The following is a 223799-nucleotide window of genomic DNA, read 5'->3' on the forward strand; positions in this document are numbered from 1 at the left end:
AAATTTTTCGTTGTCACTTCACTCTCATTGACAGGTGGCTCTCCGTTCAAGTCAATAAAGATAGGCGATACAATAATAAGCTTCAAAGGCTCTGAGATGCCTCGTAAGTTTCGTAGCAGGTCAGAACTTGCTAAGCGATGGAAAGTTGACCATCCTTACACGCCTACCGACGCGACAGTTATAACAATCGCTATCCAAGCAAAAAGCCCCGAAGATGCGTTTCACACAGCCTTTAATGCCTTGGATTATTTAAGAGGGATTTTGGCATTACATGTCAATATGGGGATGAAACTGAACCTAACTGGGCGAATTGCAGCGCCTATGAATAGAATCCTGGTTGAGGGCATGCATACTGTCCACCATGAAAATGGAGATCTTGCAACTGATACATTCTGGTATGAGGATCGTAAAGCGGCAAAGCCATATCAAATACCGGAGGAAACTCTGGCGAGCTTGGCTAAAAATACCAAAAAGATCCTACGCAAGATTGAAAATATAAAAGACGGCAAAATAATCAGAGATGCACTAATAAGATATTCTCGAGCCTTAGATGAAAAAGACAGTGATCATGCAATCATAAGACTATGGGGCGCCCTTGAATCTGTAGTGAGCGAGAGCAACAATGCTGAGCTCGTCGTTAGGCGCTGTTCATATTTATATAATGAGCATGAATTAGTTAAGCAGATCCTTGAGTCAGCCCGCACATATAGAAATCGCAATGTTCATGCAGGCGTGACTTCACCTTTATCTGAATCTTTATCCTACCAAATAAACGACATATTCAGATCCCTGATTATATTCTATGCGAGAAATACATTTAACAGCTTGCGTGAAGCAAACTCTTTCTTAGACTCACCAATAATGGACGGCGACATTGAAAGGAAAATCAAATTATTACGGAAAGCTTCCCGCTTCCGAAACCCAGGCTTCCCCCATTGATTTAACGCCTAGGCAATGAAGTTTTAGGTCAATAGAATTGGTTAATCAGCAACCCACCTCAGTATTTCTTTAATATAACTTTGGCAAGCTTGCAACGCCCTCAATCCGTTGTCACCTTCATTTGTGATACTGACAATTCGTTGAGCATGCGTTGGGTCAAGTTCGGCTCGAATGACTCCATGAACCACGCCTGCGGCGCCGGCGGCTTCTCGCAGCCCACCGTCACAACTCGCGCCGGTAACGGTGGTTCGGTCGATAAGGACTGACAGCCGCAAATCGCTAGTGGCCAGCTGATCACGCAAGCGAGCTTGGCCTTTTTGAGCATCGTTCAACTCCTTGGAATGGGTCTTCGCCTGCAGGTCGAGGCGCTCTTCCAGCGCGCGGCGCTGGTCACGTTGCTGGGTCAGCTGGTCCAGCGCTGCAGCGGCCGCTTCTGCGCGCTCACGTCCGTACCCCTCACCCAGTTCTTTCAGTTGCCGGACGTACCCTGTCGACTGCTCGGCCAGCTGACGGGTATAGCTGTTCTCCTGCCACAGCCAGGTGCATGCACCGCCAACGACTACACCGGCCACGACGCCGGCGGCCAACGTCGACAAGGACCGCAGCCAGGCCGGGAGGATCACTGCAGCACCTCCAGCGCACGCCGATAGAGCGCCTGCCGATCCGCCAGGCCATTGGTACCGCCGTTGATCTTGCGGGTGATTTGTTCGAATACCGCGTCGTCCGCGCTTGCCACCTTATCGGCCAGGCTGTTGAGCCCCGCCCGCTGCCAGAACCATCCGGCCGACAGCGAGGCGTACACCGGCTGCTCGAACAGCTCCGGCGTGTTGAGCAAACGGCTGTCACCAAATAGCGCCTCGCTGCAGTCGCGGTAGTTGGTGCGGCCCGTGACCTGAATCAGGCCACGGCCGCGGTACAGTTGGCCGTCCCCACCCGCCTCGGGCGAGTTGCCAAGGCGCTCAGCCAAGCGCCCGGTGTCGTACTTGCCCAGGTACTTGTCGTTGCCCAGTTCGCGCACGTACTGCAGCTGTCCCGACTCATGGCCGACCTGGGCCAGAAATGCGGCCATGCGCAGCCGCGTGACGATGGCGTACTTGCCCATGGTGGCATTGAGGCCAGGAACGAAAACGCCGGCTTTGCGGCCGGCGTTCGGGAGGATTTCAAGCAACTGCTTTTCGGTAATTGGCCTTGGCCTTGCCCTTTTTGCCGCCGTTGCGCTCAACCGTCGTCGACCAGCCCGAGGGCATGAAGACTTGTTCCACGCTGTCCACCAGGTACTCGCCATCGAGCCCGTTTTTGAAGCCCTGGGCGTTGATCGATCTTTCGGCAAACAGGTCGGTGCGTCCGAGCATTTCCAACCGCACGCCGGCAGTGCTGCGGTTGAATGCCGCCAGGCGCGCTTTGGCCGCTTGCTCGGCAGCGCCCTTGTCCGGGTAGATATGGCGGTCGGTGTGTACAGCGGGCAGGCCTTCGGGCGCCTCGTCGTTGTCCAGCTCCACGACCCTCAACGCGCCGGTGTTCTTGTCTTGGTGCTGCGTCTTCACTGCCTTTTGCGTGGTGCGGTCGCCCAGGCGGAAGCTGTAGCGGTTCACGTCACCAGGCTGCAGGGTGATCGCGCCAAAGGCCTTGCCGCCGGGCGTGCTGCCACCCTGGCGCGGCATGACCAGCAACTGCCCGTCGCCCACCTTGGCCGTGCAGTCGTACTGCTTGGCCAGCCGGGTGATGAAGTTAAAGTCCGACTCGTTGCGCTGGTCGACGCGGGCCACCTTGGTCTGCACGGTGCAGCCAGGTTTCCAGCCATTGCGCGCGGCCAGATCGCTGACTGCGCAAGCGTAACGCCTTCCCAGCTTCCGCTGCGGGTAGCCTTGTCGCTGCCACGCATGTCACTGGCCTTACCGCGCAACGTGAGCGTGGCCGGCGGGCCAGTTACCTCGATTTCATCGAGTTTTTTTCGTTTCGAGTATGTAGTGCTCGATCATGTGCTTGAACGTCAATCTAGGCGCTTGGCGCGCTCAACTGCACCCAGGTCGGATGGTTCGGCTTCCCGACGCTTGGCCCAGGCCTGCGCGGTCGGCTTTGGGGCAAAGGTCCGGCTCTCTTGATAGACTGTCGCCCTGTGCGGCTGATACGAATCTGGACCAGATAACTGGGTATGCCATCAGCTTTTTTGCGCGTCCGAATGGTTGCTATAGGGAGTTGGTACACATCCTTTCAAGATTGGTACATTGCACCAACCCCATTCGAAAACGCCCTACCCCTACGAAAACCGGTACAGAACACGTTGAACGAATCCCCTACAAAATTAGCTTCAAACCCAGAAGCGCAAAGCCCTGAACCCTCCCGCCGCTTCAGCGTCGCCCCCATGATGGACTGGACCGACCGCCACTGCCGCTTCTTCCTACGCCTCCTCTCCAAACACACCCTCCTCTACACCGAAATGGTCACCACCGGCGCCCTACTCCACAGCGATCCGCACCGTTTCCTGCGCCACGACGAAACCGAACACCCCCTGGCCCTCCAACTCGGCGGCAGTGTCCCAACCGACCTCGCCGCCTGCGCCAAGCTCGCCCAAGCCGCCGGCTACGACGAGGTCAACCTCAACGTCGGCTGCCCCAGCGACCGCGTGCAGAACAACATGATCGGCGCCTGCCTCATGGCCCACCCCGCGCTGGTGGCCGACTGCGTCAAGGCCATGCGCGACGCCGTCGCCACGCCGATCACCGTCAAGCACCGCATCGGCATCAACGGCCGCGACAGCTATGCCGAGCTGTGCGACTTCGTCGGTCAGGTGCGCGAGGCCGGGTGCCGCAGCTTCACCGTGCATGCACGCATCGCCATCCTCGAAGGCCTGTCGCCCAAGGAAAACCGCGAGGTGCCGCCGCTGCGCTATGACGTCGCCGCGCAGCTCAAGGCCGACTTCCCGGACCTGGAGATCGTGCTCAATGGCGGGATCAAGACGCTGGAGGAATGTCAGGCGCATCTGCAGACCTTCGACGGCGTGATGCTGGGCCGCGAGGCTTACCACAATCCGTACTTGCTGGCCGAGGTCGACCAGCAGTTGTTCGGCAGCACCGCGCCGGTGATCAGCCGGGCCGAAGCGTTGGCGCAGTTGCGGCCGTACATCGTCGCGCACCTGGAAAGCGGCGGTGCGATGCATCACGTGACGCGGCACATCCTCGGCCTGGGTCAGGGGTTCCCGGGGGCGCGGCGTTTCCGTCAGTTGTTGTCGTCGGACATCCACAAGCATCCCGAGCCGTTGGCGGTGCTGGACCAGGCCGCTGAGCTGTTGCAGGGGCGGTGAAGTGAACCTGCTGGGGGGCGCCGACTCGAAGCCTACAGTCTGATCCGACTTGTCCTACCCGCCTTGAGCGGAGCCCGACCGTCGGGTACTGTCGAGAACTCGCAAAGGAAAGAGCACGCCATGACCTCCAAGCTGGAACAACTCAAACAGTTCACTACCGTGGTCGCCGACACCGGCGACCTGGAAGCCATCATTCGGCTCAAGCCGGAAGATGCCACTACCAACCCTTCGCTGCTGCTCAAGGCTTCTGGTCTGGAAAGCTATGCGGAGCTGCTGAAGAAGGTCAAAAGCGATGCCAAAGGCAATGTCCAAGCGGCCTGCGACCAGTTCTCGGTCAGCGTAGGCAGCGGGCTGCTGGAGAAAATTCCGGGTCGCATTTCCACTGAGGTTGATGCACGTCTGTCGTTCGATGAGCCGGCGCTGCTGGAAAAAGCGCGTCATCTGATCGCGCTGTACGACAAGGCCGGTGTAAGCCGCGACCGCGTGCTGATCAAGCTGGCCTCCACCTGGGAAGGCATCCGCGCCGCCGAGAAGCTGGAGAAGGAAGGCATCCAGACCAACCTCACCCTGCTGTTCTCCTTCGCCCAGGCGCAGGCCTGTGCCGATGCCGGCGTGTTCCTGATCTCGCCGTTCGTGGGCCGCATCTACGACTGGTACAAGAAAAGCACCGGTAAGGAATACACCGGTGCCGACGATCCAGGCGTGCAGTCGGTGGCGCGCATCTATGACTACTACAAGACCAACGGCTACGACACCGTGGTCATGGGCGCAAGCTTCCGCAACATCAACCAGATCGAGCAACTGGCCGGCTGCGACCGCCTGACCATCAGCCCGGAACTGCTGCAAAAGCTCAGCGAAGACGAAGGCGACCTGCCGCGCGTGCTCAAGCCGGGCAAAACCGGTGAAGCCAAGCGGCAACTGAGCGAAAGCCAGTTCCGCTGGGACTTGAACGAAGACGCGATGAGCACCGAGAAGCTTGCCGAAGGCATTCGTCAATTCGCCCGCGACCAGGAAAAACTCGAAGCGCTGATGGCGCAGTGAGGGTTTCGGTGCGCCGGGGCCGTGATGCGGCACCGGCGCACCTTTGGCCTTCGGCGCGCAAGCGCCCCTTCCCCTCTTCCTCGCAGTCGATAGCGCAATGACCTCTTCCCTTCCCTGCATCCTCGCCGGCCCCGTGCTGCGGCGGTCAGAACCTCAGCGCCTGGCGATCTGGCTGGTGGCGACCCGTGCGCTGGCGCCTGTCGTCCAACTGCCGAGGTACCCTTGTGAGACGGACTGCACCGTGGTCCCTATCGGCCAGCACGCGTTCGTGCATTTGCTCGACGTCACCTTCGGCACGCCGCTGCCGGTCGATACCCGGCTCGCCTACGACGTGCAGGTGCCGGGCCTGGGCGGCGTCCGGGACTGGGCGGCGCATCTGCTCTACCCCGGCGAGTCGATGCCGAGCCTGGTGCTGCGCGGGCGCTTCGACCAGTTGTTGCATGGCTCTTGCCGCAAGCCGCACCACCCGGCCAACGACGGCCTGCTGTGCGCCGACGACGTGCTGCTGGCCTGCGACGCGCCGCAGCAGTGGCCGGCGGCGCTGTTGATGACCGGGGATCAGGTGTACGTCGACGACGTGGCCGGGCCGATGTTGCAGGCTATCCACCAACTGATCGAGCGGCTGGGGCTGTTCGACGAAGTGCTGGAAGGCGCGTGCATCGAGCACAGCCAGGCGCTGCATGGGGATACGGCCAGCTATTACCAGCGGGCCGAACTCCTGCCCAGCAACCCCGGTAACGAAGGCCTGCGACGGCGCTTCTTCGGCGGCAAGCGCAAGCCGATCTTTTCTTCGAGCAATGCCGACAACCACTTGGTCAGCTTCGCCGAGGTGATGGCGATGTACTTGCTGGTGTGGTCGCCGGTGCCGTGGGCGTTGGTCGAATTGGGCATGCCGGCGGGCCTCAGCGAAGCGCATCGGCAGCGCTACGGCGATGAGCTGCCCCCTGTACAGGCGTTCAGCCGCGGGCTGGACCGGGTGGCGCGGGTCATGGCGCACCTGAGTTGCCTGATGATCTTCGACGACCACGACATCACCGACGACTGGAACCTCTCGGCGCTGTGGGAGCAGACCGCCTATGGCCACCCGTTCTCGCGGCGGATCATCGGCAATGCGCTGCTGGGCTACCTGCTGTGCCAAGGCTGGGGCAACGATCCGCAGCGCTGTGCGCCGTTGATCGAGGCGGCCAACGGGCTGCTGCACGGTGGCTCGACGTTGGACGTCGCGCAGCACGATGCGCTGATCGAGCGCCTGCTGCATTTCCAGGGCTGGCATTACCAGATCGCCAGCGACCCGCCGCTGCTGGTGCTAGACACCCGCACGCGGCGCTGGCGCAACCAGGACCATCCGCACAAACCCTCGGGGCTGCTGGACTGGGAAGGCTTGTGCGAGTTGCAGCAGGCGCTGCTGGACCATCCCTCGGCGGTGATCGTCTCGCCGGCGCCGATTTTCGGGGTCAAGCTGATCGAGACGGTGCAGCGGGTGTTCAGCTGGCTGGGGTATCCGCTGCTGGTCGATGCGGAAAACTGGATGGCCCACCGCGAAGGCGCGCAGACCATCCTCAACATCTTTCGCCATTCGCGCACGCCGGGGCATTACGTGGTCTTGTCGGGCGATGTGCATTACTCGTTCGTCTACGAAGTGCTGATTCGCGATCGCCAGCGCAGCCCGCACCTGTGGCAGGTGACCAGCAGCGGCATCAAGAACCAGTTTCCCAAGCGCTTGCTGGAGGTGCTGGACCGGTTGAACCGTTGGCTGTATGCGCCGCACTCGCCGCTGAACGGCTTCACCAAGCGGCGCAGGATGCAGATCGAGCCGCGCACGCCGAGCCATGGGCACACTGGCGAACGGCTGTGGAACAGCGCGGGGCTGGGGCAGGTGTTTTTCGATGATGACGGGCGGCCGGTGCGGGTGTTTCAGCTCAACGCCGATGGGTCGCCGAAGACGGAATTCGTGCGCAGGGGCTGACCGAGCGGACGCTGGCGCAGAAACCGACGCATCGAGTCAGCGCGCTCGGCAGGCGATCAGCTGCGCTCCAGCGCATTGACCAGATCGCGGAACGCCTCGCGGTTGGAGTCGTTCAAGCCCATCAGGATGCGGTGCGCTTCGAGCACCTTGGCGCGCACCAGGTCTTCGCTCTGGTCTTGTGGCGGCAGCTCGTCCAGGCACTCCGGGCAAGGTAACGGGTGGTCGACGATGTTGAACACCTGATCGAAGCCCATCGACTGCAACAGCCGGGAAATGTCCGGGTGCGTGGTGACCACGGTCGGCAGCAGGCCGACCTTCTGACGCGAGAGGATCGACAGTTTGGCCAGCAGCCCCAGGGTGGTGCTGTCCATGCTCTCGGTTTCGGTCAGGTCGATGACGATGTTGGAGAAACTCAACGAACTGAAGATTTTCTCGATGGTGGCGTCCAAGGCCGTGCACAAGGTCAGACGCACTTCACCGACGAACTTCAGCACGAAGGTGCCGGTTTCTTCGGCAAACTGGATTCTTCCAGTACTCATTGGAGGTTCCTGCTCAGCACCAAGAGGGCGATATCATCCGGCATCTCCCCAAGCGTAGACAATCCGAATCGTCGGCGTAGGCCATCCAGGCTGCCGCCCGCTGCCTTGACCACGTCGGGCAAGCCAGCTTCTTTCTCTTTCAGCGTACTCCCTGGCAACAGGTCCAGGATGCCGTCCGACAGCAGGGTGAGGCTGAACTGCGGCGGCAGCTCCACGACGTGGTCCTGGTAGCTCGCCTCTTCGAACAGGCCCACCGGCAGCCCGCGCCCTTCGAGGTAGCGCGCCTGGTCGGGGGTATACAAAACCGGCAGCGGCAGGTGGCCGCCGACGGCGTAGGTCAGCAGGCCCGTGTCTTCGTCGATCACGCCGCCGACCATGGTCACGTGCTTGCCCAGCTTGCAGTTGATCAGGCCGCGGTTGATGTGGCCCAGCACGTCGGACGGTTTGAAGTCGCGCAACGCGCTGTTGCGCTTGAATTCGAACAACAGGCGCGTGGTCATGAACTTGAGCAGCACGGTGACGAAGGCCGACGAGGCGCCATGTCCGGACACATCGGCCAGGTAGAAGGCGATGCGCTTGTCGTCGACACGGAAGTAGTCGACGAAATCACCCGACAGATAAAGCGAGGGGATGATCTGGTGCTCGAAGGCGAAGCCCGACGCGCTCCACGGGCTTTGCGGGAGCATGTTCATCTGCACCTGGCGGCCGGCGGTCTGGTCTTCCTGCAACAGGCTCAGGCTGGCTTGCAGTTCGCGGTTGGTCGCTTCCAGTTTTTCCCGATAGCGCTGGTTTTCGTGCTGCAGGCGCGCACGCTCGAGGGCGCGGTGCACCGAGTGCTCGAGCACGGCGAGGTCTTCCAGCGGTTTGATCAGGTAGTCGGCCGCGCCCAGGCGCAGGGCCTCGACGGCATCGCTCATCACGCCTGCGCCGGAGACCACGATGACCGGCAACTGCGGCGCGCGCTCGTTGAGCGTGCGGATCAGTTCCAGCCCGCCCATGTGCGGCATGCGCAGGTCGCAGATGACGAGGTCCGGGTTCTGCTGTTCGAAGGTTTGCAGGCCGAGCTGGCCATTGTTGGCCTGGAGCACGCGGAAGCCGCTGTCTTCGAGATAGGCGGCGAGGCTCTCGCGCACTACGTCGTCGTCATCGATGATCAGCAGCGTTGCACTGGTTTTCTGCATGTGGGCGAACGGCGCCAGAAATAGGTTGGCGTAGCGCTGCAAGGTGGCTGGCAGCCGACTACTGGAATTCTCTCTGGCCACTCACGCTGGACAAGGGTGCGAGGGGCTCGCGGGCTGCCCAGGGTAGAAGTGCCCTGTAAGGCGCAGACGGTACTCCCATCCGCCAGGCGTTTCAAGCGCGGCAGGCGCGACGTTCCCGCACTTTACAGGCGAAATCGCCGGGAGTTATAAGAAAGTTCCCAAGCCCTACCGGATGGAAGGTTGCCCCATGTCACAGACGCCCCCGAACTACAGCGAGAAACGCGATTTCATCCGTATGCGGGTCGATACGGCCGCCAGCCTGTTGCATGCCGGCGAAGTGGTAGCTGCCGTGTGCCTCGACCTGTCGAGCAGCGGCATGCAGGTGCAAGCCCCGCAGCATTTTCGGGTAGGTGACCGCATCGAAGTGCGCATCGAGTCGGAACATGCCGCGCTCAAAGGCCTGCAGGCGAGCACGGAAGTGGTGTGGATCGCCGATCAGCCCGATGGGGAGCAGAAGCTGGGGCTGCGGATCCTGGAAATGCGCTGAGCCGCGCGGTGGGTCGGCGGCTCGCTGCGCGGGTGGATCAGAAGTCGTCTTCGACCTCGCCGTCCTTGACGCGGAACTCGCGGTTCTGCAGGTAGGCGTTGCGGATGAAGATGTACTTGTCGCCGCTGATCAGCTTTTCCGCCGACAGCAGTTGGGCGCGGGTGTCGATCACGTCTGCGGCGAAGATGGTGTTGCGGGTCGGAACGTGGTCGATATAGCGATACGGCTTGGTGTAGGTGTCCGGGTAGCGCGCCAGGCCGTCACGCACGGTGCTCGGCCCCAGCAACGGGATGACCACGTACGGGCCGCTCGGCACGCCCCAGTAGCCCAGGGTCTGGCCGAAGTCTTCGTCGTTGCGGGTCAGGCCCATGTGCGTACCGACGTCGATCAGGCCGCCCAGGCCGAACGTGGTGTTGACGATCAGGCGCGCCGTGTCCACACCCGCGGCGTGGTACTTGAGCTGCAACACGTCGTTGGCCAGGTTGGTGACATCGCCCAGGTTGCTGAACACGTTGTGGATGCCGTCTTCGACGAACTGCGGGGTGATCGCCTGGTAGCCCTTGGCCAGAGGCTTGAGGGCATAGGTGTCGAGCACGTCGTTGAACTTGAAGATCGGCCGGTTGACGGCTTCCCAGGGGTCGTCCTCGGTGGCGGCCTGAGTCGCCGTGATCGGCGCCAGCAGCAAGCTGGCACAGATACAGGCCTGGGTGACGCGATCAATCACGCCGGTCCTACGCATAATGCTTCTCCATCGAGGGGTTCACGGCGGCACGCGCGGGGACGCGGGTGCCTGACAAGGCGCCAGTATAAGACCTCCGCTGCCGATGAACAGCTTTGCGATCGAGTGCCAGGCGATGCCCTGGACAGGCAAAGTGGCGACGGGTGGATTACGCTTGCCCGTAGGCCAGAAACCTTTGGCCGATTGCGTAGGTCCATGCCTTACGTCATTGAAGGAGTGCCCCCCATGTCCGCCCCCGAACTGCAAGCGCGTCTGAACAGCCTGCGCGAACAGCTGGATCGCAACGTGCCGTTGTCCGAGCAGGAAGTCGCCGACCTGCACGAAGAAGCGCGCGAGGTCGAAGCGCAGCTCAAACTCGAACAAGCCTCGGCCGACAACAATGTGGTCGACGGTGTCAACCTGGCCATCGAACGTTTCGAAGCCGAGCACCCGGACCTCACCGCCACGCTGCGCAGCATCGCCAACTCGCTGCACAGCATGGGTATCTGAGGCGGCGACCGCCCCCGGAGACGCCAGCGCTCAGGCCAGGGTGAAACCACCCGCCCGCTTCACCCTGGCCTCGATCCCCACTCCGACCACCTCGGATACGCCTTACTGGCGCACGAGGCGCAAGTTGCGCGGCGCGATGGCCTCGCTGCTACGGTACGGGTTGATGTCCAACCCACCCCGGCGCACATAGCGCGCGTAGACGGTCAGGCGCTGCGGGTTCAGCAATCGCTGCAAGTCCAGATAGATGCGCTCCACGCACTGCTCGTGGAAGTCCGAGTGCTGGCGGAAGCTCACCAGGTACGTCAGTAGGCTGGCGTGGTCCAGCGCCGAACCCTGGTAGTCCACCACTACGCTGCCCCAGTCCGGCTGGCTGGTGACCGGGCAGTTGGATTTGAGCAGGTGGCTGTGCAGCGTCTCCTCCACGATGCGCTCGGGGTTGCAGCGCAGCAGCTCGGGTTGCGGATGGTCGTAGCTGTCGATGGTCACGTCCAGCGCATCGATGCACTGGCCTGGCAAGGCGGTGGTGCCCTCCTCTTCGACTTCGGCCAACGTGCGGATGCGCACGGCGACCGGTTTGCCGGCGGCGGCGGAAAGGTCGTTCACCAGGCAGGCGCGCAGTTCGTCGCTGGTGGTGAAAGCGGTCTGATTCAGCGAGTTGAGGTAGAGCTTGAAGGACTTGGACTCGATGATGTTCGGCGAGTCGGCAGGAATGGCGAATTCGCCGATGGCCACCACGGGCTTGCCCGACGGCAGCAGCCACGACAGCTCGAAGCAGTTCCAGTAGTCCACGCCCTGCCACGGCAAGGCCTGGGCGCTGACGCCCAGCTCGGTCCATTTGGCCAGGCGCGGGATGGGGAACAGCAGCGAGGGGGTATAGGTGGCGATGTATTCGCTGGACTTGCCCAGCGGCGAATGTTCGGCGGAAGGATGCATGGAGGAAGCTGCCTGCAGAGTCAAATGCGGGCGATTCTACCGGGTTTCGGGGCGGCCGGCAGCTTGCCCGACCGGCCGCGGCTGGGGCAGCGCCGGGTGGCGCCGCGCGTTTGCCCAAGCCGCGAGCGCCACCGCTCCATCCTGCGGCTGATGCGCTGGCCAACGGCCTCACTGCCTGCGCCCGATGACGGCCTGGGCGCCGCACGTCTGTAACTGGCCCGAAGCGCTGCCCTCTATCCTGCGAATCACTCGATGGTCAACGGCCCCACCATCCCCGCCTGGTAATGCCCGGGAACGTTGCAGGCGAACTCGATGGGCGCCGAAGCGCTGAAGGTCCAGGTCAACTCGGCGCGCTGGCCCGGCTGCACCAGCACGGTGTTGCCCGCACCGTGCGCATGGGCGCCGTGGCCATGCTGCATGGCGTCATGCCCAGCGCCTTGCTGGCCGGCGCCGGCGAACGTCTGCCCCTGCATGGCCAGCATCTCTTTCTGGTGTTCGACATGCATGGCCTTGTCGCCCAGGTTGAATTCGTGGGGCAGCTTGCCTTCGTTGATCAGCACGAAGCGTACGGTCTCGCCCGCCTTGACGTGCAGGCTGGAAGGCTCGAAGGCGATGTCCTTGAGCAGCACTTCGACGGTGCGATCGGCCTGGACGGCCGGCGCCGGTTGGCCGAAGGCGAAGGTATCGGCCAGGGCCGGCAGGCTGAACAACGACAGGGCAGCGGTGAGCAACAGCGGTTTCATGGGTACTCCAACGATAAGGTGACGCGATGCAGCCACCCTATCCGCCCGCCGCTGGCGAACACCTGACACGCAGATTACAAAGCTGTCAGCTTGGCCGCCGTGCGCCTGGCTGACGTATCCTTGCCCCGCCGCGAACGCCCAGGAAACCGCCACCATGAAACTGCTGATCGTCGAAGACCAGGCCAAGACCGGCCAGTACCTGTGCCAGGGCCTGCGCGAAGCGGGTTTTGCCACCGAGCTCGCCAACGACGGCGACACCGGCCTGCACCTGGCGCTGACCGGCGACTACGACCTGTTGCTGCTCGACGTGATGCTGCCGGGGCTCGATGGCTGGCAGATCGTGCAGCGCGTGCGCCAGGCCGGCCTCGACACGCCAGTGCTGTTCCTCACCGCCCGCGACACCGTGCAGGACCGCGTGCGTGGCCTGGAGCTGGGCGCCGACGATTACCTGGTCAAGCCGTTCGCCTTCGCCGAGCTGCTGGCGCGGGTGCGCAGCCTGCTGCGCCGTGGCGGTGGCGCCACCCAGGACACGTGCCTGAGCGTCGCCGACCTGCGCCTGGACCTGATCCGCCGCCGGGTGGAGCGCGCCGACCGCCGTCTGGACCTCACCGCCAAGGAGTTCGCCCTGCTGGAACTGCTCCTGCGTCGCCAGGGCGAGGTGCTGCCCAAGTCGCTGATCGCCTCGCAGGTGTGGGACATGAACTTCGACAGCGACACCAACGTCATCGAAGTGGCGATCCGCCGTCTGCGCTTGAAGATCGACGACGCCCACACCACCAAGCTGATCCACACCGTACGCGGCATGGGTTATGTGCTCGAGGAACGCCTGGAATGAAGCTGCGCCTGTCGCTGGGCACGCGTCTGGGTTTGCTGTTCGCCGCCTGCACCGCCACGGTGTCGTTGATCGCCGGGCTGTCGTTCAGCCAGGCCAGCGCCGGCCATTTCATCGAACTCGACCAGCAGTTGCTGGCGGGGCGGTTGTCGCAGTGGCGCCAGCAACTGTCGGGGCTGCGCACGGCCGGCGACCTGCCTGCACGCCTGACCGAACTGCGTGCCGAGCTGGGCCATCAGGCCGACCTGGCGCTGCGCATCCGCAGCGCGCAAGGTGACACTTGGTTCGTCAGCCGAGCGGATCTGCCGCCCGCCCCTGCACGTGCGGGCCTGGCCACCCAGCATGCGCGTGGGGTCGACTACCGCAGCCTGGAGGCGCCGCTGCGCAGCGACGACGCCCAATCGCCACGCCTGACGCTGTACCTGGACATCACCCACCACCAGCATTTCCTGCAACGCATGCAGCAGTTGATCTGGCTGACCGTCGGCCTCTCGGCCCTGGCCACCGCGCTGCTCGGCGCCTGGGCGGTGCGCCGCGGCCTGCGCCCGCTGCGGCAGATGGGCAAGGTGGCTGCCAGTGTGTCGGCACGCTCGCTGACCACGCGCCTGCCGGCCCACGAGTTGCCGGACGAGCTGGCGGAGCTGGCCAGCGCCGTCAATGCCATGCTGCAGCGCCTGGACGATGCCTTCCAACGCCTGTCGGCGTTCTCCGCCGACATCGCCCACGAGCTGCGCACGCCGCTGTCGAACCTGCTCACCCACACCCAGGTCACCCTCACCCGCCCGCGCAGCCTGGAGCAGTATCGCGAAGCGCTGCACGGCAACCTCGACGAATTGCAGCGCATGGCGCAGATGGTCAACGACATGCTGTTCCTGGCCAAGGCCGACCACGGTCTGCTGGTGCCGGGGCAACAGCCGTTGCAACTGGAAGACGAAGTCGATGCCCTGCTGGAGTACTACGCGGTGCTGGCCGAGGACGCCGGGGTGCGCCTGGGCCGCGAGGGCCAGGCTGCGCTGCACGGGGACCGCCAGATGCTGCGCCGGGCGTTGTCCAACCTGCTCGACAATGCCCTGCGCTTCACCCCTGCGGGTGGCGAAATCCGCGTGAACCTGGCGCCCGGCGTGCGCTTGTGCGTGGCCAATACCGGGCCGGGCATCGAGCCTGAAGTGCTGCCACGCCTGTTCGACCGCTTCTACCGCGCCGACGCCGCGCGCAGCGACGGAGGGCGCGAACATGCCGGGCTGGGGCTGGCCATCACCCGGTCGATCGTGCAGGCCCATGGTGGGCGGATCTGGATGGAGAGCGAGGCAGGCTGGACCCGTGTGAACATCGAACTGCCGGTCTAGGCACGGCCAGTCGTGGGGCAAGGACCGTTGGATCCTACACCGGCACCCGTACCCAGCCTTCCATGAGCACCCGTGCACTGCGACTCATCAACGCCTTGGTCACCGTCCATTGTCCCTCCACCTGACGCGCTTCGGCCCCCACGCGCAAACTGCCGGACGGATGCCCGAAGCGGACCGCACCAGGCGCCCCGCCGCCTGCCGCCCGATTGACCAGCGTGCCGGGAATCGCCGCAGCCGTGCCGATGGCCACCGCTGCGGTGCCCATCATGGCGTGGTGCAGTTTGCCCATGGACAAGGCCCGCACCAGCAGGTCGATGTCTTCGGCCTGCACCATTTTACCGCTGGAGGCCGTATAGCTGGCGGGGGGCGCGACGAAGGCCACCTTGGGCGTGTGCTGGCGGTTCGCGGCCTCTTCCAGCCGGCTGATCAGGCCCATGCGCAGGGCGCCGTGGGCGCGCAAGGTCTCGAAGCGCGCCAGCGCGGCAGGGTCGCCGTTGATCGCGTCCTGCAGCTCGGTGCCGGCGTAGCCGAGGTCGGCGGCATCGACGAAGATGGTCGGGATGCCGGCGTCGATCAGGGTCGCCTGCAAGCTGCCTATCCCTGGCACCTCCAGGGTGTCGACCAGGTTGCCGGTCGGGAACAGAGCCCCGCCGCCGCCCGCTTCGTCGGCAGCCGGATCGAGAAACTCCAACTGCACTTCGGCCGCCGGAAAGGTCACGCCGTCGAGCTCGAAGTCGCCGGTTTCCTGCACCTCGCCCGCGCTGATCGGCACATGGGCGACGATCGTCTTGCCGATGTTGGCCTGCCAGATGCGCACGGTGGCCACACCGTCCTGGGGAATGCGCGCCGCCTCGACGAAACCGCTGGCGATGGCGAAGGCGCCGACCGCCGCCGACAGATTCCCGCAATTGCCGCTCCAGTCGACGAACGCGCGGTCGATGGCCACTTGGCCGAATAGGTAGTCGACATCGTGACCGTCGCGCTGGCTGGGCGACAGAATCACCGCCTTGCTGGTGCTGGAAGTGGCGCCGCCCATGCCGTCGATCTGCTTGCCGTAAGGGTCGGGGCTGCCGATGACGCGCAGCAGTAAGGCGTCGCGTGCAGGGCCGGGGACCTGCGCGGGTTCGGGCAGGTCTTCCAGGCGGAAGAATACGCCCTTGCTGGTGCCGCCACGCATGTAGGTGGCGGCGATCTTCAGTTGTGCTGCATGTGCCATGGTGGGTTCCTGTAGGCCAGCGCTGCCGTGGCGGACGCTGGCGGGTTGAATCGTGCGGTGGGTCGGATCAAACAGCTGCCTCCAGGAAATCCTGGGCAAAGCGCTGCAGCACGCCACCGGCCTCGTAGATCGACACCTCCTCCCCCGTATCCAGCCGGCAGGTCACCGGCACCTCCACGCGCTCGCCATTGCGCCGGGTGACCACCAACGTCAGGGTGGCGCGCGGGGTGCGCGGGCCGACCACGTCGTAGGTTTCACTGCCGTCGAGCGCCAGGGTGTGGCGGGTGGTGCCGGGGTGGAACTCCAGGGGCAACACGCCCATGCCCACCAGGTTGGTGCGATGGATGCGCTCGAAACCTTCGGCGACGATGGCTTCCACCCCGGCCAGGCGCACACCCTTGGCCGCCCAGTCGCGCGACGAACCCTGGCCGTAGTCGCCACCGGCGACGATGATCAGCGGCTGCTTGCGCGCCATGTAGGTTTCGATGGCCTCCCACATGCGCACCACCTGCCCTTCCGGCTCCAGGCGCGCCAACGAACCCTGGCGCACCTTGCCGTCGGCATCGCGGACCATTTCGTTGAACAGCTTGGGGTTGGCGAACGTGGCGCGCTGCGCGGTCAGGTGGTCGCCGCGGTGGGTGGCGTAGGAGTTGAAGTCTTCTTCCGGCACGCCCATCAGCGCCAGGTACTCGCCGGCGGCGCTGTCGCGCATGATCGCGTTGGACGGCGACAGGTGGTCGGTGGTGATGTTGTCCGGCAACACCGCCAACGGGCGCATGCCGCTCAGGCTGCGGGTGCCGGCCAGAGCGCCTTCCCAGTACGGCGGGCGGCGGATGTAGGTACTGGTGGGGCGCCAGTCGTACAGCGGTGGCACCTTGGGCCCGCTGTCGGCTTCGAGGGCGAACATGGGGATGTACACCTGGCGGAACTGCTCCGGCTTGACCGCCGCCTTGACCATGGCATCGACCTCGGCATCGCTGGGCCATAGGTCCGCCAGGCGAATCTCGCGGCCGTCGACCACGCCCAGCACGTCTTTCTCGATGTCGAAGCGGATGGTGCCGGCCAGCGCGTAGGCCACCACCAGCGGCGGTGAAGCGAGGAACGCCTGCTTGGCGTAGGGGTGGATGCGCCCGTCGAAGTTGCGGTTGCCCGACAGCACGGCCGTGGCGTACAGGTCGCGGTCGATGATCTCCTGCTGGATCTGTGGGTCGAGGGCGCCGGACATACCGTTGCAGGTGGTGCAGGCGAAGGCGACGATGCCGAAGCCCAACTGCTCCAGCTCCCGCTCCAGCCCCGCTTCCTGCAAGTACAACTGCACCGCACGCGAACCCGGCGCCAGCGACGACTTGACCCACGGTTTGCGCGTCAGCCCCAGGCGGTTGGCGTTGCGCGCCAGCAGGCCGGCGGCGATGACGTTGCGCGGGTTGCTGGTGTTGGTGCAACTGGTGATGGCGGCGATGATCACCGCGCCATCGGGCATCTGCCCCGGCACGTCGTCCCAGGCGCCGGCGATGCCGCGCGCGGCGAGGTCGCCGGTGGCGACGCGGGCGTGGGGGTTGGAGGGGCCGGCCAGGTTGCGCACCACGCTGCCCAGGTCGAAGCCGAGCACGCGCTCGTAGTGGGCGCCGGCCAGGTCGTCCGCCCACAGGCCAGCCACCTTGGCGTAGGTTTCTACGAGCTGCACCTGTTGCGCTTCGCGACCGGTCAGGCGCAGGTAGTCCAGGGTCTGTTCGTCGATGGCGAACATGGCAGCGGTGGCGCCGTACTCGGGGGCCATGTTGGAAATGGTCGCGCGATCGCCCAGGGTCAGCGCGCGGGCGCCCTCGCCGTGGAATTCCAGATAGGCGCCGACCACCTTCTGCTGGCGCAGGAACTCGGTCAGAGCCAGCACCAGGTCGGTGGCGGTGATGTTGGGCGCCAGGCGGCCACGCAGCTCGACCCCGACGATTTCCGGCAGGCGCATCCACGAGGCGCGGCCGAGCATGACGTTCTCCGCCTCCAGGCCACCCACGCCGATGGCGATCACGCCCAAGGCGTCGACGTGCGGGGTGTGGCTGTCGGTACCGACGCAGGTGTCGGGGTAGGCCACGCCCCGCTCGCTGTGGATCACCGGCGACATTTTCTCCAGGTTGATCTGGTGCATGATGCCGTTGCCCGGCGGAATCACCTCGACGTTCTTGAAGGCCTGTTTGGTCCAGTCGATGAAGTGGAAGCGGTCTTCGTTGCGGCGGTCTTCGATGGCGCGGTTCTTCTCGAAGGCCTGTGGGTCGTAGCCGCCGCATTCCACGGCCAGCGAATGGTCGACGATCAGTTGCACCGGCACCACCGGGTTGACCTGGGCCGGATCGCCGCCCTTGTCGGCGATGGCATCGCGCAGGCCGGCCAGGTCCACCAGTGCGGTCTGCCCGAGGATGTCGTGGCACACCACGCGGGCCGGGTACCAGGGGAAGTCGAGGTCGCGCTTGCGCTCGATCAGTTGTCCTAGGCAGGCGTCGAGGGTGGCCGGATCGCAGCGGCGTACCAGGTTTTCCGCCAGCACCCGCGAGGTGTAAGGCAGGCCGGCATAGGCGCCTGGCTGCAAGGCTTCGACGGCCGCGCGGGCATCGAAATAGTCCAGCTCGGTGCCGGGCAAAGGGGTTCGGTAGGCTGTGTTCATATCGTTATGGGCTCTATCACGGTCATCGGGTGCCACCTGCGGCCACCGGGGGCACTCAGCCCCCGGTGCGGCATTCAACGCTGGTCGAGCGGCACGTACGGGCGCTGCGCTACCCCGGTGTATTCGGCGCTGGGGCGGATGATGCGGTTGTTCTCGCGTTGTTCGAACACGTGGGCGGCCCAGCCGGTCAGGCGCGAGCAGACGAAAATGGGCGTGAACAGCTTGGTCGGAATGCCCATGAAGTGGTACGCCGAGGCGTGGTAGAAGTCGGCGTTGGGGAACAGGCGCTTCTGCTCCCACATGGTCTTGTCGATGGCTTCGGACACCGGATACAGCACGCGGTCGCCCACTTCTTCGGCGAGCTGGGCGGCCCAGCCCTTGATCACCTCGTTGCGCGGGTCGGACTCCTTGTAGATGGCGTGGCCGAAGCCCATGACCTTGTCCTTGCGCTCGAGCATGGCCAGCAGTTCGGCGGTGGCTTCCTGCGGGCTGGCGAAGCGCTCGATCAGTTCCATGGCCGCTTCGTTGGCGCCGCCGTGCAGCGGCCCGCGCAGTGAGCCGATGGCAGCGGTGATGCACGAGTACAGGTCCGACAGGGTCGAAGCGCAGACCCGTGCGGTGAAGGTCGAGGCGTTGAATTCGTGCTCGGCGTAGAGGATCAGCGACACGTTCATCACTTTGACGTGCAGGGCGCTGGGCGGCTTGCCATGCAGCAACGCCAGAAAGTGACCGCCAAGGGTGCCCTGGTCGCTGTCGCAGTCGATGCGCACCCCATGATGGCTGAAGCGGTACCAGTAGCAGACGATGGCCGGGAACAGCGCCAGCAGGCGGTCGGTACGGTCGTGCTGGGCGCCGAAGGTCAGTTCCGGCTCCAGGGTGCCGAGCATCGAACAGCCGGTGCGCATCACGTCCATCGGGTGGGTGTCGCGGGGGATGCGTTCGAGCACGTCCTTGAGCGCCTGGGGCAGGTTGCGCAAGCCCTTGAGCGTGGTCTTGTATTCGTCCAGCTGGGCGCCGCTGGGCAACTCGCCGTAGAGCAGCAGGTAGGCGACTTCTTCGAATTCGGCATGGGCGGCGAGATCGCGTACGTCGTAGCCGCGGTAGGTGAGCCCGGCGCCGGCCTGGCCCACGGTGGACAGCGCGGTCTGCCCGGCGACCTGGCCACGCAGGCCTGCGCCACTCAGTACTTTTGCTTCGGCCATGGTGTTGCTCCTTTTATTGAAATTGTCAGGGAGTCATCGGCTTGTCAGGTGTAGCGGGTGTCAGCCTTTCCCCGGGGAAAAAAGCGCATCCAGATGTTGCTCGAAGGCGTGGTAGCCGATGGCGTCGTACAGCTCCATGCGCGTTTGCATGGTGTCGAGCACCTGCTGCTGGGTGCCGTCGCGGCGCAGCGCGGCGTAGACGTTTTCGGCGGCCTTGTTCATGGCGCGGAACGCCGACAGCGGATAGAGCACCAGCGACACGTCGACCGAGGCCAACTGCTCGGTGGTGAACAGCGGCGTGGCACCGAATTCGGTGATGTTGGCCAGCACCGGCACGCCGACGCGGTCGACGAAGGTCCGGTACATGGACAGTTCGGTGATGGCCTCGGGGAAGATCATGTCGGCACCGGCCTCGACGCAGGCGGCGGCGCGGTCCAGGGCGGCGTCCAGGCCTTCGACGGCCAGCGCGTCGGTGCGCGCCATGATCACGAAGCTGTCGTCCAGACGCGCGTCCACGGCGGCCTTGATGCGGTCGACCATCTCCTGCTGCGTGACGATGGCCTTGTTCGGCCGATGGCCGCAGCGCTTGGCGCCCACCTGGTCCTCGATGTGCACCGCAGCCGCGCCGAATTTATCCATCGCGCGCACGGTGCGCGCCACGTTGAAGGCCGAAGCGCCGAAGCCGGTGTCGATGTCCACCAGCAGCGGCAGGTCGCAGACGTCGGTGATGCGGCGCACGTCGGTCAACACATCGTCCAGGCCGCTGATGCCCAGATCCGGCAGGCCCAATGAGCCGGCCGCGACGCCGCCGCCGGAGAGGTAGATGGCCTTGAAGCCGGCCCGCTTGGCCAACAGGGCATGGTTGGCGTTGATGGTGCCGACCACTTGCAAGGGATGCTCGGCGGCGACCGCTTCGCGAAAGCGTTGGCCGGGGGTACGCGTGCTGCTCATTGATCACCTCGGGGGCTGGGAGAGTCGGCGGCCAGTGCATGGCGCTCGATGTTGCGGCGCGACGCGCCGATGTGGCGACGCATCAACAATTCGGCCAGTTCGCCGTCTCCGGCTTCGATGGCGTCGAGGATGCGGTGGTGTTCGGCGAAAGCCTGATGCGGGCGATTGGGCGTGCTGGAGAACTGGATGCGGTACATGCGCACCAGTTGGTACAGCTCGCCGCAGAGCATCTGCACCAAGGTCTGGTTGCCGCTGCCGTGAATGATCCGGTAATGGAAATCGTAGTCGCCTTCCTGCTGGTAGTAGCCCAGCCCCGCCTGGAAGGCGGCGTCTTGCTCGTGGGTGTCGAGCACCTGGCGCAGGGCCTGGATCTGCTCGGCGCTCATGTGTTCGGCGGCCAGACGGCAGGCCATGCCTTCGAGCGATTCGCGAATCTGGTACAGCTCGATCAGCTCGCGCGTGCTCAACGACACCACGCGGGCACCGACATGCGGTACGCGCACCACCAGACGCTGGCCCTCGAGGCGGTGGATGGCCTCGCGCAAGGGGCCGCGGCTGATGCCGTAGGTGCGGGCCAGTTCAGGCTCGGAAATCTTGCTGCCGGGGGCGATGTCGCCCTGGATGATCGCTGCCTGGATGCGCCGGAACACATGCTCCGAGAGGGTTTCGACATCGTCGGCGGTGCTCTGTGGGGATACGGCGGTAGCTTGCATTATTGTCGACACCCTGGACGCTGTTAAGCGCAAAGCTAGCCATTAACTGACCACCGGTCAATGTCGATTACGCAGATTGTCGACAATCATAGCCTGGAGAAACTCCCTTCCCGCTTCGCTGTCAGAACGCCGCCCGCTGGCGTCCGCACCTCAGCGTGCTAGACTGCCGCGCCGTTTGGCGGTGCCCACCGTCCGCCCCAACTTCGCACCGCATTGCGCCAGGATTATGAAACCCACACCCGCTCTATCGCTGCTCTGCCTGCTTCTGCTGCCCGCCTTCGTCCAGGCGGCGGACAAGACCGTCTACGGTCTGAACGAGTACGCCCGCCTGGGCGGTCTCGATCTGGAAGTGGCCGCCAAGCTCGACACCGGCGCCAAGACCGCTTCGCTCAGCGCACGCGACATCAAGCGCTTCAAGCGCGATGGGGAAAGTTGGGTACGCTTCTACCTGGGCATCGACAGCGCGCACAAACACCCTATCGAACGCCCCTTGGCCAGGGTCAGCAAGATCAAGCGCCGCGCCGGCGACTACGACGGCGAATCGGGCAAGGCCTACACTGCTCGCCCGGTCATCGAACTGGAGGTCTGCATGGGCCGCACACAGCGCACCATCGAGGTCAACCTCACCGACCGCAGCGCCTTCCAGTTTCCCCTGTTGATCGGCTCCGAGGCGCTCAAGCACTTCAGCGCCGTAGTCGATCCAAGCCTCAAATACGCGGCCGGCAAACCTGCCTGTGCCCCCGAAGCTCCTACCGCAGAGTAATTCCGATGCGTTCTCTTACCCTTCACCTGAAAGTCCTGATCACCGTCCTGGTGCTGCTGGGCATCATGGTCACGGCCTATCAGATTTTCTTCCTCGGCATTCCGGTGACCGAAGACGAGACCGACGACTTGTGGAACATCGACGCCAAGGTCGAGTTCGTGGCCAGTTCCAAGGACCCGGTCAAGGTGCAGATGTTCGTGCCGCCGCTCAATCGCGATTACGTCAGCCTCAACGAGAGCTTCATCTCCAACAATTACGGCGTGAGCGTCAACCGCGCCGACGGCAACCGCAAGGTGACCTGGTCGGCACGCCGCGCCAGCGGCAACCAGACCCTCTATTACCGACTGGTGCTGACCAAGCGCTACAGCACCGAAAAGGCCAAGATCAAAGGCCCGACCTTCCGCGACAGCCTGGCCGTCGAGGGGCCGGAGAAGGTCGCGGCAGAAGCCTTGATGGCGCCGATCCGCCAGCACTCGGCCGATGTCGAAACCTTCGTCGGCGAGACCATCAAGCGCGTCAACAACCTCAACGACGACAACGTCAAGCTGCTGCTGGCCGGCGACACCTCGGCGCTGAACAAAGCCAAGGTCATCGACCTGCTGCTGTCCATCGCCCACGTGCCGATGGAAAAGGTGCATACCATCCGCCTGGTCGCCGACACGCCGCAAACACCCGAACTGTGGCTGCGCAGCTTCAACGGCAACGACTGGCTGTACTTCAACCCCGACACCGGCGAACAGGGCCTGCCCAGCGACCGCCTGATGTGGTGGAGCGGCGACGACAACCTGATCACCGTCGATGGCGGCAAGCGCGCCAACGTCACCTTCAGCCTCAACAACAGCGAGATGAACGCCATCCGCCTGGCCAAGCTGACCGACGAGAACACCGACGCGGACTTCCTCGAATACTCGCTGTACAGCCTGCCCCTGCAAACCCAGCAGACCTTCATGATCATGGTCATGATCCCCATCGGCGTGCTGGTGATCCTGGTGCTGCGCAACCTGATCGGCATCCAGACCCTGGGCACCTTCACCCCGGTGCTGATCGCCCTGGCCTTCCGCGAAACGCAACTGGGCTTCGGCATCGTGCTGTTCACGGTGATCACCGCGCTCGGCCTGTCGCTGCGCTCGTACCTGGAGCACCTCAAGCTGCAGATGCTGCCGCGCCTGTCGGTGGTGCTGACCTTCGTCGTGGTGCTGATCGCCGCCATCAGCCTGTTCAGCCATAAGCTGGGTCTGGAGCGTGGGCTGTCGGTGGCGCTGTTCCCGATGGTGATCCTGACCATGACCATCGAGCGGCTGTCGATCACCTGGGAAGAGCGTGGCGGCGGCCATGCCATGAAGGTCGCCATCGGCACGCTGTTCGCTGCGTCCCTGGCGCACCTGCTGATGATGGTGCCGGAGCTGGTGTACTTCGTCTTCACCTTCCCGGCCGTGCTGTTGATCCTGGTGGGCTTCATGCTGGCGATGGGTCGCTACCGCGGCTACCGCCTGACCGAGCTCGTGCGCTTCAAGGCGTTCCTGAAAAAGGCTGACGGCTGATGTTCGGACTGATCAAGACCTGGCGAGCCCTGGAAGCGCGGGGCATCATGGGCATCAACCGGCGTAACGCCGACTATGTGCTCAAGTACAACAAGCGCAGCCTGTACCCGGTGGTGGACGACAAGATCATCACCAAGGAGCGGGCTCTGGCCGCCGGCATCCATGTGCCGGAGATGTACGGCATCATCGAGACCGAGAAGCAGATCGACACGCTGCACGAGATCATCGGCGGGCGCAGCGATTTCGTCATCAAGCCGGCGCAGGGCGCCGGTGGCGACGGCATCCTGGTGGTCGCCGACCGCTTCGAGGATCGCTATCGCACGGTGTCGGGCAAGATCATCAGCCACGAGGAGATCGAGCACCAGGTATCGAGCATCCTCACCGGCCTGTACTCGCTGGGCGGGCACCGCGACCGCGCGCTGATCGAGTACCGCGTCACCCCCGACCAGATCTTCAAGAGCATCAGCTACGAAGGCGTGCCGGACATCCGCATCATCGTGCTGATGGGCTACCCGGTGATGGCCATGCTGCGCCTGCCGACCCGGCAGTCCGGCGGCAAGGCCAACCTGCACCAGGGCGCGATCGGCGTGGGCGTGGACCTGGCCACTGGCGTGACCCTGCGCGGCACCTGGCTGAACCGCATCATCAGCAAGCACCCCGACACCACCAACTCGGTCGACGGCGTACAACTGCCGACCTGGGACGGTTTCATGAAACTGGCCGCCAGCTGCTATGAACTGTGCGGGTTGGGCTACATCGGGGTGGACATGGTGCTGGACCAGGACAAAGGCCCGCTGATCCTGGAACTCAACGCCCGTCCGGGCCTGAACATCCAGATCGCCAACGACTGCGGCCTGACCCAGCGCACCCATGCCATCGAGGCCCACCTCGAAGCGCTGGCCAAGGACGGGCTGAGCGAAGACGCCGAGCAGCGGGTGAAGGTCGCCCAAGGCTTGTTCGGGCACGTGCCGACGCATTGACCAGGGCCGGGTTCGCCCGGCACTGCAATATGTTCGGCGGCAAGCGCGCCATGGGCGAACGGCGCGAGTGCGCGGGGCGCGCGTCAAGCGCCCAGGCGCATTGCGCAGGTGTCGATGCGCATGCGTTGAAAGAGGGTGTCGTTGCCCTGGGGACGTTGCGCCTCAATACCTTGCCGGGCCTGAACGCCTGCGCCAGGCGCCCGCCTGCATTGCTCTTGCCTGAGCGTCGCTTCAAGGCTTTTCACACAGAGCCTAGGCGCCCTTACTACAGCGGACTACAATCGCACTCCCCGCTTTGCCATCACTGTCCCGACTGATGCCGACCTGTACGCTCCATCCTCTGCCCTATCAGCCCGACCCCGCCGTGTATTTCGCCCACGTGCGCGAGGCACCGGGCGCCGTACTGCTCGACAGCGCGCGGCCCGGCGCCGAGCGCGGCCGCTTCGACCTGCTCAGCGCCTGGCCGCTGCAACAGCTGCAAGCGCGTGCCTCTGAGGTGGGCGCAACCTACCTGCGGCGCCTGCGCGAGGCCTTGCATGGATTGGGCGACGCGGCGCTGCCGGAAGGCTGCGAGCTACCCTTCGCGGGCGGGCTGATCGGCTACCTGAGCTACGACTTCGGCCGCCGCCTGGAGCCGCTGCCGGCCTGCGCCGTGGACGACCTCGGCCTGCCCGACGCGCACTTGGGCCTGTATGGCTGGGCGCTGATCAGCGACCACCGTTTGCGCACCAGCCAACTGGTCTTCCACCCGCGGATCGAAGCGCACGAACGCGCCCGCCTTGTGCGCCTGTTCGACACCAGCGCGGCGCCACAGCGCACGGGTTTCCGCCTGCTGGCAGCGATGCGCGGCGACCTCGACCGCCAGCAGTACCGCCAGGCCTTCGACCGTGTGCAGGCCTACATCCAGGCCGGCGACTGCTACCAGATCAACCTGACGCAACGCTTCCGCGCGCCATGCGCGGGCGACCCCTGGCACGCCTATCAGGCACTGCGCAGCGCCTGCCCCACGCCGTTCTCGGGTTTCATGCAATTGGCCGATGGCACGGCGCTGTTGAGCTTTTCCCCCGAGCGCTTCATCCAGGTGCGTGACAAGCAGGTGGAAACCCGGCCGATCAAGGGTACCCGCCCCCGCGCCAGCACTGCGGAGCAAGACGCCGCCAACGCCCGCGAGCTGCTCGCAAGCCCCAAGGACCGCTCGGAAAACCTGATGATCGTCGACCTGTTGCGCAACGATCTGGGGCGCAGCTGCGAGATCGGCTCGGTGCGGGTGCCGGAGCTGTTCAGCCTGGAGAGCTACCCCAACGTCCACCATCTGGTGAGCAGCGTCACCGGCCGTCTGGCGCCGGGCAACGATGCCCTGGACCTGATCGCAGGCAGCTTTCCCGGCGGTTCGATCACCGGCGCCCCGAAGATCCGCGCCATGCAGATCATCGACGAGCTGGAACCCCATCGCCGGGCGTTGTACTGCGGCTCCCTGCTCTACCTGGACGTGCGCGGCGAGATGGACAGCTCGATCGCCATTCGTAGCCTGCTGGTCAAGGACGGTCAGGTCAGTTGCTGGGGCGGCGGCGCCGTGGTGGCCGATTCGGACTGGCAGGCGGAATACGAAGAGTCGATCGCCAAGGTGCGGGTGTTGATGGAAACGTTGCAAGGGTTGTAGCGGCTGAAGGTTGCCCGGATGCTGCCTGACGCCTGCCCGAGGGAACGCTTCCCACTGCGTGGCCGCGCTTGCACCCGCCTCGCCCGGTCGTCGTTTTTTGTTACCATCGGCCCACTACGAGCGCCCAGCGCCACTTTCACGATGGAAACCGCCCGATGAGCCAACCTTTCGACGTCGCCGCCCTGGCCGCGGCCTACGCCAGCAAGTCCCCACAGGACATCCTCAAACTCGCCTTCGAGCACTTCGGCGACGACTTGTGGATCTCCTTCAGCGGTGCCGAGGACGTGGTGCTGGTGGACATGGCCTGGAAACTCAACAAGCAGGTCAAGGTGTTCAGCCTCGACACCGGGCGCCTGCACCCGGAGACCTATCGCTTCATCGAGCAGGTCCGCGAGCAATACAACCTGCCCATCGAACTGCTCAGCCCGGACCGTGACCGGCTCGACGCCTTCGTCAAGGAAAAGGGCCTGTTCAGTTTCTATCGCGACGGCCATGGCGAATGCTGCGGCATCCGCAAGATCGAACCCCTGCGGCGCAAACTGTCGACCGTGCGCGCCTGGGCCACCGGCCAGCGCCGCGACCAGAGCCCGGGTACCCGTAGCCAGGTACCGGTGCTGGAAATCGACGGTGCTTTCTCCACGCCCGAGCGGCCGCTGTACAAGTTCAACCCCCTGGCGCAGATGACCAGCGAAGAAGTCTGGGGTTACATCCGCATGCTCGAACTGCCCTACAACAGCCTGCACGAGCGCGGTTTCATCAGCATCGGCTGCGAACCCTGCACCCGGCCGGTCCTGCCACGCCAGCACGAGCGCGAAGGACGTTGGTGGTGGGAGGAAGCGACGCAAAAGGAGTGCGGGTTGCACGCGGGTAATCTGATCAGCAAGGCCTGAGGCCCACTGCCAACGACGGTGATAGCGCCCCTTCGCCGTCAGCTGTAGGGGCGACTGGCCTTATTCTCGAAGGCTGGCGACGGCGGCCTGGATTCAGATGCCGCTTGCTCTTCATAAGATGGTGTCGCAGTCATTGGGCCGGCAATGCCGGCCAGCGCGGCTAAAGCCGCTCCAACAGAGTAATACCGGCCATCGACGCTCTGATCGGTCACGAAGGCCGGCACCGTCGGCCCAATCCAGGCACCGCGCTTCGTCAGGACCTCGCCCTCAGTGCACGGGCAGCTCTACCCCTTCGAACAGCGCCTCGAGCTCCTGCTTGTTATGGCACTGAATGGCCTTGGCCATTACCTCACGGGTCAGGTGTGGGGCGAACCGCTCGATGAAGTCGCACATGAAGCCACGCAGGAAGGTGCCGCGACGGAAACCGATCTTGGTGATGCTCGGCTCGAACAGCTCGCTGGCATCGAGCGCCACCAGATCGTTGTCGAGCTTGGCATCGACCGCCATGCCGGCCACGATGCCCACCCCTAACCCCAGGCGCACGTACGTCTTGATGACGTCGGCATCGGCGGCGGTGAACACCACTTTGGGCACCAGACCCAGTTGGTTGAACGCTTCGTCGAGCTTCGAACGGCCGGTGAAGCCGAACACGTAGGTGACGATGGGGTATTCGGCCAAGGCTTCGAGCGTGAGCTTGGGCAGCTTGGTCAGGGCATGGCCCTGAGGCACCACCACGCAACGGTTCCACTTGTAGCACGGCATCATGATCAGGTCGTTGAACAACTCCAGCGCCTCGGTGGCGATGGCGAAGTCGACGGTACCGTCTGCGGCCATTTCGGCGATCTGCATGGGCGAACCCTGATGCATGTGCAGGGCCACTTCAGGGTACTGCTTGATGAAGTTGCTGATCACGGGCGGCAAGGCGTAACGCGCCTGGGTGTGGGTGGTGGCGATGGACAGCGTGCCTTTTTTCTCGTTGGAGAATTCCTGGGCGATCTGCTTGATGCTTTCGACCTTGCGCAGGATCTCGCCTGCGGTGGTGATGATGCGCTCGCCTGCCGGGGTGACGCGGGTCAGGTGCTTGCCGCTGCGGGCGAAGACTTCGACGCCCAGTTCGTCTTCGAGCAAGCGGATCTGCTTGCTGATGCCGGGCTGCGAGGTATAGAGGCTCTGCGCCGTGGCCGATACGTTGAGGTCGTGATGCGCCACTTCCCAGATGTAGCGCAGTTGTTGGAGCTTCATAGGTATACCTCGAATCGGCGTAGGTCAGCGGCGAGCGGCACGGGTTATAACTATATGAGTGGTCAACGAAATAAATCTAGAACTTTTTCGCCCTAGTGGTAGGGAAATTTCTGACCGGTACCGTTCAAACTTTCCTACGCCCTAGGTGAGGCGAAAGCGGAACCATGTAGACCGGAACCTGGGCCAATTGCAGCAACCGTACGGCGGTGCGGCCGATCGGCACGTCCACGCCCGCACCGTGACTGTGGCTACCGAACACCAACAGGTCGGCTTGCAGACACTCGGCCTGGTCGAGGACCACCTGGGCCGGATCGCCCTGGCGCACGCGCACGGACTTGATGACCGCCAGATCGGCCGCCTCGCCCAGCTCCTCGCGAAAGCTTTCCAGCACCCGTTGCTCGATGTTGGCCAGCACCGCGTTGACCCCCTCGCTGTGCAACTGGTCGAGGGTACGGGCGTCGAGGTAGCTCTGCAGCAAGGATTCGGCGAACTGGCCCATGGGCTCGACGGCATGCACCACATACAGATTGGCGTCGAAGGTACGCGCCAGCGCCAGCGCGTGTTGCATGACGAATGGCGCGTACACGCCAAGGTCGCTGGCGTACAACAGGGAACGGATCATTCGACCTCCTCGGCTGCCGGACGGCAGCGCAAGGTTGAGCTTAGCAGCGCCTTGGGCGGCCGCAGCGCCCCATGCGGCGCCCTGCTGCCGGCAGTGCGTGGCGCCGGCTCAAGCAGCGCGATTGCTGCGATCGATGAACGCCAGGGCTTGGTACAAGGCTTCCATACGTGGCAACGCGCAGCCGGCTTCACGGGCGCGGGCCAGTGGCTCGGCATAGATCGCCTGCAACTCCAGAGGACGCTGCTGTGCGTGGTCGTGGTACATGCTCGGCCAATAGTCGGGCATTTGTTCGGTGACGCGTAGCAGGTGCGCGGCGAAGCTGTCGTCCAGATCGTGCCCGCAGGCCTGGGCGCCCTGCACCACTTCATGCATCAGCGCCTGTATCGACGCGCGACTGTCGGCATCGGCCATCAGCGGCGTGGTGCTGGCGCGCAGCAGGACCGACAGCCCGTTGTAGGGCACGTTCCACACCAGTTTCTGCCAGCGCGCCAGGCCCAGGTCCTCCATCGCCTGGGAGTCCAGGCCCGCTGCGTGGAGCAGCTGCGCTGCGGCTTCGACCACGTGCATGGCCTGGTCGCCGACGGCCGGACCGCTGTGGTAGCCCACGTTCACCGCACCCAGCGCCTGGTGGCGGACGAACCCAGGCGCCTGACGGCTGACGCAGATGAAACACAACCCGCCGAGCAGGTGCATGTCGTCGCGCAGTGCCGGACGCAGCTGCTCTTCGACGCCCAGGCCGTTCTGCAGCAGGATCACCTTGGCGCCCGGCGCAGCGGCCTGGGCGATCGAGGGGGCCAGTTCGGCGTTGCTGGTGGCCTTGGCGCCGACGAGTAGCCAGTCGCAGGGCGGCAGGTCGGCGGCGTCCTCGTACGCGCGCACCTTCAAGGTGAAGGTGCCATGCAAGGCGCTGTCGAGCGTCATGCCCTGGTCACGGACATGGGCATAGTCGCTGCGCAGCAGAAAATGCACATCGAAGCCGGCACGCGCCAGCATCAGGCCGTAAAAGCCACCGATGGCACCGCTGCCGATGATGCCGACGCGTACTGGGGTAGAGGTCATGCGGCGCTCCAGAAGGCCTAGGTCGAGCCGCCGATCTTGCCACACGCGGTCGCCAGGTTTCGAGAGCCACCCACGCCAGACGCCGGCAGCGCAACCGCTCCCTGGGCAAAAACCCCGGCACGCTTGGGGTTTGCCCATTGTCGCAGGCCCCTTTAACGCGCTAAGGTTCTGCCCTTCCCCGCTGCGAACAATCTGCTGCTGGGCCGCACGGGGTCGCTGGCGGCCAGCACCCGTGACCTGACGAGTAACACGATGGCTGATTTACCGATCGATGACTTGAACGTCGCTTCCAACGACACCCTGATCACCCCCGATCAGTTGAAAAAAGAGATTCCGCTCAGCAACAAGGCCCTGGACACCGTGACCAAGGGTCGCGAAGTGGTGCGCAACATTCTCGACGGCAAGGACCATCGCCTGTTCGTCGTCGTCGGCCCCTGCTCCATCCACGATCTCAAGGCCGCCCACGCCTACGCCGAGCGCCTCAAGGTGTTGGCCGAGGAAGTGTCCGACACGCTGTATCTGGTCATGCGGGTGTATTTCGAGAAGCCACGTACCACCGTGGGCTGGAAAGGCCTGATCAACGATCCGTACCTGGACGATTCGTTCAAGATCCAGGATGGCCTGCACATCGGTCGCCAACTGCTGCTGGACCTCGCCGAGCAGGGCCTGCCCACCGCCACCGAAGCCCTCGACCCGATCTCCCCTCAGTACCTGCAAGACCTGATCAGCTGGTCGGCCATCGGCGCCCGCACCACCGAGTCGCAGACCCACCGGGAAATGGCCTCGGGCCTGTCCTCGGCGGTCGGCTTCAAGAACGGTACCGACGGCGGCCTCACCGTCGCCATCAATGCGCTGCAGTCGGTGTCCAAACCCCACCGCTTCCTGGGCATCAACCAGCAGGGCGGCGTGTCGATCGTCACCACCAAGGGCAACGCCTACGGCCATGTGGTGCTGCGCGGCGGCAACGGCAAGCCCAACTACGATTCGGTCAGCGTCGCATTGTGCGAGCAGGATCTGGCCAAGGCCAAGATCAAGCCGAACATCATGGTCGACTGCAGCCATGCCAACTCCAACAAGGACCCGGCACTGCAACCCCTGGTGATGGACAACGTGGCCAATCAGATTCTGGAAGGCAACCAGTCGATCATCGGTCTGATGGTGGAAAGCCATTTGAACTGGGGTGCGCAGTCCATTCCGAAGAATCTCGAAGACTTGCAATACGGCGTGTCGGTGACCGACGCCTGCATCGACTGGGAAACCACCGAGAAGGCTCTGCGCAGCATGCACGCCAAGCTCAAGGACGTGCTGCCCAAGCGCCAACGCGGCTGATCGGGTAAGCACACGAGAACGCCGGGCAATGCCCGGCGTTTTTCATGGCGGCGATTCAGGCTGCAATCGATTCAGGCCTTGTTGGCATGACGCTGCTGCCGCTCCATATAGCGCTCGACATAGGAGCACGACGGGATGACGGTATAGCCCATCTGCTCGGCGTAGGCCAGCGCCTGCTGGGTCAGGGCCGCGGCGATGCCCCGCCCGCGCAGGGCGTTGGGGACGAAGGTGCGATAGATGTCCAGCGTTTGCTTGCCCAGATCCATATACGTCAGGTAGGCACGGTGACCGTCCACATTGGTCTCGAATTGATGACCGGCCTGGTCATGGTGGATGGTCAGCGCTTCGCTCATCACAACTCCTTGCAGGTCTTTGGGCAGACCCTCGCCTTATCGAGATGGTGGCTGTAGAGCAATCGGCTCGCCGGGCTGCTGCATTCGACCCTGGGCTGCGTGTCATCGTTCTACACCGTGCAACTTGTCGATAGTAGGCGCTGCGTGTCGGGTTACTCAAGCGGCGCACACTAAAAAGACAGTTCGATGTCAGGCGAAGTCGCGCAGGGCCGCCTGCGAATGTTCAACGAACATGATCGGCCAGTGACACGAAACGCCACCCTTAGTTCCACGAAAAAGTTATTGCACTAGTGCGCTGTGGGTGTTGTCACAGACCTGACGTGACCATGGGCTCACCCCCATTAAGTCAGGCGCCGGCGCACGGATTTTTTCGAGCTTCTTGCGTTCAGTCAGTTTACTTACTACAAGTAATGGGTAGTATGTACGCCGGCCAGTTTCTCATTCGAGAGATGGCTATTTAATAGATATAAAGTCCTTGAAGGGGAACACGATGAACAACGTTCTGAAACTCTCTGGTCTGGCCCTGGCCGCAATTCTGGCTACCGGTTGCAGCAGCAGCGTCACCAAAGAAACCGAAGCTCGTCTGACCGCTACCGAAGACGCAGCAGCTCGCTCCCAAGCCCGTGCCGACGAAGCCTACCGTAAGGCTGACGACGCTCTGGCCGCCGCTCAAAAGGCTCAGCAGACCGCTGACGAAGCCAACGAGCGCGCTCTGCGCATGCTGGACAAAGCCAGCCGCAAATAATAGTCCTCACGGATTATTACTAAGCCGATCCCATCCCGGATCGGCTTTTTATTGCCTGCAACATAGCGCTCGGGCATAAAGAAACCCGCACCGGGCGGGTTCTTTCAATTGCCTCGCGCTCACTGCAATTCGGGCGGCAAGCTCGATACCACAGGCGCCGTCCCGGCATTGGCATTGGGCACCGCGATTTCCACAGGCATGCCGTCTTCGGCTGCCACTACATCGCGCACCATGTCCCAGTTCATTCGCAGATTGTTGGCCAGGTCTTCGCGCTTGAGCAGAGCATTGATCACGGCCGTGTGCTTGTCGACCACCGAAGGGTTGCCGCTGTCGTCCAGAGGCGTGTGCGCTTCGAGGTAAACCTTGCCACCGCTGATGCCGAATTTGTAGGGCTCGTTGATGATCCGCACCGAAGTGCCGACCGGCACCAGTTCCGACAGTTGCAGCACATTGTTGTTGAGCATGCGGAAGCAACCGTGGCTGGTGCGCATGCCAATGCCGAACTTCTTGTTGGAGCCATGGATCAGGTAACCCGGCACGCCCAAAGTGAACTTGAAAGGCCCCAACGGGTTGTCCGGCCCCGCAGGCACCACGGCCGGCAAAATGTCGCCGTCGGCGGCATGTTCGGCACGGATGGACGCTGGCGGGGTCCAGGTCGGGTTCGGCGTCTTGGCGGTGATCTTGGTATTGGCGATGGGCGAGCCCCACCCTTCCCGACCGATGCCCAAGGGGAAGGTGTATACCACCGGCTCGTTCTTCGGGTAGTAGTACAGACGGTACTCGGCCAGGTTGATCACCACGCCTTCGCGCGGACCTGGCGGCAGCACGTAGCGGGTAGGCAGGACGATTTCGGTACCGGCACCTGGCAGCCAGGGGTCGACGCCAGGGTTGGCGGCGACCATTTCCAGATAGCCCAGGTCGTTGGCCGTGGCGATGTCAGCGAAGGTGTCTTCGTACTTGGCGGTGACGGTACGCACCTGGCCGACGACGTCCTCACCCGGTGACGGTAGTGGCAGCTCCAGCGCAACGGCCGGGCCTGCCAGCAACAGGGCAGCCAGAGACAGGCAACGGGTAACGTGGGGCAAACGCGGCGACATCCGGTGAATCCTTAACGAACGGGTTCAAGTCCGCCGATTGTACACGCGCGTTCCTACAAGCGGGAGGCGCGTGCCGCCGGCACCTGTGGTAGATGATGAAAGGCCTTCAGAGTTCCGGCCAGACCGGGCGGGTGCCGCGACGCTGGGCCTCGAGAATGGCCCGGCACAATTGGCACAGACGGGTATCGCGGTAGACGCCCGGCTCGACCGTCGACCAGCGCGGCTGTGCCGGCAACAGCCCGCCACACAGGGTGCGGTCGGCAGGCGCGCCGAGCTCCAGTTGACGGGTGACAAGGTGGACACGCACTTCCTGGCAGGCGAACAGATCGAGTTGCTCGTCGGGTTCGATCAGTTGATAGGCGTACAGGGACCAGGCAGGGCGTGGCATGGGTGGCACTCGAAACGGGGGGCGCAACATTAGCCGAAAGCCGCCCCCGATTAAAGCGTCAGAGCAAGGGTTCGATCACTGGCCAGGCATTTTCCAGCAACCGTTGCTGAGCGCCCTGCGCAGGATGGATGCCATCGGCCTGCATCAGTTGAGGCACGCCGCCGACGCCTTCGAGGAAGAACGGCACCAGTGGAACGTCTTTGGCTTTTGCCAGGTCGGTATAGACGTTGGCGAAGGCCGTCGTGTAGCGCTCGCCATAGTTGGGCGGCAGGCGCATGCCCAGCAACGCGACCTTGGCGCCGCTGTCGCGGGCCTGGTCGATCATCGAGGCAAGATTTTGTTGCAATTGATCGGGGGCCTGGCCACGCAAACCGTCGTTGCCACCCAACTCCACCACCACCAGATCCGGTCTATGCGCCTCGAGCAGCGCCGGCAGGCGTGCGCGGCCACCTGCGCTGGTATCGCCGCTGATCGACGCGTTGACCACTTGGGTGGCATTTCCCTCTTGCTGGAGGCGTTTTTGCAACAAATTCACCCAGCCCTGGCCGGTATTCAGGCCAAAACCGGCACTGATACTATCGCCCACCACCAGTACCGTTCCCGCTACCGCGGTCTGAGCCAGACAACACAGGGCCAGACCGGCACTCAACCACCACATTCGCATTGGATTCTCCATGGGCCCCAGTATTCTCGTTGCGCAGAACCTTAGCAAAGTGGTCCCCAGCGCGGAAGGCGACCTGACCATTCTCCACCCGCTGACCTTGAGCCTCACCGCTGGCGACAGCCTGGCCATCGTCGGCGCCTCGGGCTCGGGCAAGTCGACCCTGCTCGGCCTGCTGGCCGGGCTCGACCGCCCCAGCGCAGGCACCGTCATCCTCGCCGGTAAAGACCTCGCCCCGCTCGACGAAGACCAGCGCGCCCAAGTGCGTGCCGAGCACGTAGGCTTCGTCTTTCAGTCTTTCCAGTTGCTCGACAGCCTCAATGCCCTGGAAAACGTCATGTTGCCGCTCGAACTCGACGGCCGGCGCGATGCGCGGCAAGTGGCCGGCGAGCTGCTCGGGCGGGTCGGCCTGGGCCAACGCCTGACCCATACGCCGCGTCAGCTTTCGGGCGGCGAGCAGCAGCGGGTAGCCATCGCCCGCGCTTTTGCCGCGCAACCTTCGGTGCTGTTCGCCGACGAGCCGACGGGCAATCTCGACAGCCTGACCGGTGAGCGCATCAGCGACCTGCTGTTCGAGCTCAACCAGGAACGCGGCACCACTCTGGTGCTGGTTACCCACGACGACCGTCTGGCCAGACGCTGCCGGCATTCGATCCGCCTGGACGCCGGCCGTCTGGTCGCGCCGCTGGAGCCTTGATGAGCCGACTCAATTTTTCCGCCCTGCTGGCCCTCGCGGGCCGCCAATTGCGCCGCGACGCACGTGCCAGTGAAGTACGCGTGCTGTTCTTTTCGGTGCTGGTGGCCGTGGCTGCGAGCACCGCCATCGGTTATTTCGGCGCACGCCTGAACGGCGCCATGCAATTGCGCGCCACGGAGTTTCTGGGGGCGGACCTGGTGTTGCAAGGCACCTCCCCTGCCCGCCCCGGGCAGATCGACGACGGCGAGGCGCTGGGCCTGGCCCATGCGCGGGTGGTGGAGTTCACCAGCGTGGTCGGCGGCGATCAGGGTATCCAGTTGTCCAGCGTCAAGGCTGCCGACGCGCGCTACCCATTGCGCGGCGAAATCCGCAGCGCGCCCGCCCCTTACGGGGCCGAATCGCCCGGTGGCGGGCCTGGACCGGGTGAGGCCTGGGTCGAACCGCGCCTGCTGGTCGCGCTGGGCATGCAGATAGGCGACAGCATCGACGTCGGCCAGAAGACCTTGCGCCTATCGCGGGTGCTCACCTATGAGCCCGACCGTGCCAACAACTTCTACAGCCTTACACCGCGAGTGTTGATGAACCTTGCGGATCTGGCATCCACCGGCGTCATCCAGCCCGGCAGCCGCGTCAGCTATCGAGACCTCTGGCGTGGCGAGCCGCAGGCGTTGGCGGCCTACTGTAAAGGCGTCGAACAACACCTGGCCGCCAACCAGCGCCTGCTCGACACCCGCGACGGCAACCGGCAGATCGGCGGTGCGCTGGGCAAGGCCGAGCGTTACCTGAACATGGCCAGCCTGGTGGCAGTGCTGCTGGCGGGTGTCGCCGTGGCCTTGTCGGCCAGCCGCTACGCCGCACGACGGCTGGATGCCAGTGCCCTGCTGCGCTGCCTTGGATTGTCGCGGCGCCAGGCTTTGGGGCTGTACTGCCTGCAACTGGCAATGCTGGGAGTCGTCGCTGCGTTGTTCGGCGCCGGGCTCGGCTGGCTGGCGCAACTGGGGCTGTTCCAACTGCTCGAGGGCTTGTTACCGAGCACCGTGCCGCCGGGCGGTATCGCGCCGGCACTGGCTGGCATCGCTACGGGCCTGGTGGCGCTGGCCGGCTTCGCCCTGCCGCCGCTAGCCGCCCTTGGTCGGGTGCCGCCGCTGCGTGTACTGCGCCGCGACCTGCTGCCCGTGCCGCCCAGCAGTTGGCTTGTGTACGGTGCTGCCCTGCTGGCGCTTGGCTTGATCATGTGGCGGCTGAGCCTTGATTTGCTGCTGACCTTTGCCTTGCTAGGCGGCGGGCTGATCGCCGCCGCAGTGCTCGGGGGCTTGTTGCTGCTGGTTCTGCGCAGCCTGCGCCGCGCCTTGGCCGGTGCACCGCTGACCTGGCGCCTCGGCTTGGGGCAGTTGCTGCGCTATCCGCTGGCCGCAGCCGGTCAAGCCCTGGCGTTCGGTTTGATCCTGCTGGCCATGGGCTTGGTGGCGTTGTTGCGCGGCGAGCTGCTCGACACCTGGCAAGCTCAACTGCCCGCCGACGCACCGAACCATTTCGCCCTGAACATCCTGCCCGACCAGCGCGAACCCTTCGCCCAGCAGTTGCAAGCGATCGGCGCACGCTCGGCACCGCTATACCCGGTCACACCTGGTCGCCTGGTCGCGATCAACGGTCAACCGGTCAACCAAGTGGTGAGCAAGGACTCCACCGGTGAGCGTGCCGTGCAACGCGACCTGAGCCTGACCTGGGCCGCCGAGCTGCCCTCTGGCAATGCGCTCAGCGAAGGCCGATGGTGGCAAGAGGCGCCGTCGCCGCAGGACACGCCTGGCGTGGCGACACCCGACGTTCCGGCGCCCGACGTAGCGACGCCCGACGTAGCGACGCCCGACGTAGCGACGCCCGACGTATCGGTCGAAGCCGAGCTGGCCGCCAGCCTCGGCCTGAAACTCGGCGACGAACTGACCTTCGACATCGGCGACCAGCAGCACTCGGCCAAGGTCAGCAGCTTGCGTACCGTGCACTGGGACAGCTTCCAGCCGAACTTCTACATGATTTTCCAGCCGGGCACCCTGCAAGGCCTGCCCACCACCTACCTGACCAGCTTCTACCTGCCGGCCGGGCACGACAAAGACATCGTGGCGCTGTCGCGGGCATTCCCCGCTGCCACCATCCTGCAAGTCGATGCCTTGCTGAGCCAGCTGCGCAGCATCCTCGCGCAAGTGACCCTGGCGGTGGAATACGTACTGCTGTTCGTGCTCGCGGCGGGCCTGGCGGTGCTTTTCGCCGGGCTGCAGGCGACCCTCGACGAGCGCATCCGGCAAGGCGCTCTGCTGCGGGCCTTGGGCGCATCCAGAGCGCTGCTGGTACGCACGCGACGCATCGAATTCGGTTTGCTTGGCGCCGCCAGCGGGGTGCTGGCGGCGCTGGGCTGCGAACTGGTGACGTGGGTGCTGTACCGCTATGCCTTCGCCCTTACCTGGAGCCCGCATCCCTGGTTGCTGGTGCTGCCGGTGGCAGGGGCTGTACTGGTGGGCGGCGCCGGCATGCTGGGTACGCGCCGTGCGCTCAACGCCAGCCCGCTGGCGGTGTTGCGCGAAGGTTGAGACTCAATCCCCGACCGGCAGGTACCAGATCCTGTTGACGTACCAGGACGCCTCGCCGGTCGGCGTCTGCACCACCGCCTCGTCGCCCACCTGTTTCTTCAGCAGGGCGCGAGCCATAGGCGAATCGATGGAAATATAGTCGTTGCGGCCGTAGATCTCGTCATAGCCGACGACGCGGAACGTCATGAGTTCGCCCTCGTCGTTTTCGACTTCCACCCAGGCGCCGAAGAACACCTTGCCCTCCTGTTCGGCGGCGTATGCAACCACCCGTACGTCTTCCAGGCGTTTGCGCAGGTAGCGCACGCGCCGGTCGATTTCACGCAGCAGTTTCTTGTTGTACTGGTAATCGGCATTTTCACTGCGATCGCCCAGCGAAGCGGCCCATGTCACTTTCTGGGTGATCTCGGGGCGATACACGCGCCACAGATGGTCAAGCTCCTGCTTGAGCGCCCGATGCCCTTCGGTGGTGATGATGTTGGTGCTCAACAGCCCTCTCCTCACGCCATGCGAGCGGCCACGCAGGCGCGCTCGGTGGTTGCAAGCTGGGTGGAATGGATGCGCCTCAACGCCGTGTGATCAGCCCTTGCCGTGCGATGCGGGTGAGCTGGGCGATGACCTGGTCGGCCATGGCCGCTGTCGGCGCCTGGATCACGGCCAGGTCGAAACGGTCGTTGCCGTAGCGGGCCAGGTCGGCTTGTTCATGGATGTCGGCGAACTGGATGAGGAAGGCCCGCGCCTGGCCTTTGCGCCGCGACAGACCTTCGAGGTGGCGCAGCAGGGTCGGCTGGTGGGAGCCACCCAGCAGGATGCGGGGCGTGCGCGCCGCAGGCTCGATGGCCAAGGGGCTCAGACAGACACTGGTACGTGGACAACTCATGGGGTAGATCTCCGCCTCGCGAATCCCGCTGGGCAGCGGTGGGAGGCGTCACCGAACCAGCGCTTTAGCGGTATTTCGGCGGCCTTGCAGAGAGCCGTCGCGCGCCCCGCAAGTAGCTGTTTAAATCGGCGCAAGGGCCATGCTAGGGGCTTGCACGGGAAGATACAAGCGCTGCGTTACCGTAGATGTGCGCCAACACCGTCAGCGTCTGCGGGTACCTTCCAGCGCCAGCCGTTCGCGGTCGAATGCCAGGAAGTACTTGTTCACGCTGTTGACGAAGTTCACCGGCCCCATTCCCACTTGCTCCATCGCCACTCGCTCGGTCTGGAAGAACCACTGATTGGGGTTCAGACCGCGCCGCCGTGCTTCGGCACGCATGGCCTGCACCCGCTCTGGGCCGAGGTTGTAGGCGGCAAGGACGAAAGCCATGCGTTCGCGGTCGTTGAGTGCGGGGCTGGAGAAGAACTTGCGGCGGATCAGCGCCAAATAGCGTGCGCCGGCCTGCACGTTGCCCTCGACCGTCTGGATATTGCTGACCCCGACGCGCTGCGCGGCCGAGGGCGTGATCTGCATCAGACCGTGGGCCCCGCCGCCGCCACGCGCTTTGGGGTCGAGGGTCGATTCCTTGTAGGCCAAGGCCGCAAGGTTCAGCCAGTCGATCTGCTGCTTGGCGCCATGGCGCTGCAAGACCGTACGTACCGCTTCCAGACGCTGGCGCGGCTGGTTGGCCAACGGGTTGTGCATACGGTACTGGCTGCGATAGATACGCTCGAATACGGCATTCTGATTGGCCGGCGCCCGATAGCCGGCAAGGAAGCGGTTGATGCCGTCCTGCAACGCCGGCGTATCGCGCCGTACGTACCAGCGCACCGCCTGGGGTTTGCCCAACTGCACGCGGGTATCGAGCCGCAGCTTGGGCATCACCCGTGCCCAGCGCTCGGCGATGGGCCGTTCGACCACGGTCAGTGGATAAACGCCGGCCTGAACCATTTCCAGTACATCTTCGACGGCCAGGGTCGGATCGACCCATTCGACCTTGACCGGCGCTCGCTTGCGCAGGGCCAACTGCTGGTTGATCGCCTCGATCGCCGCTCCGGCGGCGCTGGCATTGACCAGCGCCACGGTGCGCCCCGACAACTGTTCTGCCCTGGCCACGCTGCGCGTGCCTTTGCGCCCGACCAGCACCAGGGCCACCCGATCGACCACCGGCGCACTGGCAGCCAGCTGTCGTACGGCCTGCGCCTCGAACAACTCCCCAGGCGCGGCGATGTCGCCCTCGCCGCGCAACAATGCACCGGGTAACTGGCCCTTGGCCTTGGGGATCAACTTGACGTGCACCTGCTGGGTGACACCTTTTTGCGTGTTGAGAAAGTGTTCGAGCGCCCGCAGGCGGTGGTATTCGACGCCGACCGGTTCACCCTTGACGGTGCCCGAACTATTGCGGCTCTGGTTGACCAGAACACGCAGCACCTTGGTTTTGCGGATGTCCGCCAAGTCCTTGGCCGGGTGGCCATGGCCCGCCTGCGCAGGGCCGGGCAGACGCGCGTTGGCCGGGCTCGCGCTCAGGAGCCCGATCAGCAACAAAACCGTGAACAAGGTGCGTGCGGTCACGTGGTATGTCCAATTGAACGGCGCGCTCGGGTGAGGCGCCTGGTTGACAACTGACATCAACAGACCGCTGCAAGCCATTGAGGTTCTGGGAATATTTCCTCTACAACCGGCTTTGCTATGCTGGCCTGCCCTTGATACGAGGCAACACCATGCAACTGATCGATATCGGCGTCAACCTGACCAACAGCAGCTTCCAGGGCCAACAGGCCGCCGTCGTCGAGCGTGCGCACGAGGCTGGAGTGGTGCAAATGGTGCTGACCGGCACCAGCCTGGAGGCCAGTGAACAGGCTTTGGAACTGTGCGAATCTCTCGACGCACAGGGCAAGGCTCTGTTCGCTACCGCCGGGGTGCATCCCCACGATGCGAGCAGTTGGCAGGCTTCCAGCGAGCAACGGCTGCGCCAGTTGCTGGCCCAGCCCAGGGTGCGCGCCGTAGGCGAATGCGGGCTGGATTTCAACCGCGATTTTTCCCCCGCCCGCAGCAGGAAAAAGCCTTGGAGGCGCAGTTGGCGCTGGCCGTGGAAACTGGCCTGCCGGTGTTTCTTCATGAACGTGACGCCAACGCGCGGCTGCTGGCCATCCTCAAGACGTACCGCGACCAGTTGAGCGCAGCCGTGGTGCACTGCTTCACGGGCGAGCGACAGGCCTTGTTCAGCTACCTCGACCTCGATCTGCACATCGGCATCACTGGCTGGATTTGCGACGAACGGCGGGGCACTCACCTGCATGAATTGGTGGGCAGCATTCCTCGCGGACGTCTGATGCTGGAAAGCGATGCACCTTACCTCTTGCCGCGTACCCTGCGGCCAAAACCCAAGAGCGGGCGCAACGAACCCGCCTATCTGCAAAGCGTGCTTGAAGAAGTGGCGCGCCATCGAGGCGAACGGATCGAGGACACCGCAGCGCACACCACCGACTGTGCGCGAACCTTCTTCGGTTTACCCGAGATTCCTTGACGGACATCAACGAATGCTCTGACGCGCGCGTACAGAATGCTGGCACCTTGCCAATGCTGTTTCCGCATATTTCAGAGAAAACCTCACATGGGTGCCTGGCTTTGCAACGTTTCACTCAAATACAAATTCTGGGCCGTCAACGCAGTGGCCTTTTTCACGACGTTGCTGCTGGTGCTATACGCCTTGAGCCTGGAACAGCAGGCCAGGCGCGACACCGCGCGCGCTCAGGCCCAGGCGCAAGCGGCGCTGTTGGCCGATTGGCCCACCGGTAGCGCACCGCCCGCCTCGTCCAATCTGCTGACGTGGCAGGTGGGGCAGACGCCCCGCTTCGAAGGCGTCGAACTGCCAGGTTTGCGCGATGCCCAGGGCTGGATCGATCTGCCCGCAGGCCTGCGCCTCGACGACGTGCCGGTCAACGGCGCGCAAGTGATTCGTATGGGCGAGAAGCATCTGGCCGTCCTTGCCCCATCGCCCGGTTTCGGCCAAGTGTTCGTCGACCGTTTCGGTCATTACGCGCTGTGCGTGCTGGTGTTGATGCTGCTCATGCTCGCCGCTTCGCAACTGCTGATTCGCTTCCTGCTGCGTCAGCTCAACACCCTGAAGAACGTCATGCTGCAGGTGGAGAAAACCGGCGATCTGTCGGCCCGGGTGCCTCTTGCCAGTGGTGACGAGGTCGGCCAGATGGCTGTCGCGTTCAATGCCATGCAGGCGACCTACCAGCGCGTGGTCGGCACCGTGGCGCAATCGGCGGCGCAACTCGACGCTGGCGCCGCGCAGTTGGCCGCCAGCATGAACGAGGTCCGCAGCGGCATGCTTGGGCAGCAGAGCGAAACCGACCAGGCGGCCACCGCGATCAACCAAATGACCGCCACGGTGCACCATATCGCCCAGCACGCCGGCGCTACCCGCGACCTGTCGCGGACCGCCGACACGCTGGCCGGCAGCGGGCAGCAGGTGGTCAGCCGTGTGCAGCTGTCCATCGCCGGCCTGTCCAGCGGCGTCCAGCAGACCGCGGAAATGATCCGTCAACTGGCCGATGACAGTCAGAAGATCACGGGCGTGGTCGGCGTCATCCACAGCATCGCCGAGCAGACCAACTTGCTGGCCTTGAACGCCGCCATCGAAGCGGCGCGGGCAGGCGAACTGGGTCGAGGCTTCGCGGTGGTGGCCGACGAGGTACGCAACTTGGCCAAACGCGTGCAAAGCTCGACCGACGAGATCACCGGCATGGTTTCCACCCTGCACAGTGGCACGCGTGACGCCGTCGACTTCATGCACGAAAGCTCGCTCAAGGCCGACGATTGCGTGCGCCAGGCCCAAGAGGCCGGTGAGGCCCTGGCCGAGATCACTACGGCCGTGGCGCAGATGCGCGAAAGCAATACGCAGATCGCCGTGGCGGCCGAGCAACAGAGCCAGGTGGCGGAGGAAATGAATCGGGTGATCGTCAGCATACGCGACGTGACCGAAGACACCGTGCAACAGACGCTAAGCTCGGCCAGCACCAGCCGCGAACTGGCGACCCTGGCCGGGCAGCTCAACCAAGCGATCGGCCGACTGGCGCTATGAAAGCGATAGCCAGCCTCGATTGGCTGACTGAGACGCAGGCCACTAGGCTCATGGGGTAGCCGAGAGGAATACCCCATGAACAAATGCCTGAACGTTTTGCTAGACCAGACCCGACGCACCTCGTCGCACTTGGCTCACCCCACGCCTGAGCACATGCTGCAACTGCTAGCGGTGTTGCTGCTGGTACCGGGCGCGCTGCTCGTGCTATCGGGTGCGTTCGCGTTCGATGTCAGCCAGCTGGCCATTGGCATCTTGGTAATGGTTGCGGGCGGGCGGCTACTGGGCCGCCACGCCGCAGGTCATGCCTGAACTTCAGTGACGGCGTCGCACCAAAGCGGCGCTCAATTGCTCCAGGGTCGCATCGGCCTTGCCTTCGAAACGGTGCAGCTCGCGTTGCCAACGCTCGGCGTAAGGCGTCAAGGCTTGCTCGCGCTCGGCCTGTAACAACCATTGCAACCGATCGTGCCAATCACCCAGATCACCTTGTGCGCGCTTGAGCAACGCACGTAGCTTCTTACCCGCATGGTCGAGCTGCGGGAAGGCCTCGTCGCCATAGCGTACTCGTTTGATCAACAGCCGCAGGCGATGACGATCGTGTGCCGGGTCCTCCAACGCCTCGCGTAGCTTGCGCCACTGCTTGCGCAGACGTTTTTCCACTTGTGCACCCGGCTTGGGCAATAGCTTGTCGCGCCGTGCCACGCGTAGCAACGCCGGCGCCGCATCGAGCACGGTCAGCAGCCGTTTCAGTTCGTCGCTGTCCGCCACCTTGGCGAACGTCTGCTCCTGTTCCGTGGGCGATGGTTGACCGGGCAGCGACTGCCCGTGTGCGGACAGGTGCGCAGCCAGCACTTCGCGGTCGCGCAAGGGCGTCGTCAGGCGGCCCAGTGCTCGTGCCGCCTCCTCCAGTTGCGCCACTGCGGGCACCTCGCGCAAGGGCCGAATCAGGCTGCGCAGCCGCCGTGTGCTGGTGCGCAAATCGTGCAAGGCCTCGCTGTCGGTGTTGGCGGCCAGCCGTTCTCGACAGGCCAATAACCGCACGTGCAGGGAAAACAGTTGGGTCACCAGGTGATCGAGCATGGCGGACATGGTCATTTTCCTCGGTCAGCGGCCGGCACGGGATTCGCGAATGTAGAAACGTGCCTTTTCGGCCTTGTTGGCGCAGCCTTCGAAGCGCTCGAATTGTTGCTGGGTCTTGGCACCGGTCAGCAGCGACAGGGCTTTGGAATAGCTGATGGTGCCGGCAAAGCCTTCTGCCTTGGCCAGGTCCAGCTCCTTCCAGGCAGCGTCGAGCTGGGCGCCACAGCTTTCACGGTAGGCCGTCTTGCCCGCGCAGCCGGCCAGCGCCAGGGCGATCAGAGGAAGGCAGATCCAGGCTTTCATCGGGTGAACCTCACAGGTTGGGACGCAGTGCCTGTTCGACGGCAACGGACGGTGAAAGTGCCGTTCCTGCGGCCAGTGCCCAGCGCCGCGATTGAATCCCCTGGCGCAGTGGTTCATTGTGGCGCGGATGTACACCAAGCGAGGGATGCTCATGCGTAAACGGGTGGCACTGGTACTGGGTTCGGGCGGCGCGCGTGGTTATGCGCACATTGGCGTGATCGAAGAGATCGAACGGCGCGGTTACGAGATCGCCTGTGTCGCCGGCTGCTCGATGGGGGCCGTCATTGGCGGCATCTATGCGGCAGGGAAACTCGACGATTACCGCCGGTGGATCGAGAGCCTGGATTACCTAGACGTGTTGCGGCTGGTCGATGTCAGTTTCCGCCTGGGCGCGATCCGTGGCGACAAAGTCTTCGGGCACATCCGCAAGATCGTCGGTGAGATCGACATCGAGCAACTGCGCATCCCTTATACCGCCGTAGCGGCCGACCTGACCCACCAGCAGGAAATCTGGTTCCAGGAAGGTTGCCTGCATCAAGCCATGCGCGCTTCGGCGGCCATCCCCAGCCTGTTCACGCCGGTACAGCAAGGCAATCGCGTACTGGTCGACGGTGGCATTCTCAATCCACTGCCCATCGTGCCGGTGGTCTCCAGCCATTGCGACCTGATCGTCGCGGTCAACCTCAATGCGACCAACCAGAGCCATTACCAGTTACCGGTAATCGAGCGCCCGCCTGCCTTCAAGATGCGCTTCGATGCGTTGATCGATTCGGTCGGCTCGCGTCTACCGTTTCGCCGCACGCCCGCAGAAAAACTGCTGCGCATCGATCAGAAGATCGCGGCCCAGCAGGCCGCCAAGGCCAATCCCTGGCTGAGCGAGGCCGACCCGGAGGGCCAGCAGCCGGCCGCCGCGCCAGAGGCTGGCGGTGCGCCCAAGTCGGCGGTGGGCTCTTTCATCATCGACAACGTGGGGCCGGCATCCCTGCTCGATCTGATCAACCAGAGCTTCGAGGTGATGCAGACCTCGTTGGCACAGTACAAGATCGCCGGCTATCCACCCGACGTGCTGGTCAACGTACCCAAGCGGGTTTGTCGCTTCTTCGAGTTCTACAAGGGTCCGGAACTGATCGCCTTGGGCCGGGAAATCGCCCGCGATACCCTGGACAGCTACGAGCACGAGCACCGCTGAGCGTTCGTCAGAAACGAAACAGGCCGCATTGCGCGGCCTGTTTCGTTTCACCCGATGACGCTTAGTAGCGCGTCACGTCGGCATTGGCTTCCAGCTGTTTGCGATAAGCGGCGAAGTCCTGCTGACCGGCACGCGAAGCGAGGTAGCGGGCGATCTGCTGCTTCTCTTCCTCGGTGGCTGCAGCGCCCTCGTTGACGCCCTTGAGCTTGACCACGACCAAGCTGCCATCCTTGAGCACCACACTGCCGTAGACCGGCTTGCCCTTGGATTGGGGCTTGGCCATGCGGAACACCGCCTGCAGCTCGACCGGGTCGATCCCTTCCTGGCTGCGAGTCACGGCTTCCTGCACCTTCCAGGCTTGGCCTTCGTAGGCGGCATCGGCTGCAACCGAACCCTTCTCCAGGTCGGCTACCAGCTTGTCGGCCTTGGCCTTGAGCTCGGCGGTCGCTTTGTCCTTCGCCAGGTGCTGACGAATGCTCTGCGCCACGGCTTCGAGCGGCAATTGCTCGGGCTTGCGATGCTCCTTGACGCGCAGCACGACGATGGTTTCCGGATCGAGTTCGAGCGCGGTGCTGTTGGCACCCTCATCCAGCACTTCTTCGCTGAAGGCCGCTTGCACGACGGCACGGTTGGCCGTGATGCCCTCGCCACCTTCGCGGCCGAACGCTGCCGAGGTCTGCACTTTCAGCTTCAGGTCTTGCGCAGGCTGCGCCAGATCGGAAGATTCGAAAGCCGCGTCTTCGAGCTGTTTGGTCGCTTCGACGAAGCGCTGTTCGACTTGCTGGGTCTTCAGGTCGCGGGTCAACTTGGGTTTGAGGCTGGCGAAGCTCGGCACCTCAGGCGCCTGCACACCCAGCAGCTTGATCAGGTGGTAGCCGAATTCGGTACGCACCGGTGCCGACACCTGGTCCTGGTTCAGCTTGTACAGCGCATCTTCGAAGCTCGGATCGTAGACGCCAGGCGCCGCGAAGCCGAGGTCGCCACCGGTGGCGGCCGAGCCTGGGTCTTGGGAAAACTCTTTGGCCAACGCAGCGAAGTCTTCACCCTTGTTCAGGCGTTGCTGGATTTCCTCGATGCGGGCCTTGGCTTGGGCATCGGTGGTCTTGTCGTTGACTTCGATGAGGATGTGCGCGGCGTGCCGCTGCTCGGCCAGGTTGGCCGTTTCCTTTTCGTACTGCGCTTGCAGCGCGTCGTCACTGACGTCGACCTGAGCGAAGAAGTCCGATTTGTTCAGCTCGATGTAGTTGATGACGACCTGATCGGGGGTCATGAACTCTTTGGCGTGCTGTTCATAGTGCGCCTTGATCTCCTCGTCGCTCACCTTGACGGCGGATGGGTCTGCCTTGAAGGTCAGCGAGGCGAAGTCGCGGGTCTGCTGTTCCAAGCGGGCGAAGGCTTCCACCTGTTTATCGGTTACGAAACTGCTGCCGGCAAGGCCGGTGCGCAGTTGGCCGATGAGCATTTCCTGGCCCAGCATTTCGCGGAATTGCAGACGACCGTAGCCCAGTTGGCGAATGACCTGATCGAAGCGCTCGGCGCTGAACTTGCCATCGACCTGGAACTCGGGTGTTTGCAGGATCACTTGGTCCAGCGCCGCATCGGAGAAGGCGAACTTGGCGTCTTTTGCGCCATCGAGCAGCAGCTTGCGTTCGATCAAGCCTTTGAGGGCTTCTTCGCGCAGCATTTTTTCGTCGAGGCGCGCGGGATCGAAATCCTTGCCCAGCTGTTGCATCAACTGACGGCGCTGCATGTCCACGGCTTGGCTCAGCTCGTTCTGGCTGATGGTCTCGCCGTTGACCTTGGCAGCGTCCTGGCTGTGACTGGCTGCTTGGAAGATGGCTTCAAAGCCGGTCAATGCCATCAGTACCACAATGAGACCGATGATGGTTTTGGCAATCCAACCCTGTGAATTGTCCCTGATATTCTGCAGCATGCGTCCCCCAGAAACGGTTGTACCACTGCGTAAACAACCGCGGAGCGTGGGTAGAGTCCAGATATAAAGAAAGGCGCATCCTGTGGATGCGCCTTCTCAAAGCGGGCGTGCCCGGTGGGAACTGTATCTCCCGCCGTCACGCGGTCGGCCCCGGTACTGCCAGGGCCGGCTGAAAAAGACGACTTAGTTGACGGCGTCTTTCAGGCCTTTGCCAGCTTTGAAGCCTGGCACCTTGGCAGCAGCGATCTGAATGTCCTTACCGGTCTGTGGGTTGCGGCCCATGCGAGCGGCGCGCTCTTTGACACTGAAGGTGCCAAAGCCGACCAGTACGACGTCGTCACCTTGCTTCAGGGCACCGGTGACCGATTCGATGACGGCGTCCAGCGCCTTGCCGGCGGTAGCTTTCGGAATGTCAGCAGAAGCGGCGATGGCGTCAATCAGTTCCGACTTGTTCACTGTAAGTCCCCTTAATTTCTCTAATTGAGTTTGTTTCTAAGTATGTAACAAAGCTTACATAAACGAGCACTGGGTGGCCTGGTGACACTCGCGAGGCGCTTTATAGCAAGGCCCCGAAAAAATTGTCAAGAAAGGCCACCCAGGGAAATACGTACTAGTGCGTGCTAATTCTTTCCTTGGCATCGCTGTCGCGCTTTTCATCTTTGGCGACAGCCTCCGGAGCCACGTCTGGCAAGGGCTCGGGCGCGTATTGCAGCGCAATTTGCAGCACTTCGTCAATCCATTTGACCGGTTTGATGTGCAGATCCTGTTTGATATTTTCAGGAATCTCTTTCAAATCGCGGACGTTTTCCTCGGGAATGATGACGGTCTTGATCCCGCCGCGATGCGCAGCCAGCAGTTTCTCTTTCAAACCACCGATGGCGAGCACCTGGCCGCGCAGGGTGATTTCGCCCGTCATGGCTACATCCGCACGCACCGGAATCTGCGTCAACGCTGACACCAGCGCCGTGCACATGCCGATACCGGCACTCGGGCCGTCCTTGGGCGTAGCCCCTTCGGGCATGTGGATATGCACGTCGTGTTTTTCATGGAAGTCGGCAGGAATGCCCAGGCTGCGCGCCCTGCTACGTACTACGGTCTGCGCGGCGGTGATCGATTCGACCATGACATCGCCCAGCGAACCCGTCTTGATCAACTGCCCCTTGCCTGGAATCACCACCGACTCGATGGTCAGTAGTTCGCCACCCACCTGCGTCCAGGCCAGGCCCGTCACCTGACCGATCTGGTCTTGCTGCTCGGCCAGACCGTAACGGAACTTGCGCACGCCCAAGAGATGCTCGAGCTGCTCGCCGGTGACCTTGACATGGAACTGCTTCTGTCCGGCATGTTCCTTGACCACTTTGCGGCAGACCTTGGCAATCTGGCGCTCCAGCCCTCGCACACCGGCTTCGCGGGTGTAGTAGCGGATGATGTCGCGAATGGCGCTGACGTCGATTTCCAACTCGGTCTTCTTCAGGCCGTTGGCCTTGATCTGCTTGACCGTCAGGTACTTGACCGCGATGTTGATCTTCTCGTCTTCGGTGTAACCCGGCAGGCGGATGATCTCCATCCGGTCCAGCAGCGCTGGCGGGATGTTCATCGAGTTGGACGTGCAAAGGAACATCACGTCGGACAGGTCGTAATCGACTTCCAGGTAATGGTCGTTGAAATTGTGGTTCTGCTCGGGATCGAGCACCTCGAGCAGCGCCGAAGCCGGATCGCCACGCATGTCGCTGCCCATCTTGTCGATTTCGTCGAGCAGGAACAGCGGGTTGCGTACGCCCACTTTGGTCATTTTCTGGATCAGGCGACCCGGCATCGAACCGATGTAGGTACGGCGATGGCCGCGGATCTCGGCCTCGTCACGCACACCACCCAGCGCCATGCGCACGAACTTGCGATTGGTCGCAGCGGCGATGGACTCGGCCAGGGAGGTCTTGCCCACGCCAGGCGGCCCGACCAGGCACAGCACAGGGCCGCGAATCTTCTTCACGCGCTTCTGAACGGCGAGGTATTCAAGGATGCGTTCCTTGACCTCTTCGAGGCCATAGTGGTCGGCATCGAGGATTTCCTCGGCCTTGCTCAAGTCCAGGCGCACTTTGCTCTGGGCTTGCCAAGGCACCTGCACCAGCCAGTCGAGGTACGAGCGCACCACAGTGGCCTCGGCCGACATCGGCGACATCTGCTTGAGCTTGTTCAGCTCGGCCTGGGCCTTGGTCAGGGCATCTTTGGGCAGACCTGCCGCTTCGATGCGTTTTTTCAGCTCTTCGACTTCGTTGTGCCCTTCGTCGCCATCGCCGAGCTCTTTCTGAATGGCCTTCATCTGCTCATTCAGGTAGTACTCGCGCTGGCTACGCTCCATCTGTTTCTTGACGCGACCGCGGATGCGCTTCTCGACCTGCAACAGATCGATCTCACCATCGAGTAGCGCCAGCACGTGCTCGACACGCTCGGGCAACTCGATGATTTCTAGAATTTCCTGCTTCTGCTCGATCTTCAACGCCATATGGGCGGCCATGGTGTCGACCAGGCGACCCGGCTCATCGATGCTGTTGAGCGAGGACAACACTTCGGCCGGTACTTTCTTGCCCAGCTGCACGTATTGCTCGAACTGCGACAACAGCGTACGCACGAACACTTCCGACTCGCGCTCGGCGGCGTCGACTTCATCGATAAGGGTGACTTCGGCACGAATGTGCCCGTCGGCTTCGGCAAAACGCTCGACCGCGCCGCGCTGCTCACCCTCGACCAACACCTTGACGGTGCCATCGGGCAACTTGAGCAACTGCAATACGGTGGCGACGGTGCCGACGCGGTACAGCGCGTCCTCGCCAGGATCGTCGTCAGCAGGATTTTTCTGGGCCAGCAGGAGGATCTGCTTTTCGCCCGCCATCGCCGCCTCGAGGGCTTCGATGGACTTTTCGCGCCCCACAAACAGCGGGATGACCATGTGCGGGTATACGACGACATCGCGCAATGGCAAAAGAGGCAAGTCGAGGGTGGTCTTCATGATTTCGCCTCTACAGCGGCCCAATGGCCGGAAACCGTGGAAATAGTGCTTGGGGTTAATGTGGGGGTAGGTCCGCAAAATTACAAGCGTTCGCGCCAGTAAATGCAGAAAGGGGCCCTAAGGCCCCTTCCGGTATCACATTCGACTCGTTACCGACTCAGGCGTCGGGTGCGGCCTTGGCTTGCGGCTCGTTGTTCTCATAGATCAACAACGGCTTGGAGCTGCCTTCGATGACGCTTTCGTCGATGACCACCTTGCTGACGTCCTTCTGCGAAGGAATGTCGTACATGGTGTCGAGCAAAATGCCTTCGAGGATCGAGCGCAGGCCACGGGCACCGGTCTTGCGTTCAAGTGCCTTGTGCGCAACGGCCTTGAGCGCATCGCTACGGAACTCGAGGTCGACGCTTTCCATTTCGAACAACTTGGCATATTGCTTGGTCAAGGCGTTCTTCGGCTCGGTGAGAATCTGCACCAACGCCGCTTCGTCGAGTTCGTCGAGGGTAGCCAGTACGGGCAAACGACCTACGAATTCCGGGATCAGACCGAACTTGACGAGATCGTCCGGCTCGACTTCACGCAGGGATTCGCCAACCTTCTTGCCCTCTTCCTTGCTGCGCACCTGGGCACCGAAGCCGATGCCACCTTTGGTCGAACGGTTCTGAATGACTTTTTCCAGACCCGAGAACGCACCACCGCAGATGAACAGGATGTTGCGCGTATCGACCTGCAGGAATTCCTGCTGCGGATGCTTGCGGCCACCTTGCGGCGGTACCGAAGCCACGGTGCCTTCGATCAGCTTGAGCAGCGCCTGCTGAACGCCCTCACCTGATACATCGCGGGTGATGGAAGGGTTGTCGGACTTGCGCGAAATCTTGTCGATCTCATCGATGTAGACAATGCCCATCTGGGCTTTTTCGACATCGTAGTCGCACTTCTGCAGCAACTTCTGGATGATGTTCTCGACGTCTTCACCCACGTAACCGGCTTCGGTCAGGGTAGTGGCGTCGGCAATGGTGAACGGCACGTTCAACAGGCGTGCGAGCGTTTCGGCGAGCAGGGTCTTGCCGGAGCCGGTAGGCCCGATCAGCAGGATGTTGCTCTTGCCGAGTTCGACTTCGTCGCCCTTCTTGTCGCGCTGGTTCAGGCGCTTGTAGTGGTTGTACACCGCCACGGCAAGCACCTTCTTGGCACGCTCCTGACCGATGACGTACTGGTCAAGGATGCCGCTGATTTCTTTCGGCGAAGGCAGTTTGTGCGCGCTGCTCTCGGCCTGGGCTTCTTGCACCTCCTCGCGGATGATGTCATTGCACAGGTCGACGCACTCGTCGCAGATAAATACCGAGGGCCCGGCAATCAATTTGCGCACTTCGTGCTGGCTTTTGCCGCAGAAGGAGCAATAGAGCAATTTGCCGCTGTCCTCGCCGTTACGGGTGTCAGTCATTCGATCGATCCAATCCGGGTAGGCTTGCAACACAAGATGAAGGCAATTGCGGTCTTTTTCAAGTCCACAGGCAGGCGCACGGGGCGCCTGCCTGCTCTGGCCCCGCGATCAGGAAACCAGTTGCCGCTTGTCGTACACCGAGTCGACCAGACCGTACTCGGCAGCGCGCGTGGCGCTCATGAAGTTGTCACGCTCGGTATCGCGCTTGATGGTTTCGAGGTCTTGGCCCGTATGGTAGGCCAGCAGCTCGTTCAGGCGCGCCTTGATGCTGAGGATTTCCTGGGCATGGATCTCGATGTCGGTCGCCTGACCCTGGAAACCGCCCAGTGGCTGGTGAATCATGACACGCGAGTTCGGCAGGCAGTGACGCTTGCCTTTGGCACCAGCGGCCAACAGGAAGGCGCCCATGCTGCAAGCCTGACCCATGCAGATGGTGGAAACGTCGGGCTTGACGAACTGCATGGTGTCGTAGATCGACATGCCTGCCGTTACCGAGCCGCCCGGCGAGTTGATGTAGAGATGGATATCCTTGTCAGGGTTTTCCGCTTCGAGGAACAGCATTTGCGCCACGACCAGGTTGGCCATGTAGTCCTCGACGGGACCCACCAGGAAGATCACCCGCTCCTTCAAAAGGCGCGAGTAGATGTCATAGGCACGCTCGCCACGGGCGGACTGCTCGATAACCATCGGGACCAAGCCACCGGCGGCTTGGATGTCAGAGCTCTGCTGAATATAAGAATTGCGGGACATGTCCTGCACTCACTCCCAAATAGTCATGGCTTGAATACGCACAAGCCAGCGCGAAGGCTGGCTTGTGGGGGTTTCTTACGAACTTGCCGTATTACTCAGCAGCAGGTGCCTGCGCTGGTTTTACCGCTTCTTCGTACGAGACCGACTTGTCGGTCACAGTCGCTTTCTGCAGGACAGTATCTACAACTTGCTCTTCCAGCACAACCGAGCGCACTTCGTTCATCTGCTGCTCGTTCTTGTGGTACCAGGCGATGACTTGCTCAGGCTCTTGGTAGGCCGAGGCCATCTCTTCGATCATTTCGCTGACTTTGGCGGCGTCGGGCTTGAGGTCGAACTGCTTGACCACTTCGGCGATGATCAGGCCCAGTGCCACACGGCGCTTGGCTTGCTCTTCGAAAAGCTCGGCCGGCAGTTGGTCTGGCTTGATGTTGCCACCGAACTGCTGGACCGCTTGCACACGCAGACGGTTGACTTCGTCTTCCAGCAGCGCCTTCGGCACCTCGATCGGGTTGGCAGCCAGCAGTCCGTCCATGACCTGGGTCTTGACCTTGGCCTTGATCGCCTGACGCAGTTCGCGCTCCATGTTCTTGCGAACTTCGGTGCGGAAACCTTCCAGCGACGATTCCTTGATGCCGAACTGGGCGAAGAACGCTTCGTTCAGCTCAGGCAGTTGCGGTGCGGCCACGGCGTTGACAGTGATGGTGAACTCAGCGGCTTTGTTGGCTAGGTCGAGGTTCTGGTAGTCCTCAGGGAAGGTCACGTTGACGACGCGCTCTTCACCGGCTTTGGCGCCTACCAGACCGTCTTCGAAGCCTGGGATCATACGGCCCGAGCCCAGCACCAGCTGAGTGCCTTTGGCCGAACCGCCCTGGAATTCTTCACCGTCGATCTTGCCGACGAAGTCGATGGTGACCTGGTCGTCGTTCTGCGCTTCGCGCTCGACCGATTCGAAACGCACGTTTTGCTTGCGCAGCACTTCGAGCATGTTGTCCAGATCGGCATCGGCCACTTCGGCGCTCAGGCGCTCGACGCTGATCGACTCCAGACCGGCCACGGTGAACTCTGGGTAGACTTCGAACGTAGCGACGAACTCCAGGTCACCGCCCTTTTCGAACGACTTCGGCTCTACCGAAGGCGCGCCAGCGGGGTTCAGTTTCTGCTCGGTGAGGGCTTCGTAGAAGGCCGACTGGACCAGTTGACCGAAAGCCTCTTCGCGAGCGGAGCCTTCGTAGCGTTGGCGGATGACGCTCATCGGCACTTTGCCAGGGCGGAAGCCTGGAACCTTGGCGCGCTTGGCAGTCTGCTGCAGACGCTTGTTGACTTCGTTCTCGACGCGCTCGGCCGGAACGGCGATGGTCATGCGGCGCTCGAGAGCAGAAGTGTTTTCAACAGAAACTTGCATGGATATTCCTCGTTGCACAGACGTTAGCCGGCGATAGCCCGACTCCAGAATCAAGGGCGAACATTCTAGTGACTCATGCGCTAGAAGTCACCCCACTCCAGACGACGGAAACAAGCGCCGAATGTTTTCTCGACAAAGGCCTGACACTCCAGCGCCAGGCCCACCTGAACCTCAGCACGCGGCGCGCTGCAGCACTCGCACGCGCACCTTGCATAGACATACTTTTCGACAACTTCCGAACACCACCAACCCTCAGGGAGCGACGGAGTCGAGCTCGTTGAAATGGCAGTACTCTTCCCACTCCAGGCCCAGCGCCTCGGCCACTTCCCAGTGGGTTTCCAGACGCATGCTGGCCAGTGCCTCGGGCGAGTCGGCGATCAGTTGCAACGCCAACTCCCAGGCTTGCAGGCCCTGAGCCTGGGCCTCATCCTCGAATGCCCACTGGATTTGCTGGGCCTGCTCGCGCGCATCGAGGGCAGCGATTTCTTCGAGCAGTTGCGGATTGGCTTCGGCGAAGCGCTGCAGCGCTACGGCCTGGCGGTCTTCCTTGGCAATCATGGAGCGTTCCTCTGCCAGTGAGATGGGCGCGCTGTGCGTCGAACTCATCGATAAGGAAACGAGCGCAGCTTGTTAGCCGAGGAAGATGGGGTGGATTTGCGGGAATTCAAGGGCTGACGAACCGCTCTTTCTATATAGAAAGAAGGATGCGCCGAAACAGCCTGCAAGGCATGCACGACCAGCAGTCGACGCCACAACCTTTTACGGCAGACTGCGCACTGGCCAGGGTCCGTCTAGCGCATCACCACGTTCACTTGATAGCCCTGGCCATTCGGCCAATCTTCGCGAACCACCTCTACCGAGCCCTTCCCTACGCGCTCGATCCCAGGCCGCCCGCCTTCGATCAAGGCCGCAGCGGCGTCCGAAAGGTCGGCGCCAAGCGCACGCAGCGCCAGCTTTTGCGCGGCCGCCACAAGTGCCGCCGTGCCGGGTGATGCATCCGTGGGTTGGTTGTAATCCATGGCCAGCCACACCTCAATCACAGAGTCGCCTGGGCCGGCAGCGTAGTACGCCAGTTGATTCGCCATACCCGCCGCAACATTACCGATGTCTTGATATGCACTAGCACAGCCCGACGAGCCATCGCCATTATCATCCCCCCAGTCGCCAGCCCTCAAACCCACGTCCTCCAGCAGCACACACGCCCTCGAGGGTTCCGGGGTCAGGATCTCAGCGCATGCCGAGGAGGCGACGAAGAGGGACGCGACGACCAGCAATGCTTTTCTCAAGACAAGCTCCTTATCTGGCCCCTGTCGACCAACCGCAATATCTCATTATGAACGAGCCTGCTCTCAGGTCGCTCGCTATGGACCGGACAGCACTCGACTGAGCATACGGCAAAACGCAAATCGCAGGCTGCACGATGCACGCCCCATGGCGCAGGCGCGCTGCACGTGAGCAGCGCCTGGGACGCGTTTTTTTGAAGAGAAAAAGCCAGGCGCTTGCGCGAGCACTCGATCGTGACCATGACGGCGCGATGGACACCCTGGGGATGGCGAGCTAGAGGATGCGCACTAAGAGTGCCAAACAGACCCGTGAACACCCAGTGTCACGTTTTGCTTGCAAAGCAACGCAGAAAATCAAGGAGGAGCGCCGTTGAGGCTGCTCATAACCCCTTGACTCAAAAGATGGTGCGGACGAAGAGACTCGAACTCTTACAGCTTGCGCCGCTGGAACCTAAATCCAGTGTGTCTACCAATTTCACCACGTCCGCATGCAACAGGTATAACAAAGGCGCCAGATTATGCAATCGAGGCGCCTTCGAAAAATATGGGGTGGACGATGGGAATCGAACCCACGACAACCGGAATCACAATCCGGCGCTCTACCAACTGAGCTACGCCCACCATATTGCGGTGTTACGCTGAAACCTTACTGCCTTGAAACTTCACTTGCTTGCCAAAGCTGCCTTAGTGGCGCACCCGGCAGGACTCGAACCTGCGACCATCCGCTTAGAAGGCGGATGCTCTATCCAGCTGAGCTACGGGCGCATATTCAATCTGCTTTCTGCTAGGATTGCAAATCAACTTTAGCCGTACCGAACAAGCCAACAAATCCGCTCATTCTGCCTGACCTTGCTAACCAGTGCTAGGCTCTGCCCGACAAGTGCGACGAATGTTATAGACGCCCCTGAAAGTCGTCAACAGTTTTTTAAAAAAAATTTAGCCTATTTAAGGGCTTAGGCCATTTGCCCGACCATGCGCCTTTTGCCGCTGCCTTATGTCGTGCGAGAATGCCGCCCCTCATATGTTCTCCTTTGATGGTTAAACACGCGTCTATGACTGCACACCTTATCGATGGCAAGGCGATCGCCGCCAACCTGCGCAAGCAGATCGCCCAACGTGTCGTTGAGCGCCGCCAGCAGGGCCTGCGCACGCCAGGTCTGGCGGTGATCCTGGTCGGTTCCGACCCCGCCTCCCAAGTCTATGTCTCGCACAAGCGCAAGGACTGCGAAGAGGTTGGCTTCATCTCCCAGGCGTTCGACCTGCCAGGCAGCACAAACCAGCAAGACCTCACCGCGCTGATCGACCGCCTCAACGACGACGCCAGCATCGACGGCATCCTGCTGCAACTGCCGCTGCCGGCCCATTTGGACGCTTCGGTACTGCTCGAGCGCATCCGTCCGGACAAAGACGTCGACGGCTTCCACCCTTACAACGTCGGTCGCCTGGCGCAACGCATTCCCCTGCTGCGCCCGTGCACCCCCAAAGGGATCATGACCCTGCTGGAAAGCACCGGTCAGAACCTCTACGGCATGAACGCCGTAATCGTCGGCGCGTCCAACATCGTCGGCCGCCCCATGGCCATGGAATTGCTGTTGGCCGGTTGCACCATCACCGTTTGCCACCGTTTCACCCAGGATCTGCCAGGCCATGTCGGCCGCGCCGACCTGCTGGTCGTAGCCGCAGGCAAAGCGGGCCTGGTCAAGGGCGAATGGATCAAACCCGGCGCCATCGTCATCGACGTCGGCATCAACCGGCAGGAGGACGGCCGCCTGGTGGGCGATGTGGTGTACGAGACCGCCCTGCCCCGCGCCGGCTGGATCACACCGGTACCGGGCGGCGTAGGCCCGATGACCCGCGCCTGCCTGCTGGAGAACACGCTGTTCGCCGCCGAAGAGCTGCACCAGTAATCGCTGGCAGCACCTTGAAGAACGGCAGCGCCCTCGGGCCTGCCGTTTTTTTTCGCCCTGGCGAAAGCGCTCGATCCCTTTTGCTAGAGCCGCCGGTTGGAATAGATATCGCAACTGGTCAGACCGGCAACGCTGAAACACCTTGCAATGCGAAAAAACTCGGGCGTAGAGTGGGCGCGCACTGGACAAACCGGTAAGACCACAATAATTAAGTCCGCGCTCACTGGCCCTTCACGACCCCGGAGCAAGGACACCGACCAAGAGACTTCCCCCATGCTCAAATGGTGCTCGCGTTCGATCTTCCTGCAAGTCGTGCTAGGCCTCGCCCTCGGCGTGATCTGTGGCCTCAGCTTCCCCGACGTTTCCCTGCAACTCAAACCCCTGGGCGATGGATTCATCAAGCTGATCAAGATGCTGATCGGCATCATCGTCTTCTGCGTAGTGGTCAGCGGCATTTCCGGCGCGGGTGACCTGAAGAAGGTCGGCCGTATCGGCCTCAAATCGGTGATCTATTTCGAAGTGTTGACCACCCTGGCGCTGATCATCGGTCTGGTGTTCGCCTTCACCAGCGGTATCGGTACCGGTGCCAACATCCATCTGGACCAACTGTCCAGCGCCGATGCCAACGGTCTGGCCGAGCGCGGGCAACACATTCATGGTACCGCCGCGTTCCTCATGGATCTGATCCCCACTTCGGTGGTGGGTGCCTTCGCCGACAACAACATCCTGCAAGTGCTGCTGTTCTCGGTGCTGTTCGGCAGCGCCCTGAACCTGGTCGGCGAGCCGGCCTCGGGTATTTCCCGCCTGATCAACGAACTCAGCCACGTGGTGTTCCGCATCATGGGCATGATCGTGCGTCTGGCACCGATCGGCGTGTTCGGCGCCATCGCCTTCACCACCAGCAAATACGGCCTGGAGTCGCTGCAGCACCTGGGCGGTCTGGTGGCGCTGTTCTACCTGACCTGCGCGGGCTTCGTGCTCATCGTGCTGGGCACGGTGATGCGCGTGTCGGGGCTCAAGCTGATCCCGCTGATCAAGTACCTGCGCGAAGAGCTGACCATCGTGCTCGGCACCGCCTCGTCCGATGCCGTGCTGCCACAGATCATGCGTAAACTCGAGCACTTGGGCATCGGCAGCTCCACCGTAGGTCTGGTGATTCCCACCGGTTACTCGTTCAACCTCGATGGTTTCTCGATCTATCTGACCCTGGCGATCGTGTTCATCGCCAACGCCACCGGGACGCCGCTGGCCATGGCCGACCTGCTGACCATCCTGCTGGTATCGTTGGTGACCTCCAAGGGCGCTCACGGCATCCCAGGCTCGGCGCTGGTGATTCTCGCCGCCACCCTCACCGCCGTCCCGGCGATTCCGGTGGTGGGCCTGGTACTGGTGTTGGCGGTGGACTGGTTCATGGGCATCGGCCGCGCGCTGACCAACCTGATCGGCAACTGCGTGGCCACCGTCGCCATCGCCCGCTGGGAGAAAGACATCGACCTGGAGCGCGCCAACAATGTGCTCGCCGGTAAACCCGGGTTCGCACTGACGGCGCGCAAGCCAGGCACTGCCCATCAATAACACGACCGACAGAGCCGCCGGCGCCAGGCGCCGGCGTGCGAGGAGCCAAGATGCACCCACACCCGGAGAGCCACCCGTGATCAGCTCATCGACCGTGGTCAATGCTGTAGTGGAAAAACTGCGTCAGGCCCTGGCCCGTGGCCAGTGGCGCCGTGGCGAAATGTTGCCCGGCCAGCGCGAACTGGCCGAGCAACTGGGCATCAGCCGGCCGAGCCTGCGTGAAGCGGTGACGGTGCTGGAAACCCTGGGCCTGTTGCGCTCGCTGCCGGGCAAAGGCGTGCTGGTGCTGGACGTCGATGCCGGCGTGCTGAGCCAGGCAGGCGAACAGGTCGCCGCCGCGAGCCTGGCCGACGTGCTGCAACTGCGCTACACCCTCGAGCCATTCATCGTCGGGCTGGTGGCGCAATCGGCCAACAGCCAGGACATAGGCCAACTGCGCCTGACCCTGATGGACATGCGCGAAGCGCTGGACGCCGAAGACAGCGAAGCCGGCGTTTCGGCCTACATCGCGTTTCACCAGGAACTGTTCGCGCTGACCACCAACCCGATCTTCCAGAGCGTGGTGCAGCAGACCGGCAATGCCCTCAAGCAAAGCGCCGACATGCTGCGCAAATCGCCCGAACACCTGGCCGCGCGACTGACCGAGAACGAAGCGGTGGTGCGCGCCATTCGCGAAAAGAACAGCGCCCAGGCCAGTGCCCAGATGCGTCGACACATCCTTCAGGAAGGTCAGCGCATGGGTATCGAGCTGAACATACCGGACGAGACCCCGTCCCCCTGACCTTGGAGAGCGACCATGCCCGCCTGTGCCCACGCCGCCCCCCGCCTGCCTACCCTGCTGCTGGGCAATGAGAAACGACTGTCTGCCGAGCAGATCTACCCACGGCTGTTCGATGCCATTCTCGAGCAACGCCTGCCCCCGGGCAGCCTGCTGCCCGAGCAGGCCTTGAGCAATGCCTTCGGTGTCAGCCGTACGGTGATCCGCCGTGTGTTGGGTCGGCTGTCCGACCAGCAGGTGATCGTCCAGCGCCCCAGCCATACCGCGCACTTGGCTGCGCCCGATCCGCAGCAGGCGCGGCAGGTGCTCAGCGCACGGCGCCTGGCCGAGACCACTCTGATCGGGCTGGCCACGCAACGCGCGCGACCCGTGCAGATCCGCCAGCTACGCCAGCTGGTGGAGCGCGAACGCCAGCACCACGAGCGCGGCGAGCGCTGCGCAGCCATCCGCCTGGGCGGCGAATTTCACCTGAAGTTGGCGCAGATGGCTGACAACGCGCCCCTGGCACGCTTTCTCAACGGCCTGGTGCCGATGACCTCGTTGATCATCGCCCGCTACGAATCACCGTGCTGCGATCACTGTGCCTGGGAAGAACATGCCGCACTCATCGACGTCATCGAGCGTGGCGATGCCGAGGCTGCGTTGGGGCTGATGCACGTGCACCTGGACCGACTGGAAAACAAGCTCGATCTCGAACGGCGGCATTGAGCGACGGCGCCATCGCCAGCGCACGGCAAGGCATGCGATGGCGACCGCGCCGCAGGAAGGTAGGCGTTCAGCGCGCCGGGGCGAGATTGCCCTTGGCATCGGAAAAGACGATTTCCACCCGCCGGTTCTGTGCACGACCGCGCTCGGAGGCATTGGCCTCGACCGGGTACTGGTCGCCATAGCCCTGCACCTCGATGCGGCGCTCGTCGACCCCCAGGTCGACCAGCATGTCGGCCACCGCCTGGGCGCGATCGCGCGACAGCGTCAGGTTGTCCTCGCTCGGGCCGGTGCTGTCGGTATAGCCCTCGATGCGCACCACGCGGCGCGGGTTGAGCTGCAGGAACTGCACCAGCTTGAGCACGGTGCGGCTGGCCGAGTTCTTCAGCTCCGCACGGCCGGTGTCGAACAGCACATCGCTCAAGGTCATGACCAAGCCACGGCCATCCTGTTCGGAGGCCATTGCGGCAATCTGCGTTTCCAGCCATTTGCCCTGCTGCTGCACGCTGTCGAGCTTGGCTTCGCGCAGCGCCAGTTGCAGCCGCTGACGCTCCAGGTCGAGCTTGGCCAGGCGTTCCTGGTTCAGCGCCAAACGGCTGTGCTCGCGGGCGATTTCGCTGTAGCGCTGGCTGAGGTAGGCGTAATGGCGCACGTCGCTGCCGCTGCCGATATAGCTCGACAAGCGTTCGGCTCGGCCCAGGGACTCTCCGGCGCGGATCACGTCGCGCGGTGCGCTGCGCAGCACATCGGCATCGTCCTTGACCGCCTGGAAGGTGGCCGAAGCCTCGCTCAAGGCCTGCTCGCTGCGCTGGCTGGCGCACCCCTGCAAGCCTGCGGCGGCGACTAGCGCCAGCAACATCGCCTGTGCGCGGCTCATGGCTGCACCGCCAGTTGCTTGCGCAGTCGGTCGACGCGGGTCTGCACGGTGGCCAGTTGCGCTTCGCTCTTTTGCGTCAGCACCCGCGCCTCGGCCAGGCGTGCGTCGAGCTCGGCCTGCTCGGCGCGCAAGCGCGCGTCGCGAAATTGTTGCGCCAGCATGTTGCCGCGGGCACGTTCGAGCTTGTCCTGGGCCAGGGTGAACTCGGCGACTTCGTCGCTGGCGCCGACCGCTTTGGCCTGTTCCAGCGCTTGCTCGGACAAGCGCAGCTGTTCGATGGGTGCCGGATCGCTGGCGCAACCGGCCAGGCCGAGCACGGCCACGGCGAGGGTCAAAGTGGAAATTCTCAAACGACGGTTCCTACGGTTTGGGGGCATCCGGCATGGGCTGCATCTGCGTCTTCCAACGTTCGACATTGCGTTGCAACACGGTTTCTGAAGCGCCAGAAATGGGCAATTCTGTCAGTTTTTTCGCCAATTGTCCGCGCAACCATGGATCGTTACAGGCCGAATTGTGTGACAGCGCCACGTAAAGCCCAGGTCGGTCCACCGGCATTCCGCGGGCCTCGATATCGTTACCCACGCCCAGGCTCTGGGCCATGGCCATGCCGGCGTAGTGGCCGGCCAGCACGTAATCGACCTGGCCCAGTACCAGCTTCTGGAAAGCCTGGGTGAGGTTTTGCGCAGGGGTCAGTTTCAAATTGGCCTTGGCGAATGCCTCGAAGGCCGGCGTCAGGCGCGCCTTGGCCGAGACGCTGCCCCGATAGCGGGCCAGGTCCGCCACGCCTTCGTATACCAGGTCGGCATCGGTGCGGGCCCAGACCCGGTATTCGTTCAGTTGCAGGGGCGGATGCACATAGTCCAGGGCGGTGAGCTGTTCGACTTGCAGGGGCGCGTCGAGCAGCAGGTCCATGCGGCCGCTGCGGACTTCTTCGAGCGCCTGTTCGCGCCGGCCTGCGTGCAGTACCTGCACGCTGATGCCGAGTTCCTTGGCCGCTTGGCGCAGCAGGTCGACGTTGACGCCGATCAGGTGCTGCGGGTCTGCCGGGTCTTGCCAGGAATAAGGCGGCGCGTCGGGGCTGCCGGTCGCGACCAGGCGTTCGCACTTGCCTGCGGCCAGCGCCATGGGCGCGCACACCACCCATGCCAGAAGGCCGCCCATCATCCTGCCGCTTGCCGCCATGCCCCGCTCCTGACCTGAAAGAAACCCCAAAAAAAACCCGGCCCTCGAGGTGAGGGCCGGGCTTCTTTATAAGGGAAGCGGCTGGATCAGACCAGCTTTTCCAACTCGGGCAGCGCTTCGAACAGGTCGGCAGCCAAACCGTAGTCGGCGACCTGGAAGATCGGCGCCTCTTCGTCCTTGTTGATCGCGACGATCACTTTGGAGTCTTTCATGCCGGCCAGGTGCTGGATGGCACCGGAGATGCCCACGGCGATATACAGCTGTGGCGCGACGATCTTGCCGGTCTGGCCGACCTGCATGTCGTTGGGCACATAACCCGCATCGACGGCAGCGCGCGAGGCGCCGACCGCTGCGCCGAGCTTGTCGGCCAGGCTGTACAGGTGCTTGAAGTTGTCGCCGTTCTGCAACCCGCGACCGCCGGAAATGACGATCTTGGCGGCCGTCAGCTCAGGACGGTCGGACTTGGCCAGCTCTTCGCCGACGAACGACGACTTGCCGGCATCGTGCGCCGCCGAAACGGCTTCGACACTCGCCGCACCGCCTTCACTGGCGACCGGGTCGAAGCCGGTGGTGCGCACGGTGATGACCTTGACCGACGCCGTGGACTGCACGGTGGCGATGGCGTTGCCGGCGTAGATCGGACGCTTGAAGGTGTCGGCCGATTCCACTGCGATGATCTCGGAGATCTGGTCGACGTCCAGCAGCGCAGCGACCCGCGGCAGGATGTTCTTGCCGTTGGTGGTGGCCGGGGCCAGCACGTGGCTGTAGTTGGCCGCCAGTTCCACGATCAGCGGCGCGACGTTTTCCGGCAGGGCATGGGCGTAGGCGGCATTATCGGCCACCAGCACCTTGCCGACGCCGGCGATCTTGGCGGCCGCTTCGGCGAGGGGGCCGACGTTTTCGCCAGCCACCAGCAGGTGCACGTCGCCGCCGATCTTGCCGGCCGCCGCGAGGGTGTTCAGGGTCGCCGGGGCGATGACGCCGGCTTCGTGTTCAGCGATAACCAGGATAGTCATTGGATTACCTTCGCCTCGTTCTTCAGTTTCTCGACCAGTTCAGCCACCGACTTGACCATGACGCCGGCGCCACGGGCCGCCGGGGCCTCGACCTTGACGGTCTTGGTGGTGGAGGTGATGGCGACGCCCAGCGCGTCCGGGGTGACGGTTTCCAGCGGCTTCTTCTTCGCCTTCATGATGTTGGGCAGCGACGCATAGCGCGGCTCGTTCAGGCGCAGGTCGGTGGTGACCACGGCCGGCAGGCTCAGGGAAACGGTCTGCAGGCCGCCGTCGATCTCACGGATGACGTTGAGCTTGTCGCCTTGCACTTCCACCTTGGAGGCGAAGGTGCCCTGGGCGAAGCCGGTGAGCGCGGCCAGCATCTGACCGGTCTGGTTGTTGTCGCTGTCGATGGCTTGCTTGCCGAGGATCACCAGCTGTGGCTGTTCCTTGTCGACGATGGCCTTGAGCGTCTTGGCCACGGCCAGCGAGTTCAGCTCGTCGGCCACTTCGACCAGGATGGCGCGGTCGGCGCCCAGCGCCAGTGCGGTGCGCAGTTGCTCCTGGGCTGCGGTCGGGCCTACGGCGACGGCGACGATCTCGGTGACCACGCCCTTCTCTTTCAGACGCACGGCTTCTTCCACGGCGATTTCGCAGAAGGGGTTCATGGACATCTTGACGTTTGCAAGGTCGACGCCGGAGTTGTCCGCCTTGACGCGAACCTTGACGTTGTAGTCGACCACTCGTTTGACAGCTACAAGAACCTTCATGGATTCCTCGTTACTCTCCGGTGAAAAGAATGTCGCTCGGGACCGGCCCGGCGAATGCGCGTGGGTACAAGGGCACCTCTGAAAAACGTTTCGGCGCCAGCGAAATCAAGCGTGACGCGTTCGGCGTGCGTGCAACGGCAGGACAAAACCCGCGGGTCATTTTCGGTGGTGGCGTGTAGACTTCACTACAACACGCTCGATGGCCGGAAAACCCTGCCTGGCGCCGGGTTTTTAGAGGTGCTCCTGCGCCTGACGGACAGCCCGCAGCGAGCGTAAAAGCGCTCGTATCTTGACTGCAACACCCCCTTCGGTCAATACGCCAAATCGGCCAGTTTCCAGCCCTGCCCCTATGAATTTACAGGGCTGCGGCAAATTCAAACAAACGTTTGTATTGGACCACCGAGGTGGTGTAGATATAATGCCGGCCACGACAAAACGATGTAGTCAGTCATGCCAGAAGCTACAGCCAAGATAGCTGCGGTCGATTGCATCGATACCCGACAAGCCCCGCGAAATGCCTTGATGAGTAGGAGAGAACAGTGGAACGCGAATACATGGAATTCGACGTCGTCATCGTCGGCGCTGGCCCGGCGGGGCTGTCCGCCGCCTGCCGCCTGAAGCAGAAGGCCGCCGAAACCGGTAGCGAAATCAGCGTCTGCGTGGTCGAGAAAGGCTCCGAGGTCGGTGCCCACATTCTTTCCGGGGCGGTGTTCGAACCGCGGGCGCTCGAAGAGCTGTTCCCCGACTGGCAGGCCCTGGGCGCGCCACTCAACACCGCCGTCAAGCGCGACGACATCTATGTGCTCAAAGACGCCGAAAGCGCCATCAAGGTACCCGACCTGTTCGTGCCCAAGACCATGCACAACCAGGGCAACTACATCATTTCCCTGGGCAACCTGTGCCGCTGGCTGGCGCAGCAGGCCGAAAACCTGGGCGTTGAGATCTACCCCGGCTTCGCCGCCCAAGAGGCGTTGATCGACGACGGCGGCGTGGTGCGCGGCATCGTCACCGGCGACCTGGGCGTCGACCGCGAAGGCCAGCCCAAAGATGGCCTCTATACCCCCGGCATGGAACTGCGCGCCAAGTACACGCTGTTCGCCGAAGGCTGCCGCGGCCACATCGGCAAGCAGTTGATCAAGCGCTTCGACCTCGCTGACGAGTCCGACGTGCAGCACTACGGCATCGGCCTCAAGGAAATCTGGGAAATCGATCCGAGCAAGCATCAGCAAGGCCTGGTGGTGCACACCGCCGGCTGGCCGCTGGACGTGGTGGCCAACGACAACACCGGCGGCTCGTTCCTCTACCACCTGGAAAACAACCAGGTGGTGGTCGGCCTGATCGTCGACCTGTCCTACGCCAACCCCTATCTCTCGCCGTTCGACGAGTTCCAGCGGCTCAAGCACCACCCGGTCATCAGCCAGTACCTCGAAGGCGGCAAGCGCATCAGCTACGGCGCCCGCGCGTTGGCCAAGGGCGGCCTGAACTCGTTGCCCAAGATGGTCTTCGCCGGTGGCGCACTGCTCGGCTGCGACCTGGGCACCATGAACGTGGCCAAGATCAAGGGCAGCCACACGGCGATGAAATCGGGCATGCTCGCCGCCGACGCGGTGGCCGAGGCGCTGCTCGCCGGCAGTCAAGGCGGCGATGCGCTCACCGGTTACGTCGAGTCGTTCAAGGCCAGCTGGCTGTACGAGGAGCTGTACGCCAGCCGCAACTTCGGCCCGGCCATGCACAGGTTCGGCCCGCTGCTCGGCGCCGCCTTCAACTACGTCGAGCAGAACTGGTTCGCCGGCAAGCTGCCCTTCACCCTGCGTGACACCAAGCCGGACTACGCCTGCCTGAAGCTCGCCGCCGAGTCCAAGAAGATCGACTACCCCAAGCCCGACGGCAAGCTCAGCTTCGACAAGCTCAGCTCGGTGTTCATCTCCGGCACCAACCACGAGGAAGAGCAGCCCTGCCACCTCAAGCTGACCGACCCGAGCATTCCCATCGCCAGCAACCTGCCGCTGTACGACGAACCCGCACAGCGCTACTGCCCGGCCGGGGTGTACGAAGTGGTGACGCAGGAAGACGGCAGCAAGCGCTTCCAGATCAACGCGCAGAACTGCGTGCACTGCAAAACCTGCGACATCAAGGACCCGGCGCAGAACATCACCTGGGTGGCGCCCGAAGGGGCCGGTGGGCCGACCTACCCGAATATGTAACCGCGTCTGCCAATCAACCCCCCCGCCTTTCGGTAGTTAAGCAATCGGGGCCGCTCGGCGGCCCATCGCGGCTAAAGCCGCTCCCACAAGGTTCCATATATCTTGTTGGAGCGGCTTTAGCCGCGATGGGCTGCAAAGCGGCCCCAAGTAATGCTGTTTCGGCTTAACCGACTGGTATTACGCCTTTGATTCGGGGTTTTTCGTCTCCGGCACCAGGCCCGCCTCAGGCCGAGGCGCAGTCCGTGGCGAAGCGCAGCGACTGGCGATCGGCGAAGTACAGCGCCGTCGCCACCCCGACCGCCCCCATCACCGCACAGAACCCCACACCCACCCATGGGCTCCACGGCATCAGGGCGATCAACGCGAGCGGCGTAGTGCTGGCCCACAGCGCGTAACTGAGGTTGTAGGTGAAGGAAATGCCGGATACGCGGATCGCGGTCGGAAACAGGCCGACCATCACCGACGGCACCACCCCCACCACCCCGCACGACAAGCCCGCCAGCGCGTAAGCCAACCACAGCGGCCCCCACATTCCCACCAGGCTGGCATACAAGCCGCCGATCCCCAGCGGCAGCGACAGGCTGTAGATCGCCAGCGCGCGCCACGCACCGATGCGGTCCACCAGCAGCCCGGCGAGCACGCAGCCGAGATTCAGGAAGACGATGCCGACGCTGCTCAGGGCAAAGGTCTCGCCCGCGCCGATGGCGAAGCTCTTCTGCATCACCGTAGGCGTGACCACCACCAGCACCACGACCGCCGAAGTCAGCACGCAGGTCAGCAGCGCGGCGGGGATCAACGCCTGGCGGTGCTCGCTCAGCACCTGGCGCAGCGGAAAGGCCACAGGAGCGGCATTGCGCGCACGCAAGGCGAGGAATACCGGCGTCTCGCTCAACCAGCGGCGCAACCACAACCCCAGTACGCCGAACAGCCCGCCGAGCAGGAAAGGGTAGCGCCAGGCATGGTCGAGAATCTGCTCCGGACTGTAGAGCCTGGCCAGCAGCGTGGCCACCAGAGCCCCCAGCAGATAGCCGAAGGTCAGCCCAGCCTGGAGGAAGCCCAGCGCATAGCCGCGCCGCCGCGCCGGGGCATGCTCGGCGACGAAGGTCCAGGCGCTGGGCACCTCGCCGCCCACTGCGGCGCCTTGCAGCACACGCAGGGCGAGCAGCAGCAGGGGCGCGGCGTAGCCGATGTCGGCGTAGGTCGGCATCAGCCCGATCAGCAGGCACGGCAAGGCCATCAGCAGAATGCTCAGGTTGAACATGCGCTTGCGCCCGAGATGGTCGGCGAAATGCGCCATCAGGATGCCGCCCAGGGGCCGTGCCAGGTAACCGGTGACGAAGATGCCGAAGCTTTGCAGCAGGCGCAGCCATTCGGGCATCTCAGGGGGGAAGAACAGCTGGCTGAGGGTCAGGGCGAAGAACACGAAGATGATGAAGTCGTAGATCTCCAGCGCGCCACCCAAGGCGGCCAGGCCCAAGGTGCGGTGATCGCTGCGGTTCAAAAGCGCCGCACGGGCGGGAGCAGTGGCAGGCATGGGGCAGGTTCCGCGGTTCGACAAGCGCCGCAGGATAGCAAAAGCCTTGGCCGAAGTGACCGTCAGTGCCTTCGACGGTCGTCGGCAGTGCGGGCAGACCGGGGTCGTGAAGGTAGGCATGGGTCGAGCCCGCTCGCACAGGATCGCCCCTACGATCAGGCACGCCGTGCAGATGATCGCCCACCCAACGCCAGCCCATCGATGCAGTGATCCCGAACCCTGCATCAGCGGGACGCCACGCCGCCTGATCGACTACGGCCCCTTCCCTCCTGCCTCCGCTAAATCCGACCGCCATCACTTCGTTCAATGGGGGACTTGCGCACGCCGCCCTGCGGCGCGCGTCTTCGGCCCTCGGTTGGAAGCCCCCATGAAACGCTCCTCCACCCCACGTCGTACGCTGCTGCTGGCCGCCACCGGCCTGTTGGCCCTGGCCTGCCTGGCCGCCTGGGCCAAGCTGCCGCTGGGCCAGCCGGTGCCCAGCACCGTGGCGGTGACCCGTGGCGACATCGAAAGCAGCGTGACCGCGCTCGGCACCTTGCAGCCACGGCGCTACGTGGACGTCGGCGCCCAGGCGTCGGGGCAGATCCGCACCCTGGCGGTGGAAGTCGGCGACGTGGTGCACAAGGGGCAACTGCTGGTCGAACTCGACCCGTCCACGCAACAGGCGCGGGTCGATGCGGGGCGTTTCTCCATCGACAACCTCAAGGCCGAGCTGGCCGAACAGCGCGCCCAGTTCCAATTGGCGCAGCAACAGTACCGGCGCCAGCAGGAGCTGGCCCGCACCGGCGCCACTCGCGCCGAAGACGTGCAAGCGGCCCAGGCCCAGCTCAAGGTCACCCAGGCGCGGATCGACAAGTTCCAGGCGCAGATCCGTCAGGCCGAAGCCAGCCTGCGCAGCGACCAGGCCGAGCTCGGCTACACGCGCATCTACGCGCCCATGGACGGCACCGTGGTCGCCCTCGACGCGCGCCTGGGCCAGACCCTCAACGCCCAGCAGCAGACCCCGCTGATCCTGCGCATCGCCCGGCTGTCGCCGATGACCGTGTGGGCGCAGGTGTCCGAAGCCGACATCGGCCAGGTCAAGGCCGGCATGAGCGCCTACTTCACCACCCTGGCCGGCGGCAAGCGCCGTTGGACCAGCAGCGTGCGGCAGATCCTGCCGATCCCGCCGCGCCCGCTCGAACAGACCAGCCAGGGCGGTGGCAGCCCGGCCAGCATCGGCTCCGGCACCACCGGCAGCCAAGTGGTGCAGTACACCGTGCTGCTCGACGTCGACAACCCCGACGGCGCGTTGATGGCCGAGATGACCACCCAGGTGTTCTTCGTCGCCGGCCAGGCCCGGCAGGTGTTGACCGCGCCGTCTGCGGCACTGGACAGCACCGACGACGAGCACTTGCGCCTGGCCCAGGTGCTGCGCGACGACGGCACGCTGGAGCGGCGCGAGGTGCGCGTGGGCCTGAGCGACCGGCTGCGCACCCAGGTGCTCGACGGCCTGCGCGAGGGCGAGCGGCTGGTGATCGGCAGCACCGCCAGTGGGGGTTGAATGAGCCTGCCCCTGATCGAGCTGCGCGACATCCGCAAGGTCTATGGCGGGGTCGACGCCCCCGAGGTCGAGGTATTGCGCGGCGTCAGCCTGAGCATCCACCCCGGCGAATTCGTCGCCATCGTCGGCAGTTCCGGCTCGGGCAAGTCGACCCTGATGAACGTGCTCGGCTGTCTCGACCGCCCTACCTCGGGCAGCTACCGCTTCGCCGGCAAGGACGTGGCCGAGCTGAACGTCGACGAGCTGGCCTGGCTGCGCCGCGAAGCCTTCGGTTTCGTGTTCCAGGGCTACCACCTGATCCCCTCCGGCTCGGCCCAGGAAAACGTCGAGATGCCGGCGATCTATGCCGGTCTGGCCGCCGACGCACGGCATGCCCGCGCCGCCGCGTTGTTGGAACGTCTGGGCTTGGCCAGCCGTACTGGCAACCGGCCGCACCAATTGTCGGGCGGCCAGCAGCAACGGGTGTCGATCGCCCGCGCGCTGATGAACGGTGGCCACATCATCCTCGCCGACGAACCGACCGGCGCGCTCGACAGCCACAGTGGCGCGCAGGTGATGGCCCTGCTCGACGAGCTGGCCAGCCAGGGCCACGTGATCGTCCTCATCACCCACGACCGGGAAGTGGCGGCGCGTGCGCAGCGCATCATCGAGGTGCGCGACGGCCAGATGGTCAGCGATTCGGGCCGGGTGCCCGCCATGCCCGGCGAGACCCCTGCGGCGCGCGCGCAGGGCGTAGTCGAGGTGCGTGACGGCCAAGTGGTCGGCGTTTCGGGCCGTAAACCCGCCGCACCCGGGGAGCCCCCTGCGGCGACCGAACACCTGCAGGCCGACGACCTGCGCCAACGCCTGGACCGCGGCGCGACCCAACGTGGCGCGTGGAAGGGCGAACTGCTCGAATCGCTGCGCGCGGCCTGGCGGGTGATGTGGATCAACCGCTTCCGCACGGCGCTGACCCTGCTCGGCATCGTCATCGGCGTGGCGTCGGTGGTGGTGATGCTGGCCATCGGCGAAGGCAGCAAGCGCCAGGTGATGGCGCAGATGGCCGCCTTCGGCTCGAACATCCTCTACCTCAATGGCAAGCACGCGACCCTGCGCGAAGCGGCCGGCATCGTCACCCTCGACGATGTCGAGGCCATCGGCCAGTTGCCCCAGGTGCAGCGCGTCATGCCGGTGATCGGCGGCGAGCTGGACGTGCGCCATGGCAACAACAACCAACGTTTCTACGTAGGCGGCAACAACACGCAGTTCCCGCAGATCCTCAACTGGCCGGTGGTGCAAGGCGCCTTCTTCAGCGAGGCCGACGAACGCGCCGGCGCCGCCGTGGCGGTGATCGGCCAGAAAGTGCGCGACAAGCTGCTGCCGCCCGCCAGCGACCCGATCGGCCAGTACCTGCTGCTGGGCAACGTGCCGTTTCAGGTGGTCGGCATCCTGGCCGGCAAGGGCGCGAGCTCCGGCGATCAGGACAGCGACGAGCGCATCGTGGTGCCCTACTCCGCTGCGGCCATTCGCCTGTTCGCCAAGCCCGACCCGGAATACGTGATCATCGCCGCCGCCGATTCGGCGCGGGTGGCCGACAGCGAAAGCGCCATCGACCATCTGTTGCGTCAGCGCCATCAGGGCAAGCGCGACTACGAGCTGACCAACAACGCCGCTCTGATCCAGGCCGAAGCCCGCACACAGAACAGCCTGTCGCTGATGCTCGGCGCCATTGCCGCGATTTCGTTGCTGGTGGGTGGCATCGGGGTCATGAACATCATGCTCATGACCGTGCGCGAGCGCACCCGCGAGATCGGCATCCGCATGGCCACCGGCGCGCGCCAGCGCGACATCCTGCGCCAGTTCCTCAGCGAAGCGGTGATGCTGTCGATGGTCGGCGGTTTGAGCGGCATCGCGCTGGCGCTGCTGATCGGGGCCGGGCTGGTGCTGGCCGATGTCGCCGTGGCCTTCGCCCTGTCCGCCATCCTCGGCGCCTTTGCCTGCGCAGTGGTCACCGGCGTGGTGTTCGGCTTCATGCCAGCGCGCCAGGCTGCGCGCCTGGACCCGGTCAAAGCTTTGAACAGCGATTGAGCACGCTGCGCAGCGCTTCGACGCACTCCACCGCTGCGACCCAAGTCGCAGCCTCGACGCGCCGTAGCGTTCCGGCCCAAGTCTCAGCCCCGATGCGCCGTACCGTTGCGGCCCACGACGTAGCCTCGACCCTTGACACCGTTTCGACCCGCCAACAGCCCCGATCAGCGAAGAGACCATGACCCTGCCCAGCCGTATCAGCCTGTTGACCTTGAGCCTGTGCCTCGCCGCCTGCACCACGCCACCTACGCCCGAGGCTGGCATCCAGGCACCGGCGGGCTGGCAAAGCGCGGCGCCCGATGCGCGCCAGGCCTGGCCCGACCGGCAATGGTGGCGAGCCTTCGCCAGCCCTACGCTGGACCGCCTGGTGGAACGCGCCCGACGCAACAGCCATGATCTGGCCGCAGCCACCGCGCGGGTGCGCCAGGCCCAGGCCAATGCCGTGATCGCCGGCGCGCCCCTGCTGCCCGAGGTGCGACTGGCGCTGGACGCCAACCGTCAGCATCTGTTGCACGGGCCAGGCTATGACGGCCTCGACGTCAGCGAGGACTACCGCACCAGCAGCAGTTTCGACGCGGTACTCAGCACCCGTTACGAGGTGGATTTCTGGGGCGGCGTGCGCGGCAAGCGCGACAGCGCCCTACGCGCCCTGGAGGCCAACCGCTTCGATCGTCAGACCGTCGAGCTGACCTTGGTCGGCGCGGTCGCCGACGCTTACTTGCGCGACCTGACCCTGGCCGAACAGGCGCGCATCGCCCGCCTCAACCTGGACAATGCCACCGACGTGCTGCGCGTGGTGCAGAGTCGTCAGCAGGCCGGCGCAGCCAGCCGGCTGGAACAGGCGCAACAGTCGGGCCTGCTGGCGGCGCAACGGCGCCAGGTGCAGTTGCTCGAACAGCAGCGCCAGGACAACCGCGTCACCCTGGCCACCCTGCTCGGCGAGCCGGTGCAGGCACTGCCCGATCACGACGAGCGCATCACGGCGCTGACTTGGCCGCCGCTCGCAGGCGGCATGCCCAGCGAACTGCTGGCGCGTCGCCCGGACATCGCCGCTGCCGAAGCGCGCCTGGCCGCCGCCAGCGCCGATGTGCAGGTGGCGCGCGCGGCGATGCTGCCGGCCTTGCAGCTGGGCATCGACCTGGGCAGCGGCGCCCGCACCGCCGCCGATCTCTTGCAGAGCCCGTTCTATACCCTGACCGCCGGGCTGGCCGCGCCGATCTTCGACAACGGCCGCCTGCGCGCTGGGCGCGACGTCGCCCAGGCGCGCCAGGCCGAACTGCTGGAAGACTACCGGGCGCGGATCGTGGCCGCCTTCGGCGACGTGGAAAAGGCCCTGAACGCCGTGGCCGGGGTCGAGCGCCAGCAGCAGTGGCAGGACCAGGAGGTGCAACAGGCGCAACTGGCCTTCGACCTCGCCCAGCAGCGCTACCGCGCCGGTGCGGAAACCCTGTTGGTGGTGCTGGAGACCCAACGCACGCTGTTCGCCGCCCAGGACCAGCAGGCGCGCCTGCGCCTGGAGCGGCTGCAAGGCAGTGTGGCGCTGTACAAGGCTTTGGGCGGCGGTTGGCAAGTCACGCAGCGTCAGGAAGATGCACATTGAGGCAAAAAATGGCCTGTCGTCGGTATTTGCCGGGGACCGGCCGCTCCTGCAAGTTTTCGAGGCATTCCACAGGCATCAAGTACTTGAGTGAGCAGCACTACGCCCCCGGCGGGCCTGGCGCGAAGCGTCAGAAATCCATTCCCGCCACCGACAGGTGCCGCGCATACCACGGCCTTTTCGGCACGCGCTCGAGCAGCCCGTCGATGCCCTGCTCTTCGTCGGCGAAGATGATGCGCAAAGCCAGCTTCATGGTCTCGACGTCCATCTCCACCGATTTGCCCGGCCGCACGCCGGGGACGGTGCTGCAACCGTGGGTGTCGGGGCCGAGCCAGGGGTCGTCGACTTCGACCCAGCGGCCGGGCGCGAACCAGGGCACGCCATTGACCTCGAGCCTGCGCACTTCGCCCGGATGGAAACGTTCGTGGGCGGCGTACCAGTCTTCGATGCGGTCGTCGATCCAGCCATGGAAGCGCCAGAACACCGGGTGCACATGGGAAGAGAACGGATCGCCGAGAAAGTCGTTTTCGGCCGCGAACCAGCGCGGTGCGAAGTCGTCCTGGGTACGGCCGTAGGGCACTGGCACGCCGTTGGACGGGTCACGTGGCACCGCCGCCCAGCGCATGTGCAGCCAGTCGTGCAGGCCCAGCTCCATTTCCGAGCCGAACTGGCCCAGGGTCAACTTGGCCAGGTAGCGCGGGTCGCGGTATTGCGACTCCCACAGCGCGAAGTTGGCCTGGAAGGTCTCTTCGCGCTTGATGCCGCTCACCCATTCGCTGAATTCTTCGTCGTCCTCTGCCACCCAGGTGGGCGGTACCGAACAGCCGTCGAGGTTGTCGAAGTAGGCGGCGAAGCCCTGGCGATCGCGCTCCAGCGCCGGTTGCGGCAGCGGAAAGTGCGTCCACGACGGCAGCGGCTGCAAGGCGCGCGCGTGGGCCAGCATGTTGCGGTGCATGAAGAAGAAGTCCACGCCCGAGCCGTTGCGGTCCTTGTGCCGGCCGCGGGCATCGCGTTCGCGTTCGCGCGGGCCGGGCTGCCAGCCCAGGCCGCGCAGGCTTTCGCGGCGCTGCTCGGGCAGTTTGTGCCATTTGTCGCGGCTGGCATGCCACAGCTGGTGGAACAGCCGGTGCTCGGGCGCGATCAGCCAGTTCAGCAGAGGCGCGGCCAGGGTGATGCGCTGGCGTGCTTCGGGGAAGCGCTGCTTGGTGGCGACGAAGCGGTTGTCCTGCTCGGGCAGGGCCAGGGGGCGGGTCAGGTCGAGCAACTGGCCGGTGAAGGTGTCGCTGCCGGCGTTGCCGAAGGCGGCCCAGACTTCGTCGACCAACACGGTCATCTCATAGCGTGGCGCGGACTGCCCTTCGGGCACCAGGCGCCAATACAAGCGGCCGCCATCGTCCTGGCGTAGATCGCCGATCACGTGATAGCGCGGGTTCGCGGCGCTGCGCAGGCGCTCGGCGCCGTCCAGGCAACCGCGTAGGCCACGTCCGCGGGCGGCGATGTCGAGGAACAGCTCCAGGTCCTGTTCGGGCAGGCCCGGCAGACCGGCCTCGGTGCCGTACAGGCGCAGGCGCCAGATGCCGCGCAGGCGATTGGCCAACTGCTGCCCGGCGACGTCGGTGAGGTCTACCGTGGCCTCGCCCGGGGTCTCCGGCGGCTCGTCGGGGCGGGTCAGTTCGCGATGGCCGTAGTAACCGGCGGGTACCGCTGCGCCCACCCATGCGGCCACGGCCATGAACCCTCGTCGAGAAATCGTCATCCAGCCACCTGTGTTCCCGCCTTCAAGCGTGCGTCATCCCAGCAAGAACGTATGCGGCACAGGCAAATTTAGCGATCGGGCGCCCCGGCGCCGGACTAAATTTCCCTGCCGACCCCTCGTCCCTCCCTGGTAGCCCAAGCCCGGCATTCGCCACCCGCAGCGAGACAGCAATGACACGACCACGCTGGAAGAAGACCCTCTACCTCGGCCTGCCCCTGGCCGTGCTGCTCGGCGCGGGCGGCTACTTCGCCTGGCGTTGGTTCGACCCGGGCGCGGCCTACCCGCATCAGGTGGTCGAGCAGGCCAACGACCTGCAAGCGCGCATCGTCTCGTTCGACAGCCACATCACCTTGCCGATGAGTTTCGGCGTGCAGGGCAACGAAGCCGACAAGGACGGTTTCGGCCAGTTCGACCTGGCCAAGGCGGCCAAGGGCCGACTGTCGGGCGCGGCGCTGACCATTTTCGGCTGGCCGGAAATCTGGAACGGCCCCAACGCCCCGCACCGCCCTACCGCCGGCTTCGTAGAGGAAGCGCGCAACCAGCAGGAAGTGCGTTACAAGGCCATCACCGGCATGGTGCGCGACTTTCCCAACCAGGTCGGCATCGCCTATACCCCCGACGATCTGCGGCGCCTGCACGGCGAGGGCAAGTTCGCCATTTTCATCAGCATGCTCAACGCCTACCCGCTGGGCCACGACCTCGGCCTGCTCGACACGTGGGCCGCGCGCGGGATGCGCATGTTCGGCTTCAACTACATCGGTAACAACGACTGGTCCGACTCCTCGCGCCCGCTGCCGTTTCTCAACGACTCGCCCGACGCCCTGGGCGGTCTGTCGGACCTGGGCAAGCAGGCCGTGCGGCGGCTCAACGCGCTGGGCGTGATCATCGACGTGTCGCACATGTCCACCCCGGCGCTGGAGCAGGTCGCGGCGCTCAGCCGTGCGCCGATCGTGGCCTCGCACTCGGTGCCGCGGGCCTTCGTCGACATTCCGCGCAACCTCAGCGACAAGGAAATGCGCCTGATCCGCGACAGCGGCGGCGTGGTGCAGATCGTGGCGTTCTCCGCCTACCTCAAGCCGCTGACGGCCAAGACCCAGGACAAGCTCAACGCCCTGCGCCACGACTTCGGTCTGCCGCCGCTGCCCAACCAGGCCATGGCGCTGATGCCGGGCGACCCGGTGATCGCTGCCTGGAGCGAGCAGCAATTGGGCAGCTACGCCAGCCAGCTATACGCGATTCTCGACGAAGAGCCCAAGGCCACGCTCAAGGAATTCGGCGATGCCATCGACTACGCGGTGCGCAAGATCGGCATCGACCACGTCGGCATCGCTTCGGACTTCAACGAAGGCGGCGGCATCGAAGGCTGGAACGATGTCGGCGAATCGCGCAACGTCACCGCCGAGCTGATCCAGCGCGGCTACTCCGAAGCGGACATCGCCAAGCTCTGGGGCGGCAATTTCCTGCGCACCTGGGCGCAGGTGCAGCGTGCCGCTCAACCCACTTCGCCCTCGCAGCCGTGAACGACGCCATGACCGACCGCCGTACCTTCCTCAAACAGGCCAGCGTGCTGGCCATGGCGTTACCCCTGGGCAGCGGCCTGGCGGCCTGTGCCGCGCAAGCACAGACGCCGCCGGCGCAGGTGCACAACCCCGACAAGTGGCGCCATCTGCAAAGCCTGTTCACCCTCGACCCCGACTACCTGCACTTCGCCAACTTCCTGCTCACCGCCCATCCCAAGCCTGTGCGCGAGGCCATCGAGCGCCACCGCGCCTGGCTGGACCGCAACCCGAGCCTGGCCATGGACTGGGACCGCGAGGAAACCTGGCGGCACGAAGCCCAGGTGCGCGAGTGGGCCGGCCGCTACCTGGGCGCCAGGCCCGGACAGATCGCCCTCACCGGCAGCACTACCGAGGGCCTGGCAATGGTCTACGGTGGCATCCATGTGCGCCCCGACCAGGAAATCCTCACCACCGCGCACGAGCACTACTCCACCTACTACAGCCTGGCCTTCCGCAGCGAACGCGAGGGCACCCAGGTGCGCAAGATCCGCCTGTTCGAAGACCCGGCGCAGGTCACCCAGGAAGAGATCCTCGCCAACATCGACCGCGCCATTCGCCCCAACACCCGCGTGCTGGGCATGACCTGGGTGCATTCGAGCAGCGGCGTGAAGCTGCCGGTGGTGGAGATTGGCGAACTGGTGGCCCGGCATAACCGTGGCCGCGCCGAGGACCAGCGCATCCTCTACGTCATCGACGGCGTGCATGGCTTCGGCGTGGAAGATCTGAGTTTCGCCCGGATGAACTGCGACTTCTTCATCGCCGGCACCCACAAGTGGATGTTCGGCCCGCGCGGCACGGGCATCGTCTGCGCGCGCAGCGAGGTATTGGAAAACCTCACGCCGCTGATTCCGACCTTCTCCGAAGACCAGAACTTCGCCACGCGCATGACCCCGGGCGGCTACCACGCCTTCGAACACCGCTGGGCCCTGGACGAAGCCTTCAAGCTGCACCTGCAACTGGGCAAGGCCGACGTGCAGGCGCGCATCCACCAGCTCAACGGCTACCTGCGCGAGCGCCTGGCAGCCGATGGGCGGGTGCGCTTGGTCACGCCGCGCAGCCCGGCGCTGTCCTCGGGCTTCACCTTCTTCACGGTCAAGGGCCGCGAGTGCGACCAGGTGGCGGCGGCGCTGATCGCGCGCAAGGTCAACATCGATGCGGTCAGCCGCGACGTGGGGCCGGTGATCCGCACCTCGCCGGGGCTGCTCAACGACGAAGCGCAGATCGACCGCTTGATGGTCGAACTGGAGCGTGCGCTGGCTTGAGGTTGAGCGGTCCAGGGCCTTGGGCGTGAAGTTGGCCGCTGTGCCGTCCTGAGCGGTCGCAGCGGGCCGCGTCGACGCCCTGCACGGGCAGTGCCGCAGGCCACACTGGCGTCGATCCGAACGGAGTGGGCCGCAGGTGTCGATACAGCGGGTGCTGTCGCGCCTGGAACCTTCGCAAAGCCGCGCAGGCAGCGGCCGGCGCCGCCCGGGCGACGGTCCGTACGGCGCGCATGCCGCTAAATCCACCTGCGGATCAAACGTTCATCTACTACCAGGCCGCCCGGCCCCCACCCGCCCCTGGCAACCGCCAGCTTGCGACCGAGGTAGTTCCATGTCCGCACCATCGCGCAGCGCCTTCCACGAACTGATGACCCTGCTGCGGCCCTACCGCTGGATCGTGGCAGGTTCCATCGTGCTGGGCATCCTCGGCGGCCTGAGCATCACGGCGCTGCTGGCCACGGTCAACCGCGGCCTGCACAACGCCCAAGGCCTGAGCAGCGGCGTGATTCTGGCGTTCGCCGGCCTGTGCCTGGTGGCCCTGCTCAGCGGCATCGCTGCCGACATCGGCACCAACCTGGTGGGGCAGAAGGTCATCGCGCGCCTGCGCAAGGAGCTGGGCGCCAAAGTCCTGGCCGCGCCCATCGAGCAGATCGAGCGCTACCGTACCCATCGGCTGATCCCGGTCCTGACCCATGACGTCGACACCATCAGCGACTTCGCTTTCTCCTTCGCCCCCCTGGCGGTGTCGTGCACCGTGGTGCTGGGCTGCCTGGCCTACCTGGCCACGCTGTCGCTGCCGATCTTCGCCATGACCGTGGTGGCCATCGGCATCGGCTCGGCCATCCAGTTCGTGGCGCGCAACAAAGGCGAGCGCGGCTTCAACCAAGCCCGCGACGCCGAAGACCATTTGCAGAAACACTATTCGGCCATCGCCGAGGGCGCCAAGGAACTGCGCATCCATCGCCCGCGCCGGCATGCCATGTTCACCCGCAACATCCAGGGCACCGCCGACCATATCTGCGACACCCACATCCGCTCGATCAACATCTTCGTCATCGCCAAGAGCCTGGGTTCGATGCTGTTCTTCGTGGTCATCGGCCTGGCCCTGGCGATGCAGTCGCTGTGGCCGAGCGGCGACCCGGCGGTGATCAGCGGCTTCGTGCTGGTGCTGCTGTACATGAAAGGCCCGCTGGAAAACCTGATCGGCAACCTGCCCATCGTCAGCCGCGCGCAGATCGCCTTCCGCCGCATCGCCGACCTGTCCGAGCGCTTTTCCTCGCCCGAGCCGCACCTGCTGCTCGACGACGTCCAGCCGCCGGCCGTGACCCTGGAACGTCTGGAACTGCGCGGCGTGGAGTACGCCTACCCGACGGTCGAGGGCAGCGCCGCGTTCCGCGTGGGGCCGGTGAACCTGGACATCGCCGCAGGCGAGATCGTCTTCATCGTCGGCGACAACGGTTCGGGCAAGACCTCGCTGATCAAGCTGCTGCTGGGCCTGTACGTGCCGAGCAAGGGCCAGGTGCTGGTCAACGGCGCGCCGGTCGAGGCGGCCGGGCTGGACGACTACCGCCAGCTGTTCACCACCATCTTCGCCGACTACTTCCTGTTCGACGACCTGATGCAGCCCGACCAACGCGTGCCGCAGGATGCCACGCGCTACCTGGAACGCCTGGAGATCGCGCACAAGGTCAGCGTGCGCGACGGCGCCTTCACCACCACCGACCTGTCGACCGGCCAGCGCAAGCGCCTGGCCCTGGTCAACGCCTGGCTGGACCAGCGCCCGGTGCTGGTGTTCGACGAATGGGCCGCCGACCAGGACCCGGCCTTCCGCCGCATCTTCTACACCGAGCTGTTGCCCGAGCTCAAACGCCTGGGCAAGACCCTGATCGTGATTTCCCACGACGACCGCTACTTCGACGTCGCCGACCATGTGGTCCGCCTGCAGGCCGGGCAAGTGCTGCGTGAACCGACCCTGGCCTGACCGACGTTTTTTCTGCCGAGCCGCGCTGGCCCCGGACCGGCTAACCGATTGCAAAGAGGACACCGCAATGCCGCTGGACCCCGACCTGGAAGGTTTTCTCGAACTCGCCGAACTGGGCCGCCTGAGCGGCAAGCACAGGCCGCTGCACGAACTGGGCGTGGCAGAGGCGCGGGCGAGCTTCGAGTCGAGTTCGCAAGTGCTCGACCCTGCGCCACCGGCCGCCGTGGAGGTCAGCCAACAGCGGATCGACACTCGCGACGGCGCACGCCTTGAAGCCCGCCTGTATCGGCCGGCCGGCAGCCCGCAAGCGCTGCCGTGCGTGCTGTACTTCCACGGTGGCGGGTATGTGGTGGGCAGCCTCGACTCGCATGACTCGATCTGCCGACGCCTGGCCGCCGTATGCGGCCACGCCGTGCTGGCGCCCGCCTATCGCCTGGCGCCCGAACACGTGTTTCCGGTGGCTGCGCAGGATGCCGAAGACAGCGCCGCGTGGCTGGTTCGGCATGCGCCGACGCTGGCCGTGGACAGCGACCGCTTGATCGTGGCCGGCGACAGCGCCGGCGCCACCCTGGCCACGGTGCTGGCCATCGCCGCAGCGCAAGGCGAGTTGGCGGCAGGCTTCGCACCACGGGCGCAGCTGCTGTTCTACCCGGTGACGGATGCCTCACGGACCCGTCCTTCGCATGCGCGCTTCGGCGAGGGTTACCTGCTGGAAAGCGACACCCTGGAATGGTTCTACCAACACTACTTTCCCCACCCCGAACTGCGCCGTGACTGGCGCGCCTCGCCGCTGCTGGCCCAAGCCCTGCCGGCGCTGGCACCGGCCTACCTGAGCCTGGCCGAGTACGACCCGCTGTACGACGAGGGGCTGGCCTATGCCGAACATCTGCGGGCCAGCGGCACGCCGGTGACCCTCCTGACCGAGCACGGCCTGACCCACGACTTCCTGCGCATGTCCGGCATCACCGGGCGGATCGACGCCCTCTACAGCCAAATCGCCGACTGGCTGAACACGTTGTAGGCGCAGCGCCAGGCCGCGTAGGCCTTCGTCCCGGCAACGGCCATACGCCGCACGACCGGCCCGAGGGCAGGTTGCGGCGTATGCCGAATGCACAGGCACGTCGGCCGTGCGCCCACCTACCTTCGCCCCACAGGAGCTCTGCCATGTCCACGGCACCCGCGCAGCCGCCCAGCGCCTATCGCGCCTTCGACCTGACCCTCAAGCGCCGCATCGCCCTCAGCCCTTCCCTGCTACGCCTGGTGTTCACCGGCGCCGACGTCGCGCAGATGAACACCCTTGCGCCCGATCAACGGGTCAAGCTGCTGTTTCCCGCCGCCGACGGTTCGCTGCCGACCCTCGACCCGAGCCTGCACTGGAACGAAGCCCGGCGCCGGCTGCCGTCTGTGCAGCAACCGCCGATGCGCACCTACACCCTCCGTTCGCTGGATCGCGGTGCCCTGGAGGTGGCAGTGGATTTCGTCCTGCATGGCGTCAACGGTCCGGCCTCGGCCTGGGCGACCCAGGCCCGCCCCGGCGACTGCCTGCAGATGATCGCACCGAACCTGGCCTTCGTCGGCGATCCGGGCGGTTACGAATGGAAGCCGCCGCAGGGCGTACGACATCTGCTGCTGGTGGGCGACGAAACCGCACTGCCGGCCATTGCGGGCATTCTCGAACAGTTGGCCGATCGAACCAGCTCGGCCCGGATCGAAGCCTTCCTCGAAGTACCGTTGGCCGAGGATTGCCTGCCACTGCGACTGCCGGCCAACGCGCGGTTGCACTGGCTGGCACGCGATACCCTGGCGTGCGCCCAGGGCGAGGCCATGCGCCAGGCGGTGCGCGAGCAGGCCTGGTTGCCCTCGACGCAGGACGTTGGCGAAGGCGAGCTGGAGGACCTCGACGTCGATCGCGAGATTCTCTGGGAACGAGGCAGCGCCAACAGTGGCGTTTTCCACGCGTGGGTGGCCGGGGAGTCGGCCACGGTGATGGACATTCGGCGCTTTCTGATCAAAGAACGGGGCTTGGACCGTGGGTGCCTGAGCTTGATGGGCTACTGGCGTGCCGGGCGGGTACTGGATTGACAGGCCACGCCAGCCTGATCGGCTGCGGGCCGAGCCTGTAGCACGATGAGGCCGGCCTGGCGGCTGGCCTCGTCAAAAAGTTTCAAACCGCCAGCGCGGCGTGCACCGCCTGGGCGAAGCGCTCGGCCACTTCGTCGACTTGCTCGGCGGTGATGATCAGCGGCGGCAGGAAGCGCACCACCGCGCCATGGCGCCCGCCCAGTTCGACGATCAGGCCGCGGCGCAGGCATTCGCGTTGCACCTTCGGCGCCAGCGTGCGGCACACCGGCGGATGACCCTGGGCGTCGGGTGTGCCCTGCGGGTCGACCAGTTCCACACCGAGCATCAGACCGCGACCGCGGATGTCGCCCAGCTGCGGGCAGTCGCGCTGCAACTGGCGCAGGTGGCCGCAGAGGCGCTGGCCCATGGCTTCGGCATGGGCGGCGAGGTCGTGCTCGACTAGGTAGTTCATCACTGCGGACCCTGCCGCCATGGCCATCTGATTGCCGCGGAAGGTGCCGGCATGGGCGCCCGGGCTCCACTGGTCGAGCCACTCGCGGTACACCACCACCGCCAGCGGCAGGCTGCCGCCGATGGCCTTGGACAGGGTCACCACGTCGGGCACGATGCCGGCATGCTCGAAGGCGAACATCTTGCCGGTGCGGGCGAAACCGCTCTGGATCTCGTCGACGATCAGCGCCACGCCATGCTGCGCGGTGATGCGGCGCAAGCCCCGCAGCCATTCGACATCGGCCGGGATCATGCCGCCCTCGCCCTGCACCACCTCGACGATTACCGCCGCGGGCAGTTGCACGCCGGCCTCCGGGTCGCTGAACAGGGTGTCCAGGTAATGCAGGTTGGCGCGCACGCCGGCCTCGCCGCCCAGGCCGAACGGGCAGCGGTAGTCGTAGGGGTACGGCAGGAACTGCACGTTGTTATTGAGCAGCGCGCCCAGGGCTTTTTTCGGGCCCAGGCTGCCCATCAGGCTCAAGGCGCCTTGCGACATGCCATGGTAGGCACCCTGGAAGGCCAGCACGGTGCTGCGGCCCGTGGCGATGCGCACCAGCTTCAGCGCAGCCTCCACCGCGTCGGTGCCGGTAGGACCGCAGAACTGGATCTTCGCTTCGCGGCGCAGGCCTTCGGGCAACAGGCCGAACAGGTCCTGGACGAAGCGGTCCTTGACCGGTGTGGTGAGGTCGAGGGTGTGCAGCGGCAGCTCGTCGCTCAGCACACGCTGGATCGCCTCGATCACCACCGGGTGGTTGTGGCCCAGGGCCAAGGTGCCGGCGCCGGCCAGGCAGTCGATGAACTGGCGGCCTTCGACGTCCTCGACATGGATGCCCCGGGCGCGCTTGAGCGCCAGCGGAATACGCCGTGGATAACTGCGGGCGTTGGACTCCTGCTGTTGCTGGCGCAGCAGCAGGGGCGAGTCGGTGAATTCGTACAAGGCCTGGGGCGCACTGGCCGGCAGGACATGGGCAAGGCTCGAAGCGGTGGACATGGCAAGGCCCTCACAAGCATGGGTTCGATTCCCGCCCAGCCCTGTAACCGGATATGTGCGGGGCAATGCTTGGAGAACGCTTAGACGCCGGGCGGATTTAGCGCCTGGGCGTGGATTTTCGCAGCCGCCGCTCGCTCAGAGGCTACGCGCGGGCAACTGCAAGGAGACGCGCAAGCCGTCTTCGCGACTGTCGAAGCGCAAGCGCCCGGCGCAGCGCTGGACGATCGCCTCGACGATGGCCAGGCCCAGACCGCAACCGTTGCTGTGGCTGTGCCGCCAGAAGCGTTCGGTCAGGCGCTGGAGGTCGTCGACGGCGATGCCCGGGCCATGGTCGCGGACCACGAAGCCGATCTGGTCGTCGATCATGCGCACGTCCAGCTCCACGGGTGCCTGCGCGCCGCCATGGCGCAAGGCATTGTCGAGCAGGTTGCGCAACGCGGTGACGGCCAGGGGGGCGGGCAGGCCCAGGTAGGTGCGCGCCGCGTCGTCGGGCAGGCGCAGGTGGATGCGCTGCTGGTCCGGACCGACATCGTGCATGGCCTGGCGGGCCACCTGCTCGGCGCTGCACTGCACGCCGTCGTCGAACGACAGGCTGCCCTCCACGCGCGCCAGCATCAGCAATTGCTCCAGCGTCCGGTGCAGGCGGTCGGCGCCTTGTTCGGCGTGTTCCAAGGCCTGTTCGCGTACCGCGCCGTCGGTCATGCGCGCTACTTGCAGGTGGGTCTTGATGACGGTCAACGGGCTGCGCAGTTCGTGGGCGGCGTCGTCGGTCAGGCGCCGTTCGCGCTCCAGGGTCTGGGCGATGCGGCGGAACAGCTGGTTCTGGGTCTCGAGCAGCGGTTGCAGCTCGCGGGGCAAACCCTCGACCTGCAACGGCTCGACACTGTCGGCACGGCGCTGGCGCAAGGCGTCGCGCATGCGGTTGAGCGGCGCCAGGCCCTTACCCAGGCCGATCCACAACAGTCCCAGGCTGCCGAGCAGGGCCATCAGCACCGGCGCCGAGGCCACCAGCAGCACCGAACGGTTCAGCGCCTCGCGTTCCTGGCGGCGGTCGGCGGTGGTGATGCGCACGTCGCCGTGGCTGTAGGTGAAGCTGCGCCAGGCGGCGCCGTCGATGGTCTGGTCGTGGAAGCCGGTGCCGCGCTCGTCGAGGCTGGTGTCGTGCTGGTGGTTGCTGGCCAGGATCTCGCCGCGCAGGGAGGTGACCTGGCAGGCCATGCCATCGGGCACGCTGAGCTGGTCGGCGGCGATGTGCGCCTCCTCGCCCTTGACCCCGAGCGGCTGCGGCAACTGGTCGATCAGCCCGGCGACCATGCGCGCCGAGGCGACCAGGCGCTGGTCGAGGGAGAACATCATCTGTTGGCGCAGGTCGCACAGCATCCAGGCCGCAGCCAGCGCCCAGATCAGCACGAACACACTGCCCAGCCCCAGGGACAGCCGCAGACGCAGGCTCATGCGGCTGGCCCCAGGCGGTAACCCAGGCCGCGCACGGTTTCGACGATGCCGCTGCCGAGCTTGCGCCGCAGGTGGTGGATGTGCACGTTCAGGGCATTGCTCTCGACCTCGTCGTTGAAACCGTAGACGCAATCCTTGAGGTGCTCGCTCGACAGCACCCGCCCGGGGTTGTGCAGCAATGCCTGCAGCAGGGCCTGCTCGCGGCGCGACAGATCGACCGGCTCGCCGTGCAGGAAGGCTTCGCAACTGCTTGGGTCGTAGCGCAGCGCGCCGTGCTCGATGAGGTTCACCGCGCGGCCGGCGACGCGGCGCAACAGGGTGTGCAGGCGCGCGGCCAGCTCGCGCAGGTCGAAAGGTTTGAGCAGGTAGTCGTCGGCGCCGGCGTGCAGGCCGTCGACGCGATCGGTGACGGCGTCGCGGGCGGTCAGCACCAGCACCGGCAGGGCTTGGCCCTGCTGGCGCAGGCGGCGCAGCAGGCCCAGACCGTCTTCGTCGGGCAGGCCCAGGTCGAGGATCATCACGTCGAACCGCGCGGTGCGCAGCATGTGCTGCGCGGCGGTGGCGGTGGCGACACGGTCGACGGTCAGGCCCTGGGCGGTGAGGCCGGCGCAGATGCCGCTGGCGATCAGGTCGTCGTCCTCGCAGAGCAGTACGTGCATGGCGGGTATTCCGGTGAAGGGGGTGGCATTGCACAGGGGCTGGATTAAGGGGGAATTATGGCTTGGGCAGCGGACCTTGTGTGCATCTGGCGCAGTGCGCGTTTGACGGGCCAGCCGGCAGACATAAAAAAGCCCGCAGTGTGCGCGGGCAAGTACCTACGAAGAACGATCGTGCGGGTTCTAGCTGCCACGATAGGTCGAATAGCTGTAAGGCGAAATCAACAGCGGCACGTGGTAGTGATCCTGCGCGGCATCGATGCCGAAGCGCAGCACCACCACGTCGAGAAACGCCTGTTCGGGCAGGGGTGTGCCGCGCGCGCGGTAGTAGGCACCGGCAGCGAACTGCAACTGGTAGACGCCGGTACGGTAATCGTCGCCTTCGAGCAGAGGCATGTCGACGCGGCCGTCGCCGTTGGTCACAGCGCTGCGCACCAGCTCCAGGCGTTGGCCTTCGACACGGTACAGCTCCAGGGTGATGGCGCTGCCCGGGCAACCGTGCGCAGCGTCCAGTACGTGTGTGGTCAAGCGTCCCATCGGCGTAGCGCCTCTTGTCGAATGGTTTGGGAGGGATCAGGTCGGCCTCGGTTTGAACGGTGCGCGACGCTGTCTGCGGGAGCCATTAAGGCAGCCGGCTGGAGGATTGTACACAATTTTTTATCCGATTCTCGACATCAGCCGTCATACAGGATCTTCCGCCGGACACAATAAATACGCTGCGCCCCTAGACAATACCTGACCAATCAGGCAACTTTATGCCGCCTGCCCCAACGCCTCTGCCGGGCCGATGCCGGGAAAAAACGGGATTACAAAGGATTTCAAAACTTGTATACAATCAGGCCATCCGATGGTGCGACATCCCGACGCGGGTTCGCCCATCTCCTGCACTGAACGAACAAGAAGGAAGACTGCAGTGAGCGCTGACTACCCCCGCGACCTGATCGGCTACGGCAACAACCCTCCTCACCCGCACTGGCCGGGCAACGCCCGTATCGCGCTGTCGTTCGTCCTCAACTACGAGGAAGGCGGCGAGCGCAACATCCTGCATGGTGACAAGGAGTCCGAATCCTTTCTCTCGGAGATGGTCGCTGCCCAGCCGATCCAGGGTCAGCGCAACCAGAGCATGGAATCGCTCTACGAATACGGCAGCCGCGCCGGCGTATGGCGCCTGCTCAAGCTGTTCCAAGACACCGGCGTGCCGCTGACCGTGTTTGCCGTGGCCATGGCCGCCCAGCGCCATCCGGACGTGATCCGCGCCATGGTGCAGGCCGGCCACGAGATCTGCAGCCACGGCTATCGCTGGATCGACTACCAGAACATGGACGAGGCCCAGGAACGCGAGCACATGCTCGAAGCCATCCGCATCCTCACCGAGCTGAGCGGCGAGCGCCCGCTGGGCTGGTACACCGGCCGCACCAGCCCCAACACTCGCCGCCTGGTGATGGAGGAAGGCGGTTTCCTCTACGACAGCGACACCTACGACGACGACCTGCCCTACTGGGAACGCAACAACCCCACCGACAAGCCGCACCTGGTGATCCCCTACACCCTGGACACCAACGACATGCGCTTCACCCAGGTGCAGGGCTTCAACTGCGGCGAGCAGTTCTACCAGTACCTCAAGGACGCCTTCGACGTGCTCTACGCCGAAGGCGCCGAGGCGCCGAAGATGCTCTCCATCGGCCTGCATTGCCGCCTGGTCGGCCGCCCGGCGCGCATCGCCGCACTCAAGCGCTTCGTCGAATACGCCAAGAGCCATGAACAGGTATGGTTCGCCCGTCGCGTCGACATCGCCCGCCATTGGCACGCCACTCATCCATACGTGAAAGAAGGGCAAGCCTGATGACCGCCTTCAAGACCCTCACCCCGTCGTCTCTGGACCGCGAGGCGTTCATCGCCACCTTCGCCGACATCTACGAGCATTCGCCGTGGGTGGCGCAGCGTGCCTTCGACCAGGGCCGGGTGGCCGAGCTCGACGATGTCGAGACGCTGCACCAACGCATGAGCGACGTGCTGCTCGGCGCCAGCCACGCCGAACAGCTGGCGCTGATCAACGCCCACCCGGATCTGGCCGGCAAAGCGGCCGTGCAAGGCGAGCTGACCGCCTCCAGCACCGCCGAGCAGGCCGGTGCGGGCATTCATCAGTGCACGCCCGAAGAGTTTGCGCGCTTCACCGCGCTCAACGAGGCCTACAAGGCGCGCTTCCGGTTTCCGTTCATCATGGCCGTCAGGGGCAGCGACCGGCACCAGATCCTCGCCGCCTTCGAAACGCGCCTGCACAACGATCCCGACACCGAGTTCCAGCAAGCGCTGGTGCAGATCAACCGCATCGCCCTGCTGCGCCTGTCGCAGCTGTAAGCCGAACGTTCGACACCGTGAAACACCCTGCGGCCCGGTGCGTGAAGCGTCCGCCCCGGCCGCAGGCCAATGCCCTGGCCTTACGACAATCACAAGACAAAGAGAACACAAGCATGCGCACCCTGACGATCGAGCCCCTGACCCAAGAAGCCTTCGCCCCTTTCGGTGACGTGATCGAAACCGATGGCCGCGACCACTTCATGATCAACAACGGCTCGACCAGGCGCTACCACCAGCTCGCCACCGTCGACACCGCCGAACTGGGCGACAAGGCGATCATCAGCATCTTCAGCGCCGAGGCGCTGGAAATGCCGCTGACGATCCGCATGCTCGAACGCCATCCGCGGGGCAGCCAGGCTTTCATTCCGCTGCTCGGCAACCCCTTTCTGATCGTGGTCGCGCCCCTTGGCGATGAACCTGTATCGGGTCTGGTCCGCGCCTTCCGCACCAACGGCAGGCAGGGCATCAATTACCATCGCGGCGTCTGGCACCACCCGGTGCTGACGATCGAAAAGCGGGATGACTTCCTGGTGGTTGATCGCAGTGGTGTAGGCCACAACTGCGATGAGCATTACTTCACCGAGGAGCAATTGATGGTCCTCAGTCCCAACCAATAAGAAAGGGTCGGTCATCGTCCTGGTGACCGGCATGAGGTACATACTGTGGAAGCACACCTTCACGAGTGGCTGAACCTGAGCGTGCGCTGGGTTCACATGATCACGGGTGTCGCCTGGATCGGCGCGTCGTTCTATTTCGTCTGGCTGGAAAACAACCTGGATCGGCGCACGCCCCGCGAGGGGCTGTCGGGCGACCTGTGGGCGATCCATGGTGGCGGCATCTACCACCTGGAGAAGTACAAGCTGGCCCCGCCGAAGATGCCGGACAACCTGCACTGGTTCAAATGGGAGGCCTATTTCACCTGGATGTCGGGCATCGCCCTGCTCTGCGTGGTGTTCTACTGGAACCCGACGTTGTACTTGCTGGCCCCCGGCAGCACGCTGTCGGGCCCCGAGGGCGTGGCCATCGGCGTGGGTTCGCTGATCGCCGGCTGGTTCATCTACGACCTGCTCTGCGATTCGCCGCTGGGCAAGCGCCCGATGCTGCTCGGCGGTGTGCTGTTCGTGCTGATCATCGCCGCCTGCTGGGGCTTCAGCCTGGTGTTCAGCGGCCGTGGCGCGTACCTGCACACCGGCGCGATCATGGGCACCATCATGGTCGGCAACGTGTTCCGCATCATCATGCCGGCGCAACGCCAGCTGGTCGCCGCCATCGAGCAGAACCGCACCCCCGACCCGCTGCTGCCGGCCAAGGGTCTGCTGCGCTCGCGGCACAACAACTACTTCACCCTGCCGGTGCTGTTCATCATGATCAGCAACCACTTCCCGAGCACCTACGGCAGCCAGTACAACTGGCTGATCCTGGCCGGCATCGCCGTGGCCGCCGTGTTGATCCGTCACTACTTCAACACCCGCCACGACAGCCACAAGTACGCCTGGACCTTGCCCGCCGGCGCCCTGGCGATGATCTGCCTGGCCTACGTCACCGCCCCCAAGCCGGCGCCGACCGCCGCAGAGCAGGCCGTGCGCTACCAACCGCTGCCGGCCACCGCCGTCGGTGGCAAGACGGCCGCCGAGCGTCGCGCCGACGAGGCCGAGCAGGCCAAACTGGCTGCGGCCGCACCTGCCCAGGCGCCCGCCGAGACGGCACCGGGCACCAGCGGCAGCGTCGCCCAGGTGCATGACGTGATCCATCAGCGCTGCACCGTGTGCCACTCGGCCACGCCCACCAGCCCGCTGTTCAGCACCGCCCCCGGTGGCGTGCTGTTCGACACGCCGCAGCAGATGCACGCCCAGGCCGCACGCATCCAGGCCCAGGCCGTGGCCAGCCAGATCATGCCGCTGGGCAACATCACGCAGATGACCGCCGAAGAACGCAAGCTGGTCGGCGACTGGATCGCCAAGGGCGCGCCGGTCGAGTGAACGGCACCCGTCACACCTGAACCGTAAGTCCGAGCGACACGCAAGCACCGAGCCCTGCGCTGGGGTCGCAGCCTCCGAGCCACTGTCCGGAGGTTGCGGCCCCCGCGCACCGTCCGCGGTTTGCCAGCCGCCTGCAACAAGCAAGCATCGAGCCGCAGGCTCGCGCGTACAGCCTTCTGACGAAGCTGGCCGCCCGCCGTCTGCCGCTTGGATCCGAGAATAAAAACAAGACTCGAGGTGCTGCATGTCCACGTCCCACAAGGCCGCCGTCCCCCCGGCGCCGCCCCGTCAACCCCTGCCCGCCTTCCAGCTGTTTCTGGTCGGCCTGCAACATGTGCTGCTGATGTATGGCGGCGCGATTGCCGTGCCACTGATCGTCGGCCAGGCGGCTGGGCTGTCCCGCGAAGACGTCGCCTTTCTGATCAACGCCGACCTGCTGGTCGCCGGTGTCGCCACGATCGTGCAGTCGCTGGGCATCGGTGCGGTCGGCATCCGCATGCCGGTGATGATGGGCGCCAGTTTCGCCGCGGTCGGCAGCATGGTGGCCATGGCCGGCATGCCCGGCGTCGGCTTGCAGGGCATCTTCGGCGCGACGATTGCCGCCGGCGCGTTCGGCCTGCTGATCGCACCCTTCATGTCCAAGGTGGTGCGCTTCTTCCCGCCACTGGTCACCGGCACGGTCATCACCTCCATCGGCCTGTCGCTGTTCCCGGTGGCGGTGAACTGGGCCGGTGGCGGCCAGCAGGCCGAGACCTTCGGCTCGCCGCTGTACCTGATGGTGGCCGGCCTGGTGCTGGCGATCATCCTGCTGATCCACCGTTTCATGCGCGGCTTCTGGGTCAACGTTTCGGTGCTGGTGGGCATGGGCCTGGGTTATGTGCTGGCCGGCAGCCTGGGCATGGTCGACCTGTCCGGGTTGGCGCAGGCGCCGTGGCTGCAGATGGTGACGCCGCTGCACTTCGGCCTGCCGACCTTCAGCCTCGCGCCGATCCTGTCGATGTGCCTGGTGGTGGTGATCATCTTCGTCGAGTCCACCGGCATGTTCCTGGCACTGGGCCAGGTCACCGACCGCGAGGTCACGCCCGGCATGCTGCGCCGCGGCCTGTTGTGCGATGCCGGCGCCTCGCTGGTGGCCGGGCTGTTCAACACCTTCACCCACTCCTCGTTCGCGCAGAACATCGGCCTGGTGCAGATGACCGGCGTGCGCTGCCGTTACGTCACGGTGATGGCCGGGGCGCTGTTGATCGGTCTCAGCCTGCTGCCCAAGGCCGCCTACCTGATCGCCTCGATTCCGCCGGCGGTGCTGGGCGGCGCGTCGATCGCCATGTTCGGCATGGTCACCGCCACCGGTATCAAAATCCTGCAAGAGGCCGACATCGCCGATCGGCGCAATCAGCTGTTGGTGGCGGTGAGCATCGGTTTTGGGTTGATTCCGGTGGTGCGCCCCGACTTCTTCGCGCAACTGCCGGCCTGGATGGCGCCCATCACCCACAGTGGCATCGCCATGGCCACGCTCAGCGCGCTGTTGCTGAACGTGTTGTTCAACATCCTCGGCGGCGCCGGCCGCAGCGCGCAGCGCGAGGCCTGCCACCACCCCTGAAGCCAGGGTTGCGGCTGGCCTGGCGCGGCCGGCTAGGCGCCAGGCCGGCCGCAACAACCTGACCGAACGATCAGTCGTTCGCTTTCGCGTGCCAGGACGGCGCGCTTGAGGGTCCACGCGCAAGCCAGTAATCTGCGCGCCCCTCGAACAGGACGGTACGGATTTCGTCCGCCTCGCTCACCGGTTGCCTAGCGTAGCGGCACGACGGAGCGACGCCTGCGACCGCACCTTGAGCCCCCTCTTCATCCGTGCCCGAACGGCACCGAGCAGCGGGCGACGCGCCATCCCGACCCGATGCCGCGCCGTGTGCGATGAAGTGCGGCCCGTGGCTGCGAGTTGACTTGAAAGACAAGAAACGGCGCCAGCCGAGCGCCGCTACACGACCCAACAGGAGCGACATCCACCATGCGTACCCTCAACAGCCTGATCCTTGCCGGCGGCTTGCTGACCTGCGGCGCCAGCGTCGCCGGTGACCTGCTGCAGTGGCAGAGCAACAGCCTCACCTACCTGTGGGGCAAGAACTTCAAGGTCAACCCCGACACCCAGCAGACCTTCACCTTCGAGCACGCCGACGGCTGGAAATACGGCGACAACTTCTTCTTCATCGACCGCATCTTCTACCAGGGCAAGAAGGACGCCAACGTCGGGCCCAACACCTACTACGGCGAATTCACCCCGCGCCTGTCGTTCGGCAAGATCTTCGACCAGGACCTGTCGTTCGGCCCGGTCAAGGACGTGCTGCTGGCCATGACCTACGAGTTCGGCGAGGGCGACAGCGAGTCGTACCTGATCGGCCCGGGTTTCGACCTGGCGGTGCCGGGCTTCGACTACTTCCAGGTGAACTTCTACCAGCGCACCACCGATGGCAGCCGGCCGGGCGACGACGTCTGGCAGATCACCCCGGTGTGGGCCTACACCTTGCCGCTGGGCTCGTCCAACCTGCTGATCGACGGTTACATGGACTGGGTGGTGGACAACGACGAGAACCGCCGCGGCACCTACCATGCCAACCTGCACTTCAACCCGCAGATCAAGTACGACCTGGGCAAAGCGCTCAAGCTCGGCGAGAAGCAGCTGTATGTGGGCGTGGAGTACGACTACTGGAAGAACAAGTACGGCATCAAGGATTCGGACGGCTTCACCACCGACCAGAACACCGCCAGCTTGTTGGTGAAAGTGCACTTCTGAGGGCGGGCAGGCGCCCGATCGGAGTTCGCTCCGTGGGCAAGCGCACACGCTCAATACCGTGACCGGCGGGCCTGACCCGCTTGTACCGCGCCTCGGTTGGCCGCCTGCAGGTCGGTCGAGGCTCATCGGGCCTGTGCAGACGGTCCGGGCCTGCCTGGCCGGGCCTGCCTGGCCGAGCTTGGCTCGGTACTGTGATCACAACGCTGGGCGGGTCAGACCCGCTCGCGCCGCGCTTCAGTTGCCCGCCCATGGGGCGGTCGAACCTGCTCAGGCCTGTGCGCGAGGCTCGAGCCTCACTTGGCCGGTTCTTCCTTGCGGACCGTGCCCACGACCTTGCCGACACCGCCCACCACCACGGCGGCGAGCATCCCGGCGATGGCACCGATCACGCCATAGGCGAACATCTTCGCCACCACCGCCCAGCCACCCAGATCGCCCACCAGCGTCTCCAGGAAATGCTCGATCGGCTGGATGCCTTCGGCCACGAAGGTGCCGCCGACCAAGAACATCGCCACCGTGCCGATCCACGACAGCGCCTTCATCAGCACCGGCGCCGAGGCCACCAGCGCGCCGCCGATCTTCTTCAGCACGGTGCCTTTGGTCTTGAGCAGCTTGAAGCCCACATCGTCCATTCTGACGATGCCGGCGACCGCACCATAGACGCCGGCCGTCATGGCGATGGAAATGACGATCAGGGTGACGATCTGCTGCATCAGCGGCGCGGCCGCCACCACGTTCAAGGTGATGACGGTGATTTCCGCGCTGAGGATTTTTTAACTACCCCTATCCTGCACAATACGGCGATTCACTGGGCCTAGCTGCCCAATGTAGGCTTGTGCATCGCCTGATTCTGCACAACACAAGCCCATTCCATCTAGAAAAAACACCCGACGGCGGTGGGGAAATCCCCGTCAGGGTCACCGCAATGGGAGATTTTCTGTAAATTGACGAAGGTGCTATACGACAGCCTGTGACATTCAATTTCTCTTGGCTGTCTCCACGCCCCACGAAAGCGCCCGCATCGCAACTGCAGCGACCATCCCAGCTAAAGCCCCAACCACACCATATGCTCCTATCTTCACAACAGGCGCCCATCCTTCAAAGGAGCTCGTGGTAGCTTCAATGAGGTGCTCGATTGGGTGAATACCTTCTGCCACAAAGGTGCCGCCAACAAGGAACATCGCGACAGTCCCAATCCACGACAGTGCCTTCATAAGAACTGGGGCTGACGCCACCAATACACCGCCAACTTTCCTCAAAACCGCTCCGGTGCCACCGTCAGATTTAGAATTGAGCAAAGCAAGACCAGCGTCATCCAACCTGACAATTCCCGCAACCAGCCCATACACGCCAACAGTCATAGCCAATGAAATTACAATCAGCGTCACAATCTGTTGTAGCAAAGGGGCAGACGACACAACATTCAAAGTTATAACTGTAATTTCCGCGCTCAATATAAAGTCCGTCCGGATAGCCCCCTTAACTTTACGCCTTTCGTAAGCTGCCAGCTCCTCCTTAGTTTTAGGCGCAGACTTGGCCTCGCTTGCACCGGACTCGTGACCACTTTGAAATAGCTTCTCCTTAATAGCTTCGAACCCTTCATAGCAAAGGTATACTCCTCCTGCCATTAGCAGCCACTTCACTGACCAAGGGAGGAACGCGCTAAGCAATAGCGCACAAGGCACCAAAATCGCCTTATTAAGGAGTGATCCTTTGAACACAGCCCAGACCACAGGGAGCTCACGATCTGCTTTGACGCCTGTAACTTGCTCAGCATTGACTGCTAAGTCGTCACTCAGCACGCTGGCCGACTTCTTGGCCGCGACCTTACTCATCAAAGAGATATCATCTAGCAGAGCCGCGATATCATCCAACAAAGCAAAAAAACTGCTGCCAGCCATTCCATTCACCCTTAGTAGATTCTTACAAACCCATCGTCCATAAGCGCCTGACCTCCCAGACTTGCTCGCAGGACTATCACGATGGCAAACAAGATGGCATACAGACCTGCTGGTGGCAAAACAGTTCTGCCTTGGTCACCCACCTTTCTTCGACGGCGGCCATCTCGCATCACCTGTTGCACTGAAATTCATAGCTGCCGAGCCCACCGGGTGGTAGCCTGCCGACAGCAAATGGCTGACGGGCTCCTTCATGTTTTTAAGACAAATCACTCAGTGGCTCTTCCCTGACAAACGGACACAGCGAGAGAAGGATCAGGAGCGAGAGTTCATTGAGGCAATTAACAACCTCAAGACTTTGTCGGTGAACGAACGCAGCATGTCAATCGACCCTGAAGAAATTCGCGATATCGTCATAGCCTCCCGCGAAAAACTGAAGCACTTGGTCAGTAAACAGCACAAAGTAACAACCGCACCAATTGCTAGCCCACTCGAAAACTTCCACCACAATCTTCATGACGGCCTAGATGCTATCCAACATGTAAGCTGGCGGCGATTAGCTGACGGTTCTTCAGTGCAGTATGTATGCCTGCAGTCCCTCACCACTGGCTTGTATTCAGTTGCGTTTGCGAGCTTATTCAGTGTTGATAGCGAGAACCTGCCACCCTGGCTTGACGCAAACATAAGTAAGCAAGTCGCTACTGCGCTGAAGACGTCCAAGCTTTACTGGTATGGAAACCTCAAGGAAGCAATGGATGCCTGGGATCGAGAGCTGTAGAGCTCGGCATGTTCAACAGATTTTGGCAGCTTGAAGCACGAATTTCAGGCATCATGCATTCCAAAAAAATCATTCATTTGATCGGTTGGATATCGCAGCAATGTGTGCTTCTAGATGCTGAACCTCAGCAGCCCACTCAAGCAAAAAATTCTTCCAGTCATTGGCGTAGAACCCTTCCACCAGTCGAGTTGATCCTGAGCTCGCTTGGAGAAAACGTTCACGCCAAGGCTGTTGAATGTCAGACTCACGGACTATTTCTTTGCCGGAGGAACTGCGTCGAGTAGGCACGCTGAGGCTAACAATATCAAGCGTCAGTGCTGGTTCAAATACAGCGTCGTTATGTTCCTCGATAGAAATGCGTTCGAGAATCGCCACCAAAGGAACTGCTTCAGGATGGCCAGGTTTAAGTGAAGCGAGCTTCCAGAGCGCTTGACGCCTTGTTAATTCTCGGGCGCGGACTTTTTCCTCACTCATCTCATTTTCCCTAGGCCATCAATGATACGTGTACAAGTAGTGCAGCGTACCACCAAGGCGAACCTCTGTCGTAGAGCGGGCCGCTCTTTGCGAGTCACGGCCCTGCATGCGTCCATCTCCCCGCATGACCGCACCTCCGCCTACGACGCCCACCAGCTTATCCCTAAACCACCTCCCCCCCGACGTCGCAGCATATCCGAGCCCGGATGCAACTTTTGAGTATGTTCTCTGCATACCGTTTATATGTGCTGGACAACCCCCACTTTCATCGTGCTAGCATTGGCAAATCGGTCAGCCTGGATCGAGCGGTCGGCGCGCATAGATAACTCACAGGTCATTCACCTGCATTTCGCAGTTCATCTGACATAAGTCCTTGCGGACAGCCGGCACCGCTTCGAACCATGGAGGATGACCATGCAAATTTCCCTGTTCGCTGCTGACTTCGTGTCGGGCAAAGGTATTTTACGGCTAGCTAGATGTCTTCAACGCGACTGGCCAGGCAACAAAAAAATTAAGCTTTCCGCTGCCCAAAATTTGATGAGCCGATGCCTTGGCTACGTAGACCTTCATGACGCCCGTAAGAGCATCGATAAAGATGATCTCCAGTTTGTATCATTAGAAGAAATCAAAGCGCAAAGCCTTCGCGTCATTGATGCTATGCTCAACAACACGTGCCCCGGTCAGAATATCGACTATGCGGCACTGAATGATCAGATCGAAAAATGGCCCTTTAAGCATCTTGCAATTTACAAGATACTTGACGCACCACCTCCCACCGAAGTATGCAAAAAAACCATTCAAAGTAAGGCTTTTGAGCTTACGACCCTATACATCAACAACTACGACAGCGTTATCTCTCGAGTCCAGAAAGCATTAGGGCATATTCCAGTTGAGACAACAAATTATTACATGAAGCACGCTATTGGGCATTGTCGGAACGACCTTAGCCCTAATCGAGTCGAAATCCCTATCGAAACCGGTGAGTGTCTGACATGTGGGCATAGCACCATCAGCACACCTCAGAAGCCGTAGCATTTCAGGCAAGTAAGCGCGCTCCGCTCAGCCTCGAGGCAGCTCGCCCGCCGAGCAGCAGCGCGCCCGAATGATCAGGGGGGAAACGGCCTCTTCCCTTCTGTTGCCGGGAGTGAACATGACAATAGTGGATGTGAAGCAGATCCTGCCCCTTGTCATCACCGCAGTCGAGCGTGCTGGGATTCTGTTAGCGCAGGAATATGTCCGACCGGACGGTCGACGCGGCTCAGGGAGCAAAGCAGATGTCGATGCTGAAATAGAACAGGTGCTGCGCTCGGAGCTTTTGAACATCTTGCCCTGCGACTTTTGGGGCGAGGAAACTGGCCATGTGCTCTCCGGTCATCGCTTCTGCTGGGTCGTCGATCCCAATGATGGAACCAGTGATTTCCTGAGAGGGCTGAAGGGATCAGCGCTGTCGATTGGCTTGCTAGAGGCGAAGGTGCCTGTACTTGGAGTAGTACACGCTCCGGTCACTCCGGAAGGAAAATCGGATTGCATCGCTTGGGCGAGGGGTATGGATCATTTGCTCCGAAATGGATTACCTGTGCGCCTGGATCTTTCCACTCAACAGCTTTCCAAATCTAGCCTGGTGATGGTCAGTACCTCAGCTGATAAAAAACCTCAAACCAATGCAGATTTATGTGCTCCTGGTGGTTTTCATCCGATGCCCTCCATTGCATACAGACTGGCCAGAGTGGCAACTGGGGAGGGGATCTGCGGAGTATCGCTTTACCCCGTTTCAGCTCACGACGTCGTAGCTGGTCATGCGCTGCTGATTGGTGCCAATGGTGTGCTCGTTGATGAGCATGGAGCTCAGATCAGCTACACGGACGAGGCAGAAATGCATCGAGTATCTAACCGGTGTTTTGGCGGAGCGCCTAGTGCTTGCGCTGAGCTTGCGGAGAGAGATTGGGAGAGAGTCTTCGCGGATGATTCTGGCTGATCATCAGTTCCATTTCGTGGCGTGTCCCGGGGGAGCGGCTGTCGTAAACCGAGCCCCTTCAGATCTCGGCCCGCTGGGCTTCCATCCTCACGCCTTCGCCATCCTGGCTGCGCGCTCCGCTTGCTTCTTGCCCGACATTACAACCCCGATAAGAATTGTCCTTCGTGCGAGCTTTGAACATGACCCAAAACATAACGTCCGTGCCCGTGCTTGAGATCGAACAATTCAGGGCTCGGTATCCACGACTATTTTCTGATCCTGGTGTGGATGACATCTACTGCAGCCCCGGATGGCGCGAGATCCTCTATGCCCTGTGCCACACGCTCCAAGCCCATCTGGATCGGCATCCAGAGGTGCCGCAGGTCGTGGTGGCCCAGGTGAAATCGAAGTTCGGTGAGCTGCATTTTTTCTACGACGGTGGCGACGCTTACTGCCAAGGTGCCGTGGCTGTAGCTGAGGAGCTGTCACTGAAGACGTGCGAGCAGTGTGGCGCGCCGGGGCAGCAAGTGAGCGGACGCTGGGTTCACACGCTCTGCCCACGACATGCTGGCAGCGGAAATCCAGGAGCTGCGTAGATGGTGACCGTCATCCCGATGAGCCAAGCCCGCAGGCGCCTGAGGCGAATCGTTGCACTTGTTGCCAAAGGCCACGTGTTTGTTGTGACCAAGAACGGCAAACCATTAGCGACGATAGAGGCGCCTGAGGAGTCAGAACAGCAAGCGGTGAAATCGGGACACTCGGACAGCTCGAAGCACCATGAGTAGGCATTTCCATGGCAGAAGTACATTTGTACTCCGCGCTAGGAACTCATACCTAGCAGGGCGGCGCACAGGAATACCTGCGAGCGAGTAGCACATTCAGCTCTTCGACTCCGCTTCGAATGAACGAAGGCTTCTGGGAAGGATGAACATGCAGATCAAAAAACCACAGCACCTCCAGGCACTCCGCGAGCTGCTGGCAGGCACCCGATATCTCCTTTGCGTAGATCTCGAAGCCACGTGCGACGAGTACCCTACAGGCCTGACCGATGAGCTAAAGCCGGAACACAAGCTTGCTGTAAGTCGTCACGAGATGGAGACAATCGAAGTCGGAGCTGTAGTTCTAGATCTGCATCGGGATTGCAAGATCGTCAGCGAGTACACCAGCTTCGTGCGCCCAGTGCTGAATCCGATTCTTACCGACTTTTGCAAGAGACTGACCACGATTGATCAAGCCGACGTCGACGGCGCAGATTCATACGACAAGGTTCGCCAGAAGCTGGATGACTACCTGAGTCCGTTTAAGACCGAAGGGCTGATTTGGTGCTCCTGGGGTGATTACGATGCCAAGCAGTTGGCAATGGATGCAGTACGGAATCGCTGCGAACCGATGCTGGCCGACCTTAGCCACACCAATGCTAAGAAATGGCACTGGAAAATACTAAGCTGCCGTGCATTGGCTCTCCGGCTTGCAGTTGAGGGCTGGGGCATCGAATGGTCTGGTCAGTACCATAGAGGGATCGACGACGCTCGAAACCTAGGGGCGCTAATGGGTGAGATCCTGCGTGCACAAGGTAAAATATCCGAGTCTTCCAGGCCGGCTCAGGAGCGTCTGTAGCGTATGCCTCATTTGCTAAAACTCCCTCAAAATCGGGCTGGCCGTGACTTCATTGTTGGTGACATCCACTTCAAAACACGAGAGCTCCATAGAGGCCTCAAGGCGCTCGGTTTCGACCAATCCGTCGACCGGCTGATTGCAGTTGGAGATCTCATCGACCGTGGCCCAGGCATGCTCGACGCACTGAAACTATTGGGCGAACCGTGGTTCTTCACGGTGAAGGGCAATCACGAGCAGATGCTCATCGACGCCTATCGAGCTAGCCCTCACCTACCCTACTCCGCTCATGGAGCGCGCTGGTGGCTCACGATTGATGACGAATCCAAGCCCATGATCGTCGACAAGCTGGATAGCTTGCCGATGGCTATCGAGGTGGAGACAGCTCAAGGCGTGGTAGGTGTGGTTCACGCTGACGTGCCCGTGGGATTGGCCTGGGATGATTTCACCCTGAGTCTCGCAAACCCACAGATTCAGGATGTGGCCTTGTGGGGCCGCGAGCGGATCAAAAAGCATCATCGAAGTGGTGTGCGGGGGGCATGGCGTGTCTGTATCGGGCACACATGGATTCCGAATGCCCTACGTCTGGGCAATGTCCTTGCCTTGGACGTAACCGGCGGTGGTGAGGGTTCCTTGGCAATCTATTCGGTGCAGGAAGACACCATCTATGTCGATGGCGAGCCGGCCAATCTTGACCAGGCCGCTCGCCTCGGTGAACGGCTAAACGAGCTCGAGCAGTCCCTGACCTCACTCAAAACCTTGGTGCATGCGAACAAGCTTATTGAGTCGCAGATCGCCAGCCGCGAAGCCGAAGACAAGGTGAAGCTGATCAGTTCAGCCTGGCTGAACATGGCTGACGAGATCTCAGCTACTCAGCAGTTGATGAATGCGCTACATGGACTCAGCCTTCTATCCAGCGAGTACCGCTCTGCCAAGCTTGAGGAGCTGCAAACGCGATACGCTGGCACACCCACAGGCGAGCTGCTCCGTCGTCTGTTTGGCACCGAGAACTAGCTGATTTCGTCGCCGGGTTAAATCCGCAAAAAAATCCGAAAAATCGGACGTACTTCCCTCTGAAGCCCGGGAATCGCAAAGGCTGTGAGACTTAGAAAATCCGCAACAAGGTGAGCCTTGCCCTGACTTTCGCCCCACTGCCCACCGAACCTCACTCACCTGCACCGGCTAATGACCTTTCTCAGCGGGGCCACCCAATGCCTGAAGCTGGTAATCAGTAACCGCTTGAAACCGGTGCTCAGCCATCAGCCTGAGACGCTCCAGCTCTGGCCCTGATATCCCTTCCGATTGTGCTTGGTGGTATCGCTTCAGAGCTTCAACCGCATCCGTGTACATGGGATGATCCGGAGGAAGCAATTTGCTCAGGTCTCTGTCCACTGCCCCACCTCAAACTCAATGATCGACACGATGCTCTGGCTGCCTCAGATGCAAGGAAGCAGGCTAGTGTTAGAACCCCATGACAAGGACGATAGCTGATGAAACGTGTACGGCTGATTCGGCACGGCCAGAGTGCAGCAAACGCGGGGCAAGCCAGTCGAGATCATGCAAGCATTCCTCTCACGCCTTGGGGCCTGGAACAAGCTCGGATGATCGCCGGATCATTTTCCGTGGCACCTGACCTGATCGTCGCATCTCCCTTCGCACGAGCGCAGGCCACCGCTCAGGCAACTGCCACGACCTTCCCCGGGACACCGTTTGAGACATGGGCTGTCGAAGAGTTTACCTACCTTGCACCCGAGCGCTGTGTCGATACGACTGTGGCCCAGAGGAAGGGCTGGGTAGATGCATACTGGCTGAAGTCCGACCCCGCCTATCGCGACGGCGCCGGCGCGGAGTCATTCCATGATTTTGTTGCCCGAGCCAGCTTTTTTGGATCGGCTTGAGCAGCATCCAGCCGGTGACATCGTCATGTTTTCTCATGGGCAATATTTGAACGCAGTCGCCTGGCTGCTGGAGAAGAAGCCTCGAGTTCTGGATGGCCAGGCGATGGATGGCCAGGCGATGGCCGATTGGCGTGCTTACGAGATCGCAAACCACATCCAGAACGCTGGAGGCTTCTCTCTATCACGAAGCGCTGGCGATGCAGTATGGGCGCTCGGTACACGCGATCACTGAAGCACTAGATTGGCTTTCATTTCGCTCACGTTGGAATTGGCAGACTGGAGTCGATGACGACGACTTGATGCTTTTCGGCACCTGGGTCATCGGGCTCCCCTTGGAACCAGGTCAGGGACTCATAGCCCATGATCCGCCCTTCGCGCACGACGTCTGGGTAACACGCAACGGCGTCTTCCAGTGCTGAGCAGTCAGATCGCGGAATCAAAACTGGTAGGTCAGGGTCGTACTTGCGGAGCTCTTCGATCAACTCGCCCACATTCACATTCTTGTCCTCGAGTAACGGCCCAGTGGAGGCCAATGGCGACGTCAATCAAGGTATACGCAAGGGCGTCCACTTTATCCAGCCGTGATAGGCTTTATGCTCACTACGTAGCCTTCTACCGAGATAGCCAATCCCCGAGACTGAAGCATGACGCTCAAAGCCTCCTTCGCCAGCGTGCTTCGTGCACTGCGCAGCAAGCGCAATATCACCCAGAGAGACTTCTCTGACACCACCAGCCGCACATACCTTTCGAAGCTTGAGCTTGGTAAATCGAGCATCACCCTGGACAAGCTCGAGCAGGTGAGTGAGCGCCTTGGGCTTAGCCCATTGACACTCATGACTCTCACACTGAGTGAAGATACAGGTGAGCCGGCAAACGACTTGATCTCGAAGCTGAGCGCAGAGCTTGCAGACCTGCAGCGAAATGGAGGTCTAACAGGTCTGAAATTTACGGTGAGCATCCCACAGGAAGCCGGCGCCCGAGCTGGTCGTCGAAGCCGTCGAGGTGCAAGGGAAGCTGTAATGCCAAACTCGTTGCAAACCGAGTTGGCATTCCTAGACTGAGCATCGGCTTCGTCAGTTTCTACAAGATGCTGCTCAGCACTTCTTCCAGGCTCTCGCCTTCGCTGCTCTCAAGTTCACCGGCCTCACCAAACAGTATCTGGAGTTGGCCTGGTCGAAGAAATCGGCTGTCGGGAATTCGGATGCAGTGCTCGCTGGTAGCACCAGGATCAGCTTGGTATCAGCAATACCGGTAAGCCGGGCGTTTGCTGTGATTACTTTCACCACCTTGTATTCCATATTTCCTTAATAGGCCATCAAGATATTTGCAAAACTCAGCGGCGGCAAAGCGCATAAAAGTAGCACTTTGCCGCTCACCGATTTTCTCGAAGCGTTTGGAGGATGCTCGTAGCAAGGTAAGCATTTTGAGGCACGTTGAAATTTGCTTCGTGCGGTCAGTTCTGGGAGAGACTATTGTGAGCAGCTTTCAAGGCCAAATGGGCAGTGCTGAAAATTCGAAAGAACCGCAAAATAAATTCACATCTCGCAGAATGCCTTATCCGAATCAGCTCCTGAATAGTTGAGATAAGCTAGAGCAGCACTGATGAGTGTAATTCTGGAAAAGTGCTCCGCCATCTCCCTCAGCGACTCAAAAGAAGTCATCCTATCAACTTTATTGCCATGCAAAATCTCAGATCTACCATTCTCATAGATTTTAGAGATAGCCTTATAAAGCGTAAGAGGTTCTCCAATATTTACAACATTGTCATCCACAGGTATCTTAGTCAGATTTGAAACCATATTTGCTATTACTGAAGTCTTCCCACCTCCGCTACTTAATACATCTAGGCAAGTCCCAAATTTTGCAATCGCTATCTGATCACTAACCTCTCGGCATGCTTCGCCGTGCCAATCAAGTGCGGTTGACCATCGCTGGCAAAGACCCGGACATCCGTCATCCAGACTCGTTAGACCTGTCAGCACTCTACCAACAGCTTCTAAAAATTTTTTCTTAGCATCACTCAAATCTTCAACACAAGGAAGGAACGGACTTACTTCATCAGAGAGCTTAGCGCCCGCAAGCCATAGAAACCCATCTGTCTCAACTAGGCTATGCGTCAAGATCGGAGGCCTTCTCTCAGTGTAAAGCATAAGACTTCTAAAGAGCTTGTATTTTCCAAAAATTAAAGATATGGAGTCAAGCGCCGTTCTCGCCATTATCGTGGAAAGTTTTTGAGAAAGACCCTCACCATAACCTTCAGTAGCCACACTAATGACACACTTAGACTTGATTAGAATCCCATAAAGCGATGCACTCAACGGTTTTAATTTTACTTCTTTATCAACCAGAGCCGACTTAAGGTTTTCACGCCAATCGGAATTGTCCACTCCTGCATAATCAAGCGCACCCGACGGATAATCAATAGAATCAATCCAATCCATACGACTATATATTTTTACTGGCCCGATCACATACGGTTCATTACGCTCCAGTCCTGTGGATGCAGCCGGCAAATGACATGTGAAATTTTTGGGCAGAAAAGACGCGAACTCCACCACGAAGGATTTAACCAAGCCTTTTAAATAGGGGTGTGAAAAGTATCTAGCCGCAACGGGTAGAGTTCCGAAATCCAAACACTGAACGTAAGCTTCAAGAATTGCTTTTTTTGTTAGTTTTTGATGCTCCGCCAGATCTAGCTTAATGCAGCCTGGCCAATTAAGCTTCAAAAGCGCCAAGGAGACCAACTTAATCTTACTCTCAGTACCAGAACTAATACTCAGCTGTCGCCCCTTACTATCCGCCTCAATACCAAAAGCAGCTGGCTCCTCACCGGTATGCGCTTTACTAAACGAGACGAAAGCCTCATAAATTAGCGTCTCCAATTTCACAAAGATCCCTCTTAATTACAAAGCTCGTAGAAAAAGCACCACTTACACTTTAACAACTAAAATTGCTGCACTCAGAGATATAATCAGGAACCTGCGACCAATCTTACGACCACGCAGAAATAGCCTTCTCCTGATATTTTCGCTCATGAATGTCGCATGTTTTACCCATTAAAACTTACCCCTTAAATCACGGGCCAGCCTCTACCAAATCCTTGCTATCAGCATCATACTCAAACTTTGTCAACTCGGACTTCAGATAATCATCATTGAGCAGCTTCATAAAGAAGTTCTGAGAAACCTTTGTATCCAGTATAATCTGAGCATCAAGAGCATTGATTTTGATCTTCTTACTTAGACTGTGATGCTGCTTGATGAACTGGATTATCTGGTCGTTAGGGACGGTATCAAGAACCCGTGAGTGTGAGATCGCCCTGATCACTTTCCTCGCGAACGTCAAATCCCCGTGAGTTGCTATCCTTTCCTCAAGCACCGCAATATCTTGAATAATATTACGAGCGGTGAGCGTCGCGAGCTTTACAGTGGCGTCAGCCTTCACTGCTTCCTTGAAGCCAAAAAACTTCTCAAGAACCTTAAAGTTTGTGACAAACACATCAGTTCCATTATAAATGAAATCGATGGTATGCCCCATCCGGATAATATCCTGATCAAGCTTCTCAAAGCGATCCTGAGCTATGCCTGCACGCAGTAGACTGAAGCCATTCCTACGATAGGTGTTGGTAGGATAGTGATGCTTGTAGACTGCGAGGCTTTCATTCCCATTCCCCAACACCACTACTATCGCCTTCAAATTTGTGACTGAATCATTTGCATGATTGAAGTCGGCAATGGTAGCCGGTGCATCAAGCGTACTTTTCAACACCTCCAGCTGAGACGGATAGTTTGGAAGGTTGTACCGAAAGATTGCATCCTGGCGTAGGTCAATCGCTGTGAGATCTCGTAAGACGTAATCCGTCTCAAAAAACTCTTGAAGTTCTAGCTTCAACTCTGCAGTCAAAGCCAGCTGAGCATCGCGTGACAGCTCCACCTTTCGAGCAACGAACGCATTTTGCTCTCGCAAAATGAAGAACATAATCCCCACTGTTTGCTGATCATTTGCCAGAGTTTGTGCGGTCAGTCGCAATGCATCTATGCTCATGCCTTCCTTCCAGATACGAATTTTTCGTCGATTGTCGTAAACACTACCTTATCCAACTCATTGATACGCTGAGTTGTGATCATTACTTTGCTGACGCCATTCACCTCAAGCTTGTAAAGCCTGAATCCGAGTATCGCCAAAGTTGGATTCGCGTAAAATTTATCTGTCTTGACGTAAATTTGGCCAATAACAAACAAGAGGATAAATAGCGCAATGATGTATCTAATATTGTCTAAATTAAAGCAGATCAGAGGAACGATATAGGTTGTAAGAAAAGTGAGATGCTCATAGCTCAAATCCTCCACTTTGCTTGCAACAGCCGGCAGACCTACATTCGACTGAATCCTGCATTTAAACCGATAATAACAAAGAGCCACGAGCCCGATGAAAACCAATGAAATTAACGGCAGGACATTAGTTCGAACAAGCGCCAGAGTTCCCACATAATGGCAATCCGCCCCAAAACAAATTGGGATGTCTACCTTAACTACAATCATCAGCACAAACAGAAGCCAAAGCGATATTATATAAAGCTCAAACTTCATTACAGTCTGGCGAAATTGTAGCTGTCGTTCCTGACTACTCATCCAGCACCCGCTCCCTAGCGAGTGGCAGCGATCGATTCGCTGCCATCAGCGGAGAGTAGCATAATGATGGCACGCAATGCGGGGGGAAGTCTCTTTTAGTGAGCCTACCTGCAATGGAAAGTGAGCGCTCTTAGGCAGCTCAATCAGAGGATGCGCCTGGTAAGAAGACACCAATCACAGCGAACAATCTCGATAGGGCTCAGGTTTCCGGCTTAAACCGTCTAGAGTACAAATGTACTCCATCATGGAAAGCCCGATGGTAGACACCTCAAATGGTGCTGTGCTAGCTTTCAGCTTCCGATGTACCTGCATCGAGCGGTCGGCACGCAAAGGCTACATCCACAGGTTGCATTACCCTCCTCTAGCACGCACTTCGACGAAGTCAGTGGGCAGCCGACACCCTGGCACCGGAGAACTGCATGCGCATTCCAATCTTTTTGATAGACCTCAACCGTAAGCATGGTTTCAAGCGCCTAGCCAAATGGGTTTTCAAGCGCTTACCAGCAGAAACGTCGATTTCTCTTACCCAAATGCACGAAATTCTTGCGATTAGCTTTGGCTACCAAGGGTTCTACGAGCTCAATAAGACTGCTCAAAACACGCCGCCAGTTCATCTCCGTAACCGTGCGGTGCCCGAAATGAATCTGGCGAAGCAGTCCATCAGGAAGACCCTTCTTTTGCGACTGGGAAATGAGGTGGACGAGCGCACGCTGGAAGAAGTCGTGCAAGGTCTCCCACTTAACGTGTTGGCTGCCTACCGGTCGGATCTTCGGCCAGAGCCCAGCAACCACATCGGCCCTAAGCAAACTTCGAGTCAGCGCGTCGCCATGTCATCTGAACAGATTCAGGCCGTCGCAAAAGTGGTTCATTCTTCTGGAGATCTCAGAGATCAGGCACTGCTGGCTTGCATGTTGACTGGGGTACGAGCTCTTGAATATCTGAGTGCCAGGTACGGCCAATCAATTTCAAGTCCCCCCAGACACATTGACTCCGGACGAACCCCACTTGCGACTATTCCGCATAGCTGCCAGCTCATCATAGAGAAATATGCAACAGCGCAAGGTTTAGTAGAAGGTGACTTTCTGTTTCCATCTCGTAGGAACTCACAGCTCCCCATGAGCCCTCATAGTCTACAGCGGCTCTGTGCCCAATGGGCTCGGGAGGCAGGCCTTGAGGAAGGCAGCTTCTCTCCGCACCGTGTGCGTATTTCGACTGCAGCCTACAAGGACTACTTGGCAATGGGGCCCAGCCGTGAGGGAACCTCTTCTAGCGCTAAGCTCTAGTTGGGCTCTAGAGACCAGAAGCGTGTGAGACTGAGTAGGTCATCGAGCCAGACTGTCTAGCTGGACTATCGAAGGCGGGGCCCGAGCAGTTGACGCCTGGGCCACGTTCTACCAACACCCTTCAGCGCTTGCTAGAGCCCATCATCTTGAGCATTCAGGTGCGCAGCCAAGACATCCCCGTGGCATGCAGCGGGCTTGCAGTGGCACGCGATTACCTTGCCGCGGATGATGCCCAGATTATGCTCGAGGTTTTCTGATGCCTTCAGAAAGCCGCGACCGAAGTCATAGGCGAATTTCCGGATGACCTCGTCTCGGTCACCGTCCTGGCCCATCTGGTATGGGTTTCCCCAGATAGTGCCTCGACCGATGTACACGTCGTAGACGTCTCCTCGATCCTTGTTTACCACCAGCGTGAGCTGCAGGGGAACAACACGGGTAGGAATTCCTGCCAGGATCAAGGCACCTCTCAACTCGGCAAAGCACTCGCGATCCTCAAATAGAATTGCGTGAGTTGATTTCTCGACAGCGCCATTCAAATCTTCCAGCAGCTCGAAGGGTATGCCCCGCTCTTCCGCATAGGCATTCACATATCCGTTGGGGTCAGACATCGCGACCAGCCGCACCTCATGGGATTGGCTGGTGTAGAACTGCACCTTCCTCTGCAGCTTAGAGAAGCAGAGGAATTCCTTCGGGTAGGCGATGAGGATGGTCTTGGTATCACTCATACGAGATGCTTGACGTCGATCGGCTCGTCGCTCCAGTGCTCTTTTAGATACTCGGTCACGAGGCGACGATGGCATTGATGAGGTTGATGCTCACTGCAGAGTAGGCAGCCTCCGTCCATCAAGTCGCGGCGCACATGCTTCTCGATGTTTCGCTTCGCCATCAGATTCATGAACTTCTCCTCGTACTGCTGCCAGGTGATGTCCTTCTTCTGGTAGGGCGAGAGGATCTCCTTGGTAGGAGCCAGGTCAGGCAGATGGACGTAATCGACGTCACAGATCTCTGTGAGGAAATACCTCAGATCGTCCCGCTTAGCGAAGCCGGAAAGCTGCGAGACGTTGTTCAGCCGAACGTCCACAACACGCTTGGCACCTGAGAGCTTGATCAGAGAGAAGAAGCGTTCAGCCTTCTTCTCGGTGAAGCCGATAGTCAGAATCTTCATGGGCATCCGTTTAGAGAATTGCTGCTACGAGCTTGTAGGCACAGTTGGTGTGAGGATCAATCTCACCCAGGCTCACCGTGAAATAGGTAATGCGGGGGGGATGATACACACCCACCCCTTGCCGCAGAAAATATGCCTTAGCACGCTCATCAGTGATGCTCAGAGCGTACTGATTACCGCTGTAGGTGAACGAGGCGCGAGCGGTCAGCTTAGGGTTGTTCCATTCAGCACTTTCGGCTGATACGGTAACAGAAATATTTTGGGGGCGAATAAGGTACAGCGTCTGTCGCCTGCCAGTTAACAGATCCTCGGGGACGCGATCGTTAACACCGCATCTGCTGCGGTGGCCCAGCTCCCATAGTTGCTCTGGGCGATCTTCAAGCGCCTCGATCTCTTCCAAGGCCAGACGACGTTCCGAAGCCCACAAGGGCGGATGGAGAATGATGTGATTTTCATTCTGATAGGGATGAGGCTGCTCAGCGGAAAACGATATTGTTGTCAGATCGAGTAACTGGGCCGGTTGGCCGTTACCATAGGTACGCTCTGCGTTAGAAATAGAGTCTTTAGGGCGATTGCTGACTGGCCGAATCCAAGAGCCAGGGTTTTGCCCATCCCAGATTTTTCCCGCGATACAGAGCCCCTCATGCTTGATTGAGCTGGCCAAGCACACGAACTGATGCTGATACGGCGGCATAACGAAGATCCCTTTCATAATGGCGAAGCGCCATCCTGATCGTATCTCCGTCGCCTAGCAATGACCGTTCATCGCCGCTTCGCTTGGCTCCAGCCTCGCTTCACACGCCTAGGTCATTTGACACGCGAGCCGTCCGCATTTGCCGCGTTAGCATAGTGACAGGCATCCTCTCCAGCAGGCCATCAACCAGGTGCTGAGCGTGCCTGCTATACAGCGTTACGCGGCTTGAGGATTCGTCTCTGAAAGGCACGACACCATCCACTTCCACCTGGGCAATTTTCAGTAAATTAATCATCTCAAGGCCTACCTCATGCTCATCGAGATGTTCGACCGTTGGCCTTGCGGGAGGCCCTGCTCCTTGCCACAGTTCGACGACGATCTGGTACAGCGCAGATTGCCCGAAATGATCCAGTGCCGCCTTCCAGAGAAGGGCCTCTTGTGAAATGTCGATGCGGTTGCCACTCATGCGAAAGGAGTCACTGCCTTGAAGCTCTACCTTGATTGCGAGTTCACCCAGCTCTCGTCGGAAGCGAAATTGATCTCGCTCGCCTTGGTTGCTGAAGACGGGAGCGAATTCTACGTCGAATTGCTCGACACATGGAGTTATCAGGATTGCAGTGACTTCGTAATCGAGATTGTACTCCCACAGCTCTGGCATGGGAGTTACGCGATGCCCGTTTTTGCCGCGCGTGACGCCCTCTTGACCTTCCTCAAAGGCTTCACGGAGACGCTAGAGATTGTGACCGATGCACCGGCATTCGATTGGGAGCTATTCTGCGAATTCGCCTACGTCGACGGACGCTGGCCTAACAACGTGCTGAACAGGCCCACTGACGCTACAAATCTGGACGCTTGCAACGATGGAGCCCCGTTGCCACACCATGCTCTCTTGGACGCTCGAATCATCGCAGGCATGTTCACTCGGTAAATGGCGAAACCTGTGCCACTTGATGTGTCCACTGACCACCACCCCAAAAGCATGAAACAGGCAATGATATGTGATCCCTGATCACGTCATCCGCTCCACTCTGCTCTCAAGTGACCCGCGTTCACTACGCTGCAATTCCTCGCTGCTTCATGCGCTCCAGGAGAGCCTCAGGGTGAACACGGTAAACCCCAGGGCTAACGCGGAGTGTCATTTTGCGATAGGTCGGGCTATGTGTAGCGCTGGAGATTTCCGAGTTCGACAGAAAGCACCTAGTGGTCGTCTCAGGATCTTCAGGGAAATAGCTAATCAGTTCTTGGCGGGTGATAACCAGGCCGCTTCCCAGATGACCATCAATTACCGCATCAAGGAATCGATCAGCAAACGCGAGGTCTGTCATTGTGCACTTCCTTACTTGAGAGAACGACGGTATACGGCTTTATTGCCGCTGTTACGTGAGACCCATTCTGCTAGACCAGCTAGGTCGACCTGCTTTCGAAACGCCTTTCCAAACGACTTCCTGTCACCAGTGGTCATCAAATGCCAAAGGTCATTTGGGATCACATCCTCAACGAGGAAGGTGTCTCCAAAAGGCACCTTCTCCACCGCTTTCAGGGTCACCTGAACGGCGTGCACCAAATCAACAGCCTCTGCCTCAGGTTGATCCAAAGCAACCGCTAGAAGGTTGTTAAGAACCTCATCTGCAGTGCTTCCCGAGCTACTGCTGAGACCCAGCACAGCAGCCATCAGGTCATCGCGAATCTCAACCAAAACCTTCATGAGCTTACTCCTTTTCTCTCCTTTCCTGGCCAAGCATAGCGATGCCTAACGAAAACCTCAAACCTTTTTACAGGAGTGGAAAGGTTTCTCGCTATCAACCATCATTAACACTGAAACCTGAGGCCTAGAGAGTAGGTTTCGACTTCCGCCCTTAGGTTGGAAAAGGTTAAGCTAAGCTGGCTATGTGCCAGCCAGCAGCAGGGACAAAGGAAAAGTTGGGTGATCAGGGACAGATATGAATGGATCTTCGTCTACAACCTTTCAGTTCGACTAGCATGGGTCACGGATCTCAGAAAAGAGATAGTGGGTACTCGCGCCTTTACATACCACTCTCGCAGCTAAAGCATGGCTCATGCCTTATTTATTTGCTGGCGATGTCTCGCTATTCATGCAAAAAACTATCTCTGACTCAGAACAAACTTGGCAGCAAGTATGTGTTTCACCTGGAGCAATGAAACGACATGAAACTAAATGAAGTTGACCTCCGGGAGCAGGCAGGCAGGGATACGATAAACCGATTTCGTGCTCAGTTCCGAGCGGCACTAATCGAAAGCCTAGCGATCCTAGAAGAAAGCGAAATTGAGCGCATATATTGCGATTACCATGAAGACTACGTCGTAAAATATGTTATTGATGGTGAAACTCGATATCGCTTTGTCCAAGTTAAAACCAAGACGAAGCTTAACGACCAGTACACGATACTTGATATCTTCGGGATCAAAAAACGCCGTAACACGGAGCACAATTTACCCGACAGCTTTGCTGGAAAGCTGTTACCCCACATCAAGAATTTTGGAAAATCATGTCACTCGGTAGAAATCCGAACCAACATTAACTTTGAAGACGAAGTGGAGCAAATCCTCGAGGAAGTAAGAGGAAAGCGCCCAGTAGGTGCGCACACAAAGACATTGATAGCAGAAACTCAAAAACTGATACCTAGCCTAGCCTTTGAATCCGAAGATGTGCATCTTCATTTTCTTTCGCACCTCTGCCTGGAACCAAGGCAACAGATTCTGAGTGAGCAAGACGATCTTTTCGTCTCAATGGCGTCCAATCAAATATATAAATTTAGCGAAGTCCACTTAAAGCCTGACGAAGTTCAAAAAATAATAGTCCGACTTCTTTCAACAATTGAATCTAAATCCGCCGAAATCTTAATTAAAGATATTTCCGCAGCCGAGTTAGATCGAAAGGCCAGTATTGGCATGAAAGATGTCTTGGATGTGCTCTCCATCTCTACATCAACTTATGAGATTTTACGAGACGGCGGTGATGAAAAAGCCATCAAGTCGGCATCAATTCTTCAGCGAACCTTGAAACGCTCGGGATTCTCTTCCAACACCATTGACGCGTTTGCGGGCTATAAGTGCCAATGGGAAGCTTGGCACAGAAAGTATCGCCATGACATACCAGACTTCCTGATGACCATAGCCATTGAGCTCGTAGTTGAAAGCGCTAGAAAACTGGCTTTAGGTGCCATTAAGACAGCAGAAATCACTACCGAAGTAACTACACTACAAACCAAGCTTTGCAACCAATTGATGCGAACTGACATAACCCTTGAACTGACCTTTGGCGCAGTCCTCTCGGAACTGGTAAGAGGCGAAGCAACATGAAACTCGTTGAAGCTATAGAAATCGCCTCCACTGAAGCCCCCTTGATCATTACTCGAAGCGCTCCGCGCTCTCGAAGGGATGCACTTCAGAACGAAAGCTTGTTCCATATGCCACTTATTGCACTTTCGATATTGAGCCTAGCCAAAGGTAGATCGAAACCTAAAGCCGATGAAATTGGCAAGCTCATAGGCCAATGCTTTGAACATAGTCTCGCAACATTCAGCGGCTCGAGCCAAGAACTAGGCTGGTCGGCCAACCTTCGAATCCGAACGGTGAAGGCCCTAACCTTTTTAGAGTCGACTAATTTAATCACCATAAATAAAAATACTTCCAGACTTGAGGCAACCTCGACTGGCAAAAAAATCGTCGATGGAGCAATCGAGTCGGAAGGTGAGCTTTGCGTTTTCCTCCTAACCATCCAACGGGAATACAGGAACATTTGCAAGGAACGCGCAGTAGAGGAAAAACTATGAGATTCGAATCCTTAGAGATTGTCGCCAATGGCCCTAATGGCTGGGGATCAGGCCTGCTTGAGTTCGGCAGTGATATAACTCAACTATTTGCAGAGAATGAAAGCGGAAAAACACCGCTCATAATGTCCACCCTATTCTGCTTGGGAATGGATGTAAAATTTCGTGCAGACATCACTAGAAATTGCAAGTCAGCAATATTACAAATCGCGATAAATGATAAAAAGATAACTCTCCAGCGCTCCATCGGAGAAAAGTTTGACCTAACTGTCCACGAAAGCTCGAAAACCATCAATCGCTTTTATAATGACGAGGATTTTTCGCGATTCTTTTTAAACCTCATAAATATCAAAACCAATAAACTAATCACCACTAGCGGCACACCTACCCTCCCATATTTTTCAAGCTTAATACCGCTTTTTTACTTAGATCAAGATCATGGATATTTGGAGTTTTACGCAGCACGTCAGTCTTTCGTCAAAGACCAATACTCCGAAATGGTTAGATTGTTGGTAGGCCTCCCACCTTTCAATTTATATGACAAGAAACGCACTGGTATAGAACTAAAAAAAGAGGCTGACTATCTCGATACATCTATCGTCTCGAGCCGAAAACTTTTGGAACGTCTACAGCAAGACTTGACAGCTCCTATCCGCACAATTGATACGCTAGAGAAAAAACTAGAACGTTCCAAAACACGACTGGAAGAGCTGAAAAACACTAAAAATGTTAAGAGCGAAGCTCTGTCTGGTCTTGACGATTTGATAGCAGAGCAACGAGTACGATACCGCGAACTTAGCAATGAATCCATACAGCTCGAGTCAAAGATATCCAGTGCCAAGCTAATTCGAGACGAAATAGAAAGCGAAATTCAAACACTAAACTTGAATGAGGACGCTCGAAGAGCCTTCATATCTTTCTCCGAGCTATGCACCACGCCGAACTGCGGCATGTTCATGGCCAGTGCCGAGTCATATGGCAAGAGCCTTCTCTATTTGAGAGACCAGATAAAGGATTTAGAGATTTCTACTGCCGCAAACATTCAAGCCGCAGAAAGATTGGAGATCGCGAAATCGCTAACCAATCGCCATATCGAATCCTTTATACACAAGCGTTCAATCGCCGAGCGCGAGGCTGGAATAGATGCATTCATTGAGGCAATTAGCACCACGACATCAGATATCTTCGAGCTTCAACTTGAGCTGGGCAAGCTAAAAAAGGTAGAAGCTCAGAAAACCAACCACGCCAATTTGCTGGCTCGTCGCGACAAGACGCTGTCACTCTTAGAGGCGGCCCAAAAACCAAGCGAACAATCTGCTGAGGTAATTACATTCCGTCTACGGCTGTCGCAGGCCATGACCAAATGGCTGGATACTTTGCATGCGCGCAATGTATCGAATCAAATCAAAATCGACTCCAACCTAAAACCAATGATGGGAGATGAGAAGCTTGAAATATTCAAAGGCAGCTCAAAGACCCGTACAGTTCTTGCATTCCACGCCGCACTATTCGAAATATGTCTAGAAGACAAAAACTCTCCTTTCAGGATATTAATCCTGGACACCCCAAAACAGCAGGACATTCCCGACATTCATCTGTCTGATTACATAGAAGAACTTAAGTCGCTCGCCTCGAAAAATAATGCCCAAGTTATATTCTCAACCTCGAGCTATAGATATCAAATCGACCCAGCAACTGACAAAGAATGGCTTCCAAAATTTGGCAATGGAGAGGATGCTATGTACCTAGGCATTCCAAACCAATAGTACCTTAGCAATTGCCAGATGTATACTGGCAACCATCATGGCGTGGTCGCAATACCTGCGTACCACGCCGATAGCTTAGCAATTAGGCAAGCCAAGACTCGACTTCATCAGCACCATATTGAGCTTTCCACTCTTTCAGGAGCTTGTGATTGCCGCCTTTGGTTTCGATTATTTCACCGTTGTGCGGGTTCTTGTACTGCTTCACCTGACGCTCACGGCGCGGCGCTTTTTCGACACCAGCAGGAGCGGCAACACGTCGGCCCGCCTGGGGATCTAGGATGTTGATGATATCGCGCAGGCTGTAGCCATACTGGCCAAGCAAATCACGCAATTTGGTCTCAAATTCAATTTCTTTCTGCAGCTCAGAGCTGCCTTTCAGGGCCTCAAGCTCTGCGAGTTGTGCAGCGAGCTGCTGCTCCAGTTGACGAAATTCTGCCAAACGGGACATAGGGAATCCTTGGTGCGGTTAGTAGAAGTCAGGCTCACATCGTAAACCATCGAGATCTATTTGTTGCTACAGGATATGGGCGCTCTAGGGGGTTCTTTTGTATCGAAGGAGGCCTGGTTGCAATCCCGCTGATGACCTTAGTCCTGGTTTTGAGCCAAATCATGGCTCAGGGTACTGCTTTAGTCATGATGGTTCCGAACGTTGCCCTTGCACTTTGGCAGCATCAGCAAATTTCGAAATTCAGGCTAGCAAGGTCACGACATTGGGAGCAGCCAATCGCTAAAAAGGGCTGAGGGAAAACTGGCTTGCTTATGGGATATTGTCGAGGTCACAGGGTATGGCTGTGCAGAATGCTTGAATCTGCATCTCAAGCCAATCTCCTCCTACTCAATACATCTCAGTGGATTGACTGGCCTAGCGTACCGGCCTTGTGCAACTGGTAGTCTATGACGGTTTGATACAGGTGATCAGTCTCAAGACGGAGCCTTTCGACCTCCTCGGCTGGTCGCCCTTCATCCATCGCCTGCTGGTGGGCCCGGATGGCTTGGAGAGCCTGCAGCAATAGCGGCTCGCCGGCTTCTGCCATACCCAGGATCGTTCTTTTCACTGCGACCTCGCACTGGATCTGTGGGCCCGATGGATGCTCAGGTGCTCAAGCTCCTGCTGCCACACCGCCACGAACTTCTCGAAGTCGCGCAGGTAGGGCCCCTCTGCCAGGCGGGTAGAGCCAACACTTGCCGCTTGGAAGCGCTGCAGCCATGGCTCGGGGATGCTGTCCTCGACGACCAGCTGAACGCCGTTGTGGAGCTTCGTATTGATCACATCGACGAGCTCCTGGGCGGAGAGCTGATCACCGCTCACGACCCCCTGCAGGCCCTGTTCAACCTCGTTGAGTTCAGTCAGCACCTTTTCAGCACGAGCGTCCCCAGGCTGTAGATCGGCAAGTGCCCACAGCGCTCTGCGCCTCGCGATCTCCAGGCTTCGTAGTCGATGATCAATCGTCACATCACTTCTCCCTGCTGGAGGTGGGCGTCACAGGCCAAGTTCGACTTCTAACTGCGATCCCCGCAAGGTACGGGTGAGCTCGCCTCTCGGCAGTCTTGCCAGGATTCCATCGGCGAGGTCATTGGCGTGCCGGGCGTACAACGTGACAACACCGGGTACAGGCACGCGATCTGGAACGAGGGCCCCGACTCGCACCTGGGCAATTTTCAGTATATTCACGACATCAGCGGGTAGCGTGTCGGTCGACAGGTGCTCGACGGTCGGCCTTGTGGGAGGGCTCGCACCGCCCCACAGATCTACAATCGTTTCCAACAGCTTTTCGGGGCCGAAATACGCCAAGGCGATTTTCCACAGGCAGCCTTCCTGGGACAATTTCAGGCGGGCCCTAGTCATTGCAGAGGTTCCAACAGATGAAGCTCTTTCTCGATTGTGAGTTCACTCAGCTCACCGCGCAGGCAAATCTGATCTCCCTGGCTCTGGTTGGCCAGGATCGCCGGGAATTCTACGTGGAAGTGATCGACGCGTGGCGAGAAGAAGACTGCAGTGATTTCGTGAAAGAGATCGTACTGCCGCAGTTGTGGGGTGGTGAGTACGCCATGCCAATCATCGAGGCCAGAGCGGCGCTCCTGCGGTTCCTGGCAACCTATGACGAAGAGCTCAAGATTGTCACAGACGCACCTGCCTACGACTGGGAGCTGTTCTGCGAGCTCGCCTATCACGATGGAAAATGGCCCCAGAACGTCAGGAACTTCCCCACCGATGCCACGACCCTGACCGCGACGAATGATGGGGAAGAACTGCCTCATCACGCCCTGCTCGACGCCAGGATCATCGCTGGGATATTTGCGTGAGGCCGTAAGTGGACAACCTTCCTAGCTCCCAGTGAGGCACTGGCATTTGGCCTCTCCACTTCACGACCTTTTCACATGCCCTATGCGAACGTCAGTAATCCCTACGTGTGATAGAAGCTCCCTTGCCCGCCCCCAGCGGGCTTTCTTTTGCCTGTATAAACTTGCAGAGCGGCTGTGTTCCTCTGAGCTTGGTAGCTGATTGCGTTGATGGTTGGAGAGCGCCGGCAGCTAGTGGGTAGGTAACAATATCTGGAAAGTGGTGCCGGATGCCAGAGTCGACTGAACGTCAATTGTCCCACCATGACGGGCCACGATTTCTCCAACGATGAAAAGTCCAAGGCCTAGCCCACCCGAAGCCTCATGGTGCTCCGAAGTCAGACGCGAGTATCGGCCTTGAGGGTCAAACAAGTGAGGCAATACGTCAGGTGGAATGGGTTTACCCCAGTTATGCACGGTGAACTCTACCGCCGCAGGGTTCTGGGTCAACGTTACGGTAATGGGCTTGGCATGATCGCCATGGTGAAATGCATTAGCGATCAGGTTGGAGAACACCTACCCCATTCGAGCCGCGTCAAACTGGCCCTGAGCCGGACTTCCCCCTTGAAGATTCACCGTGATCTCAGGTCGAGAAACACGAAGTTCCTCCACGAGCGCTTTACACACCAGAGATAAATCGACGTCCTCTTTTTGGACAGGGATACCCGATCCGAGATTCGCTTTGGCCAAATCTAGCAGATCAGTCACGATTTGCTTAGACCGTCCCACATTCGCGGCGACCTGATTTGCAACCCTCAGATCACCCTCTGAAAGATTGCCTTTACGGCACAGCATTTCTGCCCCCAAGAGGGCTGCAGTCAAAGGCGTTCGCAGGTCATGTCCGAGCACACCAAGAACCAGTTTCCGGGTAGTCTCGACGGCTATGCCGTATGAAGTGATGGACTCGCCCAAGGCTTGATCAATGGCCTCGTTGAAACGAACCATGTCGTCGACGTCATGAGGCTCCCCGGCCAATTGCTGGGATAGCCATAAGCGGATCACGCTAGCGCGCAGCGCTCGATATTCGGCAACGACCTGGTCGAGTGAGAATCCAGCTTCAAGGCGGGTCACAGCATGTAGCTGGGCGGCGGTCTCTAGCGGGTTAGGCGCCTGCATACCTCGGGACTTTTCAAACTGCTGAATTGCTGACTGAGGCGAGACCATATCAGCTGCCACGGTACGCAAAATGCCCTCTGCATGATTTCGTAGGCCAGCATCGTCAAGATCGGGCAGAGGCGTGTCTACGGTGCGCGCAAAATTCTCCCAAGCCTGCAGTATGGATTCCATCTCTTGAAGAATGAATTCGGCCAATCTCATTGGGCACTCGTGCTCACAGTACGGCACATCAGCATAGACCAGACTTATTACTGACGATCTGGTTCACGCTCCCCTCCAGCAACTAGAGCGTAACCATCTCCCGCTCAATGGATGGCCTGAGGTGCTCAGGCATGTTGTTGTGAACGTGGAAGTCGACCGGTACGCCCACCAAAGCCTGAAGCTCGTCTTCGAGCTCGGCGATGTCGAACAAGGAAATCTTGCCAGCCATTGCTGGAGGGATGGTGGCGAGCAGATCAAGGTCACTCCCTTCGTGGTCATCGCCTCGAGCGATAGAGCCGAAGAGTTTCGGCTCAATGAAGCCATAGGCCTTGATGAGGCCCCGAATCTCCCTTTCCCTTCCTCGTATCGCGTCAGTGGGCCTCATGCCTTTCTCCTTGAAACACGGTCTTTCTGGTTGAGTGAACAGACCGATTCGCCTTGGCAGATGCTCACCGATGGCCCCGGCGTATCGGCATTTTGGTGCTCGTCTTTCCGGAGCTCAAACTGCTCGTTAGACTCGGTATCACGCGTTCGACGACCAGGCGACTCCGACCACTTTTTTGATCAGGGACGACACGACTATGCCTTCCATGCGCCCCTCGCAGTACGCCATGCAACAGCGTACCGACGATGGCCCTTTCCTCTTGTTTGAACGTGAAGAGTACCTCGGTGAGTTCGAGGAAGATGTGCTATCCCCACACCATGCAGACAGTGGGTTTGAGCCTGAAGAAGACATTGAGGACTATGGAATTTCACGTGTGTTCTACAGCGATGTGCCGCTGCCGAACGACTCGCCGGATTGGCACCTGATACTGGAAGTGACTTCGGAAGATCTGACGATCTACCCCATCTACGCCCGGTCGGGCCATGCGAGATACGGCAAGCCAAAATACGACAGCATCAAGTCGATCAGGATAACTCGTTCGGTCTACCGGCCATACACCCATCCTGGCAACGAATACGATCTCGAATTGTTGCTGGGCTCGCTCCCTGAAGGTTTCGCGAAAGACTGGCGGCACGGTCTTGGGTTGCTCTACGAGTACCGCTTCATCGTTCAGGCAGTGGCCAGCATTCAAGGGGTGGAAACCATCATGCTGCACGGCCAGGATGGCCGAAACGACACCGTGGTGGAGGGAGAAACCTATCTCCTGGGGGTTGAGCAGTTCCAGCGTTTGAGGAAGCATCTGGATCGCCTGACGCAGCGTCATCAACGTGAGACTGCGGAAGACAAAAGGTTGGTCTGCTATGCCGGTCTGCTACACAAAGCTTCACCTGAGAATTACCCAGCAAGAGCAAGGCGACTTCCTCCTGACTTCCTTGCCAACCTTGTGGCTCTGGGATCCGGGCCAACTCGCCTTTCCCTGAAGGATCAAAAGCAGGCGGCGGCTCTTGCTCAGCAGAGCGTGCCGGCGCTCGCAAAAACTGCCCGACGTACTCTGTACAACCTCAAATCGGAAATCGAGCTCGTCACCCTCGGACAACTCATCGCAGCGTACCGAAGCATGCTGGACGGCAACGCCAACGAGAACAGGTGGCAGCGTTTCCTCAGTGAAAACTCGTTCGTCCTGGATATGGCGTTCGGGTATCCCGTGAAGTTGATTGCAGAACAACCCTATGTCGGTGGCAAGGACATCAATGGGCAAGGAGGCCAGTATTCCGACTTCGTGATGGCGGCAAAGGCCACCGGGAATCTTGCTCTGATCGAAATCAAACACCCTCAGCACGACCTACTGGGGAAACCCTACCGCAAGACCTACGTCCCCTCTTATGAACTAAGTGGATCCGTGGCTCAGGTGATCAGCCAGCGGAGCGTTCTGCAGAAGAACATCCTTGGGCTTACCGAAGATCTCGATGAGCGCGTCCACGCACATGCTGTGGCGGCCATCGTCATCATCGGGCGCAATCCAACAAAGGTCGTTGAGCAGCGTGCCTTTGAGCAGTACCGCAACAGCTTGAAGGATGTCCTGGTGATCACTTTCGATGAAATGCTGGAACGGCTCGAAGCCATTCACAAAGCCTTGGCACCGAAGCCCCCAGTTGTCCTTGAGCCCATTAGCGACGAAGACCTGCCCTTCTAGACTGCCGTACCGCGAGCACAATGAAGTCGCCTTCAACGTTCGCCGAAAGGCTGGGCTTCAGCCCACGAGACAAAGGCCGTCACTGGATCGGTACGGTTGATGCGGTACAGGAAGCGTTAAGTCGCTGATAGACGGGGCGCGCTCGGCCCAGCGGCTCAATGGCCGTTATCAGCGGGCATGCCAAAGGCCCGGAGTTGGTAATCCGTGACGGCTTGGAAGCTATGCTCCGCCAGAAGCCTCAGTCGCTCCAGCTCAGCCCCCGCGACTCCGTCAGCCTGAGCTTGGTGATACACCTCCAGCGCCTCAACGGCCTGGCTGTACAGAGGGTCATCAGGCAACAACACCTTGCTGAGGTCTTTCTTCATCACCCTCTCCGCTTTGTCTGACCTACCCCTTTGCGATTGGGGTGCAGTTAGCGAGCTCAGTCAGATAAGCCTGATGATCCCGGACAACCGTGTCCAACGTCTCCTGGTTTAGGAACGGTGGGCGTGGACGGGCCATCTTGCGTTCGTAGGAGCTCGGGGGAGTCTTCTTCGGCTCATGGAAAATTTGTCGAGTCACTCCAACGAATCTCAGGCAGGTCGGTTGAGGCAAGCATACATCGACATCCCTTCACCATGGCTATCCCGCACTGTTCCGTGCCAGCATTACTCGACCTAGGAAGCGTCATCAGAGAAAGATAGTCGATGAAGAATGTGAGGCTCATACGACATGGCGAGAGCGCCGCGAACGCAGGCCAGCCTACCAGGGATCACGCGAGTATTCCCCTCACCGCAAAAGGGCTGGAGCAAGCCCATATGGTCGCTAGGTCATTCACCAGAGCCCCTGATCTCATCGTTGCTTCTCCGTTTCTTCGCGCCCAGGCAACCGCTCAGGTGACGGCAGCCCTCTACCCCGCTGTTGCCTTCGAAACCTGGCCGATTCAGGAGTACACGTACTTGGCGCCGGCCCGATGCGTCGATACCACGATTTCACAGCGACGCGGCTGGGTTGAGGCCTACTGGTCAAAGGCTGATCCGGCTCTCTGTGATGGAGAAGGTGCGGAGTCATTTCTTGATTTCGTGGCCAGGGCTATGCATTTCCTTGACCGACTCGCAGACCAACCGGCCAATGACATCGCGGCGTTCGCGCATGGTCAGTTCATCAACACAGTGGTTTGGCTACTCGAGCGTAAGCATAGGGAAATCGATGGCGGAGCAATGCGTGATTGGCGGGAATATGAGATCGCCAACCACGTGGAAAACGGCCAGGGATACTCCATCTACAGATGCTCAGGCCAATGGAGAATCGGTCAGTGAGGAAGCGGGTGACCTCCCCAAAACCGTAGCCCAAAAAATTAAATCGGATTACCTGCTCGAAGGTGGATGGTTGATCGGATGACACTGGACTGGCGATCCCAATCAACAGAAACGCAGAGGTTATCCATGATCAAGAAGACCGTTTCCTTCGCCTGGACAGCTGGTGGTGACTCCTACCACTTGCAGCAGGCTCGTAAGAAGTTCTCGGAGCCCGAGTACCTGAACGCTCTGGCCCAGGCTATCCAGGACGTGAAACCCGGCACCTGCTTCCGTGACGCTATGCGCCAAGCCATCACGGTGGATGAGTACACTGTCGGCGTGCTCGGCGGCCAGGAACTGGGCAAACGCACTCGGGCAATCCTCGAAGACCAACCTGCCGCCGCTCCTGCCCGGTAATCAGATATGGGAAAGATGATGAGCGACAAAGGACAAGAGAGGCTTGCTCAAGGATATCTCGCTCGAAAAGATCGAGCAGTTCAAAGCATCCAAGAAATCCTAGGCCTCGACAAGCAAGCGTATCAAAACTGGCTTGACAGCATGACGGCAGATGACCGCTCTACCCACGACGAGGAAGTCGGACGGTACATGGAGCTTTGCACGATCATGTATGCCCTGCGTCCGCAATGGTCGGGTCAGCTTCAACTGGCTGCGCCAGAGGTGACACCAGGCAAAGATCAGGCTAGCTACATCGGCCCACTTGGAAAACTTCTGGATGGAGCCATCAAAGATGGCAAGCCTGTACCTCAATATCTGCGAGACGCAGCTGATCATATTTCCGAGCTGAACGACGCAAGAAGGCGCTTCCTCGTAGAGCTGCTGAATCAATTGCGTCCGCAAGAGAAGGAGAAATACGGTGGCCTCCTAGCTAGCTGCGAGGCGATGCTGAGTGCTCTGCCAAACATCAAGCTCGGCGAAACCCTGGAACACCTGGATCTGTGCTGGAAATTCCGATACGAAGATATTAATGAGCTGTTGGCACATGTGCCTATCTTCGACCCTCGGACTGAAGCTAAATGGCGACACCAGCGGGTCACAGCTAAAAGCAAGGAAGCGGTTCGGATTGTCCTCAAGGGCGTCGAACCCAGCAAGGACTCACTTGCTGCAAAGCTGATGTTGTCGAGCATGCTCAATCGATATCACTGGGAATTTCTGGAGCTGGAGCGCTATGAAGAAATCGCAGTTTCGAACCTGCAGCGCTTGATTGAAGGCCTACAGGCAATTGGAGACGACCGCGTCCCAGCCGACCTCGGAGAGGAAGAGTTCAGGGCTTGGCTGATGGATCGCTTTTCTGGCCCGCAATTTGGGGAAGAGCGGGCTTGGCGCTCGTTGAAGAACATGCATTTAGACCGGGCTTACGATCAAGCAAAATGGATCATGGACTGGGAAAGAATCGACTTCATCAAGCACGAGGTCAGCGAGAGCGTTCTTCATAACCTGTGCGTTCTGAACGTGGTCTGGAGCTACTGCATTCGCGAAAAGCATGACCTGCGGATTGCTGATATCAAAGACTATGACCTCGTGAATATGCGAGAGATTCAGACCGGGGAGCAGGTGCCACTGACCAGGATCAAGTACCAGCAGAGACAACTGAACACAATGCTTCGCAGCCTTCAGCATGAAGCGCTGGATACCGAGAAGCTCTGGATCCAGACCGATATCAACAGAGATCTCCGCACCCACCGAATGCAGTTCATCAGATCAAGCTTCAAGGACACTACGTTGAGCGAGTGGAAAGCACTCTCAAAATATGCAATGGGAATCGCTCTCTACAGGAGATGATCCTCAGGCAGGTTGAGTGATGCAATTGGGCTCGATACCAGCTGCAACTGGGTCTACGCCCTGCCGACGACGGGGCATGCAGAAGCGACGGTTATCGCAAAAAACAAATCGGAAACCCTGCCAAATCTGCCGAAAATCTGCTGTTTAAATACGGTTGCCCTGAAAAATGGAGGGGGGCAACCAATGATGAAAACTGATCTAAAAAGAATCGTGCGGGATGTGGTCATTGCGGTATTGAGCGCCTACATCGTGGCACTGCTGCAGGCTGGTGACCAGCCCAAATCCGACACGGATCGCCCGCCCCGAGTCATGTACGTCCAGCACCAGGAGCCGGCATATGCCGGCGACCAGGTCTTGGTGAGGATTTGATGACGGACGACCGCGCTATGCGGTCGCTGGCACCTTATCGGGGGCGACTTTGCTGCCAACGAAAAATTCGCGATTGCCACGAAGGAAATACTTGTTCGACTCCTTCTTGCGGCCTCCTTCCTCGGTCTGCTCCTTGCCGATATTCATCAGCAGCCCGGTGCTCACGAGGAAGGCGTTTGCAGCGGGGATCCGCTTCTCAGGCACTCCAGTTTTCTTGTTTATCGTTTCGAACGAACACATGCTGTGGAACGAGTAATTGTCGCGGTTCGCCGCGTAGAACAGGAACAGCTTCAGGGCATCAAGCTCGCACTTGGTGCGCTTGTGGAAAAGCTGGAAGGCCTCGATGTGCCGCGAACGTGTGTTGTACAAGGTTCGCGCTGGCAGCTTGCACCAGTTACCACCAGGTTGGAAGTCAGGGAAAATGTAGCGATTGTTGCGTCCCTCCTTCTCTACCTGAATCCGTTCTGTGAGCACTAACCCCTCGACTCCCTCGGCGACGAGCGCCCGGCTCAAACCAGTAATCTCACTAAGCCGGTTGTAAGTCTCTTCGCATACCAGTTGAAGCTGATCGTCCCTCCATACCTCTTGCTGCTGCGTCAGCATCGCTATGTACAGCTGCAGCGAGGCGATGGCCGTCGATCCACGAACGGTGGATTATGGCTCCAGCCGAAACTCTTCAGTCCGCCTTCGCGCAGCCAAACAGCTGGAGTGCGCACCCAAGGCAACATCCTCATTTCGACACCCCCAACAGACCAATGACAACAAAAGCCGCAAGCACGGCAAACGACAAGACAAGAGGAACCAGTTTGTCAGCGCGGTCAGCAAGCTTATGCAGCGAGTCCAGCAATTTTTTAACGGTGTTCATTTTGCAGCCCTCAGTTAATCGATGACCGCAGTCTGATCCTCCTTCACACGTGTTTCTAGAAACAGGTGTCCCAAAATTATCAACAAATTTTAATTTTTTATCAGTAAAATCAATATGTTACAAACGAATAAATCGGTATTCCGAAAAGGTAAATCAGTTCATAAGATCGTATTTTGGTTGATTTTTGATCATTTTCATACCCATTTTGTAGCTCATGGAACCTGCTTCGACCAAGTGCTGACTTCTTCAAATCGCCCATAACATTTGCCCCTGAGCTTCGCCTTTGAAGACCTGGAATAGCCCACGCACCATCGCTCATCAGTGAACGCTACTTACAGTAAACCGTCCAAAGCTCATCCATCTTGGTGGTGAAGCTCTGGCTCATCATTTCTCGCCGCATGCCCCAAGAAGGATTGATTGGCACGCTTGCCAGGCGCATGGTGCCGCGCCCCCAACGGGCATTCACGGTGTCCAGGACACCCATGAGTTTTTCACTCGCCTCAGGCTGTGAGGCTGTGAAGAGGTCACCTGTGATCTCCCCACGCTGGCTCAGGTCGAGCAGCAGCACCTCGGCCTTGCTGTATCGGAAGCCTTCACGATAAACACGCTCCACACCCTCTAGGGCTGCCTTGGTGAGAAGACGAGTGTCGTCGGTGGGATACGGCAACTCTACAATCACCCCGTTCGCATACTTCGCCTCGTCTGGATTGAACATGCCGGTACGGATGCTGACCCGAACGCGCTTGCACATCGACTTCTGGGCCCGCAATTTTTCAGCGGCACGTGATGCGTATGTGGAGACAGCCTCCCGGATCGGAGCCAGGTCTGTCAGTCGCTGGCCGAACATTCGACTGCAGCAGATTTCCTGTTTAGGCGGGTTCGGTTCATCCAAATCCAAGCACGTGGTGCCTGCGAGTTCTCGGGCTGTCTTTTCGACCACGACACTGAATTTCTTCCTCAGCGTCCAGGCGTCTGCATGGGCCAACTCCCAGGCGGTACGGATGCCCATCGCCTCCAGGTGCGCCGACATACGTCGACCAATACCCCAGACGTCAGACACATCGCACTTTTTGAGCACCCAGTCGCGCTTGATCTTGTCACGAAGATTGACGACGCCACCCGTGTAGCTCTGCCATTGTTTCGCCGCATGGTTAGCCAGCTTGGCCAAGGTCTTTGTTGATGCGATGCCTACACCCACCGGTATGCCGGTACGACGATACACCTCCGCTCGGATCTTCCTGCCAAGCAGCTCGAGATCTCCAGGCATGCTGGTAAGATCGGCAAAGGCTTCGTCGATGCTGTAGACCTCAGATGCCGGCACCATGGACTCGATGACGGTCATGACGCGCTCGGACATGTCACCGTATAACTGGTAATTGGACGAGCACGCCACGATACCGTGCTTGCGGAGCTTGTCCTTGATCTGAAAAAAGGGCTCACCCATTTTGATCCAGGGCTTGGCGTCAGCTGAGCGAGCGATTACACAGCCGTCGTTGTTGCTCAGAACGACGACGGGCTTGTGCCGCAGTTCGAGCCGGAACACCCGCTCACAGCTGGCGTAAAAGCTGTTGCAGTCGATCAGGGCGAATACGCGATCAGAGCTTGGCATGGCTGCGCACGCTGTACGTCACCACACCCCAGATCTCGAGCTCTTCACCCTCCAACAAATACTTGGAGGGATAGCGCGGGTTCTCCGAACGCAACACGACTTGGCTGCCCTCTCGAGCAAGGCGCTTGCACAGAGGCTCACAGTTCACCGCAGCGATCACGATGTGGCCTGGCTCTGGCGGTATGGAGCGGTCGACCAGCACAAGATCTCCAGGGTAGATTCCAGCACCGATCATGCTGTCGCCTTCAACCCTGACGAGGTAGATGTGTGGGGCTCGAATGTCGAAGAGCTCGTCCAGGGAGAGCCGCTTCTCCATGTGGTCTGCAGCAGGAGACGGAAAGCCTGCCGGCACTTGAAATGAGTACAAAGGGAGCTCTGTGGTGCTGGGGTTGAGCGAGCCAAGGAAAGTGATCATGACGAAAACGCCTTACTGTATATGCGTACAGTTAAGCGTTTTGATGGCACCTGGTCAACGTCACCTGGTCAGCTCATGAAAGCTGAGGAAAATTCAGGGCGATTTTCTGAGGGGATCTGTGATGGTTTCAGCCATGCCCTGCATAGCTCGCACCACGCGCGGCCTGCTGATTGTTTCTGCAGGAACATTCGTAATCAGCTTCGGCGCGTGTTGAGAAATTGCAGGTGAGCCGAGTTTTCTGATGGGTATCGTAAAGGTCGTAGCCTGCTCCAAGAGCGGTGGGAAGGCCGGTGCGACGAGGGAAGATTTCTTTCTCCACTGGTACAGCAGGAACCACAACAAATCGTGTCTGCATGATCATCCCTCTTCCGGCAGTATCTTAGTATTAGTACCGATATGTGAAAGCATCAAGACCGCTCATACTGTGGCTGCCGGACATACCGGGAATCATCTACAGGCGGCAACCCAGACCTGCCGAGCTAGGCTTGTTGATTGGATATTCAACAGGATGGGTGGGTGTCGCGAACAATAGGCACAACGTGCTGAACGGGGTTGTTCATACCCATGGATGCAAGGCAAAAAAATGCCCCGGCAGTACCTCACCGGGGCCAAGTTCCATATGCAACCTTTAATGGCTCCGTGCCGTTTCCAGCTCGGCTCGCAGCGAATCCACTGCCGCGACGATCACTCGCGCTGTGGATAACACTTTCGCGCCTGCAGGACTGAGCAGCGTTCGCCGTGATGCACTAACGAACAACTCGACGCCCAGTTCTGCCTCCAGCGCGTTCAGATGCTTGGTGACAGCCGGCTGACCAATGCCGAGCTGTGCCGCAGCGGCGCTCACTGTTCCCAGGTCAACAGTCGCCAGAAAGCTTTCCAGCTTGGTGACGTTCATGTGTTTCACCAGGCCTACAGGTCGAGCACGAGAAGCTTGGACTTCGCACGCGAAACGCACGCCGTCAGACAGCTACCTTTTTCGGAGTCGTCGAGGATGTAGTCCTGATGGTCGACTTCTCCTTCCAGATAACGAATCTTGCAGGTGCCACACAGCCCCGACTGGCATGAAGTCTCGACTGGGTAACCCGCATCCTGGAGCACCTGCGCGAGATTCTCGTGGGCCTGGACGACGATCTCTTCGCCAGTGCTGGCTATGCGAGCGACGAACGAACCATTGCTCTGCTCCGCGCTTGCCGGCTCAGGTGCTTTCACGGGTGCCTTGAAGTGCTCAAAGTGAACTGTGCCAGCAGGCCAATGAGCAGCGGCTTCCTTGCACGCGTTCATGAAGCCTGCAGGCCCGCAGTAATACACGTGGCAACCTTCGGGGGCGTCTTTCAGGAATGACTGTAGGTCGAAGCTCTTGGAGGGATCCCCGCCATCGAAATGAAGGACGACCTTTCCTTCCCCGATCAGCTCTTCCATCTCCTCTGAAAACGCAGCGAATTCGGGGCCTTTGCAACAGTAGTGGAGCTCATACTCCTGCTTCGCCGACTCCAGTGCATGCATCATCGATTTCATGGGCGTGACGCCGATGCCACCGGCCAAGAGGATGGACTTGCGAGCTTCCTTGCTCAGCATGAAGTTGTTACGCGGCACACTGACCCTCACGGTTTCGCCGACATGCAGCTGATGAACCGCGATGGAGCCGCCAGTCCCTCGCTCATCACGCAGTACACCAATCACGTAGCGATGAGGCTCGGCGGGCGAATTGCTCAGCGAATATTGCCTGACCATTCCATTGGGCAGATGGATGTCGATGTGTGAGCCGGCTGTAAATGGTGGAAGCGCACCACCATTCGGATCAACGAGCTCGTATGAGTTGATCCCCTGGGCTTCGCGGGTAACGCGACGGATCAACAGTTCCAGCAACGCTGGGTTGGGATTTGCTAAAGATGTCATCGTCATCACCTCTCACCAAGGCACGGGAGCCCCAGGTAGCCCAGGGCCCGCGCTTTCTTCTTATTGTTCTTTGAAGCTCTGTTCCAACTGCTCGAACCGTGCCGTGACGAAATCCGCACGCTCCTTGCCCTTGAGCTTGTCAGCTTCGGTGAGGATGGCCACTGCCTCCCTTGCGAGCTTGCGGCGATTGATAACCTCTTGTTCCGGAGTCGCGGCTCTGGGCATGTTGAACACGTTGCCGGTGCAGTAGCTGTTCGGCTCACCGCCCATGTCACGCAGCCACTGGGCGAAACCAGCTGCCGCAGCTTGCGGGTTGGTGCCACGGATGCCATCGCGCAGCATTTTGCGGAACGCATACAGGCCGGCGTCGAACTTGGTCGGGTTCTCCAGCGAGTGCACCGCAATTGGACGTTGGCTGATGATGGCCTCGTAGTCCCCTGGAGCGTACTGAGCTTCCTTGTAATTGTGACGTTCACGGTGGTTGGACGGAATCGGTGGAATGTCTTCGAGCTTGTATTTGCCGAAGCGCTCTGGACGACGCATGGCCACCTGGCCTTCCAAGAAGTCGATGGTCTCGTACCCGACCATGCTCTTGTCACCGACGCCACGGGTGTCGATGCCTGGGCCCATGACGCGCCAACCAATCATCTTGGAGTTTTCGTCATCCACAGGGACAGTCCAGCGGACGATGTGGAAGCGGCTGAACAGCTTCTTCGCCGAACCGTCTTCCGACGTGTAGGCATGCAGGCTGAGGTTCGGCAGCACCTGGTGCTGAATGCGCAGGAACATGCGGTCGTCGTTCACGCGACGAGCGCCGGCACAAGCCAGACTACGACCCTGGTGAACCGGGATGAACTGCATGTCCGGAGCGACTTCCATCGAGGCGGCGCCGACTTCGTCGAAAGTGGTGCCCTGGAACTGACCGCCCACAACGTTTTTCGCAGAGTGCAGGGCCGTGGGGTGGAAGTTGTCAGCCGCGTTGTCCTGCACCTGCAGCCAGTTGCAGTGCTGGAAGTTGCTGTATGGAACCAGCTCGTCGCCTTCCATCACAGTGAAATTCTGCTCCCATTCTGGGAACGGTGGCTCTTCATCAGGCGGGCCCATGTAGGCGAACACCAACCCGTGACGCTCGAACGCCTTATAGGCACCCTGGCGGATAGAGCAGGCATATTTCTCGCCTTCCTTTTCCTCGCCGGCAGGGAACGGGACATGGAGGCAGGCACCATCCACATCGAAGACCATACCGTGATAGCAGCACTTGATGCCCTTCTCCTGAATGGCACCGTACTCCAGCGAAGCACCACGGTGGCAGCAGTGGGCATGCAGCACACCTACTTGGCCGCTACCGTCGCGAAATGCCACCAACTCTTCGCCCATGATCTTCAGGAAGCGAGGCGTATCGGTGAGCTCCAACGACATGCAGACCGGGTGCCAGAAGCGACGCAGGTACTCGCCAGCTGGCGTGCCGGGGCCGGTTTCGGTCAGCTCTGGGTCATGGTTCGGAGTGTTGTTGGTGTAGTAGCCACCGTAAGCGATCAGCTTCTTGGGAACGGCAGCGCCGTTGCCGCCTGCACCACGTTGATCATCATGCTTATCGAATTTCTCAGTCATTTTCATTGCCTCAGGCTTATTGTTAGATACGGGATACGGTATTCGTACTCTGTATACATATTGTTCGAACGCAATGTTGCTACGGGTACTGCTTGTGTTCCTTGGGGTATCAGTTGATGGCTTTGTCGACCAGAGCGCCTGCCTGGATCCACGGCATCATGCCGCGCAGGCGCTCACCGACCACTTCGATCTGGTGACGTTGCAGCAGGCTACGCCGGGCAGTGAGCGTGGGATTGCCTGCCTTGTTTTCCAGGATGAAGTCCTTGGCGTATTCGCCATTTTGAATACTGGTGAGCAGTTCACGCATTCTGTCCTTGGTCTCAGCCGGCACGATCCTCGGCCCGCTGACGTACTCGCCGAATTCGGCGTTGTTGGAGATGCTGTAGTTCATGTTGCCGATGCCGCCTTCATAGATCAGGTCGACGATCAGCTTGAGTTCGTGCAGGCATTCGAAATAGGCGAGCTCAGGCGAATAGCCGCCTTCCACCAATGTTTCGAAACCGAGCTTGATCAACTCGACGGTGCCACCGCAGAGCACGGCTTGCTCACCAAAGAGGTCAGTCTCGGTCTCCTCGCGGAAGTTGGTTTCGATGATGCCGGCCTTGCCGCAACCAATGGCAGAGGCGTAGGCCAGGGCCAGTTCGACTGCATGGCCGGAGGTGTTCTGCTCCACGGCGATCAGTGCCGGGACACCATGGCCTGCTTGATAAGTCGAACGCACGGTGTGACCGGGCGCTTTAGGCGCGATCATGATCACATCAAGGTCGGCGCGAGGCTTTACCTGACCGTAGTGAATGTTGAAACCGTGGGCGAAGGCCAGGGTGGCGTTGCGGCGCAGATGCGGCTCGACGTCGCTGCGGTAGACATCCGCGATCAGCTCATCAGGAATCAGCATCATGACCAGGTCTGCCTGGGCAACGGCCTCAGCAACAGTGCTCACCGCGAGACCGGCATTCAGCGCCTTCTTCGACGACGCCGAACCCTGACGCAAACCGACGATGACATCAATGCCACTGTCACGGAGGTTCTGGGCGTGAGCATGCCCCTGAGCGCCATAGCCGATGATCGCCACGCAGAGCCCCTGCAGCAGGCTCAAATCAGCATCTTTATCGTAGAACAGCTTCATGTCAGTCAGACCTTCTTGTTTTTGTGTTCGGGATTTCGTGCTCTGTACTCTGTATACAGAGTTCACAGTCTTGACCTACACTGAACGGGAGTCAAGGAAAATTTGAATGACACGGGAGAAAGTGGACAATGCAGCTTTCAGTGGGGAAAGCCGATCTTCGGCGAGGTCTATCAATGACAAGCACGCTCAAGCGTATCCAGTCGCGCACGGACTACGTGGATGAGGTTTACAAGGCTCTGCTCGATGCCATCAGCGACGGCTCGCTGGCACCCGGCGCACGCCTGACGCAGGAAGAAATCGCCGAGCAGATGAACATCTCCCGGTCACCTGTGCTGCAGGCGCTGAGGTTGCTCAAGAAGGATGGCCTTGTTCAGGATGCTCCAGGGCGAGGCCTGCTGGTGACCCCCTTGACGACGGACTCGATTCGTAACCTCTACCAGATTCGAGGAGCACTAGATAACCTCGCAGCGAAAATGGCTGCAGAGCAGAAATTTCAGATGGATCAAACGTTGATCAAACGAGGCCGCAAAGCCTCGCAGGGCAGAGATATCAAGGCAATGATTGATGCTGACATGGCGTTTCATACGGCAATTTACGAAGCTTCTGGCAATCCGCTGATAGCTCAAAGCGCCCAGGTCTACTGGGTACACTTGCGCCGCGCCATGGGCGCTGTGCTGCAGTCATCAGAGCAGCGTGAGGCGATTTGGAACGAGCATGAGGCGATAGCGAAAGCTATTGCTGCCGGAGATGTAGTAGCCGCAGGCGAATTGACCGACGTACACACGACCCATGCTAGAAAAAACCTCCTTGAGCGCCTCAGCCACCTACTAATGGCATGACTGCAAAGGTGCCCAAGCTCTCGGGCACCAAGGTAGGTTTTCTAATGACGGGTCTATAGGGGTTCGAATACTGAGTTATAGCTCAGTCCTCGGGCCTGTCGGCTTCAGCCATTCCTACCTGCTTTACTCGATAGCAATCGCTCCGTCTGTATAGCTGTGCCCGCACACCGGATCCGTTGTGGAATGGTCTCCCATCTGGGGAATCCAACGCCTGCTTATTTTACAAAATGAGTCCCTAAAACTGATGATCTTGGCCTTCCATCTTTAATGGCACTGGGCTATCGTCCATGGAAACCTAAATCCATGAGTTGCAAAGGGACTGACCATGCGTTTGAGTAAGGTACGAGTTCAGAATTATCGAAGCATTATCGATACCGGCGAATTTGAGATCGAGCGGTTAAAAACGATTTTGGTTGGCCCAAACGAAGCAGGTAAAACTGCAATTCTACAAGCGATCCAGCAAATCAACGCACCAGAGGGTGTTAAAGGATTTAATCCACTTCGCGACTACCCAAGAGCAAACTACACACAGATTAGTCGAGGCGAGCTAAGCGCCGAAAACATCGAAGTAGTAAAAGCGACCTTTGCATTGGAAAAGACCGAATTAGATCACGCCCCCGAAAAAATCAAAGGACAGCCACTCAGCTACACTTTCACAAGGTACTTGGACAATAGCTGGCGGCACAGCTTAATTGGAGTCGCCACCCCCTATTTGAAAGACATCAAGAATGACCTGCTCCGGCTGGCTGCCCATCTGGATCGGGATATTGCAGAGGGCTCGCCTAAGGCCCGAACAGAAGCACTCAACAAATTAATCAATAACGTGTCTCAGTTCAGGTACTTATGGTCTGTGGCCGAGATCTTGAAGCCGTGGCTTGACGAGATGCTACCCTACGTAGATGAGGACAACGAAAAAGAGGTTGCCCGCTGGGAAAGCATCGTCACCGCCCTGGATGATGATGTAGAGATTAACAAATTCCGCTTACACCTCCAGAAAAACCGCCCAGTTTTTGTGCTTTACAGCAACTACTTCCGCGTTAAACCGATCATCCACCTGGGAAATCTAGCTAAACGGCTGGAAACCAATAACTTAGATGACGAAGCCTATGACTACGGCAATGTCTGCTTGCTAAAGCTACTTGGATTCACAGCCCAAGAGCTCTCTGACCTCGGCAAAGCATCTGACCCCAGCCATACCACTACTGACCTTGAAGCTTACCGGGCAAAACTTGATCAGCGGGGGTATGAACTGAATGCCGCGAGCGTAGAACTGACCCAGCAAATCGTTAAGGTATGGAATCCTGATGATACAAAAGCCGAGGCCAGTAGACTTAAGCTGAATGCAGATGGCCAGTACCTGAAGGTTGTAGTAGAGGACAATATCGGAGTAGAGGTGGAGCTCGACCAACGTTCCGAGGGCTTCCAATGGCTGGTCTCGTTCTTCATTGTATTCTTTGCGGAAGCGAAGGGTAAACACAAGAACACCGTCCTACTCTTGGACGAGCCTGGCGTGAGCCTTCATGCGCTGAAACAGAGAGAATTTAGAAAAACCATTTCGTTGCTCGCCGATGAAAACCAGACGATATACTCAACTCACTCCCCGTTCCTGGTTGGCCCGGACGAACTCGACTTAGTAAGAGTGGTAGAGCTGACAGATAGAGCTGTCGGCACTCAGGTTCACACAACTGTTTCCTCCAGCGATCCTGCGGCCCTGCTGCCGCTACAAGAAGCGCTAGGTTATGACTTAGCTCAAAGTCTTTTTGCTAGCCAAAGGAACCTAATTCTTGAGGGGCTCACAGATTACTGGTACGTCGAAGCGATTGCCAATCTGCTCAAGGAGGGCGGAAAAGCGGCTCTGCATGACAAGATCTCGCTAGTGCCAGCTAATACCGCGAGCAAGATCGTATACTTCGCAACCATCCTAACCTCACATAACCTTAAAGTGGCGGCGCTGCTCGATTCAGACAATGCGGGGGATCAGGCTGCCCGTCAGGAAACGTTGGTACATCGCCTTGGCAGTAAAAGGATTCTCCGAACGTCAGACTACGCAGTACCCAAGATCGAACATGCAGAGATCGAGGACTTATTGCGAGAGACATTGCCAGCGGTCGCTAAAACCGACCTCAATTGGGACATTGACAGTGCCTTGGCTAAAGCTTCCGACAAACCCATCATTGACGTTTTCCAGAGAACAATCGGCAAGGACTTTTCCAAATACAAGCTGGCAAAAGCCTTCCTCAAATGGTCGCGCGACCACTCTTTATCTGACCTGGCACCACATGAGATCGAAGGCTGTACAAACCTCATAACCGCTATCAACGCTGCGCTCAAATAACCACGGATAACAAAGGGCGCCCGTCGACCGGGTGCCCTTGGCAAAGTAGTTATCGATTGACGATGGACTTCGGCATGATGAGGCAGATGAACGCCGCGAAAATCAGCGAGCCTGCGATGCAGTACAGCGCCAGGTCAGTGGATGAGGTGACATCTTTCACCCAGCCGATCATGTAGGGGCTGATGAAGCCAGCCAGGTTACCGACCGAGTTGATCATGGCGATACCCGCCGCAGCCGCAGCACCACCCAAAAATGCGGGAGGCAGGCACCAGAACTGGCAAAGCCCGGTCATGATTCCCATGGTTGCCAACGACAGGAAGACAAGCGAAACCGCAGGGTTACCCGACGTCAGGGTGCTGAGCACCAGTCCTGTCGCGCCGAGCACTGCCGGCACAGCGGCATGCCAACGACGCTCCTTGCTGCGGTCAGCGCTACGACCGGTGAAGATCATCGCTGCGGTAGCGAACGCATAAGGGATGGTGGTGAGCAGCGACACCGTGGAGGCTTCCTGAATGCCCGAGCTTTTGATCAGCGATGGCAGCCAGAAGCTGACACCGTATAGCCCCATCATGAAGCCGAAGTAGCCTGAGCTCAGCACCCATACCCGCTTGTTGCGGAATGCGCCGAACACCGAGTGCACTTCCTTCGTCCCACCCTCTTTCTCCAAGTTACGCTTCAGCGTTTCTTTCTCGCTCGCAGACAGCCACTTGGCATCGTCGATCTTGTCCTGCAGATAGAACAGCACGACGACACCTGCAATGATCGATGGCAGCGCCTCCAGGAAGAACAGCCATTGCCAAGCCGAGTGCCCCATCAAACCATGCGTAGAAGCCATGATCCATCCAGACAGAGGGCCACCAATGACGCCCGCCATCGGTATGCCGGTCATGAACATTGCGGTGATCTTGCCCCTGCGGGACGGCGGGAACCAGTAGGTCAGATACAGAATGATGCCGGGGAAGAAGCCAGCTTCTGCTAGCCCGAGCAGGAAGCGCAACACGTAAAATTGCGTCGGCGTTTGAACGAAGATCATGCTGGCCGAAAGGATGCCCCAGCTGATCATGATCCGGGCGATCCAGCGTCTCGCACCTACCCGGTGCAGAATGATGTTGCTCGGAACTTCAAAGATGAAATAACCAAGAAAGAATATCCCGGCACCCAGACCATAAATTGTTTCACTGAACTTCAACTCATCTAACATTTGAAGTTTAGCGAAGCCAATATTCACTCGATCAAGGTAGGCAAACACATAGCAGATAAAGAGAAACGGAATAAGTCGCAAGGCCACACGGGTATACAATTGGGACTCAGCTGCTGAATCCTGGACGGCATAGGGTGCCTCTAGAGTATTAGACATGATGCCAATCTCCGAATGATTTTGTAGTTGTAGGCGTCGAATTGTGCAGCAGCGCCTTTCCAGGTTCGGCGCTGCTGCAGGGAGGGTCAGGAGAACATGTCCGGCTGTTCTGCCACGAGTTGGTCGTAGATGGGTTGGAAATGGAGCCAGCCAATGAAAGGGCTTCCCACGTTTTCACGGCTGTAACGGCAGCGCTCAGGCGATACCAGCTTCGGCGTGATGCCGCTGGCTTCGATCAGCAGTTGCTGCTGGCAGCACCGCTCCAGCGCAATGAACCAGAATGCGGCTTCGTCGATGCTATGCCGGCTGGCGGTGAGCAGGCCGTGGTTCTGGTGAATGGCCGCACGCACATCCTTGAAGTATTCGCTGACCGACTTGCCGGCCTTGGCCTCGACTGCAACGGCGCCGGCCTCTGCAGTGATGACGACGTGGTCTTCAAAGAAAACTGCCGCATCCTGGGTGATAGGCGGAAGTGGTCGCCCGGTTGCAGCCCACGCCCCACCATAGATCGTATGGGCATGGCACATGGCGACGATGTCAGGATGCGCTTCGTGAACGGCGGCGTGCAGAACGAAGCCGGCCCGGTTGATCGCGTAGGTGCCCTGTACCACCTTACCCTCGTGATCCGCGAGGATCAGATTGGACAGCTTGACCTGGGAGAAGTGGACGGCCATTGGGTTCGTCCAGTACAACTCCGGGAATTCCGGGTCGCGTACTGTCAGGTGACCAGCGAAACCGTAATCGAGACTGTGTTTCGCGAATGCACGGCAGGCTGCAACGAGATGTTTCTTACGATACTGCCGCTCTTCTTCGTAACTTTTAAAGTCGGGAATTTCCGGAAAGATCAGACCCTGCTGTTCAGGTTGATAAACCGAAATGCGGCGCTTTCCGTTAGATGCTGGTTCAATCCGCAGCAAGGGATCCATAGTGCCAACCTCATCTTTTATTGTTTTTGGAGACCCATAGTTGACTTTAGGCGTATGGATTGACAAACGAAGGCTTTTCACCCAAGGTTGAATTAAATTTAGCCTAACCTAATAATAATGAGAAAGATTCCTAACTTCGCCGCAATCAAAGCATTTGAAGCTGCTGCGCGCCTGGAAAGCTTCGTTGCCGCCGCCGATGAGCTCCATCTATCCGCCTCGGCAGTTAGCCACCAGGTCAGAAAGCTGGAGGCCACTCTGGGCATGGAGCTGTTCAAACGTCAGCCTCGCTCGGTGGAGTTGACGATCCAGGGGCGGGCGCTTGCCCAGCGCTTGACCGTCGCGCTCGACGGCCTGGAGTCTGCACTTTCTATGTGGATGCCGAGCGCCGAGCAACTGCACCTGGCCGTTCATTGCTCGCCAAGCTTTGCTTCCAAATGGCTTTCACCACGCCTCGCTCGCCTCGTCAGTGAACCCAATCCGCTTCATATCCGCCTCACTTCCAGCGCCACGCCGCCTGAGCTCACCCGACACGAGGAGATCGACATTGCGATCACCTACGGGGCGCCGATCCAGCGGGTGGGCGTGATTGCCGAACCTCTGGGGTTGGAGACTATCGCCCCAATGAGCTCGAAGCAGTTCTTCGACGCTTCCCAGACGCTCGAACCGCACCTGCTTAAGCCTGGCTCACTTATCGACTCCCAACTGAGCCCAGTGCGCTGGAGCGACTGGTTCCGCCATGAAGGGGTTGCCGAACGCGCAGACTTGGGCGGTTTGTCGTTCGACCGTGCCGCGCTCGTCCTCTCCGCCGCAGCGGATGGGCTGGGTATTGCCCTGGAGTCCACCCGTCTGGCAGAGACAGAGTTGCGCCAAGGCTCTCTGGTCGTACTGAATGGACATCAGCCTCCCTTGCAGCGGGAGATGCATTTCCTCTGCTACCGTGGCTCGATGAAAGGGAGCCGCAAAATTGAGCGGTTCAAGGAATGGATCATGAACCAGATCCATGAAGCTTGATGCTCGCCCTTCACCGCTCCACTGTCAGCAGCAACGGCTAACCCTAGGCCCCTGCAATACCCGTATTCATCCAGATCATCAGCCCGGTTAGGGTAGCCAGGGAACCCAGGGTAGAGATCAGGATGGTGCGGGAGATAAGCCCTGCCTCCCGACGATAGAACTCAGCCAGCATGAAGGGCCCAGTACCGGTGGGCAAGGCGCTGAGCAACAGCGCGGAATTGGCCCACATCGACTGCAGCGCGAAGACTTTGAACGCCAGGAACCAGGTCAGCAGCGGCTGTCCCACGAGCTTGATGGTGACCAGCGGCCAAGGGTTGCTCTTCCCTCCAGTCGACTTGACCGTTTTCTGGCCCAGGAACAGGCCAAGCGAAACGAGAGCACAAGGCGTGGTAGCCGTAGCGAGCATGTCGAGGAAGCTCATGACTGGGTGAGCCAGCGGAATACCTGTCATCGCCCAGACAGCCCCAGCGATGGGCGCAATCACCAGAGGGTTCTTGGACAGCGCCTTCACTACGACCCCTACTGCTCGGCCGAGATGCCGCTCTTCCTGCAAGCCGATTTCGATGCAGATCACCGCAATGGCGAAGAGCAGGCACACAACGATGATCGTCGAAATGAGCGCCGGTTGAAGACCTGGATGGCCGAATACAATCGCACACAGCGGAATGCCGATGTAGCCAGTGTTCGCATAACCAGCGCTCAAGCCGTCGATGCTTGAAGTGGCAAGGCTATGGCCGGTGCACAACCGCCACACCAAAGTTGCGACGAAAATGGCCAGCGTGCCGGCACCGAAGGAAATGATGAAGCCCGGCTGCCAAATTTCAGCCCACGACGCGGTCGCGGTCACCTTGAACAGCAGCGCGGGTAGGCAGAGCCATACCACCATCTTGTTGATCTCGGAGGCGGCCTGGTCTCCGAGTCGGTTGGTCTTGCGGCAGATGAAGCCTGCGAGGATGAGGGCAAAGATGGGCAAAACGATTGCAAGGACGGTGTACATGACTTCCACGTTTGGAGGGGATTTTAGGCCTGTATAGATTAAAATCGCCGACCAATGCAGTCCAATGACTATAAAGTAGTAAATCGATACCTCTGGAGCATCAATGATCGAACATCGCCATCTACGCTACTTTCTTGCCTTAGCCGACCACCTGCACTACGGCAAAGCATCAGCGCAGGTAAACGTAGCGCAGCCCTCGCTGAGTCGGCAGATTGCCGATCTTGAATCCCAGCTAGGCTGCCGGCTGTTCGCTCGCACCTCCCGGTCGGTGGAGCTCACCTCAGCAGGTTACGAATTTCAACGAAGCGCGCAGCTGGTCATACAGGCTATGGACTCGGCGATTCGCTCCACTCAAGCTGTCGCTCGGGGCGAGAAGGGAGAGTTGCGTATCGCGTTTACGTCCATGATCGCCTGGTCAGGCCTACCCAAGATGATCAAGGACTACGCCGCTAGCGCGCCTGGTGTGAACCTGGAATTGAGCGAGTTGATACCGAGTGCGCTGATGAAAGCGGTAGAGACGGGAGAATGCGACATTGGGCTTACCTTCACAGCCACGGTTCAGCCACCGTACCAATTTCGGGAATTGCAACGTGAGTCCCTCAGTATCGCATTACCGGCTGATCATCCGCTGGCGGGCAAAAAGTCGGTAACAGTCCAAGACCTTACTGATGAGCCCTTCATCTTGAGCCCTCGCGATACCGCCTCCGCCCTGCACGACACAATCTTCAAACTATGTCGAGACAGTGGATTCGAACCCCGCGTGCGGATGTACACCCAGCTGCAAGGGACGATAGTCAATCTGGTTGGTGAAGGTCTTGGCGTCTCGATCATTCCGACGTCCATGTCGAAATCGAATCCAGACTCGGTTCGGTTCATTCCAATTACCAACGCACCCGAGATCACCTTGGGGATGGTCTGGAACATGGAGAACTCCAACCCATGCCTTTCCGCCTTCATTCAATCGGTCGGCGCCCGCCTTGATCAGCCATGATAGCTCGGCGGGCATCGATACTCGATTGCTAGCGGTTCACCACCGATTTGGGCATCGCCAGGCAGACCACCGCAGCACACAGCAGCGCAGCCGCGATGCAGTAGAGCGCGATGCTGGTAGAGCCAGTGGTGTCTTTCACCCAGCCGATCAAGTAGGGGCTAATGAACCCAGCCAAGTTGCCGATGGAGTTGATCATCGCGATCCCTGCCGCCGCCGCTACACCGCCTAGGAATGCAGGCGGATAGCACCAAAACTGGCTCATAGCAGTCATCACGCCCATGGCCCCCACCGAGAGAAATGCCACCGTCAACATGGGGTTTTGCTCTGTGGTGGTGGCGAGCACCAACCCCAAGGCGCCGATCACCGCAGGCACCGCCGCATGCCAGCGACGCTCAAGCACATTGTCCGAATGCCGCCCGGTCATGACCATGGCAATCGTCGCCAGGGCATACGGGATAGTGGTCAGCAGCGAGACTTCCGCCGCACTCTGAATACCCGAGTTCTTGATCAGCGATGGTAGCCAGAAGGTGATGCCGTTCAGGCCCATCATCACGCCGAAGTAACCTGCACTCAGCAGCCACACCTTGGGGTTGGTGAAGGCGCTGAAAGCAGAGTGTCCATGGTGCGACTGGTCTTCTCCCTGAAGATTACGCTTTAGGACGGCTTTCTCTTCCGTGGTGAGCCACTTGGCATCGTCCGGATTGTCACGCAGGTAGAAGAGGACGACGAAGCCGGCAATGATCGAAGGTATTGCTTCGAGGGCGAACAGCCACTGCCAGGCTGAATAGCCATGCCACCCGTGAGTGGTCGACATGATCCACCCCGAGAGTGGCCCGCCAAGCACACCCGCCATGGGGATGCCAGTGAGGAACATCGCAGTGATTTTCCCGCGCCGGGAAGACGGGAACCAGTAGGTCAGGTAAAGGATGATACCGGGGAAGAATCCGGCCTCAGCAACCCCCAGCAGGAATCTCAGCATGTAGAACATGGCGGGCGTTTGTACGAACACCATACAGGCTGACAGTACACCCCAGCTGACCATGATGCGGGCGATCCAACGACGAGCGCCGATCTTGTGCAGCATCATGTTGCTCGGCACCTCAAAGATGAAGTAACCGAAGAAGAAGATCCCGGCCCCAAGGCCGTACACAGTCTCGCTGAACTTGAGTTCGTCGAGCATCTGCAACTTGGCGAAGCCGACGTTCACCCGATCCAGGTAAGCGAACACGTAGCAAAGAAAGAGAAAGGGAATCAGTCGCAGGGTTAAGCGCGCGTACAGCTTTGACTCGTCCGGAATGGAACGCGAATCGGGGACGCAGGCAGCATCAAGAGCATTAGGCATCTGCCTATCTCCAGTCATTGTTATTGTGCGGTAAGGAAGAGGCGCCGCCCGGACGGACAGCGCCAGAGGGCGTTACGAGAACATGTCAGGCTGCTCAGCCGCGATCTTGTCGTACAGCGCCTGGAAGTGCAGCCAGCCAATGAAGGGGCTGCCCACGTTTTCACGGCTGTAGCGGCAACGCTCTGGCGAGACCAGTTTCGGTGTGATGCCAGAGGCTTCGATCAGCAACTGCTGCTGGCAGCAACGCTCCAGGGCAATGAACCAGAATGCGGCTTCATCGATGCTGTGACGGCTCGCGGTCAGCAGGCCGTGGTTTTGGTGAATAGCAGCGCGCACGTCCTTGAAGTAATCGCAGACGGCGTTACCGGCCTTGGTCTCCACCGCAACGGCACCAGCCTCTGCTGTGATGACGACGTGGTCTTCAAAGAAAACGGCAGCATCTTGGGTGATCGGCAGCAGCGGACGCCCGGTGGATGCCCATGCGCCACCGTAGATGGTGTGAGCGTGGCACATCGCAACGATGTCTGGATGCGCTTCGTGGACGGCAGCGTGCAACACGAAACCGGCACGGTTGATGGCGTAATCACCCTGAACTACTTTGCCCTTGTGGTCGGCCAGGATCAGGTTGGACATCTTGACTTGTGAGAAGTGAACGGCCATCGGGTTCGTCCAGTACAGCTCAGGAAACTCTGGATCACGGACGGTCAGGTGACCGGCAAAGCCGTAATCGAGGCTGTGCTCAGCGAATGCGCGGCACGCTGCCACCAAGTGCTTCTTGCGGTACTGACGCTCTTCTTCGAAGTTCTTGAACTCAGGGATCTCGGGGAAGATGAGCCCTTCCTGTTCAGGCTGATAAATCGAAATGCGCTTCTTACCGCCTGCGGTTGGGTCAAGTTTGAGTACCGATTCCACGATTACCACCTCTGGTTATTGTTTGGGGTGACGTCATGGTCTCGATCTGGCGTGGGGGTGACAAACGATCCGTTTTCAAGCAAGGCTCAATAAAATTCAGTCTTGGCTGTTTGGCATCTACGGCATGAAGCTGGCGTTACGAAAACTCTCGAGGGCCTGATCGCAATTCAGCCCTTGAAACGCAAAATGCCCTGGAGCGAGTAAACGCCAGGGCACATTGCACTGATGCTGCGATGTAGCGTCGGAAGGGTGTCAGGCGTTTTGCATAGCTCTGACTTTGTCAGTGGTAATGAGCTCACCACCGATGCCCCACTCACCGCTCTTCACTTCTTCAAAGATGACCCAGGTCACACCACGCATTTTCTCGCCTTCAACCGAGACCATGGCGTCGGTGATCTTGCTGATGATCTCTGCCTTCTGCTCGGTAGAGAAAACACCTTCGATGCCTTTCACAGTTACCAATGGCATAACATACTCCTTCAGTTATTGGGTTATTGCGATGATCAATACGCCTGATTAAGCCTGGTAAGGCGCGTAGTCCGTGTAGCCTTTTGCCCCGATCACACCGTAGAACGTGGAATGATCGCTGGGGGCCAGAGGCCAACCGTTTTGCATCCGCTCAACCAGATCGGGGTTGGCGATGTAGGGGGTGCCAAAGGCGATCAGATCGTGATTGCCGTTCTGCAGCTCCGCTTCTGCCAGCTCAGCGGTAAAGCCACCTGCACCAATGACCGTGCCCTTGTAGAGCGAGCGGAACTGCTTGTAGAAACCATCCGGGAATGGAACCGCGTCCAGTGTTGGCTGGTAGTTCAGATGGACGAAGGCCAATTCGCGCTCGTTCAATTCGGCAGCAACACTGTTCCAGGTTGCTTCCTCTTCCGGGTACGGGCGAAGGTCATACAGGCGCCCAAACGGCGAGATACGAACACCGACACGGAAGCTGCCAATGGCATCAGCAATCGCGTCGACCGTTTCCAGCAAGAAGCGCTGTCGGTTTTGAATCGAGCCGCCGTACTCATCGGTACGCGTGTTGATTTGGCTGCTCAGGAACTGGTCGAACAGGAATGCGTTAGCCGCCATGAGCTCCACACCATCGAAGCCCGCATCCACTGCTCGCAGTGCGGCGGCAACGAAGTCTTCGGTCACGCGGTGGATCTCATCCACAGTTAAAGCACGCGGGACACTCGGTGCGACCGGGCCAGCCACACCGGGTGCAGTCCAGGCGTAAACCGTAGTGCCCACAGCAGGCTCGGCACTTGCCGAAACAGGCGCTGCGTTGCCAGGCTGCAGCGATTCGTGAGACATCCGGCCTACATGCCACAGCTGGGCGAAGATCTTGCCGCCTTTAGCATGAACGGCATCAGTTACCTCGCGCCAAGCGCGGGTCTGCTCGTCGGTGTAAATGCCGGGGGTGTACAGGTAACCGCGCCCCTCGTCGGAGATCGGCAGGCCTTCAGTGATAATTAGGCCCGCCGAGGCCCGCTGCGCGTAGTACAGCGCGGTCAGCTCGGACGGCACATTGTCTTCCGTCCGGGTACGGGTCATTGGGGCCATCACAACGCGGTTGGCGAGTTTGAGGCCTTCCAGGTCGTAAGGAGTAAACAGCTTTTTCATGATCTACCTCTGCAAACGACTTCGTGAATCAGGCGGCTGGTTGGCCGGCGATAACTTCCAGCTTGGGCACCATGCGGATGGCCTTCGAGAAGTTGGCGAGGTTCACGGAAGTCTTGGTGACAATGCGGTGTAGCTCTTCCACTTTTTCTGCAGGTGCATCGGTGTGGATGCGCACCACGTAGCTCATCTCGTCGAAGCCTGGGTTGACGCTCTCGTCCAGGCCCAGGAAGCCACGCAGATCCAGCTCACCACTGGTTTCGATTTCCAGACTGTGGATAGTGATGCCCATGGCCGATGCGTTCACCACATAGCCAACTGAGAGGCAGGCGTTCAGGCCAGAGATAAGTAACTCCTGCGGGTTGGGGGCAGAGTTGGTACCCAGCAGCTCCAGTGGCTCATCAGCCGCGATCTGGACGTTTCGTGGGTAGTCGGTGCCGCTCAGGTGGAAGCGGTCAATGGTCGCCACGGTGCGGGTCTGATGTTCCCACTTGGTGTTGATTTTGAAGCGTGCGTGACGCTTGGCTGGATCTTCAGCGACGCCCTGTGCAAAGGCTTGCAGAGCAGCGACATCGATACCGTTGAGATGCTTGTCCATTTTCAGTTCCTCTCAAAATCGTGGATAAAAACTCAGAATTAAAAAACAGGTGAAGGCGATGGCCTGGTCAGCTCTCGCAACCAGAAATTGAGCAACTTGCTCCACTCACGCTCTCTCCATCGTTCGAAAGATCCTCAACAGCTGATTTCAGCACCTTGGAGAACACCTCAACCTCTTGGGCCCCTGAGAGATAGCGGTTGCCATTGACAACGAACAATGGGATGCCGGTGCCAAGGCCCTTAACGGTTGCTTCATCGCTGAGAATCGCTGCTTCCGAAGAATCGAATCCAAAGAGGTCAGCAGCACCAACTTCAGCTGCAAGATCTTTAAGTGTTCGCTCATCGAAAATGTCGCGCCCCTCTGTAGTTCCAGCTGCGTAGAGTCGCTCTACATATTTCGCCTGTAGCGTCGGACTCGAAATGGCTTTCACGTACTGATGCGCCGCACTGGTGTCCCCGAAACGCATCACATCGAAGCGGTAGTCCAAGCCCTCAGGAGAGGCGACTTCCTGAATAGCTTCCATGAAGACCTGTGCACGAGCCTGGCTACCTGTCTTCAGCACCAGTGCCTTCTCGAATGCGATGGGCTGCATGCCTTTGGCCAAGCGGTAGGCCCTGGGTACAACTTCAACCTCTACGTCGCTCGGAAGAGCGCCGATTGCCTGCTCCAACCGCTTCTTTGCTATCCAGCACCAGGGACAGACAAAGTCGGAATAGACTTCAACCGTGATCTTTTTCATAACTTTCCTCTGCACCTCTGCTGTCACAAAGAACGGCCTGGGCTATCAGCTACGATCCATGGCATCCAGCACGTGGGTGCTGTAAACAACCGCCGCGCCGGCATTCAGATTCACCGCTACTCCAAGTGCCTCAGCCACTTCCTCGGTCGTGATGCCAAGCTTCTTGGCTTCCGCTGCATGGAACGCGATGCAGCCGTCACAGCGAGTCGTTACTGCCACCGCCAGTGCGATCAGCTCGCGAGTCTTCGCGTCCAGGTGATTGGTTTTGTTACCGGCGTTACCGAGCATTGCCACACCCCGCAGGGTGTCAGGCGAATGCGCACCGAACTCCTTCAGGCGGGCGCTGACGTCGGTGATGGTTTGTTCCCAATTTGGCATGCTAGACATAGTTACCACCCTACTGGTTGATAGGTAAGACATTTCAAAAAAAGGCCGACACGTGACCCGTTTCGGCCCTGTTCTCAAGCAGAGATCAATACTCTGCAACCATCCGAATGACTGACATATTCACGTGATCATCTTCGTTGGTGGCCCAATTGATGAAGCTTGAGCCTTCAAGGATGCTCAGCAGCAAATACGACTTTTCTCTGGCGCCACGACCCTCGGTAATCTCACCCGAGGTAATTCCTTGATCCATGACCTTGGTCAACCAGGACAATTGCACGTCGAAGAAACGGCGCGTTTGTCGTTGAAGCCCGTCAGGCAAAGCCGCCATCTCTGCAGCCAATGCGCCACACAGAGGCAGCAGTCCACCTTCGGTGCTTGCATGGAACAACACAAAGAACGCATGAAGCCTGTCCAATGCAGTGGGATGATTGATTTCGATGCGTTCGAACTCAGCCTCCACCCGCGATACGTACTCTTCAACGATTGCAATCCCCAGGTCTTCCTTGGTTGGGAAGTGGTAGTGGATGCTCGCCTTTCGAATACCAACCGCATCGGCAAGATCCGCATAGCTAAATGCCGCGTAACCTTTGGTACGCATCAGCCCTTCAGCGGTTTGAATTAACGCGTCCCGTGTCGCCAGTGCCATAAAATCTCCTGCCAAAATCGCTCGACCAGAAAAGCGATTCCGGCCACTACACGCTATGTTACTTGCCTTGCTTACGACCGGCCATGACTCCGCCGTCCACATCCCAGACTGCGCCGGTTACCCAAGACGCCTTGTCCGACAGCAAGAAGACGATTGAGTCAGCCACATCACGTGGTGTGCCATTGCGACCCAGCGGGTGGAAATTGTTGAAATCCTTCAGGGCACCATCCAGCTGATCACCAGGGATGAAGCGTTCGAAGATCTTCGTTTCCACGATACCGGGGCTTACCGAGTTGACGCGGATACCATGCTCTGCCAACTCTGCACCCGCATGGCGAGTGAGAGTGTCCAGGCCGATCTTGGCCATCGAGTAAGCCGATGCGGGTACGCCTTCAACAGCCTGCCGAGCAGCCGCAGCCGTTACGTTAACAATAGAGCCTGGCTTCTTCTGCGCGATCAACTCCGCAGCCACATGACGGGTCAGGAAGAAAATGGCGCGGTTGAGGTTGAGGAAGTTGTCGTAGTCCTCCAACGAGTGCTCAACGAAGGCCTTGGGGTAATAGATGCCGGCGGAGTTGACCATCAGGTCAATATCCTTGTGCTCGGCAGCCAGCTTCTCGATCAACCCCTTCACGCTGGCGAAGTCGGTGAGGTCAGCCGAATAGGCAACGACCCTACCCTCACCTACCAGGGCTGCTAGCTCTTTACGGGCCGCTTCGGCCTTTTCGGCACGGTTACCCACGATCACGACTGAGCCGCCTTGTTCCGCAACCATGCGTGCGGTTTCAAGACCGATACCGCTCGTACCACCTACAACCAGAAGCTTGCGACCTTTGAACTGCATGAGTAGTACCTCCTCGGTTTGTCTATCTACTGGTAGGTAGATTAGACCCGCGTGATTTGAGTGTCAAGCTACCGCCTGTCGTGATCGGCCAGAGGGAGTGGATGACACCGCTAGGGGCCGCTAGCCCGGGCGGATTAGAAACCGGTACAACTCAAGGAAGCTAGACCAGCCAATGACCAGCACGAAGACACCGTTCATTTGATCGTTCTTGGATTGCCCCAGCCAGGTCGAGACGGAAACAAAAAAACCGCCAACAGGCGGTTTTTTTAATGGTGTAGCTCGGGGTCTCCAACTCCCCGCGACGGGGTTTGATTTGTCGCTGAAGAGGTCTTTTCCTCAGAGAGGCTTTGGTGTCGGACACATACACGATGAGGCTACCTATCGTGTACTCATTGCGTCAAGACGCAATGTTTACTGACGCCAGGACTCGACGGTTTCAGCGCCATGCTCGGTTTTCCATGCCTTCAGAATTGCATGATTACCACCCTTGGTCTGAACCACTTCACCACTGTGCGGGTTTTTATAGATCTTCAGCTCGCGGGGCTTACGGCTGCTCTTTTCCTGGGCGGCTGGGGCCGGAGTACGTGCAGAGGCTTTGGGATCAAGAATGCTGATCACGTCGCGCAAGCTGTAGCCGTATTCACCGAGGAGAGCTCGCAGCTTCTCTTCGAACTCCATCTCAGCCTTAATGGCCGAGTCACCCTTCATGGCTTCGAGCTCTGCCAGTTGCTGAGCGAGTTTTTGCTCTAGACGACGAAATTCAGCGAGACGGGACATCGGGACGTATTCCTCAGGAGGCTAATTATTTAGCAAGATTACAGAATCGGCTGAGGAAAGTCATAGCAATCTCAGGTCGCCCAAGCCAGGTGACTACATGGAGCGGCCCATCCTTCAGAATCGAGGCTGTAACGCACATTCTGGAATGTAACAGCGTCAATGTTACATTCCCAAAACCACGTTACAAGCCCCATAAACATTGGGTTTGCGACCAAACCGCAAGCGGAGCGCGCAAGCCACGATGGCTGAAGGCGTGAGGATGGAAGCCCGTAGGGCCGTGACCGGCAAGCCGGGCACGGTTTACGACAGCCGTCCCCCACAGGGGCACGCTCAAGTATCAGCGATGCATTTTGCTGAATCGCTGTACTAACTTGTCCGGAGCAATCGACTTCCAGGTCTCAAGCGAAGTTGCCTTACGGAACAAGTTGATACCTACGCCAACGAAACCAGCGAACACCAAACCAGCAATGGTAAGTGAATAGCCAGTCAGATCGGATACAAATTGGGCAAAGCCATTGTACGATCCACCACTTGTATCAAACGCGCCGATTGCAAAAAACAACCCAATCCAGGATAGCAGAAACGCCACGCCCGCGATTACCGCACCGTTCACCCAAATACCTAACTGGCTTGTGTACTTCAAGCTAGGCTGCTCTAGGATTTTCCCGTTTTCGGCCTTTACAGCCATTACAAATCCTGTATTTTTTTGCTTATTCCTCGATTTCTGCACAAGGCCATAAAAGTCATACCGGCCACCATTCTCCAACTCCTCATAAATTCGAGTAGGCATCCGAAAATTAGGAATGAGGACGTCGTCGATTTTCATGATGACTTGCACATTATCTGAGAAGCTCTCAAAAACTCGTATGTCCTGTAGGCACCCTGAAAACTTCAGATATTCAAACTTTATAAACACTTGCAGCTCCTTGCTCAATTCCTGAATGACAGGCAGGGGAAGGCCTCGAGCACACCTCGGCATGCTCAGGCTCGATCTAAATCAGTGCAGCTGTGTATTAGGGAAGCGGTCTCCAACCAAGCGGCAGAAATCCCTCAAGCTGCGGCGCCCACCATCACGGCGGAAGGTAGCCACGACATACTTGGAGTTCATGGTCGTGATCACCCAGAACTTGCCTTCCTTCCTGACATTCACGATGTCGGATGTCTGGATCAGGTGCCCATCGGCAAAACGACCATGAGGCCCTTGCCGCACATGCCCGAAGACGACGCCAACGGCGCTCAACCGATGAATGTGGACATTCACCAGAAACGCAGTGACTTCGTCCTCATACCCCTGGCCTATAGCTCGAGCAATACGCAACAGATCGAAGTCCGAGTAGCGCTTCATGTGGTAGTCCACCTTCACCGTGTTGACCTCTGACATGCCTAAGCCCTCCGAGGCTCTGAAGCATTGGCCTGAGCCATACCGCGTCGGTACAGCTCTTTGACGTCGCTCAGGGAGTCGGCACCGAGATCAGGCTCATGCGTATCGACATACACAGCACCACCTTCTACTTCCAGAACACAGATGGCCACACCAGCCTGGTTGTGTCCCATCGAAAGCGACGTGAGCTTCTCCATCTTCCAGCAGCCATCCTTGTTCATCCAGGATGGGGTGACGGCTTGGACTTCCTGCACAACCAGACTCTCGTCCTGCGCTACCAGCAGCTCGACGAGGCGCATCTCATCGTTGAGCATCTCCTCATAATTCCTGAATTGACCTTCATGGAGACGCTGAACGCTCACGTGGTACCAGTGGGTAGCGAGAGCTCGGGAAACGCCATGCCAATGCATCAGCCCGTCGCCGAACATACCGGGGATGCCTGCCATGTCAGCTTGGTGAGAACGGAACATATCTTGATCTCTGAAACAGTCGAGTCGTCACAAGCGGGGGCCGCGACACCTAGAAGATTGAGAAGATGCCTTGCAGCGAAGACGACTTGCGTTGTCCTGGCCCTTTGAGCACGTAGACGGTGTTTCTAGTCTCGAAGAGGTAGCCTTCATTGAAGGTTCTAGCGATTGTCGACCGCACCCAATCGCCAGGCTCGAAACGGCGCTGTTCGTCATGCACGACCTTGTGGGCAAACAAGAACATGGGCTGACATCCTGCCGCAGATACCTTGGCCTGCTCATCTTCCGTGAGGATGGCATCCAAGATCACCCACTCCTCGACAACGCAAAGAGGCATCCACTTGAAGTGTTCTCGAGCTGCGAGGAGCAAGTCATCGAGTGGCAGTTCAGAGCCCACCAGATCAATGCCTCCCTCCCCCATCAGACCGTCGCTGAACGGGTCATCCATCAAGCACATCCCCGGTTCTATTTCCCATAAATTGCTGGCTAAGCCGCGCGACCGCCAAAACAACAACTATAGACGTTTGTTTGGCGGCAGGCAAACGGGGCATACCTCTTGGTTTTTGGGGATTCGTAATGTCGCTCCGTCAGTCCTTCGCGGCAGCGCTACAGGTACTGCGCCTGCGCAAAGGGATATCTCAGCCCGCGATGGCCAAGCACGTGGATCAGCGGACTGTTAGTAACCTGGAGTTGGCCAAGAGCTCTGTGACCTTGGATACGGGCTATAAGCTCGCCGCAGGACTAGAGATTGAGGCAGTGACCTTGGTCGCTCTCACCATTGCTTCGCACCACCAACGGACGGCTCGAGAAATACTTCTCGCTTCCCTCGCTGAGATAGAGGCGCTGGATCTCGCTGATGCCGCTGTCCCTGCCGAGCCGGAACGGCTGACTCCTCTGAACATTTCAGGAGCAAGGGAAAAGCTGGAAGCAGTCCAAGAGCTGAAGGCAAAAGGACTCACCCAAGCTGAGGCTGCAAGGCAACTGGGCATGCCTGAGTCGACGTTGCGTCGGTTGTGGCACCAAGCATCAAAGGGCTGATGTTCAGAGCAGCATAGGAGAAGCCACCGCTCTTAGTGCCTACCCTAGCTACAGAGATGCAAGTGTAATACAACTGCGAGGTGAGGAAGCCGGGATGGGAACTGCGAATGGCCGTCTTAGTGGGTTGCTTATTTTCAAGCCAAGCGACCGCCATTTGTGAAGGGTGGTGGCAGGCCCATAGGTGCTTTACTCCCGCTAGTCTAGACCTGTTCATTACCACCTTAAACAGTCGACACGCTCCTGCCGGGGCATTACTTATTTACAACAGCCTCACTTTACCACTTTGAGCTGCCTGAGCCGATTATTTTCTTCTGTCAAAATTTTTATGCGGGTTTCATTCCGCTGCCTCATGACATCAAGATTTTCGAGATCTCGCTTCATATCAATTACACGATGAAACCAATGCCCAGCCTTCCGACGAGCAATCTCCAACTGACTTTCTAGATGTGCAATACGATCCTTATCAGACTTTTCAAGATTAGCACTAACAACCGCACCGACCGCCCTTTCCCGCTTGATCCTTTCGAGCTCTGAAAGCGGCCACCCTAGCCCCCCCTCAATCAGACTGTTATCCTTAGATCGGTTTCGTATGGTATTTCGGTGAACCTTCGCTTGCTTAGCTAGACTGGATTGCGTAGCAGGAAGTTTGGCATCCTTCTCGATCTGCGCTAAAGCAGCTGTGATTGCCAAAGTCACCAATTCGAAGTCTTCAGAGTTCTTTGAATCAAATGCTGACATGAAGTTAACCCACAGTAAGCGACGCGATTACACCGTTGGCTTCTGCAACAGCTGCTTCAAACTGTTCTTTACCATAGAAAAACCGAGGATCATTCAGCATTTCCATATTGTGATCTCTCACAGCCTTCCATCCAGGAATATGCTCATCAGTAATCACCGCATTTTTGCATTGGTTTGGATTACACCGCAACTGACCTATACATGGCGCACCTTCTGATCCGCCTGGATCATCTTTCCGGCCTGAACAATAGCCAAGTGCAGTATTCGCAAAAACCGCGTCAGTCAGCCTGCCCAGTTCACCCATAATCTCAGGCTTTGTAAAACCAGCCCCCATCATTCCTTCGAAATAATCCTGCCTCCTCTGGGCGAATTCACGAGCGCCGCCTCCTGAGACAACCGATTTAGGGGAGAAGATTTTCTCAACCTTCTGCTTCTTAAATTCCGACAGGAAGAAACCTGCCATTTGAGACTGAAGTAACGCAGCACTGTTACCATAAACCATAGTAGCCTCTGATGGCAGACTTAGCGCTTGATCATACACATGTTTCAACTGATAACTAATATACGGCATACCTAGGTTTGCTTTGATCATTTGCCGCGTAAGTGAATGCTTAAATTGATGGGAGTTAAAAACCCAACCCGCGAACGTCTCACCACGATCAATTTTAGTGAAATACTTCTTCATGGCAACATGAAAACCTGAATATGAGTAACCTTTCTTCCCTTCTGCCCCATTGTCCATATCAGCCCCTGTCATCAGATTATTTTGTGAAAACAGGTAGCTACTACCTTTAATAGGCGCGAGCGCCTCTAATGCCTCAACCGCATCAATAACTGCATCAATAGCCACCCAGCTTTCATCACTCAAATCTGCAGCAGACTTAGTCTTAAATACTTTTCCAGTGACCACATTATAACCATCAGCTTTGCTCCGACACCCCATTCTCAAACTCGTGAGCTCTGAAAAGCGACCACCAGTATATAAACCGACAACACATTGCGAGGCCATATTAACCTCTTGCAAATAACCGGCAATCTCACCGATTGAAGTACCATGACGCCTCAATCTCTTTTCAATATAGCTTTTTCGACCACCACCGGCATAAGCAGCACGATATTCCACATACTGTCCGAACAGGTACTTCATGTCGTGATTTGCGATTGCATCACTAGGTGCGTATTCGTATACGTCCTCATTCAGTAGCGGCAACCCCATTCGAAGTAAAAAATCTTTCACTCGCGCCAATGACGAATAACTAGCCTCAGCAAATTGCTCGTCAGTCAACCATCGTACTTCCCTCCCATCACCCGTATCCTCAGGGACTACGTCTTGCTTGGGTTTAGATAGAATCTCCTTGATACGAAGATTCGTTTTGGCGTCAAATTTCATGACCCCACCAATTATTTGACCAGCGGCAGCACTAAAGACCAGGTTCAAAACTGGCTTGAGCTCACTCCGATTCCCACCATAACCAATAAGAGCAGACTCGACATCCGCCTCTGTGATATCAGCCAGAGAAACATCCAAAGAAAGGATATCATTTGCAACCAAAAACTTTTCCAGCAGCCTAAGGATTACTTTTGCCCGAGGAACAACTGTTTGTGCCTTCAAGTTCCTTTTCCCACGAAACCATGATGGGATTTTGAGGTAATATAAAAATATTGCCTGCAACTCGGCAACAATCCTAGGACTGATTTGACGCTCACCCCAATTTATCCTCAACCGTGTCGCATCAATAGAACGCGCTCGTTCTTTGGTATCCGCTACAAAATCCCAGACAAGATCTCCGACTAACGAGACCGACGAAACCCTGATATTTGCGACGAGCTCGCAACAAGCTCCCTTCTTGGCCTCATCAAGTAGAAATTGTACTTCAGCCTCTTTCATGTTTCCCCCTCACCAAGAAAGGATCCGTGTAAACTTCGAGATTTTTAGACTGCTGATTTGCCATGCAAAGAACCTCTTCAGAAAAGTCACTGTTCTCCCCTAGAATTCCATCCAGAACACTAAGATTCTGGATGAGTACAGCGCGATGCGTTGTAGCACCTGCACCATTTTCTAATGCAAACTTATAACCCCGCTGCATTGCAAATAGTCTAGGCAAGTGCTCTTCCAAAATGACAACCTTCGAACATCTCAAGCACATATTGAAATTTGTGCATGCCTGCCCTTCTACCCACCCTGTTGCCTTCTTAATTCGGGCTGGCGGGTTATACACATCGAGACAAAGCGCTGTTGCAGTAGAAAAAATAATTGCCGGATTATTAGTTTTCTTCATTGCAATTTCTTTGGGGTGCCTAATTTGCTCCTCCCTATTCTTTCGAATATTAGAAAGGCACTTGTGGAGCTCTCGCCTAGCTTTCGGAGCAAAATTATGCGCAGCAATGTATCTCATTGTAGTAACAACATCGCTATGTCCAAGAATCGCTTGAATTACGGAAATGTCTACTCCCGCCCCCAAAAGCCTGGACACTAATGATGGCCGCAACCGGGAGATGTTAATTTCAAGAGCCTCACCATGATCATCTCGCAAGTCATATTTATCAACCATATATCGGCACCATTCAAACATATACCTATTAGGCTGGAGCAAGTTTCTTACCTGCCCCGATGCAGGCCCATGTGTAGGCATATAAATGAACAGGTAGTCTTCTTCACCATCAACAACCTCAGGTCGAATAGACCCTGTGATATCAAGAACTCGATTCCAGATTTCTTCAATTTTACTAGACTGCTTAACCTCAAGAGGCATGACATCTTGCTTTTCAGCACTGACTTTATCTAAATTACCGGTCAAGAGACCCTCATGCAGATCTGTATCACCCTGCCCCCTACCTTTCCAGTAATAGATACAAGGCTTACCGGTTAGAGGATGAGATTTGATGTAGTCAGTTGTCTTAAGAGATTGCGCAGGGGTTGCATTTAAGCCTGTCCAAGTTACAAGCTTGAATAAAAAAGGCATAATCACATAAGCATCAAGCCCCATAATCACACCCCATCGAAGGAAGAGAACTCTTGTTCCGCCATGTTTCTTTGCAGCCATGTAGAATTTCTTTTGAGCATGACTCATGGTTTTAGAGTAAACAAAAGGCTCACAGTCAAGCTTATTCTCGAACCACCATTTCAAATTGTTTTCATCATCGCTCCATCCTGGAGCAAAACGAGTACCGACAAAATCCGGGGGCCGTCCACATCCGGTAGGTATGTATCCCGACATAAGCTTGCTTTCGACAAAGGTGATTTCTTCATCGAGCGCCCTATCGAAACTCTGAAACTCGCTCTCTGAGAACGAATTCCGCGTCGAAGTTTCCCGGAAGGTAGGATCAAGGACTACATCCAAAAAGCTCCGGTAATCATAAAATGAATTCACGACTGCATATGAGAGAACTCCGCGCACAGCGGATAAAACTGTCGCCCGGTATGACGAAGAGTAGGGCTGAAAATCCATGTGGTTTTTGAGATGAACCAAAAAGTATTGGTCTATCTCCTGCCCTACGCGTATCACTTTGCCTGCAAATCTGACATCGGAAGCTAGAAAGTTTATGACTAGACTTTTCGCCCCCTTGTACGTTGATTTAGTAGCTGGAACAGTGTACCTAGCTATACTTGCATCGAAGATTGCGTGAACTTCAGCCAAAGGATTATCTTGAGTTGCAATAGGCAGGCTATGTTCAAATACAGAGTAGGTCACGGCTCATTTTTTCTCTTTGCTACGCGACAGATAGGTCGCTTGATAAATTTTGCTGGCCTCAATATATCTCGGCTTTACGTACTTAACGCCTAGCTCATCAACAAACAGCATAGGAGAAACGCCTGCATAAATATTGGTCGTGGACAAAAACTCATGACCTAACTGCTCCTTAATTAATATCAACTTTTGAACGTGATCATCACCAAGCTCTCCAGTTAGGAAAGTGAGAGCCGTACCATGCCTCAATCGGTGAGGACTCACTGTTCTTGGTTTAAATCCAACTCTTTTGGCAGTGTCGGCTATGAGCTTCTGAATTCCCTTGACGGTGATCGGTTTTCCAAAAGAATTCAAAAACGCAGGCTTAGCATCCTTACAATACGCAAACCGATAACGGGAAGAACTATGGTACTTCTTGATTCTAGAATACATCGCACGAGTAATTATTACAGTTCGTTCCTTTGGAACTCCCGCGCGCCCTTTACTTCCTCGCACCGTAAGAGGAAGGTAAGCCAATTCAGCTGGCAACCCTTCTAACTCATCTATGTCATCCTTAGTAATCCTTATTAATTCTGATACACGCAGACCCAGATCATATAATGTGTGGACGGCGCATCGGTGCGATTCCCAATACATCCCTTCAAGTAACTTACAGACTTGCTCTTGAGTGACATACCTTGGCCTTTTCCTTTTCGGTTTCGGCGTGTCTAGCCCTGTATTTTCGAAGCCACTACTTTTCCTAACTCGACCACCTTCGCTCGACGCGAGCCAGACAAACAGCCCCTTTATAATTGTTTCCCGCAGCCTAATATAGGCAGCTTCGAGCCCTTGACCTTTAAGCAAGACCAAATATGCACTTATTACAGTGCGAGAAATACCGCACAAAATATCATCAACAGTATACCCCTGATAAACACCTAAACCCTCAAGATGCTCACAAAAGCCCTTGATATGATCGGCATATAAAAGGATTACCGGAAGTGGATGCTTATTAGTTTCAGCCTTAGCCTTTAAATAAGAACTTGGTAGCTCTGCAATACTTCCATCTTTGGAAAACAGCACTGGACATAACTTTAACTTACCTTGCGTTCTGATATTAACAATCTTCATGGCGCAAACGATAAAGATTAGCCTACGCCATCGCAAGAAATAATTCACCTAACTTTAGAACATTTTCTTACTGACACAACAATAAATATAACCAGCAATTTTAATTTAATTATTGATTAATTATTCATATATTGCCCAAGGCAAATAAAAGACAAGTAATCAGCGCAACGAGGGGTCGCTTCCAAGCAGTTGGTAGATGGATAACAGCCATCAAGCATGGTGCTCTCGCAAAATCGCACCAAGCGCAGGATAGGAAGGGATTTGGAGTGTGTTGCTTCGAGCTGCCTCTTAACACGCCAGCAGATTTGAGCATCGAGCCTTGCCCTAGCTATAGCAGCGGAGCATTGGAAAGGCGGTGAGGGATGGCCTCCGTGTGGAACGGGGGAGCTGCTTAAAAGGTAGGGAAGGAAGCCGTATTGTGCACTTTAGGATGGTAGACAAAAAGGATGAAGTCGGTGCGGATGGCGCCCTTGACCTTGCGCTTCTCGTAGGCCGCCAACGCTTCCGGGGTTTTCGGCACAGCCTTGGCCTCGCGCGCTTCGGCTTCTTCGCCGCCGCGCTGGAGCTTTTCCTTGATCGCCTCGAAGCCTTCGTAGCAGAGGTAGATGCCGCCGGCCATCAGCAGCCATTTCACCGACCAGGGGGCGAAGGCATTGAGCAACAGCGCGCACGGCACCAGGATCGCCTTGTTCAGCAACGAGCCCTTGAATACCGCCCAGACCACGGGCAGTTCGCGGTCGGCGCGCATGCCGGTGACCTGCTCGGCGTTCACCGCCAGGTCGTCGCTGAGCACGCTGGCGGTCTTTTTCGCCGCCACCTTGCTCATCAGGGAGATGTCATCGAGCAGTGCGGCGATGTCGTCCAACAATGCGAAGAAACTGCTGCCAGCCATGTATATGCGTCCTGAGTCGATTGAGGCGGTGCCCGCAGGCACCGTGGCCGGCCAGGCCCGGTGGGAGCCGGCGCCTGGCGGCGAGGGAATGGGATACAGACCGGGCGGGCACCGAGGAGTTCTGCACCATGGCCGTCGTGCCTGCTCAGGCTACGTGCCTGCCTGGCAACGCCGAACGTTTGCGTGCTGGTGGATGAGGCTGTTCGCATTTGCTCAGGCCACATGACTGCACAGCCAGCTCGCCCGTTTGCACGCCCATTGGTGAGCGCTTCGCATTTGCTCGGGCCGCATGACTGCGCAGCCAGGTCGGTCGTTTGCGCGCTCGTTGGCGAAGGGCTTGATGCTTGCAAGCTATTGTTCCAAGGCGCTGGCCGGGCTGGAGGCGCCGCCTTGAGCGCGCTTCCGGCACGGTGCTACCATGCCGCCCCTCTTGCCGCAGTAAGCCGATAGAGGAAGTGTCCGGACCATGAGCACCATTCGTGAGCGCAACAAGGCACTGATCCTGCGCGCGGCCAGCGAGGAGTTCGCCGACAAGGGCTTCGCGGCCACCAAGACCAGCGACATCGCCGCCAAGGCCGGGCTGCCCAAGCCCAACGTCTATTACTACTTCAAGTCCAAGGACAACCTGTACCGCGAGGTGCTGGAAAGCATCATCGCGCCGATCATGCAGGCCTCCACGCCGTTCAACGCCGACGGCGACCCCCAGCAGGTGCTCAGCGCCTACATCCGTTCCAAGATCCGCATTTCCCGCGACCTGCCGCATGCGTCGAAAGTGTTCGCCAGCGAAATCATGCATGGCGCGCCGCATCTGTCGGCGGCCCAGGCCGAGCAGTTGAACGCGCAGGCGCGACACAACATCGCCTGCATCGAGCGATGGATCGAGCACGGGCAGATCGCGCCGATCGATCCGCACCATTTGATGTTCAGCATCTGGGCGGCGACGCAGACCTATGCCGACTTCGACTGGCAGATCTCGGCGGTGACGGGCAAGGCGAAACTGGCCGACAGCGATTACGAAGCGGCGGCGCAGACCATCATTCGCCTGGTGCTCAAGGGATGCGAGCCGGACGCTGGCTGAGGGAGCGTCTCATCGCTGCTACTGATTCGTATTGTGAGCAGCATGCAGCCAACGCTCAGGTTCGGTTGCCGTAGGTAAGCGTCAGTCCACCCCTTGTAGACACTTAGCTGGCGGTCAAACCTTCGAGGCTTTTTGGAGTGAGTGCGTACTGCTGTCGGAAAGCGTCGCTGCCATTGAGCCGGCGGTGCCGGCCATCGCGGCTTAAGCCGCTCCCACAGGTCAGTCAGCTGCTTGGTGAATACACGCCCCTGTAGGAGCGGCTTTAGCCGCGATGGCCGGCACCGCCGGCCCAAGCGCCATAACGCCATCCGACAGGCCATACGCAGTGCTCGGGCTAGGCCGGCATTGCCGGCCATCGCGGCCGAACCGGTGCGCCGGCCGGCCGCTCCTACAGACCATGCGTTTTCCCGTTGGAGCGCCGAACCGGCCGCTGCAACGGGAAAACGCCCAGTCTTGAGCGTTTGGAGGTTTAAACGGGACCAGCGTATCTACAGGCCTAGGCAGAACCTTCCCTCACACCACCACCCCCGCATCCGCCTTCAACCCCACCGCCTCTATCGCACTGATGGCGCACTGCTCGTCGATGTCCGAGGTGTCGCCGCTGATGCCCACCGCACCGAGCACCTTGCCCTCTGCGTCGCGGATCAGCACCCCGCCCGGCACCGGCACCACGGGCCGTTCGCCCAGGCCGTTGAGTGCGGCGAAGAAGGCGGGACGTTGCTGCGCGTCCAGCGCCAGCAAACGCGAGCCCTTGCCCAGCGCGATCGCGCCCCAGGCCTTGCCGATGGCGATGTCGGGGCGCATCAGACTGGCCCCGTCTTCGCGTTGCAAGGCGAGCAAATGGCCGCCGGCATCGAGCACGGCCACGGTCAGCGGCGCGGCCTCGATGGTACGTCCGGCGGCCAGGGCGGCGGTCACCAGACCGACGGCGGACTTGAGCGTCAGGGGGGTCATGGGAAGGTCCTCTTATTGTTGTGGACGCCTGAAGGCGGTTGAAAACCAAGGTCGTCACTAGAACACAATAATATTGTAAATTGTATACAATATTTTCAAACGATCGTCTAAAAACCCTCCGAAACTCTATCCATTCAGTACGAATCCCAAATATTTAGCTTCCAACAAAAGGTATTGACCACCATCAGAAAGCATGAATACACTTCATCGCAACAAAAGTTGTATACAATTACAAAATCGATGAGGCACAAACCATGAGCAAAATGAGAGCAATCGATGCAGCCGTGCTGGTCATGCGCCGCGAAGGCGTCGAAACCGCCTTCGGCATTCCAGGCGCGGCCATCAACCCGCTGTATTCGGCGTTGAAGAAAGCCGGCGGCATCGATCACATCCTCGCGCGCCATGTCGAAGGTGCCTCGCACATGGCCGAGGGCTACACCCGCGCCAACCCCGGCAACATCGGTGTCTGCATCGGCACTTCAGGCCCGGCGGGCACCGACATGGTCACCGGCCTCTACAGCGCCTCGGCCGACTCCATTCCCATCCTCTGCATCACCGGCCAAGCGCCGCGCGCGCGGATGCACAAGGAAGATTTCCAGGCCGTCGACATCACCAGCATCGTCAAACCGGTCACCAAATGGGCCACCACCGTGCTCGAACCCGGCCAGGTGCCCTACGCCTTCCAGAAAGCCTTCTATGAAATGCGCAGCGGCCGCCCGGGCCCGGTACTGATCGACCTGCCCTTCGACGTGCAGATGGCCGAAATCGAGTTCGACATCGAGGCCTACGAGCCGCTGCCGGTGCACAAGCCTGCGGCCTCGCGCGTGCAAGTGGAAAAGGCCCTGGCCATGCTCAACGACGCCGAGCGCCCGCTGCTGGTCGCCGGCGGCGGCATCATCAATGCCGATGCCAGCGACAAGCTGGTGACCTTCGCCGAGCTGGTCGGCGTGCCGGTGATTCCGACCCTGATGGGTTGGGGCAGCTTGCCCGACGACCACCCGCTGATGGTCGGCATGGTCGGCTTGCAAACCTCGCACCGCTACGGCAACGCCACTCTGCTCGAATCCGATCTGGTGCTGGGCATCGGCAACCGCTGGGCCAACCGCCATACCGGCTCGGTGGACGTCTACACCCAAGGCCGGCGCTTCATCCATGTCGACATCGAACCGACCCAGATCGGCCGGGTGTTCACCCCGGACCTGGGCATCGTGTCCGACGCCGGCAGCGCCCTGGACCGCTTCATCGAAGTGGCCCGCGAGTGGAAAGCCGCCGGCAAGCTCAAGGACCGCGGTCAATGGCTCGCCGACTGCCAGCAGCGCAAAGCCAAGCTGCAGCGCAAGACCCATTTCGACAACGTGCCGGTCAAGCCGCAGCGCGTGTACCAGGAAATGAACAAGGTGTTCGGCAAGGACACCTGCTACGTCAGCACCATCGGCCTGTCGCAGATCGCCGGCGCGCAGTTCCTGCACGTCTACAAGCCGCGCCACTGGATCAACTGCGGCCAGGCCGGCCCCCTGGGCTGGACCATTCCCGCCGCCCTCGGCGTGGTCAAGGCCGACCCGTCGCGCAAGGTGGTGGCGCTGTCGGGCGACTACGATTTCCAGTTCATGATCGAAGAGCTGGCAGTGGGCGCTCAGTTCAACCTGCCCTACGTGCACGTGCTGGTGAACAACGCCTACCTGGGGCTGATCCGCCAGGCCCAGCGCGGCTTCGAGATGGACTATTGCGTGCAGTTGGCCTTCGAAAACATCAACGCCAGCGACGCCAGCAGTTATGGTGTCGACCATGTGGCAGTGGTCGAGGGCCTGGGCTGCAAGGCGCTGCGCGTGTTCGAACCGGCCGAGATCGGCCCGGCGCTGCTCAAGGCGCAGGACATGGCGCAAGCGTTGCGCGTACCGGTGGTGGTCGAGATCATCCTGGAGCGGGTGACCAACATTTCCATGGGCACCGAGATCGACGCGGTCAACGAATTCGAAGACCTCGCGCTGATCGGCAACGACGCCCCGACCGCGATTTCGCTGCTCGACTGAACCGTCCGACGTCCCGGCGCCCGTTTCGCGGCGCTGGGCCCCTATCCGCTAGGAGACCCACCATGCCTCGCTTCGCCGCCAACCTGTCGATGCTGTTCACCGAACAGGACTTCCTGGCCCGGTTCAAGGCCGCCGCCGATGCCGGCTTCACCGGGGTCGAGTACCTCTTTCCCTACGACTACAGCGCCGAAGAGATCCGTCAGCAACTGGACGCCAACGGCCTGACCCAAGTGCTGTTCAACCTGCCGGCCGGCGACTGGGGACAGGGCGAGCGCGGCATCGCCTGCCACCCGGAGCGGGTCGAGCAATTCCGCGCCGGCGTCGACCAGGCCATCGCGTATGCCAAGGTGCTGGGCAACACCCAGGTCAACTGCCTGGCCGGCATCCGCCCGCAAGGCGTGGACGAGCACCAGGTGCGCGCCACCTTCGTCGACAATTTGCGCTACGCCGCCAAGCGGTTACACGATGCCGGCCTGCGCCTGGTCATGGAAATGATCAATACCCGCGACATCCCCGGTTTCTACCTCAACACCACCGCCCAGGCGCTGGAGATCCAGGCCGAGGTCGGCAGCGACAACCTGTTCCTGCAATACGACATCTACCACATGCAGATCATGGAGGGCGACCTGGCGCGCAGCCTGGAGGCCAACCTTGCGCTGATCAACCATGTGCAGTTGGCCGACAACCCTGGACGCCACGAACCGGGCACCGGCGAGATCAACTACCACTTCCTGTTCGCGCACCTGGACCGCATCGGCTACCGCGGCTGGGTAGGCGCCGAGTACAAGCCACTGAGCACGACCGAGGCGGGGCTTGGCTGGTTGAAGACGTACAACGTGGTCTGACGGTATTTCCTGGGATGCGAGGGCATGGCACGCCAAGGCGGCAGCGCCCGTTCGAGGTACCCGCCGCGCCCTCCGGGCGCAGCCCCTCGCCCCCACTTTCCAATAAAAAAGAGGCACCTGCACATGGCTAAGATCGGTTTCATCGGCACGGGCATCATGGGCAAACCCATGGCCCTCAATTTGCTCAAGGCAGGCCACGACCTGTTCGTCTCCGAACACCACAGCAAGGCCCCGGCCGACCTGGTCGAAGCCGGCGCGGTCGCGCTGGCGAGCCCGAAAGAGGTGGCCCAGGAAGCGGAGTTCGTCATCGTCATCGTCCCCGACACCCCGCAGGTCGAGAGCGTGCTGTTCGACGACGGCGGCGTGGCGCAGGGCCTGAGCGCGAACAAGGTGGTGATCGACATGAGCTCGATCTCGCCCACCGCCACCAAGGCCTTCGCCAAGCGCATCGGCGAACTGGGCGCGGCCTACCTCGACGCGCCGGTGTCAGGTGGCGAAGTCGGCGCCAAGGCCGCGACCCTGAGCATCATGATCGGCGGTTGCGAAAAAGCCTTCGAACGCGCCCTGCCGCTGTTCCAGGCCATGGGCAAGAACATCACCCATGTCGGCGCCAGCGGCGACGGTCAGACCGCCAAGGTGGCCAACCAGATCATCGTCGCGCTGAACATCCAGGCCGTCGGCGAGGCGCTGCTGTTCGCCGCCAAGAACGGTGCGGACCCGGCCAAGGTGCGTGCGGCGCTGATGGGCGGCTTCGCCTCGTCGAAGATTCTCGAAGTGCACGCCGAACGCATGATCAAAGGCACCTTCGACCCCGGCTTCAAGATCAACCTGCACCAGAAGGACCTCAACCTGGCCCTGCAAGGCGCCAAGGAGCTGGGCATCAACCTGCCCAACACCTCCAACGCGCAACAGGTGTTCAGCACCTGCGTGGCGCTGGGCGGCGGCAACTGGGACCACTCGGCGCTGATCAAGGGCCTGGAACACATGGCCAATTTCTCGATCCGCGACGAGGACTGAGCCTTTCCGTGCAAGCGCTCGGTCAGCGCTTGCGCACCGTGCAACACCCGCCCCGGATTCGGCCTGCACGGAGGCTGCGTTCGGGGCGGTCTCGATTTCGCACAACAATAACGATTGGGAGCTTGCCATGTCGGACGATCCGCAAACCTTACTCCGCGCGCTGTTCGATGCCGCGGTCGCCGCGGCCCACCCGCGCCAGGTCCTCGAACCCTGCCTGCCCGCCGACCGCAGCGGCCGGGTGATCGTCATCGGCGCCGGCAAGGCCGCCGCGGCCATGGCCGAAGTGGTGGAGAAGCATTGGGAAGGCGACGTCAGTGGCCTGGTGGTGACCCGCTACGGCCATGGCGCCAGCTGCCAGAAGATCGAAGTGGTCGAAGCCGCGCACCCGGTGCCCGACGCCGCCGGCCTGGCCGTGGCCGAACGCGTGCTGGCGATGGTCAGCGACCTCAGCGAAGACGACCGCGTGATCTTCCTGCTTTCCGGCGGCGGCTCGGCGCTGCTGGCCCTGCCCGCCCCCGGTCTGACCCTGGCCGACAAGCAACAGGTGAACAAGGCCCTGCTCAAATCCGGCGCCACCATCGGCGAGATGAACTGCGTGCGCAAGCACCTCTCGGCGATCAAGGGGGGCCGTCTGGCCAAGGCCTGCTGGCCGGCCACCGTCTACACCTACGCGATCTCCGATGTGCCGGGCGACCAGGCCACGGTGATCGCCTCCGGCCCGACCGTGGCCGACCCGACCACCCGCCACGACGCCCTGGCCGTGCTCAAGCGCTACGCCATCGACGCCCCACAGGCGGTGCTCGACTGGCTCGACGACCCGGCCTCGGAAACGGTCAAGGCCGGCGACCCCGTGCTGTCGCGCAGCCATTTCCAACTGATCGCCAAACCACAGCAGTCCCTCGAAGCCGCTGCCGTGAAGGCGCGCCAGGCCGGCTACAGCCCTTTGATCCTCGGTGATCTGGAAGGCGAGTCGCGGGAAGTCGCCAAAGTGCACGCCGGCATCGCCCGGCAGATCGTGCTGCACGGCCAGCCGCTCAAACCGCCGTGCATCATCCTCTCCGGCGGGGAAACCACCGTCACCGTGCGCGGTAATGGCCGTGGCGGGCGCAACGCCGAGTTTCTGCTCAGCCTCACCGACAGCCTCAAGGGCCTGCCCGGCGTCTACGCACTGGCGGGCGACACCGACGGCATCGACGGCTCGGAAGACAACGCCGGCGCCCTCATGACCCCGGACAGCTACGCCCGCGCCGCCGCGCTCGGGCTGTCGGCCACCGACGAGCTGGACGACAACAACGGCTATGGCTACTTCGCGGCCCTCGACGCGCTGATCGTCACCGAGCCGACGCGGACCAACGTCAACGACTTCCGCGCCATCCTCATCCTCGAGACCCCGTACCCATGACCGTCGACAAGAAAGTCAAGATCCTCGCCACCCTGGGCCCGGCCACCCGCAGCGTCGACGACGTGCGCCAGCTGGTCGAGGCCGGGGTGAACATCTTCCGCCTCAACTTCAGCCACGGCGAGCATGCCGACCACGCCCAGCGCTACGAATGGATTCGCGACGTCGAACGCCAGCTCAACCGCCCGCTGGGCATCCTCATGGACTTGCAAGGCCCCAAACTGCGCGTCGGCACTTTTGCCGAAGGCAAGGTGCAGTTGCGGCGCGGCCAACCCCTGCGCCTGGACCTGGACGCCACCCCCGGCGATGCTTCGCGCGTCAACCTGCCCCACCCGGAGATCCTCGCCGCGCTGGAGCCGGGCATGGACCTGCTGCTCGACGACGGCAAGCTGCGCCTGCGCGTGGTGGGCAAGCACCGCGAGGCCATCGACACCGAGGTGGTGGACGGCGGCGAGCTGTCCGACCGCAAGGGCGTCAACGTGCCGCAAGCCTTGCTGGAGCTCTCGCCGCTGACCGACAAGGACCGCCGTGACCTGGCTTTCGGTCTGGAACTGGGGGTCGACTGGGTGGCGCTGTCGTTCGTGCAGCGTCCGCAAGACATCCTCGAAGCCCGTGAGCTGATCGGCGACCGCGCTTACCTGATGGCCAAGATCGAGAAACCGTCGGCGGTGACGCAACTGCAGGCCATCGCCGAGCTGGCCGACGCGATCATGGTCGCCCGCGGCGATCTGGGCGTGGAAGTCCCGGCCGAGCGCGTACCGCAGATCCAGAAAAGCATCGTCGGCGTGTGCCGTCAGTTGGGTAAACCGGTGGTGGTGGCCACACAGATGCTCGAATCCATGCGCTTCTCCCCGGCCCCGACCCGCGCCGAGGTCACCGATGTGGCCAATGCCGTGGCCGAAGGTGCCGACGCGGTGATGCTGTCGGCCGAGACCGCCTCGGGCGATTACCCGCTCGCAGCGGTGCAAATGATGAGCAAGATCATCCGCCAGGTGGAGAACGGCCCGGACTATCAGGCGCAACTCGACGTCGGCCGGCCCAAGGCCGAGGCCACGGTGTCGGACGCCATCAGCTGCGCGATCCGCCGCATCAGCGGCATCCTGCCGGTGGCGGTGCTGGTCAACTACAGCGAATCGGGCGCCTCGACCCTGCGCGCTGCGCGCGAACGGCCGCGCGCGCCGATCCTCAACCTCACGCCCAACCGCCGCACCGCGCGGCGCCTGAGCGTGACCTGGGGCGTGCATTCGGTGGTCAACGACCGCTTGCACCAGGTCGACGAAATCTGCTCCACGGCCCTGGAAATCGCCCAGGCGCAAGGCATGGCGCAGTTGGGCGACACCTTGCTGATCACCGCGGGTGTGCCTTTCGGCAAGCCGGGTACGACTAACACGCTGCGGATCGAGGTGTTGGTGTAGCGGTTTTGCTTGAGCCGACGATAGCGCCCGTATCCGCGCTCAGTAGCACGGCTGGTCGCGGTGCGTTCGTGCTGGGTTAGCTGGTTGGCTGGCTCAAATCAGGCAGGCGGCACCATGAATGTTCACACAGGCATCTCCATTCTCTTGCTGTAGGCCCATGTACACGAAGAACTTCGTCAACCCCTGCCCCGACTGGGCCACCGCCCTGCTCAACGGTTTCAGCCAGGTCTTGCTGCTGCGCAGCCCGCTGTGCGGCCTGTGCTGCCTGCTGGCCATCCTGCTCACCGCCCCGAGCCTGGTCGGCGGCGCCCTGCTCGGCGCCCTCGCCGGCCTGCTCACTGCACAACGTCGCGGCTACGATCGCGCCGACCGTCAGGCCGGCTTGTACTGCTACAACGGTGTGCTGATCGGCATCCTGATCAGCGCGGTGCTGCCGTGGTCGGCCATCTTGCCGCCGCTGATCGTCGCGGCCGGGGGGTTGTCGAGCATCGTCACGCATCAGTGGCGCAAGCGTGGGGGCAAGTTGCTGGTGGCCTACACAGCGCCATTCGTGTTGCTCGGATGGGCCACGTTGATGATGGCCGAGCCGACGGTGCCGGCGGTCGTCGAGGCGAATCCGTTGCACGGATTGTTGCGCGGCGTAGGCCAGATATTTCTGCTGGGCAATCCTTGGGCGGGCTTGCTGATCATGGTCGGCCTGTTCATCGCGCAGCCGTATGCGGCGATGTGGGCGCTGATCGGCTCGGCGCTTGGCGGCGGGGTTGCGCTGCTGGCGGGTCAGGAGCAGGCGGCATGGCTGGGACTGTACGGGTTCAATACGGCGCTGGCGGCGCTGGCCTTCAGCCGGCAAGGGGAGCGACCGTGGGTGACGCTGCTGGCGACCAGCCTGGCGTTGGTGGTGCAGCCGGCGTTCGATGCGATGCCGGTGGCCGGGTTGACGGCGCCGTTCGTGGTGGGGTGTTGGTTGATGCACCTGCGGGAGCGGTTGGCGCGGGGCCGCTTGTGCCATGTAGGTACGGATTGATTCTGTACCGACAACGTCGAGCAGAACGGGGAACAGGAAAACTGGCGCCCACATCCGTCATAATCCTCGCCGATCCCGCGCACTGCCCTTAGGCTTGCGCGGCTGGAAAGCCGCCCCCCGGCTCACTTCACCGCCCGATGGAACCCGTTCATGACCCACCCTGCGAGCCTGCGCGAGCGCCTCTATGTCATCGTCTTCCAAAGCGACACCCCGGCCGGCCGGCGCTTCGACAAACTGCTGTTGTTGGTCATCCTCGCCAGCCTGGTCACGGTCATTCTCGACAGCATCAGCGAAGTCCACCGCAACTATTCAGGTGTACTGGCCGCCATCGAGTGGGGCTTCACCACCCTCTTCCTGCTCGAATACCTCGCCCGCCTGTACAGCTCGCCCAAACCCTTGCGCTACGCCTTCAGCTTCTACGGCCTGGTCGACCTGCTGGCGATCGTGCCGGGGATCATCGCGCTGTACTACAGCGACGCGCAGTACCTGCTGATCGTGCGGGTGATCCGCATGCTGCGCATCTTCCGGGTGCTCAAGCTCAGTCCGTATCTGAGCCAGGCCGATTACCTGCTGAAGGCACTGCGCGGCAGCAAGCAGAAGATCATCGTGTTCCTGGTCAGCGTCTCGACCCTGGTGACCGTGTTCGGCACCTTGATGTATGTGATTGAAGGGCCGGAACACGGCTTCACCAGCATCCCCAAAGGGATCTACTGGGCCATCGTGACCCTGACCACCGTAGGTTTCGGCGACATCGTGCCGCAGACGCCCTTGGGCCAGGTGCTGTCTTCGCTGGTGATGATCACCGGTTACTCGATCATCGCCGTGCCTACCGGCATCTTCACCGCCGAGCTGGCCAACGCCATGCGTGGGGAGCGCTTGCAGCAGGCGTGTCCGCGCTGCGCCAAACCCCAGCACGAACAGGATGCGGCGTTCTGCTCGCGCTGTGGCAGCGGTCTGTTCGGCAAAGACTGAGTGGCTGGGGCGGCGGGCCTACCGGCCAAGCGCTGTGGGAGACTCCGTTCCCGGTAAGGCCTGACGACGGCGATGCCAGGCCTGCGGGCATCGCACCTGACCGACCGCCTACCAAGCGCACTCGTTGGCGTATACCCACCTCACTTTTTGTTCTTTAGCCCAGCCCCAGCCACCCGCTATAGTCGCAGGCGCTGTGCCATCCACCTTCCCTACAAGGATCGATCGTGAAGAAACTCCTCTGCGCATCCCTGCTCGTCGCCGGCCTGGCTTTAGGCAACCTGGCCCAAGCCGCCCCGACGTTGCTCAACGTGTCCTACGACGTGATGCGCGACTTCTACAAGGACTACAACCCCGCGTTCCAGAAACACTGGCAGGCCGAGCACAACGAGAAGGTCGAGGTGCAGATGTCGTTCGGCGGTTCGAGCAAGCAGGCGCGTGCGGTGATCGACGGTCTACAGGCCGACGTCATCACCATGAACATGGCCACCGACATCAACGCCCTGGTCGACAAAGGCCAACTGGTGCCGGACAACTGGGTCACGCGCCTGCCGAACAACAGCGCGCCCTTCACCTCGGCCACCGTGTTCATCGTGCGCAAGGGCAACCCCAAGGCACTGAAAGACTGGCCCGACCTGCTCAAGGACGGTGTACAGGTGATCGTGCCCAACCCCAAGACCTCGGGCAACGGCCGCTACACCTACCTGTCGGCCTGGGGCTACGTGCTCAAGCAAGGCGGCGACGAAGCCAAGGCCCGCGACTTCGTCGGCAAACTGTTCAAGCAGGCGCCCGTGCTCGACACCGGCGGCCGCGCTGCGACCACGACCTTCATGACCAACCAGATCGGCGACGTGCTGGTGACCTTCGAGAACGAAGCGGAAATGATCGCCCGCGAGTTCGGTCGCGATCAGTTCGAGGTCGTGTACCCGAGCGTGTCGGCCGAGGCAGAGCCGCCGGTGAGCGTGGTCGACAAGGTGGTGGACAAGAAAGGCACCCGCGCCGCCGCCGAGGAGTACCTCAAGTACCTGTGGTCCCCGGCCGCCCAGGAGATCGCCGCGCAGAACTACCTGCGGCCGCGCGATGCCACGGTGCTGGCCAAGTACACCGACCGCTTCCCCAAGGTCGATTTCCTCTCGGTGGAGAAGACCTTCGGTGACTGGCGCACCGTGCAGAAGACCCACTTCAACGATGGTGGGGTGTTTGATCAGATCTATACCCAACAGTAAAAACACCTGAAAGACACCTCGCTCGCGGCGCGTATCGCCCAGACTCCCAGGCGATACGCGATTTTCTGTTGGAGCGGTCGATTCGGCGCGCCGATCAACCGCGATGGACAGCGACATGGACCCAATCCGGGCACCGCGTTCATCTTGTGTGATTAAAGTAGAGGCCGTTGGGCCGGCCTTGCCGGTCATCGCGACTAATCGGAGCGCCGAACCGGCCGCTCCCACAGGTCATTGAACTCCCACGCGATACGCGATTTTCTGTAGGAGCCAACTGTCTTTCACCTGCCACCGATCAGCGGTCATGTTCCAGGCGTTTTCATCTTGAAAACGCCCTGAACAGGCGCCGTCACACAGGCTGATCTCGCCACGGCGTACCATCCCTGACCATTGCGTTGAGCCTCACCAACAAGACTCTCATGCACGCCACCAACGCTACCTTCTTTGCTTTACCACGGTTACACAGTCGTTCATAGCGCGCTTTGAAGTCCGGGTTATGGCGCACCATCACCAGTACGCTCATGTACGCTGCCCGTCGTAATTTCGCCCTGCCGCCGTAAATGCTGCGCTTACCACTCTTGGTGCCACTGTCGTTGTTGTAAGGTGCAACTCCGACCAAGGCACCTACCTGTTTGCGGTTCAGATCGCCTAATTCGGGCAAGTAACAGAACAGGCTGGCAATCGTGACAGGACCTATCCCTTTGATCACTTTCAATTGCTCCAGCAGTTGAGCATTTATCTTTTGCGTCTGCTGAGCGATCTGTTTATTGCAGGACTTGATCAGCATCTGCAGCTGCACCTCAAGCGTCTTGTAGGTCTGCTGCACGAACGCCGAGTCGGCCTGTTTGATCCGGCGTCGATTGTCGTCGCGTTGCTGGACCAGGCTTTCGCGCTGATTGACCAGCTGGGTCAACTCCTCGCGGTCTGCGTCGGGCTGGCAGCAGGGCTCTTCGTCAAGGTTGGCAGCGAACCGTGCCAGGATACGAGCATCGATTTTGTCAGTCTTGGCGCGCTTGTTCATTGAAAGCGCATACGAGCGGGCACGTACAGGATTGACGCGCTGAACTTTGAAGCCAGCACCCGCCAGCAACCTCACCGCCAACTTCTCATAACCGCCTGTGGCTTCCACAAGCACGCGATGGACGTCGTGCGCTTTGAAGTAATCCATGGCACTCGCCAGCCCTTCAGGCGTGTTGGCTACAGAGAGATCATCGGCTTGGGGATGCAGGGCAATCTGCAACGTCGCTTTAGAAACATCGATTCCGGCATAGGCAGACATGAATAAATTCTCTAGGCTCAGAAGTGAGAGATCACTCTGGCTTAGCTCCCGCTTGTTGTTCGAGGTCGGACTCAGTCAACTGTTCGAGCTTAAGGCCAGAGTGAGAAGAGTGGGCGACAGCTTGGCTCCTACACGTGCTCCAGGGCACCCCGGCGGTACAGCTGCCGCTCACTCCTCTCACCTTCGAATTTAGCTGCTTTGAAGACACAAGCGGTGGTTCGGCATTCCGATTTAGCCGCGATGGCCGGCAAGGCCGGCCCAATGGCCCCACCCCATCGAACTTCCCGCCACTAAGCCACTCAGTTTCCTGACTACCCCTGCCCGCTCACCCCGGCCCGAGGATCGATCAGTGCTGCGTTTTCTCATCCCGCTTTTGCTTGGCTGTCTGCTGAGCACCCACCTGTTGGCCGCCGACCCGGCGCCCAGCGAAGAGCCACCCGCCGAACCCGCGCCGGTCTTGCAAGGCGGCCTGCTCGGCGCCCTGGCCGACGGCCTGGACAGCGCCGGTAAAGAGCTGGACCTCGACGAGCACCTGGTCGACGCCTGGCGCCTGCGCACCGACCGCGCCAGCCAGGAAGTCGAGCGCCTGGTCGACAAGCATTCGGCCAGCGACACCCTGCAACTGTTCGTCGACTTCATGCTGCTGACCCTGGCGTGGGCCGGCAGCTTCGTGGCGCTCAACCTGCTCGGCCGCCTGCTCGCCAAGCGCCTGGCCGCCACCGCCTGGATGCGCGGGCGTGTGCGCATGCGTGCGCTGCTGGGCTACCTGCTGCCCTATACCCTGCCGGCCTTGGCCGCCTTGCCGCTGACGGTATACGCCAGCCGCTTCGTCGACCCGTCGATCGCCCGCGCCATGGGCCTGAGCCTGGCCTATGCCACCAGCAGCGGCCTGTTCTCGACCTCGATCATCCTGTGCCTGATCACCCTGTTCGACGCCGGGCACAAGCGCCGCGCCGTGGCGGCGATTCGCCGGCTCGCGCCCAAGCCGCTGTTCCTGATCGGCTTCCTGGCGGCCTGGAGCGATGCCTTGACCAGCCCGCAGATCGCCCGGCAGCTGGGCAGCAACATCACCAGCAGCGTGGCGGTGCTCACCGGCCTGATCGCCACCGCCATCTTCGCCAGCCTGGTGTTGCGCCTGCGCAGGCCGGTGGCGCACCTGATCCGCAACCGCGACCTCAACGAGCGTCTACAGCACCGCGCCGTACAGGAAACGCTGCGGATCTTCTCCAAGGTCTGGTACCTGCCGATCCTGCTGATGATCCTGGTCTCTGCCGTGCACCTGATCGGCGCGGGCGAGGAAAGCCAGAAGGCCTTGCAGAACGCCTTGCTGACCACGGTACTGCTGGTGGCTGCGGTGTTCCTCAGTACGACGCTGCAACATGTGCTGGCCCCGCGTACGCCCGACAACGGCCAACGCACCCGCCCCTATAAGGAGCTTGTGCGCAGCCTGGCCCACGCGCTGTTGCGCATCGCCATGGCCGTGGCGTTCATCGAGTTGCTGGGACGTATCTGGGGCTTCTCGGTATTGGACTTCGCCCTGAGCAACAACCTGGGCAAGGCGATCAGCAATTCGGTGTCGAGCATCGGCCTGATCCTGCTGGTGACCTGGCTGCTCTGGGTGGTGCTCGACACGGCCATCCAGGAAGCGCTCAAGCCGGCGGTGGGTCGCCGCGCGGCGCGGCAACCGAGCACGCGGGTGCGGACCATTCTGCCGATGCTGCGCAATGCGGTGAAAGTGATCCTGATCGTCATCTGCACCATCACCACCATGGCCAACCTGGGCATCAACGTGGCGCCGCTGCTGGCGGGTGCGGGGGTGATCGGCCTGGCCATCGGCTTCGGTTCGCAACAGCTGGTGCAAGATGTGATCACCGGGCTGTTCATCCTCATCGAAGACACCATTTCCATCGGCGACTGGGTGGTGCTCGACTCGGGCCACGCCGGCACCGTGGAAAGCCTGACCATCCGGACCTTGCGCCTGCGCGACGGCAAAGGTTTCGTGCATTCGGTGCCGTTCGGCCAGATCAAAGCGGTCACCAACCAATCGCGACAGTTCGCCTATGCCTTCTTCTCGGTGCAGTTCACCTACGACAGCGACGTCGATGTTTCACTGTCGCTGATCCATGAGGTGGGCCAGTCGATCACCGCCGATCCGCTGCTCAACAGCAACTTGCAAGGGCCGTTGCAGGTGTTCGGCGTCGATCGCATGGACCTCAACGGCTTCGTCCTGACCGCGCAGTTCCGCACCATTTCCGGGGGCCAGTATGCGGTGAGCCGCGCCTTCAACGAGCGTTTGAAAAAGCGTGTCGACCAGACCGACAACGTGAACTTCGCCCAGGTCTACCCTGTCCGCTTGCCAGGGGTCGAGGCCCCGGCCACGCCGGTTTAGGCGGCGACGAACACCAGCGCCTTGAGCCCGCCTTCAGGGTCGATGTCGGGAAACTCCGGCGGGTTGTCCAGACGCTCGACGAAGCGCAACTGCGGTGCCTGCTCGGCCATGCCGTCGAGCAGGAACTGCGCGCCGACACCCGGGTCGTTGACGCAGGCCAACACGGTGCCGCCTGCGGCCAGCAGCTCCGGCAGACGGCGCAGGATCTTGGCGTAGTCCTGGGTCAGCACGAAGCTACCGCGCTGGAAGGTCGGCGGGTCGATGATGATCAGGTCGTAAGGCCCGTACTTGCGCACCTTGCCCCACGACTTGAACAGTTCATGGCCCAGGTAGGCCACGCGCGAGGCGTCGTGCCGGTTCAGGCGGTGGTTGTCGCGGCCGCGGGCCAGGGCCGATTTGGCCATGTCGAGGTTGACCACCTGCTCGGCGCCACCGGCGATCGCCGCCACGGAAAAGCCGCAGGTGTAGGCGAACAGGTTCAACACGCGCTTGCCTGCCGCCTGCTCGCGGACCCAGCGCCGACCGTGACGCATGTCGAGGAACAGCCCGGTGTTCTGCCGCACGCCCAGATCGAGCAGATACGTCAGGCCATCCTCCACCACTTCGCGCTGCACGCAGGGCTCACCTAGCAGCCATTGGCCCGGGCTGTCGGGCAGGTAGCGGTGTTGCAGCAAAATCGCCTGGCCGTGCCACGCCGGCCCCTCGGCGAGCCGGCGCAACATGGCTTCGAGCTCTGTCAGTTGCTCGGGCGGCAACTCGCGGAACAGCGCCACCGACAACACGCCCTGCAACCAATCGACGGTGATCTGTTCCAGCCCCGGCCAGCAGCGACCGCGGCCATGGAACAGGCGGCGGGTTTCCGCTGGCGGCGGATCAAGGGCGATGAGCAGGTGCTGTTCGAGGGTCTGGATAGGCGAAGTCATGGCAGGGCCGCAAGCTGAAAAGCGCGCATTCTACCGGCTTTGCCGGCGGCCTTGGCGCTTCGTCGGCGCCGATCGTTCAACGGTCGAGCGCAACCGGTTTGGCTGCAGCGAACCACCACCCCTGCTGCATGCCTGCGGCGGCCAGCAGGATCAGGCCGACACCCAACCATTGCAAGGCGCCCAAACGATGCCCGAACGCCACCCAGTCGACCAGGATCGCCGCGACAGGGTAGATGAACGTCAGCGCCCCGGTGAGCGCGGTAGGCAAACGCTGAATGGCGCTGTAGAGCAGCACGTACATGACCCCGGTGTGTATCAGACCAAGCGTCACCAGACTGGCCCACTGCCCCGAGGCCTGCGGCAGGCTCACGGGCATCACCCACGGCGCCAGCAGCACTGCACCCGTCAGCACCTGTACCAAGGCGATCACGTGGGGCGGTGTGCCGCGCAGGCGTTTGATGACCACGGCAGCCAAGGCGTACAACAGCGCCGCTCCCAGTGCCAGGGCGATGCCCACAAGATAGTCGTCGCCCTGCGCTCGGCCCTGGCCATGCGCGGCAGCGATGGCCAAAACCCCGGCGAAAGCGACGGCCAGCCAAGTCAGCTTGGCCACTGTGATCTTCTCGCCGAGAAACAAGCCCGCCAGGCCAAGCAGCAGGAACGGTTGCAGGTTGTAGACCGCCGTGGCGATGGCGATCGACGCCCGCGAATAGGCGGCGAACAGCAGCAGCCAGTTGCCGACGATGGCCACCCCGCTGAGCACTGCCCAACCCAACGCGGCCCGGGTGAGCACGCCCCCGTTCAGATGCCCCAGCGCCGCACAGATCAACCCTAGTGCCAGGCTGCCGAACACACAGCGCCAGAACACCACCTCGATCACCGCCTGGCCGCTGACCAGCACGAACCAGCCGATGGTGCCCGAGATCAACATTGCCGCGACCATTTCCAACGCACCACGCCGTACTGAGCCGTTCATCCCGCACCTCCTTCGAATGGAGGAACAGTATGGGAAATGGCACGTAGCCCCTCCAGATCTTAAACAAGGTCAAACGTCGCTCTGGCCTTTACTATCAAGGCCAATACCGTTTCTCACCTGACGAGGCTCGTCATGATCGACCCAATCGACCAGCTGCTGGTCAACGCGCTGATGCAAGACAGCCGCCGCTCGCTCAAAGCGTTGGCGCAGATCAGCGGGCTCTCGGCGCCCAGCGTCGGAGAACGCCTGCATCGTTTGCAGGAGCGCGGTGTGTTGCGCGGCTTCACGGTCGAGGTCGACCCGCGCAGCTTCGGTTACCAGCTACAGGCCATCGTGCGTATCCGCCCACTGCCCGGTCGCTTGCAGGAAGTGGAACGCCATGTGATCTCCACTCCCGAATTCACCGAATGCGACAAAGTCACGGGTGAGGACTGCTTCATCGCACGCTTGCATGTGCGTTCCATGGAGCAACTGGACACCTTGCTCGATCGCTTGAGCCTGATCGCCGAAAGCAACACCGCGATCATCAAGAAGAGCCCGGTGAAACGGCGATTGCCACCGATGGATTGAGCGCGCTGTATACACGGCAGTGTGTATATGAATGGCAGCCATTTATTTTGTACACACCCCTGTAACCTAAAGTGTCAAAACTGTGTGCACTTTTTACAGCCTACGCCCCAAGATGTTACACGTTGCGCGTTCAAATAGTTGACTAAAGGATCAACTAATCGGGCTTTCAAAATTTGTGAACTAGTCCTTCTATCATTTTTTTTAACATATAAATCAATAGCTTAATCATTCAACTCAGAATTCTTCGAGTGCTTTGGGGCTCACGGTTGTCATGTCCTGGCATGGAACTCGCTTTCATGCACTCATGTTTTGTATACAACTTGAACAAAACATAAGTACAAGAACTCGCAGCGCCGACCCAATGCCGGCAGTTGCGCCCAGAACCCAGTGATGCCCACGCTGCACTGACGAGACGGCCCGCCTTGCACCGGCCCCCTCATCGCAGTCCACGCGCATCAGGAGCCTGCCGGAATGAGCACCAGCCTCAACCTTGCCCCTGAACACCCCATCGCCCCCCCGACCCCCACCTCCACCCCACTCGACGCGTTGCCGCCGGATCTGCAACTGAGCCCACGCCTGCACAACCGCGACCTTGCGCCGACCCGCCTGGCCGGTCGCCGCTGGGGCGGCTACAGCATCTTCGCGCTGTGGACCAACGACGTGCACAACATCGCCAACTACTCCTTCGCCATGGGCCTGTTCGCCCTGGGGCTGGGTGGCTGGCAGATCCTCGTGTCGTTGGCCATCGGCGCAGCCTTGGTGTACTTCTTCATGAACCTGTCGGGCTACATGGGGCAGAAGACCGGAGTACCCTTCCCGGTCATCAGCCGCATCGCCTTCGGCATCCATGGCGCGCAGATTCCGGCGCTGATCCGCGCGGTCATCGCCATCGCCTGGTTCGGTATCCAGACCTACCTGGCCTCCGTAGTGCTGCGCGTGCTGCTGACGGCGGTATGGCCACAAGTGGCCGCATACGACCACAACAGCGTGCTGGGGCTGTCGAGCCTGGGCTGGGTATGTTTCGTAGCGATCTGGGTGGTGCAGTTGGTGATCCTCGCCTACGGCATGGAGATGGTGCGCCGCTACGAAGCCTTCGCCGGTCCGGTGATCCTGCTGACCGTGGCCAGCCTGGCCTTCTACATGTACTTCAAGGCTGACGCGCGCATCGCCTGGTCGGTGGCCGAACCGCTGCGCGGTTACGAGATGTGGCGCAACATTTTCGCCGGTGGTGCGCTGTGGCTGGCCATCTACGGCACCCTGGTGCTGAACTTCTGTGACTTCGCCCGCTCCTCGCCATGCCGCAAGACCATCCGCGTCGGCAACTTCTGGGGCTTGCCGGTGAACATCCTGGTGTTCGCGATGATCACCGTGGTGCTCTGTGGGGCGCAGTTCAAGATCAACGGCCAGATCATCGACAGCCCGACGCAGATCGTCGCGACCATTCCGCACACCGCGTTCCTGGTGCTGGGTTGCCTGGCGTTCCTGATCGTCACCGTGGCGGTGAACATCATGGCCAACTTCGTCGCGCCGGCCTTCGTGCTCAGCAACCTGGCGCCACGCCACCTGAACTTCCGCCGTGCCGGCCTGATCAGCGCCACCCTGGCGGTACTGATCCTGCCGTGGAACCTGTACAACAGCCCGGTGGTGATCGTGTACTTCCTCTCGGGCCTGGGCGCCCTGCTCGGCCCGCTGTACGGCGTGATCATGTCCGACTACTGGTTGCTGCGCAAAGGCTGCATCAACGTGCCCGAGCTCTACAGCGAGCACCCGGCCTGCGCCTACCACTACAGCCGCGGCGTCAACCTGCGGGCGGTCGCCGCCTTCGTGCCGGCGGCGGCCTTGTCGATCGTGCTGGCGCTGGTGCCCAACTTCCACAGCGTGGCGCCGTTCTCCTGGCTGATCGGTGCAGGCATCGCGGCGGCGATCTACCTGCTGATCGCGCCGCGCCACCGTGTATACCAAGACGTCAGCGGCGAATGCATCGCCGTCGACCACAGCAGTCACTGAGCAAGGATTTTCCGATGCGTATTCTGATCGTCAACGTCAACACCACCGAGGCCATCACCGACGCGATCGCCGAACAGGCGCGCAGCGTGGCCGCGCCGGGCACCGAGATCGTCGGCCTGACGCCCTGGTTCGGCGCCGAGTCGGTGGAGGGCAATTTCGAGAGCTATCTGGCGGCCATCGCCGTCATGGATCGCGTCCTGGCCTATGACGAGCCGTACGATGCCGTGATCCAGGCCGGCTATGGCGAGCACGGCCGCGAAGGTTTGCAGGAGCTGCTCGACGTGCCGGTAGTGGACATCACCGATGCGGCGGCCAGCACGGCCATGTACCTGGGCCATGCCTATTCGGTGGTGACTTCGCTGGACCGCACCGTACCGCTGATCGAAGACCGCCTGAAACTGTCCGGCCTGTACGACCGCTGCGCCTCGGTGCGCGCCAGCGGCCTGGCCGTGCTGGAGCTCGAATCCGACCCTCGGCGCGCGGTGCAGGCCATCGTCGAACAGGCCGAGCGTGCGGTGCGTGACGACAAGGCCGAGGTGATCTGCCTGGGCTGCGGCGGCATGGCAGGGTTGGACGAAGAGATTCGGCAGCGCACGGGCGTACCGGTGGTCGATGGCGTCAGCGCGGCGGTGACCATCGCCGAGTCGTTGGTGCGGTTGGGGCTGAGCACGTCGAAGGTACGTACCTATGCCAAGCCCCGGGCGAAGAAGGTGATCGGCTGGCCGCCTCGGTTGGGCCGCTGACGCAGAGCATGGCCCGAACACGCGGGCGGCTGGGACGCCAGCTCGCCCGCCATGGGCAGCGACGCCGCCCTCAGCTCAGGTGTGGGTCCAGACAGAGTGGAATCAGGTCGGGCAGCTGTGCTCGCCGCCGTCCAGCCCCTGGCGTACGTTGCGGCTGAGCAGGCTGGCCTTGCCGTCATGCCAGGTCAGGGTCAGTACGTAGAGGGTGTCGAAGTCGTCGCCGCTCCAATCGTCGGTGATGGTGTGCTTCTGGCCGGTGGCCTTGTCGGCCACGGCGTTCAGCAGGTCGGGCAGATAGCCATGGGACCACGCCGTGTAGACCGTGGCGTTGCGATATTTGTCGCGCATCAGCTCGTCGGCCAGGTCGTCGACATCGTTGGCATCGAAGTCGATGTTCACCGGCAGACCCAGGCGGATCGCACTCGGGGTGATGGTCATCAAGGGACGGATGTAGCTGTAGCTCAGGTCCTGACTGCCTTCTTCGACATGCCGGGTGGGGTTGGCGGCGAATACGTAATCGGCGTCGCCGAAGCGCTCGGGCAGCACTGTAGCCAGGTCGATGGCGCGGTTGAGGCCTTGGCAGTTGAGCTGGCCCAGGCCTTCGCCGGGTTTCTCGGCGTGACGCATGAAGACCAGGGTCTGGGTACCGTCGACGGGCTCGGCGCGACGGTCATTCACATACAGCGCTGCGGGCACGCTGGCCCCTACGAGGGCCAGACCCAGTAACAGGTGGCGACGACGACGGAGAAAGGCAGGCAACGTCATAAGCAGGCTCTTGCGGCGAAAGGAGAAAGCCCACAGGCAGACGCCGTCCATTGCCAGGCGATTAGGCTGGCAGGAGAGGGTCAAGCCTCGGGTGGAACCTCAGAGTGCGATCAGCGTGTTTTGTTCCCGACCGACCTTGCCTGATTGAGTCTAATGGCCTCTCATTGCCAGAACATGACCACTCAATCGTCGCGAGTCAGCACCTGCAACACCTCGATTTCGAAGGTCAGATCGGCATAAGGTGGGATTTTGCCCATGCTGCGTTCGCCGTAGCCCAGTGCCGCCGGTACGACCAGGCGACGCTTGCCGCCTTCGCGCATGCCCATCAGGCCCTGGTCCCAGCCTTTGATCACGCGGCCGGTGCCGATCACGCACTGGAAGGGTTTGCCGCGCGACCAGGACGAATCGAATTCGCTGCCGTCGGCCAGCCAGCCGGTGTATTGCGTGGTGATCAAGGCGCCTTTGACGACCGCCTTGCCCTCGCCTAGGACCAGGTCGGTGATATGTAGTGTGTCGCTCATGCAGAAGTCTCGCGCAAGTTGGAGGGATCGCGTTCGCTGGCCGCGACTCACCATGCAGGGAGCCGCGGCCCGGGTGGCGGGCTCAACGCAAGGTGATGCGCCAGGCGCGGTGGATGCGGTTGTTGCGCGCGAAGTCCGGATCCAGGGTCTGCGCGGTGATGTCTTCCACCGCGTAGCGCTGGGTCAGATGCTCGTCGAGCTGGAACTTGCGGAAGTTGTTGGAGAAGTACAACACGCCGCCCGGCGCCAGGCGTGCCATGGCCAGGTCGAGCAGCTGCACGTGGTCGCGCTGCACGTCGAACACCCCTTCCATGCGCTTTGAGTTGGAGAAGGTCGGCGGGTCGATGAAGATCAGGTCGAAGCTGTCGGTGGCCGCTTGCAGCCAGGCCATGACGTCGCCCTGCTCCAGACGGTTACGCTCGGAGAAACCGTTCAGCGCCAGATTGCGCCGCGCCCAATCGAGGTAGGTTTTCGACAGGTCGACGCTGGTGGTGCTGCGCGCACCGCCCTTGGCCGCATGCACCGACGCCGTGGCGGTGTAGCAGAACAGGTTGAGGAAACGCTTGCCGGCGGCCTCGCGCTGCATGCGCATGCGCATCGGGCGATGGTCGAGGAACAGGCCGGTGTCCAGGTAATCGGTGAGGTTGACCAGCAGCTTGACGCCGCCTTCGCTGACTTCCTGGAAACGGCCCTCGGTGGCCTGGCGCTCGTACTGGCGGGTGCCGCTCTGGCGCTCGCGGCGCTTGAGCACCACGCGCTGCGGGTCGATGCCCAACGCCTGGGGAATCGCGGCCAGGGCATCGAGCAGACGGCCTTGGGCCTTTTCCGGGTCGATGGAACGTGGCGCCGCGTATTCCTGCACGTGCACCCAGTCCTGGTAGAGGTCGACGGCCAGGGCATATTCGGGCATGTCGGCATCGTACAGGCGGTAGCAACCGATCTGCTCGCGACGGGCCCATTTACCCAGCTGCTTCAAGTTCTTCTGCAAGCGGTTGGCGAACATCTGCGCACCTTCGGACAAGCGCGCCGGCTCATGCACGACCGGCGCCTGCGGCTGATGCGGCGCGGATGGCGCGTCGTCGGAAACGCTCTGGCGCCGCTCGCCGGTGACGAACTGATCGGGCTGCACCTTGAACAACAGCAGCTTGCACGGCAGCGCGCCGTTCCAGAAGGCGTACTGCTTGTGGCTGCGCAGGCCCATGCGCTTGCCCAGCTCCGGCGCTCCGGTGAACACCGCGGCGTCCCAACCCATGCATGCCTGGCGCAGGCGCTCGCCGAGGTTCTGGTAGAGGTACAGCAGGCTGGCTTCGTCGCCCAGGCGCTCGCCGTAGGGCGGGTTGCTGATGACCAGACCCTTCTGGTTCTGGTCGGGACGCGGCTCGAAGGTGCCGACTTCGCCCTGGTAGATCTTCACCCAGTCGCTGAGCCCGGCGCGCTCGACGTTGTTGCGTCCCGGCTGGATCAGGCGTGGGTCGGCCTCGTAACCGCGGATCCACAGCGGCGGCTTGGCCAGGCCCGCTTCGGCACGGGCCAAGGCTTCGTCGTGCAGTTTGCGCCACAAGGCCGGCACATGGCCGAGCCAGGCGCTGAAGCCCCAGCGTTCGCGCTTGAGGTTGGGGGCGATGTCGGCGGCGATCATCGCGGCCTCGACCAGGAAGGTACCGACGCCGCACATGGGGTCGGCCAGCGCGCCGCCTTCGGCGGCGATGCGTGGCCAGCCGGAACGGATCAGCACCGCGGCGGCGAGGTTTTCCTTGAGCGGCGCGGCGCCCTGCTGCAGGCGATAGCCGCGCTGGTGCAGGCTATGGCCGGACAGGTCGAGCGAGAGGATCGCCTCGCCACGGTCCAGACGCAGGTGCACGCGCAGGTCCGGGTTGAGTTTGTCGATCGAAGGGCGCAGGCCTTCGCGGTTGCGCAGTTTGTCGACAATCGCGTCCTTGACCTTCAGCGCACCGAAGTGGGTGTTGTCGATGCCCGAGCCGTGGCCGCTGAACTCCACCGCCAGGGTGCCGTCGGCCGCCAGGTGGTCCTGCCACTCGACACCATGCACCCCGTGATAGAGGTCTTCGGCATCGCGCATGCTGAAGCGCTCGAGCACCAGCAGTACGCGGTTGGCCAGGCGTGACCAAAGGCACAGGCGATAGGCGGTCTCCATGTCGGCCGCGCCGCGAATGGCCGAGGTGTGTTCGCGCACTTCGGTCAGGCCCAGCGCGCGGGCTTCCTCGGCCAGCAGGCCTTCGAGGCCCTTGGGGCAGGTGAGATAGAGTTCGATGAGGTCCGACATGAGTAATCCAGTGCCTTCAGGCTGAGTGAGTGGCAGGTCGACACAGGGTCCCCACCGAGGTTTTGCCGCACGCCTTTCAAGTGGTCGTGCGGTTGGCCATGCGCTGGGCAATGGCCAGGCCGGCTGAGCGATCGGGTTTTGGCGAGTGCCAAAGGTATTCGAGCGCCAGACAGTATGAAAAATTTCTCGACGTTACGCGTCGAGCACAACCCTTCGTCGTATTACGTCGCTTCGATAGCCACCTACGCAATAGGCTGGCCTAATGATTTCAGATGCGCGTAAGCAACTGATCGGCCGGCGGTTTTGGGGTGATGATTTTGAGTCGCATTTATTTACTTATCCCCCCACCTTCGGAAACGTTACCTTCTTATGACAAATCGATCATTCACACCCTGATCGTGTTTCGTTAGAACTGACCCCAGGCCGCTTCGCAACGCAGCGGCACTACCAGCTCGCCACGCCGGCAGCGAGTGCAAACCGGCAGAACGATTCTGCCCGACCTCCCAGAGGTCGACGGGACATTACAGTCAACAAGTGAGGGCAACACCCTATGAGAAGACTTAAGCGTGATCCGTTGGAAAGAGCTTTTTCTCGTGGCTATCAGTATGGAGTGACCGGTAAATCCCGCGAACTCTGCCCCTTCACCCTGCCTTCCGTGCGCCAGGCCTGGATCAACGGATGGCGTGAGGGCCGAGGCGACAACTGGGATGGCATGACCGGCACCGCAGGTATCCACAGACTCAACGAACTTCACGCCGTTGGCTGAACCAGAACACTGAATCCGCACTACTCCAAGCGCCCCTCCAAGGCGTCGGGCCAATGCCCAAAGGGCCTTCAGACGAGGCCCTTTTTTATGTCCGCTTTCCAGGTGTGCGTTTCAGCTGCGTTTGAGTGCAGCGATGGCGTCCACGGCTTCACGGATCAAGGCAGGGCCTTTATAGATGAAGCCCGAATAGATCTGCACGAGGCTGGCCCCGGCCTCGATCTTCTGCGCGGCATGCCGGCCTTCGGTGATGCCACCCGCTGCGATGATCGGCAGCTTGCCGCCCAGCTCCCCCGCCAGCACCTTGACCGTGTGGGTGCTCTTGTCCAGCACCGGCGCGCCTGACAAGCCCCCCGCTTCGCCCGCATTGGGCAAGCCTTCGACGCCTTCGCGACTCAGCGTGGTGTTGGTGGCGATGACTGCATCCATACCCGAAGCCATGAGCGCGGCTGCCACCAGCGCGGTCTCTTCGTCGCTCATGTCAGGGGCGATCTTGATCGCCAGTGGCACACGCTTGCCATGCTGGGTAGCCAACTGCTCGCGCCGGGCCGCCAGGGCATCAAGCAATTGCTTGAGCGAATCGCCGAACTGCAAGGTACGCAACCCCGGCGTGTTGGGCGAGCTGACGTTGACGGTGATGTAGCTGGCGTCGGCATAGACCTTCTCCAGGCACAGCAGGTAGTCGTCCTGGGCGCGCTCCACGGGGGTGTCGAAGTTCTTGCCGATATTGATGCCGAGCACACCACGGTATTGGGCCGCGCGCACCCGACCCAGCAGGTGGTCCACGCCCAGGTTGTTGAAGCCCATGCGATTGATGATCGCGTTGGCCTCGGGCAAGCGGAACAGACGCGGCTTGGGGTTGCCCGGCTGCGGACGCGGGGTAACCGTACCCACTTCGACGAAACCGAAACCCAGTTGGGCGAAACCGTCGATGGCGGTGGCGTTCTTGTCCAGACCTGCGGCCAAGCCCACCGGGTTGGCGAAGTTCAAGCCCATCACCCGTACCGGCGCCGCGACTGGCTGCTTGCACAGCTTGGCGTTGAGCCCCAGGCGGCCACCGGCACCGATCAGGTCCAGGGACAGGTCGTGGGAGGTTTCCGGAGAAAGCTTGAACAGCAGCTGGCGGGCCAGGTTATACATGGGCGGGCAAGACTCGGAAGGCGTGGGGTGGCGATTATAGCCAGCACCGGGCTCGGGCGACAGGCCCGGGCGTCCAACCCTTGCGGCTGGCGGCGATGAAACATCGTGAGGCCCAGCCTGAGGTTGGCGGGAACGCTTGGAAAATAGCCGCTAAAGCGCTGTATCTCCGGTAGCGACGGATTCGCTCGATACCTGAAGAATGGCGAACCCCATGAATAGAAAAACCCGGCCGAAGCCGGGTTTTTCATGAAGCGTCAGACCAATTACTTGGCTTGGGCTTCTACTTGAGCTTCAACGCGGCGGTTGACAGCGCGACCTTCTTCGGTGGCGTTGTCAGCGACTGGGCGCGACTCACCGTAGCCAACCGAATCAACACGGCTGGATTCTACGCCGTACTGCTGGGTCAGTACTTGTTTGACAGCGTTGGCACGACGCTCGGACAGCTTCTGGTTGTAAGCGTCTGGACCTACGGAGTCAGTGTGACCTTCCACGGTGGTGGTGGTCTGTGGGTACTGCTTCATGAAGTCAGCCAGGTTCTTGATGTCGCCGTAGCTGTTAGGCTTGACGACCGACTTGTCGAAGTCGAACTTGACGTCCAGCTCAACGCGAACGACTTCGGCAACGGCCGGGCAGCCATCAGCGTCAACGGTGACGTTGGCTGGGGTGTCTGGGCACTTGTCGACGTTGTCGCAGACGCCGTCGTTGTCGCTGTCGGTGCAGACGTCAGCAACTGGAGCCGGGGTCACTGGAGCTTCTTGGGTTTTCGGGCTGCCACCGAAGTTCAGACCAACGCCAACGCTCGGTGCCCACTCGGTGTCACCTTGGTCGATGTTGTACTGGGCTTCAACGCCGGCACGGGCGTAGAACATGTCGGTGATGTACCACTTGGCACCAGCGCCCAGGTTGGCGAAGGTGGAGTGGTCACGACCGCCGCGGAAGCTCTGGCCCAGGGACTGGTGGGAGAAACCAGCCGACACGTACGGACGGATGGCGTCGTACGGGTTGTTGAAGTGGTAAACGGCGTCCAGGGCGGTGTTCGAGCCCTTGATGTTCTTGCCGTCGTCGCCACGGGCGTTGTGCACTTCGTCGTAACCCAGACGCAGTTCGACGTCGTCGGTCAGGAAGTAGCCGATCGAGCCACCGAACAGGTTGCCGTCGTTTTTGAAGTCGCGCTGGCTGTCGAAGAATTCTTTCTTGTAGAAGATTTCGGTTTCGACAGCGCCTTGGCCTTGAGCCATAGCGCCGAACGAGGCGGCAGCTACGAGCGAGCCAATGGCCAGGCCCAGAGTATTTTTCAGTTTCATCCGTTTGAATCCCCATCTGATGGTAGTTAAGAAGTCCCTCCACCATCCGGGTGAAGGCACGACTCGACGACGAGTCTAGCAGACTCGCCAGTTGATTAGAGAGACCTGCAAGCGACTAAGTTTCAGCCAACCCTGCAAATTTTTCCCTCAATTTATCAAGTGCGCGCTTGTACCGCATTTTGGTCGCGCTCAGCCCCATGTGCATGATGTCCGCAATCTCCTGGAATTCAAGTTCCGCGACGAAGCGCAGTACCAGGATTTCTCGGTCGATCGGGTTCACGTGCACCAGCCACCTATCCAGTCCGCCTTTTTCTTCGGGCTTGGGAGCCTTGTCCTCGGACGCCTCTTCGATAGGGTCGAGACTCAAGGCATCCATCAGCCGTCGTTTGCGTCGCTCCTTGCGATACTGGGTAATGCACTCGTTGTAGGTAATGCTGTAAAGCCAGGTCTTGAATTTCGACTTCCCCTCGAAATTCTTGAGCCCGTAAAGCACCTTGAGCATCACTTCCTGACAGACATCATCGGCATCACGGTCGTTCCCCAGATAACGTGCGCACACGTTGAACAGGGTCCGCTGATAGCGCCGCATGAGCTCTTCATAGGCACGAGTGACGTGAAACAGCTCCTCATGCGAACGCGCCACCAACTCCTCGTCGGAGAGCTCGCGGGGATCATAACGCACGGGTAGCGAGTGAACTTTATTCAAAGCGAATCTGGCCGACAGTCAGGTCAATGTCGCAGCGGAGCCTTCGAGGGCCCATTTCAGCGGCGGCATACATTAACAGCTTTTGCCGGTTTAGCGGCGAGTCACGCGGTGCTCGAGCAACTGCCGGTTCGACACCGAAACCAGATCGCCCTCGTCCGTCAGCAGCGTGGTCTTGACCGTGCCGATTTCCTCGATCTGCCCCTCTATTTCGCCAATCTGCACCTGCTGGCCAACTTGGAAAAGCTCGCGGACATAGATGCCGGCCAGGATCTGGCTGGCGATTTCCCGGCTGCCCAGGCCCATGGCCAGGGCCATCGCCAGACCAACGGTAATCAGGCCGATGACGATCACGTGGTTGAGCAGGTCGGTCTTGACCTCGAGTTGGCTGATGGCGACCGAGATGGCGATGATGATCACCAGGCCCTGGGCGATGCGCCCGACGCCTGCGGCATATTCCAAGCCCACGCCTTCGGCGGCGCCCCGTACCAGGCCGTTGGCCAGTTGCGCCAGCAGTACGCCGGCCAACATCACCAGGGCAGCGCCGAACACTTTCGGCAGGTACAGCGCGAGCATGTCGAGGGTCGCCGAGACGCGCTCCAGGCCCAGCGACTCGGCAGCGGAGACGAGGAAGATCAATAGCACGAACCAGTAGACGATCTTGCCGATCAAGGTGGAGATCGGCACCTGGATGCCGACACGGCCGAGCAACTTGGTCAGGCCCGTGCCGCTCATCAGGCGGTCGAGGCCGAACTTGGCGAGCAGCTTCGACAACAAGGTATCGAGCAGCTTGGCGACCACGAAGCCCAGCAGCACCACGACCAGGGCGCCGAACAGGTTGGGGATGAAGTTCGCTATTTTGGTCCACAGCGCAGTCATCGCGGTGACCAGGCTCTGGGTCCAGAGATCGAGTTCCATAATCAATCGGCCTTATCAGCGTTGCTGCCAGCGGCAGGTGTGCGGCGCACCGGCGCGACATGCGCCGAGCCATTGTTGAGGGCGACCATCAGCGCCTGGCCGCAACGGCCGAGCAGGGTGAAGAGGTCACCGGCACCGACCTGGCGGTTGGCGGTTTTCAGCACGCGCCCCAGGCATGCGGCGTCGTCGCGGTCTTGGCCGGACGGCGCGGCATTGAGCAGGTCGCGCAAGGATTGTTCAAACGGATCGTGCATGGGCACCTCGCGTAGTGTCAGTCAAAGACGAGAGCGCTTGGCGGCAGGTCACATAACGCTGGCCCACCGACGCCCTACACCCAGCGCAGGCGACGGAACAGCCACCACTGCCCCACCGCCAGGCCCAGTACCACCAGGCTTGCGAAGACGAAACCGTTGGGGCTCTCCGACCAGGGAATGCCGCCCACGTTGATGCCCAGCAGGCCCGTGACGAAGCTCATCGGCAGGAAGATGCAGGTGATGATGCCCAAGCGGTACATGGTCCGGTTCATCCGCTCGTCACGCTTGCGGTCTTCGCTTTCCAGCACCAGCGCGGCACGCTCGCGCGTCAGCTCCAGTTCTTCGAGGTAGCGGATCAGGCTGTTGTTCAGCTCGTTCCAGTAGTCGGCGTCGGCGTCGGCGAACCAGCTCCACTTGTGCCGCGACAGTTGCGCATAGATGTCGCGCTGCGGCGCCAGGAACCGCCGTAGCGCCGCCGCGCGGCGACGGATCTGTTGCAGGCTGCCCTGGGCCGGTGAATAGTGCTCGTCGGCCTCGACCTTCTCTTCTTCCAGGTCGACCTCTTCGGTGAGGTCGCTGACCAGCGCCTGGACCTTTTCGGTCAACAGCTCGCCCATCACCACCAACAGCTCCGAAGCGGTCTTCGGCCCTCGGCCCTCGGCCAGTTGCTGGATGATTTCGTCGCTCGCACGCAGCGGCCGCAGGCGCAGCGAAATGACCCGCTGCGCTTCGCCGAAGATACGTACCGAGACCATGTCTTCGGGCTCGGCGCCGGGGTTGAGGTTGACGCCGCGCAGGAACAGCAGCATCTGCTCGTCGGCCAGCGGCAACAGTCTGGGCCGCGTGTTCTCTTCGAGCAGCAGCTCGCAGGCGAACTCGCTCAGCCCGCTGTCGTGCAGCAGCCAGGTCCGGGTTTGCGGATGGCTGCGATCCCAGTGCAACCACAAGCTCTGTTCGGCGGCCAGCTGCAGCCCGGCCAGCTCAGTGCGCGGTACCGCGCGCGCACCGCCTTTGCCGTCCAACAGCAGGGCGTGCACCAGCCCCCACTGTGCGTTGTCTTCCTCGGTCATCGACCCTCCATCCGGGTTACGCACCGCTCATTGCGGCTGGGTCAGCGGCGTGGCCGAGACCAGCACGCCATTGTTGTCGGCATACAGGTATTCGCCCGGGCGGAACGTGACGCCGGCAAAGGCCACCACCACGTTGAGCTCGCCCACGCCGCGCTTGTCGGTCTTCAGCGGATGGCTGGCCAGGGCCTGGATGCCGACGTTGGTCTGCGCCAGGGCATCGACGTCGCGCACGCAACCGTAGATCAGCAAACCCTCCCAACCGTTCTGCGCGGCTTTGGCGGCGAGCATGTCGCCCAACAGCGCGCGGCGCAGCGAACCGCCGCCGTCGACCACCAGCACTTTGCCCGTGCCGTCGAGCTCGACCTGCTCACGGACCAGTGAGTTGTCTTCGAAGCACTTGAGGGTGACGATCTGGCCGCCGAACGAATCATGGCCGCCGAAGTTGCTGAAGATCGGCTCGAGCACACGCACCTGGTCGGGATAGGCATCGCACAGGTCGGGGGTAAGGTAATGCTGCATGGCAAACTCCTGTCGTTGGCAAGCAAGGTTAGGGGTCTTGCAGAATCGCCGGCCAAGGCTACACCGTGGAGGTGGCTGCGGTCACTGGTGGCGGTTCGAGTTGCTCAGCCCCACGCACGACGTGCTGCGGATCGTGCAGCCAGGCTTCGACCAGCGGCCATACCCGGGCCTGTGCCGCTTTGCTCACCAGCATGTCGATATGCCCAAGGGCTTCGAAACCCTGGGCCTTGCCGAGGCAGAGGAACTGCCGGCTCGGCCCGGCCATCTGCTCCAGCAAACGACGACAGGCCCAGACGGGCGCGTCGATGTCTGCGACGCTGGCCACCGCCAACACCGGCGCTTCGACTTGCGCCAACCCCGCCCACCAATCGTTGCCCTTCTCGCCGAACCGCCCGAACAGGCCGTGCCAGCGCAGGGTTTCCAGGGCCAGACCGATAGGTTCGTCTTCAGGGCCGCGCTTGAGCCGCGAACCTGACAACTGAGCGAAACGGCGCAAGGCGAGACGTGCAATCCACACCAGCGGCGGCACCTTGAATGCCCAATGGGCATGGCTGACCTGGGTGCCGAACAGCGCCACGCTGGCGACCTGCTCGGCCGGCAGGTAACCGCCGCCCAAGGCGGCGGCCAACGTGGCGCCACCCAGGGAGTGACCGATCCAGTGCGGCGCACGGCCGGCTTTCTCGGTAACGAACGCTGCGATCAGCGGCAAGTCCTCACGCGCATAATCGGCCACGCGGTTGCCGCGCCATTGGCGATTGCGCGGCGACAGCCCGTGGCCGCGCATCTCGGGAATCCACACATCGAATCCGGCCCGCGCCAGGAAGGCGCCAAGGCCCAGGCCCTTGGGCGAAAACCAGAAGCGGCGATTGGAAAAACTGCCGTGCAGGAGGATGACCGGCACCCCTTGGGGCGCGGCCTGCTCGACGCGACCAAGGCGCGTCAGCGCCAGCTCGACGCTGGGGTCGGCAGCCTTGCCGGCTTTGATACGGTAGACATCTTCGCTGAGGTCGCCGCGTCGCTCGGCACTGAGCAAGGCGACGGGAAAGAGAGCACTGCTGCTTTGCATGGAATCTGGCGCACGGAAAAACGGCGAGTATAAATGCACGGCGGGCAAGGCCCAATGCCAATCGACGTCGGCATCGGAACTTGCCCGCAGTGCAAGGCGAAGGCTTGGGCAGGCCATGGTCCGCCCAGCTGGCGAATCAGTCGCCGACGCGCTCTTCGGCGAGGAAGAACCAGGTTTCCAACACCGAGTCCGGGTTGAGCGAGACACTCTCGATGCCCTGCTCCATCAGCCACTTGGCCAGGTCCGGGTGATCCGATGGCCCTTGGCCGCAAATCCCGATGTACTTGCCGGCCTTGTTGCAGGCGGCGATGGCGTTGGCCAGCAGCTTCTTCACCGCAGGATTTCGCTCGTCGAACAGGTGGGCGATGATCCCCGAATCGCGGTCCAGGCCCAAGGTCAGCTGGGTCAGGTCGTTCGAACCGATGGAGAAGCCGTCGAAGTATTCGAGGAACTCTTCGGCCAGAATCGCGTTGGACGGCAATTCGCACATCATGATCACGCGCAGGCCGTTGTCGCCACGGGCCAGGCCGTTTTCGGCGAGCAGGTCGACCACTTGGCTGGCTTCGCCCAAGGTCCGCACGAACGGCACCATGATCTCGACGTTGGTCAGGCCCATCACGTCGCGCACATGCTTGAGCGCACGGCATTCCAGCTCGAAGCAGTCGCGGAAGGACTCGCTGATGTAGCGCGAGGCGCCGCGGAAGCCCAGCATCGGGTTTTCTTCTTCCGGCTCGTAGAGCTTGCCGCCGATCAGGTTGGCGTATTCGTTGGACTTGAAGTCCGACAGGCGCACGATGACCTTTTTCGGGTAGAAGGCAGCGGCCAGGGTGCTGATGCCCTCGACCAGCTTCTCGACGTAGAAGCCGACCGGGTCGCTGTAGCCGGCCACGCGCTTGTCGACGCTGTCCTTGAGTTCGGGCGGCAGGCCGTCGTAGTTGAGCAGCGCCTTGGGGTGCACGCCGATCATGCGGTTGATGATGAACTCCAGACGCGCCAGGCCCACCCCTTCGTTGGGCAGTTGCGCGAAGTCGAAGGCGCGGTCCGGGTTGCCGACGTTCATCATGATCTTGAACGGCAGTTCGGGCATGGCATCGACCGAGTTCTGCCGTACGTCGAAGCCCAGTTCGCCTTCGAAGATGAAACCGGTGTCGCCCTCGGCGCACGACACGGTGACGCCCTGGCCGTCCTTGAGCAGTTGCGTGGCGTTGCCGCAGCCGACCACGGCCGGAATGCCCAGCTCACGGGCGATGATCGCCGCGTGGCAGGTGCGCCCGCCACGGTTGGTGACGATGGCGCTGGCGCGCTTCATCACCGGCTCCCAGTCCGGGTCGGTCATGTCCGAAACCAGCACGTCGCCGGGTTGGACCTTGTCCATCTCGGAAACGTCCTTGATCACACGGACCTTGCCGGCGCCGATGCGCTGGCCGATGGCGCGGCCTTCGACCAGCACCGTGCCCTTCTCCTTGAGCAGGTAGCGTTCCATGACGTTGGCGCTGGCGCGGCTCTTCACCGTTTCGGGGCGGGCCTGGACGATGTACAGCTGGCCGTCGTCGCCGTCCTTGGCCCACTCGATGTCCATCGGGCGCTGGTAGTGCTGCTCGATGATCATCGCCTGCTTGGCCAGTTCGGCCACCTCGGCGTCGGTCAGGCAGAAACGCGCGCGCTCGGCGCGGTCGACGTCGACGGTCTTGACCGAGCGACCGGCCTTGGCTTCGTCGCCGTAGACCATCTTGATCGCCTTGCTGCCCAGGTTGCGGCGCAGGATGGCCGGGCGACCGGCCTGCAAGGTGCTCTTGTGCACGTAGAATTCGTCGGGGTTGACCGCACCCTGGACCACGGTTTCGCCCAGGCCGTAGGCGCCGGTGATGAACACCACGTCGCGGAAGCCCGACTCGGTGTCGAGGGTGAACATGACGCCGGCGGTGCCGGTTTCCGAACGCACCATGCGCTGCACACCGGCGGACAGGGCGACCAGTTTGTGGTCGAAGCCCTGGTGCACGCGGTAGGCGATGGCACGGTCGTTGAACAGCGAAGCGAACACTTCCTTGGCCGCGCGGATCACGTTGTCGACGCCACGGATGTTGAGGAAGGTTTCCTGCTGGCCGGCGAAGGACGCGTCGGGCAGGTCTTCGGCGGTGGCCGAGGAACGCACGGCCACGGCCATGTTGTCGTTGCCGTTGGCCATTTCGGCGAAGGCGGTGCGGATTTCGCTGTCCAGGCGCGCCGGGAATTCGGCGTCCATGACCCACTGGCGAATCTGCGCGCCGGCCTGGGTCAGGGCGGCGATGTCGTCCACGTCCAGCGCATCGAGCACGGTGTGGATACGGTCGTTCAGGCCGCTCTGCTCGAGGAAGTCGCGATACGCCTGAGCCGTAGTGGCAAAGCCGCCCGGTACGGAAACGCCGGCGCCTGCGAGGTTGCTGATCATCTCGCCCAGGGAGGCGTTCTTGCCCCCTACGTGCTCCACATCATGGACGCCGAGCTTATCGAGGGAAACTACGTACTCTACCAAGGTGATCTCTCCACTAACGGTGTTTGGGAAAAGCTCAAAGAGGCGCCGCCGGTCGCTTGCGACTGGCCCGGGCGCTTGTGGCCTGGACTTGCAAAATGAGTAAGAATGCCGGACATCATGTTCGGCGAACCGAACCTAGCATATCCTGAAACATTCAGCAGCTTAAGGCTCCAGGCGCTCATGAAACGAACCGCGTTCTTCATTTCCGACGGTACCGGCATCACGGCTGAAACCCTGGGGCAAAGTCTGCTGGCCCAGTTCGATACTATCCCTTTCAACAAATTCACCCGTCCTTATATCGACACGCCCGACAAAGCCCGCGCCATGGTCCAGCAAATAAACCTCGCTGCCGAGCGCGATGGCGTACGTCCGATCATCTTCGACACGATCGTCAACCAGGACATCCGCGAGATTCTGGCGACCTCCAACGGCTTCATGATCGACATCTTCTCGTCGTTCCTCTCGCCGCTGGAGCAGGAGCTCACCGCCCATTCGTCCTATTCGGTGGGCAAATCGCATTCGATCGGCGGCAACTCCAACTACATGGAGCGCATCGAAGCGGTGAACTTCGCCCTGGACAACGACGATGGCGCGCGCACCCACTACTATGACAAGGCCGACCTGATCCTGGTCGGGGTGTCGCGTTGCGGCAAGACGCCCACCTGCCTTTATATGGCCATGCAGTTCGGCATTCGCGCGGCCAACTATCCGTTCACCGAAGACGACATGGAGCGCCTGCAACTACCGGCGGTGTTGAAGAAACATCAGAACAAGCTGTTCGGCTTGACCATCGACCCTGACCGCCTGACCGCGATTCGCCACGAGCGCAAACCCAACAGCCGGTATTCGAGCTTCGCCCAGTGCGAATTCGAAGTGCGCGAGGTGGAGGGGCTGTTCCGCCGCGAAAACATCGCCCACATCAATTCCACGCATTTCTCGGTCGAGGAAATCTCGGCCAAGATTCTGGTGGAAAAAGGCGTCGAGCGGCGCTTCAAGTAGCGGCGCAGCGTGTCACGTCGCCCTGCCCTATCCGAGCGCGCGTGCCGAGCGTGAACCCCGCCAGCACGCAGTGCTGCGCGCCGTCGACCGCTCGGTCACAAAGCGTAAAAAAACCTCAATAAAATGTCACACATGCCGATAGCTGGGGAAACCTCGCGGAATGAGCTGACATGCGCAACAACCAACCGATCACCCAGAGAGAACGGACTTTCCCTGCACAGCAGCGGTTGATTTCCACCACCAACGCCAAGGGTGTGATCACCTACTGCAACGACGCCTTCGTCGAGATCAGTGGTTTCGCCCACGACCAGCTCGTCGGTGCGCCGCACAACCTGGTGCGCCACCCGGACGTGCCCACTGCCGTGTTCGCGCACATGTGGCAGACCCTCAAGCAAGGCCTGCCGTGGATGGGCATCGTCAAGAACCGCTGCCAGAACGGCGACTTCTATTGGGTCAACGCCTACGTCACGCCAATCTTCGAGAATAACCAGGTAGTCGGCTACGAGTCGGTGCGCATCAAGCCCAGCGCCGAGCAGGTACGGCGTGCCGAAGCGCTGTACCTGCGCCTGAACCAGGGCAAGACCGCCGTACCGCGCCGCGACACCTGGGTACCGGTGGCGCAGGCCTGGCTGCCGTTCATCCTGATCAGCCAGATCGGCTTCGTCATCGGTTCGCTACTGGGCCATGGCGCCGGCTTCGCCCTTGCCGCCCTGCTTTCGGTACCGCTCGGCCTGCTTGGCCTGAGCTGGCAGCAACGCGGCCTCAAACGTTTGCTGCGCCTGGCCGAGCAGACCACGTCCGACCCGTTGATAGCGCAGATGTACACCGACAGCCGCGGCGTGCAGGCCCGTCTGGAAATGGCCATGCTCAGTCAGGATGCGCGCATGAAGACTTGCCTGACCCGCTTGCAGGACAGCGCCGAGCACCTGAGCGACCAGGCGCGCCAGTCCGACACCCTGGCGCACCAGAGCTCTGCAGGGCTGGAACGTCAACGGGTGGAAACCGAACAGGTCGCGGCCGCCGTCAATCAGATGGCCAGCACCACGCAGGAAGTCGCCAGCCACGTGCAGCGTACCGCCGACGCCACGCAGCAGGCCAATCGCCTGACCAGCCAGGGCCGCACCATCGCCGGCGAAACCCGCGAAGCCATCGAGCGTCTGTCGAGCGCCGTGGGCGAAACCGGCCGTACGGTCACACAACTGGCTCAGGACAGCAACGAGATCGGCGGCGTGGTCGATGTGATCAAAGGCATCGCCGACCAGACCAACCTGCTGGCCTTGAACGCCGCCATCGAAGCCGCACGCGCGGGGGAAATGGGCCGTGGCTTCGCCGTAGTGGCCGACGAAGTGCGTCAGTTGGCGCAGCGCACGGCCGAGTCCACCGGACAGATCCACGGGCTCATCGCCAAACTGCAGCAGACCGCCAGCAACGCCGTGCAGACCATGGAAAACGGCCATCGCCAGGCTCAGGAAGGTGTCGAGCGGGTCATGCAGGCCGATGAAGCATTGGTCGGTATCAGCGAGGCCGTGGCCAACATCACCGACATGACCACGCAGATCGCCGCCGCCACCGAAGAGCAGACCGCGGTGGCCGACGAGATCAGCCGCAACATCAGCACCATCGCCGACCTGGCCGACGAAACCTCCGGTCAGGCCCAGCGCTCGGCGTTGCTCAGCGAAGAGCTGACCACCACGGCAGGCACCCAATACTCGCTGGTCGAACGTTTCAACCGCTAGACGATCCTGGCCCCGCGCAGGCGGGGCCTCACCGCGTGCCTTACCAATCGAGCACGATGCGGCTCTGGAAACGCCGCTCGCCGGCACCGAGCGGATCGTCGAAACGCAAGCTGTGGGCCAGCAGCTTCAACGGTTTCTGGTAGTCGTCCTGGCCATCGCTCAGGTATGGATAGAAAGGATCGTGCCGAATCGGCGCGCCCAGCGCCGCCATGTGCACGCGCAGCTGGTGCGTCTTGCCGGTCACTGGCGACAAGCCGTAGCGCCACCACGGACCATTGCGCTCCAGCACCTGGGCATGGGTTTCGCTGTTCGCCGCACCGGGCACTTCGTGCATGCGGAAAAACGGCTCGCCATGCTCCAGGCGACTGCGATGCACCAGCGGAAACTCGCGCTCGGGCAAGGCCGCAGCAATGGCCTGATAACCCTTGTCGATGCGCCGCTCCGGGAACAGGCGTTGGTACAGACCGCGGCTATCGGGGTTGGCGGAGAACAGCACCAGCCCCGCAGTGTGCCGGTCGATGCGGTGCAAAGGCACCAGGTGCGGGTTGTCGAGGCGGCGGATGAGCCGCCGTAGCAGGGTCTGCTCGACGTATTCGCCCGATGGCGTGACCGGCAGGAAATGCGGCTTGTCGGCCACCACCAGGTGTTCGTCCTGAAACAGGATGTGCTCCTGCACGGGAATCGGTTTTTCTTGCGGGACTTCGCGAAAGTAGTGAATGCGCAAGCCGCGGCGGTAGCCCTGCTCGACCGCCAGCGGCTGGCCTTGCGCATCCAGCACGCGGCCACGGGCGAACCGGTCGAGCCACTGTTCGCGGCTGATGGCCTTGAAGCGCTCGCACAGGCAATCGAGCACGGTGGCCCAGTTGCCGGGCGGCAGGCAGAAGGTGCTGGCCTGCACGCGGGCCGGATCGAAAGAAGACGTCATGACAGGTGCCCGAGGTTCAAACGCGGCATTATCGGCCAGGTCACGCGCTTCAACCAGCTTCGTCGACAGGCTCGCAGCGCGCCTTGAGCCAGCGCAGTACCTGCACCGGCTCCCAGCGCGTCGGGTCGTACAGCGCATAGGCCAGGCCCTGGTAACCGACCACGTCCAGCGCGCGGTGGTAACCCGCGCGCTGGAACAGGGCTTCGACTTCGGCGAAGCAGGTGTTGAAGTGAGTCTTGCCGAAAGGCGTGCACTCGTCGAGCACCAGGCCATCGACGTGCAGTGCCAAGGCCGCGTCGCTGATCTGCTCGATCGGCATATGGTTGACGCTGGATTTTAGTTGCTCGACGTTGAGCATGGGCCACCCGAATACTGTATTTCCATACAGCATACGAAGGCGACCTTGTGCCGTCAATCGCCAGGCTGCGCCAGAAAGGCCACCACCTGTTCGGTATCGAACGGCCAGTCCAGCTCGGCGCCAGTATCCACGCGGCGTAGAACGGGTATACGCAAGGCCAGGTGTGGGTAGTCGAGTGGAGGGTCGGCGATGTCGACCAGCTCCACCATCAGGCCATGGTCCACCAAGGGCATGAGCATGGCTTCGGCGACTTCGCACAGATGGCACCCAAGGGTGCCGAACAACTGGCATTCCGGGAGCATGGGAGGTTCCTGCCTGTAAGGGAATCGAGCGTGTAGTCTAGAACTGCGCAGGCTACCTTGCACCTGCGCTGCGTCAGGGTCGTTACTTGAAGCGAGCCTTGTAAGGAGGCGCGCGCAGATCGACCTTTTCCCCTTCCAAATCCGCGCTACGCTTGCAAACCATCCTCACCGGCCCAGCGAGGATGGTCGATCCGCTACAGGCACTGAACCTTCGGACACGGCAATCACTCGAAATAGCCACGAACACTTACCAGGGAGAGCCAACATGGCTAGCAACTCGGCAAAGACTGCACAAGACATCCTCGCGGCTGACTTCCAGGCGCTGGTGCGCGACACCGAAAAACTGCTGGCAGATACCGCCAACCTGGCGGGCGAGCAGGCCGACGAACTGCGCGAGCAGGTCCGTTCCCGCTTGCTGCAAGCCCGTGACAGCCTGCAACAGACTCAGGATGCGGTGCGTGAGCGTAGCCAGGAAGCCCGGGACAGTGTCGAGCTGTACGTGCTGGAAAAACCCTGGCATGCCGTGGGGATCGCCGCCGGTGTGGGCCTGCTGATTGGCCTGTTGGCCAATCGCCGCTGAGGAATAGTTCATGGATAAGGACGCCATCGGCACTGTCGCCACGGGCAAACGCCTGGGCGCGGCCGTGCTTGGACTGCTGCACAGCCATGTGGAGCTGCTCGGCATCGAGTTGCAGGAACAGAAAGCCCGCAGCTTGCGCCTGCTGCTCTTTGCAGGTTTCGCCCTGGTCTTCGGCCTCATGCTGCTGGTCGCACTGTCGGGCCTGCTGCTGATTCTGGTGTGGGACACCTACCGCCTGGCCGGCATCCTCGGCCTGTGCGCAGTCTATGCGCTGGCCGCGGTATTCTGCGCGCTGCGCCTCAAGGCCGCAGTGTTCGACGAATCATCACCCTTCAGCGCCACGCTCGAAGAGCTGGCCAAGGATCGGGAGCGCCTGTTGCCATGAGCCTGCCTCAAATGCCTACCAGCCGAGATCCGCGCGAAATGCGCAAAGCGCTGCTGCGCCTGCGCATGGAAATGCATCGTCAGGAAATGCGCCTGGAAGCCTCGCATCTGTTCGACCCGGTACGGCGCCTGCGCAACATGGGCAGCTCCGTGCAACATGGCCTGGACGGCCGTCGCCTGTCGTTCTGGAACCTTGCCGCCGTCGTCGCCATGGGCTTCGTCACGGGCAAAGGCGTACGCGGCGGTGGTTTGAGCCGTCTATTGGGCATGGGCACCAGTGTGGTGCCGCTGGTCAAGGCCGTACTGGAAAGCCGTCGACGCTGAACGCCCTGTCAGGCGTTCGCGCCTGGCACCGCAATCGTGCGATGCAGATCCGAAAAGCCGGCAGGGACGCTCTCGACTCGAGTCGATACAGCGTTCAGGCCGGTTTTTTCGTGGGCCTGCGTTCATCGGCGCTTGCCGACCCATGGCGCAACCGCCGACCATGCCCGACCCTACCTTTCGGGGCCACACGCCCCACTCGATGGAGCACACGTCCTTGGACTGGCACACCCTGCTGAACCGCGAACGCCTGGGAAAGGCCCATTCAAGCCCGCAGGAGATGGGCCGCAGCCCGTTCCACAAGGATCACGATCGGATCATCTTCTCAGGTGCGTTCCGTCGCCTGGGGCGCAAGACACAAGTCCATCCGCCCTATAGCAACGACCATATCCACACGCGCCTCACCCACTCGCTGGAAGTCAGCTGCGTCGGCCGTTCACTGGGCATGCGCGTCGGCGAAACCCTGCGCCCGCAATTGCCCGCTTGGTGCGAGCCGAACGATCTGGGCATGATCGTGCAGTCGGCGTGCCTGGCCCATGACATCGGCAACCCGCCCTTCGGCCATTCCGGCGAAGACGCCATCCGCTACTGGTTCCAGCAAGCGGCCGGGCGCGGTTGGCTGGACGACATGAACGACGACCAACGCGCCGACTTCCTCAATTTCGAAGGCAACGCCCAAGGCTTCCGGGTCCTGACCCAGCTCGAATATCACCAGTTCGACGGTGGCATGCGCCTGACCTACGCCACATTGGGCACTTACCTGAAATACCCCTGGAGCGCCCGCCATGCCGACGCCCTGGGTTACAAGAAGCACAAGATGGGCTGTTACCAGAGCGAGCTGCCGCTGTTACAGCAGATCGCGGGCAAACTGGGCTTGCCCCAACTCGACGAGCAGCGCTGGGGTCGTCACCCGTTGGTCTATCTGATGGAAGCCGCCGACGACATCTGTTACGCCCTGATCGATCTGGAAGACGGCCTGGAAATGGACCTGCTGCAATACGCCGAAGTCGAAGCGCTGCTGCTGGATCTGGTCGGCGACGATCTGCCCGACACTTACCGGCAACTGGGGCCGGACGACTCGCGGCGGCGCAAGCTGGCGATCCTGCGCGGCAAAGCCATCGAACACCTGACCAACGCGGCAGCCGACGCCTTCGTCGAACAGCAGCACGCCCTGCTGGGTACAGGCCTGCATGGCGATCTGGTCGAGCACATGCATGGACCGGCCAAGCGCTGCGTACTGCATGCCAAGGACATGGCGCGCAAGAAGATCTTCCAGGACAAACGCAAGACCCTGCACGAGATCGGCGCCTACACCACGCTGGAGATCCTGCTCAACGCGTTCTGCACCGCCGCGCTCGAGCAGCACGGTGGGCGCGCGCCTTCGTTCAAGAGCCGGCGTGTGCTGGACCTGCTGGGCAACCATGCGCCCGACCCCAACACCTCGCTGCACAGCGCCTTCCTGCGCATGATCGATTTCATCGCCGGCATGACCGACAGCTTCGCCAGCGAAATGGCCCGCGAAATGACCGGGCGCTCCAGCCCGGCATGAATCAGGGGGCCTGGGCCGGCCGTGCCTGGACTGGCCGTGCCTGGACGGGCCGTACCCAGCTCGTCCCTCGTGCACGCTGCCTAGGACCAGGCCTACGATATAAACAAAACCGTTAAACAACCTTCGAATTGGAACATGGCTGGCAACGATCGAGCCATTGACATGGCCGATTTCATAATCCGCGTGTAGCTACACTTCGAGTTCTTTGGAAGTAATTTCCTATATCTGCACGAATGGCCGAGCCACCATGTGCGACCATCAACAACTAGGCTAAGGTGCCGGCTGCCTCTCTTCTTGTTGCATGGAAAGCCGAATATGCACTCTGTATTTATCGTGGACGATCATCCAGTCATTCGTTTGGCCGTTCGCATGTTGCTGGAAAATCAGAATTACAAGATCGTCGGCGAATCGGACAACGGCGTGGATGCCATGCAAATGATCCGTGAGGCCAAACCCGATCTAGTCATCCTCGACATCAGCATTCCCAAGCTCGACGGCCTCGAGGTGCTCTCGCGCCTGCAAAGCATGGGTCTACCGCTCAAGGTGCTGGTGCTCACGGCGCAGTCGCCCGCTTTGTTCGCATTGCGTTGCATGCAGTCCGGCGCTTCGGGTTACGTTTGCAAGCAGGAAGACTTGGGCGAACTCTTGAGCGCGATCAAAGCGGTACTTTCCGGTTACAACTACTTCCCCAACCAAGCGCTCAACCAGACCGCCCCCGAAGAAAACAGCGACTTAGAACGCTTCCGCCTGATCAATGACAGAGAGTTGATGGTGTTGCAGTTATTCGCCCAGGGCCGCAGTAACAAAGACATCGCGCGCGGCATGTTTCTGAGTAACAAGACCGTCAGCACCTATAAGAAACGCTTGATGCAAAAGCTGCAGGTCGAAACCCTGGTCGAGCTGATCGACATCGCCAAGCGTAACGCACTGGTCTAAGGGTCGGGCATGAGCAAGTTCGTTGCCGGTATGCTCGTCGTAGTCGTTCTCAGCGCGCTGGTCAGCTACGCCATGGGCGCCGCCCACACGACGCACAGCTACATGTTGCTGAGCCGCGCCAGCACCCAAGCCACCGATTTGCCGCTCACCCCAATCCAGCGCCAGTGGATCGACAGTCGCCAGCGCCTGGTGGTAGGCACCACTGCGCCCGACAACCCACCCTTCGACATCACTCTGGGCGGGCGCGAATACCAGGGCCTGACGGCCGACTACATCGGGCTGATCAGCAGCGCCCTGGGCTTGCCGGTGGAAATTCTTCGCCTACCGACGCGTCAAGCCGCGATAGAGGCACTCAAGCGCGGCCAGATCGACCTGCTCGGTAGCGCCAACCGTTATGAAGCGGAGTCTGCCGGGCTGGTGCTGTCCAGGCCCTATGCGATCGATCAGACGGTGCTGGTGACCCGCGAGGACGAAACCCGTCCTCTGGACATGGACCTCGAAGGCATGCGCCTGAGTGCGCTCTACCATTATCTGCCCACTTCGGAGATCAAGGCGGCCTACCCCGGCGCACAGGTGCAGATGTACGACTCCACCACCGAGGCGCTCAACGCCGTCGCCTTCGAGCAGGCCGACGTATTCATCGGCGACGTCATCTCCACGCACTACCAGATCAACCAGGGCCACCTGCCGCATTTGCGCATGGCCAACTTCGGCAAGCATGAGACGGTCGGTTTCAGTTTCGCCATGCGGCAGAACGAAACCCAGCTTCTGGAGCTGGTCAACGCCACGTTGGAGCATGTGCCGCAAGCCACCCGCGGCGAGATCTCGAGGCGCTGGAGCGCGGGCTATGACAACCTGCTCACCGACCGCAAACTGCAATTGTCCAAGCGCGAAGCGCAATGGTTGCGCGACCATCCCGAGATGCGCGTGTCGGTCAACGAAAACGCGGCGCCCTTATCGTTTCTCGACAACAATGGACGCCTGCGGGGCATCACGGCGGACCTGCTGGAGCTGATCCGCTTGCGCACCGGGCTGCGTTTCAAGGTGCAACGCGGTGGCGATCTTGGCGACATGATCGATGAGCTGCACAAAGGCCAGACCGACATCATCGCCACGTTCGCCACGGACAAAGACAACGGCACCGGCCTGAACATCAGCCGGCCCTACCTGGAAACGTCCCACGTCCTGGTCACGCGCAAGGATGCCGGGCCGAGAAACACGTTCGCGCAATTGCGCGGCAGGCGGGTTGCGCTGTCCAACCATCGCAGCATCGCCAGCAGCATCGCCAGCCGCTATCCAGAAATCGTTCTGGTACCGAGCAAGAACCCGGCGCATGCGGTCGCGATGCTGCGAAGCGGTGCGGTCGACGCCATCGTCACCACGTTGATCGATGCCAATCACGCCCTGACGGGCAGCGACGAACTGGTCATCCGCTCCACCGTCGGCAGCGAACCGGCCAGCTTTGCGATGGCCACGGCGCCCGGCGCCAGTGAGTTGACCTCGATTCTCGACAAGGCATTGCTGAGCATCACCCCCGAGGAGCTGGGCGTCATCCACAGTCGCTGGCGCAGCTACAGCCTGTTCGACGACGCACGCTGGCCGATGTATCGCCGCACCATCCTGCAGGTCGTCGCCGCCACGGCTGCCCTGCTCATGCTCGCGCTGCTGTGGAACGCTCGGCTGCGACGCCAGATCAAACAGCGGCAGACGGCCGAACGGGCGCTCAACGACCAGCTGGAATTCATGGGTGCGCTGCTCAACGGCACCCCGCATCCGCTGTATGTACGCGACCGCGAAGGCCGCCTGCAAAGCTGCAACGCCAGTTACCTGCAGGCGCTCGACACCACTAGCGAGGAAGTGCTGGGCAAGCGACTGGAAGACAGCAAGATGAAGGACTGCCCCTATTCGCTACAGATCGAAGCCGATTACCAGACGGTCATGGAGCAAGGCACACCGCTGATCCTCGACCGTCCCATGCGTGTTCACGACCGGGAGCTGACCTTGTACCACTGGATGCTGCCCTATCGTGACTCGCTAGGCGAAGTGCAGGGCATCATCGGCGGCTGGATCGACATCAGCGACCGCCGCAGGCTGGTGCTGGACCTGCGCATGGCCAAGCAGCAAGCCGACGACGCCAACCGCGCCAAGAGCACCTTCCTGGCCACCATCAGCCATGAAATCCGCACCCCGATGAATGCCGTGATCGGCATGCTCGAGCTGGCCCTGCGCCGCGCCGACCAGGGCGAGCTGGATCGCCCAGCCATCGAAGTGGCGCATCAATCGGCCAAGGATCTACTGAGTCTGATCGGCGACATCCTCGACGTGGTGCGCATCGAGTCCGGCCACCTGTCACTCAAGCCCGAAGTGGTCAGCCCGATCGATCTGGTGGAATCGGTGGGTCGGGTGTTCGACGGTCTGGCCCGTGAAAGGAGCCTGGCGCTTTGGGTCGATATCGCACCAGACGCCCCCTACCACGCCCTGCTCGACCCGTTGCGCTTCAAGCAGGTGCTGTCCAACCTGGTAAGCAATGCCATCAAATTCACCGAGCATGGCCAGGTACGCATCAGCGTGACCCTACGCGACCGCACAGCCAACGCAGCCTTGCTGGATCTCGAGGTACAGGACACGGGCATCGGCATCAGCGAAGACAACCTCGCACGCCTGTTCAGCCCCTTCGGCCAAGTGAATCCGGATAGCCGACAGGCGCGTAATGGCACGGGGCTGGGTTTGGTCATCAGCCGCAATCTGTGCCAAATGATGGGCGGCAGCCTGACCCTCGAAAGCCTGCATGGGGTGGGCACCCGGGTGCGGCTGCAAATGCCGCTGCAACTCACCGAGTCCACGCCAACACCGGCAGTGTGCGAGGAGCGTTGCCTGCCCCTGGATCTGCGCCTGAAGGTCATGGTCATCGACGATCACCCCGCCAACCTGATGCTCATGACGCGACAACTGAGCGTGCTGGGCCTGCGCCATCAGCGCGCATGCGACGGGCGCGAAGCGCTGCGCAAGTGGCGCGACGGGCAGTTCGACGTGCTGATCCTCGACTGCAACATGCCGCACATGAATGGCTACCAACTGGCGCGGATCGTGCGGGCCGAAGAGCAGCTGCACAGTCGCACGCCCTGCACCATCATCGGCTACACCGCCAACGCCCAACCCGAAGCGCGCCAACATTGCCTGGAAGCCGGCATGGACGACTGCCTGCTCAAGCCCATCTCCCTGTCTACGTTGCGCCAACGTCTGGCCAGCATCCGATGCACGGAAACCTCGCCCCAGCCACGCGCCATGCCCTTCGACCTGGAAGGTTTGAGCAGTGTGGTCGGCGACAGCGCGGCGGACCGCAGACGCTTGCTGGACACCTTGCGGCTCAGCCTGCAACACGACCTGCACCTGCTCATGCAGATCGATCCGGCACTCGCCCCGCAAGCGCTGGCCGACCAGGCGCACAAAATCCTCAGCGCGGCGCGCATGCTCGAAGCACAATCGTTGATGGCCGCTTGCGAAGCGGTGCAGGCGTGCGACGGGCCTGACCTGTTGAGGCGCAAGCGTCAGTGCCTGGCGCGGCACATGCGGCGGGTGGAAAAGGCGCTGGACCGGGAGTTGTCCGACGGCGCGAAGGATTGAAACGAAAACGGCCACCGCGAGGTGGCCGTTCTACGAGGATCAGGACGCCGAATTGATCGGCTTTTCCGGATACCACGCATCGAGCAGCGGGCTGACCTCGACCTTGGTCAATTCGCTGCGGCCTTTGAGCCAGGCTTCGACAGCGGCGCGCTGTTCTTCGCTGACCGAGCCACGTTCGGCCAGGCAGACCAGACCGAAGTCATCGCCACCGACATAGTCCAGGCCATTGGCGTCCATGGCTTGGGTCAGGAAGGCATCGAGGAAAGCGTCGATGGCCTCTTCGGACAGGTCTTCCTTGAAGCCCAGGTTCAGCTCGAAACCCAACTCCTGGAATTCGTCCACGCACAGTTTTTTGCGCAGACGACGGGAACGGTTAGTGGCCATGAAACAATCCTCTTGAGTAGTAACGCGCGGCACTTTACCAGCTTCCGCGCGTCAAGACCGCTTTTGTCTCAAATCTGGTCCATGTCGCCTACGCTTGGGGCATAATGCGAACCGCTGCTTCGCGGGGCCATCATCTTATACAGCCCCTCCTGCTTTCACCTTTTCCTGCGCAGGATCTGCTCTCCCATGATCAAAACGCTCCGCCCTCTATTGTTCGCCGGCCTGCTCCTCCCCCTGGCCCTTCCCAGCCATGCCGCCCCGGTCAACACCACACTGTCGCCCAAGGTGCAGAAAGCCTTGGCCACCAACAAACTGCAGGACTCCGCCCTCTCCCTGGTGCTGCTGCCGCTCGACGGCCAAGGCACCCCGACCGTGTTCAACGCCGATGTCTCGGTCAACCCTGCTTCGACCATGAAGCTGGTCACCACCTACGCCGCGTTGGAACTGCTGGGCCCCACCTATCAGTGGAAGACCGAGTTCTACACCGATGGCGCGCTGAGCAACGGTGTGCTCAACGGCAACCTCTACCTCAAGGGTGGCGGCGACCCGAAACTGAACATGGAAAAGCTCTGGCTGCTGATGCGCGACCTGCGCGCCAACGGTGTGCGCACCATCACCGGCGATCTGGTACTGGACCGCAGCCACTTCGTGCAACCCAACCTGCCGGCGTTCGACGACGATGGCGGCGACGCCAACAAGCCCTTCCTGGTCAAGCCCGACTCGCTGTTGGTCAACCTCAAGGCGCTGCGTTTCGTCGCCCGCAACGATGGTGGCAAGGTGACCGTCGCCGTCGAACCGCCCATCGCCAGCATCCGCATCGACAACCAGGTCAAGGCCGTAGCGTCCAAGCAATGCAGCGGCGATGTGCGCTACAACCCGGTACCAGGGCCAGACGGCATGAGTGTGGTGGTCAGCGGCCAATTGGGCGATGGCTGCAACTCGCAGACCTACTTGTCGCTGCTCGACCACCCCACCTATGCCGCAGGCGCCGTACGCGCCATCTGGAACGAACTGGGCGGTACGGTACAGGGCCGCGACCGCGTCGAGAACGTGCCCAGGAACGCTCGCCTGCTGGCGCGCGCGTTCTCGCCTGACCTGGTAGAGGTGATCCGCGATATCAACAAGTACAGCAACAACACCATGGCCCAGCAGCTGTTCCTGAGCATCGGCGCGCGTTTCCGTACCGATGCCGACGGCGACGACGCCCGCGCTGCACAACGGGTGATCCGTCAGTGGATGGCCAAGAAAGGCATCACCTCGCCGCATCTGGTGATGGAAAACGGATCGGGTCTGTCGCGTGCCGAGCGGGTCAGCACCCGAGAGATGGCCATGTTGCTGCAAGCCGCCTGGAAAAGCCCCTATGCGGCTGAGTTCATGAGTTCGATGCCGCTGGTGGGCATGGACGGCACCATGCGCAAGCGCCTGAAGACCACCGCCCTGCGCGGTGAGGGCCACATCAAGACCGGTACGCTCAACACCGTGCGCGCCATCGCCGGCTTCACCCGCGACAGCAATGGCAAGACCTGGGCGGTCTCGGCCATCCTCAACGACCCGAAGCCCTGGGGCGCCGCGTCGATCCTGGACCAGATCCTGCTCGACGTGTACCAGCAACCCAAGCTGGCCAACACCACCGCGACGCTGGCGCCCTGATCGCCGAGCGCCAAACGAAATGGCCCGCCAACCGGCGGGCCATTTCATTCAAGGCGCGGAACGATGGATGGGAGACGGCTCACTGCGCGAAGGCTTTACCCAACCCGCCCGGCACACCGCTGCTGTCGGTGTCCTGCCAGGGTCCTTCGGGGTTCACCGACCAGCTCCAGCCGTTGTTCCAACGGTAGTAGGTGCGCTGGCGGTAGAAAGTGTTGGGCTGCTTCTCCAACACGTACACGCCCATTTTCGGGTCCCAGTGGCTGGCGCCACCCGGCGGTGGGGCGAAGCTGGCGGATGTGCGCGGCATGGTTTTGGGGGCCGCAGGCGGTTGGCCAGGCTTGGGCGTGCCGGGCTTGGCACCTGGCAGCGGCGTGACCACAGGACCTTTGGGCGGCGGCGCGGTTTCGATGGGCGGCGTCGGCCGCTCGACCGGACGGTGGACCGTACAGGCGCCTAGCCCCAGGGCCAGGGCGATGACGGTCAGGCGGGCGATACTGTGCATGGCGCGATGTCTCACGAATCGGGGCTGTCGATGATCAGGTGCGCAGTGGCCTGGGTGTCGCTCGCCATAGGCGCGCTCTGCCCGATCCATTCGCCCTGCATGGGCTGCCCGCTACGGGAGATGCGGGCAACCAGTTTGACTTGGCCGGCCCTGGACAGTTTCATCGGCGCCAGCATGGCGTCGGCATCGGTCAGTTCCACCTCGACGGGCAGTTGCGCAACGGTGAGGCGCTTGGCGGCCAGGGGCGCACCGGGGCCGCTGGTTGCGCGGGCGAAGACGAACACCGTGTCGTCGGCGCGTACCTTGTCCTTTAGCGCAGCAGCCAATTCCACACGCACTTTCAGACGTAGCTGGGTGGCCGGCGCGCCGCCTGCGGTGCGCAATTTTTCGGCCGCCCGGTCGATGCCGCCTTGCAATGCCGCGCGCGAAGCGTCCTCGGCCGGCAGTTGCGCCAGGAGGCGTTGCCAGTAACCGATCGCTTCCTGATAACGCTGCCCTTCGAACGCGGCGATGCCCAGCAGACCCAGGCTGGTCACTTCGTTGGGGTCGCCCTGCAAGGCCTCGGCGGTGAGCGCCTGAATCTGCGCCGTCCAGTGTTTGTCGTTGGCGAAGTACAACGCCTGCGCCCACTGCCCGAGCACGTCCGGCTGGCGCCCGGCCAACGCCACGGCGCGGGCGTACACGGCGGCCGCCTCGGCCGGGCGCTGTTCGGCCATGTAGGCGCGACCGAGGAAGTACAGGCTTTCGGCCGAGTCGGGTTGCGCCTCGACCGCGCGCTCCAGGCGCGTGGTCATCTCGGCCAGGGAAGCGGGCGGCCGGGCGAACTCCTGGGTCAGGCGGATCTGCTCGACGGCGCCGAAATGCAGGTACAGCCCCATGGCCGCCAGCGGCAGCGCTACCGCGAGGGCGACCGGCAAGGCGACGCCTAGCTTGCGGGGCGCGCCCGGCTCGGCCGATTCGGTGTCGGCCAACAGTTCGCGGGCCGCTTCGGCACGGCCGCGTTGCAACTGCTCGGCGTCGAGCAACCCGGCCTCGGCCTGGCCGCTCAGCTCGGCGACACGCTCCTGGTACAGCGCGACATTGAGCGCGGTACGGTCTTCTTCCCGTTGCTGGCGATGGCCGCGCAAAATCGGAATCAGCACAAAGCCGAGTGCCGCCACCAGCAGCAGCCCGGCGCCAAGCCAGAGTTCAGTCATGGAAAGGGTCTTGTTTCAACAGGGTGGCCAGCCGCTCGCGCTCGCTGGGGGAAAGGTCGGCGGCGGTGTCGTGCTCGCCGGCGCGACGGCGGCGCACGATCAGCGCCAGCACGCCCAGGCCGCCGACCAGCAAAATGCCGGGGCCGAACCACAGCAACCATGTGCGGGCATCGAGGGCCGGCTTGTAGCGCACGAAATCGCCGTAGCGGTCGACCATGAAGTCGACGATCTGCCGGTTGCTCTGACCTTCGCCGAGCATGCGGAAGATCTCGCGACGCAGGTCGGCGGCGATCGGCGCATTGGAATCGGCGATGTCCTGGTTCTGGCATTTCGGGCAGCGCAGTTCCTTGGTCAGCTGCTGATAGCGCTCGCGCTCGGCCTGATCACGAAACAGATAGGTGTCGATGGCGGCTTGGGCGCCTGCGCTCAGCACCAGGCCAAGCGCCAACGCGCTCATCCAGCGCTTCATGGTGTGGCCCCGTCCAACAGTTGCTGGTAACGCGGAGCCAACTGCTCGCGCCAGACGCCGGCATCCACCACGCCCACATGCTTGTAGCGGATGATGCCCTGGGCATCGATCAGGAAGGTTTCCGGCGCGCCATACACGCCAAGGTCCAGGCCCAGGGTGCCTTGCGCATCGTCGATGTTCAGCTGGTAGGGGTTGTGGAATTCGGCCAGCCATCGCTGCGCGGCGGCGTTGTCGTCCTTGTAGTTGATGCCGTGGATGACCACGCCCTGCTCGGCCAACTGGTTCAGGTAGGGGTGCTCGACCTTGCACGACGGGCACCAGGTGCCCCAGACGTTGACCAACGCCGGACGTCCGCGCAAGTCGGCCTCGGTCAGGTTGCGTGCGTCCTGCACCGCTTTGAGCGAGAAGGCCGGAAACGCCTTGCCGATCATCGCCGAGGGCAATTCGTCGGGCTTGAGGAACAGCCCTTTGTAGAGAAATACCGCCAGCAGCAGAAAAGCCGCCAGGGGCAACACCATCATCCAGCGTTTCATGCGTTCGCTCCCGCCACACCCAACACGTCGCGCACCCGCGCTTTGACTTTCAACCGGTAACGTCGGTCCAGCGCCGCGAGCACACCGCCGAGCCCGGTCAACAAGCCGCCCAGCCAGATCCAGCGCACGTAGGGTTTGATGTGCACGCGCACGGCCCAGGCGCCGTTTTCCAGAGGTTCGCCCAGGGCCACGTACAGATCGCGGGTGAAACCTGCGTCGATACCGGCCTCGGTCATCATCGAGCGCTGTACGGTGTACAGGCGTTTTTCCGGATGCAGCACCGACACTTCGCGACCCTCACGGGACACGCGCACGGTGCCCTTGTCGGAAATGAAGTTGGGCCCCTCGAAATGCTGCGCACCTTCGAACAGGAAGTGGTAACCGCCCAGTTCGATGCTCTCGCCGGGCGCCATGCGCAGATCGCGCTCGGCGCTGTTATGGCTCGACAGCACCACGCCCAAGGCGCACACCACCAGCCCCAGGTGCGCCAGCTGCATGCCCCAGTAGCTGCGCCCCAGGCCGCCCAGGCCTTTGACCAAGCCGCGATGACGGGTCTTGTCGAACACATCGCGCAGCCCGGCCAATACCACCCAGGCGGCCAGGGCGAAAGTGGCGAGCACCGGCCAGTCGAAATCCCCCACCAGCCAGCCCGCCAGCGGCGCGGCCACCACCGCGCCGAGCAGCACCGGCGTGAGCATGCTCGCCAGCCAGCGACCGGGGGTGTCTTTCCAGCGCACCAGCACGCCGATGCCGAGTACCAGCATCAACAGCGCCATCAGCGGCAGGAACAAGGCATCGAAATACGGCGGGCCGACCGACAGTTTGGCGCCGGTCAGGGCATCGAGGATCAGCGGGTACAGGGTGCCGAGCAGGATCATCGAGGCGGCCACCACCAGCACCAGGTTGTTGCCCAGCAGCAGGGTTTCCCGCGACCACAGGGCAAAGCCCACCTGGCTCTTGACCACCGGCGCGCGCCAGGCGAACAGGGCCAGCGAACTGCCCACGACGAGCAACAGGAAGATCAGGATGAACACCCCGCGCGCCGGGTCGGCGGCGAAGGCATGCACCGAGGTCAGCACGCCGGAACGGACCAGGAAGGTGCCCAGCAGGCTCAGCGAGAACGCGGCGATGGCCAGCAGCACGGTCCAGCTCTTGAACACCCCACGCTTTTCCGTCACCGCCAGCGAATGCAGCAGCGCCGTGCCCACCAGCCAGGGCATGAAGGAGGCGTTTTCCACCGGGTCCCAGAACCACCAGCCGCCCCAGCCCAGTTCGTAATAGGCCCACCACGAGCCCAGGGTGATGCCTACGCCCAGAAACGCCCAGGCCACCAGTGTCCAGGGCCGCGACCAGCGCGCCCAGGCCGCGTCCAGACGCCCGCCGAGCAGCGCGGCGATGGCGAAGGCGAAGGCCACCGAAAAACCGACATAGCCCATGTACAGCATGGGCGGATGGACGATCAGGCCGATGTCCTGCAGCAGTGGGTTGAGGTCGCGGCCATTGCTCGGCACCTGCGGCAACAAGCGCTGGAACGGGTTGGAGGTGACGATCAGGAAGCTCAGGAAGCCCACGCTGATCATGCCCATCACCGCCAGCACCCGCGCCAGCATGACCTGCGGCAGGTGCCGCGAGCAGACCGACACGGCGAAGGTCCAGCCGCCCAGGATCAACGCCCAGAGCAGCAGCGAGCCTTCGTGGGCGCCCCACACCGCGCTGAACTTGTAGTACCAGGGCAAGGCGGTGTTGGAGTTGCTGGCCACATAGGCGACCGAGAAGTTGTCGGTCATGAAGGCGTGGGTCAGACAGGCGAAGGCCAGCGCCAGAAAGGCGAACTGGCCCCAGGCGGCCGGGCGCGCCAGGCCCATCCACAGGCGGTCGCCGCGCCAGGCGCCGATCAGCGGCACGCTGGCCTGCAGCGCAGCGAAGCAGATCGCCAGGATCATCGCCAGCTGGCCCAGCTCGGGTACCAACAAGGCCGCGTTCATGGGCGGACCTGCGTGTCGGTGCCGGCCTGGCCGTTTTCCTTGAGTGCCTTGGTCACTTCCGGGGGCATGTACTTTTCGTCGTGCTTGGCCAGCACTTCGTCGGCCACCACTACACCGTCGGCGTCGAGTTTGCCCAGGGCGACGATGCCCTGCCCTTCACGGAACAGATCGGGCAGGATGCCGCGGTAGGTGATGGGCACCGACTTGTTGAAGTCGGTGACCACGAAGCGCACGTCGAGCGAGTCGCCGGAGCGCTGCACCGAGCCCTGCTCGACCATGCCGCCGGCGCGGATGCGGGTATCGCGCGGCGCTTCGCCGTTGGCGATCTGCGTCGGGGTGTAGAACAGGTTGATGTTCTGTTGCAGGGCGCTCAGGGCGAAGCCCACGGCCAGGGCCACACCGGCCACCAAGGCGAGGATGATGAACAGACGTTTCTTGCGCTGCGGATTCACGGAGTGCTCTCCCGGCGCAGACGACGCGCCTCTTCTTGCAGGTAACGCCGCTGGGCGCGCCAGGGCGCGACGACGTTGATGGCCAGCACCAGCAGGCAGAAGCCGTAGGCCGACCACACGTACAGACCATGGTGGCCCATGGCGATGAACTCAGGCAGCGAAGCGAAACTCATCGGTGCGCCTCCCGCCCAAGGGCTTTGCAGACCTCGTCCCTGACCCAACTGGCCCGCGCTTCGCGCTTGAGCACTTCCAGGCGCATGCGCAGCAGCAGCAGCACGCCGAACAGGCAATAGAAGCCCAGCGCGGTGAACAGCAGCGGCAGCCACATTTCCATGGGCATCGCCGGCTTTTGCGTGAGGGTGAAGGTGGCGCCCTGGTGCAGGGTGTTCCACCACTGCACCGAATATTTGATGATCGGGATGTTCACCACACCGACGATGGCCAGCACCGCGCAGGCCTTGGCCGCGCTGTCACGATTGCCGATCGCCTGGCCCAGCGCGATGATGCCGAAGTAGAGAAACAGCAGGATCAGCATCGATGTCAGGCGGGCATCCCACACCCACCAGCTGCCCCAGGTCGGTTTGCCCCAGATCGCTCCGGTGACCAGCGCCAGGGCGGTCATCCAGGCGCCGATGGGCGCGGCGCATTGCAGCGCGACGTCGGCCAGCTTCATCTTCCAGACCAGGCCCACGGCGCCGGCGACCGCCAGCATCACGTAGCAGGACTGGGCCAGCATGGCTGCCGGCACATGGATGTAGATGATGCGGAAACTGTTGCCCTGCTGGTAGTCCTCGGGCGCGAAGGCCAGGCCCCAGACCATGCCGATGCCCAGCAGCAACGCCGCGGCGATGGCCAGCCAGGGCAGCAGACGACCGCTGATGGCGTAGAACCATTTGGGCGATCCGAGTTTGTGGAACCACGTCCAGCTCATTTTCATCAGGGTGCATCCAAGTGTGTGCCGGGCTTTCATTGCGCGGTGCTCGTTATTCGCCGACGCTGATCTTCAGCCCGGCGGCAATCGCAAAGGGGGCCAAGGTCAGGGTCAGGGCCGCCAGGCTCGCCAGCCATAGCAGCTGGCCGGTGGCGGGCATAGTGTGCAGCGCCGCTTGCAGCGCACCACTGCCCAGGATCAATACCGGTATGTACAGCGGCAGGATCAACAGGGCCAGCAGCAGGCCGCCGCGCTTGAGCCCCACCGTCAAGGCCGCGCCCACCGCACCCAACAGGCTCAGGACCGGGGTGCCCAGCAGCAGCGAAGCCAGCAATACCGGCAGGCAGGCGCCGGGCAGGCCGAGCATCAGGGCCAGCAAGGGCGCCAACAATACCAGTGCCAGCCCGGAAAAGGTCCAGTGCGCGAGCACCTTGGCCAGCACCAGCAGCGGCAAGGGGTGCGGTGACAGCACCCACTGCTCCAGGGAGCCGTCTTCGAAGTCGCTGCGGAACAGGCCGTCGAGCGACAACAGCACCGCCAGCAGCGCCGCGACCCAGATCAGGCCCGGCGACAACGTCTGCAACTGCTGCGACTCGGGCCCCACGGCCAGCGGAAACATGGCCACCACGATGGCGAAGAACACCAGCGGGTTGGCAAGCTCCGCCGGGCGACGGCAGAGCAGGCGCGCTTCGCGGCGCAGCAGCAGGAGGAATACGCTCATGCCGCGCCCTGCCCCAGGTTCAACTCGCGATAGCCAGGCGGGCGCTCGCACAGTTCGTGATGGGTGGTGAGCACCACGGTACCGCCCGCTTCGCAATGGGCGGCCAGGTGCCGTTCGAGCTGCGCTACACCGTGTCTGTCGAGTGCGGTGAAGGGTTCGTCGAGAATCCACAGGCTCGGCCCCGGCAGATACAACCGGGCCAGGGCGACACGGCGCTGTTGTCCGGCCGACAGCGTATGGCACGCCACGTCTTCGAAACCGCGCAGGCCGATGGCGGTGAGTGCCCGGTCGATGGCCGCACTGTCGGCAGGCTGGTGCAAGGCGCACAGCCAGGCCAGGTTTTCCTGGGCGGTGAGCCTGTCCTTGATGCCGGCGCTGTGACCGATCCACAGCAGCCCGGCCCCCTGTGCGCGGCGCTGCTCGGCGAGCGGCGCACCGTCGACCAGCAACTGCCCGGCACTCGGCTGCATCAGCCCGGCGAACAGGCGCAGCAGGCTGGTCTTGCCGCTGCCGTTGGGGCCGCTGACCTGCAGCAGGTCGCCCGCGCGCAGGTCGAGGTCCAAGCGCTCGAAAAGCAGGCGCCCGTCGCGTTCGCAGGCAAGGCCAATGGCCTGGAGGTGGAAGGTCACGGTACCGCCTTATGCTGTGGTGTCATCCCGGAAACTGCGGGTTCGCTCGGTCTGCAAACGCGAGCGATGCCCTTGCGCCGCCTCAAGTCGGCAGGGCCGCTGCCGTTACAGTGGCAATGACCCGCACCGGGTGGGTCGCCGCGCGGCCGGCATTATACATAGACCGCGCCTGTCCCGACGGTCAGGTTCAGCAGGTTGTATACAATCATGACCGAGATCAATAGTCTTCCCCCCCAGGCCTCTTCGACGCCGTCGAGCGCTCGACCGGCGACGAGCGGTGAGGTCTTGCGCCTGGCCGATGTCCGGGAAGGCCTGGTGCCATCCGGCACCACCGCCCAGGCCGAAGTGCTCAGCCTGCGCCAAGTGGGCCAGACGTTTCAGATGATGTTGCGCCTGACCCTGGCCAACGGCCTGCAAACACAAGTGCAGGCCAGTGCCAACCAACCTCTGCCGCTGGGCAGCCAGCTGACGGTCAGCCAGCCCCAGAGCAGCCAACTGGCCGTGACGCTGCAATTGACGGCGAGCAACCCGCAAGCGGCGCTGACCCGCCTGGACACCCGCGAGACACCGGTGGGCAGCCTGCTGCAGGGCAAGGTGCTGACCACCCAGGCCTTGCCTGCCGTGGCCGGCCAGGCGGCCGTCTACCGCTCGCTGGTGAGTCTGCTGGGCGGCACTGCGGCCGGCGCCACGTTGGCCATCGACAGCCCCCGCCCACTGCCGCTCGGCAGCCTGCTCAGCGCCCAGGTGATGGGCGACCAGTCGCTGCGTTTCGTCCCCTTGAGCGGGCGCCAGGAGCAGTTGGCCGTCGCCCAGCAGTTGCTGACCCAACAAGGCCGCCAGGCCGACTTGAACGGGGTGCTCGGCAGCCTGCAGAGCCTGGCCGACGACCCCGACGCCGGTGCGCAGTTGCGCAGCAGCGCCGAGCGCCTGCTCAACAGCCTGCCCGATGTGCGCCAACTGAGCGACAGCAAAGGCCTGGCCCAGGCCCTGGCCAGCAGCGGCGGTTTTCTCGAAGCCAAGCTCACCGGCGGGCAGACGGCGGCGCTGGCCAGCGACCTCAAGGCCAACCTGCTGCGGCTGATGGCGCAGGTCAGCCAAGCCAGTGGCGCTACGCCGTTCACGCCAAGCAACGGCGCGGCGTTGGCACCGTTGCTGCCCGGCTTCACCCGTGCCGCCCTGGGCATGCTCGGCAATGCCTCGCCGCGCCCGCAACCCGGCGGCTTCCCCCTGCCCCCGCGGCTGTTGCAGAGCCTGGAGGCCGAAGGCGACCTGGAGCAACTGCTGCGCCTGGCGGCCGGTGCCGTCTCGCGCCTGCAAAGCCATCAACTGAGCAGCCTGCAACAGACCGGCCTGACCGAAGACGGCACCTTGCAAAGCACTTGGCAGACGGAGATCCCGCTGCGCCATGGCCAGGAATTCATCCCGCTGCAAATCAAACTGCAGCGCGAAGAGCGTGAAGACACCGCCGAGCCTCAAGCCGACCGTCGAACGGCCAATGGCGAACCGAACGAAAGCGCATGGCGCATCGAACTGGCCTTCGACCTGCACCCGCTCGGCCCGTTGCAAGTACAGGCGCAACTGAACCAAGGTCGCCTGTCGGGCCATTTGTGGGCCGAACAGCCGGCCACCGTGCGCCTGCTCGACAGCCAACTGGGCGCCTTGCGCGAACGCCTGCTGGGTTGTGGCCTGGATGTGGGCGACTTGCAGTGCCACCCCGGTACGCCGCCGCAAGGCCCGCGCACCCGCCTCGAACAACGCTGGGTAGACGAGAACGCATGAACATCCCACCCCGCCAAGCCATCGCCTTGTCCTACGACGGCGAGCAGGCGCCGACCCTGAGCGCCAAGGGCGACGACGAACTGGCCGACGCCATCCTGGCGTTGGCCCGCGAGCACGAAGTACCGATCTACGAGAACGCCGAACTGGTGCGCCTGCTCGCGCGCTTGGAGCTGGGCGAGCAGATTCCCGAGGCGCTGTACCTGACCATCGCCGAGATCATCGCCTTCGCCTGGCAACTGCGCGGCAAGGTGCCGGCCGACTTCGACGCCAGCCCAAGACAACGAGATGTCACGCCGGCTGTGCCGCGCCTGCCTTACAGCACTAAATAGCCCCTCACGTCCGTGGCCCTGACCAAGCTGGCGGCTTCGTCCACCTACGAGGCCATCCCATGCAACCACTGCCACCGGAAAACCTGCCCATGATCGCGGCGGCGCTGAAAACCTTTCCGCGTCCCGACCTGCTCGCCCAGCAAGCGTTGCGTACCTGGCTGAGCCAGCGGGGCATCGAGCGCTCGCCGCTGGAGATCGACGTCGTTACCCTGCACTACCAATACAAAGCCCTGGGCGAAGGGCGTGACCATTTCCGCGAAGACGCGCTCGTCACCCAGAAGATGAACCTGGTCGAAGCGTTGCTGGGTAACTGGCAAGGGGAAACCGCCAGCGGCTATGGCGGTTTTCACTATGGAAACTGGGCGGGAAACGCTCCAATGGGCAGCGTGCACCTGGTCGAACGCCTGGAGTTGCCCAACCTGTTCTCCAATTCATCCAGCTATGCGGTGTTCAACGGTCTGTATCGAAGCGTCACGCCCTCGCAGTACGGCCCGGACAATCGTCTGGCGATCCGCGCCGAGGATTTCCAGTCGTTCATCTGGGGCCTGCAGTTCCACCACCGTTACATCGCTCAATTGGACGCTTTCTGGAACGAGCGCTTCGACTTCTACCAGCGAGCCGTCAAGATCAACTTCATTGCCGCCTGCAACGAGCAAGTCCACCATGGCAGCCTCAGCGAAGCCGGTCGCCTGATGGCGTGGCAGACGGCGGCACTGATCGCCCGCGATCCGCACCTGCGAATTTCGCTGCTCAATGTGTACGGCTACGTCAGTACCTCGATCCTGTGCCTGCACCAGGGCGACAGTGATCGCACCCTGCTCTACATTCCGGGCAATCGCTACCCCTTCCACGAATTCGTCAGCAAAAACGCCATGCGCGATTGGGTTGCGGCGCAATGCCAGGACGACCTCAAACGCAATGCGCTGTTGCAGCATTTCAGCCCGGCGGACTGGCCGGACGGTTTGGACTTCAGTGGCTTGCGCACGGCCTTGCGCGGGCTGGGGGTCTACCCGCGACGGCATCGCCTGCCCAGCGACCATCCCGGATTTGCCACCAGTGGGGTATGGCAGCCCCACGAAATCGTCGACTATCGCGCCGAGCACTACAGCCCAGCCATCGAAGGCGATGTGTTCCTGCACATCGCGCGCTGGCATCAGAAACGCTCCTATACCGATGCCGACAGCCAGATCGTCAGCAACCACCAGATCGACAAGGCCAATTGGACCAACTACCTGAAAATCGCCATGGGCATGCTTTTGCCCGTGGCCATGGCGATACCCGCGCTGTCGCCCCTGCTGGCCGTCGGCGGACTGGCCGAATTCACCCTGGGCCTGGACAAGGTGATGAACGCCACGGCCCTCGCAGACAAAGTCGATGGGGTCGAAGGGCAGGCCTTCGGTCTGCTCAACGCACTACCCCTGTCCAGCGCACTGCAAGGCCGCACCACCGGCATGTTCGGCTACTGGCGGCGCGGGTTCTTCTCCAATGCTCGGGTGAATCGTCTTCTGGGCGAGCAGATGGGGCCCGTGGCGGCGGCCGAGGCGTTCGAGATGGAGCCGGCGGAGGTCGCCTTCCGTCCCTCCGGCGCCGCATTGCTGAACAGCCAGCCCGCGGTCATTCGGCGCATAGACTCAGGCCTGCTGCACCGCTTTTCCGCTCAGTTGGCACTGCCTGACGGGTTGAGCCGCGAGTGGGTCACCTACGAGCTCGACACCGATACGTTCATCCGCGAATCCGAAGCCGCCAGGCCGGACGCCCAGCGCTGGGTCGTCAGGGATGACGCTAGCCAGGCGCTGAGCCAGCACCCAGGCAGCACTCGTGTGGTCGACGACAGCATGCGCATGGCACGGCTTCGTAGCCTGGGCATCAACCTCGACCTACCGATCGATCTCAAACAATACGCACACCTGGCCGCCACCGACATCCCGCGGCGGATCAGCAGTATCTGGACCGGTAACCGGCATTTGAGCGAGGTGTTCCTCAAAGCGCTGGCGCATAACGCCCTCGCTCTGGAGAACAGCGCCTACGAATACGAACTGCTGCTCTCGCGACAGGACTTGACGGTGTACCAAGACAACCTCGCCCTGATCCGCAAGTGGGCCCCCTCCCTAGAGGTCGTGGCCCTGGAGGAACAACCTTTCTTCGATGCTTTTGCGGTCTCTCCTTATTACCCGCACTACCAGGCGGCGCTCGGGTTATTGCCGGGCAGCGCGAGCAATTTCAGTTCGGCCTGCGACATCCTGCGCTACCGTCTGCTGGACGCTGTGGGTGGCCTCTACATCGATGTCGACGACATGCTTCTGCCACCTGATTCGAACATCGCTTCCCTGCCACCGTTGGACCGCGTACCCCTGGCGACCACACCTGACGGCCTGCTGCTGGCACCGCCGGTCTCCAACGATCAACTGGGCATGTACATCCAGTACAACAGCAGCCTGCTCGGTAGCCATGCCGGCAACCCGACGCTCACGGCCATCTCCGATGAAATCCTCAGCCGCTATCGGCAGGGCAGCGACTTCTATTTCGACCGGCCCGATCCAGAACGTGAACCGACTCGATTCAATGTCTATGCACACCGCCTCAGCCATTTGACCGGGCCTGGTGTACTCAACGATGTGATCGACCGCCAGTTGCCCTGGCTGAGTCAATTGCGCGAACTGTGCAATCTGCTGGCCTCACCCGTGCACGACATCCATCGGCAACTGAACATGAGCCAATTCTTGCGCCTCATGCGCCAATGGGTGCCCCTGGACCGCGTCGCCTCCATAGGCAGTGCGCACAGTTGGGCCCAACCGTGACACCAGGGATGCGCGCGTGACCCGCTCCCAGCCAGCCGCGAGTCGCTGCTGCCGAATGCCCGAGGGTTGCGCTCTCGGCGCGCCCGCCTGGCAGCGGCACACTCCGAGCATTATCTAACGCCGGGTCAGCGCGTCTGGAAGGGAGGCTACCGGGCTCAGACAAACCGGAGACTTCGAATGGCCACCACTTGCCTCAACATCCAGGGCGTGCAGCGCGTACGCGACCACCTCAGCCATGTGCCGCGGCCAGACCGCGAGGCCAAGCGAGCGCTGGGCAGTTGGCTGCGCGCCCAAGGTGTCGCGACCGACCCCGATCTGATCGACGTCGTCACGCTCCACCTCCGGCCCCACGGCCCGAACCGCTATCGGGCACAGCTCATGCAGCGGGTCAGCTTGCCGCAGGCAGTGCTGATCAACTGGCAAGGTGAATCCAACAACGATGTGCTCGACGCGCTGATCGCAGCGCCCTGGGCAGGCACCCTGCCCACCGATGGCACGATCGAGCTCGTGGCGTCCCTGGAACGCAACCCGTGGTACGACAACGGCCCGGCGTACGAGGTGTTCAACGGTCTGTTCAGGCGCACCGAGCCGCAGCGTTTCGACGCCACGACCTTGGTCAACGTGCGCGCCGAGTCTTTGCAGCGCCATATCGAGTCGCTGGACTTCCATACCCGCTGCAAGCGCTTGCTCCAAGGCTACTGGCATACCCATCTTCAAACCCACCGGCTGTGCTGCAAGCTCAACTTCATCGCTGCCTGCAACGAACAAGTGGCGCAAGGCAGCCTCAGCGACGCCGCCCGCCTGCTGGTCTGGCAAGCCGCCGGGCTCATTGCCCGTGGCCCGCACATGGTGGCCAGCCCGTTGAACATCTATGGCTATGCCGCGACCGACGTGCTCTGTCTGCACGACACGCACACCGACCTGATGGTGTTGTACGTACCGGGTAACAGCTCGCCCCTGCTCGAATTCGCCAGCCAGGACCTGCTGCGCGACTGGGTCGGCGACCAGTGCAAGGACCTCGCCAAACGCCAGGCCCTGAAGCGCCATTTCCGCCTTGCCGACGCGCCGCAGGGGCTGGACTTCAGCGGTCTGGACACGGCCCTGGAAGGCATCGCGGCCTACCCCGCCAGCCACCGTCTGCCGCCGGAACACGGCTTCTTCAACGACGACGGCACCTGGCCGCCCCGTACTTATGTCAACTATCGGCCCGAGCGCTACAGCCCGCCGCTGCAGGGCGACGTGTTCAACGCCCTGGCCGAGCGCCAGCGCCAGCGCAGTCTCGACGACGCCGACTTCCTCGTCACCAGCGACCGCGAGATCGCCGAGCGGCGCTGGCGCGGCTACCTCGATACCACGCTGAGTCTGCTGCTGCCGCTGGCCTTCGTGGTGCCCGGCCTGGCGCCCGTGCTGGCGATCGGCGGCATCGTGCAGATGGGCATTGGCCTGGACGAAGCCATCAACGGCAAGACGCTGGAGGACAAGCTCGATGGCGTCGGCGACATCGCCTATGGCCTCTTCAACGCCGTGCCGCTCGCCGCAGAAGGGGCGAACAAGGTGGCGCAGGCGCTGTACCGGACCTGCCGCGAAGGGTTCGTGATGCCGACCCGGCTGAACGACCAGATCGGCTACCCGCTCAGCCCCATCGATCCACCGCGCCTGCCGCCAGCGGAGGTCGCGCCCTACTTCCATCGACCCGCTCGCATCGCCCCGTTGGCCGACGGCAATGCCGCAGTGGCCCTGGCCATACGCCGCTACCCACGCTACACGGGCGAAGTGGACCTGCTGCGCGGCACCTACGAACCGGTGCCGGGTTATGGCATCGGTCTGGAACTGGTCTACGACATGGAGACCGACCTTTTCCTGCCCATGGACGATCTCAACGCGGTCGAACCGAGGTATTACGAGCCCGATCCCGCGACGGGCAATCTGCGCCGCGCCACCGCAGGCGCGCGGCCGGTCAGCCATGCCATGCGCGTCGCCACGTTGCGGGCGCTGGGCGTGGACCTGCCGCTCCCGGTCGAGCTGCCGGCCTTCGCAGCCGAGGGCGCACAGCCCATACCCAAGCGTGTGACCGCGTTGTGGGTGGGCGACAAGCAGATCGCCGACGATGTGCTGGACAACCTCGCGCACAACGCCCGTGCGCTGGCCGATAGCCCATACCAGTACCGGCTGATGCTGTCCAAGCGCGACCCTGAAGCGTTCGCCGCCAATCAGGCGCGCCTCGCTGCCCGCGTGCCGGGCCTGCACGTGCTGCCGCTGGAGGACCAGGCGTTCTATGAAGCCTTTGCGCAGAGCCCCGCCTACGCGCAGTACCAGGCGGCGATGGCAGACGGCGGTCGTGGCGCCAGCAGCTACGCGTCGGCCGCCGATGTGCTGCGCTACCCGATGCTGTATAGCGAAGGAGGGCTGTACATGGACGTGGACGACACCCTGCTGGCGCGCCCCGACGCCAGCCAAGCAGCTCCCCACGAAGCCGCACTGAACACCGTGGAGCTGGCCGCCACGCCCGACGGCCTGCTGTTGCAGCCGCCGCTGCACAGCGAAGTCATGGGCCTGGACTCGATGTACAACAACAGCATGATCGGCAGCCACCCCAACAACCCGACATTGCTGGCGATCAGCGAGGAAATGCAGGCGCGCTACCTGCGCACGGCAGACGCCTATCCACCCTGCCCCAGCCGCACCCTCGACCCGGTAGGCTTTCGCCGTTTCGCTCGGCACGTGAGCTGGCTGACGGGCCCAGCCTTGCTGACCGACGTGGTCGACCGCCTACTGCCGGACCTGTACCGGCTCCGACAGCTGTCGCAGTTGTACATGCTGCCGCGCATCAACAGCGCGCTGTTCGTCGACATCGACACGCTCAACGCGCTACGCGAAGCACGCCTGCCCCTGATGCGTGTGGCCAAGGTGGGTAGCCTGCATTCGTGGGCGGCCGACTGAGCGACCGTCGCCCTGAAAAAAAACCGCTCTGCATGAGCGGTCTTTTCAGGTGTGGCGGTATGCCGATCAGGTAACCGGTGCCGGGGAGCGCCTGGCATCAATCACCGCGGTGCAGTCTGCTCATCAATTGCGCCTCGGCCTGGGTCAGGCCACAGGTCTGGGTCAACTGCTCGACGCTCGCCCCCATCCCCACCAGTTTGGCCGCCTGGCTGAACGTGGCGTTGCTCGGGTCGCGCTGCTCCAATTGCTGCAGTCGCTCCGGCAACGTCGACACTGCGCCGCGCAGCTCATGGATGGCTTCGCCCATGCGCACGGTACCGTTCTGATAGTCGTCCAGACGTTTGGCCAGGTCCTTGATGCGCTGATCGCGCAGCGCATCGCCCTGGGCCTGCTCGGCCACCAACTGGCGCTGGCGCTTGCTGTAGTTGAGGAACAGCCACAGGCTCACGGCCCATAGCAACGCCAGGAACAGCACCGCCACCTCGAAGATCACCTCAGATGTTCTCCAGTTCCGACCACTCTTCTTCGGTCATCATCTTGTCCAGCTCGACCAGGATCAGCAGCTCGCCGTTCTTGTTGCACACGCCCTGGATGAACTTGGCCGATTCGTCGTTACCGACGTTGGGCGCGGTCTCGATTTCGGACTGGCGCAGGTAGACCACCTCGGCGACGCTGTCGACCAGGATGCCGACCACTTGCTTGTCCGCCTCGATGATCACCACGCGGGTGTTGTCGGTCACTTCGGTGGGCATCAGGCCGAAGCGCTGGCGCGTGTCGATCACGGTGACCACATTGCCGCGCAGGTTGATGATGCCCAGCACGTAGCTGGGCGCCCCCGGCACCGGCGCGATCTCGGTGTACCGCAAGACTTCCTGGACCTGCATGACGTTGATGCCATAGGACTCATTGTCCAGGCGGAAGGTTACCCATTGCAGAATCGGGTCTTCGGAGCCCTGCGCAGACGATTTTTTCATTCCCCTACCCTCGAAATCCGCCAGTGGCGGTGTGTGCGGCTGTGTCATTGGTGTTTGGCGTGCATCTGCTTGACGGCGCCACTGGCGATCAGTTCCGCCAGTTCGGCGACGTCGAGCAAGGCGCACATGTGTTCGATCACGGTGCCGGCCAGCCACGGGCGTTGGCCCCGTTGGCTGCGCCATTTGATTTCGTCCGGGTCCAGGCGCAGCGAACGGCTGACCTGGTGCACGGCCAGCCCCCACTCGTAGCCCTGTACCGAGATCACGTATTGCAGGCCTTGGCGAAAGTCCTCGCGGTAGCGGTCGGGCATCACCCAACGCGCGGTGTCGAGCACCTTGAGGTTGCCGGCCTGGCACGTAAGGATGCCGAGGAACCAGTCGGGCTGGCCGAACAACGGTGTCAGGTCCTGGCCGGCCAGTGGATAGATCGACCCCAGGCACACCAGCGGCACGGCCAGGGTCAGCCCGGCGACGTCGAACAGCAGGCACTCGAACGGTTCGGCGGCCCAGGCCGGGCGGCCGGTGTCGTTGGCCGGCGGTTGCGGCGGCAGCACGGCAGGCCGGTGCACGTCTGCGAGCGGCGCCAGCGGCTCGACGTCGAGTTCACCGATCGGGTCGTTCAGCACGGGCACGTCGGCAACCACCGGCACCGGCCCGTCGACCAGGGTCGGCATCGGTTCGGGCAACGTCAGCAGGTTGGGCACCACCACCGGTGCCGGCTCGGCGAAGGGCCGCGACGGTACGCTGGCCAGCTTTACCGGCTGGCGACGGGCATCGCGTTGCTGCTCTTCGCGCACGGCCTGGGCGAATTCGTCGGCGTCGCCGTGCGCTTGGGCGACGGGCGCGTCCGGCGGCAGCTCGGTGGCTTCCTGCAGCAACCCATCGAGGTAGGACTGCAAGGCCAGTTGCGGCTTGCTGGCGAGCGGTCGGGGTGCGTTCATCAGGCCACCTGCAAAGCGTTACGGTAGGTCAACAGGTGCTTGAGCAGCGCGCGGTAAGCGATCAGGCCGCGGCTCTTGGCATCGTGCTGGCTGGGGGTGACACCGGCGCGGCTGGCGTCGCGCAGGCGCGTATCGACCGGGATGTAGCCCTGCCAGACGTGTTCGGGATAACTGTCGCGCAGCAGCTTGAGGGTGCCCATCGACGCCTGGGTACGGCGATCGAACAAGGTCGGCACGATCTGGTACGGCAGGGCCTGCTTACGCGAACGGTTGATCATGGTCAGGGTGCTGACCATGCGTTCCAGGCCTTTGACAGCGAGAAATTCGGTCTGTACCGGGATCACCAGTTGCTGGCTCGCGGCCAGGGCGTTGACCATCAGCACGCCGAGCAACGGCGGGCTGTCGATCAAGGCGAAATCGAAATCCTGCCACAGCTGCGCCAAGCTCTTGGCGATCACCAGGCCCAGGCCGTTCTGCCCCGGCGACTGGCGCTCCAGTACGGCCAGCGCGGTGCTCGACGGCAGCAGCGAGATGCGCTCGTCGCTGGTCGGCAGCAGCAGTTGGCCCGGCAGCCCCTCGGGCACGGCGCCCTTGTGCTGGAACAGGTCGTAGCAACTGTGTTCGAGGGCATCGGGGTTGTGCCCGAAATAGCTGGTCATCGAGCCGTGCGGATCGAGGTCGACGACGATCACGCGCTTGCCCGCCTCGGCCAGCAGGCCCGCGAGTGCGATGGTCGTGGTGGTCTTGCCGACTCCACCTTTTTGATTGGCGACTGCCCAGACTCTCATGGTGCCTTGCTTCCTCCCGGACGGCCGACAGCCTTGCCGGGAACGGTTTCTTGATTCGATGACGGAGAATTGACGGGATCAGCTGTCATTCGCCGCCGCTCCGCTCGCTGGTGCACTTTGTGTGCCAGCCCGGCGCAGCGCTGCGTCCGGCGTGGCGTTGGCCGAGCCGGTGGCGGTCAGGCTGCGACGTACTTCGAGGTTGCGCGAGATCACCAGCACCACGCGCCGGTTCTGCGAACGCCCGGCGGCGGTGGCGTTGCTGGCCACCGGCTGGTATTGGCCGTAGCCCACCGAGGCCATGCGCGCCGGGTCCACCCCGTCGAGCGCCAACAGGCGCACGATGCTCGCGGCGCGTGCCGACGACAGTTCCCAGTTGGTCGGGTACTGCGCGGTGCGGATCGGCTGATCGTCGGTGAAGCCCTCGACGTGCACCGGGTTGGCGAAGGGTTTCAAAATCCCCGCCACGCGGTCGACGATGGAAAACGCCGCATCGCTGGGCATGGCGTCGCCGCTGCCGAACAGCAACGAGGAGTTGAGCTCGATCTCCACCCACAGTTCGTTGCCGCGCACGGTCATCTGCTTGCCGGCGATCAGGTCGCCGAAGGCGGCGGTGACTTCGTCGGTGATGGCCTTGAGCGGGTCGTTGGCGGTCTGCCCCAGGCCCGCGTCGGTCTGCTCGCTGTCTTTGATCAACGGCTGC

General features: G+C 61.1%; 219 protein-coding genes, 3 tRNA genes and 5 pseudogenes (1 of these 227 running past the window's edge). 94 read left to right on the forward strand and 133 right to left on the reverse strand.

All coding sequences use genetic code 11. The features are described from left to right. Positions 1–939: hypothetical protein (locus tag AA0Z93_RS00005; RefSeq protein WP_413398554.1), on the forward strand; the 939-nt coding region annotated here is incomplete at its 5' end. 41 nt (positions 940–980) lie between these two features. Here AA0Z93_RS00005 and AA0Z93_RS00010 read toward each other — a convergent pair. The 3 genes and pseudogenes from AA0Z93_RS00010 to AA0Z93_RS00020 form a co-directional block, all read right to left on the reverse strand. Beyond that, the gene (locus tag AA0Z93_RS00010) at positions 981–1562 is read right to left on the reverse strand and encodes a lysis system i-spanin subunit Rz (protein ID WP_413046896.1); all 582 of its coding nucleotides are present in this window, start codon (positions 1560–1562) and stop codon (positions 981–983) included. Beyond that, positions 1559–2161 (reverse strand): glycoside hydrolase family 19 protein, encoded by a 603-nt coding sequence (locus AA0Z93_RS00015; protein ID WP_413046895.1) that lies wholly within the window; start codon positions 2159–2161, stop codon positions 1559–1561. The genes AA0Z93_RS00010 and AA0Z93_RS00015 overlap by 4 nt, the downstream gene beginning before the upstream one ends. Continuing rightward, positions 2100–2884 (reverse strand): annotated as a pseudogene (locus tag AA0Z93_RS00020) (phage late control D family protein); the annotation flags it as partial. The gene AA0Z93_RS00015 and the pseudogene AA0Z93_RS00020, both read right to left, overlap by 62 nt. 336 nt (positions 2885–3220) lie before the next feature. Here AA0Z93_RS00020 and dusA point away from each other — a divergent pair. The 3 genes from dusA (at position 3221) to AA0Z93_RS00035 (ending at position 7247) form a co-directional block, all read left to right on the forward strand. Beyond that, positions 3221–4240: a tRNA dihydrouridine(20/20a) synthase DusA gene (gene dusA, locus AA0Z93_RS00025; protein ID WP_413046894.1), complete on the forward strand. Its 1020-nt coding sequence runs from the start codon at positions 3221–3223 to the stop codon at positions 4238–4240. A 120-nt stretch (positions 4241–4360) separates the two neighbouring features. Continuing rightward, on the forward strand, positions 4361–5281 hold the full coding sequence (gene tal, locus AA0Z93_RS00030; RefSeq protein ID WP_413046893.1) for a transaldolase: 921 nt from the start codon (positions 4361–4363) through the stop codon (positions 5279–5281). A 97-nt stretch (positions 5282–5378) separates the two neighbouring features. Beyond that, entirely contained in the window at positions 5379–7247 is a 1869-nt protein-coding gene (locus AA0Z93_RS00035) for an alkaline phosphatase D family protein (protein WP_413046892.1), read from the forward strand. Positions 7248–7303: 56 nt separating this feature from the next. Here AA0Z93_RS00035 and rssC read toward each other — a convergent pair whose 3' ends face one another. Beyond that, positions 7304–7786: an anti-sigma factor antagonist RssC gene (gene rssC / locus AA0Z93_RS00040; protein WP_296264001.1), complete on the reverse strand. Its 483-nt coding sequence runs from the start codon at positions 7784–7786 to the stop codon at positions 7304–7306. Next, positions 7783–8967 (reverse strand): two-component system response regulator RssB, encoded by a 1185-nt coding sequence (gene rssB / locus AA0Z93_RS00045; RefSeq protein ID WP_413046891.1) that lies wholly within the window; start codon positions 8965–8967, stop codon positions 7783–7785. Before rssB ends, rssC begins: the two co-directional genes overlap by 4 nt. A 268-nt stretch (positions 8968–9235) precedes the next feature. On the opposite strand from rssB, the gene AA0Z93_RS00050 reads away from it, so the two are divergent. Further along, on the forward strand, positions 9236–9535 hold the full coding sequence (locus tag AA0Z93_RS00050; protein ID WP_413046890.1) for a PilZ domain-containing protein: 300 nt from the start codon (positions 9236–9238) through the stop codon (positions 9533–9535). 37 nt (positions 9536–9572) lie between these two features. On the opposite strand, the gene AA0Z93_RS00055 is transcribed toward AA0Z93_RS00050, so the two are convergent. Beyond that, a complete protein-coding gene (locus AA0Z93_RS00055; protein WP_413046889.1) occupies positions 9573–10274 on the reverse strand; it encodes a VacJ family lipoprotein in 702 nt (233 codons plus the stop codon). 225 nt (positions 10275–10499) lie between these two features. On the opposite strand from AA0Z93_RS00055, the gene AA0Z93_RS00060 reads away from it, so the two are divergent. Beyond that, the gene (locus tag AA0Z93_RS00060; RefSeq protein WP_413046888.1) at positions 10500–10763 is read left to right on the forward strand and encodes a DUF4404 family protein; all 264 of its coding nucleotides are present in this window, start codon (positions 10500–10502) and stop codon (positions 10761–10763) included. Positions 10764–10865: 102 nt separating this feature from the next. Here AA0Z93_RS00060 and queF read toward each other — a convergent pair whose 3' ends face one another. Together queF and AA0Z93_RS00070 are read right to left on the reverse strand one after the other, a co-directional pair. Further along, positions 10866–11696, reverse strand: coding sequence for an NADPH-dependent 7-cyano-7-deazaguanine reductase QueF (gene queF / locus AA0Z93_RS00065; RefSeq protein ID WP_413046887.1), 831 nt, complete (start codon positions 11694–11696; stop codon positions 10866–10868). Between the two features lie 245 nt (positions 11697–11941). Further along, a complete protein-coding gene (locus AA0Z93_RS00070) occupies positions 11942–12439 on the reverse strand; it encodes a plastocyanin/azurin family copper-binding protein (RefSeq protein WP_413046886.1) in 498 nt (165 codons plus the stop codon). A gap of 154 nt (positions 12440–12593) precedes the next feature. Between AA0Z93_RS00070 and AA0Z93_RS00075 the strand changes: the two genes are divergently transcribed. Both AA0Z93_RS00075 and AA0Z93_RS00080 read left to right on the forward strand, forming a co-directional pair. After that, positions 12594–13274, forward strand: a complete 681-nt coding sequence (locus AA0Z93_RS00075) for a heavy metal response regulator transcription factor (protein WP_413046885.1) — start codon at positions 12594–12596, stop codon at positions 13272–13274. Beyond that, entirely contained in the window at positions 13271–14617 is a 1347-nt protein-coding gene (locus AA0Z93_RS00080) for a heavy metal sensor histidine kinase (RefSeq protein WP_413046884.1), read from the forward strand. The genes AA0Z93_RS00075 and AA0Z93_RS00080 overlap by 4 nt, the downstream gene beginning before the upstream one ends. A gap of 34 nt (positions 14618–14651) precedes the next feature. On the opposite strand, the gene prpF is transcribed toward AA0Z93_RS00080, so the two are convergent. The 5 genes from prpF to AA0Z93_RS00105 form a co-directional block, all read right to left on the reverse strand. Next, positions 14652–15833, reverse strand: coding sequence for a 2-methylaconitate cis-trans isomerase PrpF (gene prpF, locus AA0Z93_RS00085; RefSeq protein WP_413046883.1), 1182 nt, complete (start codon positions 15831–15833; stop codon positions 14652–14654). 67 nt (positions 15834–15900) lie between these two features. Beyond that, positions 15901–18489 carry a Fe/S-dependent 2-methylisocitrate dehydratase AcnD gene (gene acnD / locus AA0Z93_RS00090; protein WP_413046882.1) on the reverse strand — a complete coding sequence of 863 codons (2589 nt, stop codon included), beginning with the start codon at positions 18487–18489 and terminating at the stop codon, positions 15901–15903. 74 nt (positions 18490–18563) lie between these two features. Next, entirely contained in the window at positions 18564–19691 is a 1128-nt protein-coding gene (gene prpC, locus AA0Z93_RS00095) for a 2-methylcitrate synthase (RefSeq protein ID WP_413046881.1), read from the reverse strand. Between the two features lie 60 nt (positions 19692–19751). Then, positions 19752–20642 (reverse strand): methylisocitrate lyase, encoded by an 891-nt coding sequence (gene prpB / locus AA0Z93_RS00100; RefSeq protein WP_413046880.1) that lies wholly within the window; start codon positions 20640–20642, stop codon positions 19752–19754. Then, positions 20639–21355 carry a GntR family transcriptional regulator gene (locus AA0Z93_RS00105; protein ID WP_413046879.1) on the reverse strand — a complete coding sequence of 239 codons (717 nt, stop codon included), beginning with the start codon at positions 21353–21355 and terminating at the stop codon, positions 20639–20641. Before AA0Z93_RS00105 ends, prpB begins: the two co-directional genes overlap by 4 nt. A 226-nt stretch (positions 21356–21581) precedes the next feature. On the opposite strand from AA0Z93_RS00105, the gene AA0Z93_RS00110 reads away from it, so the two are divergent. The 5 genes from AA0Z93_RS00110 (at position 21582) to AA0Z93_RS00130 (ending at position 27189) form a co-directional block, all read left to right on the forward strand. Continuing rightward, entirely contained in the window at positions 21582–22118 is a 537-nt protein-coding gene (locus tag AA0Z93_RS00110) for an ATP-dependent zinc protease (RefSeq protein WP_413046878.1), read from the forward strand. Between the two features lie 5 nt (positions 22119–22123). After that, the gene (locus AA0Z93_RS00115; protein ID WP_413046877.1) at positions 22124–23659 is read left to right on the forward strand and encodes an inactive transglutaminase family protein; all 1536 of its coding nucleotides are present in this window, start codon (positions 22124–22126) and stop codon (positions 23657–23659) included. Next, positions 23659–24639 (forward strand): alpha-L-glutamate ligase-like protein, encoded by a 981-nt coding sequence (locus tag AA0Z93_RS00120; RefSeq protein WP_413046876.1) that lies wholly within the window; start codon positions 23659–23661, stop codon positions 24637–24639. The genes AA0Z93_RS00115 and AA0Z93_RS00120 overlap by 1 nt, the downstream gene beginning before the upstream one ends. Before the next feature lie 316 nt (positions 24640–24955). Further along, positions 24956–26299, forward strand: coding sequence for an aminodeoxychorismate synthase component I (pabB, locus tag AA0Z93_RS00125; RefSeq protein ID WP_413046875.1), 1344 nt, complete (start codon positions 24956–24958; stop codon positions 26297–26299). 155 nt (positions 26300–26454) lie between these two features. After that, positions 26455–27189 carry a phosphoadenylyl-sulfate reductase gene (locus AA0Z93_RS00130; protein WP_413046874.1) on the forward strand — a complete coding sequence of 245 codons (735 nt, stop codon included), beginning with the start codon at positions 26455–26457 and terminating at the stop codon, positions 27187–27189. A 267-nt stretch (positions 27190–27456) separates the two neighbouring features. Here the strand turns inward: AA0Z93_RS00130 and cysB are convergent, their stop codons facing one another. From cysB to AA0Z93_RS00145, 3 genes are all read right to left on the reverse strand, one after another. After that, entirely contained in the window at positions 27457–28431 is a 975-nt protein-coding gene (gene cysB / locus AA0Z93_RS00135; protein ID WP_413046873.1) for an HTH-type transcriptional regulator CysB, read from the reverse strand. Between the two features lie 124 nt (positions 28432–28555). Further along, on the reverse strand, positions 28556–29053 hold the full coding sequence (locus AA0Z93_RS00140) for a universal stress protein (protein ID WP_413046872.1): 498 nt from the start codon (positions 29051–29053) through the stop codon (positions 28556–28558). A gap of 108 nt (positions 29054–29161) precedes the next feature. Continuing rightward, entirely contained in the window at positions 29162–30112 is a 951-nt protein-coding gene (locus AA0Z93_RS00145) for a putative 2-dehydropantoate 2-reductase (protein WP_413046871.1), read from the reverse strand. A gap of 252 nt (positions 30113–30364) precedes the next feature. Here AA0Z93_RS00145 and AA0Z93_RS00150 point away from each other — a divergent pair, with 252 nt between their 5' ends. Then, positions 30365–31441 (forward strand): 3-deoxy-7-phosphoheptulonate synthase, encoded by a 1077-nt coding sequence (locus AA0Z93_RS00150; protein ID WP_413046870.1) that lies wholly within the window; start codon positions 30365–30367, stop codon positions 31439–31441. 71 nt (positions 31442–31512) lie between these two features. On the opposite strand, the gene AA0Z93_RS00155 is transcribed toward AA0Z93_RS00150, so the two are convergent. After that, complete coding sequence (locus AA0Z93_RS00155; RefSeq protein ID WP_314489633.1) at positions 31513–31794, reverse strand: GNAT family N-acetyltransferase; 282 nt, start codon at positions 31792–31794, stop codon at positions 31513–31515. A gap of 490 nt (positions 31795–32284) precedes the next feature. Between AA0Z93_RS00155 and AA0Z93_RS00160 the strand changes: the two genes are divergently transcribed. After that, on the forward strand, positions 32285–32539 hold the full coding sequence (locus AA0Z93_RS00160) for an Lpp/OprI family alanine-zipper lipoprotein (protein WP_413046869.1): 255 nt from the start codon (positions 32285–32287) through the stop codon (positions 32537–32539). 119 nt (positions 32540–32658) lie between these two features. On the opposite strand, the gene AA0Z93_RS00165 is transcribed toward AA0Z93_RS00160, so the two are convergent. From AA0Z93_RS00165 to AA0Z93_RS00175, 3 genes are all read right to left on the reverse strand, one after another. Further along, the gene (locus AA0Z93_RS00165; RefSeq protein ID WP_413046868.1) at positions 32659–33636 is read right to left on the reverse strand and encodes a L,D-transpeptidase family protein; all 978 of its coding nucleotides are present in this window, start codon (positions 33634–33636) and stop codon (positions 32659–32661) included. A 106-nt stretch (positions 33637–33742) separates the two neighbouring features. Further along, positions 33743–34024 (reverse strand): hypothetical protein, encoded by a 282-nt coding sequence (locus AA0Z93_RS00170; protein WP_413046867.1) that lies wholly within the window; start codon positions 34022–34024, stop codon positions 33743–33745. 58 nt (positions 34025–34082) lie between these two features. After that, positions 34083–34688, reverse strand: a complete 606-nt coding sequence (locus AA0Z93_RS00175; RefSeq protein WP_413046866.1) for an arylesterase — start codon at positions 34686–34688, stop codon at positions 34083–34085. A gap of 10 nt (positions 34689–34698) precedes the next feature. Between AA0Z93_RS00175 and AA0Z93_RS00180 the strand changes: the two genes are divergently transcribed. Beyond that, on the forward strand, positions 34699–35382 hold the full coding sequence (locus tag AA0Z93_RS00180; RefSeq protein ID WP_413046865.1) for an ABC transporter ATP-binding protein: 684 nt from the start codon (positions 34699–34701) through the stop codon (positions 35380–35382). After that, positions 35382–37964: an ABC transporter permease gene (locus AA0Z93_RS00185; protein ID WP_413046864.1), complete on the forward strand. Its 2583-nt coding sequence runs from the start codon at positions 35382–35384 to the stop codon at positions 37962–37964. Before AA0Z93_RS00180 ends, AA0Z93_RS00185 begins: the two co-directional genes overlap by 1 nt. 3 nt (positions 37965–37967) lie before the next feature. Here AA0Z93_RS00185 and greB read toward each other — a convergent pair whose 3' ends face one another. From greB to AA0Z93_RS00200, 3 genes are all read right to left on the reverse strand, one after another. Then, positions 37968–38450, reverse strand: coding sequence for a transcription elongation factor GreB (gene greB, locus AA0Z93_RS00190; RefSeq protein WP_413046863.1), 483 nt, complete (start codon positions 38448–38450; stop codon positions 37968–37970). Between the two features lie 76 nt (positions 38451–38526). Continuing rightward, positions 38527–38841, reverse strand: coding sequence for a hypothetical protein (locus AA0Z93_RS00195; RefSeq protein ID WP_413046862.1), 315 nt, complete (start codon positions 38839–38841; stop codon positions 38527–38529). A 201-nt stretch (positions 38842–39042) separates the two neighbouring features. Further along, positions 39043–40452, reverse strand: a complete 1410-nt coding sequence (locus AA0Z93_RS00200; RefSeq protein WP_413046861.1) for a transglycosylase SLT domain-containing protein — start codon at positions 40450–40452, stop codon at positions 39043–39045. Between the two features lie 149 nt (positions 40453–40601). On the opposite strand from AA0Z93_RS00200, the pseudogene AA0Z93_RS00205 reads away from it, so the two are divergent. The 4 genes and pseudogenes from AA0Z93_RS00205 to AA0Z93_RS00220 all read left to right on the forward strand — a co-directional run bounded on the left by AA0Z93_RS00205 (position 40602) and on the right by AA0Z93_RS00220 (position 43282). Beyond that, a pseudogene (locus tag AA0Z93_RS00205) lies at positions 40602–41407 on the forward strand (TatD family hydrolase). Between the two features lie 543 nt (positions 41408–41950). Beyond that, positions 41951–42106, forward strand: a pseudogene (locus AA0Z93_RS00210) (HAMP domain-containing protein); the annotation flags it as partial. Positions 42107–42217: 111 nt separating this feature from the next. Next, positions 42218–42973 (forward strand): methyl-accepting chemotaxis protein, encoded by a 756-nt coding sequence (locus tag AA0Z93_RS00215; RefSeq protein WP_413398605.1) that lies wholly within the window; start codon positions 42218–42220, stop codon positions 42971–42973. Between the two features lie 75 nt (positions 42974–43048). Beyond that, positions 43049–43282, forward strand: coding sequence for a hypothetical protein (locus tag AA0Z93_RS00220; protein ID WP_413046860.1), 234 nt, complete (start codon positions 43049–43051; stop codon positions 43280–43282). 3 nt (positions 43283–43285) lie between these two features. Here the strand turns inward: AA0Z93_RS00220 and AA0Z93_RS00225 are convergent, their stop codons facing one another. After that, positions 43286–44059 (reverse strand): CHAD domain-containing protein, encoded by a 774-nt coding sequence (locus tag AA0Z93_RS00225; protein ID WP_413046859.1) that lies wholly within the window; start codon positions 44057–44059, stop codon positions 43286–43288. 15 nt (positions 44060–44074) lie between these two features. After that, a complete protein-coding gene (locus AA0Z93_RS00230) occupies positions 44075–44353 on the reverse strand; it encodes a hypothetical protein (protein ID WP_413046858.1) in 279 nt (92 codons plus the stop codon). Between the two features lie 151 nt (positions 44354–44504). Here AA0Z93_RS00230 and AA0Z93_RS00235 point away from each other — a divergent pair, with 151 nt between their 5' ends. After that, the gene (locus AA0Z93_RS00235; RefSeq protein WP_413046857.1) at positions 44505–45542 is read left to right on the forward strand and encodes a patatin-like phospholipase family protein; all 1038 of its coding nucleotides are present in this window, start codon (positions 44505–44507) and stop codon (positions 45540–45542) included. Positions 45543–45603: 61 nt separating this feature from the next. Here the strand turns inward: AA0Z93_RS00235 and AA0Z93_RS00240 are convergent, their stop codons facing one another. From AA0Z93_RS00240 to AA0Z93_RS00290, 11 genes are all read right to left on the reverse strand, one after another. Further along, a complete protein-coding gene (locus tag AA0Z93_RS00240; RefSeq protein ID WP_413046856.1) occupies positions 45604–47475 on the reverse strand; it encodes a SurA N-terminal domain-containing protein in 1872 nt (623 codons plus the stop codon). 183 nt (positions 47476–47658) lie between these two features. Beyond that, a complete protein-coding gene (gene hupB, locus AA0Z93_RS00245) occupies positions 47659–47931 on the reverse strand; it encodes a nucleoid-associated protein HU-beta (RefSeq protein ID WP_413046855.1) in 273 nt (90 codons plus the stop codon). A 154-nt stretch (positions 47932–48085) separates the two neighbouring features. Further along, complete coding sequence (lon, locus tag AA0Z93_RS00250) at positions 48086–50482, reverse strand: endopeptidase La (RefSeq protein WP_413046854.1); 2397 nt, start codon at positions 50480–50482, stop codon at positions 48086–48088. A gap of 157 nt (positions 50483–50639) precedes the next feature. Continuing rightward, positions 50640–51923 (reverse strand): ATP-dependent Clp protease ATP-binding subunit ClpX, encoded by a 1284-nt coding sequence (clpX, locus tag AA0Z93_RS00255; protein WP_296264074.1) that lies wholly within the window; start codon positions 51921–51923, stop codon positions 50640–50642. Positions 51924–52031: 108 nt separating this feature from the next. Then, a complete protein-coding gene (gene clpP, locus AA0Z93_RS00260; protein ID WP_296264076.1) occupies positions 52032–52673 on the reverse strand; it encodes an ATP-dependent Clp endopeptidase proteolytic subunit ClpP in 642 nt (213 codons plus the stop codon). Positions 52674–52764: 91 nt separating this feature from the next. Continuing rightward, complete coding sequence (gene tig, locus AA0Z93_RS00265) at positions 52765–54075, reverse strand: trigger factor (RefSeq protein ID WP_413046853.1); 1311 nt, start codon at positions 54073–54075, stop codon at positions 52765–52767. A gap of 252 nt (positions 54076–54327) precedes the next feature. Then, entirely contained in the window at positions 54328–54633 is a 306-nt protein-coding gene (locus AA0Z93_RS00270) for a DUF6388 family protein (RefSeq protein ID WP_413046852.1), read from the reverse strand. 233 nt (positions 54634–54866) lie between these two features. After that, complete coding sequence (locus AA0Z93_RS00275) at positions 54867–55361, reverse strand: hypothetical protein (protein WP_413046851.1); 495 nt, start codon at positions 55359–55361, stop codon at positions 54867–54869. A gap of 400 nt (positions 55362–55761) precedes the next feature. Then, positions 55762–55846 (reverse strand) — tRNA-Leu (locus AA0Z93_RS00280). Positions 55847–55903: 57 nt separating this feature from the next. After that, positions 55904–55979, reverse strand: a tRNA-His gene (locus tag AA0Z93_RS00285). A 67-nt stretch (positions 55980–56046) separates the two neighbouring features. Beyond that, positions 56047–56123: transfer RNA gene (locus AA0Z93_RS00290), tRNA-Arg, on the reverse strand. 287 nt (positions 56124–56410) lie between these two features. On the opposite strand from AA0Z93_RS00290, the gene folD reads away from it, so the two are divergent. From folD to AA0Z93_RS00310, 4 genes are all read left to right on the forward strand, one after another. Further along, a complete protein-coding gene (folD, locus tag AA0Z93_RS00295) occupies positions 56411–57265 on the forward strand; it encodes a bifunctional methylenetetrahydrofolate dehydrogenase/methenyltetrahydrofolate cyclohydrolase FolD (RefSeq protein WP_413046850.1) in 855 nt (284 codons plus the stop codon). Positions 57266–57538: 273 nt separating this feature from the next. Next, positions 57539–58840, forward strand: coding sequence for a C4-dicarboxylate transporter DctA (locus AA0Z93_RS00300; RefSeq protein ID WP_413046849.1), 1302 nt, complete (start codon positions 57539–57541; stop codon positions 58838–58840). A gap of 76 nt (positions 58841–58916) precedes the next feature. Further along, positions 58917–59621 carry a FadR/GntR family transcriptional regulator gene (locus AA0Z93_RS00305; protein ID WP_413046848.1) on the forward strand — a complete coding sequence of 235 codons (705 nt, stop codon included), beginning with the start codon at positions 58917–58919 and terminating at the stop codon, positions 59619–59621. A 15-nt stretch (positions 59622–59636) separates the two neighbouring features. Next, a complete protein-coding gene (locus AA0Z93_RS00310; protein ID WP_413046847.1) occupies positions 59637–60326 on the forward strand; it encodes a GntR family transcriptional regulator in 690 nt (229 codons plus the stop codon). A 67-nt stretch (positions 60327–60393) separates the two neighbouring features. On the opposite strand, the gene AA0Z93_RS00315 is transcribed toward AA0Z93_RS00310, so the two are convergent. The 5 genes from AA0Z93_RS00315 to AA0Z93_RS00335 all read right to left on the reverse strand — a co-directional run bounded on the left by AA0Z93_RS00315 (position 60394) and on the right by AA0Z93_RS00335 (position 64147). Next, the gene (locus AA0Z93_RS00315; protein WP_413046846.1) at positions 60394–61200 is read right to left on the reverse strand and encodes an OmpA family protein; all 807 of its coding nucleotides are present in this window, start codon (positions 61198–61200) and stop codon (positions 60394–60396) included. Beyond that, the gene (locus tag AA0Z93_RS00320; RefSeq protein WP_413398556.1) at positions 61197–61550 is read right to left on the reverse strand and encodes a DUF4398 domain-containing protein; all 354 of its coding nucleotides are present in this window, start codon (positions 61548–61550) and stop codon (positions 61197–61199) included. Before AA0Z93_RS00320 ends, AA0Z93_RS00315 begins: the two co-directional genes overlap by 4 nt. Positions 61551–61560: 10 nt before the next feature. Further along, positions 61561–62382: a substrate-binding periplasmic protein gene (locus AA0Z93_RS00325; RefSeq protein WP_413046844.1), complete on the reverse strand. Its 822-nt coding sequence runs from the start codon at positions 62380–62382 to the stop codon at positions 61561–61563. 86 nt (positions 62383–62468) lie between these two features. Further along, on the reverse strand, positions 62469–63398 hold the full coding sequence (locus tag AA0Z93_RS00330) for an electron transfer flavoprotein subunit alpha/FixB family protein (protein ID WP_413046843.1): 930 nt from the start codon (positions 63396–63398) through the stop codon (positions 62469–62471). Further along, positions 63395–64147 carry an electron transfer flavoprotein subunit beta/FixA family protein gene (locus tag AA0Z93_RS00335; protein WP_413046842.1) on the reverse strand — a complete coding sequence of 251 codons (753 nt, stop codon included), beginning with the start codon at positions 64145–64147 and terminating at the stop codon, positions 63395–63397. The genes AA0Z93_RS00330 and AA0Z93_RS00335 overlap by 4 nt, the downstream gene beginning before the upstream one ends. A gap of 29 nt (positions 64148–64176) precedes the next feature. Here AA0Z93_RS00335 and AA0Z93_RS00340 point away from each other — a divergent pair, with 29 nt between their 5' ends. Both AA0Z93_RS00340 and AA0Z93_RS00345 read left to right on the forward strand, forming a co-directional pair. After that, entirely contained in the window at positions 64177–64326 is a 150-nt protein-coding gene (locus AA0Z93_RS00340) for a hypothetical protein (RefSeq protein ID WP_413046841.1), read from the forward strand. A 360-nt stretch (positions 64327–64686) separates the two neighbouring features. Then, positions 64687–66351 carry an electron transfer flavoprotein-ubiquinone oxidoreductase gene (locus tag AA0Z93_RS00345; RefSeq protein WP_413046840.1) on the forward strand — a complete coding sequence of 555 codons (1665 nt, stop codon included), beginning with the start codon at positions 64687–64689 and terminating at the stop codon, positions 66349–66351. Between the two features lie 223 nt (positions 66352–66574). Here AA0Z93_RS00345 and AA0Z93_RS00350 read toward each other — a convergent pair whose 3' ends face one another. Further along, positions 66575–67885 (reverse strand): MFS transporter, encoded by a 1311-nt coding sequence (locus tag AA0Z93_RS00350; RefSeq protein WP_413046839.1) that lies wholly within the window; start codon positions 67883–67885, stop codon positions 66575–66577. Positions 67886–68252: 367 nt separating this feature from the next. On the opposite strand from AA0Z93_RS00350, the gene AA0Z93_RS00355 reads away from it, so the two are divergent. From AA0Z93_RS00355 to AA0Z93_RS00365, 3 genes are all read left to right on the forward strand, one after another. Next, complete coding sequence (locus AA0Z93_RS00355) at positions 68253–69428, forward strand: efflux RND transporter periplasmic adaptor subunit (RefSeq protein WP_413046838.1); 1176 nt, start codon at positions 68253–68255, stop codon at positions 69426–69428. After that, complete coding sequence (locus AA0Z93_RS00360) at positions 69429–71495, forward strand: MacB family efflux pump subunit (protein ID WP_413046837.1); 2067 nt, start codon at positions 69429–69431, stop codon at positions 71493–71495. A gap of 178 nt (positions 71496–71673) precedes the next feature. Next, positions 71674–73095 carry an efflux transporter outer membrane subunit gene (locus AA0Z93_RS00365; RefSeq protein WP_413046836.1) on the forward strand — a complete coding sequence of 474 codons (1422 nt, stop codon included), beginning with the start codon at positions 71674–71676 and terminating at the stop codon, positions 73093–73095. 127 nt (positions 73096–73222) lie between these two features. Here AA0Z93_RS00365 and AA0Z93_RS00370 read toward each other — a convergent pair whose 3' ends face one another. Continuing rightward, entirely contained in the window at positions 73223–74848 is a 1626-nt protein-coding gene (locus AA0Z93_RS00370) for a PvdJ/PvdD/PvdP-like protein (RefSeq protein WP_413046835.1), read from the reverse strand. 170 nt (positions 74849–75018) lie between these two features. Here AA0Z93_RS00370 and pvdM point away from each other — a divergent pair, with 170 nt between their 5' ends. The 5 genes from pvdM (at position 75019) to AA0Z93_RS00395 (ending at position 81732) form a co-directional block, all read left to right on the forward strand. Continuing rightward, complete coding sequence (gene pvdM / locus AA0Z93_RS00375; protein ID WP_413046834.1) at positions 75019–76368, forward strand: pyoverdine-tailoring dipeptidase-like protein PvdM; 1350 nt, start codon at positions 75019–75021, stop codon at positions 76366–76368. 8 nt (positions 76369–76376) lie between these two features. Further along, positions 76377–77669, forward strand: a complete 1293-nt coding sequence (locus AA0Z93_RS00380) for an aminotransferase class V-fold PLP-dependent enzyme (protein ID WP_413046833.1) — start codon at positions 76377–76379, stop codon at positions 77667–77669. 331 nt (positions 77670–78000) lie between these two features. Further along, complete coding sequence (locus AA0Z93_RS00385) at positions 78001–79650, forward strand: cyclic peptide export ABC transporter (RefSeq protein ID WP_413046832.1); 1650 nt, start codon at positions 78001–78003, stop codon at positions 79648–79650. A 67-nt stretch (positions 79651–79717) separates the two neighbouring features. Beyond that, positions 79718–80671: an alpha/beta hydrolase fold domain-containing protein gene (locus tag AA0Z93_RS00390; RefSeq protein WP_413046831.1), complete on the forward strand. Its 954-nt coding sequence runs from the start codon at positions 79718–79720 to the stop codon at positions 80669–80671. Between the two features lie 143 nt (positions 80672–80814). After that, positions 80815–81732 (forward strand): siderophore-interacting protein, encoded by a 918-nt coding sequence (locus AA0Z93_RS00395; RefSeq protein WP_413046830.1) that lies wholly within the window; start codon positions 80815–80817, stop codon positions 81730–81732. A gap of 82 nt (positions 81733–81814) precedes the next feature. Here AA0Z93_RS00395 and AA0Z93_RS00400 read toward each other — a convergent pair whose 3' ends face one another. The 4 genes from AA0Z93_RS00400 to uraH all read right to left on the reverse strand — a co-directional run bounded on the left by AA0Z93_RS00400 (position 81815) and on the right by uraH (position 85860). Continuing rightward, a complete protein-coding gene (locus AA0Z93_RS00400; protein ID WP_413046829.1) occupies positions 81815–83212 on the reverse strand; it encodes an aspartate aminotransferase family protein in 1398 nt (465 codons plus the stop codon). 135 nt (positions 83213–83347) lie between these two features. Beyond that, positions 83348–84667 (reverse strand): ATP-binding protein, encoded by a 1320-nt coding sequence (locus tag AA0Z93_RS00405; protein WP_413046828.1) that lies wholly within the window; start codon positions 84665–84667, stop codon positions 83348–83350. Beyond that, positions 84664–85326 carry a response regulator gene (locus AA0Z93_RS00410; protein WP_413046827.1) on the reverse strand — a complete coding sequence of 221 codons (663 nt, stop codon included), beginning with the start codon at positions 85324–85326 and terminating at the stop codon, positions 84664–84666. Before AA0Z93_RS00410 ends, AA0Z93_RS00405 begins: the two co-directional genes overlap by 4 nt. A gap of 180 nt (positions 85327–85506) precedes the next feature. Further along, entirely contained in the window at positions 85507–85860 is a 354-nt protein-coding gene (gene uraH / locus AA0Z93_RS00415; RefSeq protein WP_413046826.1) for a hydroxyisourate hydrolase, read from the reverse strand. A gap of 376 nt (positions 85861–86236) precedes the next feature. On the opposite strand from uraH, the gene puuE reads away from it, so the two are divergent. The 6 genes from puuE to AA0Z93_RS00445 all read left to right on the forward strand — a co-directional run bounded on the left by puuE (position 86237) and on the right by AA0Z93_RS00445 (position 92448). After that, on the forward strand, positions 86237–87166 hold the full coding sequence (gene puuE, locus AA0Z93_RS00420; protein WP_413046825.1) for an allantoinase PuuE: 930 nt from the start codon (positions 86237–86239) through the stop codon (positions 87164–87166). Next, positions 87166–87681 (forward strand): 2-oxo-4-hydroxy-4-carboxy-5-ureidoimidazoline decarboxylase, encoded by a 516-nt coding sequence (gene uraD / locus AA0Z93_RS00425; RefSeq protein WP_413046824.1) that lies wholly within the window; start codon positions 87166–87168, stop codon positions 87679–87681. The genes puuE and uraD overlap by 1 nt, the downstream gene beginning before the upstream one ends. 113 nt (positions 87682–87794) lie before the next feature. After that, on the forward strand, positions 87795–88298 hold the full coding sequence (locus AA0Z93_RS00430) for an ureidoglycolate lyase (RefSeq protein ID WP_413048375.1): 504 nt from the start codon (positions 87795–87797) through the stop codon (positions 88296–88298). 45 nt (positions 88299–88343) lie between these two features. Then, positions 88344–89660 (forward strand): urate hydroxylase PuuD, encoded by a 1317-nt coding sequence (locus AA0Z93_RS00435; RefSeq protein WP_413046823.1) that lies wholly within the window; start codon positions 88344–88346, stop codon positions 89658–89660. A 244-nt stretch (positions 89661–89904) separates the two neighbouring features. After that, positions 89905–91260: a nucleobase:cation symporter-2 family protein gene (locus tag AA0Z93_RS00440; RefSeq protein ID WP_413046822.1), complete on the forward strand. Its 1356-nt coding sequence runs from the start codon at positions 89905–89907 to the stop codon at positions 91258–91260. Between the two features lie 405 nt (positions 91261–91665). Then, positions 91666–92448: an outer membrane protein OmpK gene (locus AA0Z93_RS00445; protein WP_413046821.1), complete on the forward strand. Its 783-nt coding sequence runs from the start codon at positions 91666–91668 to the stop codon at positions 92446–92448. Positions 92449–92741: 293 nt separating this feature from the next. Here AA0Z93_RS00445 and AA0Z93_RS00450 read toward each other — a convergent pair whose 3' ends face one another. Both AA0Z93_RS00450 and AA0Z93_RS00455 read right to left on the reverse strand, forming a co-directional pair. Next, on the reverse strand, positions 92742–93218 hold the full coding sequence (locus tag AA0Z93_RS00450) for a DUF808 family protein (RefSeq protein WP_413048374.1): 477 nt from the start codon (positions 93216–93218) through the stop codon (positions 92742–92744). 207 nt (positions 93219–93425) lie between these two features. Beyond that, on the reverse strand, positions 93426–94349 hold the full coding sequence (locus tag AA0Z93_RS00455; RefSeq protein WP_154211915.1) for a DUF808 domain-containing protein: 924 nt from the start codon (positions 94347–94349) through the stop codon (positions 93426–93428). Positions 94350–94599: 250 nt separating this feature from the next. Between AA0Z93_RS00455 and AA0Z93_RS00460 the strand changes: the two genes are divergently transcribed. Then, the gene (locus tag AA0Z93_RS00460; RefSeq protein ID WP_154211916.1) at positions 94600–95124 is read left to right on the forward strand and encodes a hypothetical protein; all 525 of its coding nucleotides are present in this window, start codon (positions 94600–94602) and stop codon (positions 95122–95124) included. 69 nt (positions 95125–95193) lie between these two features. Here the strand turns inward: AA0Z93_RS00460 and AA0Z93_RS00465 are convergent, their stop codons facing one another. Beyond that, on the reverse strand, positions 95194–95598 hold the full coding sequence (locus AA0Z93_RS00465; protein WP_154211917.1) for a hypothetical protein: 405 nt from the start codon (positions 95596–95598) through the stop codon (positions 95194–95196). Positions 95599–96012: 414 nt separating this feature from the next. Here AA0Z93_RS00465 and AA0Z93_RS00470 point away from each other — a divergent pair, with 414 nt between their 5' ends. From AA0Z93_RS00470 to AA0Z93_RS00500, 7 genes and pseudogenes are all read left to right on the forward strand, one after another. After that, positions 96013–96630, forward strand: coding sequence for a hypothetical protein (locus AA0Z93_RS00470; RefSeq protein ID WP_154211918.1), 618 nt, complete (start codon positions 96013–96015; stop codon positions 96628–96630). A gap of 118 nt (positions 96631–96748) precedes the next feature. Then, positions 96749–97573, forward strand: coding sequence for an inositol monophosphatase family protein (locus AA0Z93_RS00475; protein WP_154211919.1), 825 nt, complete (start codon positions 96749–96751; stop codon positions 97571–97573). A gap of 206 nt (positions 97574–97779) precedes the next feature. Next, positions 97780–98148 carry a hypothetical protein gene (locus AA0Z93_RS00480; RefSeq protein WP_247722131.1) on the forward strand — a complete coding sequence of 123 codons (369 nt, stop codon included), beginning with the start codon at positions 97780–97782 and terminating at the stop codon, positions 98146–98148. Beyond that, complete coding sequence (locus tag AA0Z93_RS00485) at positions 98149–98337, forward strand: type II toxin-antitoxin system Phd/YefM family antitoxin (protein ID WP_104886436.1); 189 nt, start codon at positions 98149–98151, stop codon at positions 98335–98337. It abuts the gene before it with no gap. 145 nt (positions 98338–98482) lie between these two features. Next, entirely contained in the window at positions 98483–99169 is a 687-nt protein-coding gene (locus tag AA0Z93_RS00490) for a 3'-5' exonuclease (protein WP_154211921.1), read from the forward strand. A 3-nt stretch (positions 99170–99172) separates the two neighbouring features. Then, positions 99173–100180 (forward strand): metallophosphoesterase, encoded by a 1008-nt coding sequence (locus AA0Z93_RS00495; RefSeq protein ID WP_154211922.1) that lies wholly within the window; start codon positions 99173–99175, stop codon positions 100178–100180. A gap of 476 nt (positions 100181–100656) precedes the next feature. Then, positions 100657–101296 (forward strand): annotated as a pseudogene (locus tag AA0Z93_RS00500) (histidine phosphatase family protein). A 25-nt stretch (positions 101297–101321) separates the two neighbouring features. On the opposite strand, the gene AA0Z93_RS00505 reads toward AA0Z93_RS00500, so the two are convergent. After that, positions 101322–101555, reverse strand: coding sequence for a hypothetical protein (locus AA0Z93_RS00505; protein ID WP_247731952.1), 234 nt, complete (start codon positions 101553–101555; stop codon positions 101322–101324). A 153-nt stretch (positions 101556–101708) separates the two neighbouring features. On the opposite strand from AA0Z93_RS00505, the gene AA0Z93_RS00510 reads away from it, so the two are divergent. Beyond that, positions 101709–102125, forward strand: a complete 417-nt coding sequence (locus AA0Z93_RS00510; RefSeq protein WP_154211923.1) for a helix-turn-helix domain-containing protein — start codon at positions 101709–101711, stop codon at positions 102123–102125. A 474-nt stretch (positions 102126–102599) separates the two neighbouring features. Here AA0Z93_RS00510 and AA0Z93_RS00515 read toward each other — a convergent pair whose 3' ends face one another. The 3 genes from AA0Z93_RS00515 to kwaA all read right to left on the reverse strand — a co-directional run bounded on the left by AA0Z93_RS00515 (position 102600) and on the right by kwaA (position 105695). Further along, complete coding sequence (locus AA0Z93_RS00515) at positions 102600–103952, reverse strand: hypothetical protein (RefSeq protein WP_154211924.1); 1353 nt, start codon at positions 103950–103952, stop codon at positions 102600–102602. A gap of 187 nt (positions 103953–104139) precedes the next feature. Beyond that, positions 104140–105108, reverse strand: coding sequence for an anti-phage protein KwaB (gene kwaB, locus AA0Z93_RS00520; protein ID WP_154211925.1), 969 nt, complete (start codon positions 105106–105108; stop codon positions 104140–104142). Continuing rightward, positions 105105–105695: an anti-phage protein KwaA gene (gene kwaA, locus AA0Z93_RS00525; protein WP_154211926.1), complete on the reverse strand. Its 591-nt coding sequence runs from the start codon at positions 105693–105695 to the stop codon at positions 105105–105107. The genes kwaB and kwaA overlap by 4 nt, the downstream gene beginning before the upstream one ends. A 419-nt stretch (positions 105696–106114) precedes the next feature. Here kwaA and AA0Z93_RS00530 point away from each other — a divergent pair, with 419 nt between their 5' ends. Then, entirely contained in the window at positions 106115–106978 is an 864-nt protein-coding gene (locus AA0Z93_RS00530) for a hypothetical protein (protein ID WP_301159068.1), read from the forward strand. 131 nt (positions 106979–107109) lie between these two features. Here the strand turns inward: AA0Z93_RS00530 and AA0Z93_RS00535 are convergent, their stop codons facing one another. From AA0Z93_RS00535 to AA0Z93_RS00550, 4 genes are all read right to left on the reverse strand, one after another. Beyond that, on the reverse strand, positions 107110–107703 hold the full coding sequence (locus tag AA0Z93_RS00535; RefSeq protein WP_301159069.1) for a DUF4326 domain-containing protein: 594 nt from the start codon (positions 107701–107703) through the stop codon (positions 107110–107112). After that, entirely contained in the window at positions 107700–108143 is a 444-nt protein-coding gene (locus tag AA0Z93_RS00540; protein WP_301159070.1) for a DUF488 family protein, read from the reverse strand. The genes AA0Z93_RS00535 and AA0Z93_RS00540 overlap by 4 nt, the downstream gene beginning before the upstream one ends. Positions 108144–108153: 10 nt before the next feature. Then, the gene (locus AA0Z93_RS00545; protein ID WP_301159071.1) at positions 108154–108855 is read right to left on the reverse strand and encodes a dual OB domain-containing protein; all 702 of its coding nucleotides are present in this window, start codon (positions 108853–108855) and stop codon (positions 108154–108156) included. 82 nt (positions 108856–108937) lie between these two features. Further along, positions 108938–109303 (reverse strand): hypothetical protein, encoded by a 366-nt coding sequence (locus AA0Z93_RS00550; RefSeq protein WP_301159072.1) that lies wholly within the window; start codon positions 109301–109303, stop codon positions 108938–108940. An 18-nt stretch (positions 109304–109321) separates the two neighbouring features. Between AA0Z93_RS00550 and AA0Z93_RS00555 the strand changes: the two genes are divergently transcribed. Further along, positions 109322–109765 (forward strand): 3'-5' exoribonuclease, encoded by a 444-nt coding sequence (locus AA0Z93_RS00555; protein WP_301159073.1) that lies wholly within the window; start codon positions 109322–109324, stop codon positions 109763–109765. A gap of 408 nt (positions 109766–110173) precedes the next feature. Here AA0Z93_RS00555 and AA0Z93_RS00560 read toward each other — a convergent pair whose 3' ends face one another. Next, positions 110174–110542, reverse strand: a complete 369-nt coding sequence (locus AA0Z93_RS00560) for a DUF1413 domain-containing protein (protein WP_088512368.1) — start codon at positions 110540–110542, stop codon at positions 110174–110176. A gap of 461 nt (positions 110543–111003) precedes the next feature. Between AA0Z93_RS00560 and AA0Z93_RS00565 the strand changes: the two genes are divergently transcribed. From AA0Z93_RS00565 to AA0Z93_RS00575, 3 genes are read left to right on the forward strand one after another with little or no spacing between them, the layout of a single operon-like run. Beyond that, a complete protein-coding gene (locus tag AA0Z93_RS00565) occupies positions 111004–112158 on the forward strand; it encodes a dsDNA nuclease domain-containing protein (protein ID WP_088512369.1) in 1155 nt (384 codons plus the stop codon). Continuing rightward, positions 112155–112631 carry a hypothetical protein gene (locus tag AA0Z93_RS00570; protein ID WP_088512370.1) on the forward strand — a complete coding sequence of 159 codons (477 nt, stop codon included), beginning with the start codon at positions 112155–112157 and terminating at the stop codon, positions 112629–112631. Before AA0Z93_RS00565 ends, AA0Z93_RS00570 begins: the two co-directional genes overlap by 4 nt. After that, the gene (locus AA0Z93_RS00575) at positions 112628–114394 is read left to right on the forward strand and encodes a hypothetical protein (protein WP_301159074.1); all 1767 of its coding nucleotides are present in this window, start codon (positions 112628–112630) and stop codon (positions 114392–114394) included. The genes AA0Z93_RS00570 and AA0Z93_RS00575 overlap by 4 nt, the downstream gene beginning before the upstream one ends. 82 nt (positions 114395–114476) lie before the next feature. Here the strand turns inward: AA0Z93_RS00575 and AA0Z93_RS00580 are convergent, their stop codons facing one another. The 4 genes from AA0Z93_RS00580 to AA0Z93_RS00595 all read right to left on the reverse strand — a co-directional run bounded on the left by AA0Z93_RS00580 (position 114477) and on the right by AA0Z93_RS00595 (position 116240). After that, on the reverse strand, positions 114477–114842 hold the full coding sequence (locus AA0Z93_RS00580; RefSeq protein ID WP_301159075.1) for a histone-like nucleoid-structuring protein, MvaT/MvaU family: 366 nt from the start codon (positions 114840–114842) through the stop codon (positions 114477–114479). Between the two features lie 397 nt (positions 114843–115239). Further along, positions 115240–115428: a hypothetical protein gene (locus AA0Z93_RS00585; protein WP_247722176.1), complete on the reverse strand. Its 189-nt coding sequence runs from the start codon at positions 115426–115428 to the stop codon at positions 115240–115242. Positions 115429–115445: 17 nt separating this feature from the next. Then, positions 115446–115847 carry a hypothetical protein gene (locus AA0Z93_RS00590; protein WP_301159076.1) on the reverse strand — a complete coding sequence of 134 codons (402 nt, stop codon included), beginning with the start codon at positions 115845–115847 and terminating at the stop codon, positions 115446–115448. 27 nt (positions 115848–115874) lie between these two features. After that, positions 115875–116240, reverse strand: a complete 366-nt coding sequence (locus tag AA0Z93_RS00595; RefSeq protein ID WP_301159077.1) for a hypothetical protein — start codon at positions 116238–116240, stop codon at positions 115875–115877. A 17-nt stretch (positions 116241–116257) separates the two neighbouring features. Here AA0Z93_RS00595 and AA0Z93_RS00600 point away from each other — a divergent pair, with 17 nt between their 5' ends. Then, entirely contained in the window at positions 116258–116698 is a 441-nt protein-coding gene (locus AA0Z93_RS00600; protein WP_301159078.1) for a 3'-5' exoribonuclease, read from the forward strand. A gap of 228 nt (positions 116699–116926) precedes the next feature. Here the strand turns inward: AA0Z93_RS00600 and AA0Z93_RS00605 are convergent, their stop codons facing one another. The 3 genes from AA0Z93_RS00605 to AA0Z93_RS00615 form a co-directional block, all read right to left on the reverse strand. Further along, positions 116927–117250 (reverse strand): sensor histidine kinase, encoded by a 324-nt coding sequence (locus AA0Z93_RS00605; protein WP_367317248.1) that lies wholly within the window; start codon positions 117248–117250, stop codon positions 116927–116929. Continuing rightward, the gene (locus tag AA0Z93_RS00610; protein WP_367317249.1) at positions 117251–118051 is read right to left on the reverse strand and encodes a histidine kinase dimerization/phospho-acceptor domain-containing protein; all 801 of its coding nucleotides are present in this window, start codon (positions 118049–118051) and stop codon (positions 117251–117253) included. Positions 118052–118133: 82 nt separating this feature from the next. Next, complete coding sequence (locus AA0Z93_RS00615; protein WP_301159079.1) at positions 118134–118436, reverse strand: nucleotidyltransferase family protein; 303 nt, start codon at positions 118434–118436, stop codon at positions 118134–118136. 226 nt (positions 118437–118662) lie between these two features. Between AA0Z93_RS00615 and AA0Z93_RS00620 the strand changes: the two genes are divergently transcribed. Beyond that, complete coding sequence (locus tag AA0Z93_RS00620) at positions 118663–120129, forward strand: Shedu immune nuclease family protein (protein WP_301159080.1); 1467 nt, start codon at positions 118663–118665, stop codon at positions 120127–120129. A gap of 155 nt (positions 120130–120284) precedes the next feature. Here the strand turns inward: AA0Z93_RS00620 and AA0Z93_RS00625 are convergent, their stop codons facing one another. After that, on the reverse strand, positions 120285–120494 hold the full coding sequence (locus tag AA0Z93_RS00625) for a hypothetical protein (RefSeq protein ID WP_301159081.1): 210 nt from the start codon (positions 120492–120494) through the stop codon (positions 120285–120287). Positions 120495–120815: 321 nt separating this feature from the next. Here AA0Z93_RS00625 and AA0Z93_RS00630 point away from each other — a divergent pair, with 321 nt between their 5' ends. From AA0Z93_RS00630 to AA0Z93_RS00645, 4 genes are all read left to right on the forward strand, one after another. Next, positions 120816–121427 carry a histidine phosphatase family protein gene (locus tag AA0Z93_RS00630; RefSeq protein ID WP_301159082.1) on the forward strand — a complete coding sequence of 204 codons (612 nt, stop codon included), beginning with the start codon at positions 120816–120818 and terminating at the stop codon, positions 121425–121427. A gap of 126 nt (positions 121428–121553) precedes the next feature. Then, positions 121554–121823 carry a hypothetical protein gene (locus AA0Z93_RS00635; protein ID WP_121757813.1) on the forward strand — a complete coding sequence of 90 codons (270 nt, stop codon included), beginning with the start codon at positions 121554–121556 and terminating at the stop codon, positions 121821–121823. A gap of 18 nt (positions 121824–121841) precedes the next feature. Next, positions 121842–123206, forward strand: coding sequence for a hypothetical protein (locus AA0Z93_RS00640; RefSeq protein WP_301159083.1), 1365 nt, complete (start codon positions 121842–121844; stop codon positions 123204–123206). 12 nt (positions 123207–123218) lie between these two features. Then, positions 123219–123575, forward strand: a complete 357-nt coding sequence (locus AA0Z93_RS00645; RefSeq protein ID WP_301159084.1) for a hypothetical protein — start codon at positions 123219–123221, stop codon at positions 123573–123575. Between the two features lie 15 nt (positions 123576–123590). Here the strand turns inward: AA0Z93_RS00645 and AA0Z93_RS00650 are convergent, their stop codons facing one another. The 9 genes from AA0Z93_RS00650 to ilvC all read right to left on the reverse strand — a co-directional run bounded on the left by AA0Z93_RS00650 (position 123591) and on the right by ilvC (position 131097). Then, positions 123591–124178: a DNA-binding protein gene (locus AA0Z93_RS00650; RefSeq protein ID WP_413046820.1), complete on the reverse strand. Its 588-nt coding sequence runs from the start codon at positions 124176–124178 to the stop codon at positions 123591–123593. Between the two features lie 127 nt (positions 124179–124305). Continuing rightward, positions 124306–124440 (reverse strand): hypothetical protein, encoded by a 135-nt coding sequence (locus AA0Z93_RS00655; protein WP_281869234.1) that lies wholly within the window; start codon positions 124438–124440, stop codon positions 124306–124308. Between the two features lie 328 nt (positions 124441–124768). Further along, the gene (gene umuC / locus AA0Z93_RS00660; RefSeq protein WP_301159086.1) at positions 124769–126049 is read right to left on the reverse strand and encodes a translesion error-prone DNA polymerase V subunit UmuC; all 1281 of its coding nucleotides are present in this window, start codon (positions 126047–126049) and stop codon (positions 124769–124771) included. Beyond that, positions 126036–126464: a LexA family protein gene (locus AA0Z93_RS00665; RefSeq protein ID WP_301159087.1), complete on the reverse strand. Its 429-nt coding sequence runs from the start codon at positions 126462–126464 to the stop codon at positions 126036–126038. Before AA0Z93_RS00665 ends, umuC begins: the two co-directional genes overlap by 14 nt. A gap of 127 nt (positions 126465–126591) precedes the next feature. After that, a complete protein-coding gene (locus AA0Z93_RS00670; RefSeq protein ID WP_301159088.1) occupies positions 126592–126825 on the reverse strand; it encodes a hypothetical protein in 234 nt (77 codons plus the stop codon). 267 nt (positions 126826–127092) lie between these two features. Beyond that, positions 127093–127359 carry a LysR family transcriptional regulator gene (locus AA0Z93_RS00675; RefSeq protein ID WP_021783614.1) on the reverse strand — a complete coding sequence of 89 codons (267 nt, stop codon included), beginning with the start codon at positions 127357–127359 and terminating at the stop codon, positions 127093–127095. Positions 127360–127373: 14 nt separating this feature from the next. Beyond that, complete coding sequence (locus tag AA0Z93_RS00680) at positions 127374–128366, reverse strand: PDR/VanB family oxidoreductase (protein WP_009681436.1); 993 nt, start codon at positions 128364–128366, stop codon at positions 127374–127376. A 54-nt stretch (positions 128367–128420) separates the two neighbouring features. Then, a complete protein-coding gene (locus AA0Z93_RS00685; protein WP_009681437.1) occupies positions 128421–129971 on the reverse strand; it encodes a Rieske 2Fe-2S domain-containing protein in 1551 nt (516 codons plus the stop codon). A 109-nt stretch (positions 129972–130080) separates the two neighbouring features. Beyond that, a complete protein-coding gene (gene ilvC, locus AA0Z93_RS00690; RefSeq protein WP_301159089.1) occupies positions 130081–131097 on the reverse strand; it encodes a ketol-acid reductoisomerase in 1017 nt (338 codons plus the stop codon). A 173-nt stretch (positions 131098–131270) separates the two neighbouring features. On the opposite strand from ilvC, the gene AA0Z93_RS00695 reads away from it, so the two are divergent. Then, entirely contained in the window at positions 131271–131936 is a 666-nt protein-coding gene (locus AA0Z93_RS00695) for a GntR family transcriptional regulator (protein ID WP_033690048.1), read from the forward strand. 325 nt (positions 131937–132261) lie between these two features. Next, positions 132262–134271 (forward strand): AAA family ATPase, encoded by a 2010-nt coding sequence (locus AA0Z93_RS00700; RefSeq protein WP_301159090.1) that lies wholly within the window; start codon positions 132262–132264, stop codon positions 134269–134271. A 49-nt stretch (positions 134272–134320) separates the two neighbouring features. Here AA0Z93_RS00700 and AA0Z93_RS00705 read toward each other — a convergent pair whose 3' ends face one another. Both AA0Z93_RS00705 and AA0Z93_RS00710 read right to left on the reverse strand, forming a co-directional pair. Then, positions 134321–135628 (reverse strand): MFS transporter, encoded by a 1308-nt coding sequence (locus AA0Z93_RS00705; RefSeq protein ID WP_033690039.1) that lies wholly within the window; start codon positions 135626–135628, stop codon positions 134321–134323. Between the two features lie 86 nt (positions 135629–135714). Next, entirely contained in the window at positions 135715–136554 is an 840-nt protein-coding gene (locus AA0Z93_RS00710) for a class II aldolase/adducin family protein (RefSeq protein ID WP_046784304.1), read from the reverse strand. 117 nt (positions 136555–136671) lie between these two features. Between AA0Z93_RS00710 and AA0Z93_RS00715 the strand changes: the two genes are divergently transcribed. After that, entirely contained in the window at positions 136672–137565 is an 894-nt protein-coding gene (locus AA0Z93_RS00715; RefSeq protein ID WP_206405767.1) for a LysR substrate-binding domain-containing protein, read from the forward strand. A gap of 43 nt (positions 137566–137608) precedes the next feature. On the opposite strand, the gene AA0Z93_RS00720 is transcribed toward AA0Z93_RS00715, so the two are convergent. After that, a complete protein-coding gene (locus AA0Z93_RS00720) occupies positions 137609–138562 on the reverse strand; it encodes an AEC family transporter (protein WP_206405766.1) in 954 nt (317 codons plus the stop codon). Positions 138563–138665: 103 nt separating this feature from the next. Between AA0Z93_RS00720 and AA0Z93_RS00725 the strand changes: the two genes are divergently transcribed. Next, entirely contained in the window at positions 138666–139553 is an 888-nt protein-coding gene (locus AA0Z93_RS00725) for a LysR family transcriptional regulator (protein ID WP_206405765.1), read from the forward strand. Positions 139554–139581: 28 nt separating this feature from the next. On the opposite strand, the gene AA0Z93_RS00730 is transcribed toward AA0Z93_RS00725, so the two are convergent. The 14 genes from AA0Z93_RS00730 to AA0Z93_RS00795 form a co-directional block, all read right to left on the reverse strand. Next, positions 139582–140895 (reverse strand): MFS transporter, encoded by a 1314-nt coding sequence (locus AA0Z93_RS00730; protein WP_206405764.1) that lies wholly within the window; start codon positions 140893–140895, stop codon positions 139582–139584. 72 nt (positions 140896–140967) lie between these two features. Then, a complete protein-coding gene (locus AA0Z93_RS00735; RefSeq protein ID WP_009681448.1) occupies positions 140968–141807 on the reverse strand; it encodes a class II aldolase/adducin family protein in 840 nt (279 codons plus the stop codon). Between the two features lie 252 nt (positions 141808–142059). Next, positions 142060–142275, reverse strand: a complete 216-nt coding sequence (locus AA0Z93_RS00740; protein ID WP_206405763.1) for a tautomerase family protein — start codon at positions 142273–142275, stop codon at positions 142060–142062. Positions 142276–142323: 48 nt separating this feature from the next. Beyond that, a complete protein-coding gene (locus tag AA0Z93_RS00745) occupies positions 142324–143421 on the reverse strand; it encodes an alkene reductase (RefSeq protein ID WP_206405762.1) in 1098 nt (365 codons plus the stop codon). A 28-nt stretch (positions 143422–143449) separates the two neighbouring features. After that, positions 143450–144016, reverse strand: a complete 567-nt coding sequence (locus tag AA0Z93_RS00750) for an OsmC family protein (RefSeq protein WP_046784311.1) — start codon at positions 144014–144016, stop codon at positions 143450–143452. Between the two features lie 67 nt (positions 144017–144083). Next, entirely contained in the window at positions 144084–144755 is a 672-nt protein-coding gene (locus tag AA0Z93_RS00755; protein ID WP_039612627.1) for a DsbA family oxidoreductase, read from the reverse strand. A gap of 45 nt (positions 144756–144800) precedes the next feature. After that, on the reverse strand, positions 144801–145133 hold the full coding sequence (locus AA0Z93_RS00760) for a carboxymuconolactone decarboxylase family protein (RefSeq protein WP_009681453.1): 333 nt from the start codon (positions 145131–145133) through the stop codon (positions 144801–144803). Positions 145134–145227: 94 nt separating this feature from the next. After that, positions 145228–145788, reverse strand: coding sequence for a TetR/AcrR family transcriptional regulator (locus AA0Z93_RS00765; RefSeq protein WP_009681454.1), 561 nt, complete (start codon positions 145786–145788; stop codon positions 145228–145230). A gap of 58 nt (positions 145789–145846) precedes the next feature. Next, positions 145847–146632 (reverse strand): SDR family NAD(P)-dependent oxidoreductase, encoded by a 786-nt coding sequence (locus AA0Z93_RS00770; protein WP_039612625.1) that lies wholly within the window; start codon positions 146630–146632, stop codon positions 145847–145849. Between the two features lie 411 nt (positions 146633–147043). Further along, positions 147044–147409: a histone-like nucleoid-structuring protein, MvaT/MvaU family gene (locus AA0Z93_RS00775; protein ID WP_039612624.1), complete on the reverse strand. Its 366-nt coding sequence runs from the start codon at positions 147407–147409 to the stop codon at positions 147044–147046. A gap of 337 nt (positions 147410–147746) precedes the next feature. Further along, on the reverse strand, positions 147747–148235 hold the full coding sequence (locus tag AA0Z93_RS00780; RefSeq protein ID WP_143133043.1) for a hypothetical protein: 489 nt from the start codon (positions 148233–148235) through the stop codon (positions 147747–147749). Between the two features lie 171 nt (positions 148236–148406). Beyond that, entirely contained in the window at positions 148407–148790 is a 384-nt protein-coding gene (locus tag AA0Z93_RS00785; RefSeq protein WP_206405761.1) for a hypothetical protein, read from the reverse strand. 2 nt (positions 148791–148792) lie between these two features. Continuing rightward, positions 148793–149260 (reverse strand): hypothetical protein, encoded by a 468-nt coding sequence (locus tag AA0Z93_RS00790; protein ID WP_206405760.1) that lies wholly within the window; start codon positions 149258–149260, stop codon positions 148793–148795. A 49-nt stretch (positions 149261–149309) separates the two neighbouring features. Then, entirely contained in the window at positions 149310–149714 is a 405-nt protein-coding gene (locus tag AA0Z93_RS00795; RefSeq protein WP_097156141.1) for a DUF6957 family protein, read from the reverse strand. Positions 149715–149833: 119 nt separating this feature from the next. Here AA0Z93_RS00795 and AA0Z93_RS00800 point away from each other — a divergent pair, with 119 nt between their 5' ends. Next, positions 149834–150295 carry a helix-turn-helix domain-containing protein gene (locus AA0Z93_RS00800; protein WP_027615279.1) on the forward strand — a complete coding sequence of 154 codons (462 nt, stop codon included), beginning with the start codon at positions 149834–149836 and terminating at the stop codon, positions 150293–150295. A gap of 270 nt (positions 150296–150565) precedes the next feature. Here AA0Z93_RS00800 and AA0Z93_RS00805 read toward each other — a convergent pair whose 3' ends face one another. From AA0Z93_RS00805 to AA0Z93_RS00825, 5 genes and pseudogenes are all read right to left on the reverse strand, one after another. Next, positions 150566–151033 carry a hypothetical protein gene (locus AA0Z93_RS00805; protein ID WP_027615280.1) on the reverse strand — a complete coding sequence of 156 codons (468 nt, stop codon included), beginning with the start codon at positions 151031–151033 and terminating at the stop codon, positions 150566–150568. Between the two features lie 4 nt (positions 151034–151037). After that, a complete protein-coding gene (locus AA0Z93_RS00810; protein ID WP_154211523.1) occupies positions 151038–152921 on the reverse strand; it encodes a hypothetical protein in 1884 nt (627 codons plus the stop codon). Further along, a complete protein-coding gene (locus AA0Z93_RS00815) occupies positions 152908–154725 on the reverse strand; it encodes a site-specific integrase (RefSeq protein ID WP_301159091.1) in 1818 nt (605 codons plus the stop codon). Before AA0Z93_RS00815 ends, AA0Z93_RS00810 begins: the two co-directional genes overlap by 14 nt. Before the next feature lie 3 nt (positions 154726–154728). Beyond that, complete coding sequence (locus AA0Z93_RS00820; RefSeq protein ID WP_081741864.1) at positions 154729–155832, reverse strand: tyrosine-type recombinase/integrase; 1104 nt, start codon at positions 155830–155832, stop codon at positions 154729–154731. Positions 155833–156274: 442 nt separating this feature from the next. Then, positions 156275–156724 (reverse strand): annotated as a pseudogene (locus AA0Z93_RS00825) (DUF808 family protein); the annotation flags it as partial. A 466-nt stretch (positions 156725–157190) separates the two neighbouring features. On the opposite strand from AA0Z93_RS00825, the gene AA0Z93_RS00830 reads away from it, so the two are divergent. After that, on the forward strand, positions 157191–157802 hold the full coding sequence (locus tag AA0Z93_RS00830) for a TetR/AcrR family transcriptional regulator (RefSeq protein WP_413046819.1): 612 nt from the start codon (positions 157191–157193) through the stop codon (positions 157800–157802). A gap of 513 nt (positions 157803–158315) precedes the next feature. Here AA0Z93_RS00830 and AA0Z93_RS00835 read toward each other — a convergent pair. Then, positions 158316–158756 (reverse strand): GlcG/HbpS family heme-binding protein, encoded by a 441-nt coding sequence (locus AA0Z93_RS00835; protein ID WP_413046818.1) that lies wholly within the window; start codon positions 158754–158756, stop codon positions 158316–158318. Positions 158757–159010: 254 nt separating this feature from the next. Between AA0Z93_RS00835 and gcl the strand changes: the two genes are divergently transcribed. The 8 genes from gcl (at position 159011) to AA0Z93_RS00875 (ending at position 168681) form a co-directional block, all read left to right on the forward strand. Next, positions 159011–160786: a glyoxylate carboligase gene (gene gcl / locus AA0Z93_RS00840; protein WP_413046817.1), complete on the forward strand. Its 1776-nt coding sequence runs from the start codon at positions 159011–159013 to the stop codon at positions 160784–160786. A gap of 62 nt (positions 160787–160848) precedes the next feature. Next, the gene (hyi, locus tag AA0Z93_RS00845; RefSeq protein ID WP_413046816.1) at positions 160849–161631 is read left to right on the forward strand and encodes a hydroxypyruvate isomerase; all 783 of its coding nucleotides are present in this window, start codon (positions 160849–160851) and stop codon (positions 161629–161631) included. Between the two features lie 123 nt (positions 161632–161754). Beyond that, positions 161755–162648, forward strand: coding sequence for a 2-hydroxy-3-oxopropionate reductase (locus tag AA0Z93_RS00850; RefSeq protein ID WP_413046815.1), 894 nt, complete (start codon positions 161755–161757; stop codon positions 162646–162648). Positions 162649–162775: 127 nt separating this feature from the next. Beyond that, positions 162776–164050, forward strand: a complete 1275-nt coding sequence (locus AA0Z93_RS00855; protein WP_413046814.1) for a glycerate kinase — start codon at positions 162776–162778, stop codon at positions 164048–164050. Next, complete coding sequence (pyk, locus tag AA0Z93_RS00860) at positions 164047–165462, forward strand: pyruvate kinase (RefSeq protein WP_413046813.1); 1416 nt, start codon at positions 164047–164049, stop codon at positions 165460–165462. The genes AA0Z93_RS00855 and pyk overlap by 4 nt, the downstream gene beginning before the upstream one ends. A 157-nt stretch (positions 165463–165619) precedes the next feature. After that, positions 165620–166486: an urea transporter gene (locus AA0Z93_RS00865; RefSeq protein WP_413046812.1), complete on the forward strand. Its 867-nt coding sequence runs from the start codon at positions 165620–165622 to the stop codon at positions 166484–166486. 150 nt (positions 166487–166636) lie between these two features. Next, positions 166637–167458 (forward strand): ion transporter, encoded by an 822-nt coding sequence (locus AA0Z93_RS00870; RefSeq protein ID WP_413046811.1) that lies wholly within the window; start codon positions 166637–166639, stop codon positions 167456–167458. Between the two features lie 224 nt (positions 167459–167682). Then, positions 167683–168681: a sulfate ABC transporter substrate-binding protein gene (locus AA0Z93_RS00875; protein WP_413046810.1), complete on the forward strand. Its 999-nt coding sequence runs from the start codon at positions 167683–167685 to the stop codon at positions 168679–168681. Positions 168682–169027: 346 nt separating this feature from the next. On the opposite strand, the gene AA0Z93_RS00880 is transcribed toward AA0Z93_RS00875, so the two are convergent. Further along, on the reverse strand, positions 169028–169957 hold the full coding sequence (locus tag AA0Z93_RS00880; RefSeq protein WP_413045967.1) for an IS110 family transposase: 930 nt from the start codon (positions 169955–169957) through the stop codon (positions 169028–169030). Positions 169958–170306: 349 nt separating this feature from the next. Between AA0Z93_RS00880 and AA0Z93_RS00885 the strand changes: the two genes are divergently transcribed. After that, positions 170307–172346 carry a mechanosensitive ion channel family protein gene (locus AA0Z93_RS00885; protein WP_413046809.1) on the forward strand — a complete coding sequence of 680 codons (2040 nt, stop codon included), beginning with the start codon at positions 170307–170309 and terminating at the stop codon, positions 172344–172346. Here the strand turns inward: AA0Z93_RS00885 and AA0Z93_RS00890 are convergent. Both AA0Z93_RS00890 and AA0Z93_RS00895 read right to left on the reverse strand, forming a co-directional pair. Then, complete coding sequence (locus AA0Z93_RS00890) at positions 172343–173269, reverse strand: class I SAM-dependent methyltransferase (protein ID WP_413046808.1); 927 nt, start codon at positions 173267–173269, stop codon at positions 172343–172345. The genes AA0Z93_RS00885 and AA0Z93_RS00890 overlap by 4 nt on opposite strands. Positions 173270–173345: 76 nt before the next feature. After that, positions 173346–174245: a DMT family transporter gene (locus tag AA0Z93_RS00895; protein WP_413046807.1), complete on the reverse strand. Its 900-nt coding sequence runs from the start codon at positions 174243–174245 to the stop codon at positions 173346–173348. Positions 174246–174377: 132 nt separating this feature from the next. Between AA0Z93_RS00895 and AA0Z93_RS00900 the strand changes: the two genes are divergently transcribed. From AA0Z93_RS00900 to AA0Z93_RS00910, 3 genes are all read left to right on the forward strand, one after another. Continuing rightward, positions 174378–174815, forward strand: a complete 438-nt coding sequence (locus AA0Z93_RS00900) for an Lrp/AsnC family transcriptional regulator (protein ID WP_413046806.1) — start codon at positions 174378–174380, stop codon at positions 174813–174815. A 471-nt stretch (positions 174816–175286) separates the two neighbouring features. Next, the gene (locus tag AA0Z93_RS00905) at positions 175287–176822 is read left to right on the forward strand and encodes an NCS1 family nucleobase:cation symporter-1 (RefSeq protein ID WP_413046805.1); all 1536 of its coding nucleotides are present in this window, start codon (positions 175287–175289) and stop codon (positions 176820–176822) included. A 14-nt stretch (positions 176823–176836) separates the two neighbouring features. Then, positions 176837–177565 carry an aspartate/glutamate racemase family protein gene (locus AA0Z93_RS00910; RefSeq protein WP_413046804.1) on the forward strand — a complete coding sequence of 243 codons (729 nt, stop codon included), beginning with the start codon at positions 176837–176839 and terminating at the stop codon, positions 177563–177565. 102 nt (positions 177566–177667) lie between these two features. Here AA0Z93_RS00910 and AA0Z93_RS00915 read toward each other — a convergent pair whose 3' ends face one another. From AA0Z93_RS00915 to rlmKL, 3 genes are all read right to left on the reverse strand, one after another. Continuing rightward, entirely contained in the window at positions 177668–178330 is a 663-nt protein-coding gene (locus AA0Z93_RS00915; protein ID WP_413046803.1) for a histidine phosphatase family protein, read from the reverse strand. A 182-nt stretch (positions 178331–178512) separates the two neighbouring features. Further along, entirely contained in the window at positions 178513–178851 is a 339-nt protein-coding gene (locus tag AA0Z93_RS00920; RefSeq protein ID WP_413046802.1) for an FKBP-type peptidyl-prolyl cis-trans isomerase, read from the reverse strand. 82 nt (positions 178852–178933) lie between these two features. After that, positions 178934–181135, reverse strand: coding sequence for a bifunctional 23S rRNA (guanine(2069)-N(7))-methyltransferase RlmK/23S rRNA (guanine(2445)-N(2))-methyltransferase RlmL (gene rlmKL / locus AA0Z93_RS00925; RefSeq protein ID WP_413046801.1), 2202 nt, complete (start codon positions 181133–181135; stop codon positions 178934–178936). 550 nt (positions 181136–181685) lie between these two features. On the opposite strand from rlmKL, the gene rmf reads away from it, so the two are divergent. After that, entirely contained in the window at positions 181686–181901 is a 216-nt protein-coding gene (gene rmf, locus AA0Z93_RS00930) for a ribosome modulation factor (protein ID WP_010223328.1), read from the forward strand. A gap of 111 nt (positions 181902–182012) precedes the next feature. On the opposite strand, the gene AA0Z93_RS00935 is transcribed toward rmf, so the two are convergent. The 9 genes from AA0Z93_RS00935 to ppsA all read right to left on the reverse strand — a co-directional run bounded on the left by AA0Z93_RS00935 (position 182013) and on the right by ppsA (position 191384). Further along, positions 182013–183038: a quinone-dependent dihydroorotate dehydrogenase gene (locus AA0Z93_RS00935; RefSeq protein ID WP_413046800.1), complete on the reverse strand. Its 1026-nt coding sequence runs from the start codon at positions 183036–183038 to the stop codon at positions 182013–182015. Positions 183039–183301: 263 nt separating this feature from the next. Further along, positions 183302–184342 (reverse strand): OmpA family protein, encoded by a 1041-nt coding sequence (locus AA0Z93_RS00940; protein ID WP_296264186.1) that lies wholly within the window; start codon positions 184340–184342, stop codon positions 183302–183304. A gap of 115 nt (positions 184343–184457) precedes the next feature. Continuing rightward, positions 184458–185048, reverse strand: coding sequence for an RNA polymerase sigma factor SigX (gene sigX, locus AA0Z93_RS00945; protein ID WP_413046799.1), 591 nt, complete (start codon positions 185046–185048; stop codon positions 184458–184460). A 90-nt stretch (positions 185049–185138) separates the two neighbouring features. Beyond that, positions 185139–185963, reverse strand: coding sequence for a mechanosensitive ion channel family protein (locus AA0Z93_RS00950; protein ID WP_413046798.1), 825 nt, complete (start codon positions 185961–185963; stop codon positions 185139–185141). Between the two features lie 2 nt (positions 185964–185965). After that, entirely contained in the window at positions 185966–186217 is a 252-nt protein-coding gene (locus AA0Z93_RS00955) for a CrfX protein (RefSeq protein WP_313740435.1), read from the reverse strand. A 74-nt stretch (positions 186218–186291) separates the two neighbouring features. Beyond that, positions 186292–187287, reverse strand: coding sequence for a zinc transporter ZntB (locus tag AA0Z93_RS00960; protein WP_413046797.1), 996 nt, complete (start codon positions 187285–187287; stop codon positions 186292–186294). Between the two features lie 27 nt (positions 187288–187314). Beyond that, positions 187315–187806, reverse strand: coding sequence for a ribonuclease E activity regulator RraA (rraA, locus tag AA0Z93_RS00965; protein WP_413046796.1), 492 nt, complete (start codon positions 187804–187806; stop codon positions 187315–187317). A gap of 58 nt (positions 187807–187864) precedes the next feature. Next, positions 187865–188872, reverse strand: a complete 1008-nt coding sequence (locus AA0Z93_RS00970) for an alpha/beta fold hydrolase (protein WP_413046795.1) — start codon at positions 188870–188872, stop codon at positions 187865–187867. Between the two features lie 136 nt (positions 188873–189008). Continuing rightward, the gene (ppsA, locus tag AA0Z93_RS00975) at positions 189009–191384 is read right to left on the reverse strand and encodes a phosphoenolpyruvate synthase (protein ID WP_413046794.1); all 2376 of its coding nucleotides are present in this window, start codon (positions 191382–191384) and stop codon (positions 189009–189011) included. Between the two features lie 180 nt (positions 191385–191564). Here ppsA and AA0Z93_RS00980 point away from each other — a divergent pair, with 180 nt between their 5' ends. Together AA0Z93_RS00980 and AA0Z93_RS00985 are read left to right on the forward strand one after the other, a co-directional pair. Beyond that, positions 191565–192383 carry a pyruvate, water dikinase regulatory protein gene (locus AA0Z93_RS00980; RefSeq protein WP_413046793.1) on the forward strand — a complete coding sequence of 273 codons (819 nt, stop codon included), beginning with the start codon at positions 191565–191567 and terminating at the stop codon, positions 192381–192383. Positions 192384–192553: 170 nt separating this feature from the next. Beyond that, complete coding sequence (locus AA0Z93_RS00985) at positions 192554–194119, forward strand: methyl-accepting chemotaxis protein (protein WP_413046792.1); 1566 nt, start codon at positions 192554–192556, stop codon at positions 194117–194119. A gap of 40 nt (positions 194120–194159) precedes the next feature. Here AA0Z93_RS00985 and AA0Z93_RS00990 read toward each other — a convergent pair whose 3' ends face one another. From AA0Z93_RS00990 to AA0Z93_RS01000, 3 genes are read right to left on the reverse strand one after another with little or no spacing between them, the layout of a single operon-like run. Further along, on the reverse strand, positions 194160–195044 hold the full coding sequence (locus AA0Z93_RS00990; protein ID WP_413046791.1) for a pseudouridine synthase: 885 nt from the start codon (positions 195042–195044) through the stop codon (positions 194160–194162). Positions 195045–195093: 49 nt separating this feature from the next. Beyond that, positions 195094–195402 carry a transcriptional regulator gene (locus tag AA0Z93_RS00995; RefSeq protein ID WP_413046790.1) on the reverse strand — a complete coding sequence of 103 codons (309 nt, stop codon included), beginning with the start codon at positions 195400–195402 and terminating at the stop codon, positions 195094–195096. 53 nt (positions 195403–195455) lie between these two features. Beyond that, entirely contained in the window at positions 195456–195704 is a 249-nt protein-coding gene (locus AA0Z93_RS01000; RefSeq protein WP_413046789.1) for a glutaredoxin family protein, read from the reverse strand. 265 nt (positions 195705–195969) lie between these two features. Between AA0Z93_RS01000 and AA0Z93_RS01005 the strand changes: the two genes are divergently transcribed. The 6 genes from AA0Z93_RS01005 to AA0Z93_RS01030 all read left to right on the forward strand — a co-directional run bounded on the left by AA0Z93_RS01005 (position 195970) and on the right by AA0Z93_RS01030 (position 203098). Then, positions 195970–196284, forward strand: coding sequence for a DUF883 family protein (locus AA0Z93_RS01005; protein WP_413046788.1), 315 nt, complete (start codon positions 195970–195972; stop codon positions 196282–196284). A gap of 10 nt (positions 196285–196294) precedes the next feature. Further along, positions 196295–196669 (forward strand): phage holin family protein, encoded by a 375-nt coding sequence (locus tag AA0Z93_RS01010; RefSeq protein WP_413046787.1) that lies wholly within the window; start codon positions 196295–196297, stop codon positions 196667–196669. Beyond that, a complete protein-coding gene (locus AA0Z93_RS01015; RefSeq protein ID WP_413046786.1) occupies positions 196666–196992 on the forward strand; it encodes a hypothetical protein in 327 nt (108 codons plus the stop codon). The genes AA0Z93_RS01010 and AA0Z93_RS01015 overlap by 4 nt, the downstream gene beginning before the upstream one ends. Before the next feature lie 214 nt (positions 196993–197206). Beyond that, positions 197207–198538 (forward strand): deoxyguanosinetriphosphate triphosphohydrolase, encoded by a 1332-nt coding sequence (locus AA0Z93_RS01020; RefSeq protein ID WP_413046785.1) that lies wholly within the window; start codon positions 197207–197209, stop codon positions 198536–198538. Positions 198539–198853: 315 nt separating this feature from the next. Next, entirely contained in the window at positions 198854–199474 is a 621-nt protein-coding gene (locus AA0Z93_RS01025; RefSeq protein ID WP_413046784.1) for a response regulator, read from the forward strand. A gap of 9 nt (positions 199475–199483) precedes the next feature. Next, a complete protein-coding gene (locus tag AA0Z93_RS01030; protein WP_413046783.1) occupies positions 199484–203098 on the forward strand; it encodes a transporter substrate-binding domain-containing protein in 3615 nt (1204 codons plus the stop codon). A 39-nt stretch (positions 203099–203137) separates the two neighbouring features. On the opposite strand, the gene AA0Z93_RS01035 is transcribed toward AA0Z93_RS01030, so the two are convergent. Beyond that, positions 203138–203482: a YggL family protein gene (locus AA0Z93_RS01035; RefSeq protein ID WP_296264224.1), complete on the reverse strand. Its 345-nt coding sequence runs from the start codon at positions 203480–203482 to the stop codon at positions 203138–203140. A 186-nt stretch (positions 203483–203668) separates the two neighbouring features. Here AA0Z93_RS01035 and dacB point away from each other — a divergent pair, with 186 nt between their 5' ends. Continuing rightward, positions 203669–205132 carry a D-alanyl-D-alanine carboxypeptidase/D-alanyl-D-alanine-endopeptidase gene (dacB, locus tag AA0Z93_RS01040; RefSeq protein WP_413046782.1) on the forward strand — a complete coding sequence of 488 codons (1464 nt, stop codon included), beginning with the start codon at positions 203669–203671 and terminating at the stop codon, positions 205130–205132. Positions 205133–205211: 79 nt separating this feature from the next. Here dacB and AA0Z93_RS01045 read toward each other — a convergent pair whose 3' ends face one another. The 10 genes from AA0Z93_RS01045 to ccmA are packed head-to-tail and all read right to left on the reverse strand — an operon-like array spanning position 205212 to position 212550. After that, positions 205212–205634: a hypothetical protein gene (locus AA0Z93_RS01045; protein WP_413046781.1), complete on the reverse strand. Its 423-nt coding sequence runs from the start codon at positions 205632–205634 to the stop codon at positions 205212–205214. Positions 205635–205645: 11 nt separating this feature from the next. Beyond that, the gene (gene ccmI, locus AA0Z93_RS01050) at positions 205646–206830 is read right to left on the reverse strand and encodes a c-type cytochrome biogenesis protein CcmI (RefSeq protein WP_413046780.1); all 1185 of its coding nucleotides are present in this window, start codon (positions 206828–206830) and stop codon (positions 205646–205648) included. Beyond that, positions 206823–207299, reverse strand: a complete 477-nt coding sequence (locus AA0Z93_RS01055) for a cytochrome c-type biogenesis protein (RefSeq protein ID WP_413046779.1) — start codon at positions 207297–207299, stop codon at positions 206823–206825. The genes ccmI and AA0Z93_RS01055 overlap by 8 nt, the downstream gene beginning before the upstream one ends. After that, positions 207296–207832 (reverse strand): DsbE family thiol:disulfide interchange protein, encoded by a 537-nt coding sequence (locus tag AA0Z93_RS01060; RefSeq protein WP_413046778.1) that lies wholly within the window; start codon positions 207830–207832, stop codon positions 207296–207298. Before AA0Z93_RS01060 ends, AA0Z93_RS01055 begins: the two co-directional genes overlap by 4 nt. Continuing rightward, positions 207829–209802, reverse strand: a complete 1974-nt coding sequence (locus AA0Z93_RS01065; protein WP_413048373.1) for a heme lyase CcmF/NrfE family subunit — start codon at positions 209800–209802, stop codon at positions 207829–207831. The genes AA0Z93_RS01060 and AA0Z93_RS01065 overlap by 4 nt, the downstream gene beginning before the upstream one ends. A gap of 11 nt (positions 209803–209813) precedes the next feature. Beyond that, complete coding sequence (gene ccmE, locus AA0Z93_RS01070) at positions 209814–210269, reverse strand: cytochrome c maturation protein CcmE (protein WP_413046777.1); 456 nt, start codon at positions 210267–210269, stop codon at positions 209814–209816. Further along, complete coding sequence (ccmD, locus tag AA0Z93_RS01075) at positions 210266–210442, reverse strand: heme exporter protein CcmD (RefSeq protein WP_413046776.1); 177 nt, start codon at positions 210440–210442, stop codon at positions 210266–210268. The genes ccmE and ccmD overlap by 4 nt, the downstream gene beginning before the upstream one ends. Next, positions 210439–211206 (reverse strand): heme ABC transporter permease, encoded by a 768-nt coding sequence (locus tag AA0Z93_RS01080; RefSeq protein WP_413046775.1) that lies wholly within the window; start codon positions 211204–211206, stop codon positions 210439–210441. Before AA0Z93_RS01080 ends, ccmD begins: the two co-directional genes overlap by 4 nt. Before the next feature lie 46 nt (positions 211207–211252). Then, positions 211253–211921: a heme exporter protein CcmB gene (gene ccmB / locus AA0Z93_RS01085; protein WP_413046774.1), complete on the reverse strand. Its 669-nt coding sequence runs from the start codon at positions 211919–211921 to the stop codon at positions 211253–211255. Further along, complete coding sequence (gene ccmA / locus AA0Z93_RS01090; protein ID WP_413046773.1) at positions 211918–212550, reverse strand: cytochrome c biogenesis heme-transporting ATPase CcmA; 633 nt, start codon at positions 212548–212550, stop codon at positions 211918–211920. The genes ccmB and ccmA overlap by 4 nt, the downstream gene beginning before the upstream one ends. A gap of 207 nt (positions 212551–212757) precedes the next feature. Between ccmA and AA0Z93_RS01095 the strand changes: the two genes are divergently transcribed. The 4 genes from AA0Z93_RS01095 (at position 212758) to AA0Z93_RS01110 (ending at position 220396) form a co-directional block, all read left to right on the forward strand. Next, the gene (locus tag AA0Z93_RS01095; protein WP_413046772.1) at positions 212758–214329 is read left to right on the forward strand and encodes a flagellar hook-length control protein FliK; all 1572 of its coding nucleotides are present in this window, start codon (positions 212758–212760) and stop codon (positions 214327–214329) included. Then, positions 214326–214658, forward strand: coding sequence for an EscU/YscU/HrcU family type III secretion system export apparatus switch protein (locus AA0Z93_RS01100; RefSeq protein WP_413046771.1), 333 nt, complete (start codon positions 214326–214328; stop codon positions 214656–214658). Before AA0Z93_RS01095 ends, AA0Z93_RS01100 begins: the two co-directional genes overlap by 4 nt. A gap of 59 nt (positions 214659–214717) precedes the next feature. Beyond that, a complete protein-coding gene (locus AA0Z93_RS01105; protein ID WP_413046770.1) occupies positions 214718–217456 on the forward strand; it encodes a dermonecrotic toxin domain-containing protein in 2739 nt (912 codons plus the stop codon). 177 nt (positions 217457–217633) lie between these two features. Beyond that, the gene (locus AA0Z93_RS01110) at positions 217634–220396 is read left to right on the forward strand and encodes a dermonecrotic toxin domain-containing protein (protein ID WP_413046769.1); all 2763 of its coding nucleotides are present in this window, start codon (positions 217634–217636) and stop codon (positions 220394–220396) included. Between the two features lie 97 nt (positions 220397–220493). Here AA0Z93_RS01110 and AA0Z93_RS01115 read toward each other — a convergent pair whose 3' ends face one another. From AA0Z93_RS01115 to motD, 5 genes are all read right to left on the reverse strand, one after another. Continuing rightward, positions 220494–220889, reverse strand: a complete 396-nt coding sequence (locus AA0Z93_RS01115; protein WP_413046768.1) for a DUF2802 domain-containing protein — start codon at positions 220887–220889, stop codon at positions 220494–220496. Between the two features lies 1 nt (position 220890). Then, entirely contained in the window at positions 220891–221370 is a 480-nt protein-coding gene (locus AA0Z93_RS01120) for a chemotaxis protein CheW (protein WP_296264255.1), read from the reverse strand. A 44-nt stretch (positions 221371–221414) separates the two neighbouring features. After that, a complete protein-coding gene (locus tag AA0Z93_RS01125) occupies positions 221415–222311 on the reverse strand; it encodes a CheW domain-containing protein (RefSeq protein ID WP_413046767.1) in 897 nt (298 codons plus the stop codon). Continuing rightward, positions 222311–223099, reverse strand: a complete 789-nt coding sequence (locus AA0Z93_RS01130) for a ParA family protein (RefSeq protein WP_296264257.1) — start codon at positions 223097–223099, stop codon at positions 222311–222313. Before AA0Z93_RS01130 ends, AA0Z93_RS01125 begins: the two co-directional genes overlap by 1 nt. A 78-nt stretch (positions 223100–223177) precedes the next feature. Continuing rightward, positions 223178–223799 carry the 3' portion of a flagellar motor protein MotD gene (gene motD / locus AA0Z93_RS01135; RefSeq protein WP_413046766.1) on the reverse strand. 236 nt of this gene lie beyond the right edge of the window, so 622 of the gene's 858 nt are visible here — the last part of the coding sequence; the start codon falls outside the window, past its right edge; the stop codon is at positions 223178–223180.

The sequence above is a fragment of the Pseudomonas phoenicis genome, assembly GCF_047302395.1.
Classification (GTDB): Bacteria; Pseudomonadota; Gammaproteobacteria; order Pseudomonadales; family Pseudomonadaceae; genus Aquipseudomonas.

What these genes read in the sequence shown, in the direction of transcription:
- tal (WP_413046893.1), top strand. Translation starts at nt 4,361, where the DNA reads ATGACCTCCAAGCTGGAACAACTCAAACAGTTCACTACCGTGGTCGCC.
- AA0Z93_RS00035 (WP_413046892.1), top strand. Translation starts at nt 5,379, where the DNA reads ATGACCTCTTCCCTTCCCTGCATCCTCGCCGGCCCCGTGCTGCGGCGG.
- rssC (WP_296264001.1), bottom strand. Translation starts at nt 7,786, where the DNA reads ATGAGTACTGGAAGAATCCAGTTTGCCGAAGAAACCGGCACCTTCGTG.
- rssB (WP_413046891.1), bottom strand. Translation starts at nt 8,967, where the DNA reads ATGCAGAAAACCAGTGCAACGCTGCTGATCATCGATGACGACGACGTA.
- AA0Z93_RS00050 (WP_413046890.1), top strand. Translation starts at nt 9,236, where the DNA reads ATGTCACAGACGCCCCCGAACTACAGCGAGAAACGCGATTTCATCCGT.
- AA0Z93_RS00055 (WP_413046889.1), bottom strand. Translation starts at nt 10,274, where the DNA reads ATGCGTAGGACCGGCGTGATTGATCGCGTCACCCAGGCCTGTATCTGT.
- AA0Z93_RS00060 (WP_413046888.1), top strand. Translation starts at nt 10,500, where the DNA reads ATGTCCGCCCCCGAACTGCAAGCGCGTCTGAACAGCCTGCGCGAACAG.
- queF (WP_413046887.1), bottom strand. Translation starts at nt 11,696, where the DNA reads ATGCATCCTTCCGCCGAACATTCGCCGCTGGGCAAGTCCAGCGAATAC.
- AA0Z93_RS00070 (WP_413046886.1), bottom strand. Translation starts at nt 12,439, where the DNA reads ATGAAACCGCTGTTGCTCACCGCTGCCCTGTCGTTGTTCAGCCTGCCG.
- AA0Z93_RS00075 (WP_413046885.1), top strand. Translation starts at nt 12,594, where the DNA reads ATGAAACTGCTGATCGTCGAAGACCAGGCCAAGACCGGCCAGTACCTG.
- AA0Z93_RS00080 (WP_413046884.1), top strand. Translation starts at nt 13,271, where the DNA reads ATGAAGCTGCGCCTGTCGCTGGGCACGCGTCTGGGTTTGCTGTTCGCC.
- prpF (WP_413046883.1), bottom strand. Translation starts at nt 15,833, where the DNA reads ATGGCACATGCAGCACAACTGAAGATCGCCGCCACCTACATGCGTGGC.
- acnD (WP_413046882.1), bottom strand. Translation starts at nt 18,489, where the DNA reads ATGAACACAGCCTACCGAACCCCTTTGCCCGGCACCGAGCTGGACTAT.
- prpC (WP_413046881.1), bottom strand. Translation starts at nt 19,691, where the DNA reads ATGGCCGAAGCAAAAGTACTGAGTGGCGCAGGCCTGCGTGGCCAGGTC.
- prpB (WP_413046880.1), bottom strand. Translation starts at nt 20,642, where the DNA reads ATGAGCAGCACGCGTACCCCCGGCCAACGCTTTCGCGAAGCGGTCGCC.
- AA0Z93_RS00105 (WP_413046879.1), bottom strand. Translation starts at nt 21,355, where the DNA reads ATGCAAGCTACCGCCGTATCCCCACAGAGCACCGCCGACGATGTCGAA.
- AA0Z93_RS00110 (WP_413046878.1), top strand. Translation starts at nt 21,582, where the DNA reads ATGAAACCCACACCCGCTCTATCGCTGCTCTGCCTGCTTCTGCTGCCC.
- AA0Z93_RS00115 (WP_413046877.1), top strand. Translation starts at nt 22,124, where the DNA reads ATGCGTTCTCTTACCCTTCACCTGAAAGTCCTGATCACCGTCCTGGTG.
- AA0Z93_RS00120 (WP_413046876.1), top strand. Translation starts at nt 23,659, where the DNA reads ATGTTCGGACTGATCAAGACCTGGCGAGCCCTGGAAGCGCGGGGCATC.
- pabB (WP_413046875.1), top strand. Translation starts at nt 24,956, where the DNA reads ATGCCGACCTGTACGCTCCATCCTCTGCCCTATCAGCCCGACCCCGCC.
- AA0Z93_RS00130 (WP_413046874.1), top strand. Translation starts at nt 26,455, where the DNA reads ATGAGCCAACCTTTCGACGTCGCCGCCCTGGCCGCGGCCTACGCCAGC.
- cysB (WP_413046873.1), bottom strand. Translation starts at nt 28,431, where the DNA reads ATGAAGCTCCAACAACTGCGCTACATCTGGGAAGTGGCGCATCACGAC.
- AA0Z93_RS00140 (WP_413046872.1), bottom strand. Translation starts at nt 29,053, where the DNA reads ATGATCCGTTCCCTGTTGTACGCCAGCGACCTTGGCGTGTACGCGCCA.
- AA0Z93_RS00145 (WP_413046871.1), bottom strand. Translation starts at nt 30,112, where the DNA reads ATGACCTCTACCCCAGTACGCGTCGGCATCATCGGCAGCGGTGCCATC.
- AA0Z93_RS00150 (WP_413046870.1), top strand. Translation starts at nt 30,365, where the DNA reads ATGGCTGATTTACCGATCGATGACTTGAACGTCGCTTCCAACGACACC.
- AA0Z93_RS00155 (WP_314489633.1), bottom strand. Translation starts at nt 31,794, where the DNA reads ATGAGCGAAGCGCTGACCATCCACCATGACCAGGCCGGTCATCAATTC.
- AA0Z93_RS00160 (WP_413046869.1), top strand. Translation starts at nt 32,285, where the DNA reads ATGAACAACGTTCTGAAACTCTCTGGTCTGGCCCTGGCCGCAATTCTG.
- AA0Z93_RS00165 (WP_413046868.1), bottom strand. Translation starts at nt 33,636, where the DNA reads ATGTCGCCGCGTTTGCCCCACGTTACCCGTTGCCTGTCTCTGGCTGCC.
- AA0Z93_RS00170 (WP_413046867.1), bottom strand. Translation starts at nt 34,024, where the DNA reads ATGCCACGCCCTGCCTGGTCCCTGTACGCCTATCAACTGATCGAACCC.
- AA0Z93_RS00175 (WP_413046866.1), bottom strand. Translation starts at nt 34,688, where the DNA reads ATGCGAATGTGGTGGTTGAGTGCCGGTCTGGCCCTGTGTTGTCTGGCT.
- AA0Z93_RS00180 (WP_413046865.1), top strand. Translation starts at nt 34,699, where the DNA reads ATGGGCCCCAGTATTCTCGTTGCGCAGAACCTTAGCAAAGTGGTCCCC.
- AA0Z93_RS00185 (WP_413046864.1), top strand. Translation starts at nt 35,382, where the DNA reads ATGAGCCGACTCAATTTTTCCGCCCTGCTGGCCCTCGCGGGCCGCCAA.
- AA0Z93_RS00195 (WP_413046862.1), bottom strand. Translation starts at nt 38,841, where the DNA reads ATGAGTTGTCCACGTACCAGTGTCTGTCTGAGCCCCTTGGCCATCGAG.
- AA0Z93_RS00215 (WP_413398605.1), top strand. Translation starts at nt 42,218, where the DNA reads ATGCTTGGGCAGCAGAGCGAAACCGACCAGGCGGCCACCGCGATCAAC.
- AA0Z93_RS00220 (WP_413046860.1), top strand. Translation starts at nt 43,049, where the DNA reads ATGAACAAATGCCTGAACGTTTTGCTAGACCAGACCCGACGCACCTCG.
- AA0Z93_RS00225 (WP_413046859.1), bottom strand. Translation starts at nt 44,059, where the DNA reads ATGTCCGCCATGCTCGATCACCTGGTGACCCAACTGTTTTCCCTGCAC.
- AA0Z93_RS00230 (WP_413046858.1), bottom strand. Translation starts at nt 44,353, where the DNA reads ATGAAAGCCTGGATCTGCCTTCCTCTGATCGCCCTGGCGCTGGCCGGC.
- AA0Z93_RS00235 (WP_413046857.1), top strand. Translation starts at nt 44,505, where the DNA reads ATGCGTAAACGGGTGGCACTGGTACTGGGTTCGGGCGGCGCGCGTGGT.
- AA0Z93_RS00240 (WP_413046856.1), bottom strand. Translation starts at nt 47,475, where the DNA reads ATGCTGCAGAATATCAGGGACAATTCACAGGGTTGGATTGCCAAAACC.
- lon (WP_413046854.1), bottom strand. Translation starts at nt 50,482, where the DNA reads ATGAAGACCACCCTCGACTTGCCTCTTTTGCCATTGCGCGATGTCGTC.
- clpX (WP_296264074.1), bottom strand. Translation starts at nt 51,923, where the DNA reads ATGACTGACACCCGTAACGGCGAGGACAGCGGCAAATTGCTCTATTGC.
- clpP (WP_296264076.1), bottom strand. Translation starts at nt 52,673, where the DNA reads ATGTCCCGCAATTCTTATATTCAGCAGAGCTCTGACATCCAAGCCGCC.
- tig (WP_413046853.1), bottom strand. Translation starts at nt 54,075, where the DNA reads ATGCAAGTTTCTGTTGAAAACACTTCTGCTCTCGAGCGCCGCATGACC.
- AA0Z93_RS00270 (WP_413046852.1), bottom strand. Translation starts at nt 54,633, where the DNA reads ATGATTGCCAAGGAAGACCGCCAGGCCGTAGCGCTGCAGCGCTTCGCC.
- folD (WP_413046850.1), top strand. Translation starts at nt 56,411, where the DNA reads ATGACTGCACACCTTATCGATGGCAAGGCGATCGCCGCCAACCTGCGC.
- AA0Z93_RS00300 (WP_413046849.1), top strand. Translation starts at nt 57,539, where the DNA reads ATGCTCAAATGGTGCTCGCGTTCGATCTTCCTGCAAGTCGTGCTAGGC.
- AA0Z93_RS00310 (WP_413046847.1), top strand. Translation starts at nt 59,637, where the DNA reads ATGCCCGCCTGTGCCCACGCCGCCCCCCGCCTGCCTACCCTGCTGCTG.
- AA0Z93_RS00315 (WP_413046846.1), bottom strand. Translation starts at nt 61,200, where the DNA reads ATGAGCCGCGCACAGGCGATGTTGCTGGCGCTAGTCGCCGCCGCAGGC.
- AA0Z93_RS00325 (WP_413046844.1), bottom strand. Translation starts at nt 62,382, where the DNA reads ATGGCGGCAAGCGGCAGGATGATGGGCGGCCTTCTGGCATGGGTGGTG.
- AA0Z93_RS00330 (WP_413046843.1), bottom strand. Translation starts at nt 63,398, where the DNA reads ATGACTATCCTGGTTATCGCTGAACACGAAGCCGGCGTCATCGCCCCG.
- AA0Z93_RS00335 (WP_413046842.1), bottom strand. Translation starts at nt 64,147, where the DNA reads ATGAAGGTTCTTGTAGCTGTCAAACGAGTGGTCGACTACAACGTCAAG.
- AA0Z93_RS00340 (WP_413046841.1), top strand. Translation starts at nt 64,177, where the DNA reads ATGTCGCTCGGGACCGGCCCGGCGAATGCGCGTGGGTACAAGGGCACC.
- AA0Z93_RS00350 (WP_413046839.1), bottom strand. Translation starts at nt 67,885, where the DNA reads ATGCCTGCCACTGCTCCCGCCCGTGCGGCGCTTTTGAACCGCAGCGAT.
- AA0Z93_RS00355 (WP_413046838.1), top strand. Translation starts at nt 68,253, where the DNA reads ATGAAACGCTCCTCCACCCCACGTCGTACGCTGCTGCTGGCCGCCACC.
- AA0Z93_RS00360 (WP_413046837.1), top strand. Translation starts at nt 69,429, where the DNA reads ATGAGCCTGCCCCTGATCGAGCTGCGCGACATCCGCAAGGTCTATGGC.
- AA0Z93_RS00365 (WP_413046836.1), top strand. Translation starts at nt 71,674, where the DNA reads ATGACCCTGCCCAGCCGTATCAGCCTGTTGACCTTGAGCCTGTGCCTC.
- AA0Z93_RS00370 (WP_413046835.1), bottom strand. Translation starts at nt 74,848, where the DNA reads ATGACGATTTCTCGACGAGGGTTCATGGCCGTGGCCGCATGGGTGGGC.
- pvdM (WP_413046834.1), top strand. Translation starts at nt 75,019, where the DNA reads ATGACACGACCACGCTGGAAGAAGACCCTCTACCTCGGCCTGCCCCTG.
- AA0Z93_RS00380 (WP_413046833.1), top strand. Translation starts at nt 76,377, where the DNA reads ATGACCGACCGCCGTACCTTCCTCAAACAGGCCAGCGTGCTGGCCATG.
- AA0Z93_RS00385 (WP_413046832.1), top strand. Translation starts at nt 78,001, where the DNA reads ATGTCCGCACCATCGCGCAGCGCCTTCCACGAACTGATGACCCTGCTG.
- AA0Z93_RS00390 (WP_413046831.1), top strand. Translation starts at nt 79,718, where the DNA reads ATGCCGCTGGACCCCGACCTGGAAGGTTTTCTCGAACTCGCCGAACTG.
- AA0Z93_RS00395 (WP_413046830.1), top strand. Translation starts at nt 80,815, where the DNA reads ATGTCCACGGCACCCGCGCAGCCGCCCAGCGCCTATCGCGCCTTCGAC.
- AA0Z93_RS00400 (WP_413046829.1), bottom strand. Translation starts at nt 83,212, where the DNA reads ATGTCCACCGCTTCGAGCCTTGCCCATGTCCTGCCGGCCAGTGCGCCC.
- AA0Z93_RS00405 (WP_413046828.1), bottom strand. Translation starts at nt 84,667, where the DNA reads ATGAGCCTGCGTCTGCGGCTGTCCCTGGGGCTGGGCAGTGTGTTCGTG.
- AA0Z93_RS00410 (WP_413046827.1), bottom strand. Translation starts at nt 85,326, where the DNA reads ATGCACGTACTGCTCTGCGAGGACGACGACCTGATCGCCAGCGGCATC.
- uraH (WP_413046826.1), bottom strand. Translation starts at nt 85,860, where the DNA reads ATGGGACGCTTGACCACACACGTACTGGACGCTGCGCACGGTTGCCCG.
- uraD (WP_413046824.1), top strand. Translation starts at nt 87,166, where the DNA reads ATGACCGCCTTCAAGACCCTCACCCCGTCGTCTCTGGACCGCGAGGCG.
- AA0Z93_RS00430 (WP_413048375.1), top strand. Translation starts at nt 87,795, where the DNA reads ATGCGCACCCTGACGATCGAGCCCCTGACCCAAGAAGCCTTCGCCCCT.
- AA0Z93_RS00440 (WP_413046822.1), top strand. Translation starts at nt 89,905, where the DNA reads ATGTCCACGTCCCACAAGGCCGCCGTCCCCCCGGCGCCGCCCCGTCAA.
- AA0Z93_RS00445 (WP_413046821.1), top strand. Translation starts at nt 91,666, where the DNA reads ATGCGTACCCTCAACAGCCTGATCCTTGCCGGCGGCTTGCTGACCTGC.
- AA0Z93_RS00455 (WP_154211915.1), bottom strand. Translation starts at nt 94,349, where the DNA reads ATGGCTGGCAGCAGTTTTTTTGCTTTGTTGGATGATATCGCGGCTCTG.
- AA0Z93_RS00460 (WP_154211916.1), top strand. Translation starts at nt 94,600, where the DNA reads ATGTTTTTAAGACAAATCACTCAGTGGCTCTTCCCTGACAAACGGACA.
- AA0Z93_RS00465 (WP_154211917.1), bottom strand. Translation starts at nt 95,598, where the DNA reads ATGAGTGAGGAAAAAGTCCGCGCCCGAGAATTAACAAGGCGTCAAGCG.
- AA0Z93_RS00470 (WP_154211918.1), top strand. Translation starts at nt 96,013, where the DNA reads ATGCAAATTTCCCTGTTCGCTGCTGACTTCGTGTCGGGCAAAGGTATT.
- AA0Z93_RS00475 (WP_154211919.1), top strand. Translation starts at nt 96,749, where the DNA reads ATGACAATAGTGGATGTGAAGCAGATCCTGCCCCTTGTCATCACCGCA.
- AA0Z93_RS00485 (WP_104886436.1), top strand. Translation starts at nt 98,149, where the DNA reads ATGGTGACCGTCATCCCGATGAGCCAAGCCCGCAGGCGCCTGAGGCGA.
- AA0Z93_RS00490 (WP_154211921.1), top strand. Translation starts at nt 98,483, where the DNA reads ATGCAGATCAAAAAACCACAGCACCTCCAGGCACTCCGCGAGCTGCTG.
- AA0Z93_RS00495 (WP_154211922.1), top strand. Translation starts at nt 99,173, where the DNA reads ATGCCTCATTTGCTAAAACTCCCTCAAAATCGGGCTGGCCGTGACTTC.
- AA0Z93_RS00510 (WP_154211923.1), top strand. Translation starts at nt 101,709, where the DNA reads ATGACGCTCAAAGCCTCCTTCGCCAGCGTGCTTCGTGCACTGCGCAGC.
- kwaB (WP_154211925.1), bottom strand. Translation starts at nt 105,108, where the DNA reads ATGAGCATAGATGCATTGCGACTGACCGCACAAACTCTGGCAAATGAT.
- kwaA (WP_154211926.1), bottom strand. Translation starts at nt 105,695, where the DNA reads ATGAGTAGTCAGGAACGACAGCTACAATTTCGCCAGACTGTAATGAAG.
- AA0Z93_RS00530 (WP_301159068.1), top strand. Translation starts at nt 106,115, where the DNA reads ATGCGCATTCCAATCTTTTTGATAGACCTCAACCGTAAGCATGGTTTC.
- AA0Z93_RS00535 (WP_301159069.1), bottom strand. Translation starts at nt 107,703, where the DNA reads ATGAGTGATACCAAGACCATCCTCATCGCCTACCCGAAGGAATTCCTC.
- AA0Z93_RS00540 (WP_301159070.1), bottom strand. Translation starts at nt 108,143, where the DNA reads ATGAAGATTCTGACTATCGGCTTCACCGAGAAGAAGGCTGAACGCTTC.
- AA0Z93_RS00545 (WP_301159071.1), bottom strand. Translation starts at nt 108,855, where the DNA reads ATGAAAGGGATCTTCGTTATGCCGCCGTATCAGCATCAGTTCGTGTGC.
- AA0Z93_RS00550 (WP_301159072.1), bottom strand. Translation starts at nt 109,303, where the DNA reads ATGAGTGGCAACCGCATCGACATTTCACAAGAGGCCCTTCTCTGGAAG.
- AA0Z93_RS00560 (WP_088512368.1), bottom strand. Translation starts at nt 110,542, where the DNA reads ATGAAGGTTTTGGTTGAGATTCGCGATGACCTGATGGCTGCTGTGCTG.
- AA0Z93_RS00565 (WP_088512369.1), top strand. Translation starts at nt 111,004, where the DNA reads ATGAAACTAAATGAAGTTGACCTCCGGGAGCAGGCAGGCAGGGATACG.
- AA0Z93_RS00570 (WP_088512370.1), top strand. Translation starts at nt 112,155, where the DNA reads ATGAAACTCGTTGAAGCTATAGAAATCGCCTCCACTGAAGCCCCCTTG.
- AA0Z93_RS00575 (WP_301159074.1), top strand. Translation starts at nt 112,628, where the DNA reads ATGAGATTCGAATCCTTAGAGATTGTCGCCAATGGCCCTAATGGCTGG.
- AA0Z93_RS00580 (WP_301159075.1), bottom strand. Translation starts at nt 114,842, where the DNA reads ATGTCCCGTTTGGCAGAATTTCGTCAACTGGAGCAGCAGCTCGCTGCA.
- AA0Z93_RS00585 (WP_247722176.1), bottom strand. Translation starts at nt 115,428, where the DNA reads ATGGCAGAAGCCGGCGAGCCGCTATTGCTGCAGGCTCTCCAAGCCATC.
- AA0Z93_RS00595 (WP_301159077.1), bottom strand. Translation starts at nt 116,240, where the DNA reads ATGACTAGGGCCCGCCTGAAATTGTCCCAGGAAGGCTGCCTGTGGAAA.
- AA0Z93_RS00600 (WP_301159078.1), top strand. Translation starts at nt 116,258, where the DNA reads ATGAAGCTCTTTCTCGATTGTGAGTTCACTCAGCTCACCGCGCAGGCA.
- AA0Z93_RS00610 (WP_367317249.1), bottom strand. Translation starts at nt 118,051, where the DNA reads ATGAGATTGGCCGAATTCATTCTTCAAGAGATGGAATCCATACTGCAG.
- AA0Z93_RS00615 (WP_301159079.1), bottom strand. Translation starts at nt 118,436, where the DNA reads ATGAGGCCCACTGACGCGATACGAGGAAGGGAAAGGGAGATTCGGGGC.
- AA0Z93_RS00620 (WP_301159080.1), top strand. Translation starts at nt 118,663, where the DNA reads ATGCAACAGCGTACCGACGATGGCCCTTTCCTCTTGTTTGAACGTGAA.
- AA0Z93_RS00625 (WP_301159081.1), bottom strand. Translation starts at nt 120,494, where the DNA reads ATGAAGAAAGACCTCAGCAAGGTGTTGTTGCCTGATGACCCTCTGTAC.
- AA0Z93_RS00630 (WP_301159082.1), top strand. Translation starts at nt 120,816, where the DNA reads ATGAAGAATGTGAGGCTCATACGACATGGCGAGAGCGCCGCGAACGCA.
- AA0Z93_RS00635 (WP_121757813.1), top strand. Translation starts at nt 121,554, where the DNA reads ATGATCAAGAAGACCGTTTCCTTCGCCTGGACAGCTGGTGGTGACTCC.
- AA0Z93_RS00640 (WP_301159083.1), top strand. Translation starts at nt 121,842, where the DNA reads ATGAGCGACAAAGGACAAGAGAGGCTTGCTCAAGGATATCTCGCTCGA.
- AA0Z93_RS00650 (WP_413046820.1), bottom strand. Translation starts at nt 124,178, where the DNA reads ATGCTGACGCAGCAGCAAGAGGTATGGAGGGACGATCAGCTTCAACTG.
- AA0Z93_RS00655 (WP_281869234.1), bottom strand. Translation starts at nt 124,440, where the DNA reads ATGAACACCGTTAAAAAATTGCTGGACTCGCTGCATAAGCTTGCTGAC.
- umuC (WP_301159086.1), bottom strand. Translation starts at nt 126,049, where the DNA reads ATGCCAAGCTCTGATCGCGTATTCGCCCTGATCGACTGCAACAGCTTT.
- AA0Z93_RS00665 (WP_301159087.1), bottom strand. Translation starts at nt 126,464, where the DNA reads ATGATCACTTTCCTTGGCTCGCTCAACCCCAGCACCACAGAGCTCCCT.
- AA0Z93_RS00670 (WP_301159088.1), bottom strand. Translation starts at nt 126,825, where the DNA reads ATGATCATGCAGACACGATTTGTTGTGGTTCCTGCTGTACCAGTGGAG.
- AA0Z93_RS00675 (WP_021783614.1), bottom strand. Translation starts at nt 127,359, where the DNA reads ATGAACGTCACCAAGCTGGAAAGCTTTCTGGCGACTGTTGACCTGGGA.
- AA0Z93_RS00680 (WP_009681436.1), bottom strand. Translation starts at nt 128,366, where the DNA reads ATGACGATGACATCTTTAGCAAATCCCAACCCAGCGTTGCTGGAACTG.
- AA0Z93_RS00685 (WP_009681437.1), bottom strand. Translation starts at nt 129,971, where the DNA reads ATGACTGAGAAATTCGATAAGCATGATGATCAACGTGGTGCAGGCGGC.
- ilvC (WP_301159089.1), bottom strand. Translation starts at nt 131,097, where the DNA reads ATGAAGCTGTTCTACGATAAAGATGCTGATTTGAGCCTGCTGCAGGGG.
- AA0Z93_RS00695 (WP_033690048.1), top strand. Translation starts at nt 131,271, where the DNA reads ATGACAAGCACGCTCAAGCGTATCCAGTCGCGCACGGACTACGTGGAT.
- AA0Z93_RS00700 (WP_301159090.1), top strand. Translation starts at nt 132,262, where the DNA reads ATGCGTTTGAGTAAGGTACGAGTTCAGAATTATCGAAGCATTATCGAT.
- AA0Z93_RS00705 (WP_033690039.1), bottom strand. Translation starts at nt 135,628, where the DNA reads ATGTCTAATACTCTAGAGGCACCCTATGCCGTCCAGGATTCAGCAGCT.
- AA0Z93_RS00710 (WP_046784304.1), bottom strand. Translation starts at nt 136,554, where the DNA reads ATGGATCCCTTGCTGCGGATTGAACCAGCATCTAACGGAAAGCGCCGC.
- AA0Z93_RS00715 (WP_206405767.1), top strand. Translation starts at nt 136,672, where the DNA reads ATGAGAAAGATTCCTAACTTCGCCGCAATCAAAGCATTTGAAGCTGCT.
- AA0Z93_RS00720 (WP_206405766.1), bottom strand. Translation starts at nt 138,562, where the DNA reads ATGTACACCGTCCTTGCAATCGTTTTGCCCATCTTTGCCCTCATCCTC.
- AA0Z93_RS00725 (WP_206405765.1), top strand. Translation starts at nt 138,666, where the DNA reads ATGATCGAACATCGCCATCTACGCTACTTTCTTGCCTTAGCCGACCAC.
- AA0Z93_RS00730 (WP_206405764.1), bottom strand. Translation starts at nt 140,895, where the DNA reads ATGCCTAATGCTCTTGATGCTGCCTGCGTCCCCGATTCGCGTTCCATT.
- AA0Z93_RS00740 (WP_206405763.1), bottom strand. Translation starts at nt 142,275, where the DNA reads ATGCCATTGGTAACTGTGAAAGGCATCGAAGGTGTTTTCTCTACCGAG.
- AA0Z93_RS00745 (WP_206405762.1), bottom strand. Translation starts at nt 143,421, where the DNA reads ATGAAAAAGCTGTTTACTCCTTACGACCTGGAAGGCCTCAAACTCGCC.
- AA0Z93_RS00750 (WP_046784311.1), bottom strand. Translation starts at nt 144,016, where the DNA reads ATGGACAAGCATCTCAACGGTATCGATGTCGCTGCTCTGCAAGCCTTT.
- AA0Z93_RS00755 (WP_039612627.1), bottom strand. Translation starts at nt 144,755, where the DNA reads ATGAAAAAGATCACGGTTGAAGTCTATTCCGACTTTGTCTGTCCCTGG.
- AA0Z93_RS00760 (WP_009681453.1), bottom strand. Translation starts at nt 145,133, where the DNA reads ATGCCAAATTGGGAACAAACCATCACCGACGTCAGCGCCCGCCTGAAG.
- AA0Z93_RS00765 (WP_009681454.1), bottom strand. Translation starts at nt 145,788, where the DNA reads ATGGCACTGGCGACACGGGACGCGTTAATTCAAACCGCTGAAGGGCTG.
- AA0Z93_RS00770 (WP_039612625.1), bottom strand. Translation starts at nt 146,632, where the DNA reads ATGCAGTTCAAAGGTCGCAAGCTTCTGGTTGTAGGTGGTACGAGCGGT.
- AA0Z93_RS00775 (WP_039612624.1), bottom strand. Translation starts at nt 147,409, where the DNA reads ATGTCCCGTCTCGCTGAATTTCGTCGTCTAGAGCAAAAACTCGCTCAG.
- AA0Z93_RS00780 (WP_143133043.1), bottom strand. Translation starts at nt 148,235, where the DNA reads ATGAAAATCGACGACGTCCTCATTCCTAATTTTCGGATGCCTACTCGA.
- AA0Z93_RS00785 (WP_206405761.1), bottom strand. Translation starts at nt 148,790, where the DNA reads ATGTCAGAGGTCAACACGGTGAAGGTGGACTACCACATGAAGCGCTAC.
- AA0Z93_RS00790 (WP_206405760.1), bottom strand. Translation starts at nt 149,260, where the DNA reads ATGTTCCGTTCTCACCAAGCTGACATGGCAGGCATCCCCGGTATGTTC.
- AA0Z93_RS00795 (WP_097156141.1), bottom strand. Translation starts at nt 149,714, where the DNA reads ATGTGCTTGATGGATGACCCGTTCAGCGACGGTCTGATGGGGGAGGGA.
- AA0Z93_RS00800 (WP_027615279.1), top strand. Translation starts at nt 149,834, where the DNA reads ATGTCGCTCCGTCAGTCCTTCGCGGCAGCGCTACAGGTACTGCGCCTG.
- AA0Z93_RS00805 (WP_027615280.1), bottom strand. Translation starts at nt 151,033, where the DNA reads ATGTCAGCATTTGATTCAAAGAACTCTGAAGACTTCGAATTGGTGACT.
- AA0Z93_RS00810 (WP_154211523.1), bottom strand. Translation starts at nt 152,921, where the DNA reads ATGAAAGAGGCTGAAGTACAATTTCTACTTGATGAGGCCAAGAAGGGA.
- AA0Z93_RS00820 (WP_081741864.1), bottom strand. Translation starts at nt 155,832, where the DNA reads ATGAAGATTGTTAATATCAGAACGCAAGGTAAGTTAAAGTTATGTCCA.
- AA0Z93_RS00830 (WP_413046819.1), top strand. Translation starts at nt 157,191, where the DNA reads ATGAGCACCATTCGTGAGCGCAACAAGGCACTGATCCTGCGCGCGGCC.
- AA0Z93_RS00835 (WP_413046818.1), bottom strand. Translation starts at nt 158,756, where the DNA reads ATGACCCCCCTGACGCTCAAGTCCGCCGTCGGTCTGGTGACCGCCGCC.
- gcl (WP_413046817.1), top strand. Translation starts at nt 159,011, where the DNA reads ATGAGCAAAATGAGAGCAATCGATGCAGCCGTGCTGGTCATGCGCCGC.
- hyi (WP_413046816.1), top strand. Translation starts at nt 160,849, where the DNA reads ATGCCTCGCTTCGCCGCCAACCTGTCGATGCTGTTCACCGAACAGGAC.
- AA0Z93_RS00850 (WP_413046815.1), top strand. Translation starts at nt 161,755, where the DNA reads ATGGCTAAGATCGGTTTCATCGGCACGGGCATCATGGGCAAACCCATG.
- AA0Z93_RS00855 (WP_413046814.1), top strand. Translation starts at nt 162,776, where the DNA reads ATGTCGGACGATCCGCAAACCTTACTCCGCGCGCTGTTCGATGCCGCG.
- pyk (WP_413046813.1), top strand. Translation starts at nt 164,047, where the DNA reads ATGACCGTCGACAAGAAAGTCAAGATCCTCGCCACCCTGGGCCCGGCC.
- AA0Z93_RS00865 (WP_413046812.1), top strand. Translation starts at nt 165,620, where the DNA reads ATGTACACGAAGAACTTCGTCAACCCCTGCCCCGACTGGGCCACCGCC.
- AA0Z93_RS00870 (WP_413046811.1), top strand. Translation starts at nt 166,637, where the DNA reads ATGACCCACCCTGCGAGCCTGCGCGAGCGCCTCTATGTCATCGTCTTC.
- AA0Z93_RS00880 (WP_413045967.1), bottom strand. Translation starts at nt 169,957, where the DNA reads ATGTCTGCCTATGCCGGAATCGATGTTTCTAAAGCGACGTTGCAGATT.
- AA0Z93_RS00890 (WP_413046808.1), bottom strand. Translation starts at nt 173,269, where the DNA reads ATGACTTCGCCTATCCAGACCCTCGAACAGCACCTGCTCATCGCCCTT.
- AA0Z93_RS00895 (WP_413046807.1), bottom strand. Translation starts at nt 174,245, where the DNA reads ATGAACGGCTCAGTACGGCGTGGTGCGTTGGAAATGGTCGCGGCAATG.
- AA0Z93_RS00900 (WP_413046806.1), top strand. Translation starts at nt 174,378, where the DNA reads ATGATCGACCCAATCGACCAGCTGCTGGTCAACGCGCTGATGCAAGAC.
- AA0Z93_RS00905 (WP_413046805.1), top strand. Translation starts at nt 175,287, where the DNA reads ATGAGCACCAGCCTCAACCTTGCCCCTGAACACCCCATCGCCCCCCCG.
- AA0Z93_RS00910 (WP_413046804.1), top strand. Translation starts at nt 176,837, where the DNA reads ATGCGTATTCTGATCGTCAACGTCAACACCACCGAGGCCATCACCGAC.
- AA0Z93_RS00915 (WP_413046803.1), bottom strand. Translation starts at nt 178,330, where the DNA reads ATGACGTTGCCTGCCTTTCTCCGTCGTCGTCGCCACCTGTTACTGGGT.
- AA0Z93_RS00920 (WP_413046802.1), bottom strand. Translation starts at nt 178,851, where the DNA reads ATGAGCGACACACTACATATCACCGACCTGGTCCTAGGCGAGGGCAAG.
- rlmKL (WP_413046801.1), bottom strand. Translation starts at nt 181,135, where the DNA reads ATGTCGGACCTCATCGAACTCTATCTCACCTGCCCCAAGGGCCTCGAA.
- rmf (WP_010223328.1), top strand. Translation starts at nt 181,686, where the DNA reads ATGAGAAGACTTAAGCGTGATCCGTTGGAAAGAGCTTTTTCTCGTGGC.
- AA0Z93_RS00935 (WP_413046800.1), bottom strand. Translation starts at nt 183,038, where the DNA reads ATGTATAACCTGGCCCGCCAGCTGCTGTTCAAGCTTTCTCCGGAAACC.
- AA0Z93_RS00940 (WP_296264186.1), bottom strand. Translation starts at nt 184,342, where the DNA reads ATGAAACTGAAAAATACTCTGGGCCTGGCCATTGGCTCGCTCGTAGCT.
- AA0Z93_RS00950 (WP_413046798.1), bottom strand. Translation starts at nt 185,963, where the DNA reads ATGGAACTCGATCTCTGGACCCAGAGCCTGGTCACCGCGATGACTGCG.
- AA0Z93_RS00955 (WP_313740435.1), bottom strand. Translation starts at nt 186,217, where the DNA reads ATGCACGATCCGTTTGAACAATCCTTGCGCGACCTGCTCAATGCCGCG.
- AA0Z93_RS00960 (WP_413046797.1), bottom strand. Translation starts at nt 187,287, where the DNA reads ATGACCGAGGAAGACAACGCACAGTGGGGGCTGGTGCACGCCCTGCTG.
- rraA (WP_413046796.1), bottom strand. Translation starts at nt 187,806, where the DNA reads ATGCAGCATTACCTTACCCCCGACCTGTGCGATGCCTATCCCGACCAG.
- AA0Z93_RS00970 (WP_413046795.1), bottom strand. Translation starts at nt 188,872, where the DNA reads ATGCAAAGCAGCAGTGCTCTCTTTCCCGTCGCCTTGCTCAGTGCCGAG.
- AA0Z93_RS00980 (WP_413046793.1), top strand. Translation starts at nt 191,565, where the DNA reads ATGAAACGAACCGCGTTCTTCATTTCCGACGGTACCGGCATCACGGCT.
- AA0Z93_RS00985 (WP_413046792.1), top strand. Translation starts at nt 192,554, where the DNA reads ATGCGCAACAACCAACCGATCACCCAGAGAGAACGGACTTTCCCTGCA.
- AA0Z93_RS00990 (WP_413046791.1), bottom strand. Translation starts at nt 195,044, where the DNA reads ATGACGTCTTCTTTCGATCCGGCCCGCGTGCAGGCCAGCACCTTCTGC.
- AA0Z93_RS00995 (WP_413046790.1), bottom strand. Translation starts at nt 195,402, where the DNA reads ATGCTCAACGTCGAGCAACTAAAATCCAGCGTCAACCATATGCCGATC.
- AA0Z93_RS01000 (WP_413046789.1), bottom strand. Translation starts at nt 195,704, where the DNA reads ATGCTCCCGGAATGCCAGTTGTTCGGCACCCTTGGGTGCCATCTGTGC.
- AA0Z93_RS01005 (WP_413046788.1), top strand. Translation starts at nt 195,970, where the DNA reads ATGGCTAGCAACTCGGCAAAGACTGCACAAGACATCCTCGCGGCTGAC.
- AA0Z93_RS01010 (WP_413046787.1), top strand. Translation starts at nt 196,295, where the DNA reads ATGGATAAGGACGCCATCGGCACTGTCGCCACGGGCAAACGCCTGGGC.
- AA0Z93_RS01015 (WP_413046786.1), top strand. Translation starts at nt 196,666, where the DNA reads ATGAGCCTGCCTCAAATGCCTACCAGCCGAGATCCGCGCGAAATGCGC.
- AA0Z93_RS01025 (WP_413046784.1), top strand. Translation starts at nt 198,854, where the DNA reads ATGCACTCTGTATTTATCGTGGACGATCATCCAGTCATTCGTTTGGCC.
- AA0Z93_RS01030 (WP_413046783.1), top strand. Translation starts at nt 199,484, where the DNA reads ATGAGCAAGTTCGTTGCCGGTATGCTCGTCGTAGTCGTTCTCAGCGCG.
- AA0Z93_RS01035 (WP_296264224.1), bottom strand. Translation starts at nt 203,482, where the DNA reads ATGGCCACTAACCGTTCCCGTCGTCTGCGCAAAAAACTGTGCGTGGAC.
- dacB (WP_413046782.1), top strand. Translation starts at nt 203,669, where the DNA reads ATGATCAAAACGCTCCGCCCTCTATTGTTCGCCGGCCTGCTCCTCCCC.
- AA0Z93_RS01045 (WP_413046781.1), bottom strand. Translation starts at nt 205,634, where the DNA reads ATGCACAGTATCGCCCGCCTGACCGTCATCGCCCTGGCCCTGGGGCTA.
- ccmI (WP_413046780.1), bottom strand. Translation starts at nt 206,830, where the DNA reads ATGACTGAACTCTGGCTTGGCGCCGGGCTGCTGCTGGTGGCGGCACTC.
- AA0Z93_RS01055 (WP_413046779.1), bottom strand. Translation starts at nt 207,299, where the DNA reads ATGAAGCGCTGGATGAGCGCGTTGGCGCTTGGCCTGGTGCTGAGCGCA.
- AA0Z93_RS01060 (WP_413046778.1), bottom strand. Translation starts at nt 207,832, where the DNA reads ATGAAACGCTGGATGATGGTGTTGCCCCTGGCGGCTTTTCTGCTGCTG.
- ccmD (WP_413046776.1), bottom strand. Translation starts at nt 210,442, where the DNA reads ATGAGTTTCGCTTCGCTGCCTGAGTTCATCGCCATGGGCCACCATGGT.
- AA0Z93_RS01080 (WP_413046775.1), bottom strand. Translation starts at nt 211,206, where the DNA reads ATGAAAATGAGCTGGACGTGGTTCCACAAACTCGGATCGCCCAAATGG.
- ccmB (WP_413046774.1), bottom strand. Translation starts at nt 211,921, where the DNA reads ATGAGCGTATTCCTCCTGCTGCTGCGCCGCGAAGCGCGCCTGCTCTGC.
- AA0Z93_RS01095 (WP_413046772.1), top strand. Translation starts at nt 212,758, where the DNA reads ATGACCGAGATCAATAGTCTTCCCCCCCAGGCCTCTTCGACGCCGTCG.
- AA0Z93_RS01100 (WP_413046771.1), top strand. Translation starts at nt 214,326, where the DNA reads ATGAACATCCCACCCCGCCAAGCCATCGCCTTGTCCTACGACGGCGAG.
- AA0Z93_RS01105 (WP_413046770.1), top strand. Translation starts at nt 214,718, where the DNA reads ATGCAACCACTGCCACCGGAAAACCTGCCCATGATCGCGGCGGCGCTG.
- AA0Z93_RS01110 (WP_413046769.1), top strand. Translation starts at nt 217,634, where the DNA reads ATGGCCACCACTTGCCTCAACATCCAGGGCGTGCAGCGCGTACGCGAC.
- AA0Z93_RS01120 (WP_296264255.1), bottom strand. Translation starts at nt 221,370, where the DNA reads ATGAAAAAATCGTCTGCGCAGGGCTCCGAAGACCCGATTCTGCAATGG.
- AA0Z93_RS01125 (WP_413046767.1), bottom strand. Translation starts at nt 222,311, where the DNA reads ATGAACGCACCCCGACCGCTCGCCAGCAAGCCGCAACTGGCCTTGCAG.
- AA0Z93_RS01130 (WP_296264257.1), bottom strand. Translation starts at nt 223,099, where the DNA reads ATGAGAGTCTGGGCAGTCGCCAATCAAAAAGGTGGAGTCGGCAAGACC.